This is a genomic window from Paraburkholderia sp. MM5496-R1, assembly GCF_050436205.1.
Taxonomy (GTDB): domain Bacteria; phylum Pseudomonadota; class Gammaproteobacteria; order Burkholderiales; family Burkholderiaceae; genus Paraburkholderia; species Paraburkholderia tuberum.
In genome coordinates this window covers 3217496-3445179 of sequence record NZ_JBNDLT010000002.1, presented here as the reverse complement: position 1 = coordinate 3445179, position 227684 = coordinate 3217496, and the positions used below count along the sequence as shown (strand labels likewise).

Below are 227684 nucleotides of genomic sequence, written 5' to 3'. Positions count from 1 at the left end.
GTTTCAAATACTTTGACGCTCACGATGACTGTCTCCAGTTGGTATAGGGGGAAAAGATGGCTTTGGATGCGCTCGCCGTCAAAAGCGCCTGGCCCCTGGGCTCAGATGTCGCCGTCCCGAATCGACGACGGGTGACGACACAGAGGCGTCACCGAAATCTTCATGTACGGGAACAGAGGCAAGCCGGACAGAATGTCGTGAAGTTCGGCATTGCTCTCTACATCGAAGATGCTGTAATTCGCGTACTCGCCAACGAGGCGCCAGATATGACGCCACTTGCCGCTACGCTGGAGCTCCTGCGAGTAAGCCTTCTCGCGGGTCTTGATTTCGTTCGCCACTTCGGCCGGCATGTCGACCGGCAGGTGCACGTCCATTCGCACATGGAAAAGCATCGTTGAATCCTCTTGATCTAAATCCGTTTAGCGGGTGACCTTCATCAGCCCGTCTCGCGTGAATCGCTCGACCTTCGCCTCGTCGAGTTCGATGCCGAGACCCGGGCCTTTCGGCACGGTCAGTTCGAAGTCGCTGTAGTCGAGCGGCGTGGTCAGAATTTCTTCGGTGATCAGCAACGGCCCGAACAGCTCGGTGCCCCATTGCAGATTCGCGAAGCTCGCGAACAGATGCGCCGACGCCACCGTGCTGCACGCACCTTCGAGCATCGTGCCGCCGTACAACTCGATGCCGGCGGCATCTGCGATCGCGGCCACGCGCTGCGCGGCGAACAGGCCCCCGCTCTGTTCGATCTTGATCGCGAACACATCGGCGCCGCCGTTCTTCGCGATCTCGAACGCGCTGTCCGGGCCTTGCAAGACTTCGTCGGCCATCAGCGCGACCGGGAAGCGGCGCATCAGTCGCGCGAGCGCCGCGGCGGACGCGACCGGCTGCTCGACCAGATCGCAGCCCGCATCGGCCAGCGCCGGAATCGCCCAGGCGGCCTGGGTCTCGCTCCACGCCATGTTCACGTCGACGCGCACCGCGGCGCGCTCGCCGACCGCTTTCTTGATCTCGGTGACGTGTTTGATGTCGGTCTTCAGTTCCTTCGCGCCGATCTTCAGCTTGAAGACCTTGTGGCGGCGCACGTCGAGCATGTGCTCGGCTTCGGCGATGTCCTTCGCCGTATCGCCCGACGCGAGCGTCCACGCAACCGGCAGGCGCTCACGGCGACGGCCGCCGAGCAGCTCGCTCACCGGCACGCCGAGACGTTTGCCTTGCGCGTCGAGCAGCGCGGTTTCGAGCGCGCTCTTCGAGAAATGATTGACCTTGACCAGCTTGCCGAGGTGCGCCATCAGCGCCTGGATCTGCGTCGCGTCCTTGCCGATCATCGCCGGGGCGAAGTAGGCGTCGATCGCGAGCTTCATTGCTTCGGGGCTTTCCGGGCCGTAGGCCATGCCGGCGATCGTGGTGCCTTCGCCAATCCCGACGATGCCGTCGCTGCAGTAGACCTTGACCAGCATCAGCGTCTGCCCGTACATCGTGGCGACCGACAGCTTGTGAGGGCGGATCGTCGGCAGATCGACGAGGCGGGTTTCGATACGTTCGATGGTCGCTTGGGTCATGGCGGCTGCGGCGAGAAGTGAGTTCATTGGATGTTTTTATACCCTTCGCCCGTTTGGCCCGTCCAATACTTTTCCTGTCCTTTTTCATACCTGCAGGGTATGGTGAGGCCAGCAAGCCCGGCCTTTCTATGGATTTTGCATTGCACCATGCAGGTGGGGCATCGAAAATGAGGCCCGTTTTTGCGCCTCAAACTGACGTAAGTCAATGTTCGATGCATGGAGAGCATGTTGTGTAACCACCCGGATCGCGCAGTGAGTACTCCGTCGTTTCGGACTGCGGTTCATGCGCGCGGGCAACACTGCCCCTACAACTCGCCGCGCGCGGCTAGCGCGGCGATGCGCTCGGCGGTGCGACACGCGATCGCCTGAATCGTCAGCGACGGATTCACGCCGCCCACCGTCGGAAACACCGAGCCGTCGCACACCCACAGGTTGCGGATGTCCCAACTGCGGCAGTCCGCGTCGACGACGCTCGTCGACGGATCGTCACCCATGCGCGCGGTGCCGTTCAGGTGGCAGGTGTCGTCGGTCTCGCGCCAGATCTCCTTGCCGCCGGCGGCCGCGAGCGCCTGCTCCATGAAGTCGAGCGAATGCGCGATGAGCCGCTTGTCGTTGTCGCACCATGAATAGGTGACGCGCGCGATCGGCAGCCCGTACTGGTCCTTCTCGTCGGCAAGCGTCACGCGGTTGCGCTGCTGCGGCAGCATCTCGCCGACGATCTTCAGCCCCGCCTGGTGGTTGTACTTGAGCATCTCCGCGCCGAGCGCGTCGCCCCACAAGCCGCGGCCATTCTGCACCGCGACCCATCCGTTCGGCAGCGGCCCCTGGCTCATGTAGCAGTAGCCGCCGAAAAAATCTTTGCCCTTGTCTTCGTAGTTCCAGTGCTCGGTGAGCGCGAGCGACGGCGGCCCCTTGTACCAGCGGATGTCTTCATCGAAGGTGCCGTAGACGCCCTGATTCGACTGCGCCATCAGGTTTTTGCCCACGAGTCCCGAACTGTTCGCAAGTCCGTCGGGAAAGCGGCTGTTGGCCGACATCAGCAACAGGCGCGGCGTTTCGATCGCGTAGCCGGCCACCACCACGTGCTTCGCACGCTGGAATCGCCAGCGTCCTTCGCGCAGATATTCGACGCCGGTGGCGAGCCCCGCGTCGTTGGTGACGACGCGGCCGACCATCGCCAGATCGCGCACCTCGGCGCCGGCTCGCAGCGCACGCGGGATCCACGTGACGAGCGCGCTTTGCTTCGCGTTGGTCGCGCAGCCGGACACGCAAAAGCCGCGGTACACGCACGGATGCGCGCGGCCACGCGGCGCGGAGAGGGTCGCGAGCGGCGTGGGGCTCCAGCCGATGCCGAGCGCCTCGGCGCCGCGCGCGAGCACCAGCGCCGCCGCGTTCAGCTCATGCGCGCGATACGGATAGCGCGGCCGCTTCGGCCCCCACGGATAGTTCACCGGTCCGGAGATTTTCAGCGCGTCCTCGACCTCGCCGTAGTAGTGCCACATCTCGCGCCAGTCGAGCGGCCAGTCGGCGCCATAGCCGAGCACGCCGCGCGACTTGAACCACTCGGGCCGAAAGCGCAGCGACACCATCGCGAAATGGACCGTGCTGCCGCCCACCGCCTTGCCGCTGTTGTTGTTGCCGAGCTTCAGCGGATTGTCGCCGTCGCAGATGCGCTCGTCGGTCCAGAACAGTTTTTCCTGATGCGCTTCGTCAGACGCGAACTCTTCGAGCGGACGCCACCACGCGCCGGCATCGAACGCGACGACCTTGAAGCCTTTTTCCGCAAGCCGGCACGCAAGCGTGCCACCGCCGGCGCCGGTGCCGACGATCGCGAAATCGACCTCCTCGCCGTCAGGGTACGTGCGCATCGGCACCCAGCCGCCGCGCTGGAACACGTCGGGTGCGCGGCCGTCCTTGCCGCGTGGCCGTTGCTGCGCGTCATCGGACACGGCGATTCTCCTTCGCGGCCTGCTCATGGGTGTCGGGCGTCGCTTCAACCGCCTCCCACGGATCGCGGCGATTCAGGTACATGCGCACATAGCCGCGCGGATTCGCCGGGCCGCCGAAGCCGATCTCGCTCCACGCGTGCGGGTGCGAGTAGTAGAGCCCGCAAATGTCGTGCAGCACGCGCTCGCCGAAGAATAGCTTCGACGGCATGCCGCGCCACGCGGGGTTCGTCAGTTCGCCGCGCTGCATCTCGCCGAGCAGCGCGATCTGCGTGTCCTCCGCGAGGCTCGCGAACGGCAGGCCGCCGCGCTCGCGGCACTCGGCATCGAGCGCGGCGAGGCCGATGCGCCAGGCGTCGCGCATCGGCGGCAAACGGGCGTCGCGGTAGCCGTCGTTGCCATTGCCGGCGAGCCGCGCGTCGAGCAGCGCGGCAAGCGGTACCACCGGTTGCGCATTCGTTTGCGGCACGATGCGGGCGCACAGCGACGTGACCGCGAGCCATTCGACCGCGTTGAAAAAGCGCGGCTCGAGCGGTGTCGCGAGGCGTTCGGCGATCACCGCGCGGGTGAGCGCGTCCCACGACGGCGTCGTGCGTTTGTCGAGCACGTCGTAGCCGGGATAGCGGGTGGCTCGGGTCGAGCGTGGTCGGTTGGTCATTTTTCAGTCTCCCGCAGACGCAGTGCGGCGAGCCCGGCGAGCGCCAGCGCGGAAAAGCTCGGCGGCGCGGGCAGCGGCGGCCCGTCGAACAGATTCTGGCTCCAGTTGCGCCAGCCGCCCTGACGACGCGCGATCCCGCGCGCGTGAAAACCCGCGCCGACAAAGCCGAGCACGGTCGTGATGCGTAACCAGAGCCGCGTGTACCAGCGCTCGCGCGGAGCGGACAGCGCGGCATGCGCGAGCAGCGCGGCGGTGATGGGCGGAATGCTGACCGGCGCGTACATCGCGCGATGCTGAAACGCGCCGCGAAAATGCAGCAGCGCGGCCTCCCCCACCGTGCCGACGAGACCCGCCGCGACCAGCAGACCGAGCGCCTGACCGGCCGGCATGCCGAGCAGTTGCGGGTCGTCTGCGGGCTCGTCGCGCAAGCGTTCGGCGACGGCACCGAGCGCGCCTGACAGCAGCAACGCGCTCGGCGCGCCGAGCGGTGCCGCGTGAAACAGGTTGTTCCAGCTCCAGCCGCCCGGCCGCTTCATCACGTTGTAGAAATGGAAGCCCGTGCCGGCGATGCCCGTCGCCGCCGCGGTCAGATAGATCGCATGGCGCGCGCGATGCGTCTGGCCGCGACGATCCGCGCCACCATGCAGGCCCGCGGCGAGCGACAGACTCGCGCTGACGAGTGGCATGAACATCGCAGGGTTGTCGAACGAGCCGCGGTAGTGCTCCATCGCGCTGTCGGCGAGCACCGACAGCGCGAGCAGCGCGGAGCTGTGGTTGAAGGTGCGGGCCGCTTCGACGTGTGCCTCCACCTCGGCGGTGAGTTCGCTCGCGTGCACGCGCGCCGGCGCGCGCTGATGGCTGCGGGCGGCACACCTCGGGAACGTCACGGATGCCCGATGCTCGTGGTGTTGCGGACCGGTCTCACGCCGTTCGCGATGCAACTCCGGTCTTCCCGCGCGGCGCGCGGCCAACGCCGCGACGGCCGTCACGGCCGCCGCCGTGTACAGCAATCCGGGTACGCGTGAAGAGCTCATAGATATCGCTTCCGTGTCGTGGCCTGCTTTATTTGATGAGGTAGCGCTCGGCGTCACCATGCTTGAACTCGAGCCCGCAACCGGGCCGCGACAGGTCCGGCTCCATCTGGCCGTCGCGCAACCGCGGCGCACCGTCGAACAGCATGGCTTCGATCCGGGCGTGGTCATGGAACCACTCCTGATGGCGCAAGCGCGGCGCCGCGCACGCGACGTGCAGATGCAGCGCCGGTGCGCAATGCGCGGACAGCGGCACGTGATACGCGTCGCACAGCGCGGCGGCCTGCAGAAAGCCGGTGATGCCGCCGCAACGGCTCGCGTCGGCCTGCAGCACGTCGACGGCCCCCGCCGCGAGCAGGTGGCGGAAGTCGTCGAGCGTGTAGCCGTATTCGCCGGCGGCGATCTCCATGCCGGCCGGCACGCGCTCGCGTACGCCGCGCAGGCCCGCTTCGTCGTCCGAAGACACGGGCTCCTCGAACCAGCTCACCTCGTGCTCGGCGAAACGTTGCGCGTAGTACAGCGCCCGTTGCGGCGTGAACGCGCCGTTCGCGTCGACGAACAGGCCCGCGCCGCCGATCGCCGCGCGCGCCGCCGCGACGCGCGCCGGGTCCTTGTCCGGCTCGCTGCCGATTTTCATCTTTACCCACCGGCAGCCGTCCTGCGCGACCCAGCCGGCGAACTGCTGCTGCAAGCGCTGGTTCGTATACGTGGTGAAGCCGCCGCTGCCGTAAGCCGGCACGGCCGGGCGCAACGCGCCGAGCAGCCCGACGAGCGGCACGCCGAGCAGCTTCGCCTTCAGGTCCCACAGCGCGCAGTCGATTGCCGAAATGGCTGTCGCGGCCAGTCCCGCGCGGCCGAGATTGCGCACCTGGCGTTGCAACCGTTGCCAATGCGCGCCGACGTCCAATCCGTCGTAATTCAGCACGCAGGCGGCGAGCGCGCCCTGGATCAGCCCGACGATGCAGGCATCGCTGTACGTGTAGCCGATGCCGGTGTCGCCGCCCGCGTCGACCTCGACGACGACCAGCGTGGTCGCGTCCCACGCGAACGTGCCGTCGGCCTCCGGCGCGTCGGTCGGAATGCGGTACGCGCTCGCGCGCAGCGCGCTCACGGGCGCTTGCGACGAGCCCCCGCTCGTGGCGCCGCGCTTCATCGACGCGCTCCTTGCGCGCGCGCGTGACGCCCTTCATTGATGCAACAGCCGACGGTCCCCGACATTCCGGTCTCCGGGTGGTAGTGAGACGAAGCTGCCTGCTGCGCCGCAAGTACCGTTCCGCACTATTGCAATCCGTAAAACGGGCCGCGCCGGAGCACACTTCGCGTTGCCGCCAACGCCACTCGCGCGCGCGCCCACCGTTTCGACGAGCATGGCAACCCCGCCCGGCTCGTCACAGTCGGCCAAACGGCCTATGTCGTCTGGCGGAGGCGACTTGGGCTCGCGCGTGGCGTAAAATACGCGCTTTCCCGAAAAACTCGCCAACATGACGCTCGCCTCCACCCAAGAGATCATTGCCGAACTGAAAGCCGGCCGGATGGTGATCCTCGTCGACGAAGAAGACCGCGAGAACGAGGGCGACCTCGTGATCGCCGCCGAGTTTGTCACTCCGGAAGCGATCAATTTCATGGCTCGCTACGGCCGCGGCCTGATCTGCCTGACGCTGACCCAGGATCGCTGCCAGCAGTTGAACCTGCCGCTGATGACCTACCGCAACGGCACGCAGTACGGCACCGCGTTCACGGTCAGCATCGAAGCGGCCGAAGGGGTGACGACCGGCATCTCGGCGGCCGACCGGGCCCGCACGATCGCGGCCGCGGTCGCGCCGGACGCGAAAGCCGAGCACATCGTGCAGCCGGGCCATATCTTCCCGATCATGGCGCAGCCGGGCGGCGTGCTGGTGCGTGCCGGCCATACCGAGGCCGGCTGCGACTTCACGAGGCTCGCGGGCCTCACGCCTGCCGCGGTGATCTGCGAAGTGATCAAGGACGACGGTACGATGGCGCGTCTGCCGGACCTGCTCGAGTTCGGCAAGGAGCACGGCCTGAAGACCGGCACGATCGCCGATCTGATTCACTATCGCAGCCGCACCGAGTCGATCGTCGAGCGTGTCTGCGAACGTACGATGCAAACCGCGCACGGCGCGTTCCGCGCGGTCATGTATCTCGATCAGCCGAGCGGCCAGCCGCACATCGCGCTGGTGCGCGGCACGCCGATGCCCGATCGCGACACGCCGGTGCGCGTGCACGAGCCGCTGTCGGTGCTGGATCTGCTCGAAGTCGGCGAATCCACCCATTCGTGGACGCTGGACGCGGCCATCCAGGAAATCGCAGAACGCGATCTCGGCGTGGTCGTACTGCTGAACTGCGGCGACTCGAAAGACCATCTGATCGACGTCTTCAAGGCGTTCGACTCGAAGGAAAAAGCGGACGCGCTGAAGCGCCGGCCGGTCGACTTCAAGACCTACGGCATCGGCGCGCAGATTCTGCGCGATCTCGGCGTCGGCAAGATGCAGGTGCTGTCGAACCCACGCAAGCTCGGCAGCATGTCGGGTTATGGTCTCGAAGTCACGGGCTTCATTCCGATGCCCGGCAGCAAAACGCAAGCCCCGCAACTCTGATCCGGCCACTCACGCGCCTCGCGCCCACTCAAACACTACGGAATTCATATGGAAATCGGACAATACCAACCGAATCTCGACGGCGACGGACTGCGCATCGGCATCGTCCAGGCGCGCTTTAACGAACCCGTCTGCAACGGCCTCGCCGACTCCTGCATCGAAGAACTCGAACGCCTCGGCGTGACCGGCGAAGACGTGCTGCTCGTCACGGTGCCGGGCGCGCTGGAAATCCCGCTCGCGCTGCAAAAGCTCGCGGAAAGCGCGCAATTCGACGCGCTGATCGCGCTCGGCGCGGTGATCCGCGGCGAGACCTATCACTTCGAGCTGGTTTCGAACGAAAGCGGCGCGGGCATCACGCGCATCGGCCTCGACTTCGGCATTCCGGTCGCGAACGCGGTGCTGACCACCGAGAACGACGAGCAAGCCGTCGCGCGCATGACCGAGAAGGGTCGCGACGCCGCGCGCGTGGCTGTCGAAATGGCGAACCTCGCGGTCGCGCTCGAGCAACTCGGCGGCGATGACGAAGATGAAGACGACGAGGAAGAGGCATGAAGAGCGCACGCCGACGCTCCCGCGAACTGGCCACGCAGGGGCTTTACCAGTGGCTGCTGTCGGGCTCGCCCGGCGGTGAGATCGACGCGCAACTACGCGGCGCGCAAGGTTACGACAAGGCCGATCACGAGCACCTGGACGCGATCCTGCATGGCGTGATGCGCGATTCCGAAGCACTTTCCGCCGCGATCGCGCCGTGCCTCGACCGTCCGATCGATCAACTGTCGCCGGTCGAACGCGCGGTGCTGCTGGTCGCCGCGTTCGAACTGAAGAATCACGTCGACATTCCGTATCGCGTGGTCATCAACGAAGCGGTCGAGCTGACCAAGACGTTCGGCGGCTCGGACGGCTACAAGTACGTGAACGGCGTGCTCGACAAGCTCTCGGCGCAACTGCGCGCCACCGAGACGCAGGCGGCTCGCAAGAGCTGAGCGCGGCGCCGGTGGGGCCATGCCGCGCATCGGCTCCCTGCCACGTCGCACTGCACAGGGCGAAGCACCTCGATCGCCCGCAAGGACGGCGCTGCGCGCATCGATGAACGCATCATTTGATGGGTAGGCGCCGTCCTGCTTCTGAACTGGACTGACCGTATGAACTCCGTGACCGAACCTCTCGTGCGGCTTGCCGCGCGCGTCGATGCCATCCAGCCTTTCTACGTGATGGAACTGGCCAAGGAGGCCGTGCTGCTCGAACGCGCGGGGCGCGACATCATTCACATGGGCATCGGCGAGCCGGATTTCACGGCGCCCGAGCCGGTCATCGAGGCGGCCGCGAGCGCGCTGCGCCGCGGCGTCACGCAGTACACCAGCGCGCTCGGCGTGCACGCGCTGCGCGATGCGATTTCCGCGCATTACGCCGAGTTCTACGGCATCGACGTCGATCCGGCGCGGATCGTGGTGACCGCGGGCGCGTCGGCCGCGCTCTTGCTGGCGTGCGCGGCGCTCGTCGATCGCGACGACGAAGTATTGATGCCCGACCCGTGCTATCCGTGCAACCGCCATTTCGTAATCGCCGCCGAAGGCAAGCCGGTGATGGTGCCGAGCGGGCCGGCCGAGCGCTTCCAGCTGACCGCCGCCGACGTCGAACGCCGGTGGGGCGAGCGCACCCGCGGCGTGCTGCTCGCGTCGCCGTCGAATCCGACCGGCACGTCGATCGAGCCGGCCGAACTCGAGCGCATCGTCAAGGCCGTGCGCGCGCGCGGCGGCTTCTCGATCGTCGACGAGATCTACCAGGGCCTCAGCTACGACGCCAAGCCGGTGTCGGCGCTGTCGTTCGGCGACGACGTGGTCACCGTCAACAGCTTCTCGAAGTACTTCAACATGACCGGCTGGCGGCTCGGCTGGCTCGTCGTGCCGCCCGCGATGGTCAGCGCGTTCGAAAAGCTCGCGCAGAACCTGTTCATCTGCGCGTCGGCGCTCGCGCAGCACGCGGCGCTCGCCTGTTTCGAGCCGGAGACGATCGCGATCTACGAAGCGCGGCGCCTCGAATTCAAGCGACGCCGCGACTTCATCGCGCCGGCGCTCGAATCGCTCGGCTTCTCCGTGCCGGTGATGCCGGACGGCGCGTTCTACGTGTACGCGGACTGCCGAGGCGTCGCGCATCCGGCGGCCGGCGACAGCGCGGCGCTCACGAAGGCGATGCTGCACGATGCCGGGGTCGTACTGGTGCCGGGCATGGACTTCGGCACGCACGCGCCGAAGGACTACATCCGGCTGTCGTATGCGACCGCCTATCCAAAGCTCGAAGAGGCGGTCGAGCGGCTGGCAAAGCTGTTCGGGCGGCATTGACGCATCGGGATTGATTCGGCAGCAACCGTGCCAGACGCAAAAAAGGACACCCGAGGGTGTCCTTGTTGTTTTCATGCGGCACGGCAACGTCTAACTCAAGCCCCCAGCTCCGACGCCGACGCCACGTGGCGCGTCGTCGAATTGGCGCTCGCGTCGTCCTGATCGGCCGGCTGCGTGTGCACCGCCGACGTCGCCTGGCTCAGCGCGTGACCGCCTTGCAGCGTCACCTGAACGCGCTTGCCGTTGCCACCACTCGTCGCCGCGGCTGGCGCCGGCGTGGCCGACGCGGTCAGCACCGGAGCTTGCGGCGCATTGATCGGCACCTTACGGCCGCGCGCGACGTCGCGCAGACGACCGCGCTCGGCCATCACCTTCGCGCCGTACCCGCCGTCATCCGGCGTGGTGGAGCCGACGTACAGACGCAGGCCGCCCGGCAGCGAGCCGCCACGCGCGATGCAATCCTTCAGCACGAGCGCGCCGACCTTGATGTTCGCGAGCGGTTGGAGCGCCGCGCTTTGGCCGCCGAAATACTGGAATTTGTCCGAATGCACCTTCGACATCACCTGCATCAGGCCCTGCGCGCCGACGCCGCTCTCGGCGTACGGATTGAAGCCCGATTCGATCGCCATCACTGACAGCAGCAGCAGCGGATCGAGGCCGACTTCGCGGCCGGTGTCGAACGCGGCTTTTACGAGCTCGCCGACGGGCTCCTGAGCGACGCGATAACGCCGCGCGAGGTACGACGCGACCAGGTCCTGCTCGTGGCTCGACACGAGCACGCGGTCATCGCGTGCATCGGCGGACACGCGCTGCTGCGGAATCAGACGTGCGAGCGCGCTGACGCCCTGCATCGTGCGCGGATCGAGGCCGTTGAGCGCGGCGGCGCTCGTGCCCGACGTGCCGGCGCCGTCGAACGCGCCGTCGAAGCCGGTGGTGGCCGCGGTGAGGGTCATGCTGCCGTCGTTCGAGCCATCGGTGGGACTCGGCGTGGTCAGCATGTTCGGCGAATTGGCCGACAGCGATTCGTCGGAGGATGCGTCGGCGTTTCTGGTCGGTCCGATGGCGGGCAGCGGATTGCCTTGCAGCAGGCGGGCGGGGCCCGCTTGCACGGCGGCGGAAATGACCGGCATCAGACGCGCGGCGAGCGCGCCGCGCCAGGTCGGCATCAGCCACAGTGCGAGAGCCAGCACCACGGCGATCCCGCCGACAATGCTGAATAGGTGATGACTCAGTCGCGTCCCGCTGCGCAGCGCACCGCGCACAATCTGCGCAATACGCTCATCGGGACGCCACGATAACCAGGCGTTCATTCAGATCTCCCATCTTGCATGATCCGCGAACTCCGCCGGGACAAATCAGGCGGTACGGCGCGCTCGCAGAGTCAAGACATCGCGTGCTCTCTGGTTGGGCAGCAGCGACGTCGGGAAAACGGCAACATATACCGTTTTGGGAGCCATCTCAAAAACAGCCCACACATACTCGATGTGTATCGGGCTTGGCTCCCACGCGAAAAACCAGCGTTGGTGGACGCTGGTGAGGGACTTCAATAATGCCGTTCTACCCTGCAGGGAAGCAAAACGGTGACGCGTTGCGTCTGAGGACCGGGGGCGACGGTAAAAAGGTTAACGCCCTGCAACCAATGTGGACGGATTCTATGCACGGTTTTATAGATCGTCAACACTATAGAATTCAATAATGATAACTTTTCGTAATTATGAACGGTGTTCAGTCACCCGAGAACCGCGCTCAATGCGCGTTTCGGGCGATCCGACCCTGGCTGTTTGGACTAGACCATTTGGTCGATCTACGTGCGGCGGCTAACGCAGGTAAAATCGACAATCGTTTTTTGCGTCAGATAGGTACCAACGCCGTTCCTCCTGCCTCCCCGTCCTATGCGCCGTGCATGCGGCCCTGAACCGTCACAGATGAAATACAAAGACTTACGCGATTTCATCGGCCGCCTCGAGGCGATCGGTGAATTGCGCCGAATTTCGCAAAAAGTGTCGCCGAATCTCGAAATGACCGAACTTTGCGACCGTGTGCTCCACGCGGGCGGCCCGGCTCTGTTGTTCGAGAACACCGAGCGGCACGCGTTCCCGGTGCTCGGCAATCTGTTCGGCACGCCGCGCCGCGTCGCGCTTGGCATGGGCATCGATGCCGAAGCAGGCGCGGGCGACCAGGCGGCGCTCGAATCGCTGCGCGATGTCGGTCGGCTACTCTCCGCGTTGAAGGAACCCGAGCCGCCGAAAGGGCTCAAGGACGCCGGCAAGCTGCTGTCGCTAGCGAAGGCCGTGTGGGACATGGCGCCGAAGACGGTCAACGCACCGCCCTGCCAGGAAATCGTCTGGGAAGGCAATGACGTCGACCTTGCCAAATTGCCCATTCAGACCTGCTGGCCCGGCGATGCCGGGCCGTTGATCACCTGGGGTCTGACCGTCACGAAAGGGCCGAACAAGAGTCGACAAAACCTGGGTATCTATCGCCAGCAACTGATCGGGCGTAACAAGCTGATCATGCGCTGGCTGGCGCATCGCGGCGGCGCGCTCGATTTTCGTGAGTTCGCGCTGAAAAATCCCGGCAAGCCGTATCCGGTGGCCGTCGTGCTCGGTGCGGACCCGGCGACGATTCTCGGCGCGGTCACGCCGGTACCCGACACGCTGTCCGAATACCAGTTCGCCGGCCTGCTGCGCGGCGGGCGCACCGAGCTCGCGAAATGCGTCACACCGGGCGTCGACGGTCTGCAGGTCCCCGCGCGCGCCGAGATCGTGCTCGAGGGCTTCATCTATCCGCAGGAAGGCGCACCCTCGCCCGCCCCGGCCGGCGCACCGCCGCGTCCGTCGAAGGGTGCGTCGGCCACGTACGAACACGCGCTCGAAGGCCCGTATGGCGATCACACCGGCTACTACAACGAACAGGAGTGGTTCCCGGTCTTCACGGTCGAGCGCATCACGATGCGCCGCGACGCGATCTATCACTCCACCTACACCGGCAGACCGCCCGACGAGCCGGCGGTGCTCGGCGTCGCGCTGAACGAAGTGTTCGTACCGCTGCTGCAGAAGCAGTTCATCGAGATCACGGACTTCTATCTGCCGCCCGAAGGCTGCAGTTACCGCATGGCGATCGTGCAAATGAAGAAGAGCTACCCCGGCCACGCGAAACGCGTGATGTTCGGCGTGTGGAGCTTCCTGCGGCAGTTCATGTATACGAAGTTCATCGTCGTCGTCGATGAGGACGTCAATATCCGGGACTGGAAGGAAGTGATCTGGGCGATCACCACGCGAGTGGACCCGACGCGCGACACGGTGCTCGTCGACCGCACGCCGATCGACTATCTCGATTTCGCGTCGCCGGTAGCCGGCCTCGGCTCGAAGATGGGGCTCGACGCAACCAACAAGTGGCCGGGCGAAACCGACCGTGAATGGGGCCGCCCGATCGTGATGGACGACGCGGTCAAACAGCGCATCGATAGCTTGTGGAACGAGTTGGGCCTCGGCCTGTAACGCGCGCGGGACAACACAATCAATAACGGATGGAGCGCTCGCGCGGATGCACGCTTTTTCAATGATGTCGGACGGCTTTTTTCTGTCCTTGTCGCTGTGCCTCGATATCGGTCTCGTCAACGTCGCGATCATTTCGCTGACGCTGTCGCACGGCTTTCGGCCGGGCTTCTGGCTCGGCCTCGGCTCGTGCGTCGGCGATCTCATTTACGCGACGCTCGCGCTCGCGGGCATGGCCGCGCTGCTGCAGTTCGAATCGGTGCGCTGGGTCGTATGGATCGGCGGCGCGGCGATCCTCCTGTTTCTCACTTGGAAGATGGCGCGTGAAGCGATGTTCCCGGCCGCGGCGCAAGCTGTTGCCGGCGAAGGCGACGCGGCTGCGCCGCATCAGTCGGCATGGCGCGGGTTTCTGCGCGGCGTGCTGCTCGCGGTGTCGTCGCCGTCGGCGATCCTGTGGTTCGCAGCGGTCGGCGGCGCGCTGATCGCGAAGGCCGGCGCAACGAGCCCGACAACCGCGCTGATCTTCCTCGGCGGATTCTTTCTGGGCGGCCTGTGCTGGACGCTTTTCATCTGCGGGCTCGGCAGCCACGGACGCAAGCGCGCGGGCGCCGGTCTGCTGCGCGCGTGTCACGTTCTGTCGGCGCTGCTGTTCGCCTATTTCTCGTACAGCGTGATCGTCAACGGGTATCGCGATCTGATCGTGCAGAGCACCGCGCAAGTGGCAAGCTGAAGCGGCTCGCGAACAAAAAAAGGCTCGCATCGGCGAGCCGTTTTTCTTCATGCGACTCGACGTGAGCCGCTCATGCGAGGTACTGCGCGAGCTTCGGCAGATCGACATTGCCACCGCTCACCACCACGCCGACGCGCTTGCCCTTCACCGGCACGACGCCGTTCAGCACCGCCGCCGCCGCGAGACAACCAGTCGGTTCGACGACGATCTTCATGCGCTGCGCGAAAAAGCGCATCGTCTCGATCAGTTGCGCATCGCTGACCGTTTCGATTCGCGCGACCAACTGGCGGATGACCGCGAACGTATAGTGGCCCAGATGCGTCGAGGCGGCGCCATCGGCAATCGTGCGCGGCGCGTCGATATGAACGATCTCGCCGCGTGCGAGCGACTGCTGGCCGTCGTTGCCCGCCTCGGGCTCGATGCCGATCACCGTGCAGGCCGGGCTCAGCGCGGCCGCCGACAATGCGCTGCCGCTGATCAACCCGCCACCGCCGAGGCACACGAACAACATGTCGAGCGGGCCGGTTTCGTCGATCAGTTCTTTGACCGCGGTGCCCTGGCCGGCGATCACGTGCGGATGATCGTACGGCGGGATCAGCGTCATGCCGCGCTCTTCGGCGAGCCGGCGGCCGATTTCCTCGCGATTTTCCTTGTAGCGGTCGTAGCTGATCACTTCGCCGCCGTAGCCTTTGGTCGCGGCGACCTTGGCCTCGGGTGCGTCGTGCGGCATTACGATCGTCGCGTGAATGCCGGCGAGGCGCGCCGACAGCGCGATCGCCTGCGCGTGATTGCCCGACGAATAGGTCAGCACGCCCGCCTTGCGCTGCTCCGCGTCGAAATGCGAAATCGCGTTGTACGCGCCGCGGAACTTGAACGCGCCCATGCGCTGGAAGTTTTCGCACTTGAAGAACACCGACGCGCCAGTGCGCTCGTCGAACGTGCTCGATGTCAGAACGGGGGTGCGGTGCGCGACGCCTTCGAGACGCGCGGCGGCGTCGAGGACGTCATCGAAGGTGGGAGCGGGAAGCACTTGCATCGGCGAAACTCTCCTGGGGCGGTGGCGAAGCAGCCATTCTCCCAGCTTCCTCGATGCTTTGGAACGGCGCTCGCGCGAGCGCGCGACATCAGCTAGGAACGCTGCGGAAAGCAAAAAACAGCGACACAAAAAGAAACGACGTAACCCGGCACAAGCCGGCGTTACGCCGTCGACGTTCCCACGCGCGTCAGGCGCGCCCGCCCTTCTTAATGACGATAGTACGAGTGCCCGTAGCCGCGATAGTAGCCGTGGTAGTAGCCACGATAGTAAGGGCGGCCATAGCCGTAATAGCCTCCGACCACCACCGGAGCCGGTGCGAACACAACCGGCGGCGCGTACACCGGCGCAGGCGGCGGGGCGTAATAGACAGGCGGCGGCGCCGCATAGACCGGATAGGCCGGCGCGATCGGCACCCCAAGGCCGATACCGACGGAAACACCTGCCTCAGCGGTCCCGGCAAGTCCCAAGCCGAGTGCGGCTGCAACGACAAACGGAACGATCTTTTTCACTTCTATTCTCCTAGCGCGGCCTGCCAAGGTCGCCGACTGCGCATGCCTCGCATGCTGCGAAATCAATGTATCTAAAAAGCCCCGGCCGAAATGTTCGCATTTGTTGCAAATTGCAAGGGCGAGCCGAAGCGTTTTGCCGAGCGCGGCGCGAGCGCGCCTACGCGCCGCCGCGACCTGAGCGAAATCAGCCGGGAATCAAGGGGTTGCACGCGGGCGACGGGCCGCGCGTCACAGGTCTGATCGAGCGCGGGGGTTTGAGTTCGCGCATCGGTAATCTTTAATTACAAATTCGCTTCAATCCTGACAGCCGGAAGAAAATTCCCAACAAAAAATGCCCGGCTCAATTGCTCGAGGCCGGGCATTTTGTCACCTGCGAAGACCGCGCGACTAGCCGACCTTCACGTACACGAATTCGCGGGACACGTTGGGCGGCACGTATGCGCCGCTGATCCGCACGCGCGGCGTAAGGCGTTTTTTCTGATCCCACCAGCGACGGCGCTGGGCGCGCGTCAGGAACCGCAAGTGCTTTCGGTAAGAAAAAATACTCATCTCGACCCTCCCGAATTTCTGACTGCGAACGAAGTACGGAAAATACGACCGCCAAAACCGGCTCGTCGACCACTGTTCCTGTCACGATTGTGAACAGTTTTCACAACCGTGGGCGTCACGCCACCCGATGACCGAACGTTGGCGCCATATCGCCCGCAAACTTATCCGACGACCGCTGTCGAACCGTGCAAGGGGCCGGATCGCGGCCGCGCTTCGCCGGATGCGAGATACTGCTGCTTTCCCGTTCACACGATCCGTCTGGAGCAGGTGACCATGTCCCAGTCTTCCTTGCCGCGCGTCGGCTTCATCGGCGCGGGGCGGCTCGCGCGTTGTCTCGCGCTCGCGTTTGCGCGCGCCGGCTATCCGGTCACCGCGGTGGCGAGCCGCTCGGCCGATTCCGCGCGCCGGCTCGCCGCCCAGATCGCACACTGCGCGGCCACTGACGACCCGCAACAGGCCGTCGACGCCGCCGATATCGTTTTTTTAGCCGTTCCTGACGACAGCATCGGTACGACAGCGCACACACTCCGCTTTGGAGGCAATGCGGCCAGCCGCCCCGGCAAAGCGCTCGTGCACTGCAGCGGCGCCTCGCCGGTCGAACTGCTCGCGCCAGCGCGCGATCAGGGCGCGGCGATCGGCGGCTTTCATCCGTTGTATCTATTTAGCGGCGAGCTCGCCGATCTCGAGCGTATCGTCGGCTGCTCGGTGACGATCGAAGCCGACGGCGAACTGAAGGGGACGCTGACCGCGCTCGCGCTCGCGCTGCGCTGCCATCCGCTGTCGATTCCGCCGGGCGCCCGCATGCTGTATCACGCTGCCGCGCACTACGCGGCGAGCTTCGCGCTCTGCAGCCTCGCCGAATGCGTGGCGTTGTGGCGCACGCTCGGCTTCGCCGAAGACGACGCGCTGCGCGCGCTGCTGCCGATGCTCGCCGGCACGATCGAAACCGCGCGCGACAAAGGCCTGCCGAACTCGCTCGCGGGGCCGGTATCGCGCGGCGACACGGGTGTCGTCGAGAAGCAGCTCGCGCTGCTCGAAGGCTTCGGCGGCGACCATGCCGCGCTGTACGGTCTGCTGACGCGCCGCGCGGTCAACCTCGCCCGACGTCGCGCAACGCCGGCCGCGACGATTGAAGCGATCTCCGAAGCTGTGGAAGAATCGCTGGGCCGCTCGCTGAATCAGGCCGCGGCAGGTGCAAGCGTCAAGTAAGCCGTGATAATGTGACGTCCGGCACGCCGGGCGAACCACGCGACGACCCGCGCCGCGCTTCGGGACCAACAGACGAGAACGCACAATGATCAAGGTCAGCATCCTCTACCCGTACCGGGAAAACGGCCGCTTCGACATGGACTACTACTGCGCGACCCATATGCCGCTCGCGGCGAAGCTGTTCGGGCCGGCGCTGAAAGGCTGGTCGGTCGACGCGGGCCTGAACGCCGGGCCGCCCGGCACGCCACCGCCTTACGTGGCCGCGGGACACTTCCTGTTCGATAGCGCGGACGACTTCTATAAAGTGTTCAAGCCCGCGTCCGAGCAACTATTAGCGGATATCCCGAACTACACCGACGGCGGCAACGGCACAATGCTGATCAGCGAGGTCCGGATTTCCGTGTGATGCCGGACAGACAGCCATCGGGAGGCGGCGCGCAATGACGTCGAACCTCCGGTTGGCTAACCGGGTAAATCCAGAAAACCGCCGGCACGCACCGATCGGGCGACGCCGGCAGCCCGCGGCCGGTCGGCGGCCGTCATCAGAAGCATAAGGACACGAGATGTTTGGCGATATCGCCCGTTTTCTGCTCAATACCGTTTTCACGCTGTTTGGCGCCGCGCTGCTGTTGCGCGCGTGGCTGCAGGTTGTGCGCCTGCCGCCGTACAACCCGGTCTCGAACGCCGTGCTGCAGGCGACCAACTGGATCGTGCTGCCGCTGCGGCGCATCCTGCCGAGCACGCGCAACATCGACTGGGCGAGCGTGGTCGCAACGCTGATCGCCGCGATCATCTACGTCGTCCTGATGATCGTGCTGACGGGCGCGGATCCGCTGACGCTCGTGCCGACGATGCTGATCGTCGCGGTGCTCACCGCGATCAAGTGGGCGCTCAATCTGATCATCTGGATGACGATCCTGATGGCGCTGCTGTCGTGGCTCAATCCGCGTTCGCCCGCGATGCCGATTCTGTATCAGTTGACCGCGCCGTTTCTGAATCCGTTGCGTCGCGTGCTGCCGAAATTCGGCGGTATCGATCTGTCGCCGATCCTGCTGTTCGTGATCGTGCAGGTGCTGCAGATGGTCGTCACGCGCGCGGCGGTTCAGCTGACTTATATTGTGATCTGAGCTGATTGCGCGGGAAAGTTGGGCTGACGCGCGGCGGCCGCTTGAGTCGGCGCGGCTTCTACACGGCTGCCGCGAAATCGCGGCTCTCCCCCGTCCGGAACACCGACACCGTCTTCTTCATCCTGCGCGCCTGCGTCTCGAGCGATTGCGCGGCCGCCGCGGCCTGTTCGACGAGCGCCGCGTTCCGCTGCGTGGTCTCATCCATCTGCGTGACGGCCTGGCCGACCTGGTGAATGCTGCGGTTCTGCTCTTCGGAGGCCGTTGCGATCTCGCTGACGATATCCGACACGCGATGAATCGCGGCCTTGATATCCGCCATCGTCGTGCTGACTTCGGCTGCCTGCTGCGTGCCGCCTTCGATGATCGCGACCGACGTCGTGATCATCTCCTTGATCTCCTTGGCCGCGCTCGCCGAGCGCTGCGCGAGGTTGCGCACCTCGCTCGCGACCACCGCGAAACCGCGCCCCTGCTCGCCCGCGCGCGCGGCCTCGACCGCCGCGTTCAACGCGAGAATATTGGTTTGGAACGCAATGCCCTCGATCACGCCGGTGATCTCCGAGATTTTCGTCGAACTGCCGCTGATATCACCGATGGTGCGCACCATGCCCTCGACAGCAGTGTTGCCGGTGTTCGCGACCTGTGCCGCCTCAGTCGCGAGCGCGCTCGCGTTGCGCGCGCTGTCGCTGTTGCGGGTGACGGTCTGCGTCAATTCCGACATGCTCGCCGCGGTCTGTTCGAGCGAAGCGGCCTGCTCTTCGGTGCGAGCGGACAGATCGATGTTGCCGCTCGCGATCTGCTGCGAAGCGATGCTGACCGACTCGGCGCTTTCGCGAATCGAACCGATCGTCGCCGCGAGACGCTCCTGCATGTGCGCGACCGCGCGCAAGATGCTGCCGTCGTCGGCGGCGCCGGCGTGCAGTCGCTGGCTCAAGTCGCCGCCCGCGATCTGCTCGACGACCTTCGCGACTTCGGCCGGTTCGCCGCCGATCTGCCGCACGACCGCGCGCGTCACCAGCAGCCCCAGGCCGATCGCAACCGCGACGCCGACGACCGCGCAGCTCGCGATCCACCACGTCACCGAGCGAACCATCTCGACGCCGTTCGCGACACGCTGCCTGGCCAACTCGTCCCGCACGTCGGACAGCTTGATCATCAGCGTGCGCAGCTTGACGTGCAGCGGGTCGGTGGTCGATTTGAGCTCGGCGAGCGCGCCGCTCTGATCGCCCTGATCGGCCAGCGCCATCACCTTCGCGACCGAACTCATATAGGCCGGATAGGCGGCGTCGAAGTCGCTCAGCAATTGCTTCTGCGCGTCGGTGGTCGCATGCTTGCGCTCGTAGTCGAATGCCGACAGCATCGCCGCTTCACCGCCGTGATTCAGGCGCACCGTATCGGCGCGGCCGGCCGGCTCCGGATTCAGGATGTACGAATAGAGGCGCCGGAAGTGCGAAGCCGCCTGCCACGCGGCGGTGCCGTCGTCGCGCACAGGCACGAATTCGCGGTCGTACATTTCGGTTTGCATCGTCGCGACTTCGCGCACCTTCAGCACACCGACCGTGCCGACGATGGCCGTTACGAACGCGCACAGCATCAAGGAGCCGACAAGCTTCTGGCTCAGTTTCAGATTGGAAAGCCACTGCATCTTGGGAAGATCTCTTGATCGGGATGGGAAGCGCCGGGTTTGTGCCGGCTTGCGGGAGCGCAAGCGCACGGTGTTGGGCAGTATTCGGATTAACGGCAGGCGCAGACAAAGTCTGAAGGCTCGCGCCGTTCGAACCGCAGAAGCGAAAAGACGGGTCGGCTGCTCGTGCGCGCGAGCCATACCCCTGCCCAAACGGCCCAAAAGCCTGTAAAATCGCGAGTTCTGCGGGCGTCGTATAATGGTAATACCCTAGCTTCCCAAGCTAGAGCCGTGGGTTCGATTCCCATCGCCCGCTCCACTTTCCCGCTGAGTGTTCAGCGGAATCCAGCAAGAGCCGCCTCCCTGAAGGCGGCTTTTTTGTAGTGGCAACGGCCCGGCACAGCGCGCAAGCCGCGCAGCCCTCACCCTTGCAGCAGCATCGACGATGATCCACGATCCAAACGACTCCGGTCTCCCGGACGACGCCCCGACCCCCACGAGCGCAGCCGACCAGCCCGCCGGCAACGAGACGAACGACGTCGACGGCACGCCGGGTGCAACGCCGGCAGACACGCTTCATCACCGCCGCATCCGCAGCTTCGTCACGCGCGCGGGTCGCGTGTCGACCGGCCAGCGCCGCGCGCTCGATGAGTTCGGCCCGCGCTTCGTCGTGCCCTATGCACCACAACAACCCGACTGGACCGGCGTGTTCGGCCGCGAAGCGCCGCGCGTGCTGGAGATCGGCTTCGGCATGGGCGCCACCACCGCGGAGATCGCCGCGCACCGTCCCTCCGACGACTTCCTGGGCGTCGAAGTCCACGAGCCCGGCGTCGGCGCGTTGCTGAAGCTGATCGGCGAGCAGTCGCTGACGAACATCCGCATCATCCAGCACGACGCGGTCGAAGTGCTCGAGCACATGATCGCGCCCGACAGCCTCGACGGCGTGCACATCTTTTTCCCCGACCCGTGGCACAAGGCGCGCCATCACAAGCGCCGGCTGATCCAGCCGAAGTTCGTCGCACTGCTCGTGTCGCGTCTGAAGCCGGATGCGTATCTGCATTGCGCGACCGACTGGCAGAACTACGCCGAACAGATGCTCGAAGTGCTCGGCGCCGATCCGCGGCTCGAAAACACCGCCGACACCTACGCGCCGCGGCCCGACTATCGTCCGGTGACGAAGTTCGAACGGCGCGGCCTGCGGCTCGGCCACGGCGTGTGGGACCTCGTGTTCCGCAAGCGCGGCGCCGCGTAACGCGACGAGACGGCAAGCCAACGAAAAAAGGTCCGCACATACGCGGACCTTTTTTCATCGCACGGCAAATCTCAATCGGCCCAGCTCAACCCGCCGCTATAACCGATCAGCAGGATCAGCAGGCCAAAGCCGATCCGATACCACGCGAACACCGTGAAGTCGTGCGACGCGACATAGCGCAGCAGCCAGCGGATGCAGACGAACGCACTGACGAACGCGGCCGCGAAGCCGAGCGCGAAGCTGCCGAGCGCATCGGTGGTGAGCAGGTGCCAGTCCTTGTACAGCTCGTAGGCCGTCGCGCCGAAGATGATCGGAATCGCGAGAAAGAATGAAAACTCGGTCGCGGCGCGGCGCTCGATGCCGAACAGCATGCCGCCGATGATCGTCGAGCCCGAGCGCGAGGTCCCCGGAATCAGCGCGAAGCACTGTGCGAGGCCGACTCTCAACGCATCGAGCGGGCTCAGATCGTCGATGCTGCGCACCCGCACCGCCGCGTCGCCGCGCGCGCGCTGGCGCGCCTCCGCCCACAGGATCACGACGCCACCCGCGACCAGCGCAAACGCGACCGGCACCGGTGAAAACAGCGCCTCCTTGATCGACTTCTCGAACAGCAGGCCGAGCACGACTGCCGGAATCGTCGCAATGATCACGTTCAGCGCGAAGCGGCGCGCCTCGGGCCGGCTCGGCAGCCCCACGATCACGTTGCCGATGCGGCGGCGAAACTCCCAGCACACGGCGAGAATCGCGCCGAGCTGGATCACGACATCGAAGGTCTTCGCGTGCTCGTCGGAGAAATCCAGCAGACTGCCGACGACAATCAAATGCCCGGTGCTCGACACCGGCAAGAACTCCGTCAAACCCTCGACCACGCCGAGAATCAGCGCCTTGCAAGCCAGTAACCAATCCATCCGTGCCCCTTATCGCGGTAGGTTGTCACAACGAAATGGGCCCGCACGGTCATGACTGGCATGCGCGGCCCACGTGGCCGCGCGTGCCAGTCATCTTTCGACGATCTGCACGCGTATGCCGTTTGTAAGGATCGTGATTGTACCGGGTTCGTAGTTGACGCCGGCAAATTGCAGTTGCTCGGGCTTGAACGTGTAGATCGGATAGTTGGTCAGCAATTGGGTCGCGAGCAGCGCCGCGGCCGCGTTGATCTGCTGCGTGTACATCTGCGCCTCGCCGCTCACTCTGACGTTGTCGACACTCGGCGACTTGAGGATCACCGAACGGCTCGCCGCGTCGTATGCAAGTTCACTCGACAGCGTGAACACGCCATCGACCGGCTGCTGCAGGAACGGACTCGCGAAACGCGCGTCGAGCTTCACCTGCACGCGGTTCGCATCGGGCAGCATGCCCACCACCGGATTGCTCAGCGCGACATCGAACACCTGCGACACCGTGCGCTGATACGGGAACTTGCGCTGCACGGCCTCCTGCACCTGCTTCTGCGAGAACGTGTAGTGCGACGGCATGAACGGAAACGTCGGGCTCGCGCAAGCCGCGAGCGACACAGTGATGCCAAGCGCGCTGCAGCCGGTCAGCGCAGCGCGCAGAAAGCGGCGCCGGGCCGGCGCTGCGGGTCGAGTCATGCGAAATCTCCTGTGGAAGCCCTTGCGGACATCGGCTTGCGTTGACGGGTGTGGTCAGCGACGGCGTTTACCGCATGCCGCGCGTCATGGATGGGATGCCGGTTGTGTTTGCGCCTCGAGTAGCGTGAGCCACGCGAGCGCTTCGCCGCGATTCGCGCCGCACATCTCGAGTTGCGGCTGCAGACCCGAGCAGCATGCGGGCCGCTCCGGCCGGCCGAAGATCGCGCAGCGCAGATCGTCGCCGAGTTGCACGCAGCGCACGCCCGCCGGCTTGCCGTTCGGCATGCCTGGAATCGGGCTCGAAATCGACGGCGCGATACAGCACGCGCCGCAATCGGGACGGCACGCGTGAGCGTCCACCCGTGCACTGTTCAACCTTTGATCCACGTCATCTTTCCTGAACTCAAACCTTGGCAACGTGTTGCCAGACCCGCATTGTGCCACTGCCTGTCTGTGCGACCTCTTTACACAATCGGGTCCCATGGGCACGCACGTAAACTCGAAGCTGCTGACTGACCATGACACGCGGCACGCGGCGAGAGCCGCCCACCGTCCGACACCGCTCATGTCCCAAACCGACACCCTGTTCCGCCCCGACCTGCTCGCGCGCTACAGCGCGAACGGTCCCCGGTATACGTCCTATCCGACCGCGCCGCAGTTCCGCGAATCGTTCGACACCGCCGACTATCACCGCGCCGCCGCCGACCCGGGTGCCGCGTCGACCGATCTGTCTCTGTACTTCCACATTCCGTTTTGCGACACCGTGTGCTTCTACTGCGGCTGCAACAAGGTCGTGACCAGAAATCGCGCGCATGCGCGCCCGTACCTTGAGCGGCTCAAACGCGAAATCGGTTTGCAGGCCGCGTGTTTCGATACGCAGCGGCCCGTCTCGCAATTGCATTGGGGCGGCGGCACGCCGACGTTTTTGTCGCATGACGAGATGGCCGAGCTGATGGCCGCGACGCGCGAGCACTTCAAACTTCTGTCCGACGATCGAGCCGAATATTCGATCGAGGTCGATCCGCGCGAGGCGTCGCCCGACACGGTCGCGCTTCTGCGCCGCCTCGGCTTCAACCGGCTGAGCCTGGGCGTGCAGGACTTCGATCCGCGCGTGCAGCAGGCGATCAATCGCATCCAGCCGTTCGAGATGACCGCATCGGTGATGCAGGCGGCGCGCACGTACGGTTTTCATTCGATCGGCGTCGATCTGATTTTCGGGCTGCCGCATCAAACCGTCGCGAGCTTCAGCCGCACGCTCGACACGATGCTCGAACTGGCGCCGGACCGGCTGTCGGTGTTCGCGTATGCGCACATGCCGCGGCTCTTCAAGATGCAGCGCCAGATGGATCCAGCGACTCTGCCGTCGAGCGAGGAGCGGCTGGCTCTGCTGCAACGGGTCGTCGAACGGCTGACTGAAGCGGGCTATGTGTACATCGGCATGGATCACTTCGCGCTGCCCACCGACGAGCTCGCTCGCGCGCAGGCGCAGCGCACGCTGCATCGCAATTTCCAGGGCTATAGCACGCGGGCCGAGTGCGATCTGATCGGTTTTGGCGCCTCGTCGATCGGCAAGGTCGGCGACGTGTACGCGCAGAACGCGCGAGAGCTGCCCGCTTACACCGACTCGATCGATGCGGGCCGGCTCGCGATCGCGCGCGGCATCCGCCTGTCCGCCGACGACCGTCTGCGGCGCGACGTGATCACGCAGCTGATGTGCAACCTCGAACTGCGCTTCGACGAATTCGAAGCGGCGTACGGCATCCACTTCGCCGACACGTTCGCGCCGGAACTCGCGCGTCTGCGTTCATTCGAGGACGACGGGCTGATCTCGCTCGGCACACGCAAGCTCGAAGTGCGAATGGCCGGCCGCATGCTCGTGCGCAATCTCGCGATGGTATTTGACCGCTATCTGGGCGAGCAGACGCTCACACGATTCTCGCGCACGGTCTGAGCACCGCTCGCCGCGAACGCGCTGTGGCGGGTGAAGGCAATCGACTTGCCCGTCTACCGATTTTCGGCCATAATCTGCGTCTTCCTCGCGCGCTGAACTCCCGATGCAGCGCGCTGCAGTATCTGCCCAGGTGGTGAAATTGGTAGACGCAGGGGACTCAAAATCCCCCGCCGCAAGGCGTGCCGGTTCGATTCCGGCCCTGGGCACCAAACACTCTTCAACCGGTTTCAACGGTTCATCACGAAGCCCCGACAGCTATCGCTGAGCGGGGCTTTTGTTTGCTGTAGTCTCCAAGGGTTCACCAGCGATTACAACCCCCACAGGGGGGTCATTTCGGGGTTGCCACGATTCAAGCGCCCGTCGGATGGAAAACGCCCCCAGCAGCGGCGCGACAACCGGAGACGCAAACATGGCGCTGACCGATGTCACGATCCGTAACACGAAGCCGGGTGAAAAACAGCAGAAGCTGTACGACGGTGGCGGCCTGCTGCTTGTCACGCCAACGGGCAGCAAGCAATGGATTTTCAAGTACCGTTTTGCCGGAAAGGAAAAGAGCCTCGCACTTGGCGTCTATCCAGACGTGCCGCTTGCCGATGCCCGCAAGCGTCGGGACGACGCCCGCGAAAAACTGGCAGCAAAACATTGATCCGGGGGAAGCCAAAAAGGCCGGGAAACGCGCCGCCCGCCTTGCTGCTGCCAATTCATTCGAAGCCGTTGCGCTCGCCTGGATGGAAGAGCGCGGTCAGTCCGTTGAAAGCGAGTCGATATCGCTGGGCCGATTACCTTGACCGGATCAAGGCCGGCGCCGAAGTCATTCCGATCAAAGGCGGGACGGTCGCCTGACTACCTCAGCGTGACAACCATTTGGAACAGCGCCGCCCGATGATGGAAGCGTGGGCCGTGCATGTTTGCGCATAGAGGATTAATTCAGAAGTGCGGCCCATAACACTCGCGCTGTGCCTTACAAGCTCGCACAAAAAAGCCGACTCGCGAGGATCGGCTTGTGCATTCGAGCGAGGCTCTATCGATATTCATCAATCTCAACCGTGCCGCCCATGGCTTCCATCATGGTGCGAATATCGTCGGGCACATCAGGCACGCGGTCGCCGCTCTCGTTGTCCCAATAGCAGAAGAAGCGCATCTGTGCGCCAGTGCGCTTGAGCAATTCGGGCAGGTCTGATCGGGGCAATGCCAAGCGTTCGACAAGATAGCGAAGGTGAGGCGCAAGAATATTACTCTGAACATGCCCCTTGCTATCCACACTCCATACACCAATTCGAGCGGGGTACTTGCTAGTGCGCCCAGATGGTGTAGTGCGGAATTGCCCCCGAACACTCTGCATGTCCGGTTCAACGCCAAAATAGTTTGTCCAGAATTCGGGCCGCTCCACGTCCTGGTAGATATTAAAAGAAGCATGTGCAAGTTGATGGGTCGTTACCATAACATTCCTTTAGGGTGCCCAACTGTGCATGTTGTCGATAATCAAGCCGTGAAATTCCACGTCTCCATCGTCATGCCAGATTACGTTGTTGTCGCCGCGCAATTTGTTGTACTGCTTCATAGCGTGAAGCATGTCGCTGAACGTGTTTTGATCGTATCCAAGCATCTTGGCGGCATAGCGTGGGTTATTGGTGCTCGCGGCGAGTTCAACGACATCGCCGCTCAACGCATCAGGCACATACTCAAACGGCTGCGCGTCGCCGAGCAGCGTTGATGCGCCTCTATCGCCAGCCCTGGCTGCGCGCGCGGCGTTCAGCCGGGTTTGCCAGGTGGCCGGATCATACTGGACAGACAGCACAGGTTCGCCGTTCGGGTGACTGCCGGTCCTCGCTACGGGATTCCTTAACGGCGTGCTGCTGTAGGGTGACGAAAACAGGCCATTACGCGGACCTTTAATGGCAAGCAGGTTACCCAGGCGAACCTCTTCGAGAAGAGCAAGGATGACCCACCAGCCATCGGTGTCAGGGTTGCGGTCCCGTACGCTATGAAAAAACAGCCAGTTGCGGCCAATGAGATTCCTGACCAGCTTCCGGTCCTCCTCCCACTTCCTGTGATTCAGTTCGGCAATGTCAAGAAATTCCCGGGTCTCCGCCCTGGCCTTCTGAAGGTCTGCGGCCTTGCCGAAACACGCTTTATAGTGCCATTCGTCGCAGATGACATAACAGGCACCCGGTGGCCGCTGGCAGAACAGCTCCACGGAGTGCATTTCAAATACGGACAGGGACATAGGCGTGTCGATGGTCTATCTGAAGTCGCTGCCGGGGTTGACAGCAGTCAGATAATTACCGTGCGACAGGCAGTCCGTACATGGGCGACAGCCCAAAGTCTCCACGGCTCTCGATGAAACGGAAAAAAGCGCCCGCAGGAACATTGCGGTTTTTCGCGCCCGTAGCGCGGATGCTCGCGGGCAGCGACCGTACCGCTGGTCTATGACCTTTCCAGCCGCTGGCGGCACTCGCGCAGCAGATCGTTCGCCCGAAGCCGCTGTTCGCGCCAATACGGCGCGTACGTCCGCGAGTGCATCCTCGAAGAGACCAAAAATCGACACCTGCGCAACCGTTGCCGCTTTGGAGAAAGTCGAATGCCCGTTGTGGGTCGGGCGCTGCCCGTCATGGCAAGTAGCCAGCGGCCAGGAGCGGCGACAATGCATCTGCGCAGTCGCCAGGAAATTTGATTTGAGTCGCCGCCCCCTCGCTCCCTTTATAATCCGGCATGACTCCCTCCACTCCCCACGCAGCAACCCGACGAGCGGAACCGCCCACGCGATTCATCGGTTCGCCGATTCCGCACACCTCGGCGACCCATTCGCCTTCCACGCATTTCGAACGCACGCGCCACGAGCCGCACTGGTCGGTCGTATGAAAATACCCAAACGGCTTGCACCGCTTCTTGACGAAGGACTCATCGACGAAGTGATCGGCCAGTTGATGAGCGGCAAGGAAGCAACCGTCTACGTCGTGCGCAGCGGCGACTCGATGCGGTGTGCAAAGGTCTACAAGGACGCGAAGCAGCGCAGTTTCCGGCAAGCCGCATCGTATCGGGACGGCCGCAAGGTCAAGAACAGCCGGCAGGCGCGTGCGATGGAAAAAGGTACTCGCTATGGGCGCCAGATGCAGGAGGAGTTGTGGCAAAACGCCGAAGTCGACGCACTGTTCCGACTTGCCGACGGGGGCGTGCGAGTGCCGCAACCCTATATCTGTACCGATGGGGTGTTACTGATGGAACTGGTGGTCGACGCAACGGGTGACGTCGCGCCACGCCTCAACGACGTCAATCTGACTGAAGCGCGCGCCCTTGAACTGCACGCCCTGCTGCTCAACCAGGTTGTCCGCATGCTCTGCGCGGGTGTGATTCACGGCGACCTGTCCGAATACAACATCCTGCTGGCGGCTGATGGACCGGTGATCATCGATCTGCCTCAGGCCATCGACGCCGCCGCCAACAACGAAGCCGCCTCGATGCTCAAGCGTGACGTCGACAACCTCGCTGCGTACTTCGGACGGTTTGCACCGCAAATTCTCGGCGCGGATTACGGAACGGAGATCTGGGCGCTGTTCGAAGCAGGCGAGCTGCATGTCGAGGTCAAACTGACCGGCCGCATCGAGCTCGACACGCGACCAGTCGACCTCGACAGCGTGCTGCAGGAACTCGAAGAGACACGTCTTGACGAAGACGCGCGAGTTCGGCGACAGCAGGAACTGAGCGCGAACTGATAACCCGTGCTCGATGTACCCCGAAAGGTGCCCCGAAACAAGGTCTTCGACGAATGTTGCACCGGGAACCGGTTGCGCACCGTCAGAATAGTCGAGTTCGGCCAGTTTCCGTCGCTGGACCGAGCGTCGCGTTCGGTTGCCGCGCCACCGCAAATCCGTCCACGTCAGTGGGGATCGCGCAACGCGGCGCCGTGCGCATGAAGGCGGATGATTGACGATCTTCTCGTCTTCACGCGTACCCGCCCGGGTGACGCGCTTCCAGTGGACTTCACGTCGCGGGACATCGGGCGTATCTGCAACGATGCGGCAGATGAGGTACGCGCTTCGTATCCGGATGCACGGATCGACGTGCGCGTGACGGGCGAGACTGCCGGCAAGTGGGACCGCGCCCGCATCGGCCAACTGCTGATTAACCTGCTTGTGAACGCAGTCCAGCACGGTGCAGGGAATATAAGCGTGGATGCTCTCGGTCATGGTGGGCAGTTGACTCTCGTCGTGTCGAACGAAGGCAACCCGATACCAGCGGCCGCCCTGCCGACGCTCTTTGATCCATTGACATGGGCCAGCCGCCCGCCGAGGCAAAGCGGACCCTCCTCGAGTATGGGCCTGGGCCTTTACATCAGCCGGTGCATCGCACATGCGCACAACGGCACCATACAGGCCGGGTCGAAAGACGGCAGGACGACCTTCACGGTCCAGATCCCCCGTTTTCCGTCGCACGTGCTCTGCCCGGAACGGCCTTGCGCCCCGGAGTTTCACGCCGGGAGCTTGTTGCGCTTCGTCATGCCATTCCAGATCGCTCGCCAAGCCGGTCCCGTGCGTCGAACGGCCGCTGTACTCAAAAAGCTGACTCAGGGCGTGATATGGATAGTGGGTCGGCTAACAGCCATCGGCCCGTTAGCGACCGTCACCGATGCGGGCCCATGCGAGCCTGTCTGACCGCATTTTGATGTATGCCGGATCAGAGGACAGCGCGGGAGAGAGTTCACTCCAGGTTAACTCGGAAGGCGGCCCAAGATAAAGGATGGCGTCGAACTGCTCCTGCATCACAGGAGAGCGGACAGGATCGACATATATCTCCACCATGACGTCGTCGTGCCTAGTGAACATGGCGTGCGGATAATACGATCGAAAGCTCGCCTCTCCGAGCGGAGTGCCGAAAATGAGCGCAAGACTTGGCGTCAGCCAGGAGCTGACGTCGGACTGTAAAGTCGCCGGATCACCAAACACCGGGGTCCAAACAGAATAGACTTTGACGCCTTGGCTTTCCAGCAACGAAACGATGGTATTCGGCAACGGATTGAATCGTTGCTCTGCCTTCTCTGGGAATTTCAATTGCCAGTACAGGTTCTTGCGCAAAAGGTGCATGCCGCCATAGACGACCAAAGCGCGGCGCTGCCTGGCCAGCACTTCACGTTGGATAATTTCAACCGCACAGGTGTTGCGGTCGCCCATGGCTTTCCAAGCCTTATCGAGATCGTCGGCGCTATTGATTTTCGACCAATCTATCGGCGGATCCCCTAACAAGATGCGAATCTGACGGTCTTTAGGGAGCGAGGCATTCACATCGCGGACTTCACGAAAAAGCCCTTCAAAGACAGGACGATCCCACACAGCGTGGGGCTGCGTGGTGTTTTGCCAAGCTTGGCGGAGTTGATTTTCGGGTACGTCATCCCCCGCAACGAACCGGTCCATCATCTCCTGATAAAGAGAATTGCCACTTTCAACTACGATGTCGTTCACGATGTACGCAAATCGCGGGTCCCGGATCAGCGAAACCCGAAAAGCATATGCTTGCTCACAGCCGTGGCCGCCGTCGCAAAGTGCGACGACATTGTGGGATTTGAAAGCGTCAAGAATGGCGGCGATCGGATCAATCGGACTTGCAGCTATTGTCATCGTGTGGGCTCCATCACTCTGGCGGCGAACGTTACGAATCGTTGACCAAGCATTTATGACGGTCGGACAGGCGGCAGGGTTCTGCGTGAGGCATTTGGTTGGGTGTCTGGGTCCAATCAACGCGACCTTCTTTTGTGGGTCGACATGAGCCGGATGCCTTAAGCGGAAGTCAGCTCGAACGCGCCCTCCCGATCTCACCCGCCAGTGCATTCCCCAATACAGCTCCTGTCGATGATGATGGGCCGCCCGGTTTAATCGGCGATCGGCTCTTCATGCTCCATCGTATCGGCGGAATCAGCATTCTCGACCCGAGTCAAAACGAACTCGGCGACCGAGTTCCAGTGCCTCAATGCGGCCACGCGCCCGTTTTCCATCACGAACTCGAATGTCCTTTGTGGCCATTTCGGGTTGCGAAACTGAAGACCCTTGAGCGGAGTTAAAACTTCCGCAGGAGCCTCTGGAAAGTGCAGCATGAGCTGGTTGTCGCGCCGCAGCTTGATCGCGCACCTGGCGCCGAAAGCACCCTGGTACGTGCCGGTAAGCTGCTTGAGCACACCTGGCGCAGGCGCGTCCGGAATCCGGACGAACACGGCATCCGTCGCGTCGAGCCACAAACTGACGCGGTCGATATCGCCGAGTGGACTGGTCAGAAACGACATGGACCACGCGCCTTCGGCCTCGTCATCGTCCGTATCGAACCGGTCGTAGTGGTAATGATGCAATGGCAGCTTCGTTTGACGGAAACGAAACTGAAGCTGGAAATCGTTGAGTGAGATATGTAGTTGCCCGTAGGCAGGATGCTCGTAGCGACCGACGTAGTCTGCGAGATCGTGTGAGGGCCGCGTGTCTGGAATTGCGCTTGGCCTTACCCGTTCGCGCGACTCGCGCATGTTCTGCTTTGCTTTCAAATGGAACTCGCGCAATGCGTCCATCGAACTCGACTCACCCAGTCCCAGCAGGCGGTCGTAGACGTTGTAGCCGACGGCATTTCGCAGCATCGAGCAGTGGTCCCCGATCACGAACACGACTACGCCCAATTTCTCGCGCGGTAAATACGAGACCTGCGAATGGAAGGCGCGGAGATCGCCGCCATGACTCGCAAGCAGATGTCCCCGATACGAAGAGGTTTGCCGGCCCATCCCATAGATTGAATTAATCTCCGGCTCAAAACCAGGGACGTCGCCCAGCGGGTCCGGAAATGCGAGCCCAGGCGCCAAAGTAGCCTGCAGTATCTGCTCCGGAATCACCTTCTTTCCAGCCATCACCCCGTTGTTCATCAACACGGCCAGCCAGCGACTCATATCATCGAGGCTAGAGACGATGCTCCCCGCTGGACTCGACCAGTTCAACTCCGGATACGGTGTCTGCCAGAGCGCCTCACTATCGCGCCTCTCCGTGAACGGTACCGCGTGATTCGGATGAGCCAGCATGTCGGCAATGGTGAAAGCAGTCTGGGGCATACCCACAGGACTCAGAACCTCGTCGCGGACGAATTGATCCCACGACTTGCCGCTTAGCAACTCGATGATGTGGCCCACAGCCTCGTACATCATATTGTTGTAGATAAGCTTCGATCGAAATGGAGCGATAGGCTTCATGAATCGGATCCGGTCGAATAGTTCCTTCTTTGAGAACTCGGCTCTATGCAGGATCATGTCGTACCGGGGCACGCCGGTACGATGACCGAGCATATCGCCTAGTGTCACCGCGGCATCGAGCGACTTGTCGTAAAAGCGCAAACTCGGGACAACATCGCGGATCGGCTGATCGAAGGTCAGCACGCCCTTTTCGACTAGAATTCCGGCGGCAATGGCCGTAAATAACTTGGTGTTCGATGCGATAGGAAACAAAGTTGACGATAAAAACGGCAGTCTGTTTGCATAGTCACGATAACCGTAGCCTCTCGTGAAGATGACTTTTTCGTCTTTCACAATACAGACGCCTATGCCGGGTGCATTCCATTCATGCACCTGTGCTTCTATGTAATCGTCGAAATCGCCCAGATCGCTTAGCATCTACCGTCCTTTGATTCGAAGGTCAGTGAAGACTGGAGCAAGTCAAAAACCGCAAGAAATTCTACAGGGAACAATAAAAAAGCATTCGATTAGTGAACGCTAATGCCACGACTGCGTTCCTGAACGAACGGCCGTTATGGAGAAAATTGAACGACCCTTGCGGGTCGGGTATCGCCCATCGAGGTTGGCGCAGACTGATTTTCTCTTCACTTGAAAGGAGAGTCGAAATGGACGCGATCATCGTCGGCAACGTGCCGCGCGTGCCGTGGAACAAAGACAAGCTAACCGGGCAGAAGTCGCCGCTGAAGCTCAAGAAGATTTGGGCCATTCGGATTCGCCTGCAATTGGGGGCGAAAACCCGTGATCTGGCGATGTGCAATCTGGCGATCGACAGCAAACTTCGAGCGTGCGACCTGACAAAACTTCGAGTCCGCGATGTCTGTCTCGGCACACGTAGCGCCCCGGGCGACCGTTATGCAACAGAAAACGCAGCGGCCGGTGCAATTCGAGATCACCGAGCAAACGCGGCATAGCGTGGGAAGCTGGATCAAGGCAGCAGCTCTGTGTCCTTCAGATTTCCTGGTCCCGGGGCGAATACACGCACGCTGTCCGGTCAGGATGAGACATTCGACACACGTTTCTGATTCGTCGACAATCGGTGAATATAGACAAACCTCGACGGAAGGCTTGAGATGATGCTGCGGCCGACAGAAATCCAAATTGAATCAACCCGGCTCTTGATCAAACCGTTCTCGGCCAACGACGCGGATGCTGCGTTCTCGTTCATCACCCCTTCGCTCACCCGTCACATGGCGTGGGAGCCGCCTGCATCCCGGCAGGATTTTGATGGTGTTTGGCGGTCCTGGGTGCCGTCGATTGACGATGGGTCAGACTATGTGTTCGCGATACGTCAACGCGCCGACGGGAGTTTCCTTGGGTTAGCCGGGCTTCACCGCGTCCGCACCGAGAGCCCGGAACTCGGTATCTGGATTCGTGAAGATCGTCATCGAAATGGGTTTGGCTGTGAAGCTGTGACCCTTGTTGCACACTGGGCAACGCGAACCATTGGTTGTGAAAGCTTTACCTATCCGGTTGCCGAAGAGAACCGTCCCAGCCGGCGCATCGCCGAATCGCTAGGCGGCGTCATTGTGGAAAGCCGCGCGACGCCAAAGTACAAGTCTGTGGTTTACAGAATTCCTCGCCAGCCAGTCGCAAGCGAGGTATAGGCGATTCTGCCTGTGGACTGGCTTCCGTCGGGCAAGATCGGTCAGTCAAGGTCAACGCCCAGATCGTCAACTGCATGCGTGTCGGTCGACGCGAGTATTAGCGACCCGATAACGATGAACTGCTCCAGCGTTCATACAATGCTGCGATATCCGTGGCACAGAGCAACTTCATCGACTTGCCGATCTCGTCCAGCGGCCAGTCCCACCAGTTCATCTCGAGGAGCATCCCGATCTCATCGTCCGAAAAGCGCTTTCGGATCGGCTTTGCCGGATTCCCTCCGATGATCGTATAGGGTTCAACGTCCTTCGTGACAACGGCGCAACTCCCGATCACGGCACCGTGACCGATGTGAACACCTGGCATGATCATCGCTTCGGAACCGATCCAGACGTCATTCCCGACAACCGTATCGCCGGCGGGTTCGAATGCATCGCAGGCGTCAGCAAACGCCGGTTTTTCCGTCATGTAGAAGAAGGGAAATGTGGTTACACAATTGTTCCGGTGCCCCTGGTTGCCCGCCATCATGAACGTCGCACCACTTCCGATAGAGCAGAAGCTACCGATGATCAGCCGGTCGACACCTGTGCGGTCTGGCAACAGGTAGCGTGCACAGTCATCAAAGGAGTGTCCGTGATAGTAGCCAGAGTAGTAGCTGTAACGCCCCACGATGATGTTGGGATTGGTTACCTGCTCTGAAAGCGGCTTCCCCTTGAAGGGGCTGTCGAAGTAATTCTTCATCAAGGGACCACGCTGTAGTCTGGGGCGCGTTTATCGTTCGAGCACGCAGGTTACGAGCCGCTGCGTAAATTCGCGACAATCAGAGAGAATTCCGGTCGCTCACGGCGCAGCGTCAAGTTCACATCCTGGCGTCAGCGAGTGGCCATCTACGCCCGACGATCACTTTCGAGCAGCCCGTACAGCGCGCTATCCGACACCTCATCGCCAACTATCCAGCGATCACGCAACAACCCTTCGCGGACAAATCCGAGCCGTTCGAGAAGAAGCGCCGAGGCTACATTTCGTGGGTCGATATCCGCCTCAATCCGGCGTAAATTCAGCGTGCCGAACGCGTGCTCGATCAGCGCGGAAACCGCCTCACTCATATATCCGTTTCCCCAATGCTTGCGTTGCAGACCAAAGCCTATCTCCGCGCGTCGGCATTGCTCGTCTGCATGAAAGAGAGCGCAATCACCGAGCACTTCGCCGGTTGTCTGCAACTCGACTGCACAGATGAAGTCCTGGCCGCCAGCTGACGTCTTCAATTTACGTGCGACTCGATCCGTTGCCTGATCCAGGGACGTCATCGCCGGAAACGAAAAATAGCGCATCGCATCCGCGTCCGACCAGATCGCGAACAGTGGTTGCGCGTCTTCATGACGAAGCGGCCGCAGAACGAGGCGTGGGGTAGTCAGCGTGACGGGATCGAATAATGGCATGACGGGGGCGGGGCACCGGAAATAGATGACCCCATTAGAACATGTGGGCCGAGAGCCAACAACCGCACGCATCGAACCGCGTGGCGGCACAGCCTTTGTGCAGCCACTTTCGCGATTTACCTCTGTCGCTTACGGGTCGCGTGCTGCCGGTGATGACCCGGCACTTGTCGATCGCACAACGATTGGCAAGGTTCGGCCACGAACGCTCCTTCGCAGTCGAATGGCGAACGTCTGCTGATGAGCGACGAGTCGCCACTTGGCGAAGCAAAGGCGACCGACGATTCGTCGGACGAGCCGGCTTCATTTTCAAGCACTGTGCGCGGCGGCTCAGATTTCGATGGCCATTCTGGCCGATAGCGCCGTCCGCTGGAACAGCCGTCCCTGTGCTTCTCGCCATGCCAGTGCTTCCGCAATGGCGAGTTAGCCGCTAAAGCGGTTTGGGTATCGCTGGAAGTCACTTCCAGACAAAAATGGTTATCGCTTCTCACACCAACGCGCGGTTCGCTCGTGTGCATGCGCTCATGCGGACCGATGCGGTCGAAAAAAGTCGACCGGGTTAGGGTCGGCTAAAGATTCCGGCTTCAGAGGGCCACGCCGGAACTTGAGAGAAGTCGGCGGGCAGGGGCACATCGTCCATCAGTGACATGGCCTCTTCAATGCCCTGCCAGAATGACCCGGCGATCCCGGCGCGCTGTAACGTCGTCAGGTGGGGCAAGGCTGCATCGAGAAACCTGCCCAGGACCATCGCCCGCGCGACAAGCGCGCTCACTGTCTTCGTGTTGGCGGTCACGAGCCTGCTGATTCGTTCGAATGCGTCGTTCGCATGGTCCAATTTTCAGATCCGCTCAGAATGCCTGCCAGTCCTCAGCACTGGTGCCGGACGAAGCCAGTGTGTTCCTCTTCGGGGTAGTGAGGGGCGCCGTCTCTCGCCTTGTCAACGCGGCAGGATGGGACGTGAGAACCTTCGGTGCCGGCCGACGCGGTTCGCTCGGCGGGGCAATCACTCGTGACGCGGATGCCCTCCCGTCGTCGACCTTGAAGACGGCCACTGCGTCACGCAACCCTTGGGCCTGCTGGGCCATCGATTGCGCCGCTGCCGAGGCTTCCTCGACCAGCGCGGCGTTCTGCTGGGTCGCCTCGTCCATCTGGGTGACGGCCGTATTGACCTGCCCGATGCCGGTGCTCTGTTCTTCCGATGCTGCCGCGATCTCGCTCATGATGTCGGTCACGCGCTGCACCGACTGAACAATTTCCTTAATCGTGCTACCAGCTTCCTCAACGAGCTTCGAGCCGGCATCTACCCGGGTCACCGATTCGCCGATCAACTCCTTAATCTCTTTGGCCGCCGTGGCGCTGCGCTGAGCGAGCGTGCGGACCTCGCCGGCCACGACGGCAAAACCCCGCCCCTGTTCGCCGGCGCGGGCCGCCTCGACCGCGGCATTGAGCGCGAGGATGTTGGTCTGGAACGCGATGCCTTCAATCACGCTGATGATCTCGGTCACCTTGGCTGAGCTGTCCGAGATCCCGTGCATCGTCTCGACCACGCGTCCGATCACTTCCCCGCCGCGTTGCGCGATACCCGACGCCGTACTGGCCAGCGCGGTCGCCTGCTTCGCGTTGTCGGCGTTCTGGCGGACCGTTGCCGTCAGCTCTTCCATGCTCGAGGCGGTTTCCTCGAGGGATGCGGCCTGCTCTTCCGTGCGCTGCGACAGATCGGTGGTGCCCTGCGCGATTTCGCCTGCGGCGACCGAGATCGACTCGCTGGAGGTCTTGATGCCCTGCACGATGGCCGTCAGCCTGTCCCGCATTTCAGCGAGCGAGTTCATGAGACTAACGCCACCCGAGAACGGTACCTTGACGTCGACCAGGAGATTACCTCTCGCAATTTCCTGTGCGACAGCCGCTGCAACTGCGGGGTCTCCACCAAGTGAGCGACTCACGCTGCGGATGAGTAGCAGCATGACTCCCGACAGCAAGAAACCAACTAAAATTACGGAAGCCAAGCCTTTTATCAGGTCGCGTTCAAACGTTGTGTCAATATCGTCAACGTAGGCACCTGTATATACATGCCAGTCCCACGTCGGCAGATAGGCGCTGTACACCAGCTTATCAACCGGTTTCGTCTGCCCGGGATGTGGCCATTGATACTGCGTCAGGTGATTCGCTCCTGGGTCATTGCTTCTTATGACCTCGAGTGCGACGTGCTTCCCGTTCGGATCAGTCGAGCCGGCGGCGCTCTGATTCTCGAGTTTTGGGTTTGTCGGATTCAGGATTCTGACCGCGTTCGAGTCGTAGATTCCAAAATAACCGCTGCCATCGGCACCATATCGCATCGCCCTAAGCTCCGAAATTGCATTGGATTTCGCCTCCGACTGCGAGATGGCGCCTGAATCAGCTAGCTGCTTCCAGCGCTCAGCGGCGCTCATTGCAGTCTCGACCTCTTGTTGCAGGGCGACTTTGCGTCCCTCCATTAGTGACATCCTGTTGAGCCCTGACTCGGTACCTGCGACCGCCAGAAGGCCGAGAATCAATAAGGCCATCATGGCCCGCAGATTGGCGTTCAGTGTCCGTACTCCCATGTTTTTCTCCGTAGGACTGGTTGACATCATATGTTGCATCGAATAACGTTCATGCAACATTCGTTTACCGGTTATCGACTGAACTGCACAATACTTAAGAGTTTCTGAACGTTTCGCGATCGCCATGACGGACTCACTGGTGAGCCTTGCTACGGCAGGACTCTTGGCGGTCTCAAGAGTCAAGTGCAACGTTTAGCTAATCCGGCTTTCTCTAACTCTTTAGCCATTGCTTCCTCGGGGGAGTCCCAGCCGAGCGTCTGGCGAGGCCGCCCGTTGAGCAATTTGGCGATGTCATTGAGTTGGGTCTGCGAGAGCGTCGAAAGGCCCGTGCCCTTTGGCAGAAACTGACGCAGCAAGCCGTTGCTGTTCTCATTGCTGCCGCGCTGCCAGGGCGCGTGCGGATCAGCAAACCAGATATCGATATTGAGCCGCCTGGAGAGGCTCGACATGGCAGGCCATTTCCATTCCCCGATCGTAGGGCGGGCTCTCGCGAAGAAAGGCCGGCAACTTCTTCATTTGCCGCGAGAAGCCTTCCAGCGCATCCTTGGCCGTACAGCCATCCATGCGGCACAGAATCACGAAGCGCGTCTTGCGTTCGACCAGCGTGCCCACGGCGGAACGATTAAACGCACCCTCGATGAAGTCGCCCTCCCAGTGCCCCGGCAACAACCGTTGCTCGATCTGCTCGGGGCGATATTGGATGCGCAAATCCTCGGGAACATAGCTGCCGCCAGCAAGCGTCGTGCGCCGATTTTCGCGCGCCGGTTTTTCCTGGCGCAAGGCTGCGATCATGGCCGGTTTCAGCGAGCCACGTGCATAGGTGTAAATGGCAGCGTAGACCGTCTCTGCGCTGACGTGCTGACTTGGGTCGTCCGGATACATGGCCCGCAGTTTCGCAGCGATTTGCTGCGACGACCAGCGCCAGTAGATCAAGCGATCATGCACATGCCGATAAAGCGCGCTGCCTTCGATCAACTTGCGCGGCCGCACACAGCGCCGACGACGTCGAAGCGCTGCGCCCCAGCAGCCCTGCAATAGTTCTTATGCTGCCGCCCTTTCGATGTTCGATCATGATCGCCGCGCGTTCTTCCGCACTCAAATGCTTGCCCGCGGAATATCATTCGGCGATGCTCGAACTCACCAATGCCATCCTCGCCACACTCGGCTACGGATCGTCCGGGCGGGACCGACCATTGATCGGCCCAAGTCGGGCCTCGCCCCTTTGAGCGAGCCGGAACGGCCGCTTTTGAATGGGATGAAGACGTTCTCAAAAATTCGCCGAAGGGCTGGAACGGGTCGAACTCGCCCGACTGTAATATGCCCGGTTCGCCGATAAGCTTTCGCTCGCTCATTCCGGCAAATACGCACGCCCGGTGGTATTTTTGGTGGTATCCGTACCGGCAAAATTCCTCAAACCCGCTCAAGCAAAGCGATAGCTGGGGGTTTTTCATTCCGGCCCTGACAATCTTCCCGATTCCCAATCGTCCGGAAGACATCGCCAGTCGCATCTCCCGTCAAAAACCCTTTAGCCACACCGGGATCATTCATCCAGGCTGGTAAGCACGCCCTCGCCGCCTCACTCCCGACGGTGGAAAGTACCTTGCGACACAGAGCCCATAAATGATCAGCGCTGCGACCGTGTAGGACACGAATCGCGCCGCAAAGAACAGCAAGACTACGACGATCGCGGCCAGCAGCATCTCCAGTCTCGGACCGAGCGCCGACAGTTGCCCGCCGCGCGCTTCGAAGGCGGTCCCCAGCAAAATCAGCAACGGAATCAACGCGAGCACCATGTGGATCGGCTCGAGGATCGGATAAGCCACGAGCATCGTCATCGAAGCGAGCGCGTAGTCGATGCGGCTGTCCCGATGGCGGCGAAACACCAGATACGCGGACAGCAGGCAAGCAGCCAGCACCACCGCATGCGAAGCAATCGACAGCAACGTACCGGACACCGGCATGCCGATCGTCGCCGATAGCGTCTGCAGCGCGCCCCTCACGGCATTGTTCATCGGCGCGCCGCCACCGCTCATCGCCAGTGCCATGCCGTTCAGGCGCGGCATGTCCGACACGAAGTAGTGCCACAAAACGTCGAAGCCGAGGCGCGCTCCGGTGATCAACGTCAACGCAATCGCAACGACGCTCGCCATCACGAACGTCCGCCATTCGCGACGCAGCAACAGCAGGCCGGCGACGGCCACGGGCGTGAGCTTGATCGCGATCGCAAAGCCAAGAAAGAGTCCAGCGGCATAACCTTTGCGACGCTCGATCAGCGCGAAAGTCGCAATCAACAGGAAGAACAGCAGTTCGTTCGATTGGCCGTCGTAGGTATCTTCGACGAGCGGAAAGCTCAGCAGCGCGACCGCCACCAGCAGCAGGTTCACGCTGCGCTCCGTGCCGCGGTACGCCATCGTGACGACGAGATACAAAGCCACCGAGAACAACACGATCGACGCACTCACCCAGACGATTTTCGCGGCGAGCGGCGTCAGCAGCGCGAGCGGCGCAAACACCAGCGCGAACTGCGGCGGGTAGGCGTAGAAGATGTCGTCGCCCGTCGAGCGCGCGCCGATGCCCTGCAAAAACGCGATGAGCGCGTCGTGGTCGTACAGGCGCGCCGGGTCATGCAGCACGACGTTGAAGGCGTACAGGTAGAAATTGAAATCGCCGAAGGCGTCAGGGACGTTGCCACGAAACTTCGCGACGACGTGAAGGATACGCAGCGCGAGGCAGGCTATCGCAATCAGCAAAAGGAGCGCGGCACCCGCGCCGAAGTTCGACCTGGTCCGTACGGCGCCTGCGTTGAACATGGTGTCTCTCCGCGGTACGTCAATCAACGTGGGAGTTGCTGCGCCCATGAGACCCGCGCTAGCGGGGGCGTACCAGCAGACCATGTCGCCGGTATGGTCCGGGGATGGCCGGCATGGCCAGCCATGCCGGCTTCGTGCCGGACGACCGGACAGAGACTACCGATTCGCAAAAATCGATCTGTGCGCTCGCCCACACGAGACCGACCAATGTCGGGAACTTCGGCGCGCGAAGATCGTTCGTCGGCGGCGAATCGCCGTGTTCGCCGCGGAATACCACGCGTCGCGCCGATCGGCGCTTATCGGCTCGCGGCCCCCCATGCCAGCGCGCGCAACCTCGCGGCGTCGCTTGATCACGTAGCCGCCCCACATCAGCACGAGCCATGCCGGCACCAGCCACACCGAGATCGACAAGCCCGGCGTCAGCGCCCCTGTGTTCGCCGCATGTCGCCGCTGGGCGTGGAACGCTGTCGAAGGCAGCGCTGTGGCAGATTGCACGGCTGACCGTACGGTCCGGTCTGGCAAAACCGCTAACTTTACCCGACCGATATTCCTCTGACATTCGGAGCCGCCCGCTTCGTTCTGCGCCGCACTTAAGCGCGCGGATTGTGATTGTCACGGGGATCGCGCCCGGGTATGTTGCCGAAGTCCACTTTTCACGCTGCGGAGCTTCACTATGTTGGCCAAACGTCTGCTTTGCGCCGCCGTGTTGTGCCTCAGTTTCGCGGGCGTCAGTCCGTCCGCGCTCGCGCAGACGGTGCCCGCCGCCCAGCAACCGGCCGATGACGCCGCGTCGCAGGCAAGCGGCCAGCCTGCGCCAGCGCCTGCCCCCGCTACTGCCAGCAAGCCGCCTGCCGCCGCGCTCGGCGGCCCGGTGCGCAACATCGTGCTCGTGCATGGCGCGTTCGTCGACGGATCGAGCTGGAACGGCGTGGTCGCGAAGCTGCAGCAAAAGGGTTATCACGTGAGCTCGGTGCAGAACCCGCTGACCTCGCTCGCCGACGACGTCGCCGCGACCCGCCGCGTGCTCGATCGCGAGAACGGTCCGGTGCTGCTGGTCGGGCACTCGTGGGGCGGCGTCGTGATCACCGAGGTCGCCGCGAACGCGCCGAACGTCGCCGGGCTCGTGTATGTCGCCGCGCTTGCGCCGCAACTGCACGAATCGGCGATGGACGTGATGAAGGCCGGCGGGCCGATGCCGGCCGGCCAGAGCATCAGCAAGGACGCGAACGGATTTTTGTGGATCGACCGCGCGCGCTATCACGCCGATCTCGCCGCCGACGTGCCCGAGACCGTCGCACGCGTGCTCGCCGCCGCGCAGGTGCCGATCGCCGCGAGCGCATTCGACGAACCGGTCGATCAGGTCGGCTGGAAGGACAAACCATCGTGGTACGTGCTGACGACGAAAGACCACGCGGTGTCGCCCGATCTGCAGAGAATGATCGCCGCGCGCATCGGCGCGAAGGTGGTGCCGATCGCGTCGAGCCATCTCGCGCCGGTGTCGCACGCCGGGGCGGTAGCGGAGGCGATCGATCACGCGGCGCGCGAGTTGAGCCGGCAGCAGCAGTAAGCCGGCGGCTCGACGCCGCGCGGCTCAGCGCAGCATGAACGACATCGCCGACAGACCGTTCAGCATCCGCACCGCATGCTCGGCCGACGCCGCAGTGAAGCGCAACGTCACGCCATCGACGCGCGTAAGCGTCGGCCATTGGCAGAACAGATCGGCGAGCCCGCTCGTTTGCACGCGCAGTTCGCAGTCGATCGTTCGCGGCTCCGCGCGCGTCGCGGCAGGCGCGCGGCCCGCTTCGACATGCTGACGGACCACGTCGCGCGCGGCGGCCCGCAGCGCCTCGCGCACGCTCGCGGGCGACCGCGTGACGCCGCTTGCTTGCCCGGTCGCGGTCTTCGTGACGACGAAACGCGCGCCGGGAAAACACGGCGCGGTTTCCTCGGCGAACACGTCGTCACCCGATAAAAGCACCACACGCGCGCCATATTCTTCGGCGAGCGCACCGTACAGCCCCGCTTCGCCCAGCTCCACGCCGTTGAACGCCACGCGCGCGAACGCGAAGCTGTTGATCGTGTGCGCGAGGATGCCGCGCGTTTGCGCCTTCGCGTGATAGCCGATCATGAAGACCAGCGCCGCACCGTATTCGAGCCCGGCCATCATGCCCAGCGTGCGCGGCTTGCCGAGCACGAGCTGGGCGCGCGGATCGAGCAGATCGGGCAGCAGGTTGCGAAAGCCGCCGTGCGAATCATTGACCCACACGTCGGTCGCGCCGCCCGCGAACGCGCCTTCGATGGCCGCGTTGGCTTCGAGCGTCATCCAGCGTCGCGCGGCTTCGTATTCGCCGTTGCCCGCGCGCGTCTGCTCGGCATGGAACACGCCGGCGATGCCTTCGATGTCGGTGGAGATCAGGACTTTCATCGCACGGAATTCCTCAGCAAGTGGGCAAGGTCCGGCACGCTGTCGCGCAGCGACAGCCGCCGATGACCGTCGCGACCGGTGACCGACTCGGCGCTCCACAATGCATCGACGATCGCCTGCTCGACGCTGTCGGCGCAGGCGCGAAACAGCGGGTCCATACAGTGATCCGCGACCAGCGGCGGCAGCGCGACGAAGTCCGCGCCGTGCGGCACCGTGTACGCGGTCGAAAACGCCAGCGCGATATCGCCGCTGCCGTGGCCGTACACCGAGCCGGTGCGCGCGAGACCGGCCGCCGCGCGCAACGACAGGCGTTTCAGCTGGCGCGCGTCGAGCGGCGCATCGGTCGCGACGATCATGATGATCGAGCCTTGCTCGGGTTGGTCGGGGGTCGCATTAGCAGCGGCACTGGCAGCATTCGACGCCTCAGCGACGGCCGCGCGTTCGGCCAGCATGCGGCCGAGCGGCGTGCCGTCGATCGTCAGCATCGGCAGACGGCCGAAGTTGGCAAGCACGAGCGCGCCAACGGTGTAGTCCCGGCCCCCCGCACTGAACACGCGCGACGCAGTGCCGATGCCGCCCTTCAGATCGAAACACGACATGCCGCGCCCCGCGCCGAGCGCACCGCTCGCGACATCGGCGCTTGCCGCGTCGAATGCTTCGTTGAAATGCCGTTCGGTCACGGCAAGCGCCTGAATGTCGTTCAGGTAGCCGTCGTTGCACTCGAACACGAGCGGATTGAGCGTCGACCATTCGCGGCCGATGCGCGGATTCGCGCGAATCGCCGCGCGGATCTGCGCCTGCGCGACCGTACCGACGCCGAAGGTGTTGGTCAGCGCGATCGGCGTCTCCAGCGTGCCGAGTTCGTCGAGCTGCACGAGCCCGACGCTCTTGCCGAAGCCGTTGATCACCGACGCGGCGGCCGGCACCTTGTCGACGAACGGATCGCCGCGATGCGGCCGGATCACGGTCACGCCGGTTTGCAGCGCGCCTTCGGCAAGCGTGCAATGACCGACGCTGACGCCGTCCACGTCGGCGATCGTGCCGAGCGCTCCGGCCGGCAACGTGCCGATATGCGGCGCGCGCTCAGCCGAATGATGGTTGCTCATGCTCATGGCCGATCCAGCTTCGGATCGAGCGCGTCGCGCAGACCGTCGCCGAGCAGGTTGAACGCGAGCACGGTCAGGAAGATAGCGAGGCTCGGAAACAGCGCGATGTGCGGCGCGGTCACCATATCGGCGCGAGCTTCGTTGAGCATCGCGCCCCACTCGGGCGTCGGCGGCTGCGCGCCCAAGCCGAGAAACGACAGGCTCGCCGCCGTGATGATCGACGTGCCGATGCGCATCGTCAGATACACGACGACCGACGAAATCGTGCCCGGCAGAATGTGCCGCGCCATGATCGTCCAGTCCGACGCGCCGATGCTGCGCGCCGCCTCGACATAGGTGAGCTGCTTGAGCATCAGCGTATTGCCGCGCACGAGCCGCGCGAACGCCGGAATGCTGAAGATCGCCACGGCGCAGATCACGTTGATCATGCCGTTGCCGAGAATCGCGACCACGCCGATCGCGAGCAGAATGCCGGGGAACGCGAACAGCACGTCGGCCACGCGCATTGTGATGCGATCCCACCAGCCCTCGTAGTAACCGGCAAGCAGACCGAAGAACGTGCCGATCACCGCGCCGATCGCCACGGACAGAAAGCCTGCCTCGAGCGAAATGCGCGAGCCGACGAGGATGCGGCTGAAGATATCGCGGCCCAGCGAATCGACGCCGAACCAGTGCGCGGCCGACGGCCCCGCGTTCAGCGCGTCGTAGTCGAAGAAATTCTCGGGGTCGTACGGCACGATATGCGGCGCGATGATCGCGACCACGATCAGCAGCAGCACGAACACGCCGGCGGCCAGCGCGACATGCTGCTTGCGAAACTTGCGCCAGAACTCGCTCCACGGTGTGCGGATCGCGCGTTCGGAGGCAGTGGGAGTGGCCGCATTCGGCCCGGTGGCGGTGGTGCTCATGCGGGCCTCACTTGAAACGGATGGTCGGGTTGATCACCGCGTACAGCACGTCGACGATCAGGTTGATGATGATGAATTCGAGCGAGAACAACAGCACCTCGGCCTGAATGATCGGATAGTCGCGCATCGACACGGCATCGACGAGCAAACGGCCGAGGCCCGGCCAGTTGAACACCACTTCGACGACGATCGAGCCGCCGAGCAGAAAGCCGAACTGCAACCCCATCATCGTGACGACGGGAATCAGCGCGTTGCGCAGGCAGTGCTTGATGATCACGAGCCGCTCGGGCACGCCCTTCGCGCGCGCGGTGCGCACGAAGTCCTCGTGCAGCACCTCGACGAACGAGGCCCGCGTGAAGCGCGCCATCACGGCCGCGACCGCCGCGCCGAGCGTCAGCGACGGCAGCACGTAGCTGCGCCACGAACCGTCGCCGACGATCGGCAGCCAGCCGAGCTGCACCGAGAAAATCTGCATCAGCAGCATGCCGAGCGCGAACGCCGGAAACGAAATGCCCGACACCGCGAGCGTCATGCCCAGGCGGTCCGGCCAGCGGTTGCGCCACACCGCCGAGGCGATGCCGATCGCCATGCCGATCACGACCGCCCACACCATGCTCGCGATCGTCAGCCACAACGTCGGGAAGAAGCGCTCCGCGATCTCCTGGCTCACCGGCCGCTTGCTGCGCGTCGAAACGCCGAAGTCGCCATGCGCCATCCGCCAGAAGAAACGGACGAACTGCTGCGGCAGCGGCTTGTCGAGCCCGAGGTCGGAGCGCACGAGGGCCACGGTCGCCTCGTCCGCTTCAGGACCGGCGGCGAGCCGCGCCGGATCGCCCGGCAGCAGATGCACGAACAGGAACACCAGCACGGCGACGATGAAGAGCGTCGGCAGCAGACCTAGCAGACGTTTGACGAGGAAGTTCAGCATGAAACCAGTCCGGCAAATGAGCGGCAATTGAGCGGCAAATCAGGCGGGCAACGAGGACTCGTGTGCGGCGGCGGGCTGGGTGAACCGCCGCCTGCGCATGCCGCCTCGTCAACTCATCACTTGATCGCGATCTCGTCGAAGTTGAACGAGCCGTCCGGCGCGACGTAAGCGCCCGACAGACGCTTGCTGCGCGCATACACGACCTTCTCCTTGACGAGGAAGATCCACGGCGCGTCGGCCCAGATGCGCTTCTGCGCGTCGGTGTAGAGCGCGGCCTTCTGCGTGCGGTCGGTCGTTTCGAGCGCCTGCTTCAGATCGTTGTCGACCGCGTCGTTCTTGTAGTACGACGTGTTGACCATCTTCGGCGGAATCGAGTAGCCCGCGAGCAGCGGGCTGATCGCCCAGTCCGCCTCGCCGGTCGACGACGACCAGCCCGCGTAGTACATCCGCACCGGCGCGGTCGCCGGGTCCTGCGCGCTTTCGACCTTGGCGACGCGCTGACCCGCTTCGAGCGCCTCGACGCTGGCCTTGATGCCGACCTGCGCGAGCTGCTGCTGCACGAACTGGATCACCTTCTGCGCGGTCGAGTAGTTATACGCGGACCACAGCGTCGTTTCGAAGCCGTTCGGATAGCCCGCTTCCTTCAGCAGTTCGCGCGCCTTCGCGGGATCGTACGGCCAGGGTCCGAGCTTGACCGCATAGTCGACGCCCTGCGGCACGACGCCGTCGGCCGGCGTCGCGTACCCGGCGAACGCGACCTTCGTCAGCGCTTCCTTGTTGACCGCGTAATTCAGCGCCTCACGCACCTTCGGGTTGTCGAACGGCTTCTGGTTCATGTTCATGCTGATGTAGCGCTCGATGATCGACGGCGCCGCGATCAGATCGACCTTCGGGCTCGACTGCAGTTGCGCGGCCTGCTCGAACGGCACCTGGAACGCGAAGTCCGCTTCGCCGGTGCGGATCAGCGCGGCGCGCGTGTTGTTGTCGACGACCGGCTTCCAGTCGATCGCATCGATCTTCGGATAACCCTTCTTCCAGTAGCCGGCGAATTTCTTCACGGTCAGGTCGCCGGCCGGGTCCCACTTCACGAGTTCGAACGGGCCCGTGCCGACCGGATGAAACGCGATGTCCTTGCCGTACTTCTTCAGCGCGTCCGGCGAGATCATCACCGCAGACGGATGCGCGAGCACGTTGATGAACGCCGAGAACGGCGTTTTCAGCGTGACGCGCACCGTGTACGGATCGACCACTTCCGTTTTCTCGATGCGGCTGAACATGTTGTAGCGCTTCAGCTTGTTGGCCGGATCGGTCACGCGGTCGAAGTTCGCCTTCACGGCGGCCGCATTGAAGTCGGTGCCGTCCTGGAACTTCACGCCATGGCGCAGCTTGATCGTATAGACGCGCGCGTCGGGGCTCGCCTCATAGCTGTCGGCGAGCACGTTGACGAGCTTCATGTCCTTGTCGAAGCCGAACAGGCCCTGATAGAACGATTTCGCGACCGCCTGCGACAGCGTGTCGTTCGCGTCGTACGGATCGAGCGACGTGAAGGTCGACGCCACGGCCATCACGGCCGTCGTTTCGGCGTGCGCCAGATTGCCCGCGAGCGTCGCGAACACCACCGCGCCGCCGCTGACGAGCGCGCGCAAACGAAACGGAGAGGACGGGAACAGCAGGTTCATGAGATTGCTCCAGGCTGCGAGTTAAGGATGTGACAGGGCCGTTATGGTTGGTGTGGCTTCAAGTGCTGATGTTTCTCTTGCTGTTGCTTCGATTGCTGATGCTTCGGGTCTCGCGCTTCAGGTCTTCCGCTTCAATGCGATGCGGCGCTTCGCTCAATAAGCGCCGCCGACGCGATGCTGCGCGACGAAATGATCCGGGCCCACCGCGACGAGCGGCGCGACGACCGGCTCGTCGTGCAGCGCGCGGATCGGGCTTGGAATATCGTCGGCGGCGAGCATGCGTTTCGCGTGACGGCGCGCGGGATCGGCGACCGGCACCGCGCTCATCAGCTTCTTCGTGTACGGATGCTGCGGCGCCTCGAACACCGCGCGACGCGGACCGATCTCGACGATCTGGCCGAGATACATCACCGCGACGCGATGGCTGACCCGCTCGACCACCGCCATGTCGTGCGAAATGAACAGATACGCGACGCCGAGCTCGCGCTGCAGGTCGAGCATCAGATTGACGATCTGCGCCTGCACGGAGACGTCGAGCGCGGACACCGATTCGTCGGCGATCACGACCTTCGGATTCAACGCGAGCGCGCGAGCAATCGCGATACGCTGACGCTGGCCGCCCGAAAACTCATGCGGATAGCGGCGCGCGGCCTCGGCCGGCAAACCGACTTTCTCGAGCAGCCACGCGACGCGCGCCTGCGCTTGTCCACCCTGCGCGACGCCATGCACGAGCAGCGGCTCCATGATCGAGAAGCCGACGGTCAAGCGCGGATTCAACGACGCGAACGGGTCCTGGAAAATAAACTGGATATCGCGGCGCAGGGCCTGCAACGCGGGCCCGGTCAGCGAGCTGATTTCCTTGCCAGCGAATTCGATCGAGCCACTCTGACTTTCGACGAGCCTCAGCAGCGAGCGGCCCGTGGTCGACTTGCCGCAGCCCGACTCGCCGACCAGCGCGAGCGTTTCGCCGGGCCGCAGATCGAAGCTGACTTTTTCGACCGCATGCACACGGCCCGTCATACGGCCGAACAGGCCGCTACGGACCGGAAAGCGCGTGACCAGATCGCGCACGCGCAGGATCGGCGGCGTGTCGTCGCGCACCAGCGGCTGCGCTTCTTCGGCGACAGCCGCCGCCGGCTGCACCGCCGCATCGGCGCCGTTCGCGCCGGCCTGCTCGACGCTCAGGATCGGAAAGCGCGCGGGCTGATCAGTGCCGTGCATCGAGCCGAGCCGCGGCACCGCCGCGAGCAGCGCCTTCGTGTACGGATGCGACGGCGCGGCGAACAGCGTGTCCGACGCGCCCTCCTCGACCTTCTCGCCGCGATACATGACGAGCACGCGGTCGGCCACTTCGGCAACCACGCCCATGTCGTGCGTAATGAAGATCACGCCCATGTTCATCTCGTCCTGCAAGCCGCGAATCAATTGCAGGATCTGCGCCTGGATCGTGACGTCGAGCGCGGTGGTCGGTTCATCGGCGATCAGCAGCGCGGGCTTGCACGACAACGCCATCGCAATCATCACGCGCTGGCGCATGCCGCCCGACAGCTGATGCGGGTAACGCGCCGCGACGCGCCTTGCCTCGGGAATCCGCACGATCTCGAGCAGACGCAAGGTTTCGGCGCGCGCCGCCTCGCGGCTCTTGCCCTGGTGCAGCGCGATCGCCTCGCTGATCTGATCGCCGACCGTGAAGACCGGATTGAGCGAGGTCATCGGCTCCTGGAAGATCATCGCGATGTCGGCGCCGCGAACTGTGCGCATCGTGCCGGACGACGCCTTCGCGAGATCGAGCACGCTGCCGTCGCGCCGCCGGAAGGCGATGCTGCCGCCGGCAAGACGGCCGCCGCCATGCTCGATCAGCCGCATCAGCGCCAGCGACGTGACCGACTTGCCCGAGCCCGATTCGCCGACGATCGCGAGCGTCTCGCCGCGCTCGACCGTGAACGACAGATTGCGCACCGCGTTGAAGGTCGAATCGCCGCGGCGGAACGCGACCGTCAGATCGTCGACCGCCAGCACGCGCTGCGGCGGCAGGGTTTCGACAAGCGGGCTGGCGGTGTGCGAGGAAGAAGGCACGGTGGTTCCTTTGCTTTGAATTCGAACGCGGCTAACGGGGCCTCAGGCATGTGGCGACACGCTTCAGCGGCTAGCGATAGATCGCCGTCACCGGCGCTTCGCCGAGCCGCGCGAAACCGCGGTACATACCCTCGGTATTGAACGGCAGCGTGACGTTGCCCCGCGCGTCGACGGCGACGAGGCCGCCGCGTCCGTCGATCTTCGGCAAGCGGTTCATCACGACGTCGTGCGCGGCTTCTTCGAGCGAGACCTGGCGATAGGCCATCTGCGCGGCCACGTCGTAGGCGGCGACCATGCGCATGAACATTTCGCCCGCGCCGGTGGTCGATACCGCGCAGGTCGCGTCGTCCGCGTAGCAGCCCGCGCCGATCAGCGGCGTATCGCCGACGCGGCCCACCTGCTTGTTGGTCACGCCGCCCGTCGAGGTCGCCGCGGCGAGATGCCCGTGGCGGTCGAGCGCGACTGCGCCGACGGTGCCGAACTTGCGATTCGGATCGATCGGCTCGTGCGGCGTCGGGTCGTCGTTGCTCGAAGCCGTGGACGCGAGCGTCGCGGCGTCGTGATCGAGCATCGGACGCTGCTGCTCACGCGCCAGTTGCCATTGGCGATAGCGCGCGTCGGTATCGAAGTAGCTGTTGTCGACGAACTCGAGCCCCTGCGCGGCCGCGAACGCTTCCGCACCGTCACCGGTGAACAGCACGTGGTCGCTGCGCTCGAGCACGCGGCGCGCGGCGAGAATCGGATTGCGCACGCGCTTCACGCAACAGATCGCGCCCGCGTCGAGCGTGCGGCCGTCCATGATCGCGGCGTCGAGCTCGTGCGTGCCGGCCGCCGTGTAGACCGCGCCGTGGCCCGCATTGAAGAGCGCGCAGTCTTCGAGCAGCCGCACCGCTTCGCTGACCGCGTCGAGCGCGCTGCCGCCGTCGGCGAGCACGCGCTGGCCAGCACTCAGCACCGCGTTGAGCGCCGCGTGATATCCGGTTTCGGCGCTGGCCGACATCGACGTGCGCAGGATCGTCCCGGCCCCGCCGTGAATGGCAATGACTGCGTTGGAGTTCATCGTTTGGATCGTGGAGTGCGGTTGGTTCGGGGAGTGCGGGGTGCTGTGATGGCTTTTGCTTCGGCATCCCTGGCTTTCGTGCTTCTGGCTTGGGTGCTGTCGGCCTTTGCGCCGTCGCTGTGTTTTAGCCTTGCAGCCTTCGCGCGCGCGGCTTTGCTCAGGGCGCGCGCCGGCTCCTGCGCGGCGCCGGCCGCGCCCGACTGCGGATCGAACAGCCACGGCAGCACGAACTCGCTAACCTCGGCGGCCGCCTTGACCGAGCGTTGCGCGCGATACGCCACCGCGTCGCACAACGCCTCGATGACCGCGAGCACAGCCGAATCGGCATTCGACGCGAGACGCCGGTCGGTGCGGACATACAGCGCCAGGTCCGCGAACCGCACGAGCGGCGAGCGCGGACCGTCGGTGAGCGCGAGCACGCGCGCGCCGCGTTCGGAGGCGCGGCGCGCGAGCTCGATCGTGTCCTCGACATAGCGCGGAAACGCGATGCCGATCACGAGATCGCCCGGGCCCGAACCCACGAGGTGCCGCGCCGCATGCGACGGCCCGCCGCTCAGCGCCAGCGAATGCACGTTGTCGTGATACGGCAGCAGTCCGTGCTCCATCAGGCTCGCGAGAAACGCGCTGGCGCCGAAGCCGATCACGAATACGCGACGCGCGGCGATGATCGCGTCGACGGCGGCGTCGGCGGTCGCGCGATCGATCGACGTACGCGTTGCGTGCAGATTGTTGGCGGCCTGCTCGAGCGACGCGTCGATCAGATCGTCACCGGCCGCGAGCGTTTCCTGCGCGCTGCGCAGCCGCTCGACCGGCGCGAGCGTCGCCTCGAAGCCACGCACGAGCGCCTCGCGAAACTGCGGATAACCGTCGAAGCCGAGCGCGCGCGCAAAGCGATTCGCGCTCGCGACCGACGCGCCGACCACGCTCGCGAGCTCGTCGATACGCATCGTCGCCGCGCGGAACAGATGGGCCAGCACGTACTCGCCCATGCGCTGGTGGATTGGCGTGAGCGTCGGCATCGCGGCGGTGATGCGCGCGGCAATGGCCTGCTCGGCGGAGTTCGACACGGCGGACGGGTGATGGATCATGCGAGCGGAAAGGCGCGGTTGTTCTATGTGAACAGGATGAAATTATATTTACATGAAACACGCGTCGAAAAAAATTCATTTTCATTATTTCGAGGGTTTTCACCGACCGAAGGTTTTCAGACAACGGAGTTCGGCATCGACGCCATGCCGCACCCCGATGAAAATCCATTTTCATCAGGGCGACGGCTGGCTTCACCGCGTGCCGCGCTCCGCCGCTCAGTACGCCGCCGCGCTCTGTTCGGGAATGCCCAGCAGCCGCGCCGCCGGCGACATCACGATGATCAGCGCCTGCACGACGAACGCGAGCGACGCCGCGACCAGACACACGTCGATGCTCCAGCGCGCGCTGAGCGCGGCGCCGAGCAGCGCGCCCACCGGCCGCGCGCCGTAGGTGGCGGTGCTGATCAGCGCGGACACGCGGCCGATCATCCGTTCGGGCGTGATCGCCTGACGCAGCGTGGTCGAGCCGACGACCCACAGGATTGGTCCCGCGCCGAGCAGGAAGAAGCTCGCGAGCGCGAGCCAGAACGATGGGACGAACAGCGTCGCCACCATCACGAGCGACGCGAGCAGCCCGCACGACGGTCCGACGATCAGCAGACGGCCGAATGCGAGACGCCGCGCGACCGCGGGCGCGGCGAGCGCGCCGCAGACCATGCCGACCCCGTACGCGCCGAGCGTCACGCCGACCGCAGAGGCATTGAGCCCCAGCCGATGCACCGCGTAAGGCACATAGATCGCCTGCAGGATGAAGAAGCCGAGATTGAAGAACACGGCGGTCAGCAGCATCGGCAGCAGCAACGGATCGCGCAGCACGAAGCGCGTGCCGTCGCGCAGCTCCAGCATGAAGTGCCGCCGCGGCGCGGCCGCGCGCGGCGGCTCGCGCAATCCCGCGAGCAACGCGACCGCGAACGCCGACAACATTGCCGCGCCCCCATACGCCCAGCCCGCCCCGATCCAGCCGACCAGCACGCCGCCCAGCGCCGGCCCCGCCGAATACGCGACGCTGCGTGCGAGTTCGAGCCGGCCGTTCGCGCTCGCATAGGCGTCGCGCGGCACGATCGACGGCACCAGCGACGGCGCCGCAACGTTGTAGGCGACCGTACCCGTCGCGGCGACGAAGCCGAGCGCGGCGAGCAGCGGCAGGTTCAGCGCATGCGTGAGCACCAGCAGCAGCACGCACAGCATCGCGCAGACCCGCACGCTCTCGGCGAGCGTCATCAGCACGCGGCGCGAGCGGCGGTCGGCCCAGACGCCGAGCGGCATCGACAGCAACAGGAACGGCAGCGTCTGCGCGGTTTGCAGCAGACCGGTATCGCGCGCGTCGGCGCCGAGCGCGAACACCGCGACGAGCGGTGCGGCGGCGAGGCTGATCTGCTCCGCCGATTGCGCGCACAGGTTCGACCAGGCGAGGCGCTGGAATGCGCGGGGCAGACGTTGCGCATTGGACGGCGAAGACGACGAAGGGGAAGACGTGGCGGACATCGATGCACTCCCGAGGTTTGACGTGAGGCATTCATCGTCGGCGCTCAGGGCCCGCGGGGCGCTCCGGTTCTTGCGGTGTTATTCTTCGCTCGCCATGAATCTCGAAAGCATCCTCTTCACTCAAGGTTTCGGTTCGCGCCGCCAATGCCGTGCGCTGATCGGCGACGGCCGCGTCAGCGTCGACGGTGCGATTTGCACCGATGCCGACGCCGATTTCGCTGTTGATGGCGGCGCGTTGCGCTTTAGCGTCGACGGCGTCGAATGGCCGTATCGCGAGCACGCGTATCTGCTGCTGAACAAGCCCATCGGCTACGAATGCTCGCGCGATCCGCAGCATCATCTGAGCGTGTTCAGCCTGCTGCCGCCGCAGTTCGCCGAGCGCGGCGTGCAGTGCGTCGGCCGTCTCGATCAGGACACCACGGGCCTCCTGCTGCTCTCCGACGACGGCAAGTTCGTGCATCAGTTCACGTCGCCGAAACGCAAGGTGCCGAAGCTCTACGTCGCGACCACGCGCCATCCGCTCGACGACGCGCAGCTCGCCGCGCTGCGCGACGGCGTGCTGCTGCACGGCGAAACGAAACCCAGCGCCGCGCTCGACGCCCAGGCGCGCGACACTCACACGCTCGCGCTCACCGTGCTCGAAGGCAAATACCACCAGGTCAAGCGGATGATCGCGGCCTCGGGCAACCGCTGCGAGGCGCTGCATCGCGAACGGATCGGTGGGCTCGCGCTTCCCGCGGCGCTCGCGCCCGGCGCATGGCAATGGCTCGACGCAGCGGGTCTTGCCGCGCTGCGGGCCGGGTAAACGACTAGCCGCAATGAGGGCCCGCCTAAGCCCTTGATGCGCCGGAGAAAGCCCGCGCGCATTGCGGTGCACCGAACATAGGCCGTTGCGTTGCAGCATGCCGTTGCTTACATATCGCCCTATACTCGTCTAAACAAACGACTACAAAGGTTTCAAGGAGGGGCGCCATGCAAATCGACGGCACGATGGCGTTTTCGCACGCGATGATCTCGTTTATCTGCCTTGCGCTGCTGCTGGTCGGCGGATTGCTGGTCATCATGCGGCTGCGCCATAAGTACCATCCGAATCTGATCGGCGCATTGATCGGCGGCATGCTGTGCTTCCTGTTGCTGGAAGTGCTGCCTGCGCTGACCTGATGCCGGTTGGACCGCGCAGCTCGTGTTGCGCGGCGCATTGATGCGGTGCGGCGGATACGCTTTGCGGGGCAACTCCGCCCTCGCGAGGCGACATTTTGTTTCTGCTGCCGCCCTAGCCGCGTTTCCCGTTCGCCTCGCGCAAAAAATCCTCGACGCTCGGATAGCGCAGACGTACCCGCAATTCCTCCTTCAGACGCCGGTTCACGAGCCGGCGCGACTCGCGCATGAACGACAGCAGCAGCGGATCGATCTGCTGCTCCGCCTGCTCTCTAGTGATGCGCGGCGGGCGCGCGAGCCCGAACGCATCGGCGACCGCGTCGAAATACTCCCCCATTTTCAGCGACGAATCGTCGGACGCGTGCAGTGCGCGCGCGGGCCGGCCATGCGTGGCGAGACGCACGAGGATCGCGGCGAGGTCGTCGGCGTGGATGTGATTCGTGTAGACGTCGTCGGCATCGACGAGCGCCGGCGTGCCTCTTTCGAGCCGCGCGAGCGGCAGACGGTTGCGCGCATAGATGCCCGGGATCCGCGCGATGCTCGTGGCGACGCTGCCGCGCGCCGTCGCGCGCCGCAACTGCCGCTCGGCCGACACGCGACGTTTGGCGCGCGCATTCGCGGGCCGCGGCGCGCGCGTTTCGTCGATCCACGCGCCGCCGCAATCGCCGTAGACCCCCGTCGTGCTCGCGTAAACGATGCGCACCGGTGCGCGCGAAGCGCCGGTCCGGCGCACCCCGTCGGGTACAATATCGGGTGTTTCAGCGTCCAGACCTGAAGCGCGCGCACGGCGCAACCGCGCGATCGGCGCGACGGACGACCTCGCCGCGCAAGCGTGCATGCGGCCCGCGGCACCTAACGTCGCAAGCAGCGCGCGAGTGCGTCGATCGTCGTCGCCGGACTTCTGCGGCGGCGCGAGATGCAGCACCGTCGGCGCGAGGCGCGCGAGCCGTTTGAGGCTGCCGCGCGCGTCGAGATCGCCGACGAGCGGCATCACGCCCGCGGCGCGCAACTCATCGCAGCGCGCGGCATGGCTCGTCAACGCGAAGATACGCGCGCGCGGCCGCAACAGGGGCACGCAGCGCATGCCGACGTCGCCGCATCCTACGATCAGCACGCGCGGCCGGCGGAAGTTTCGTGTCGCTTTCATGGTGGGCGCATTGTAGCGGTCACACGCAACAGGTACCGCGCGGTTGATCCGGCGGGTCCGATTACGATTCCGAATTTTCGATTCCGAACACTTTATGGCATTTAACGTCACGCTCCGGCAAACCGGCCGGCAGTTTCAGGTAGAACAGGACGAACCGGTGCTCTCCGCAGCGCTGCGTCAAGGCATCGGCCTGCCGTACGGCTGCAAGAACGGCGCGTGCGGTTCGTGCAAAGGCACGGTCGTGAGCGGCGAGGTCGAACAGCGCGCGCACTCGTCGTCGGCGCTGTCGAACGACGAAAAGACGCGCGGCATGGCGCTCCTGTGCTGCGCGAGCGCGTGCTCCGATCTCGAAGTCGACATCCGCGAAGTGGCCGGCGTCGGCGATGTGCAGGTCAAGAAGCTGCCGTGCCGCGTGAACGCGATCGAGCGCAAGGCCGACGACGTGATCGTCGTGAAGCTGCAACTGCCCGCCAACGAACGTCTGCAATATCTGGCCGGCCAGTACCTCGAATTCATCCTGAAGGACGGCAAGCGCCGCAGCTATTCGATGGCGAGCGCGCCGCACGTCGAAGGCCCGGTCGAGCTGCACATCCGCCACATGCCCGGCGGTGCGTTCACCGACCATGTGTTCAACACGATGAAGGAGCGCGACATCCTGCGCTTCGAAGCGCCGCTCGGCACGTTCTTCCTGCGCGAAGACTCGGACAAGCCGATCGTGCTGCTCGCGTCGGGCACGGGCTTCGCGCCGCTGAAGGCGATCGTCGAGCATGCGGTGTTCAAGAACATGACGCGCCCCATGACGCTCTACTGGGGCGCGCGCCGCAAGAAAGACCTGTATCTGCTCGAACTCGCCGAGCAATGGGCGCACGAGATTCCGAACTTCAAGTTCGTGCCGGTGCTCTCCGAACCCGATGCGGGCGACGCATGGACGGGCCGCACGGGCTTCGTGCATCGGGCGGTGATCGAGGATCTGCCCGATCTGTCGGCCTACCAGGTGTATGCATGCGGCGCGCCGGTGATGGTCGAATCGGCGCTGCGCGACTTCACGCAGCATCACCAGTTGCCGGAAGACGAGTTCTACGCGGACTCGTTCACCAGCGCGGCCGATCTCGCGAACGCGGTCTGATTGCACGGCGGCAAATTCCCCCCGATGCAGCGCCAGTGCAAATTCATGGTTTACACCAGCGCTTTTCTTATCGTATTCTTTCGCGCATGAACCGCATCCAGTCCGAATTCCGACGTCGCCGCTCGCCGCTCCCTTAGGGACGCCGCTGGCTTCGTCACGGACTCGCGCCACACAAAACCTGGGCGCAAGCTGTTCGAATCATGAAAGCCACGGCATGCCGTGGCTTTTCTGTTTTTCCGGCCGCCGTTTTTATTGGCCAAACCGTCACCGTTTCTTCACCCCGCTCTTACCCTTTTGCCTGGAGCCTGCCGTCATGAATTTCAATGAGTATCCAATCGATTCGCTGATGTACATCACGAACCGACCTGAAATCGTTTTCACGCACGGCAAAGGCTCGTGGCTTTACGACAACAACGGCAAGCGCTACCTGGATTTCATTCAGGGCTGGGCGGTCAATTGCCTCGGCCACTGCAACGACGGCATGATCGAAGCGCTGAACCAGCAGGCCAAGTTGCTGATCAACCCGTCGCCGGCGTTCTACAACGAGCCGATGGCGAAGCTCGCGGGCCTGCTCACGCAGCACAGCTGCTTCGACAAGGTGTTCTTCGCGAATAGCGGCGCCGAGGCGAACGAAGGCGCGATCAAGCTCGCGCGCAAGTGGGGCAGGAAGTTCAAGGACGGCGCGTTCGAGATCATCACGTTCGACCACAGCTTCCACGGCCGCACGCTCGCGACGATGTCGGCCAGCGGCAAGCCGGGCTGGGACACAATCTACGCGCCGCAGGTGCCGGGCTTCCCGAAGGCGGACCTGAACGACATCGCGTCGGTGGAAAAGCTGATCAACGCGAAGACCGTCGCGGTGATGCTCGAGCCGATCCAGGGCGAAGGCGGCGTGATCCCCGCAACCCGCGAGTTCATGCAGCAACTGCGCGAGCTGACGAAACAACACAACATCTTGCTGATCGTCGACGAAGTGCAAAGCGGCTGTGGTCGCGCCGGCACGCTGTTCGCGTATCAGCTGTCGGGCATCGAGCCGGACATCATGACGCTCGGCAAAGGCATCGGCGGCGGCGTGCCGCTCGCGGCGCTGCTGTCGAAGGCGGAAATCGCCGTGTTCGAAGCGGGCGATCAGGGCGGCACCTACAACGGCAATCCGCTGATGACCGCGGTCGGCTACTCGGTGATCTCGCAGCTGACGGCGCCGGGCTTCCTCGAAGGCGTGCGCTCGCGCGGCGAATATCTGCGCACGAAGCTGCTCGAGCTGTCCGAGGAGCGCGGCTTCAAGGGCGAGCGCGGCGAGGGTCTGCTGCGCGCGCTGCTGCTCGGCAAGGACATCGGCTACCAGATTGTCGAGAAGGCGCGCGACATGCAACCCGACGGCGTGCTGCTGAACGCCGCGCGTCCGAACCTGCTGCGCTTCATGCCGGCGCTTAACGTGACGACCGGAGAAATCGACCAGATGCTGGCGATGCTGCGCTCGGTTCTCGACTCGCTGTAATCAACCACGGAGCGCACCGATGACGACGAACACGACGCTGTCGATCCGCCGCTTCGACGCGACCGATACCGAAGCCGTGATTGCGCTATGGCAGGACGTGTTTCCCGAGTATCGCGACGTGACGCGACCGCAGCGCAACCCGCGTCAGTCGATCGCCAACAAGCTCGCGACGCAACCGGAGCTGTTCTTCGTCGCGGTGCTCGATGGACGCATCGTCGGCACCGTAATGGGCGGCTATGATGGACACCGCGGCTGGTTGTATTCGCTCGCGGTCGACGCATCGCTGCGACGTCATGGCATCGGCACGCGGCTCGTCGCGCACGTCGAGAGCGAGTTGACGAAGCTCGGTTGTCCGAAGCTGAACCTGCAGGTACTGTCGTCGGCAACGGCTGAAATACGGGCGTTCTACGATGCGCTCGGGTATCGCACCGATGCGGTGATCAGCCTCGGCAAGCGGCTCGGCCAATACGCCGACGCGGCCCCGGCCAGTTGATTCGCGTCGTACGCCTGATTAAAGAAAGCCGCATGCGTTGCTTGACGCATGCGGCTTTTTCAATGGTGCTCCCGCAAGCAGCGCACATATCGGCGGATTCGGACAAATAGCAGATGGCGAGCAGTTGGATTGCCTAAAATCGTTTACGCACGAGACGACGCCGGCGCTGGAAAGACAGGTTTGCGGCGAATCGCGACCCTTCCCCCGGGGGCGGCTCATGCGTCTGAGTCCCAACGCGTTGGAATCCTAAGGGGAATCTTCATGGCGACTTATGTGGTGCTCCTGCAATTTACGGATCAGGGTATCCGCACGATCAAGAACAGTGCAGAGCGAGCCGGGCAGGCGGCGGAAATGGCGAAATCTTTTGGCTGCGAAATGAAGCAGATCTACTGGACGTTAGGGGCATACGACGTTGTCTCGGTCGTCGAAGCGGCAGACGAGCAGAGCTTCCTCGCCTTCGGCTTCGCACTCGGCTCGGCCGGCAATGTCCGCTCGCAAACGCTGCGTGCGTTCACAAAAGACGAAATCAGTTCGGTTATCGGGCGACTCCCTTAATTCACGTCCCAACCAGAAAAATAAAACGCGCCCCGCGACATTGCATCGCGGGGCGCGTTGCAAGCCGGACGTGTGCGCAAACGGCATACGTCCAACTATTCACCCACTCATTCACCCACTCATTCACCCAGATACGCGGCCCGAACCTTCGGATCGTCGAGCATCTGCTTCGCATCGCCCGACATCGTGATCAGACCGGAGTCCATCACGTAGCCGCGATTCGCCGCCTGCAGCGCGAGCCGCGCGTTCTGCTCGACGAGCAGCACGGTCATGCCTTCAGAGGAAATCAGGCGCACCACTTCGAAGATCTTCTCGACCATGATCGGCGACAGACCCATCGACGGTTCGTCGAGCAGCAGCAGTTTGGGCCGCGAGATGATCGCGCGTGCCATCGCGAGCATCTGCTGCTCGCCGCCCGACAGCGTGCCCGCGTATTGCGATGCACGCTCCTTCAGACGCGGAAAGAAGCCGAACATGCGCTCGACGTCCGACTTGATGCCATCGTCATCGTTGCGCAGATACGCACCCATCTGCATGTTCTCGACGATCGACATGCGCGCGAAAATGCCGCGCCCTTCCGGCACCATCGCGAGACCGCGCTTCAGAAGCTCATGCGCGGGGAGGCCCTTGATCGACTGACCCATGTACTCGATGTCGCCGGCCGCATACGGCTTCAGGCCGGTGATCGCCTTCATCGTCGTGGTTTTGCCCGCGCCGTTCGCGCCGATCAGCGTGACGAGTTCGCCCTGCCCGACCTCGAGGTCGACACCCTTGACCGCCTGGATGCCACCGTAGTTGACCTGCAGGCCCTTGATTTTCAACATTGCTTGCGTCGTGGACATCAGTGGACCCCCGCACCCAGATAAGCTTCGATCACCTTCGCATCCTTCTGCACGTCCTGCGGCAGACCTTGCGCAATCACCTTGCCGTAGTCGAGCACCGTCATCTGATTGCACAGACCCATCACGAGCTTCACGTCGTGTTCGATCAGCAGAATCGTCTTGCCGTCCGCACGGATCTTGTCGAGCAGCCTGGTCAGCTCGACCTTCTCGGTGGCGTTCATGCCGGCCGCCGGTTCGTCGAGCGCGAGCAGCTTCGGATCGGTCGCCAGCGCACGCGCGATTTCGAGCCGCCGCTGGTGGCCATACGACAGGTTGCGCGACGTATAGTCCGCGTACTGCGTAATGCCGACGTAGTCGAGCAGTTCGAGCGCGCGCTCCTTGATCTCGCGCTCTTCCTGGCGTTCGGCCGGCGTCTGGAACACCGCGCCGAGCAGACCGTGCTTGGTGCGCACATGACGGCCGACCATCACGTTTTCGAGCGCGGTCATGCCGCCGAACAGACGGATGTTCTGGAACGTGCGCGCAATGCCCGCCTTCGCGACCTGATAGACCGCGGTCGGCGTGTAGCTCTCGCCGTCGAGCTTGAACTCGCCTGAATCCGGCGTGTACAGACCCGTGATCACATTGAAGAAGGTGGTCTTGCCGGCGCCGTTCGGGCCGATCAGACCGTAGATCTCGCCCGCGCGGATCTGCAGGCCGACCTCGGAAAGCGCTTGCAGCCCGCCGAAGCGCTTGTTGACGCCCTTCACCGACAGACGGATCGCTGCGTTGTTGCTTACGTTATCGCTCATGTCTTTTTCTCCACCGGACCTTATGCGCGCACCGGCTTCTTGCCGCCACGCTTCGCCAGCTTCGCAATCCTGTCTTCGTGCTTCGGCGCGGGCCACAGGCCTTCCGAGCGGTACAGCATGATCACAACCATCGCGAGGCCGTACAGCAACTGACGGATCACTTCGGTATCGACGATTTCATGGCCGAAGATCATGTTCTGCAGCGGACCCATCGTCGAGCGCAGGAACTCGGGGAACACCGCGAGCAGCACCGCGCCGAGGATCACGCCCGGAATGTGGCCCATGCCGCCGAGCACCACGCAGGCGAGCACCACGACCGATTCCCAGAACGTGAACGATTCCGGCGACACGAAACCCTGGAACGAGCCGAACATGGCGCCCGACAGGCCGCCGAACGACGCGCCCATCGCGAACGCGAGCAGCTTCACGTTACGGGTATTGATGCCCATCGCCTTGGCGGCGATTTCGTCTTCGCGGATCGCGGCCCACGCGCGGCCGATCCGCGAATGCTGCAGACGCGTACAGGTCCAGATCACGAACAGCGCGCACAGCACGAACAGGTAGTAGTACAGGTACACCGACGGAAACTGCATGCCGAACAGCGAGTGTGTCTGCGCGAGGCTGAAGCCGCCGACGGACACCGGATCGATCCCGGTGATCCCCTTCGGGCCGTTGGTGATGTTCACCGGACGGTCGAGGTTGTTCATGAAGATCCGCACGATTTCCCCGAAGCCGAGGGTCACGATCGCGAGGTAGTCGCCACGCAGACGCAGTGTCGGCGCACCGAGCAGAATCCCGAACATCGCGGCGAGCGCCATCGCGATCGGCGCGATGATCCAGATCGGCACGTGGATGCCGTTCGGCGCGAGATGCGCGATCCACTCGAATTGCGTCGCGAGGTGCGGCGAGCTCAGCAGCGCGGCCGTGTAGGCGCCGATCGCGTAGAACGCGATGTAGCCCAGGTCCAGCAGGCCGGCAAAGCCGACCACCACGTTCAGGCCCAGCGCGAGCATCACGTACAGCATCGCGAAGTCGAGCACGCGGACCCAGTAGTTGCCGCCCGCGGCACCGATGACCATCGGCGCCGCGATCACGAAGAACGCCGTGAGAATACCGATAGTCAGCGTCTTCGTGCGGTTCTTTTCGGGGATGAGCGTCGTGGACGGCTCGATCGGTTGAATTGAGGTCATGATTGTTGACTCCTTGTGGCCCGGGATCAGGCGCGATCCGCGACACGTTCGCCGAGCAGACCCGACGGACGGAACACCAGCACGACGATCAGCACGATGAACGCGAACACGTCCTGGTAGTTACTGCCGAACACGCCGCCCGTGAGGTCGCCGATATAGCCGGCACCCAACTGCTCGATCAGGCCGAGGAGCACGCCGCCGACCATCGCGCCGCCGAGATTGCCGATACCGCCGAGCACCGCCGCGGTAAAGGCCTTCAGGCCAGGGATGAAGCCCATGTAGAAGTGCGCGTTGCCGTATTCGGACGCGATCATCACGCCGGCGAGCGCAGCCAGCGCCGAGCCGATCATGAAGGTCGCCGAAATCACGAAGTTCGGGTTCACACCCATCAGACTCGCGACGTTCGGGTTCTCGGCGATCGCGCGCATGGCGCGGCCGAGCCTGGTCTTGTGCACGAGCAGCAGGAGGCCGCCCATCACGAGGAACGCCGTTACGATGATCACGATTTCAGTCATCGAGATCACGGCGCCGGGCGTCGTGTCGGTGGCCTTGATCACGTTGAGCGGGTCGGTGGGCAACAACTGCGGGAACGGCAGCGGATTGCGCGACCAGATCATCATCGCGAGCGTCTGCAGCAGAATCGATACACCGATCGCGGTGATCAGCGGCGCGAGACGCGGCGCACGCCGCAACGGCCGGTAGGCGACCCGCTCGATCGTGTAGCCGACCACCGCGCAGACCGCCGCCGCGATGATCAACGCGATCACGAGCGTCAGCACATTGCCGAGGCCGGGGAAGTGGTTCTGCAGCACTCCTATGGCGGAGAGCGCAACCATCGCGCCCACCATCAACACGTCGCCGTGGGCGAAGTTGATGATGCCCAGAATGCCGTAAACCATCGTATAGCCCAGTGCGATGATGGCATAGACACTGCCAAGTACCAGTCCATTGATGATCTGCTGGATGAAGATATCCATTTAATGCTCCTTAGCCCGTGCGACTGGATTCGCGTTTTTCATCTGCCGGTGGGCGGTGATGCGCTACGAATCTCAACGGCACTGCGGGTACTGATGTAAAAGACCGGTAAGGGTTATCCGTTGCCGGCTGGCCCTGACGACCGTGATGCGGTCGCGAGCTCACCTTGGGCGGATGCAAAAACGGCACCGTTGGATGGTGTCGGTGCCGTCAGGCCGAACTTCCCGTCATCACATCTTTACGACGTCGAGCACTGCTTTCTTGCCGTCCTTGAAGTCGTAAAGCGTAATGGCGCCCTCTTTCAAATCACCCTTGTCGTCGAACGCGATGTGGCCGATTACCCCGTTGTAATCGGTCGAAGGCATCGCAGCCAGCACCTTGGGCGCCTCGATAGAATTAGCGCGCTTCATTGCATCGACGATCACGTACACCGCGTCATACGTGAACGGCGCGTAAATCTGCACCGGCGTGTGGAAGCGGTCCTCGTACTTCTTTTCGAAGTCCGCTCCATGGGTCATTTTCGAAAGCGCGAGTCCTGCTTCCGAACAGACCAGGTTTTGCACGGCGGTACCCGCCAGTTCACCTACCTTGTCGGTACACACACCGTCGCCGCCAAGGATTTTTGCCCTGATACCGAGCGCCGCCGCCTGCTTCGTAAACGGCCCGCCCGTCGCGTCCATGCCGCCGAACATGATGGCGTCCGGCTGAACACTCTTGATCTTCGTGAGAATGGCCCGGAAATCCGTGGCCTTGTCGCTCGTCGCCTCCCGCGCGACGATCTTCGCGCCGCTCGCCTCGGCGGTCTTCGTGAACTCGTCCGCGAGACCTTTGCCGTAGGCGGTCGCGTCGTCCACGACCGCGATGCGTTTGGCGCCCAGCGCCTTCGTCGCGTAATTGGCGAGCGCCGGACCCTGCTGCGCGTCGGTCGCGACCACCCGATAGGTCGTCTTGAACCCTTGCTGCGTATAGGCCGGATTCGTCGACGACGGCGAGATCTCGACGATGCTCGCGTCGCTATAGATCTTCGACGCCGGAATCGAGACCCCGGAGTTCAGGTGTCCGATCACCGCGACCACGTGATCGTCGACCAGCTTCTGCGCGACGGCGGTGCCGGTTTTCGGGTCCGCCGCATCGTCCTGCGCGTCGAGTTGCAGCTGGATCTTGCGACCGTCGATCGTCAGACCCTGCGCATTGATTTCTTCGACCGCGAGGCGCGCCCCATTTTCGTTGTCCTTGCCCAGGTGCGCGATGCCGCCCGTCAACGGAGCCGCATGACCGATCTTCACGATAGTCGCTTCGCTCGTGGCGGCAACCGCCGCGGCCGAGGCCACCGATGCGCCCGTTCCCGCTTCGCCATCCTGTTTCTTGCCGCACGCGGTCAGCATCGCAACCGTGGCCGCGATGGACACGGCGTAAGCAAATTTGACTCGCATCAAGTAAGGTCTCCTGCGCCTTGCAAAATCCACTGTCCAGGACCTCAAGGCCTTGAGAACGCGCGCATTGTAACTCCAATTATGCGGGTGGCAATATTGTTGAACCGGTGGGGTTTTCCTGCATTGCAACCTGATTTTGAGAGGGAAATCCGTTAAAAGGCGCAACCTGGTTGCGATCCGTTTTCGTGCACCAGTTGCACCGGCGCCGAACCCGCTGGCATCAAGTGTTGCGGGCGATCTGCGCGAATCCCGGATAGGCCGGGCTTTGCGTCGGGCATGACCATTTAGCGCGCGCCCGGTGAATTGCACCAATTCAGTGCTTGATCAATCCGTCTTAAGGCTTTTGCGAGCTTAAAACGGGGACGCATCGCGCCAAAATCGATAAAAGCCACGATCACAATTCAAAATAATTTGTGCGCGAGACCACCGAAAGCTGACCGGTCATTCGATGTGGCACTTAATTTAATCAGAGGTTCGTCGGGCACGGGCATAAAAAAAGCGCGCCCACGGGCGCGCTTTCCTTTCAGTGTAGCTAACGGATTGTCAGGCTGGCAGACCGAGCCCGCGTGGCAGCGGAAACGCGATGTTTTCCTCGATGCCCTCGAGCGCGCGCACGTTGCGCACACCCAGTTCGCGCAAACGCGCGATCACCGCCTGCGCCAACACCTCCGGCGCCGACGCACCGGCGGTCACGCCAATGCGGCGCTTGCCCTCGACCCAAACCGGATCGATCTGATCGGGCGAATCGACCATATAGGCTGGCACGCCGAGCTTCTCGGCGAGCTCGCGCAAGCGGTTCGAATTCGAGCTGTTCGGACTGCCGACGACGATCACGACGTCGCACTGCGGCGCCATGAACTTCACTGCGTCCTGGCGATTCTGCGTGGCGTAGCAGATGTCCTGCTTCTTCGGCTCACGGATGGACGGGTACCTGGCCTTCAGCGCGCCGATGATTTCGGCGGCGTCGTCGACCGACAGCGTGGTTTGCGTGACGAAGGCGATCCGCTCCGGATCGGCGAGCTGCAACGCCTGCACATCCTCGATGTCCTCGACCAGATGCATGCCCTCGGCCGCCTGGCCCATCGTGCCTTCGACTTCCGGGTGGCCCTTGTGGCCGATCATCACGATGTCGAAACCGTCCTGGCGCATCTTCGCGACTTCGATATGCACCTTGGTCACGAGCGGACATGTGGCGTCGTACACCCGCAGCCCGCGCGACTCCGCCTCCGAGCGCACGGCCTTCGACACGCCATGCGCGCTGAAGATCACCGTGTTGCCCGCCGGCACTTCGTCCAGGTTCTCGATGAAGATCGCTCCCTTCTTGCGCAGGTCTTCGACCACATAGGCGTTATGGACGATTTCGTGACGCACGTAGATCGGCGAGCCATACAGCTTGATGGCCCGCTCGACGATCTCGATCGCCCGGTCGACGCCGGCGCAGAACCCGCGTGGCTGGGCCAGCAGGATCTCCGCTTCGGCAAGAGTCGTATCCGTGATGCTCATGTTTACAGAATCCCGATAATTTTCACTTCAAACGCCAGCGCCTGGCCGGCAAGCGGGTGATTGAAATCGAATAGGGCCGACGTTTCGCCAACTTCCTTCAGTACGCCGGCATAGCGCCCGCCGCCCGGCGCGTTGAATTCGACCAGGTCACCCGGGGAAAAATCCTCGCCGATCATGCTGTTCTCCCGCAGCGTGGCGAGGGACACGCGCTGGATCAGATCCGGATTGCGTGGGCCGAACGCCTGGCCCGGCGCTAGCTGAAAGGTCGAATGGCGGCCCACCTTCAAACCCAGCAAAATATCTTCCAGCGGCGGCGCCAGTTGACCGGCGCCGAGCAGCAGCGTGGCAGGCTTGTCGTTGAACGTGTTGATCACTTCGGCGCCATCGGCAAGGGAAAGCCGGTAATGCAGCGTGACGTGTGAACCGGGTTTCACCTCGGAAATATCGATGATGCTCATGCAATGCTCGCTCAGTCGAAGCGCTGCACGCGTGCGCCGCGGGGCAGTCGACGCGTGTGGCAAACCGTCGGCGTGCCGTGCGCAAAGTGTCTATTGTAAGCCACCTAGCGGGCGCCGGCTTGAGTCCGTCGCGCGCGAGGGCGGCACGGCCCGGCGGCGCATTGCGCCGCGTGCGCCGTCAACCTTACGCGGAGGACCCTATATATATGGCTGATTTCGCCAGCACAATCGACGAAACACCTGCGCCAACGCTGCGACGACCGAAGGCGCCGGCACGCGCCGGAGGCGGCGTGAAAGCCCCCGCGAATCGGTCGGCCGAGGCCCCGTCAGAAGCCGCCGACTCCACCGCCCGCTGCCGGCGGCAACTGTTTCGGGGTAAATGGCTCCGGCGCGACATGCCGCGCGAGCGACTGATCGAGCAGGGCCCCGACGTGCTGTCGGACACCGAAATGATCGCGCTCGTGCTCGGCTCCGGCCTGCCCGGTCACGACGTGTTCAGCGTCGCGCGGGCGCTGCTGGATCGCTTCGGCTCCCTGCGCACGATGCTCGATGCGACTTATGCGGACTTCGACGGCATTCGCGGCATCGGCCCCGCGAAAAAAGCGCAATTACTCGCGATCATGGAAATGGCGCGTCGCTCGCTGGTCGACAAAATGCGCAAGCGCCCGCTAATGAATTCGCCCGAAGCGGTCGAAAGTTATCTGCGCCTTCTGATCGGCGGACAGCCGCAGGAGGTGTTCGTGTCGCTGTTTCTCGACGCCCGGCATCGGCTGATCCGCTGCGAGGAAAGCGCGCGCGGCTCGCTCACGCGCATGGCCGTGTATCCGCGCGAGATCGTGCGGCGGGCGCTCGCCGCGAACGCGGCCAGCCTGATCGTCGCGCATAATCATCCGTCCGGCGCCGTCGAGCCGAGTGCCAGCGACTGCCGCCTCACGCAGACGCTGCGCGACGCGCTCGCGCTCGTCGATGTGCAGTTGATCGATCATCTGGTGATCGGCGCGGACACCGTATATTCGTTCGCCCGCTCCGGCTGGCCGGGGCTCGCGCGCAAGCCCGCTCGAGCGCGGGAAGCGGAATGGCCGCCGTACGGCGCAGCGTCCCGCATCGCAAATAAGGTTTGATTTTGCGGCTTTTTTTCTGCTAGAATTCCGGTTTGCCTATTTCCAACCCCCTGTTCCGAAGCCATCAAGGCGTTCCGCAAAGGTCAGGCAGCTGTGGTAGCGAAGTGTCTCAATGCAAATTCGGCACAACTTCGCACACTTTCAGCGCGGCTCTTTTCGGGAAACTTTCACGGCGTTCGAACTCAGAATTAGCGTATTAGGAGTGCTCTCATGGCACGCGTATGCCAAGTAACTGGGAAAGCGCCGATGAGCGGCAACAACGTTTCCCACGCGAACAACAAGACCAAGCGCCGGTTCCTGCCGAACCTGCAAAACCGCCGTATCTGGGTGGAAAGCGAAAACCGTTGGGTGCGTCTGCGCGTTTCGAACGCCGGCCTGCGCCTGATCGACAAGAACGGTATCGACGCTGTGCTCGCAGATTTGCGCGCACGCGGTGAAGCCTAAGGAGTAAATCATGGCGAAAGGCGCACGCGACAAGATCAAGCTGGAATCGACCGCAGGCACGGGTCACTTCTACACGACCACGAAGAACAAACGCAACATGCCGGAAAAGATGCTGATCAAGAAATTTGATCCGGTCATCCGCAAGCACGTTGACTACAAGGAAACCAAGATCAAGTAATCTTGGCTCTCCAGCCTGACGAAGGCAAAAACATGAAAAGCCTCGCATTCGTGCGAGGCTTTTTTGTTTTTGCGCGGACCTCGCGATAGCTCCGCAAGGCGCACGCGAATCGCCCTATTCCGTTTGGCCAGCTTTCGCCAGGGCGATGCGGCGCGTATCCTTTGTCGTTTTCGCGGCGTGCGGTTCGCGCGCCGTCATCGCAAAACGAAAGACGGAGATGTAGGCAATGGAATTCGATGTGGCGATTGTCGGTAGCGGTCTGGCTGGTTTGAGCGTCGCGCTCAATCTCGCGCAGACACGGCGCGTTGCTGTGATCGCCAAGCGATCGCTGACCGAAGGCGCGAGCGACTGGGCGCAAGGCGGCATCGCCGCGGTGCTCGATTCGGCGGACAGCGTCGAGAATCACGTGCGCGATACGCTGACCGCAGGCGGCGGCCTGTGCGACGAGGCGGCGACACGCTTTATCGTCGAGCATGGGCGCGCCGCGATCGAATGGCTGATCGGACAGGGCGTGCCGTTCACGAAAGACGAGGCCGCCGAACTGGGCTTTCATTTGACGCGCGAAGGCGGCCATAGCCATCGCCGGATCATTCACGCGGCCGACGCGACCGGCCATGCGGTCGTCGCCACGCTCAGCGAGCAGATGCGCCAGCATCCGAACATCACGCTGTTCGAAGACCATCACGCAATCGACCTGATCACGTCCGAACGCCTCGGCCTGCCCGGCCGCCGCTGCCATGGTCTGTATGCGCTCGATCTGCAAAGCGGCCGCACCGTTACGATCGAAGCGCCGCATACGGTGCTCGCGACCGGCGGCGCCGGCAAGGTCTACCTGTACACGACCAACCCCGACACCGCGACCGGCGACGGCATCGCGATGGCATGGCGCGCCGGCTGCCGCGTGTCGAACATGGAATTCATCCAGTTCCACCCGACGTGCCTGTTTCACCCGTACGCGAAGTCGTTCCTGATTTCGGAAGCAGTGCGCGGCGAAGGCGGCATTCTGAAACTGCCGGATGGCACGCGCTTCATGCCCAATCACGACGAGCGCGCGGAGCTTGCGCCGCGCGACATCGTCGCGCGGGCGATCGACTTCGAGATCAAGAAACGCGGCATTGATTGCGTGTACCTCGACATCAGCCACCAGCCGGCCGCGTTCCTGCACGAGCATTTCCCGACGATCCTGGCGCGCTGCCTCGAGTTCGGCATCGACATCACGAAGGAGCCGATTCCAGTGGTACCGGCCGCGCATTACACGTGCGGCGGCGTCGTCACCGATCTGGCGGGCCGCACCGATCTCGCGGGTCTCTACGCAGTCGGCGAAACGTCCTGCACCGGCCTGCACGGCGCGAACCGACTTGCCAGCAATTCGCTGCTCGAATGCCTCGTGACCGGCCGCTCCGCCGCCAAGGCGATCGAAGCAGAAGGCTTCGCTGCCGCCGTTCACGCGCCGCTGCCGGCCTGGGACGAAAGCCGCGTGTCCGATCCGGACGAGGAGGTCGTGGTCGCGCACAACTGGGACGAACTGCGCCGGCTGATGTGGAACTACGTCGGTATCGTGCGCACCGACAAGCGACTCGAGCGCGCGAAGCATCGGCTCGCGTTGCTGCGCGACGAGATCCACGAGTACTACGCGAACTTCAAGGTGAGCCGCGATCTGCTGGAACTGCGCAATCTGGTCGATGTGGCGTCGCTGATCGTGGACAGCGCGCGCTCGCGGCGCGAAAGCCGCGGCCTGCATTTCAGCCGCGACTGGCCGTCCACATTACCCAAGGCGCTACCGACGGTGCTCACGCCGGAGTATGTACGCAGGCCGAATACCTGACAGCCTTGGGCCGAAATACACGCTGAAACGACGCCACAAACGACAAGGCCATTGCCGGTAAGCTCTGGCAATGGCCTTGTTAAGTCGTCACGAGCGTCGACTGTCGCGCTAGAACGCGCGGCGCTCAAACGATCCGCATCGAGTAGTCGGTCGCGCGCACGTCTTTGGTCAGTGCGCCAATCGACACGCGATCCACGCCAGTCTCCGCGATCGTGCCCACGGTCTCGAAATTCACGCCGCCGGACACTTCGAGCACCGCGCGCCCGGCCGTGATGCGAACCGCGTCGCGCATCATGTCGAACGAGAAGTTGTCGAGCAGGATCGACTGCGCGCCATGCGCGAGCGCAGTTTCCAGTTGTTCAAGCGTTTCGACTTCGATCTGGATCGGCACGCCCGCATTCAACGCGAGCGCCGCGTCCATCGCCGCGCCCAAGCCGCCGGCCGCGGCGATATGGTTTTCCTTGATCAGAATGCCGTCGTACAGCGCGAGCCGCTGGTTCGCACCGCCGCCGATGCGCACCGCGTACTTCTGCGCGAGCCGCAAGCCCGGGAGCGTCTTGCGCGTATCGAGAACGCGCGCGTGCGTGTGAGCAATCGCGTCGACATAGCGGCGCGTCGCGCTCGCCACGCCCGACAGCAGCTGCAGGAAATTCACCGCGTTGCGCTCGGCGGTCAGCAGCGCTCGCACCGGCCCGCGAAGATCGCAGACCGTCGTATCGGCGCTCATGCGGTCGCCCTCGCGGTAACGCCATTGAACTACGATGCGAGGATCGACCGCGCGCATCACCGCGTCGAACCACGGCACGCCGCACAGTACCGCTTCCTCGCGCACGATGATGCGCGCGTCGCGAACGTCATCGGCAGGCACGAGGCGGCCGGTCTGATCGCCGGTGCCGATATCTTCGGCGAGTGCATCGGCGACATTGCGTGCGAGCGCCGCGTCGAACGCCACGCCATATTGCGCGTGAATCGCCGCGAAAAGCGGCGACACTGCGTCGGCCCCTTCGCGCGCCACTACCTGCTCAGGCGCCTTCTCCACCACCTTCATTACGCTGCCCCCACATTCGAATACAGTTGCGCGTCGCGCGCGAGATCGCCGCTCGCCTGCACGCGCTTCTTGTGACGCGCCGCGAAATCGAGCATGCGATCGATCGGCAGACGCGCACGCTCGCCGATCCCACGCTCGACGAAGATTTCGTTGTGGCCGCGCTCGAGCACATCGGCCAGATTGGCGAGTCCGTTCATCGCCATCCACGGGCAATGCGCGCAGCTCTTGCAGGTCGCGCTGTTGCCGGCCGTCGGCGCGGCAATCAGCGTCTTGCCGGGCGCGGCGAGTTGCATCTTGTGCAGGATGCCGAGGTCGGTCGCGACGATGAAGTGCGTCGCGTCGAGCTTCTGCGCGGCGTCGATCAACTGCGTGGTCGAGCCGACCACGTCCGCCTGGGCGATCACGTTGGCCGGCGACTCCGGATGCACGAGCACCTTCGCGTGCGGATAATCGGCGCGCAGCAGATCGAGTTCGATGCCCTTGAATTCGTCGTGCACGAGGCACGAGCCCTGCCACATCAGCATGTCCGCGCCGGTCTTGCCCTGGATGTAGCTGCCGAGATGACGGTCCGGCGCCCAGATGATCTTCTCGCCGCGCGCATGCAGATCGGCGACGATCTCCAACCCGATCGACGACGTCACCATCCAGTCCGCGCGCGCCTTCACGGCCGCGCTCGTGTTCGCGTACACGACCACCGTGCGGTCCGGGTGTGCGTCGCAGAACGCCGAGAACTCGTCGACCGGACAACCGAGGTCGAGCGAACAGGTCGCATCCAGATCCGGCATCAGAATGCGCTTGTCTGGACTGAGGATTTTTGCGGTCTCGCCCATGAAGCGCACGCCCGCGACCACCAGCGTCTGCGCCTCGTGATCGCGGCCGAAGCGCGCCATTTCCAGCGAATCGGCCACGCAACCGCCGGTTTCGTCGGCGAGTTCCTGCAATTCGGCGTCGACATAATAGTGCGCGACCAGCACCGCTTTCTCGCGCTTGAGTAATTCGCGAATGCGCGCCTTCAGCGCCCGCTTTTCTTCCGCCGACGGCGTCTCGGGCACCTTCGCCCACGCCTGCCCGATCCCGCAGGTCGTGCCCTGCGCCTGTGGCCGATCGTATTCGACGGTCCTGATCGCCTGCTGCTCCATCATGTCCTCTGCCCTCACCTGGCCGCCGCGGCTTGCCGCTCGCGCTACACATGCGATGCTTTTCCACGGCCCAAAAACGCAAAACCCCGCCAACGCGGGGTTTTGTGACGTTCTGAAATTTTAATGGATTTCAGGCATAGCGACGCAGTCGCATCGCGAAGTCTTGCAGCGCCTTGATACCGCTCTGCTCTGCGCGATGGCACCAGTCCTGCAATTGCACCAGCAATTGCTCGCGCGACGCGTTGGAGCGCTCCCACATCGCCGCCAGTTCGTTGCGCATGTCGATGTAGGTCTTCAGCTTCTGGCTGTTCGCGAAAATCTGCGGCAGCTGGAGCTTCTGCGGCTCGTTCAGGCCCGCCTCTTCCTTGTGGAACCAACTGCGCGCACCACGCATCACCTGATACTTTTCGCGCGCGCCGACTTCCTTCAGATGCGCGAGCTCCTGGCGGTATGCGCGCTTGATCGCTTTCGCGTAACGCGCCATCACTTCGTAGCGGTTCGCGAGCACGGCCTGCAGCGTGTCCTGATCGAGCACGAGCTTGCCGGTGGTCAGGCGCGGCGTCGGTGCGACCTTCTTCACTTTGGCCAGACGAAACGCCTGCATGATGCGGATGTACATCCAGCCAATGTCGAACTCGTACCACTTGTTCGACAGCTTCGCCGACGTCGCATACGTGTGGTGATTGTTATGCAGCTCTTCGCCACCGATGATGATGCCCCACGGGAAAATGTTGGTGCTCGCATCCGACGAATTGAAGTTGCGATAGCCCCAGAAGTGCGCGAGGCCATTGACCACGCCCGCGGCCCAGAAAGGGATCCACACCATCTGCACGGCCCAGATGGTCAGGCCGACGACGCCGAACAGCGCGACGTTGATCACCATCATGAGGCTTACGCCAAGAATCGGGTATTTCGTGTAGACGTTGCGCTCCATCCAGTCGTTCGGCGTGCCGTGACTGAACTTGCGCATCGTTTCTTCGTTTTTCGCTTCGGTGCGATAGAGCTCGGCGCCTTCGAGCAGCACCTTCCAGATGCCGCGCGTCTGCGGGCTGTGCGGATCCTCTTCGGTCTCGCATTTCGCGTGGTGCTTGCGGTGAATCGCGGCCCACTGGCCGGTCAGCATGCCGGTGGTCATCCACAACCAGAAGCGGAAAAAATGACTGGCGATCGGGTGCAGATCCAGCGCGCGATGCGCCTGGCAGCGATGCAGATAGACGGTCACGCCGATAATCGTGATGTGCGTCACGATCAGCGTGTACACGACGAGTTGCCACCACGAGAAACGCAGCAGCCCGTGGGCAAGGAAATCGAGCAAAGAATTCAACAAGGTAAGTTACCTGCAGAACGAGAGATACGAAGCACACGCGGCGCGTGTGTCATGAAAGTGAAAGCATACAGCGGGATAGGACGATATTCTACTTGAAGGGTTCCAAGTGTTTGTAACAAATAGGGATTTTTTGTGCGCTATCAAGTCGATAGCGATTGCCTGGGCACTGGCACATGCCTTGGCGCGGCGCGAAACGGGGCTTAACGGCCGTCGTTGGCGGCACGGTCGGCGGGCCTGAGCGCCGGATCGGGGTGGTGTCGGAAACCGGATCGGTCATCGCCACCGGGTGCGGCATTGCGCCGCTTGCCTGACCGACGATGCGCACCTCGCGTTGCGGGAGCGCAATAGTGATGCCGTGCTCGGAAAAGAGACGCCAGATATTGCAGTTGACGGTCGAGAGCACGCCACGCGTGCCGCTCGCCGCGTCTTCGATCCGGAAACCCAACTCGAGATTGATGCCGTCCCGGCCAAAGCCGACCAGAAATGGCGCCGGCGCCGGTTCGCGTAGCACCCGCGGCACGTCGGCGGCGGCCTGGGCGAGCAGCGTCATATGCGCATTACCGACGTCAAAGCTCACGCTGTCCATCCACGCGATCACGGCGTTCTGAATGCCCAACAGCGTGAGTACCATGCCGATCCATACGACTACCGACACGATCTTCTCGACGAGAAACAGCCACCGATGCTCGCCACCTTCGCGGTTGAACACCCGCCGAAGAAGAACACGATGTAGATCAGCCCGATGCCGGCGAGCGGCACCAGCGCCAGATCGAGCAGCGTGGTGTCCATGAACTGGCCGGCGATCGCCCGCGCGAGCCACACCAGTGCCGCTCCGATCAGCGGAAAAGCCGCCCGGTCGAGGCTTTCCATGCCGAATCTCAGGCTCTCGTCGCGCGTCGATTGCGGCCGCTTGATGCGGCGGCGCAGCGTCCGCGCGAGCAGCCACGCGACGAGCAGCGCCGCAAGCAGGATCGCGACCTGCCACAGCATCACGCGCTGACCGAAGTCGCGCGCGATGTCGCTGAACATGTGGGTAAAGTCGTATGCATGGATGTCGCCGGAATGGCCGGCGCGCGCGGATTCATCCGCCAATCCGCGCGCCGGCCTGCAGCCGGTTGCCTAGCTCTGGCGCTCGAGCACGGCGGCGAAAAAGCCGTCGGTCGCGTGGCGGTGCGGCCACAGCGACAGGTAGTCGCCCATCTCCAGCTCGATACGCTGCTCGGCAAGGACGTCGCGCGCCGGCACCAGCGCGAAATCAGGGTGATCGGCGAGGAACTGCTGCACGACCGCCTCGTTTTCGGCTTCGAGAATCGAGCACGTAGCATAGACGAGCCGGCCGCCCTTCTTCACGAGACGCGCCGCGCTCGTGAGAATCGACGCCTGCTTCGGCGCCAGCTCGGCGACCGACTCCGGCGACTGGCGCCACTTCAGATCCGGGTTGCGGCGCAGCGTGCCGAGGCCGCTGCACGGTGCATCGACGAGCACGCGGTCGATCTTGCCAGCCAGACGCTTGATCTTCGCGTCGTGTTCGCTGTCGATCAGCACCGGGTTCACGTTCGACAGGCCGCTGCGCGCGAGACGCGGCTTCAGCTTCGCGAGACGCCGCTCGGAGATATCGAACGCGTAGAGCCGGCCGGTCGAGCGCATTGCCGCGCCGAGCGCCAGCGTCTTGCCGCCCGCGCCCGCACAGAAATCGACGATCATCTCGCCGCGCCGAGGTGCGACCAGCGAGCACAGCAGCTGGCTGCCCTCGTCCTGCACTTCGAGCCAGCCCTGCTGGAACGCGTCGAGCTTGGTGAGCGCCGGCTTGCCGACCACGCGCACCCCGAGCGGCGCGAACGGCGTCGCGCCCGCCTCGATGCCAGCCTTCGACAGCGCACCCAGCACGTCGTCGCGGCTCGCCTTGATCGGGTTCGCGCGCAGATCGAGCGGCGCCGGGTAGTTCAGCGCGGCGGCCAGCTGCGCGAGCTCGGCGGCCTCAAAGCGCGAGCTGAGCGCCTGGCTGATCCAGTCGGGCAGGTTCAGGCGAATCCGCAGTGGCAGGCTTTCCGGGTCGATCTTCGCCACGTGTTCGAGCCAGGTCGCCTCGGCCTCGGTGACGAACGGCTTGAGCGCCGAGCGTCCGGCCGTCTGCATCAGGCCCAGCAGCGCCATGCGGCGCGCGGGGCTGCCAGTGCCGCTTTCGGCCAGATGCGCGAACTCCATCCTGCGGCGCAGCACGGCGAACACCGCCTCGGCGATCACGCCGCGCTCGGCGTGCCCGAGCTTCGGATGCGCGCGGAAGAAGCGGCTCGTGGCGGCGTCGGCGGGGCCGTTCAGCCGAAGCACTTCGGCCAGCAGCGTTTCAGTTTGTCCAATCAGGAAACCATGCAATCTCATGCGCCCTCTCCGGCGGTGTGACCGGCAAAGAGCCATTGCGGCTCCGACGGCGTAAGCGTGACGCGCGAGCCGTCCAGAGCGAGACGCCCTTCGACGAACCAGCGCACCGCGCGTGGATAAATGATGTGCTCGGTGGCGAGCACGCGTGCGGCGAGCGTCTGTGCGGTATCGCCCGCCTCGACAGGCACCGCGGACTGCAAGACGATCGGCCCGTGATCCAGCTTTGATGTGACAAAATGCACCGACGCGCCGTGGAACCGCACGCCGGCGTCGAGCGCCTGCTGATGGGTCTTCAGACCAGGAAAGCTCGGCAGCAATGACGGGTGCACGTTCAGCATGCGCGCCGCGTAGTGGTCGACGAAGCGCTCGGTCAGCACGCGCATGAAGCCCGCGAGCACGACGAGGTCCGGCGCGATGGCGTCGATCTGCTCGGCGAGTGCCGCGTCGAAGCTGTCGCGATCCGGAAACTGGCGGTGGTCGACCACCGCCGTGGCGATGCCATGCGACGCCGCGAACGCGAGCCCCGCGGCATCGGGACGGTTAGCAATCACGGCGGCGACCCGCGCCGGCCAGCCCTCGCTCGCGCAGGCGCGCACGATGGCTTCCATGTTGCTACCCCGCCCGGAAATCAGGATGACGAGTTTTTTCATGCGCGGATTTTATCATTCGGCAATCGCCGGACCGCGACCGCGCAGCCGTCTGTTGCGCCAAGCGTTTATAATCGATTGTTTTGCGGCACCCCGCCCGCGCCCCTATTGCAATCGCAGCAACGCCTGCAACCCGCTATCGTGAGAGTCTTCCGCGGCCTTCCCAATGCCGAGAGCCGCGCGCCGTGCGCGCTGACCATCGGCAACTTCGACGGTGTCCACCGCGGCCACCAGGCTCTGCTCGCCCACGTGCGCGCGGCCGCGAACGCGCGTGGCCTGCCCGTCTGCGTGATGACCTTCGAGCCGCACCCGCGCGAGTTCTTCAACCCGGCCGGCGCGCCGCCGCGCATCGCGATGCTGCGCGACAAGCTCGAGGCGCTGCGCACCAACGGGGTCGACCGGGTCGTCGTCGAGCACTTCAATCACACGTTCGCGAGCCAGTCGCCAGATGCGTTCGTCGAGCGGATCATCGTCAACGGCTTGCACGCGCGCTGGATCATGATCGGCGACGACTTCCGCTACGGCGCGAAGCGCGCCGGCGATTTCGCGTCGCTGCGCACGGCCGGCAAGCAGTACGGTTTCGAAGTCGAACAGATGGCGACGGTCGCCGATCCGTCGGGCGCGCGCATCTCGAGCTCGGGCGTGCGCGCGGCGCTGGTCGCGGGCGACCTCGACTCGGCGCGCGCAGCGCTCGGCCGCGACTATCTGATCAGCGGCCACGTTACCCATGGCATGAAGCTCGGCCGCGATCTCGGCTTTCCGACGCTCAATCTGCCGATCGCGCACAAGCGTCCGGCACTGGCCGGCATCTTCGTCGTACAGGTGCACGGCATCGCCGAGCAACCGCTGCCCGGCGTCGCGAGCCTCGGCCTGCGCCCCACCGTCGACGATTCCGGCCGTGTGCTGCTCGAAGTGCACCTGCTCGATTGGCACGGCGACGCGTATGGCAAACTCGTGCGCGTCGAATTTCTGAAGAAGCTGCGCGACGAGGAGAAGTTCGTCGATCTCGAAACGCTGACCGCCGCGATCGCGCGCGACGTCGCCAATGCCCGCGCATGGTTCGCTGCGGTCGGCGCCGGCACGCCGGGCAGCCGTTCCACCGGTTTCGCCACCTCGGCCACCGACCGAATTAGATAACCACCGCGGTTCGGGCCGGTGCGCCGCGCCGCACGAACCGTCGCCGCGCGCATCGAAGGGCGTCCGTGCTTCACGCGGAGCCGCCTGCCGGGCGCGTCCCACGCTCCTCGCGCAGCGCGCAATCCGCGCGCCGCTACGCATAGAAACGAATTCACCGCCACCCACATCATGAGCAACAAGAAAGCTGATTCGAAACCGCAGTCCCGCTACCCGGTCAACCTGCTCGACACACCGTTCCCGATGCGCGGCGACCTGCCCAAGCGCGAGCCGCAATGGGTCAAGGACTGGCAGGAACGCAAGGTGTACGACAAGATCCGCGCCGCCTCCAGGGGCCGCACGAAGTTCATCCTGCACGACGGCCCGCCGTATGCGAACGGCGACATCCACCTCGGTCACGCGGTGAACAAAATCCTGAAGGACATGATCGTCAAGGCGCGCAATCTGGCGGGCTTCGACGCGGTCTACGTGCCGGGCTGGGACTGTCACGGCATGCCGATCGAAATCCAGATCGAAAAGCAGTTCGGCAAGTCGCTGCCGGCGGCCGAAGTGATGCAGAAGGCGCGCGCCTACGCGACCGAGCAGATCGAGAAGCAGAAGGCGGGCTTCCGCCGTCTGGGCGTGCTCGGCGACTGGGACAATCCGTACAAGACGATGAACTTCGCGAATGAAGCCGGCGAAATCCGCGCGCTCGCGAAGATCATGGAAAAGGGCTACGTATTCCGCGGCCTGAAGCCGGTCAACTGGTGTTTCGACTGCGGCTCGGCCCTCGCCGAAGCGGAAGTCGAGTACAAGGACAAGACCGATCCGACCATCGACGTGCTGTTCAGCTTCGCCGAACCAGAGAAGACCGCGCAGGCGTTCGGACTCGCCGCGCTGCCGCGCAACGAAGGCGGCATCGTGATCTGGACTACCACGCCGTGGACCATCCCCGCCAACCAGGCGCTGAACCTGCATCCGGAACTCGTCTACGCGCTCGTCGACACGCCGCGCGGCCTGCTGATCCTCGCTGAGGAACGCGTCGAGGCGTGCCTGAAGCTGTACGGCCTCGAAGGCACGGTCGTCGCGACGACGCCGGGCGAAAAGCTCGTGAACCTGCGCTTCAACCACCCGCTCGCGTCCGCGCATCCGGGCTACAAGCGCACCGCGCCGATCTACCTCGGCGACTACGTAACGACCGAAACCGGCACCGGCATCGTGCACTCGTCGCCGGCGTACGGCGTGGAAGACTTCGTGTCGTGCAAGGCGCACGGCATGGCCGACTCGGACATCATCAACCCGGTGATGGGCGACGGCCGCTACATCGAATCGCTCGCGCTGTTCGGCGGCCTGTCGATCTGGGCTGCCAATCCGCAGATCGTCGAGGCGCTGCAAGGCGCCGGCTCGCTGCTGCGCACCGAGAAGTACACGCACAGCTACATGCACTGCTGGCGCCACAAGACGCCGATCATCTACCGCGCCACTTCGCAGTGGTTCGCCGGCATGGACGTGAAGCCGAACGACGGCGACAGGACGCTGCGCGAGACCGCACTCGAAGGCATCGAGAACACGGCGTTCTATCCGTCGTGGGGCAAGCAGCGCCTCTTCAGCATGATCGCGAACCGCCCGGACTGGACGCTGTCGCGGCAGCGCCAGTGGGGCGTGCCGATGGCGTTCTTCGTGCACAAGGAAACCGGCGAGCTGCATCCGCGCACGCTGGAGTTGCTCGAACAGGTCGCGCAGCGCATCGAGAAGGAAGGCATCGAGGCATGGCAGACGGTCGATCCGCGAGAGCTGATCGGCGAGGACGCCAACCTGTACGAAAAGAACCGCGACACGCTCGACGTGTGGTTCGATTCAGGCACCACGCACTGGCACGTGCTGCGCGGCTCGCACAAGGACGAGCTGCAGTTTCCGGCCGACCTGTACCTCGAAGGCTCGGACCAGCATCGCGGCTGGTTCCATTCGTCGCTGTTGACCGCGTCGATGCTCGACGGCCGCCCGCCCTACAACGCGCTGCTCACGCACGGCTTCACCGTCGACGGCGAAGGCCGCAAGATGAGCAAGTCGCTCGGCAACGGCATCGATCCGCATGAAGTCGCAAATCGCCTCGGCGCGGAAATCATCCGCCTGTGGATCGCGTCGACCGACTACTCGGGCGAGCTCGCGATCTCCGAGGAAATCCTGAAGCGCGTGACGGAAGGCTATCGCCGCATCCGCAATACGCTGCGCTTCCTGCTCGCGAACCTGTCGGACTTCGACTTCGCGCAGCACGCGCGTCCGGTCGAAGACTGGCTCGAAATCGACCGTTACGCGGTGACGCTGTCGGCGAATCTGCAGAACGACATCCTCGCGCACTACGAGAAGTACGAGTTCCACCCGGTCGTCGCCAAGTTGCAGACGTTCTGCTCGGAAGACCTGGGCGGCTTCTACCTCGACGTGCTGAAGGACCGCCTCTACACGAGCGCGGCGGATTCGGTCGCCCGCCGCTCGGCGCAGACCGCGCTCTACCACATCGCGCACGGGCTGCTGCGCGTGATGGCCCCGTTCCTGTCGTTCACCGCGGAAGAAGCGTGGAAGGTGTTCCAGCCCAATAGCGAAACGATCTTCACCGAGACGTACCACGCGTACCCGGCCGTGCCGGACGCGGGCGCGCTGCTCGACAAGTGGACGTTGCTGCGCGCGGTGCGCGGCGACGTGACCAAGGCGCTCGAAGAGGCGCGGGTCGCTGACCTGATCGGCTCGTCGCTGCAGGCGGAAGTCGAAATCCGCGCGAGCGGCGCGCGTTACGACGCACTCGCGAGCCTCGGCGACGACCTGAAGTTCGTGCTGATCACGTCGGCGGCGAACGTCGTCAAGGTCGACAGCGAAGCCGATGAAGGCGTCGAAGTGATCGCGTCGAAGTACCTGAAGTGCGAGCGCTGCTGGCACTATCGCGCGGACGTCGGCGCGAACGCCGAGCATCCGTCGCTGTGCGGCCGCTGCTTCAGCAACCTGTTCGGCAGTGGCGAATCGAGGAGCGCGGCATAATGGCGAGAACCATGTCGAAAACGCGCACCGGAAGCAGTTCGCTCGCACCCTGGCTCGGCATCGCGCTGATCGTCATCCTGTTCGACCAGCTGACGAAAATCGCCGTGCGCAAGGTGTTCGCCTACGGTGTGCCGCACGAGGTCACGCCGTTCTTCAACCTTATTCTCGTGTTCAACCGCGGCGCCGCGTTCAGCTTCCTCGCGATGGCGGGCGGCTGGCAGCGCTGGGCGTTCACCGCGCTCGGCGTGGTCGCGGCGCTCGTGATCTGCTATCTGCTCAAGCGGCATAGCGGGCAGAAAATGTTCTGCACGGCGCTCGCGCTGATTCTCGGCGGCGCGCTCGGCAATGTGATCGACCGGCTCGCGTACGGCCACGTGATCGACTTCCTCGATTTCCACGTGGGCGGCTGGCACTGGCCGGCGTTCAATCTCGCCGACAGCGCGATCACGATCGGCGCGATCCTGCTCCTGATCGACGAGCTGCGACGGGTACGCGGCACACGCTAACGTCGCCGACGTGATGCACGGTCGCGGCTGCGCGAGCCGTGCCTCAGGTCCGGTTCGAAGCGCGCGGCGACGACGGGCAACGCCCTCGCGCCGCCGCGCGATCACGCTTTGTCGGAGGCTTTCGTTGGCAACCGCAGAACTCGCAGGCAAACACCTCGTCCTCGGCATGACGGGCGGCATCGCCTGCTACAAGATCGCCGAACTCACGCGTCTGCTGACCAAGGCAGGCGCGACCGCGCAGGTCGTCATGACCGAAGCGGCCACCCAGTTCATCACCCCCGTCACGATGCAGGCGCTGTCGGGGCGGCCGGTCTTCACGAGCCAGTGGGACGGTCGCGTGCCGAACAACATGGCGCACATCGATCTATCGCGCGAAGCCGATGCGATCGTGATCGCGCCGGCGTCGACCGACTTCCTCGCCAAGCTCGCGCACGGCATGGCCGACGATCTGCTGTCGACGCTGTGCATCGCACGCGACTGCCCGCTGCTCGTCGTGCCGGCGATGAACCGGCAGATGTGGCAGAACCCGGCCACGCAACGCAACGTCGCGCAACTGCGCGCGGACGGCGTCGAGGTGCTCGGCCCCGATTCGGGCCCGCAGGCCTGCGGCGAAATCGGCGATGGGCGCATGCTCGAAGCGGCCGCGACCTACGAGGCGGTCGCGTCGTTCTTCGCGCCGAAAATCCTGTCCGGCCGGCGCGTGCTGCTGACCGCCGGGCCGACCTTCGAACCGCTCGACCCGGTGCGCGGCATCACCAATCGTTCGAGCGGCAAGATGGGCTTCGCGCTCGCGCGCGCCGCGCAGCAGGCCGGCGCCGACGTGCATCTGGTGGCCGGTCCGGTCGCGCTGGAAACGCCGTGGGGCGTCTTGCGCGAGGACGTGCAGACCGCGCAGCAGATGCACGACGCGGTGATGCGCGCGGTCGCGGAGGCGGACATTTTCATCGGCGTCGCGGCGGTGGCCGACTGGCGCGTCGACCACGTCAGCGATCAGAAGATCAAGAAGACCGCCGAGCACGCGCTGCCGAGCTTTTCATTCGTCGAGAATCCAGACATCCTCGCCGCGGTCGCCGGGCTGCCGAAGCCGCCGTTCGCGGTCGGCTTCGCCGCCGAAAGCGACAACCTCGAAGTCCACGGCGAGGAAAAGCGCGCGCGCAAGAACGTGCCGCTGCTGATCGGCAATCTGGGGCCGCAAACGTTCGGGCTCGACGACAACGAAGTGATTCTGTTCGAAGCAGGCCGCGCGACGAAGCTGCCACGCGCCGACAAGCAGACGCTGGCGCGCGCGCTGATCGCGGAAATCGCGAAGCGTCTGCCGCCCGGCATCAGTCCGGTTGGCTGAACGAGCGAGCAGCAGTGGGCCCGTGTGGCCCTGCCATCTTTGCCCGGTTAGCCGACCGGAATCACCTGGAGCACTACTGCCATGACGCTACTCTCCGTGCTCGATCAAACACCGGTGATCGCCGGCCATTCGGTGGCGGACGCGATCGCCGCGACCGTCGAACTCGCGCAACTCGCCGACGACCTCGGCTACACGCGCTACTGGTGCGCCGAGCACCACGGCCTGCGCGGCGTGTCGAATCCCTGCCCTGAAGTGATGCTGGCGCGCCTCGGCAGCGTGACCAAACGCATTCGCATCGGCTCGGGCGGCATCATGCTGCCGTACTACAGCCCGTTCAAGGTCGCCGAGCAGTTCATGATGCTCGAGGCGCTGTTTCCGAATCGCGTCGATCTCGGCGTCGGACGCGCGCCGGGCGGCGACATGCGCACCGCGCAGGCAGTCGCCGCCGGCGCTTACAATCGCGGCGAGCATTTTCCGCAGCAGGTCGCCGAGTTGCTCGGCCTCATGCACGGCGCGCTGCCCGACGATCATCTCGCGCAGGGCGTGCTGCTGCAGCCGCAGATCGATACGCGCCCGCAGCTGTGGATGCTAGGCTCGAGCGACTTCGGCGGTTTGCTCGCGGCGCAGCTCGGCATCCGCTTTTCGTTCGCGCATTTCATCAACGCGCATTTCGGCAAACAGGTCGCGCTGGCGTATCGCGAGCGCTTCCAGCCTGGCAAAGACGCGTCGCGGCCGTATCTGGCGGCCGCGGTCTTCGTGATCTGCGCGGATACCGAGCAGGAAGCCGCGGACCTCGAAAAAGCCGTTGATCTACGTCGCGTGCAGATGGCGTATGGTCTGAACGAACCGATACCCTCGATCGAGCAAGGCATCGCGCAGGAATATGGCGAGCGCGAACAGCTCGTGATCGACCGCGAAAAGCCGCGCAGCATCATCGGCACGCCTGAGCGCGTGACCGAACGGCTCACGGATTTACAGCAGCAGTTCCAGGCCGACGAGCTGATGGTGCTGACCGTCGCCGGCAGCTATCGTGCGCGCTTGCGCTCCTACGAACTGCTCGCCGACGCGTTTCAGCTCGGCTCGAACCAGGCGGCTTGATCGCAAAGGCGTTGCCAGTCAGCCGCGTGCCCCTTCACCAATCTCACCCCCAACTATCGAACCTGAATGAAACTCGACCTGAAGATTCTCGATCAGCGCATGCGCGAACAGCTCCCCGCTTACGCGACGACCGGTAGCGCCGGCCTCGATCTGCGCGCCTGCCTCAACGAACCGCTGACGCTGAAACCCGGCGAAACCGCGCTGGTGCCGACCGGACTCGCGATCCACGTCGGCGACCCCGGTTATGCGGCGTTGATTCTGCCGCGCTCGGGTCTCGGCCATAAGCATGGGATCGTGCTCGGCAATCTGGTCGGCCTGATCGATTCCGATTACCAGGGCCAACTGATGATCTCGACGTGGAATCGCGGCGAGACGACATTCGTGCTGAATCCGATGGAACGCCTCGCTCAACTGGTGATCGTGCCCGTCGTGCAGGCCGGGTTCAATATCGTCGATGACTTCGAGGAAAGCGTGCGCGGCGCGGGCGGGTTTGGTAGCACCGGCAAGCATTGATCGATTGCTGCGACGCGGCGGCTGGCGCCTTCGGCGAGCGCCGTGAGAAAAAACCAGAGCATAAAAAAACGGCGCGGGATAAAACCCGCGCCGTTCTGCCTTTGGTGTCCGGCCAGCTCAACGCCACGTCGGCCTGACTGACATCACTCGACTTCCACCGCCTCCGGATTCGGATTGCGCGGCGCCGGATGCTCGTCGAAGGTCAACTGCACCTTGTCGTCGGCATCGACGTCGACCGTCACGCGGCCGCCGTTCATCAGCTTGCCGAACAGCAGCTCGTCGGCGAGTGCGCGACGGATCGTGTCCTGGATCAGGCGCTGCATTGGCCGCGCGCCCATCAGCGGATCGAAACCGTGCTTCGCCAGATGCTTGCGCAGCGCATCGGTGAACAGCGCATCGACCTTCTTCTCATGCAGCTGATCTTCCAGCTGCATCAGGAATTTGTCGACCACGCGCATGATGATTTCCTCATCGAGCGAACGGAAGCTGATCGTCGCGTCCAGACGGTTGCGGAACTCCGGCGTGAACATGCGCTTGATGTCGACCATCTCGTCGCCCGCCTCGCGGCGGTTCGTGAAGCCGATCACCGACTTGCCCATCGCCTCGGCGCCCGCGTTCGTCGTCATGATGATGATGACGTTGCGGAAGTCCGCCTTCCGCCCGTTGTTGTCCGTCAGCGTGCCATGGTCCATCACCTGCAGCAGCACGTTGAAGATGTCCGGATGCGCCTTTTCGATTTCGTCGAGCAGCAGCACGCAGTGCGGCTTCTTCGTGATCGCCTCGGTCAGCAGGCCACCCTGGTCGAAACCGACGTAGCCCGGCGGCGCGCCAATCAGCCGGCTCACCGCGTGACGCTCCATGTACTCCGACATGTCGAAGCGGATCAGCTCGATGCCGAGCGTGAACGCGAGCTGCTTCGCGACCTCGGTCTTGCCGACGCCGGTCGGACCCGAGAACAGGAATGCGCCGATCGGCTTGTCGAGCTTGCCGAGGCCCGCGCGCGCCATCTTGATCGCGGCCGACAGCGCATCGATAGCCGGATCTTGACCGAACACGACGCTCTTCAGATCGCGGTCGAGCGTCTGCAGCTTGCTGCGATCGTCCTGCGACACGCTTTGCGCCGGCACGCGCGCGATCTTCGAGATGATTTCCTCGATCTCGTTCTTGCCGATCGTCTTCTTCTGCTTCGACTTCGGCAGAATGCGCTGCGCCGCGCCCGCTTCGTCGATCACGTCGATCGCCTTGTCCGGCAAATGACGATCGGTGATGAAGCGCGCCGACAGCTCAGCCGCCGCCGACAGCGCACCCGACGAATACTTGACGCCGTGGTGCTCTTCGAAGCGCGATTTCAGCCCGCGCAGGATCGCGACCGTCTGCTCGACGGTCGGCTCGGTCACGTCGATCTTCTGGAAACGACGCGACAGCGCCGCGTCCTTTTCGAAGATGCCGCGATATTCGGTGAAGGTGGTTGCCCCGATGCACTTCAGCGTGCCCGACGAGAGCGCCGGTTTCAGCAGGTTCGACGCGTCCAGCGTGCCGCCCGACGCGGCGCCCGCGCCGATCAGCGTATGGATTTCGTCGATGAAGAGAATGGCGTGCGGACGCTCCTTCAGTTCCTTCAGCACCGTCTTCAGACGCTGCTCGAAGTCGCCGCGATACTTGGTGCCCGCGAGCAGCGCGCCCATGTCGAGCGAATACACCTGGGCATCGGCCAGGATGTCCGGCACTTCGCCGCGCGTGATGCGCCATGCGAGCCCTTCGGCGATCGCGGTCTTGCCGACACCGGCCTCGCCGACCAGCAGCGGATTGTTCTTGCGGCGGCGACACAGCACCTGCACCACACGCTCGACTTCCGACTCACGTCCGATCAGTGGATCGATGCGGCCGTCCTTCGCCATCTGGTTCAGGTTCTGCGTGAACTGGGCGAGCGGCGTTTCCTTCTGCGCGGCTGCTTCGTCGGACTCGGCATTCGCATCGCTCGCCTTCGCGGCGTCCGAACTGCTCGTCTTGGCGATGCCGTGCGAGATGAAATTGACTACGTCCAGACGCGTGACGCCCTGCTGCTGCAGGTAGTACACCGCATGCGAGTCCTTCTCGCCGAAGATCGCGACCAGCACGTTCGCGCCGGTCACTTCCTTCTTGCCGTTCGAGGTGGACTGCACATGCATGATCGCGCGCTGGATCACACGCTGGAAACCGAGCGTGGGCTGCGTGTCGACGTCGTCCGTGCCCGGCACGGTCGGCGTGTTGTCATGAATGAAGTTGCGCAGGTTCTGGCGCAGATCCTCGATATTGGCCGCGCATGCGCGCAGTACCTCTGCCGCCGTCGGGTTATCCAACAGCGCGAGCAAAAGATGCTCGACCGTTATGAACTCGTGCCTTGCCTGGCGCGCTTCCATGAACGCCATATGCAGGCTGACTTCCAGTTCCTGGGCAATCATGCTTCCTCCATCACACACTGCAGCGGATGCCCGGCCTGCCGTGCGTGGGTAACGACTTGCTCGACTTTGGTCGACGCGATGTCCCGCGTATAGACCCCACAAACTCCCCTGCCCTCGCGATGCACCTTCAACATGACCTGCGTTGCGGTTTCACGATCCTTATTGAAATATTCCTGCACGATCATCACGACAAATTCCATCGGCGTGAAGTCGTCATTCAGCAGCACCACCTTGTACATGGATGGCGGCTTGAGTTTCTGCTCCTGCCGCTCCAGTACGGTGCCGTCCTGCTTGTCCGGGATAATCGCCATACACCCATTCTAAACAACTAGGACAGGCCCGCAATCCTGTCAGAACCCGGCCGCCCGGCCGATGAGCCCGTTCGCTGCCACCCGGCGGTCACGACGCTGTCATGTTCGGCCTGGCCTGCGCGTTTTCGACGGGCCGATTGCGGTGCCGGCCCCGATCCTGTCATGCGCGGCGCGTGCTGCACCGCGGTCGGATCGAGTATCGCACAACCTGCCGGTACTGGCTGCGAGCGCTCGCCGCGCTGGGCGTCGGCGCCGCGGGCACAGTCAGCATGTGAGTGGATTATGCGACTTTTCAAGCCACGCCGCTTGCGCCACCGCACATACGGAAGCGGTAAAAACCCTGGAAAGCGGCCTGTTTGCAACGCGACAACGACGTCTCAAAATTTTCTTGACACTCGAATAAAGAGCCCCAACAATCAAGCTGGCACTTTTTTCACCAAGCCATAATCTCGAAAAAATGCCGATGGTGAGCTTGTGAGGAGGGAACGACTGCCTCGCGTGGTCGTGGCTTTTCGAGGGCTCGTGGTAGTGACATGAGTTACAGGGGAAGTTGGAATGGCAACTGGTACGGTCAAATGGTTTAACGACGCAAAGGGTTTCGGATTCATCACGCCTGACGAGGGCGGCGAGGATCTGTTTGCACACTTCTCGGCCATCCAGATGAATGGCTTCAAGACGCTGAAGGAAGGCCAGAAGGTCACCTTCGAAGTCGTGCAAGGCCCGAAAGGCAAGCAGGCATCGAACATTCAGGCGCCAGCCTGAAACGTTTCGATACCCGTCCTTTTTGAAACCCGGCTCCGCGCCGGGTTTCTTTTTTGCGGCAGCTTTCTATTGCAGCGGATTTTCCGGCCGGAAAGCCGCGCGAAAATTCCGGGTAAAAAATACCCCGGCCGTTTGCTGGCGCCGGGGGTTTTATGCGAAACGGATAATCCCGGCGCGTCAATTACATATTTTCGATCATCACTTGCCCAAATGCCGAGCACGACACCTGGGTCGCGCCTTCCATCAGGCGGGCAAAATCGTAAGTAACGCGCTTTTGCAGGATCGATTTTTCCATCGAGCTGATTATCAGATCCGCCGCCTCGAACCAGCCCAGGTGGCGCAGCATCATTTCCGCTGACAGGATTTCCGAGCCGGGATTCACGTAATCCTTGCCCGCGTATTTCGGCGCCGTGCCGTGCGTCGCTTCGAACATCGCAACCGAATCCGACAGGTTCGCGCCCGGCGCGATTCCGATGCCGCCGACCTGCGCGGCGAGCGCGTCCGAGATGTAGTCGCCGTTCAGGTTCAGCGTGGCGATCACGTCGTATTCGGCCGGGCGCAGCAGGATCTGCTGCAGGAACGCGTCGGCAATCACGTCCTTCACGACGACGTCGCCGCCGGTCTTCGGATTCCTGACTTTCATCCAGGGACCGCCGTCGATCAGCTCCGCGTTGAACTCCTTCTGCGCGAGCGCGTAGCCGTAGTCGCGAAACGCGCCTTCGGTGTACTTCATGATGTTGCCCTTGTGCACCAGTGTGACCGAGCGGCGTTCATTGTCGATCGCGTACTGGATCGCCTTGCGCACCAGACGCTCGGTACCTTCGCGCGACACCGGCTTGATGCCGATACCCGACGAATCCGGAAAGCGGATCTTCTTCACGCCCATTTCTTCGCGCAAGAACTTGATGATCTTCTTCGCCTGTTCGGATTCAGCTGGCCATTCGATGCCCGCGTAGATGTCTTCCGAGTTCTCGCGGAAGATCACCATGTTGGTCTTCTCGGGCTCGCGCACCGGCGACGGCACGCCCTTCAAATATCGCACCGGGCGCAGGCACACATAGAGGTCCAGTTCCTGGCGCAACGCGACGTTCAGCGAGCGGATGCCGCCCCCGACTGGCGTGGTGAGCGGCCCCTTGATCGACACGATGTATTCCTTGACCGCCTGCAGCGTTTCGTCCGGCAGCCATACATCCGGGCCGTACACCCGGGTCGCCTTCTCGCCCGCGTAGATTTCCATCCAGTGGATTTTCTTCTTGCCGCCGTACGCCTTTTCGACCGCCGCATCCACGACCTTGAGCATGACCGGCGTGATATCCAGACCAGTGCCGTCGCCTTCGATGTACGGGATGATCGGCTCGTCGGAAACGTTGAGCGAGAAGTCGGCGTTGACGGTGATCTTATCGCCACCTGTCGGAATCTTGATGTGCTGATACGGCATGATCGGACTCCAGTGAAAGCTGTGCAAAAGCTGATGGGAGACTGCGAAAGAGACGCCCTCGCCGCGCAATGCCGAACCGCCGCGAGCGGCCTGGCCGCTATTCTAGCCCACGTCCCACGCGCGACGCGGCCGCCCCTCGCTCCGGGTTTTCCAACATAGACGGCCTCTCGAACGCGCCACGCTCCTCTATAAGATAGAAGAATCTGCGTCCCGGTTTATGCATTATCATCGCGCCGTATCGCTCTGCCGTATCGCTCTCCTATGCGCCTTCTCGCCCTCAACAAGCCGTTCGGCACCATCTGTCAATTTTCGCCACACGAGACGCGGACGTCGCTTGCCGACTGGGTCAGGCTACCCGGCGTGTATCCGGCCGGCCGGCTCGACTCCGATAGCGAAGGCCTGCTGCTGCTCACCGACGACGGCGCGCTGCAGGCGCGCATCGCCGAGCCGCGTCACAAGCTCGTCAAACGCTATTGGGCGCAAGTCGAAGGCGCGCTCGACGACGCCGCGTTGAAAAAGCTCGCGCGCGGCGTCGATCTCGGCGACTACGTGACACGCCCATGTCAGGCGACCTATGTTGAACCGTCCAGCTCGCTGTGGGCGCGCACGCCGCCGATCCGCTATCGCGCCGCGATCCCGACCACATGGATCGAGCTGTCGATCACCGAAGGCAAGAACCGTCAGGTGCGTCGCATGACGGCGGCGGTGGGTTTTCCGACGTTGCGTCTCGTGCGCGTCGGCATCGGTGCGCTTGACATTTTTTCACTCGGACTGCAACCCGGACAGAGCACCGAGTTGCGAGCGAACGCGCCATGGGATGGCGTCGCCTGAACATGATTTGACGATTGTTCGTTCATCGCCGCAACACCGCCTGCCGAACTCACGCACACGCGAATCAGCCTGCACGTGCTCACTCCAAAGCCGTTTCACGGCTGTGACAATCAAGCTAACCCGTTGTAGCAGCACGCAAAATAATGCGTGAAACGCAGGCCCGAAATGCGTGAAACAAGTGGGCTCGCCGCGAGCCTGCGCCACGCGGTTTGAGCGCGTGTCATCACGATCAAAATTTCCGCGCAATTCGCGTCAACCGCCGTGCAACTCCACGCGTTATCCGACGCAGATGCCGCCGAAGCTATCCGGCATTCAGCCTTAAAGACATTTGCATACGCCGTTTTCGCGGCGAGTACGAAGGTCCGAACGCTAGCAGACGCGTCGAAAAATTTGTTCGATGCGGCTGTCAACCGAAAGGTGGATGGCACGTTTACCGACATGACTCTACATATGCCGGGTCATTTGGTTAATTAACTCAAGCTGAGGATTCACAAAATGAACAAACTGATCGCCGCTCTGGTCGCTGGCCTCTTCGCAACGGCAGCATTCGCACAAGCATCGGCACCGGAAGCAGCTCCGGCAGCTCCGGCAGCGGCTTCGTCGGCAAAGAAGACCACCAAGCACGCTCACAAGAAGTCGCACAAGAAGGCAGCAGCTGCAGCTTCGGCAGCTTCGGAGTAAGTTGCTTGTAAAAACGCAGTAAAGAACTAGCTTCATTGCCGTTCTTACGGCGTTGTAAGGCAGATCACCGCAAGGCGATCTGCCTTTTTGTTTTTGACGCGCTCGCGTAACATGCGCGAGTCAATTTCAGCAAGGAGTCTTGCCGTGCGATTTTCCATGCGCTCGTCGATGGCGCGTTTCGCCATTGCCGTAGCACTGCCGCTCGCGGCGCTGTCGTTCGTCGTCACCACGGCTCCCGCCCAGGCGCAGCAGATGCCGCCGGGCGCCAAGCTGCCGAGCGAGTTTCCGCGCGTCAAGCTGACCGCTGGCATGTTCGTGATCGACGCGGCCGTCGCCGCCAACGACGCGGACCGCGAACAGGGCTTGATGTATCGCACGAAGCTCGCGCCGAACGAAGGGATGCTGTTCGTGTTCAACGAGAACGCGGGCCACTGCTTCTGGATGAAGAACACGCTGATCCCGCTGTCGATCGCATTCATGCGCGCCGACGGCACGATCACCGACATCGACGAGATGCAGGCCGAGACCACCAACAACCACTGCCCAACGCACAACGGCGTGTTCGCGCTGGAAATGCCCAAGGGCTGGTTCTCGGCGAAGGGCATCAAGCCGGGCATGCAGGTCCAGGGCTTACCGCCGGTGCCGGGTATCACGCAGTAAGACCCTCACCGCCGGGCCGCGTGTCCGTGCAGCCCCGTATGGCCCCGGAGCGGCCTCTGAGCGGGGGCACCGTCCCGCCCACGCTATCCCGCGAAAAGCCGGCGTCTCGACCCGAGGCGCCGGCTTTTTTTCGCCCGCTCAGCCCCGCGCCACCGGCCTTCGCGCCGGCTGGCAGGATTCATGCAAAAGACCAATCGACGCGCTATCCTTGTAATCTCGATAAGGTAACGCCAGATAAAGCACCACTCAGACTCCCCGGGCGGCCCACGCGGTCGCCCGGCATGCGTTTCAGGCGCGCCATTACAAGGAGATTCACGTGCCCCGCAAGACTCCCATCGAGCGCTACCGGAATATCGGCATCAGCGCTCACATCGATGCCGGCAAAACCACCACCACCGAACGGATCCTGTTCTACACCGGCGTGACCCACAAGATCGGCGAGGTTCACGACGGTGCGGCGACGATGGACTGGATGGAACAGGAGCAGGAGCGCGGCATCACGATCACGTCGGCGGCCACGACCGCGTTCTGGAAAGGCATGGCCGGCAACTATCCCGAGCATCGGATCAACATCATCGACACCCCCGGGCACGTCGACTTCACGATCGAAGTCGAGCGCTCGATGCGCGTGCTCGACGGCGCCTGCATGGTGTACGACTCGGTCGGCGGCGTGCAGCCGCAATCGGAAACCGTGTGGCGCCAGGCGAACAAGTACAAGGTGCCGCGCATCGCATTCGTCAACAAGATGGACCGCGTCGGCGCGGACTTCTTCCGCGTGCAGCGGCAGATCGGCGATCGTCTGAAGGGGGTCGCCGTGCCGATCCAGATTCCGATCGGCGCGGAAGAGCACTTCCAGGGCGTGGTCGACCTCGTCAAGATGAAGGCGATCTACTGGGACGACGACAGCCAGGGCATCAAGTTCGAGTACCGCGACATCCCGGCTGAACTCGCGGCCACCGCGAAGGAATGGCACGACAAGATGGTCGAGGCCGCGGCCGAGGCGAACGAGGAACTGCTCGAGAAGTACCTCGGCGGCGAACCGCTGAGCGAAGCCGAAATCAAGCACGGCATCCGCGCGCGCACGATCGCCAACCAGATCGTGCCGATGTTGTGCGGCAGCGCGTTCAAGAACAAGGGCGTGCAGGCGATGCTCGACGCGGTGATCGACTATCTGCCGTCGCCGGTCGACGTGCCCGCGATCACCGGTCACGACGAGCACGACAAGGAAATCGAGCGTCATCCCAACGACGACGATCCGTTCTCGGCGCTCGCCTTCAAGATCATGACCGATCCATTCGTCGGTCAGCTGATCTTCTTCCGCGTGTACTCGGGCGTCGTCAACTCGGGCGACACGGTCTACAACGCGGTCAAGGAAAAGAAGGAACGCCTCGGCCGGATCCTGCAGATGCACGCGAACGAGCGCAAGGAAATCAAGGAGGTCTACGCGGGCGACATCGCCGCGGCCGTCGGCCTGAAGGAAGCGACCACCGGCGACACGCTCTGCGATCCTAACCATGTGATCATCCTCGAAAAGATGATCTTCCCGGACCCGGTGATCTCGCAGGCCGTCGAACCGAAGACCAAGGCCGACCAGGAAAAGATGGGCATCGCGCTGAACCGTCTCGCGCAGGAAGACCCGTCGTTCCGCGTGCAGACCGATGAGGAATCCGGACAGACGATCATCTCCGGCATGGGCGAGCTGCACCTCGAAATTCTGGTCGACCGGATGAAGCGCGAGTTCGGCGTGGAAGCGACCGTCGGCAAGCCGCAGGTCGCGTATCGCGAAACCGTGCGCAACAAGGTCGAGGACGTCGAAGGCAAGTTCGTCAAGCAGTCGGGCGGCCGCGGTCAGTATGGCCACGCGGTGATTACGCTGGAGCCGTCCGAGCAGGGCAAGGGCTACGAATTCGTAGACGCGATCAAGGGCGGCGTGATTCCGCGCGAATTCATCCCCGCGGTCGACAAGGGCATCGTGGAAACGCTGAAAGCCGGCGTGCTCGCGGGCTATCCGGTCGTCGACGTGAAGGTCACGCTGACTTTCGGTTCGTACCACGACGTCGACTCGAACGAAAACGCGTTCCGCATGGCCGGCTCGATAGCGTTCAAGGAAGCGATGCGCAAGGCGAAGCCCATCCTGCTCGAACCGATGATGGCCGTCGAGGTGGAAACGCCCGAGGACTTCATGGGCAACGTGATGGGCGACCTGTCGAGCCGACGCGGCATGGTGCAGGGCATGGAAGACATCGCGGGCGGCGGCGGCAAGCTGGTGCGCGCGGAGGTGCCGCTCGCCGAGATGTTCGGCTATTCGACGTCGCTGCGCTCGGCCACCCAGGGCCGCGCGACCTACACGATGGAGTTCAAGCATTACGCCGAGACGCCGAGCAATGTCGCCGAGGCCGTGATCAACACGAAGAAACAATGACGCTGACGCGGCGGCGTTGAGCGCGACAAGCCGAAGCCCGCTCCCTGTGAGCGGGCTTTTTTTATGGCGCCGTTTGCATCGTCGAGCCACGCACCCGTTTTTTGAACGTGCCAGAATGTTGATCAGCCATGCGGCACGCGCCTGAATCGTAAGACCGAAGCGCACGACTCGAACGCGGCACGCCAGCCGAGAAGGAGACACGATGAGCCACGATCACGAACATCCGCATTACCGGGCCGAGCACGACGCCGCCGAAGCCAGCCAGCAGATCGACTGGCGCGAACACGGCGTGAAGGTCATCCGCGGCGATCAGCTCGACACCAACACCGCGCAAACGCCGGGCATGAACCGCGCGGCCGCGATCAACGCGGCGCGCGTCGGCGCAAAGAAAATCTGGGCCGGCACCGTGACGATCCATCCGAATGCGAAGACCGGCGCGCATCATCATGGCGCGCTCGAAAGCGTGATCTACGTTGTGCGCGGCCAGGCGCGCATGCGCTGGGGCGAGCATCTGGAATTCACCGCCGAGGCCGGTCCCGGCGACTTCATCTTCGTGCCGCCCTATGTGCCGCATCAGGAGATCAACGCGAGCACCGACGAGCCGCTCGAATGCGTGCTCGTGCGCAGCGACAATGAAGCGGTCGTCGTCAATTTGAACATCGACGCGGTGGAGCAGCCGGAAACGGTCTACTGGGTCGATCCGATCCACAAGCATCCGCACGATCACTAAGCCGCTCATCAACCTATCCATTCATCCGCTCGTGCCACATGACGCCTAACGCCTCGCTGCGCCCTCGCCTAGTCGCGCTCTACGCGATGCTGCTCGCCGCCAACCTCGGCGCATGGCTGTGGGCGCTAATCGCGTTTCGCCACTACCCGCTGCTGCTCGGCACCGCGCTGCTCGCGTATGGCTTCGGTCTGCGTCATGCGGTCGACGCCGACCACATCGCGGCGATCGACGCCGTTACGCGCAAGCTGATGCAAACCGGCATGCGACCGGTCGGGATCGGGCTCGCGTTTTCGCTCGGCCATTCGACGATCGTGATCGCGGCGACGATCGGCATCGCCTGGACCACGCATTCGCTGAATGGGCGCTTCGAGAGCTTCAAGGAAGTAGGTGGCACGCTCGGGACACTGGTTTCCGCGTCGTTCCTGCTGGTGCTCGCGGCGGTCAATCTCGTGGTCCTGCGCGACGTGTGGCGCCGCTACCGGCACACGCAACGTGGCGACGTTGCGAGCACAGCGTCAGCCGATGCGCTCGCCCCAGCCGGGCTGCTGTCGCGCGCATTGCGGCCGCTGTTTCGGCTGGTCACGAAAAGCTGGCACATGTATCCGGTCGGCGTGCTGTTCGGTCTCGGCTTCGACACCGCGACCGAGATCGGCCTGCTCGCGATCGCTGCGTCGCAGGCCAGCACTGGCCTGCCGCTCTATTCGATCCTCGTGTTCCCGGCGCTCTTCACGGCCGGCATGACGCTTGTCGATTCGACCGACAACGTGCTGATGGTGCACGCGTACGGCTGGGCGATGGACGACCCGAAGCGCAAGCTTTACTACAACGCGAGCATCACGTTCGTGTCGGCGATGGTCGCGATCGTGATTGGCGGCGTCGAGGCGCTGGGGCTGCTGTCGGATCGCTTCGGCTGGAGCGGCGGGGTGTCGGATGCGATCGTCGGAATCAACGATCATTTCGGCGCGCTCGGCTATGCGATCGTCGCGGCCTTCATGGCGTGCTGGATCGGCTCGGTGCTGTTTCATCGCTGGAGACGGCCGGATACGGCGGCACGATAAGTGGCCTGGCCTAGCGGGAAACCGATCTACACCGTAGGTTTCTTTGAGCGTTCCACCTTGTGGAGTTCGAAACCGCATTTCGCACCGTGTTGCTCCGCCAATCCGTCCGCAATCGCGGCCGCCCCTCGCGAGCACGCGTCCGGTAACCGTTGTGACGACGACACACCGGGCGTCATTTATCGGCCGATCGACTAGCGCGGCGCGCCCCCGGTGCGCCAGAGCCGCAAGCAATCGCTTACACTGAGATCGCTCTGCACAGCGTTGCCCTTTCGCGATAGCGGCCCCACCGCATCCCATCGCCCATCGGAAGGCGCGCTGCCCTCGCGCCGTCGCGCGGCTCGCGCGACGCCTCCGAACCAGCAATAGAACGGGTTGGACACGCCATCGATGAAAACGCCAGCGGACCGATTTCTCGCACCTGACGCATTGGACGCAGCCCGCCTCACAGCCGACGCCTACGGCAACCACGCCCTCGACGAGTTTGTCGCCGGCCGCATCACGCGCCGCGAGCTGCTACGACATGCGAGCGTGATCGGTCTGTCGCTCGCGGGTGGCGGCCTGCTCGGCGCGCCGCGAGCGCGGGCGCAAGGTGCACCGCCCACGTCGAACCAGACGATCCGCGTCGCGCATCTGACGCCGGCGGGCGCCGTCGATCCGCTGACGGTGACTGACGCCGCGAGTCTCGCGCTGCTGAACCAGACCGGCGAATTCCTGATCGACGACGACGGCGAGAAGCTGATGCTGAAGCCCGCGCTCGCGCTGTCGTGGAAGCCGAACGACAAGGGCGACGTGTGGACCTTCAAACTGCGCCAGAACGTGAAATTCCACGACGGCCAGAGCTTCGGCGCGAAAGATGTGGTCGCGACCTTCGACCGTCTCGCCGATCCCGCGAGCGGCTCGGCCGCGCTATCGGTACTAAAGGGCGTGCTGTCGAAAGGCGGAGCGAAGGTCGTCGACGAACACACGGTGGAGTTTCATCTCGACGCGCCGACCGGCAATTTCCCGTACTACGTTTCCTCGGATAATTACAACGCGGTGATCCTGCCCGCGAACTTCGCGGGCAACTACGAAAAGAGTTTCATCGGCACGGGTCCGTTCAAATTCGAAAAGTATCAGCCGAAGGTTGGCGCGTCGTTCGTGCGCAATCCCGACTACTGGGGCGAAAAAGCGTTACCGCAACGCGTACAGTTTTCGTTCTACGCCGACGAGCAGGCTCAACTGCTCGCGTTGCAAGGCCATCAGGCCGACGTGATGGGCACGTTCACCGTGCAGGGCGGCGCGGCCATCCTGAACAATCCGGACTACAAGGCGGTCGGCGTCAAGTCGAGCGCGCACCGCCAGATTCACATGCGCAACGACAGCCCGCTCTTCAAGGACAAGCGCGTGCGTCAGGCACTCGCGTTGTCGCTCGATCGCGACGTGATCGTGCGCGGTCTCTTCAAGGGTCGCGCACAACTCGGCAACGACAGCCCGTTCGCGCCGGTGTTTCCATCGTCGGATGCGGGCGTGCCGCAACGCAAGATCGACGTCGCGAAGGCGAAGCAGCTGCTCGCGCAGGCTGGCGTGCCGAATGGTTTCGACGTCACGCTGACCACCGAAAAATACATGGAGATCCCCGACCTCGCAGTCGTCGTGCAGAACGCCGCGAAGGCGATCGGCGTGCGCATCAATCTGAAGGTCGAGAGCCAATCGCTCTACTACGGCGCGGGCACGCCGGGCAAATCCGACTGGCTCGACTCGCCGCTCGGCATCACCGATTACGGCCATCGCGGCGTGCCGAACGTGTTCCTCACCGCGACGCTGACGAGCAACGGCACATGGAACGCCGCGCACTTCAAGAATCCGCAATACGATCAACTGGTCGCGCAGTTCGTCGCGGCGATCGATCTCGCCACGCAAAAGAAAATCTCCGGGCAGATCCAGACGCTATTGCTCGACGAAACGCCGCTGATCATCCCGTTCTTCTACGATCAGCTGATCGCGATGCGCAAGGGTGTGAACGGCGTGCGCTTCACTGCGCTCGCGCAACTGTATTTCGATCGCGCGACGCTCAGCGCGTAAGCAGCGCGCTGTCCGTCTCGCTTTTCGCAGGAGAACTCACGATGTCGGCTCCGGCGCCCTCTCCCGCCTCGAATACATCGCGTCCGCCGCGCGCGAGGAACGGCAACGCGGGCCGCGTCGCGCGTTTTCTCGCGACGCGCGCGGGTCTTTCGCTGATCACGCTGTGGCTGCTGTCGGTGATCGTGTTCGCGGGCGGCCAGCTGCTGCCCGGCGATATCGGCCGCGCGGTGCTCGGGCCGCTCGCCGATGCGCGCGCGGTCGCCGCGCTCGATCATCAGCTCGGCGCCGACCGGCCGCTGCTCACGCAATACATCGACTGGATCACGCATTTCGTGCGCGGCAACATGGGGCTGTCGTACGCGTATCGCGAACCGGTCAGGCCGTTCATCGCCGATGCGCTCGGGCATTCGGCGAAGCTCGGTCTGCTCGCGTTCATCGTCGTCGTGCCGCTCGGCATCGCGGGCGGCGTGTGGTCGGCGATGCATGCGGGGCGCTGGCTCGATCGCACGATCAGCATCGCCGGTTTGTCGGCGACCGTGGTGCCGGAGTTCGTGTCGTCGATCGTGCTGATTCTCGTGTTCGGCGTGTGGCTGCGCTGGCTGCCGATCGAGGCCTCGTCTCCGCCCGATGCGAGCGTGCTCGAACAGCTGCGCCATCTGGTGCTGCCGGTGCTGCCGCTCGTCCTCGTGTTCTTCGGCTACATCGCGCGAATGGCACGCGCGGGCACCGTCGAAGCGCTCGACGCCGACTACACGCGCACCGCCATCCTCAAGGGCCTGCCGCGCCACGTCGTGATCTGGCGGCACGTGCTGCGCAATGCACTGCTGCCGACGATCACCGTCGCCGCCACCCAACTCGGCTACATGATCGGCGGACTCGTGGTGGTCGAGACGCTGTTCCGCTACCAGGGCATCGGCTCGCTGATCTACAACGCCGCCAAGGCGAAGGATTTTCCAATGCTCGAAGCGGGCGTACTGACGATCGGCGTCGTCTATACGCTCGCGAATCTGGTCGCCGATGCGCTGCACGTGCTGCTCAATCCGCGACTGCGCGTGAGGACCGCCGAATGAATACGACCGTGCCGCCGGCTTCATCGACGCCACCAGGCTCGCCCGCGCCCGGCGCACCGGGCTCCGAGCCGCGTTTCCCGCGCCTCCTCCTGCTGCTCGGTTCGCCGACCTTCATCGTGGGCGCACTGATCGTCGCGTGGTGGATCGTCTGCGCGATCGCCGGGCCGTGGTTCGTGCATCTCGATCCGTACGCGTCCGATCCGCTCAATTCGCTGACGCCGCCCGATCGCACGCACTGGTTCGGCACCGATCAGCTCGGCCGCGACGTATTCTCGCGCGTGATCGTCGGCGCGCGCGACATCCTGACGATCGCGCCGCTCGCGACACTGCTCGGCACCGCGGCGGGCACCGCGCTCGGCCTGGTGGTCGGCTACTTCGACGGCTGGGTCGACGACGTGATCGGCCGCATGATCGACGCGGTGCTCGCGCTGCCGCTCGTGATCGTCGCGCTGCTCGCGCTCGCCGCGGTCGGTGCGTCGAACTTCACGGTGATTCTCGTGATCGGCACCACCTTCACGCCGATAACAGCCCGCACCGTGCGCGCCGCCGTGTTCGCAGAGCGGCATCTCGACTATGTGGCCGCCGCGCAGCTGCGCGGCGAACGCGCGCCGTACATCATGTTCGCGGAGATCCTGCCGAACGTGCTGCCGCCGATCGTCGTCGAAGCAACGGTGCGGCTCGGCTATGCGATCTTCGCGGTCGCGACGCTGTCGTTTCTCGGCTTCGGCATCCAGCCGCCGTCGGCCGACTGGGGGCTCGCGCTGTCCGAGTCGTACACGTTGATGGCGGGCGGCGCGTGGTGGACCGTCGTGTTTGCGGCGGGCGCGATCGCGTCACTGGTGGTCGGCGTCAATCTGATCGCCGACGGCGTGCAGGGAGTGCTCGACCAATGAACGGCCCACCGCCCTCCTCGTTCGCGGCGTTCGACGTGTCGAAAAGCGATCGCACCGATGCGCTGACCGTGGTCGGCCTGACGGTCACCTACCGGATCCGCGGACGCGATCGCGAAGTGCTGCAGGACGTATCGTTTCGCGTGCGACGCGGCGAGGCGTATGGGCTCGTCGGCGAATCCGGTTGCGGCAAGTCGACCGTGGCAATGGCGACGCTGCGCTATCTGCCGCGCAACGGCAAGGTGAAGGCCGGCAAGATCGTAATCGCCGGTGAGGACGTGCAGAAGCTGGGTGCCGACGCGCTGCGCAGCATGCGTGCGACGACCGTCTCGATGGTCTACCAGGACCCGGGGCGCGCACTGAATCCATCGCTGACGATCGCCCGTCAGGTTTCCGAAGCATTCGAGGCGGCCGGCGTCACGCGCGACGAGGCGCTGCAACGCACGCTCGAGATACTCAACCGCGTCCGCATCGCGGCACCCGAGCGCGTGATGAACAGCTATCCGCATCAATTGTCGGGCGGCATGCAGCAGCGCGTCGTGATCGCGATGGCGCTCGCGTCGAACCCCGCGCTGCTGATTCTCGACGAACCGACTACCGGCCTCGATGCGACCGTCGAAGCGGAAGTGCTCGACCTCGTCGCACGGTTGCGCGAGGAACTCGGCACCGCGGTGCTGTTCATCAGCCACAACCTCGCGGTGATCGGCCGCATGTGCGAACGCGTCGGCGTGCTGTACGCGGGCAAGCTGGTCGAGGAAGGCGCGACCCAGGACGTGTTCGCACGGCCGCGTCATCCGTACACGGTCGGGTTGCTGCGCTGCCTGCCGACGGCCGGACGCAGCAAGGACCGCGAGCGGCTCGATACGATCGCGGGCGGCCTGCCTCTGCCGGGCTCGGTCACGCAGGGCTGCATCTATGCGGAGCGCTGCCGTCTCGCCGACGAGCGCTGCCGCCGCGACGCGCCGCCGCCCTATCGCCTCGGCGCCCGGCATGGCGATCAGATGGCGCGCTGCCACTATCACGAGCGTGCGATCGAACTGCCGCGTGCGACATCGAGCGCGGCGCCGGTGGCGGCCGCATCATCCAACGCGGCGCCGCGCGCGCCCTCTGGGCCGGTCTTGCGCGCCCGGAACCTGTCGAAAACATTCCACGTATCGGGCGTCCCGCTGCGCGCGGTCGACGACGTGTCGCTCGAACTCGCGAGCGGCGAGACGCTCGGCCTCGTCGGCGAATCGGGCAGCGGCAAGACAACGCTCGCGCGACTACTGCTCGGCCTGCTCGCACCCGATGCCGGCAGCGTGCTCGAACTCGACGGCGCCCCGCTCGCCGCGCGCGTCACGCGACGCAGCGACGAGCAGCTGAAATCGCTGCAGATCGTGTTCCAGAATCCGGACTCGGCGCTCAATCGCGCGCATTCCGTCAAGCGGCTGATCGGCCGTGCGCTCGCGCGCTTCACCGCGCTGCGCGGGCCCGAGATCGACGCACGGCTCGCCACGCTGACGGACGCCGTGCGGCTGCCCGAGCGCTATCTGGATGCACGTTCGCGCCAGCTTTCGGGCGGACTCAAGCAGCGCGTCGCGATTGCGCGCGCGTTCGCCGGCGAACCGCGCGTCGTCGTGTGCGATGAGCCGACTTCGTCGCTCGACGTGTCGGTGCAGGCCGCGATTCTGAACCTGCTCGCCGATCTGCAGCGCGAGCGCCGCGTCAGCTACGTATTCATCTCGCACGATCTGCACGTGGTCCGCTATGTGTCGGATCGCATCGCGGTGCTCTACCTCGGCCGGCTGCTCGAAATCGGGCCGGCGGCGGCCGTGTTCGATGGACCGCAGCATCCCTATACCGAGGCGCTGCTGTCCGCCGTGCCGACGCTGCCGGGCGACGGCGCGTCCGGCGAGGTGCATCAACGTACGCGTATCCGTCTCACCGGCGAGTTGCCCGGGCCCGGCGCGATGCCGTCGGGCTGCGTGTTTCACACGCGCTGTCCACGCAAGCTCGGCGCGATCTGCGAGCAGCAGGACCCGCCGTTTCTCGACGCGGACGACGCCGCCGATCCGTCTTGCGCGCACCGGATTCGCTGCCATATTCCGGTCGCCACACTTCGCGAGTTGCAAAGCGAGCCGCGCGACGACAACGCGAGCGACCCAACGAATGGCGGCACCTCCGACGATGCGTCGGAAAACGCCAGCTAGCGTCGACTCGAACCTCATCGACGCACACCGCCCCTCTTAACGAATCCCGCGTCGGAACACGCTTTTGCGTCTGCGCGTTTCATCGTCGCAACGTTTTGAGGCGTTTTTCCGGCGTGCGCATCGCGCATCCCGATATCGCCCGTGTCGCTTCAAGGCTTTGCGACGCGTGGCATGGATATCGCTAAATTAGCGGCCAGAGATTCGAAGCCAAACCGGGCGCGCAACGCCGCGCATATCCGCACGACGAGCGTCACCACGCGATGGCGCGACCTCGCGCGATCAGCACGGCAGCGACGCACGGACAACTTCGACACAACGGACCGGGGGTTCGACAAGACCCGCGTGCAGACAGGTCGGCCGCCGCTGGAGCAGTTCGCGAAGGCGGCAGCGAGGTACCGTCCTTCGCTCTGGAGACGCGCGATGAAGACCGGAAAATCCGATCAGTACTACTGTGCAATGAAGCGCGGCGCGGTGGTCCTCGCGGGGGTCGCGGTGTTGGCGGGCGGGACCGCGTACGGAGCGTCGACGGACGTGATCCCTCGCTGGATTGTGCTGGCCGATGCGTTGCGGGCGCAACCCGGCGATTCAACGCCGCTGCTGCTCGCGCGGAACGACGTCGCGGCGACCGGCGCCGAGGCTGGCACGGCCACAGCCGCCGACGATGCCGCCTCGGTGTTCGCGCCGGCCGGCTGCGGCGGGCTCGGCGGTCCGGGCTGCGGGCGGCTCGGCGGCGGCAGTGGCAACGGCGGCGGTAATGGCGGCGCGGCGGGTTCGAGCAATAGCGGTGCTGGCGCAAGCGGCAACAGCGGCGCCGGGGCGGCGGGTTCAGGGAGCGGAAGTGGGAGTGGCGGTGCGGGCACGGGCGGTAAGGGAAATAGCGGTGGTGGTGGCGGTGGTGGCGGTGGTGGCGGTGGTGGCGGTGGTGGCGGTGGTGGCGGTGGTGGCGGTGGCGGTGGTGGTGGTGGCGGTGGAAGCGGAGGCGGCGGAGGCGGTGGAGGCGGTGGAGGCAGCGGCAGCGGCGGAGGCGGAAGCAGCGGCGGCAGCGGGAGCGGCGGCTGCGGTTGCGGAGGCTCCAGCGGTGGCCCTAGCGGTGGTTTCGGCGGTGCGAATGGTGGTGGCTTCGGTGGTGGCTTCGGTGGCGGGTTCGGCGGAGGCTTTGGCGGAGGCTTCGGCGGCGGTCACGGAGGCAAGGGTGGCGGCAGCGGCGGCAGTGGCAACGGTGGCGGGAACGGGCACTAGGCGTCGCCCGTTGCCCCAGGTAGGGAGCCCCCGCGCCCTACCCGCCGGCGACATGTCCCGGCATACTGTCCGCTATCCGCTGGCAACGGCGGTGATGTCCCGATCCCCCGGTCGGGCGTCACCGCCGGAGGCCGGTCGGAGCGGCCCGCCCGCCTTCGGCGCGCGCTGACGGAATGGCTCGGAGCGCGCGCGCGCCGCGCCTCGCGCCATCGCGCGAACCGCACCGCGAGCGGCGGGAACACAACCTCCATTGCGTGCGAGTGTTATGGAACCAATCCGAGACGACCGCCTCATATCAAATTCATCGTTCGATATGAGGGCCCACAACATGCATAGAAGCGTCCCCCCCTCCGCGACCCGTACGGCAGCCGCCGTGCTGACCGCTGCCGCCCTGGGCCTCGCATCGCTCGCCAATGCGCAAACACCCGCGCAGCCAATGGCGCAAACCTTGTCGCAAGCGGCACCACCGGTCGATCCGAGCTTCTCCGCCTACTCGCTCGTCCAGAGCTGCAAACAGCGCCACGACAACGTCGCGCAAGGGCAATGCGTCGGCGCGATCCGCGGCATCATCCACGGTTATCAATACGGCGTGCTGTTCCTCTCGCAACGAGCAACCCTCCCCGCCAACGAAACGCAGCGCGTGTCGCTATGCCTGCGCGACGTGGCGGTGTCGTCGATCGTCGACGACTTCCTCGCCGATGCCGCCCAGGTGCCGGACGACGCGCTGCAGCACACCCCCGCCGAAGTCGCCGTGCTCGGCTCCGTGCATCAGCACCATCCCTGCACCTGAGCGCCGCGTCAGCGCGAGCGGCGTCATCGACGCCCACAGCGCTTCGAGCCTCGCGCGCCGCCGTTGCGCAACGGACGGCGGCCGCGTCGGCGCTTACAACATCTCCAGCGCACGCTTGCCGCGCGGCGGCTTGAAGTACGCGTCGAGCGCGGCGAGTTCGGCGGCTTCCAGCACCAGTTGCGACGCGCGATGGTTGTCGCGCACATGCTCGACGCGCGCCGCCTTCGGAATCGCGCACACATTGGGCTTGCCCAGCACCCACGCGAGCGCCACCTGAAACACCGAGACGCCGCGCGCGTCGGCGATATCGTCGAGCGGCGAGCGTTTCGGCAGCCGCGCATGATCGACCGGGCTGTACGCCATCGCCGGCATGCCGCGCGCGGCGAGCCACGGCAACAGATCGAACTCCGGCCCGCGCCGCGCCACGTTGTACAGAATCTGGTTGGTCGCGCACGCGTCGCCGCCTGGTGTCGCGACGAGTTCTTCCATGTCGTCGGTATCGCAGTTGCTGACGCCCCAGTGACGGATCTTGCCCGCGCGCCGCAGCGCCTCGAAGCCGTCGACGGTGTCCGCGAGCGGCACCGAGCCACGCCAGTGCAGCAGATACAGATCGAGCCGGTCCGTTTTCAGACGCTTCAGGCTCTGCTCGCACGCGGCGATCACGCCGCGCCGGCTGGCGTTGTGCGGATACACCTTGCTGACCAGAAACACCTTGTCGCGCAAACCCGCGAGCGCTTCGCCGAGCAGCGACTCGGTCGCGCCGTCGCCGTACATTTCGGCGGTATCGATCAGCGTCATGCCGAATTCGATGCCGCAGCGCAGCGCATCGATTTCCGCCGCGCGTCGTGCCCGCTGCTCGCCCATTTCCCACGTGCCCTGCCCCAGTGCTGGCATGCGCTCGCCGCCCGGCAGGCTCACGCTTGCGATCTCGCTCGTCATGCTGACTCCTCGAAAGTGGCTCCATCCAGATGCGATGCGCTGGCCCGCCGCCTCATCACGCAACGCATGCTACTAAAAACCTGGCGACGAGTTTAGCGGCTCCGCGGCCTCACAACGGCGCGCCTGGCAAAAGCCAGCTATAACAGGACGCGCCGATGTTTTAAAATTGCCGCTTGCCCATCTTGCGTGAGCCCCATGACCTCTGCCTCGGAAGACCGCTGGCGCGACCTGCGCCCGGACCCGGAAAACGACACGCCGCTCTATCTGCAACTTGCCCGCAAGCTCGGCAGCGCGATCCACGAAAACCGCTGGAACGCCGGCGAGGCGCTGCCTTCGGAGCGCGTGCTGTCGGAGGCGCTCGGCGTGTCGCGCATCACGTCGCGCAAGGCGATCGCGCTGCTCGTGGAGCAGGGTTTGATCCGCCGCACCCAAGGCGCGGGCAGCTTCATCACGCCGCGCTACGAAGATCCGTTGTCGCGTCTGTCGAGCTTCAGCGAAATGCTGCGGCGGCGCGGCTTCACGCCGAGTTCGAAGTGGCTGTCGCGCGAAATCTCGCCGGCCAATCGCGACGAGGTGATCCAACTGGGTCTGTCGCCCGCCGCAGCGGTCACGCGGCTGCGGCGGCTGCGGCTCGCCGACGGCATCGTGATGGCGGTCGAGAATTCGACGTTCCCGGCCGCGGTGATTCCCGATCCACAGGCAATCGGCGACTCGCTGTACACGTATCTGGAGAATCGCGGACTGACGATCGTGCGCGCGTTGCAGCACTTCCGCGCGGTGAACGCGAGCGACGAGATCGCGCAGCAGATGAGCATCGCGCCGAACGAGGCGTTGCTGTTGATCACGCGCGTGGGTTATACGGCGGATCAACGCGCGATCGAACTGACGGACACGTACTGCCGCAACGATTACTACGACTTCGTGGCGGAGTTGCGAAAGTAAGCTGCGACGCGGTGGGCGGTTAGGTACGCCGCGTTCCCAACCTGAACGCGCCGCCCGCTCCAACCGTCACGGCCACCGGGCTTCGTGCGCGCCGGCGGCAGCGCATAAAACGCAGGCGTCTGCTCCAGTTCCTCCGCCGGCAGCACGCCAAGCACACGCCCGAACTCCGATTGCACGCTCGCGACGCAATCGCGCACATCGTCGAGCGACACCTCGGGCGCCTGCTGCCCATCGGCCAGCAGCCCGAACGACTGCAGCCAACGCCCCGTCTGCGCAAGAGACACCTTCACATGCCAGCTGCCGCCCTCGCGAGCGCGCCGCGCGAGCGCGACCATCGCGCCGAACGCGGCCAGATAGCCGGTCGCGTGATCGAGCGCCTGACACGGCAGATGCCGCGGCTCGGCTGAACCCGCCGCCGCGCGCTCGGTCCACGCGATGCCGCTCGCCGACTGCACCAGACTATCGAAGCCGCGTCGCTGCGCCCACGGCCCTGTGTGCCCGTACGCGCACACCGAGACATAGACGATGCCGGGCCGCAGCCGTGCCAGCTCGTCCGGCCCGAAGCCGCGCGCCTTGAGCGCGCCCGGACGATAGGCCTGCAGGAACACGTCGGCATCGCGCGCGAGTCCGCGCAACGTGTCGCAGCCTGCCGCCTCGCGCAGATCGACGATTGCCGAACGCTTGCCGCGGCCGTTGTCGATCACGAGCGGCGCGATGTTCGGCAGATGCGGCCCGTTGATCGTCAACACGTCCGCGCCATGATGCGCAAGCGCGCGGCCGGCCACCGGTCCCGCGATGATCCGCGACAGATCCAGCACCCGCACACCCGCGAGCGGGCGGTCGATACCAGGCTCGGCGTCAGCGGCGGCGTGGCGCGGCGGCTCGGCCGGGGCGTCACCGATGCGCTCGATCTCGAACAGCGGCAAGCGCGCGATCGCTTTGGCCTGCTCGAGCGCAGCCCATTCGTCGGGCGTGCGAATCAAGGCGGCGCACAGGCCCGCGTCGGCGAGCGTTTGATCGAGCGTCGCGCCCTCCCAGCCGCGAATCGCGGCCGCCACCGAGTGCCGCCCATTGTCACAGCCGAGCACCTCGAGCACGCCCTTCAAGTGATGCGCAAAATTCGTATGCAGCTGGATCCAGCGGCCGTCGCCCGTTTCATAGAAGCCGGTGACCGGATCGCGCAGCGCGGGCGGCGGCCCATCGTCGATCCGCAAATAGCGTTCGCTGCGAAACGCCGCCAGCGCGCGACGCATCTGCACCGACACCTGTTGCAGGCGAGCGCTGCGCAAGCGCCAGTATTCGGCGGCGGCGAGGCCCGTCGCGGCGATGGTCGACGCCGCGAGGCTGCCGACACGGTAGACCGACGGCAAGCCGGGATCCGCGCCGGCGAGCGACACGGCGTGCAGCGCGACCGGATCGCAGCCGGCGAGGGTCCAGATGTGCTTGAGGGCGAGTTCGGGCGTCATGGGATCGGGCGCGCTGGCCGCGCGGACAGGAAGCAGATACACCGAGTCTAAATTTGCACCTTGCCGCAATCAATGTTGATTATGATAATCAACATATATTGATTTCTTCGGTTTATACCCACTTTTATGCCAGCCCCGATTTACCTGAGCGCCGCCGAAGCGGCCGCAACGCTCGGCGTCAGCTTGCCGACGCTGTACGCGTATGTAAGCCGAGGCATGCTCGGCTCGTCGCCGGATGCGCAAGGCAGGCATCGGCTCTACGATGCCGCTGAGGTGCGCCGCCTCGCGCGTCGCAAGGCGGACGGCAAACGCGCCGGCAAGGTCGCGCAGAAGGTGCTCGACTGGGGCGTACCGGTGCTCGAATCGTCGATCACGCTGGTCGCGGACGGTCGGCTGCTGTATCGCGGGCACGATGCGATCGAGCTCGCGCGCAGTGCGTCACTCGAAGACGTCGCGGCGCTGTTGTGGGAATGCAGCGCGCGGCGCATCGCCGATGCGCCGGTCGTGCCGCTCGCCCCCGCGCAATGGGCCGCGTGGCTCAAGCTGTGGAGTGACAGCACGCCGCTCGATCGCGCGCTGGTGCTGCTGCCGGCCGCCGCCGCGCAGATGCCGCGCGTGTGGGCGCTCGGCCGCGATGCGCAGCTCGACACCGCGTGCGCCGTGATGCGGCTGCTGGCCGCCGCGATGCTGCCGGCGGCGCCGTCGAACGAACCGCTGCATCGGCAGATCGCGACGGCCTGGCGGGTGAGCAGCCGTCAGCAAAGCGGATTGCTGCGCGCGGCCTTGGTCGCCTGCGCGGATCACGAGCTGAACGCGTCGACGTTCACGGTCCGTTGTATCACGTCGACGGGCACGCACCTGTTCGGTGCGGTCGCGGGCGGGCTCGCGGCGCTTTCCGGGCCGCGTCACGGCGGCGAAACCGTGCGCATCGCCGCGCTGCTCGATGAGGCGTCGCGCTCGCCCGAGCTGGACCGCTACCTGGCGAACCGTCTCGCGCGCCACGAGCACGGCGCGCAAGGGCCGGTGCTGTCGGGCTTCGGTCATCCGCTCTATCCGGACGGTGATCCGCGCGCGCGGCTATTGCTGACGATGCTCGCCGACTGCGCGCCAGCCCGCTCGCCGCTCAACGAGGTGCAGCAGGTCGCGCGAGCGGTGCGCGACACGACCGGCGCGGAGCCGACGGTGGATTTCGCGCTTGCCGCGATCGAGCGCGTGCTCGGCTTGCCGAGCGGGGCCGCGTTCACGCTGTTCGCGCTCGGGCGGGTGGTCGGCTGGATCGCGCACGCGATGGAGCAGGCGCGCGATGGCCGGTTGATCCGGCCGCGGGCGCGGTATATCGGGGAGTATGAGGCGGGCGGTGCTGCTTAGGGACCAGGAAGAGGCGGCTCGCCGTTCGCCCTGCATCAGACCACGCCCGGCCGACGCGCCAGCCAAGCCGGCATCGGCCAGCCGAATAGCAGCCTCGGCAACCTGCGTTCCGAGCCGCTCGCCAGCGCAAAACGCGCCCCGGCCCGCCCGGCGCTGATCCATGCCACCGATCCACGCGCCAACTCGATCGACTGCCCCGCCGCCAGCCAGTGATCCTCATGCTCGCCCTCGACGGTCAGCCAGACGTTGCCGCTGATCACCTTGAAAATCGTCGGACGCGCAACCCGCCAGGCCGTGACGGGCTCGCCATGTTCCAGCTCGAAAACTCGCACTTCTCGCATCGCCGTTCTCCTCGATGAACTTTCTGTTGTACCGATTATTGACGTGCGATGATCGGAGACCCATGCACAGTTCCGAACACTTCCATCGGAACTGTTCAGTCAAAAAACCGAACAGTTGGCATGGCTCGCGCGGCGCAGGTTTAAAACTTTCGCGCTCGCAGGCCGGCGACAGAAGGCAAGCGTATGAAACTCGAAATCCAGCTCGATCGGGACAACGGCGTGCCGCTGACCGAGCAGATCGTCGCGGGCGTCTCGGCGTGGATCCGCTCGCGCAATGCGCATCCTGGCTCAAAGCTGCCGTCGATCCGCCAGTTCGCCGCCGACTTCGGCGTAAGCCGCTTTCCGGTGATCGAGGCATACGACCGGTTGGTGTCGCTCGGCTATGTCGACTCGCGCCACGGCTCCGGCTTTTACGTCGCCGATCGCCAACCGACCGACATGCGCTGCCAGGGCACTTCGGACCCGCGCCGCGCCGATGTCGAGTCGGACCATCTGCTCGAGCAATTCAACTTTCCGGGCGAAACGCTGAAGCTCAGCACCGGTTTCATCCCCGAAAGCTGGCGCGACATCGATGGCATTGCGCAGGCGATCCGCCACGTGTCGCGAACCGATCCGGCTAGCATGGTCGAGTACGCGACGCCGCTCGGCAACCCGGTCTTGCGCGAACAGTTGCGCGGCCGCATTGGCCAGTTGGGCATCCAGGCAGACGCATCGCAGATTCTGATCACCAATGGCGCGAGCCAGGCGTTCGATCTGCTGGTGCGCTACATGCTCAAGCCAGGCGACACGATCTTTGTCGAGGACCCCGGTTACTACAACCTGTACGGCCTGTTGCGCCTGCACGGCATGAAGCTGATCGGCATTCCACGCACCGGCAATGGTCCCGACCTCGACACGATGCAGGCGCAACTGAAGCTGCACCGGCCCAGATTGCTGCTCATCAACACCGTGTTCCACAATCCGACCGGCACCACGGTCGCACCGCAGGTCGCATTCCGTTTGCTGCAAATGGCGCGAGAGCATGGCTTCCAGATCATCGAGGACGATATCTACGCGGATTTTCAGACCGAGCTCACCGACCGCCTGGCCACCCTCGACCAACTCGAACAGGTGATCTACATCGGCGGATTGTCGAAAACGCTGTCGTCTTCGCTGCGGGTCGGCTACGTGGTTGCGAGTCACGCGATCATCAAGGACCTGGTCGACATCAAGATGCTGACGAGCATCGGCTGTTCGCGCTTTGCCGAAGCGGTGGCGGTGTCGATGCTGGAGCGCGGCGCATATCGCAAATATCTGGAGCGACTGCGCCGCCAGATGCGCGGCGCGCTCGGCTCGACCGTCCAGACACTCGAAGATACCGGCTGGGAGATCTTCGAAGAACCAGCGGGCGGCAAGTTCGTGTGGGCACGCGTGCCGCATGTCGCGGACGCCGAGCGGCTCGTTGAATGCGGCGTGCCCCTCGGAGTGACGGTGCTGCCTGGACAACACTTCAGGCCGAACCGGGAGGTGAGCCCGTGGATCAGAATTCATGTGGCGTTTGGCAACGAGCCACGTGCGCAGGCGTTTTTTCATGCGGCGGCGCAGTTGCCGCCTGATGCGTGAACACGGCGCGGAGCGCGGCCGTGACGCAGCACCGACACCCGCGCAACGCTGCGCCGCCCGCTGCGCCGGGACCCGCTTTTCCCTAGAATAGCGAGTCCCAACCCGACCGAGCGCGCCTAGCCACCTCATATGTCCACGACGACGCCTCCGCCCGCCCTCGCTCCCGATATCCCCTCGGGTCCTTCGCCCCGCTCGCTGACCGTGATGCTGTGGCTGGTCGCCACCGGCTTCTTCATGCAGACGCTCGATTCGACGATCGTCAACACCGCGCTGCCCGCGATGGCGACAAGCCTCGGCGAACTGCCGCTGCGCATGCAATCGGTGGTGATCGGCTACTCGCTGACGATGGCGGTGATGATCCCCGTGTCCGGCTGGCTCGCCGACAGACTCGGCACGCGGCGCGTGTTCTTCAGTGCGATCCTCGTGTTCGCGGTGGGCTCGTTGCTGTGCGCGAACGCGCATACGCTGAACCAACTGGTGCTGTTTCGCGTTCTGCAAGGCGTGGGCGGCGCGATGCTTCTGCCCGTTGGGCGGCTCGCGGTGCTGCGAACCTTTCCGGCTGAGCGCTATCTGCCGGCGTTGTCGTTCGTGGCGATTCCGGGGCTGATCGGACCGTTGATCGGACCGACGCTCGGTGGCTGGCTCGTCAAGATCGCGTCGTGGCACTGGATCTTTCTGATCAACGTGCCGGTGGGCATCGTGGGCTGCATCGCGACGTTTATCTTCATGCCGGATAGCCGCAACGAACACACGAGCAAATTCGACCTTGGCGGCTACCTGTTGCTGGTGGTGGGCATGGTGGCGATTTCGTTCGCGCTCGACGGCCGCACCGAGTTCGGCATTCAACATGCGACGGTGCTGGTGCTGCTGATTCTGAGCATGGCGTGCTTCGTTGCGTATGGGCTGCACGCGGTGCGCGTGCCCGCGCCGATCTTCCCGCTCGATCTGTTCAAGATCCACACGTTTAGCGTTGGGCTGCTCGGTAATCTGTTCGCGCGGATCGGCAGCGGCTCGATGCCCTACCTGATTCCTCTGCTGTTGCAGGTGAGCCTCGGCTATAGCGCATTCGAAGCCGGGCTGATGATGCTGCCCGTGGCGGCCGCGGGCATGGCGACGAAGCGCCTCGTGACGAAGCTGATTCTGAAGTACAGCTACCGGCGCGTGCTGATGGCGAACACGATTCTGGTCGGCCTGATGATGGCGAGTTTCGCGCTCACGAGCACGCATCAGCCGCTGTGGCTGCGGCTCGTGCAACTGGCGATCTTCGGCGGCGTGAACTCGATGCAGTTCACCGCGATGAACACGTTGACGTTGAAGGACCTCGGCACCGGCGGCGCCAGCAGCGGCAATAGCCTGTTTTCGCTCGTGCAGATGCTTTCGATGAGTCTCGGCGTGACGGTGGCCGGTGCGTTGCTGACAACCTTTACCGGCATCATGCAACGCGCGACTGGCGCCAATTCGCTGCCCGCGTTTCATGCGACGTTCCTGTGTGTCGGCATCATCACCGCATGCTCGTCATGGATCTTTGCGCAGTTGTCGCCGGAGATTCGCACGCCCGCGAAAAAGACCGATCCTTCGGAGCGTACTTGAAAGCCGCAGTAGCCAGGACGACGCATCCTCGTGCACTCGCGAACGGATTTCCGGGCATCGCTCCGCGCGCGCCGCGCGCCGCACGCAGCACGCAGCACGCAGCACGCAGCACGCTTGCACAGCGTCGCCGACCCGCAACAGGGCGCGTCCCGCACCAGCGAAGTGCGCGTTATCGCCTTCGTACCGCGGCGGGCGCACAACGATTTCCTCGGAGCATTGCTGGTGGACGCTCGAGCTTTGTTCGAACACGCGCATAGTTCTTGCTCGTCTATCCTGTAAACTCTTGGTCTGCGCGCGCGAACTCCTGCCTGGCCCAGCAAGCCCCGCCATTTCCACACGACTGACACGATGAGCATGATCGAACTCGATCCTCCCGGCTTCCAGCCACCACGCCCGATGGCCGGCGACGAAGGCTCCCGGCGTACCGTTCTCTATGGCGGCTACACCGTTTTCAGCGTGTTTCAGCCGGTCTTTTCGGTATCGCACCGGCGCGCGATCGGGTATCACGCGTCGCTGCGCGTGCACGACGAGCATGAGCGGCAAGTGCCCTCGCACGAAGTCTTTACGCAGGCCGCGCGACGCGGCGATCTGCTGGAACTCGGACGGCTGGCCGAATCGCTGCACCTCGGCAACTTCAACGCATTCGACAGCCACGACGAATGGCTCTTCCTCAGCCTGCATCCGGCCGCACTGATGGACACCAGCTACGGCGACGCGCTGCTTGCCAGCCTGAAGGCGCTCGGCCTGCCGCCGCAGCGCGTGGTACTCGAAGTATCCGAACAGGCTGGCGGCGAAACCACGCGCTTCGCCGAAATCGTCGATTCGCTGCGCAAGTCCGGTTTCCTGATCGCGCTCGACGGCTTTGGCGCCAAGCATTCGAACATCGACCGGGTGTGGAATCTGCGGCCGGACATCGTCACGCTCGACCGCTGCATCCTCGCGCAAGCGAGTGAACACTCGCATATCGAGCGCGTGTTGCCGGGCCTCGTCTCTCTGTTGCACGAGTCTGGGCAACTGGTGCTGATGGGCGGTCTGAGCACCGAACGTGATGCGCTGATCGCGCTCGAATGCAATGTCGACTTCGTCCAGGGCGCATTTTTCGCGGGTCCGAGCGTCGAACCCGTCAAGCCGCAAGTTGCCGCTGGCCTGATGGATTCGCTCTCCGCTTCGCTGCGCGAACGCGTTGCCGCTCGAGAGAAAGCGCAATCCGCGCGGCTCGCGCCGTATGTCACGGCGCTCGAGGCAGCCGCCGCGCAGCTGGTTGCCGGGGAATCGATCATGCAGGCGACCGCACCTCTGCTCGCGCTCGGAGAAACGGCGCGCTGCTTTGTTTTGGACGGTTCGGGGCGGCAGATCGGCGACAACGTGCTGCCGCCGGGGCGCACATCGCAACGCGCAAAGCGCTTCAGCCCGCTGCTGCATTCCGAAGGCGCGAGTTGGGAGCGCCGCCCGTACTTCATTCAGGCGATGCGTCAACCGGGGCGGGTTAATCTGACGCCGCCGTATCTGTCGATCAACGAAGCGCATCTGTGCGTGACCGCCTCGATTGCCGCGCACACGTCGCATGGTACGCAGGTGCTATGCGTCGACATCAACTGGGAAGTCGCGGCTCACCGTAACTGACGCCCCCGGATGGTCCTTGATGCGGGCAAGCAGTTCCATGACCGCATCACGGCCCAGCATCCGGTTGGCCGCCCGCAGATGCGCGGCGCTGGTCAGGATGCGCAGCGAGACGATTTTCGCCGAAAGGTCCGTTTTGCCATCCGTCACCACGTCGATTAACCCGACGATCTCGCCGTCGCAGAACAGTGCGATGCACACCGCACCCGCCATCGACACCACCTCCGCATGGCTCGCCTGTTGCGCGAGCGATGTGACTACAGCCATCCACTTCGGACCTGAACCCGGTTCGCGGTCGCGTTGCGCTTCGGTTTCAGGCCTTGGCCCTTGTGCTCGAAGGGCCGGGTTGGCTGTGGGGAACGGAGGCGGCGGAGCGTACAAAGGCACGTCGCTGATCAGTTGCGGCGCATCGCTGAAAAGCTGTAGCAGGCCCGCCCGGTCTTGCGCTTCGAGCGCCGCGCGCAAACGCTCGACGATTCGCCCATGCACCGCCGGATCGGGCCGCTCCAACGGCGCCCCCGCACGTCTCAGACGCTCCTTGGCGCGATGAACCATTTGCCGGCAAGCGGCCGGTGTGCGCTCGAGAATCGAGGCGATTTCCGCATAACCGCACTCGAACGCTTCATGCAGGACGAGCGCCGCACGTTCGTCTGGTTTCAGATGTTCGAGAAGCAGCATCACGCCGTACGACATATCTGCCGCTCGCAACGCCAACTCCTCCGCCGATGGTGCGACCTCGTCGAGCCACGGCTCCGGCAACCAGCCACTAGCCTGTGACGCACGCTCGCGCTGTGCATGCCGCAGACGGTCGATCGCCGTGCGCGTGGTGAGCGTGGTGAGCCACGCGACCGGCGTTTGCACCGCCTGCGTATCGGCCAGGTGCCATTTGAGCCAGACATCCTGCACCACGTCTTCGGCCTCCGCGCGACTGCCGAGCATCCGATATGCGAGTGCCAGCAGACGGGCGCGCGCGGCCTCGAAACTGGATGCCTTGTCGATTCCCTGTTCCGTCATGCGTAGACCTCCCGATGGTGCGTGGTGAAGAAGCGGCTGCATACCGGCGGCATGGCTCAGGCGCGCGTCATGCTCGGTATTCCTGAGCTTGACGCATGGGCAACCGGTGATGTGACAGCGCGGCGCAAAAAAATTCGCTGTCACAACCTGTCACAACGCCAGCGGCTGCTTCGTCAAATGAGCAACAACCGGCGCATGTCACGCGGCTTCTGATCCGCGGCGGCCTGCGCATCCCGGAATGCCCGCGCCATCCATCTGAACGAGGAATCCATGCCTTCCAGTTACCCGTCTGTCTCCGGCCTCGGCCTTGTGCCCACGGTGATCGAACAATCCGGCCGGGGCGAACGTGCCTATGACATCTACTCCCGCCTGCTGCGCGAGCGCATCGTCTTTCTTGTCGGGCCCGTGAACGAGCAGTCAGCCAGTCTGATCGTCGCGCAATTGCTGTTTCTCGAATCGGAGAACCCCGACAAGGATATTTCTTTTTACATCAACTCGCCCGGCGGCTCCGTGTACGACGGCCTCGCGATTTACGACACCCTGCAGTTCATCAAGCCGGAGGTCTCGACCTTGTGCACGGGTTTTGCCGCGAGCATGGGCACCTTTCTGCTCACCGCGGGTCAATGCGGCAAACGGTATGCGCTACCCAATGCGCGCATCATGATTCACCAGCCGTCGGGCGGCGGTCAGGGCACCGCGGCGGACATCGAAATCCAGGCCAAGGAGGTGCTGTATGTACGAGCGCGTCTCAATGCGATGATGGCCGAGCGCACCGGACGCAGCATCGAAGAAATCGCGCGCGACACCGACCGCGACAACTTCATGTCGGCGCTCGAAGCGAGGGAATACGGATTGATCGATGACGTGCTGGAAGCTCGCGCGACATGGAACAACGCAGGCCGTCGCGACACCCTGTAACGGAACTGACATCGAGCCGCCCGCTGGACCACCGGTTGGACCGCAGGCTGCAAATTCGCACCTACCGATCGGTGCGAGCGCACCACAAAAGCTGCTCACCTTCGCTGGAATCGCTATCATGTCGCGATTCGTCGACTTCGACGACCGCTTCAATGGAGATACACATGGCGTCATCCAACGAAAACGTCAGCATGGCGCTGTTCTGCGACTTCGAGAATGTCGCGCTTGGCGTGCGCGACGCGAAGTACGACAAGTTCGACATCAAGCTGGTGCTCGAGCGCCTGCTGCTGAAGGGCAGCATCGTCGTCAAGAAAGCGTATTGCGACTGGGACCGTTACAAGAGCTTCAAAGGCGCGATGCACGAGGCCAATTTCGAGTTGATCGAAATTCCGCACGTGCGCCAATCGGGCAAGAATTCCGCCGACATCCGGCTCGTCGTCGATGCGCTCGATCTTTGTTACACGAAATCGCACGTCAATACGTTCGTCATCATCAGTGGTGATTCGGATTTCTCGCCGCTCGTGTCGAAGCTGCGCGAGAACGCCAAACAGGTGATCGGCGTCGGTGTGCAACAGTCCACCTCGGATCTGCTGATTGCGAATTGCGACGAGTTCTTCTTTTACGACGATCTTGTACGCGAAAGTCAGCGCGCAGTCGCAAGGCCCGAATCGTCTCGTCAGCAGCAGAACACCCAGCAGGCAGCCAAACGTGCGCCTGATGAAGAGAAGGCTCCGCCGAAGGAAGATCTGGAGAAGCGCCGCAGCAAGGCCGTTGAAATTGCGGTGCAGACATTCGACGCGCTCGCTTCCGAACGTGGCGACAGCGGCAAGATCTGGGCGTCCGTGCTGAAGAACGCGATCAAACGGCGCAAACCGGATTTCAACGAGACGTATTACGGGTTTCGCGCTTTCGGCAATCTGCTGGAAGAAGCGCAGGCGCGCGGGCTGCTCGAATTCGGCCGCGATGAAAAGTCAGGCGCGTACGTCTATCGAAGCACAGCCGTGAACGTTGCGAGTGAAGCGGCAAGTGAAACCATCGGCGAAACCGCGGCGGAGTCTGCCGAAACGGGGTCGGCTGAAGCGGTATCGGCCGAACAGGCGGCCGAACATTCGTATGAAGCGCAGGCGGCGCAAGCGGCCGCGTCCGAGTCGGGCGGCAAGCACAAGTCGCGGCGCAAGGAGCGCAACAACCGCAAGCTGGGGCGGGGTCAGCAGGAGGCCGCGCACGGCAAGCGCGGTCACCACGAAACGGCTGATGAAGAGCATGCGGCTACCGCTGCGGCTCTCACCGAACACGGGGAACCCGCCGAAGAGGTCGAGCGGCAGGAACCGCGTGAACACGCGCCGCTCCCACATGAGTTCGTCACTGAACCGATAGCTGAAGAGTCCAAAGCTCGCGCTGTAACAGCGCAAGCGGATACAGCCGCTGAACAAGTCGTATTCGGCCAAGGAACCGACCATTCCACCGACAGCGACCAACCCGCGCAGCGTCAAAGCGCCAAAAAGCGCGCATCGCGCAAAACGGCCGCGAAGAAAGTGAAGAAAAGCACGCCAGGCACGATCGAGGAAGTACCTGAGATCGCAGCGCCGGCCGCGCCCCCTGCTCCAGCAATCAACTCGGAAGAAGGGTCTGAGGCCGCGAGGAAGGCAGCCCGTAAAACGGCGTCCCGGAGCCGTCGCCCGCGCAAAGCGGCATCGACCGACAGCGCGGAATAAGGAGCGGCACGGATTCGACGATCGTCGCTAAAAGCTACCGCCCAACCGTCCTTCGGACTTGAAATGCAGTACCGGCCGACAATGCAAGACAAGCAAGCCGGCCGGCCTCAGCTATCGCCGCTCAGTAAGCCGGATAAGGCGCATACATGACGGGCGGAGGCGGCGCGTAATAAGGACGGGGCGCGACGTACACCGGCTGCGTCGAATAGTAAGGCTGCGGCTGAACGATCGTCTCACCCTTCGAGGTCATGCACTGGGCGTAGGCGGTGTCGTAGCGCGCCTGCATGCCGGCCGCCGAATACTGGGCGCCATTCGCGCCGTTCGCGCCCCCGATCAGCAGACCGCTGCCGGCGCCGATCGCCGCGCCCGCGCCGGCGTTGCCCGCCGCGGCGCCGAACAGCGCGCCGATCGCCGCGCCGCCGAGCGTGCCGAGCGCCGCGCTGTTCACGCTGTTCGTGGTGGCCGCCTGCGCAGCGCCGGACGGATTCGTTGATTGATTCGCGTAGTCGCGGCACGCGTAGTCGTTCTGCTGGAACTGGCTGAGCGGCTCGCCGCTGCGCGGCATCGCGGCTATGCTCGGGCCGCTCGGTGGCGCCACTGCGCAACCGCCTAACGCGAGCGCGATGACGGCGGCGGGAATCGCTAGGCTGATCGTTTTATTGCTGGGAATCATGGCGGTGCACTTCGGAGGATTGGAATTCAAACGTTAGGCTAGTCGCGAAATTCCGTGGTTACGGCTCAGTTACAGAAAGTTTTTTGCCCGGCTGGCTGGCCTCGACCTTGCTGCGAGTCGCTGCGGCGATTGGTACGTTATATCAAGTCATGCTTGTAGATGAGCTGGCAATCGATTGACACGACGCCGGCCGCGCCGAACGTCGTACTCCAGCAACCGGGCGCGACGACCTTCCCGAGCGCCGCGACCGCGCAGAACTTCCGGTATATGAACCATCCGCCGCCAGCGCCCGCCCTCGCCAGTTCGGCGAAGTCGACGGGCGGGGACCGGGCTCATCGGCATCGACAGATGTCCACGAATTCTGGCCCCGACGATTAGCCGCAGGGCCATTTCACTTAGCGCCGCGCCCCGCCAAACCGCAGTTACCAACTGTGACAAACTTCTTTCAGAAGCGCGTAAGAAGGGCATCCCTCGGTGGTAAGCAATATCAATTCCTCCCCTTCCAATCGCCTCCAGAAAGAAAAAGCCCTCGCGATGGAGGGCTTTCGCCTCTGGCTACCATCTTCAAACGCGACCGCAAGGATCACGACATCAGACGGCGAGCCGCAACCGGCAATCTCAAGCGAAGTTTTTCGCTGCGAAGTCCCAGTTGACGATGTTCCAGTACGCCTCGACGAACTTCGGACGCGCATTGCGATAGTCGATGTAGTAAGCGTGCTCCCACACGTCGATCGTCAGCAGAGCCTTCGCGTCGGTGGTGAGCGGCGTGGCGGCGTTGCTCGTCGACACGAGGTCGAGCGAACCATCAGCCTTCTTCACGAGCCATGCCCAGCCCGAGCCGAACGTGCCGACCGCGGTCTTCGCAAACTCTTCCTTGAACTTGTCGAACGAACCCCACTTCGCGTTGATGGCGTCAGCCAGCGCGCCGGTCGGTGCGCCGCCACCTTGCGGCGACAGGCTGTTCCAGAAGAACGTGTGATTCCACACCTGAGCCGAATTGTTGAAGATACCGCCCGACGACTTCTTGACGATCTCTTCCAGCGACAGGTTCTCGAACTCGGTGCCCTTGATCAGATTGTTCAGGTTGGTCACATAGGTCTGGTGATGCTTGCCATAGTGAAACTCGAGCGTCTCTTCCGACATGTGCGGAGCGAGCGCGTTTTTCGCAAACGGCAGCGGCGGGAGCGTATGTTCCATGGTGCTTTCCTTCTCTGTATCTGTTGTGGGGAGTCTGCGGATGACGCTATCGAGCACTCGATTGTAGGCGAGTTGGAATAACCCCGCAAACCAACGGCCTTTGTGTCCGGCATGTCGAACACGCCGTGCGCAAGGCCCATGAGAAGGGCGCGCATGGCGCGTGCCCGGCTCGTCGGAAGACAGTAAACAGGGCATCACGCGCCCACCGGTGAAACGTCAGAAACCGTCGGTCAGACGCGCCTGCACGTCGGCGAGCGCGACATCGGCCGAGCCTTCGGCGAGATGCATCGTCAGACGACGTCCAGGTTTCAGCGACGACGGCGTGCGAATCGCCCGACCGCTTTGCGCATCGAGCACGGCCGCATAACCGCGCTCGAGCGTGCGCTGTGGACTCAGCACTTCGAGTCGCGCGCTGAGCATGTCGATGCGCGCGACCTGTCGTTCATGCCGGCGCGATAGCGCCGCATTCAGACGCTGCGCCAACACGTTGACGCGCGTGCGCTCGGCCGCGAGATCCGGACGCCAGCGTTGCCAGCGCATCTGCAGCAACGAAAATCGCGCACGAGCGTCGCGCACCGGCCGGGCGCCCGCCGACGCGAGCCGAACGCGCAACTGCTGCAGATGCGTGCGCTGCCGAGCGAGCCGCTCGGCGGGCGACACGAGCCGGCGCGCCAGCCAGTCGAGCTGCTGCGCGCGCCGCTCCATCATGCGGCCGAACGCGCGCGCGAGCGTCGCGTGCCGATGATCAAGTTCGCGCAGCAGCATGACGCGCTGTGGACTGACGAGTTCGGCGGCACCGGTCGGCGTCGGTGCACGTACGTCGGCGGCGAAATCGGCAATCGTGAAATCGGTCTCGTGACCGACGCCGCTCACCACGGGTATGACGCTTTCCGCAATCGCGCGCGCGAGCACTTCTTCGTTGAACGCCCACAGATCTTCGATCGAGCCGCCGCCGCGACACACGATCAGCACGTCGACCTCGCGGCGCGCGCCAGCCGCCTCGACCATCGCGGCGAGCTTCGCGCTGACGCCCGCGCCCTGCACCGGCGCCGGATAAACGATCACCGGAATATGCGGCGCGCGACGCGACAGCGTCGTCAGCACATCGCGCAATGCGGCCGCCTGCAACGACGTGACGATACCGATCGCGCGCGGATGCGTCGGCAGCGCGCGCTTGCGCTCGGCGGCGAACAGCCCCTCGGCCTCGAGTTGCGCCTTCAACCGCAGAAACGCTTCGTACAAACGCCCCTGGCCGGTGCGGCGCACCGCTTCGACATTAAGCTGCAGTTCGCCGCGCGGCTCGTACATCGTGACGAGGGCGCGCACTTCGATGCGATCGCCTTCGCGCGGCATGAATTCGGCGTACTGAGCTCGACCGCGGAACATCACGCAGCGCATCTGCGCCTGCGTGTCCTTGATCGAGAAGTACCAATGGCCGCTCGCGGCGCGCGTGAAGTTCGACACCTCACCCGCGACCCAAACGAGTGGAAACGAGCGTTCGAGCATCGTGCCGATCGCGCGATTGAGCGCGGAGACGGGAACGACGACCTCACCGCCATGTGCGGCCGCAGAAGCAAAAGGATTTTCGGGGTTCATGCAAGGAATAAATAGCGCTGGCCGGACAGACGATAGACCGAGCGAAGAGCCGCGTCCAGCCGGAATCGCAGGATTGTTAAAAGTGTCCACATGGCGGGAACCGCCTGACGAATTCCGCCAGAACGCCCGCCAACGTCAATAAATTCCTGGCAGAGCCTTGATTTATATGGCGTTTGCATCTCGATAGCGAGCGAGTACTACGATCCAAAGCGCACGGAATGGCCCTTCGGGACGATCGGACGGCAGGTTCTCCACAAAGTTATCCACAGACTGTGAGCAACCGCACATAGCGTGGAGCGGCGCGCGTTGGACCTTACGCGACTTGCCGGGCGGGACGCCCGCGCGCTACAGTGCCGGGTTCGACGGCATGTCGATCGCGCAGCGCGGCGGAGAGCTTGCCCGGCCCGAGGCCACTGGGCGCGGGCGCGCCGCTCGCACCTCATTTTTCGACCCGTATTCGCATTCGATTGCCCGGAGAACCGCGTTGATGTTGACCCCGCGTAGTGCGCACGGCGCGCAGTCCGTGCTCGCAACCCGCCCATGAGCGAACTCAGCGACCGTCTCGGAGCGCGCCTCTCGCGCGAATGGCAGCAACGTGGACCGCTCGCCTGGGCGCTGACGCCGCTCGCCTGCGTGTTCGGCGCAGTCGCGGCCGCGCGCCGCGCCGCGTTTTCGCTCGGCTGGCTGAAATCGGTGCGCGTCGGCGTGCCGGTGGTGGTGGTCGGCAACGTGACGGTCGGGGGCACCGGCAAGACGCCGACCGTCATCGCGCTCGTCGAAGCGTTGCGCGCCGCGGGCTTAACGCCCGGCATCGTGTCGCGCGGCTACGGCGCGCGCGTGAGCACCCCGACCCGGGTCACGCCCGGTTCGTCGGCACGGGTCGGCGGAGACGAGCCGTTGCTGATCGCGCGCCGCACCGGCGCACCCGTGTGGGTCTGTCCGGACCGCGTCGCCGCCGCGCAGGCGCTGTGCGCCGCGCATCGCGACGTCGACGTGATCGTCAGCGACGACGGCTTGCAGCACTATCGCCTCGCGCGCGATGTCGAACTCGTCGTGTTCGATCACCGGCTCGGCGGCAACGGTTTCCTGCTACCGGCCGGGCCGCTGCGCGAGCCGCTGTCGCGCCGCCGCGACGCGACGCTGATCAACGATCCGTATGCGCGCACGCTGCCCGCGTGGCCGAACACGTTCGCACTGCAGCTCGCCCCTGCCGACGCGTGGCATCTCGACAATCCCGCACTGCGCCGCCCGCTTGCGCAATTCGCCGGTCAACGCGTGCTGGCCGCGGCCGGCATCGGCGCGCCGGAACGCTTTTTCGCGACAGTGCGCGCGGCCGGCCTCGCGCCCACGACGCGCGCGCTGCCCGACCACTACACGTTCGAGCGCAATCCGTTCACCGACGTCGACGCCGACGCGATCCTGATTACGGAAAAGGATGCGGTAAAATTGGGGGCCTGGCACGACGCGCGCATCTGGGTAGTCCCGGTCGAAGCCGCGCTTGATCACCGCCTCACTGCATTAGTTGTGGAGAAAGTCCGTGGACGCTCGCCTGCTTGAAATCCTCGTCTGCCCGATCTGCAAGGGCCCGCTCAGCTACGACCGCGCCGCGCAGGAACTGATCTGCAACGCGGACAAGCTCGCCTATCCGATCCGCGACGGCATTCCGGTGATGCTCGTCGACGAAGCGAGGCAGACCGTCGAAGGCACGCCGGTCGATCTGAATCCCGGCTCGGTCGCCTGACCCGCAGCGCCACTGCAGCGCGAGGCGTCGCGTCGTCTCGCTCGCGCGCGGGTCAAGGCAGGCTTCATCGATGCCACCGCCCCCTCCCCGCATGCGCTCCAAAATCGATCCACAGCCGTTTTCGCCGCCCCGGCTCATCTCCGACCCTGCGTGAGCGTCGCGCGCGCAGCCTCTTCCTCCGGCCTGATCGCCGACCGTTCCTGATCCGATGATCCACACCACCCCTCATCCGTTTATCGCCGTCGTGCCGGCCCGCCTCGCGTCGACGCGTCTGCCCAACAAGCCGCTCGCGGACATCGGCGGCAAACCGATGGTCGTGCGCGTCGCGCAGCGCGCGCGCGAATCGGGCGCGCAACAGGTGCTGGTCGCGTCGGACGCGCAGGAAGTGCTCGACGCGGCGCGAGACCACGGCTTCGACGCGGTACTCACGCGCGCCGACCATCCGTCGGGCACCGACCGTCTCGCGGAAGTGGCGACGCGTTTCGGCTGGAGCGACGACACGATCGTCGTCAACGTGCAGGGCGACGAGCCGCTGATCGACCCGGCGCTCGTGCGCGGCGTCGCCGCGCATCTGGCAACGACAAGCGACTGCGCGATCGCGACGGCCGCGCATCCGATCACCGATCCCGCCGAAATTTTCAATCCGAACGTCGTCAAGGTCGTGCCCGATGCGCGCGGCGTCGCACTGTATTTCTCGCGCGCGCCAATCCCGTGGGCGCGCGACGCATGGCAACCGCACTGGCCCAACGTCGCGTCGATGCCGACGCCGGCCGCGCCCGCCGTCGTATACCGGCACATCGGCCTGTACGCGTATCGCGCGAAATTTCTGCGCACGTACCCGAGCCTCGCGATCTCGCCGATCGAGCAGGTCGAAGCGCTCGAACAACTGCGCGCGATGTGGCATGGCGAGCGCATCGCGGTCCTCGTCACGCAAGACGTACCGTTGCCGGGGGTCGATACCGCCGCCGATCTCGCGCGCGTACGGGCCTTATTCGGGTCTTGAGCGCGGGAAGCCGTGGCATAATCGAACGGTTATGCGCGCCGCCCAGCGCAGGCGACACTCGGGTTATCCCGGTCGCGCCGTGCGGATCTTGCAGCGCCGTCGTATTCGACGTGCAGCGCGAGGTAGCCAACGGTAGCCGATGCGCAACCTGCGAGAATTGCCGGGAAGCATGCCGCGTCAACAAAGAATTCACATAGATCTGGAGATATCCATGCGTTTGATCCTGCTGGGTGCACCGGGTGCCGGCAAAGGCACTCAGGCCAACTTCATCAAGGAAAAGTTCGGCATCCCGCAAATTTCGACCGGCGACATGCTGCGCGCGGCCGTCAAGGCCGGCACGCCGCTCGGCCTCGAAGCAAAGCGCTTCATGGACGCCGGCGAACTCGTCACGGATGAGCTGATCATCAACCTCGTGAAGGAACGTCTGCAGCAGCCGGACTGCGCGAACGGCTATCTGTTCGACGGCTTCCCGCGCACGATTCCGCAAGCCGAAGCAATGAAGCAGGCCGGTGTCGCGATCGACTACGTGCTCGAAATCGACGTGCCGTTCGACGAGATCATCGTGCGCATGAGCGGCCGTCGCTCGCACCCCGCGTCGGGCCGCACCTATCACGTGACGTTCAATCCGCCGAAGGTCGAGGGCATCGACGACGTGACCGGCGAGCCGCTGATCCAGCGCGACGACGACAAGGAAGAAACGGTCAAGAAGCGTCTGGAAGTGTACGAATCGCAAACCAAGCCGCTGATCGAGTACTACAACGGCTGGGCGAAGAACGGCGATACGTCGAGCTCGGTGAAGGCGCCCCAATATCGCCGCATTTCGGGCCTCGGCAGCGTCGATGAAATTCGCGCCCGCGCGTTCGACGCGCTGAAGTAAGCCGGCTTGGTCCAAACATTACCGCTGTTTTCGTTGACCAAAACCCGCCCACGTTGGGCGGGTTTTTTGTTTGGCTCGGTGCGCAAACCAAAAGCGGCAAGCGGTGGGGAACGCCCAGCGGAACCAGTTAGGTTTCCATAGCGCTTGCATGCCGCCGCCCGCTTCGCTTTCCGCAGCGCAGCACAGCCGCTACAATCGATCGTCGTCGAAAAATGCTTCGCTCGAGACCGCACTGAACAACCGTAGCAAAGGAGAAGACATGGAAATTCGTGACAACGTGTTCCTGATCACCGGCGGCGCATCAGGGCTCGGCGCTGCCACCGCGCGCCTGCTCGTCGAGAACGGCGGCAAAGTCGTCCTCGCCGACCTGAATCTGGACGCGGGCGAGGCGCTCGCAAAGGAACTCGGCGGCGCTTTCGTCAAATGCGACGTGAGCCGGGAAGAGGACGCGCAACAGGCCGTCGAAGCCGCGACGAAGCTCGGTACGCTGCGCGGTCTCGTCAACTGCGCGGGCGTCGCGCCGGCCGCGAAGACCGTCGGCAAGGATGGCCCCCATTCGCTCGATCTGTTCACGCGCACGATCTCGATCAATCTGATCGGCACGTTCAACATGATCCGGCTCGCCGCGGTGCAAATGTCGAAGAACGAGCCGAACCCCAACGGCGAGCGCGGCGTGATCATCAACACCGCATCGGTCGCCGCGTTCGACGGCCAGATCGGCCAGGCGGCCTACTCCGCCTCGAAGGCTGGCGTGGTCGGTATGACGCTGCCGATCGCGCGAGACCTGTCGCGCAACGCGATCCGCGTGATGACGATCGCCCCCGGCCTCTTCGAAACGCCGATGCTGCTCGGCATGCCGCAGGAAGTGCAGGACGCGCTCGGTGCGATGGTGCCGTTCCCGCCGCGCCTCGGCAAACCGGCCGAATACGCGATGCTCGCCAAGCAGATCTTCGACAATCCGATGCTGAACGGCGAGGTGATCCGGCTGGACGGCGCGATCCGCATGCAGCCGAAGTGAGGATCGCTTAGCGATCGATCTGGTCGCCGATGCTAGGCCAAGGCCTGCATACGGCGATAAAAAAACGCCTGTGCATGTGCGACATGTGCAGGCGTTTGTGTTTTATGCAGCGTGAAAACGCGCGTCGCTATTCGCCGCCATCATGCCGCGTGCGCTGCCGCAATTCATGCAACTGCGACTCGACCACGGTGGCATCTTCCGCATCGGGGCGATCGCCGAGATAGCTTTCGAGGTCCTCGAGCGCGGGCCGCAGATAATCGAGCCGCGCATACGCGAAACCGCGATCCCGCACTTCCTCGATATTGTCCGGCAGCAGAATGACGAGCCGTTGCTGCACCGCGAGCAGACGTTGCCAACGCTCGGTCTGCAGATAGATCGCCTTCAGGTTGCGCAACATCCGCGCGACGATCTCGCGATGCGTGGCCGGTTGCAGCAGCATGCGTAGCGCGCGCCCGACCGAATCGCCGGCCGACGCGACGTACGGCTCGAGCATCTCGACCATCTGCGCTTCGGACAGCGAATGACCGGTGGTCGGATCGAGCATTACGTCGCCGTCGGGCATCGTCACGCGCAGCAGGAAGTGGCCTGGAAACGACACCCCTCGCACCGGAACGCCGAATTGCTCGGCCATCTCCAGATAGAGCACCGCGAGCGAAATCGGAATGCCGCGGCGACGTTTGAGTACGACGTTCAGATGGCTGTTGTCGGGGTCGTAGTAATCGTTCAGGTTGCTCGCGAAACCGAGTTCGCGGAAAAAGAAACGGTTGAGGATGCCAACCTTCTGACGGATGTCGGCATCGTCGGGCATGCGGCGCCGCAGCCGCAGCACCAGCTCGTCGATCTCGGCGAGCACCGACTGCAGATCGAGGTCGGGATAGGCATCCTGCGCGATCGAGAGCGCCGTCTCGGTCAGCGGCAGGCTCTCGTCTTCGGCGACGAGCGTACTGAAATAATCGAGAACCCGCGACATGGTGATCACTTCACTCGCCTTCTGAAATACGCGTACTTGAAGCCCATCAGCCAAAGCATACCGAAATACAGCGCGGCGAACAGCACGAGACACGCACCGAGCAACACCATGCGGCTGACCGGCTGGGTATGCATGCCGATCCAGTCGAAGCTGATCGCGAGCCAGCGCATCACGCCGGCGAGCACGAGGCACGCCCCGAGCAACTGCACGAAAAACTTGAGCCAGCCGCTCGACGGCATATAAATGCCACGTTTGCGCAGACCAATGAATAGCAGCAACGCATTGACGCAAGCGCCGAGCCCGACGCTCAGCGTGAGACCCGCATGCGCGAGCACCGGCACGAACACGTAGTTGCTCAACTGCGTGACGACCAGCACGCCGATGCCGATCTTCACTGGCGTCTTGATGTCCTGCTTCGCGTAAAAGCCCGGCGCGAGGATCTTGATCAGGATCAGGCCGATCAGGCCGACTCCGTAGGCGGCGAGCGCGCGGCTCACCATCACGACCGCATTGCCGTCGAACTTGCCGTAGTTGAACAGCACCGCTGTCAGCGGCTGGGCGAAAAAGAACAGCGCGATCGCGCTCGGCGCGGCGAGCAGGAACGTGACGCGCAGTCCCCAGTCGAGCAGCGACGAATACTCATGCGAGTCGGCATCGACGTGCGCCTTCGACAGGCTCGGCAGCAGGATCGTGCCCAGCGCGACGCCGAGCAGCGCGGTCGGAAACTCCATCAGCCGGTCGGCGTAGTTGATCCACGACACCGCGCCGGGGCCGATGTGCGACGCGATGTTGGTGTTGATGATCAGGCTGATCTGCGCGACCGACACCGCGAACATCGCCGGCACCATCTTCGCGAGCACCCGCTTTACGCCGCGATGCGCGAGCGCGCGCAGCGGGTTCAGGCCGATGAGCGGCACCATGTCGATCTTCTTGAGGCCCGGCAGCTGCACGACGAATTGCAGCACGCCGCCGACGATCACTGCCCAGGCGAGCGCATAGACCGGCGTTTGCAGGCGCGGCGCGAGGAATACGGCGGAGGCGATGAACGCGACGTTCAACAGCACGGGCGCAAACGCGGGCAACGAAAAGTTCTTGTACGTATTCAGCACGCCCGACGCCAGCGACGTCAGCGAGATGAAAATGATGTATGGGAACATGATGCGCGTCATCGCGACCGCGAGCTGGTACGCGTGGCCCTCGTGCGCGAGGCCCGACGCGACGACGAACACGACGCCCGACGCGCCGACCACGCCGATCACTGACAGCACGGCGAGCGCCCACGCGAGCACGGTCGAGGTCGCGTCGACGAGCGCCTTGGTGGCGTCGTGGCCTTGCTGGTTCTTGAACTCCGCGAGGATCGGCACGAAGGCCTGCGAGAACGCGCCTTCGGCGGAAATGCGACGCAGCAGGTTCGGAATGCGAAAGGCGACGTAGAAAGCGTCGGTGTATTGACTGGCGCCGAACGCACGGGCGATCAACGTTTCACGGGCCAGTCCGGTCACGCGCGACAGCAGCGTGAAGCCGCTGACCGTCAGCAGGGCTCGTAATAGATTCATGGGGCGCTTATTATACGGGTCCCGCCAATGCGGGCGACGAGCCAGAACGCGATTCGGACCGATTTGCCACGCGGACGTTCGCCGCGATCGGCTGGAAAGCGCGATTTCTTGTGTTTTCTGCGGTCTTCCCGGCAGCGCCCCCGCCTTCCATCGGCGCCCTCGCAGGAGGGCCAGCACATACGCGCCGACATGACGCCGCTCCGGTCATTGTGGCGCCAGCGCGTGTTTTCCGTTGTCACGTGCCTGATTTTGCTGCTATAATCGTCGGTTTCGAAGCTTGCTCAGTTTTCGAATGGTCTTCGGACGCGGTTCTCAGGTTGGCGCAGCGCCGCCTGTCAATACATCCGGATGCCTTGAAACACGGGCCCGCCTTCGCGTAGTTCGATCGATTTTTTCGACACTTTTGCGCCCTTGGGCAATCGCTTCCAAGGGTTCGGATCGAGAAGCAGCACCTCGCCTCATCATTGAAGGCCGGGTACTGGAAACAGGAACAGGATAAGGAACCGTCATGGCTAACTCCGCACAAGCACGCAAGCGCGCCCGCCAGGCCGCGAAGGCAAACTCGCACAACTCGGCACTGCGCTCGAAGTTCCGCACGGCTATCAAGGCTGTCCGCAAGGCAATCGATGCAGGCGATCACGCTAAGGCCGCCGAAATCTTCAAGGCATCGTCGAAGACCATCGACATCATCGCCGACAAGAACATCGTTCACAAGAACAAGGCAGCTCGCAACAAGAGCCGCCTCGCTGCAGCCGTCAAGGGTCTGCAAGCGCCCGCAGCGCAGTAATTCCGGTCGGCCCGCTTCGGCGGGCCACCTCCTGTTTCCGCTGCACAAGAAGCCCGCTTTGGCGGGCTTTTTTGTTTCGGTTGAATTGCCAGCCACAAAAAAACCCGCTGCTTGCGGGTTTTTGTTTTTTTGCTTTTGCCGATCCGGTCGACTTACATCAGATGACCTGCCGTTTGGCTTGCGGCGCAGGCGCATGGTCGAGTTCCAGCTCACACGCCTCGGTGACCAGCAGGTCGTTGTCTTTCGCGAAGTTCATAACGAAATCGAAGGCCATTGGTTCGATGTCGCGCAGCCGCGAATCGAGAATCACGCATTTGAGGTCGCCGATCATGGTCGGCCGCACGTACAGCGAGTACTGCATATAGGCGTTCGGCCCCTTCCTCACGCCGGGCCCGAACGACGACATGACGCCCGCGAGCCGCTCCGACCAGTCGCTCGGCCGAAATTTTTTTCCCGTCGACGTAATGCCCTGAATGAAATATTCGATTGGAGCTGCTTCGGCCATGTAGAAATACCTGTGTGACTGCCCAGCGGAATGACGACCAACCGGCGACGCCAGTTGTACGCGCGAACTCACCGCAAGCGGCATGTACGGCAAGCGCTTGCAGCCACCTGCGACGTGCGTGCGATCTGGCGCTAACGCAACAATGACGAACCGCACCACGAGAACCGCTGCGGCGAACCGGCTGAACCGCTCTGGCGTCTGTCATGACGGCCACGCCTTGACAGGCTTTCCGCGCCGCGCGAGCCGCGTTTCTTCATGCGAAACGCCGGCCTGCTGGGCTTTGGGATAACCCGCAGATTATAGCGCAGCGGGCCCTTTTCCGCAGCGCACACAAGCGCCTTCCGATGACCCCGCGAAGCGCGATACGACGCTTTCGAATCGCTTTCGGCGCCCTCCCGCCGACTCGTCAAACGAGGCGAAATCCTTTATGCTGCATGGAGTTACCACCATACCGACGGCGGCGCAGTCCGGCAACCCTGCCGGGTGAGACCGCCGTATTTGTTTCATGACCGCCAAGAAAATTCGCCACTACCTGCAGTTCAAGGACTTCTCGCTGGAAGACTACGAGTACGTGCTGGAGCGCGCGCGCATCCTGAAACGCAAATTCAAGAACTACGAGACCTATCACCCGCTGCATGACCGCACGCTGGCGATGATCTTCGAAAAGAATTCGACACGCACGCGCCTGTCGTTCGAAGCCGGCATCTTCCAGCTGGGCGGCCACGCCGTGTTCATGAGCACGCGCGACACGCAGCTCGGCCGCGGCGAGCCGATCGAAGACGCCGCGCAGGTCATCTCGCGCATGGTCGACATCATCATGATCCGCACGTTCGGCCAGGACATCATCCAGCGCTTCGCCGAGAATTCGCGCGTGCCGGTGATCAACGGGCTCACGAACGAATACCACCCGTGTCAGGTGCTCGCAGACATCTTCACGTACTTCGAGCATCGCGGTCCAATTCGCGACAAGACGGTCGCGTGGGTCGGCGACGCGAATAACATGCTGTACACGTGGATCGAAGCCGCGCAGATTCTCGGGTTCAGGCTGCGCCTGTCCACGCCGCCCGGCTACAAGCTCGACCGCGCGCTCGTCGCGGCGCAAAGCGCGTCGTTCCACGAGGAATTCGACGACCCGAACGAAGCCTGCACGGGCGCCGATCTCGTCACCACCGACGTGTGGACCAGCATGGGCTTCGAGGCCGAGAACGAAGCGCGCAAGAAGGCCTTCGCAGACTGGTGCGTCGACGCCGACATGATGGCGCGCGCGAATCCCGACGCGCTCTTCATGCACTGCCTGCCCGCGCATCGCGGCGAAGAAGTCAGCGCGGAAGTGATCGACGGACCGCAGAGCGTCGTGTGGGATGAGGCGGAAAACCGTCTGCACGTGCAGAAGGCGTTGATGGAATACCTGCTGCTCGGCAAGCTCAATCACTGAGCGAGCCGCTGGTCCATACACGCGCCGGAACCGCGGGCACAAAAAAGGCGCCGGGAGGAAACTCCCGGCGCCTTTTGCATTCGTCGGCGGCGACGCTCCGCGGGGCAACTCAGCGCGAAAAGAGAGAACTGCCGCTCACAGGCAAACTGGCTCCGCCTCCAGTTCCACGCCGAATCGCTCGAACACGTCGTGCTGGATCGCCCGTGCCAGCGCCAACACTTCCGTGCCGCTCGCGCCACCGCGATTCACCAGCACCAGCGCCTGTCGCTCATGCACGGCCGCCGCGCCCATCGCGCGGCCCTTCCAGCCGCATCGGTCGATCAGCCAGCCGGCCGCCAGCTTCACCCGCCCATCCGCTTGCACATACGACACGACTTCCGGCTCGCGACGCTTCAGCGCCTCGAACTGGGCGGCATCGATTACCGGATTCTTGAAGAAGCTCCCCGCGTTGCCCAGTTCGAGCGGATCGGGCAGCTTCGCACGCCGCACGGCGACGACCGCATCGAAAATGGCTTGCGCGGTCGGCTGCGTGGCCGCACCCTCGGCTTGGCCAGCGCTCGCCGCAGGACCGCGCGCCGCCAGCTCGCGCGCGAGATCCGCGTAGCCCGCGCGCGGCTGCCACGCCTTCGGCAAACGGAACGTCACCGACGCAATCACGAAGCGCTCGCGCCCTTCCCGCTTGAAAAGGCTGTCGCGATAGCCGAACCGGCACGCATCGCCGTCGAGTTCGACGGCCTCGCCGGTCACGAGCTCGATCGCCCGCAGCGACGCGAAGCGTTCGCACATTTCGAGCCCGTACGCGCCGATGTTCTGGATTGGCGCCGCGCCGACCGTGCCAGGTATCAGCGCGAGATTCTCGAGGCCGGGCATGCCCTGCGCCAACGTCCACGCGACGAACTCGTGCCACGGCTCGCCGCCAGCCGCCTCGACATACCACGCATCCTGATCCTCGCGCACCACGCGGCGCCCGCGCAGCGCCACCAGCAGCACGAGCCCGGCGAAGTCGCCGGTCAGCATGACGTTGCTACCACCGCCCAGCACGAGGCGCGGCAGGCCCTCGACGCGCGGATCGCGCACCGCGGCGAGCAACTGTTCCTCACGCTCGATCAGGCACGCGAACTGCGCGCGCACGTCGAAGCCGAAGGTGTTGTGGACCTTCAGCGGATAGCCGGCCATGAGGGACGCGACGGCGGGAGCGGCAAGAGCGGATTGGGACATCGGAATGGCAACAGGGCAACGACGGGAAGCAACAGGAATCGACGAAAAACAACCAACGACGCGCCTAACGACACGAGCGGCGCCGCCCGACGCGGGATCGCCCGCCGTCGCGACGCCGCGCGGCGGCCTTGGGCAAAAGAGAGCGGCGTCGGTAAAATGACGTCCGGTCCGTGATTATAGCGAGTGCCTCGCGCTCAGCCGACCGGCTGTGTCGCGCACTGCCGCACTATTGGGAGAAAGCAATGCCATCGTTTGACGTCGTCTGCGAAGCGAACATGATCGAAGTCAAGAACGCGATCGAGCAGTCCAACAAGGAAATTTCGACGCGTTTCGACTTCAAGGGGTCCGACGCGCGCGTCGAACACAAGGAAAACGAAATCACCGCGTACGCCGACGACGACTTCAAGCTCGGCCAGGTGAAGGACGTGCTGCTGTCGAAAATGGCCAAGCGCAACGTCGACGTGCGCTTCCTCGACTACGGCAAGATCGAGAAGATTGGCGGCGACAAGGTCAAGCAGGTCATCAAGATCAAGAAGGGCGTCTCGGGCGATCTGTCGAAGAAAATCGTGCGTCTGGTGAAGGACAGCAAGATCAAGGTGCAGGCGAGCATTCAGGGCGATGCGGTGCGCATCACCGGTGCGAAGCGCGATGATCTGCAAAGCGTGATGGCGATGCTGCGCAAGGACGTGACCGACACGCCGCTCGACTTCAACAACTTCCGCGACTAAGCGGCACGGCGCGCCTGGCTTGCAACGAGCCTGCCGCCGGACCCGGAAGCGCTTCGCATCGGGCCATCGGGCCGGGCGAAGCGCTCAGCCCACTTCAAAGATCGTTGCCCGCCGCCGGACCGGCTGCCTTCTTTTTGTCGCCGATACGGCTCTCCTGCCCCCGCATCAGCTTCGCAATATTGCCGCGATGCCGCCACACGAGCAGCAGGCTCATCACCAGAACCGCGAGCGCGACGATGCGCGGCCCGAACAGAAACACGTAGAACAGCGGCGCGAACAGCGCCGAGCACAGCGCCGCGAGCGACGAGTAGCGCGTAAAGAACGCGACGATCAGCCAGGTTAGCAAGGTCGCGACGCCGAGCGTCGGGTTGATCGCGAGCAGCACGCCCGCCGCGGTCGCGACGCCTTTGCCGCCCTTGAAGCGGAAGAAAATCGGATACAGGTGACCGAGAAACACCGCAAGCGACGCGATCGCGATCGCGCGCTCGTCGAGCCCGTAACGCGCGCCGAAATGCACGACCAGCCATACGGGCAGCCAGCCCTTGAAGGCGTCGCCGATCAGCGTCAGAATCGCGGCCTTCTTGCTGCCGCTGCGCAGCACGTTGGTGGCGCCCGGGTTGCCCGAGCCGTACGAGCGCGGGTCGTCGAGACCCATCGCGGCGCTCACGATCACGGCAAACGACAACGAACCGATCAGATAGGCAACGACAGCGACGATCAGGTTTTGCATCTGGGACTCTTATAAGGATCGCGGTCTGACATTCGATACCCCAACCGCAACAGGGCATGCCCGTCGAATCAGGGCGGCGCACATTTTACCGAACGCGTCCGCGCGAAAAACATTCAGGCAAACGTCAACCCGCTCATCGGCGTCAGTCCACGCTCGCGCATTGCACCGGCTTCGCCGCGAGCAGATCGGTGAGCACCTTCGGCTCGATGCTGACGAGAAAGCCGCGCCGCCCGCCGTTCAACCAGATTTTGTCCATCTCGAGAATGGTCGACTCGACATACACCGGCATCTGCTTGCGCGTGCCGAACGGCGACGTGCCGCCGATCAGATAACCCGAATGCCGGTTCGCGACCTCGGGCTTGCACGGCTCGACGCGCTTCGCGCCGATCTGCCGCGCGAGGTTCTTGGTGCTGACGGTGCGATCGCCGTGCATCAGCACGATCAACGGCTTCGCGTGCTCGTCTTCCATCACCAGCGTCTTCACGACGTGATGCTCGTCGACGCCGAGCTGGCACGACGATTCCGCGGTGCCGCCATGCTCGACGTAGTCGTAAGGATGCTCGCCGAACGTGACGCCGTGACGGCGCAGCAACTGCGTGGCGGGTGTTTCCGACACATGTCTGGATTTGCTCATCGGCGCATTGTAATGGCGAGTTTGCACAACGGCTATTTGCCGGATGGCCAATTGTGCGGGTTCGACACTTGTGGCACGATCGTTCGAAAATATGGCGGCGCGGTGCGAGATACTGCGCGCAGGGCCACGAATTGGTAAAGAGGAGACAGTGTTGAAGCAGGCTTCATCCATCCGTTCCACGATCGATATCCCCGCGCTGCTCGCCGCCCTGCCCGCGCGCATCGGCGACATTCCGGCGCTCGCCGCCGCGCGCGATCCGCGGCATGTCGCGCTGATCGAAGATCCGCGCCGCCTGACCAACGCGCAACTGCGCGAGGCCGTCGAAGCGGCCGCCGCGCTGCTGCGCGACCGGGGCGTGCGCGGCGGCGATCGCGTGATGATCGTCGCGGAGAACAGCATCGCGCAAATCGTGCTGCTGTTCGCGACCGCGAAGCTCGATGCGTGGGCGCTCGTGTCGAACGCCCGACTGTCGGCCGCCGAACTCGATTCGATCCGCGCGCATGCGCAACCGCGCGTCGTCGCGTACGCGCTCGAAAGCTCGCCCGACGCACGCCAGCATGCTGAGCGGCATCGAGCGACACCCGCACCCACGCTGTCGCCGGACATCGGCGCATGGTCGTATGCGGTGGACAGCAGCGCGCAAGCCGAAGCCGTCGAAGCCGCCAGCGACCGCCAATGCGCGGCGCTGATCTACACGACCGGCACCACCGGCACGCCGAAAGGCGTGATGCTGTCGCATCGCAATCTGCTGTACATCGCGGCCGTGTCGAGCCGGCTGCGCCAGGTCGGGCCCGACGACGTCGTCTATGCGGTGCTGCCGATCTCGCATGTGTACGGCTTCGCGTCGGTGTGTCTCGGCAGCCTGCATGCGGGCGCGACGTTGCGGCTCGCGCCGCGCTTCGTGCCGGAAGCGGTGCGCCTCGCCCTCGCCGCCGAGCACGTCTCGATCTTCCAGGGCGTGCCGGCGATGCACGCGAAGCTGCTCGAACATCTGCACACGCACGGCCACGCATGGTCCGCGCCGCGACTGCGCTTCGCGTACTCGGGCGGCTCGCCGCTCGACGCCGCGCTGAAGGCGCAGGTCGAAGCCGTGTACGGTCTGCCGCTGCACAACGGCTACGGCATGACCGAAAGCAGCCCGACCGTGTCGCAGACGATGGTCGACGCACCGCGCGCCGATTGCTCGGTCGGCGAAGTCATTCCAGGCGTCGAAGTGAAGTTCGTCGGGCTCGACGGCGCCGAAGCCGCGCCGGGCGAGATCGGCGAGCTATGGGTGCGCGGGCCGAACGTGATGCTCGGCTATTACCGCAACCCCGAGCAGACCCGCGCGACCGTCACCGAGGATGGCTGGCTGAAGACCGGCGACCTCGCGCGGCAGGCCGCGGACGGCGCGTTGCATATCGTCGGGCGCAGCAAGGAGCTGATCATCCGCTCGGGCTTCAACGTGTATCCGGCCGAGGTCGAGCACGTGCTGAACGCGCATCCGCAGGTCGTGCAGTCGGCGGTGATCGGACGCGCGGTCGAGGGCAACGAGGAGGTGATCGCATTCGTCGAACTGGTTTCCGGCGCGACGGTCACGCCCGCGGCGTTGATCGCGTGGTGCGGCGAGCGGCTCGCGCCGTATAAGCGGCCAGCCGAGCTGAAGGTGCTCGCGGCGCTGCCGGCCGCATCGACCGGCAAGATTCTCAAGCACCGGTTACGCAAGTTCGTGTGAAGCGCGCGGGCACCCGCGCGCTTCACGTCGTGCTCACCCGCGCGGATGATGCTGCGCATGCAGCGATTTCAGCCGCTCTCGCGCGACGTGCGTGTAGATCTGCGTCGTCGAAATATCGGTGTGACCGAGCAGCAATTGCACGACGCGCAGATCCGCGCCGTGATTGAGCAGATGGGTCGCGAACGCGTGCCGCAGCGTGTGCGGCGACAACGGCGCATGGACGCCCGCGGCCTGCGCGTGTCGCTTGATGATGTTCCAGAACTGCTGGCGCGTCATGCCTTCCGCGCGTGTCGTCACGAATAGCGCATCGGCCGCGCGCGGGCCGAGGAGCGCCGGGCGCGCCTCGCGCAGATAGCGCTCGATCCACGCGTGCGCCTCTTCGCCGAACGGAACCAGCCGCTCCTTCGAGCCCTTGCCAGTGACGCGCACGACGCCTTCGTTGAGTCCCACCTCGACGGTTTTCAGTGTGACCAGTTCGGTCACGCGCAAGCCGCTCGCGTACATCAACTCGAGCATCGTGCGATCGCGCAAGCCGAGCGGCGTGTCGATGTCGGGTGCGCCGAGCAACGCTTCGACCTGGACCTCGCTCAACGTCGAAGGAAATCGCGGGGGCTGCTTCGCCGAGCGGATGCGCAAGGTCGGATCGGCGGCCGCGCGATGCTCGCGCACCGCCCATGCGTAATAGCGGCGAAACACCGACAGCCGGCGGTTCGCCGAGGTCGCCTTGTCCTTTTGCCGCGCCGCGCTGTAGGCGCTCAGGTCGGCTTCGCTCGCGGTGTCGAGGGAAGCATTGCGCGCGTGCGCGAGCCATTCGCAGAAGAGCCGCAAGTCGCGGCGATACGCGTCGAGTGTGTTGCGCGACAGGCCATGCTCGAGCCACAGCGCGTCGCAGAAGGCGTCGATCGATGCGGAGCTGGTCAGCAGCAGCGGTGATGCGGCGGCCGTGTCTTCGACGTGTACAGCGGTATTGGTGGTGGTGCTGGTGCTCATACGTACGGCACACCTTCATGCGCGAGCAACCAGCGCTTCACGTTGCGGAAGAAGCCGTCGCCGCCATCATGCGCGAAGCCGCCGATGCCGCTCGAACTCACCACGCGGTGGCACGGAATCACGATCGGAAAGAAATTGGCGCCGCACGCCTGGCCGACCGCGCGCGGCACGCTGCCGAGCTGCTTGGCGAGTTGTCCGTAAGTCAGCACGACGCCGGGCGGGATGTCGCTGATCGCCTGCCACACGCGCCGCTGGAACGCGGTGCCGCACTCGGCGAGCGGCAGCTCGAATTTCGCTGACGCGTGCTCGAAATAACGCTCGATCTGTTCGGCCACCTCGCGTGCGAGCGGCGTGTCGGGCGCGACGTTGGGCGTCGAGTCGGGCAGATAGACGATCTCGCGCACGGCTTCGCCTTCGAGCCGGATGCCGATCTTGCCGAACGGCGCATCGATCACTGCGTTGAACATGATTGCCTGCTCCTCTAGCGTGCCAGATCGCCGGCACCGAATTGCCACGACTTTACGCCGCTTCGAGCGCCCACTCCACATGCTCGCGCACGACCGCCGACGGATCGTCGGCTCGCTGCCTCAAAGCCAGCACGATCGCGCCACGGGCATCGAGGTCCAGACTTCCGGGCGCGGCGCGCAACGCGTTACCCATGCCGACCGCGAGATTGCGCAGCCAGCTCTCGTAGCCGATGCGGCGAATCGCGCTGCCCTGCATGCGCGTATCGAACTCCTCGGCGCTCCACGCGAACAGTTCGACCAGCGACGCGCGATCGAGCCCGTGCCGCACGTCGAAATCGGCGACCGGTGCGGCCTGCGCGAACTTGTTCCAGGGACACACGAGCTGGCAATCGTCACAGCCGTACACCCGATTGCCGATCAGCGGCCGCAGGTCGAGCGGAATACTGCCCTTCAGCTCGATCGTCAGATACGAGATGCAACGCCGCGCGTCGACCTTGTACGGCGCGACGATCGCACCGGTCGGACAGGCGCCGATGCAGCGCGCGCAGCTGCCGCAATGCGAGCCCGGCGTTTCGGGCGCGGCCTCGGGCGAGGTTTCGGCGTCGGTCGGCAGCGGCACGTCGACATAGATCTCGCCGAGGAAAAACAGCGAGCCGGCGTCGCGCTGCAGCAGCAACGTGTGCTTGCCGCGCCAGCCGATGCCGGCCTTCTGCGCAAGCTCGACTTCGAGCACCGGCGCCGAATCGGTGAACACGCGATAGCCGAACGGCCCGATCGCCGCTTCGATCCGGTCGGCCAGTTGTTGCAGGCGCTGACGCATCACCTTGTGATAGTCGCGGCCGCGCGCATAGATCGACACGACCGCCGTCGACGGGTCCGCGAGCCGCGCGTGCTCGGCCGCGCGCCAGTCGCGCGCGCGGGGTGTCGCGCGTGAGGCGGGTTGCGTTACGTCTTGCGGCATGCTTTCAGGCGCGCTTTCATGTCCCTCTTCATGCGCCCCTTCAGCCGCCTCTGCTTCCAGCGTCTGCGCAGGCAAATAGGCGATGCGCGCGGTGATCACACGTCGCGTGCCAGCCACAAGCTCGGCCGGCCGCGCGCGTTTCATGCCGTGTTTGGCCATATAATCCATCTCGCCGTGGCAACCCGCTTCGAGCCACGCTGCAAGCGGCGCTTCGGCGGCCGACAGATCGGTATCGCTAATGCCGATCGCCCCGAAACCGAGTTCACGGCCCCACGTCTTGACGTCGAGCGCGAGCGCACGAAGCGCCGCCTCGTCGAAACGGGACGTTGCGCCAGAAGCTCGCGCGGCATCATCGGCCGATGCGGGCGTGCAGAAAACAGGGGACTTCGGACTTCGGTTCATCACGCCATTTTACGAGAATGCCTGTCAATCCCGATCACGCGCCCCTACCGTCCGCTCCCGTGCTGCTCGAACGCTCTGTCGCGCTCGCGGACGAAGCCGCCACGCAGGCGTTCGGCGCGCGCTTCGCACAGGCGATCGAAAGCGTGCGCGCGGCCTCGCATCAGGCACAGCCAGCCCAGCCTGGCACCGCAAGCGGCCCCGCGTTCCACGGCCTGCAAGTCCAACTGGTCGGCGACCTCGGCGCCGGCAAAACCACGCTCGTGCGCGCGACCTTGCGCGGCCTCGGCCACACCGGCCGCGTGCGCAGTCCGACCTACACGCTCGTCGAACCGTATGTGCTCGAGCGGCCCGCCGGGGAACTCGCGCTCTATCACTTCGATCTGTACAGATTCACCGATCCGGCCGAATGGGCCGACGCGGGCTTTCGCGAATATTTCGACAGCGGCGCGGTCTGCCTCGTCGAATGGCCGCAACGCGCGGGAGCGCTGCTCGGCGTGCCGGATCTCGTCTTCTTGCTCGGGCTCGTCGGCAACACAGACGCAAACGCGGACGCACGCGTACTCGTCGCACGCGCTTATAGCGAATCAGGAAAGGCATGTCTCGAAAGATGTTAATCAAACCATTCCATTCGATCGAATCGGCGGCGGGCGCAACGCATAACTGGCGGCGCCGGCAGATCCTGCGCGCCGGTGCGTCGACGCTGGTGCTCGGCCTCGTCGCTCCGCGTCTCGCGTTTGCGAGCTCGGTGCTCGGCGTGCGCGTGTGGCCCGCGCGCGACTACACGCGCGTGACGATCGAATCCGATCAGCCGCTGCAGAACACGCAGCAACTGCTGCAGGGACCGGACCGGCTCGTCGTCGATCTGAACGGCCTCGACCTCGATCAGGCGCTGAAGGAGCTGGTCTCGAAGATCACGCCGAACGATCCGCAGATTTCGTCGGTGCGGGTCGGGCAGTATCAGCCGCACGTGGTGCGCATGGTGTTCGACCTGAAGGGCTCGGTGAAGCCGCAGGTGTTCGCGCTGCCGCCGGTCGGCGCGTACAAGTACCGGCTCGTGTTCGACCTGTATCCGGCTGTCGCGCCCGATCCGTTGATGGACCTGCTCGCGCAGACCGAGCGCAAGCAGCAGGCGCTCAACGAAGAAAACAGCGCGCCGCCCGCGACGCTTGCCGGCCCCGGCACGGCGCCGCCGGTCGACAACAGCGAAGCGTTCTTCGAGCACTACGCGCAGAACGGTGGCGCCGGCAATGGCGCCGCGGGCGTACCGCATCCACCCACGCATGGCACGACGGCGCCGTCCGCGCCGGTCATTGCCGGCAGGCAGGCGTCGCCGTCCGCGCCCTCCGCGCCGCCTGCCGCACTGGCGCGCAACAAGGGTGGCAACGCCAACAGCAACAGCACCGCACGCGGTCTCGACAGCAACGACGACAACCTCGGCGACAGCGGCGACACCTACGCATTCACCACACCGAAGTCGAGCCGCAGCAACACCGTGCGACTGCTCACCGTCGCAATCGATCCGGGTCATGGCGGCGAGGACCCTGGCGCGATCGGCGGCGCAGGCACCTACGAGAAGCACGTCGCGCTCGACATCGCGAAGAAGCTGCGCGCGAAGATCGACGCGCAGCCGAACATGCGCGCGATGATGACGCGCGACGCCGACTTCTTCGTGCCGCTGAACGTGCGCGTGCAGAAAGCGCGCCGCGTCGGCGCGGACCTGTTCGTGTCGATCCACGCGGACGCGTTCACGACGCCCGAGGCGAAGGGCTCCTCGGTGTTCGCGCTGTCGGAGCACGGCGCGTCGAGCGCGGCCGCGCGCTGGATGGCGAACAAGGAGAACTCGTCGGATCTGATCGGCGGCATCAACATCAAGTCCGACGACGCCACCGTGAACCGCGCACTGTTCGACATGTCGACCACCGCGCAGATTCGCGACTCGATGCGCTACGGCAACTTCGTGCTCAAAGAGATCGGCGACATCAACAAGCTGCACAAGGGCTCGGTCGAGCAGGCCGGCTTCGCGGTGCTGAAGGCGCCGGACATTCCGTCGATCCTCGTCGAGACCGCGTTCATCAGCAATCCGGACGAAGAGCGCCGCCTCAACGACGACGCGTATCGCGACAAGATGGCCAGCGCGATCCTGACCGGCATCAAGCGCTATTTCGCGGCGAATCCGCCGCTCGCAAAGAGCCGCATGACGTGATGTCGGCACACGCGAAGCAATCACAAAACGGCCCTCCGGCCGTTTTGTTATTCACGCTCGCAACCCGTGGCGCAACGGTTGCTCAGCGTGCCGGTATCAAGCGCTGCACGACCCAGCCGCCGAACACGTTGACCGCGAGCCCCGCCATCACGAGCAACGCGCCCGCCACCTGCATCGCAGACAGTTGCTCGCCGAGCAGCAGCGACGCCGACGCGAGTCCGACGATTGGCACCAGCAGCGAGAACGGCGCGACCTGGCTCGCCGGATAGCGCGACAGCAGACGGCTCCACAAGCCATAGCCGAGCAGCGTCGCGATAAACGCCAGATAGACGATCGCGAAGATCGACAGCGCGCTGATACCGGTCAGCGCGGCGGCGATCTCGCGCGGCCCTTCGAACACGAACGACGCCGCGAAAAACGGCAGCGGCGGAATCAGGCTCCCCCACACGACGAGTCCGACCAGATCGACCTTGCCGACCTTCTTCGTAACGATGTTGCCGAGTGCCCACATGCACGCGGCGCACAGCGTCAGCAGGAAACCAGCGACGGACATCGTGTGGCCGCCTTGCAGGCCGATCACCGCGAGCCCCGCCGCGGCGACCAGCAGACCCGCGACGTTCGGCAAACGGAAGCGCTCGTGCAGAAACAGCGCCGCGAAGATCAGCGTGAAAAACGCCTGCGCCTGAAGCACCAGCGATGCAAGCCCCGCCGGCATGCCGACGTACATCGCCGAGAACAGGAACGCGAATTGCCCGAACGAGATCGTCGCGCCGTAGGCGAACAGCCACCGCCACGGCATCTGCGGCCGCTTGACGAAAAACACCGCCGGCACCGCAGCGAGCGTAAAGCGCAGCGCGCCGAGCAGCATCGGCGGCACGCCGTGCAGGCCGACCTTGATCACGACGAAATTGACGCCCCACGCGAGCACGACGATCAGCGCGAGCAGCAAGTCCCTGGGCGACATCCGGGTCTCCAAAGAAATGGTTCGATCTGGCAGTGTAACGGAGGCCGCAAATTCGCTTCGGTGCGCCCGCTCATGGCGAGCGTGCGCCGATGCCGTCGGCAGCGCGCGACGCGCAGTAGAATCGACCATTCGAGTCTTCTCCTTCCACTTTCCCGTCGAGCCTGCCCATGACTTCCTCGATCAAAGCCGTCCTCAAACCGCACTTACGCGACATCGGCAATCTGACCGTGCGGCGTGTCCTGCCCGCGATGGCGGCGCGCCTCGTCGGCCCGTTCATTTTCTTCGACCACATGGGCCCCGCGACCCTCGAACCCGGCAGCGGCCTCGACGTGCGCCCGCATCCGCATATCGGCCTCGCGACCGTCACCTATCTGTTCGACGGCGCGATCATGCATCGCGACAGCCTCGGCTCCGAGCAGAAAATCGTCCCCGGCGACGTCAACTGGATGACGGCCGGGCGCGGCATCGTCCATTCGGAGCGAACGCCGCCGGAAGACCGCGCGCGCGGCCAGACGATTCACGGCATCCAGACCTGGGTCGCGCTGCCGCTCGCCGATGAAGACGCCGAGCCGTCGTTCGCGCATCATGCGGCGGCGACCTTGCCGGTCGTCGAGCGCAACGGCGTGACGCTGCGCGTGATCGCGGGCACCGCGTTCGGCGCGGTGTCGCCGGTCGCGACGTTTTCGGGCACGCTGTACGTCGCCGCCGACTTCACGCCGGGCAGCGCGTTCGCGCTCGAACCGGAGCACGAGGAGCGCGGTGTATATCTGGTGGAGGGCGATCTGGAGATCGACGGCGCGCCGCTCGAAGCGGGCCAGATGGCCGTGCTCGCGCTCGACGAAACCGTCACGCTCGCGAGCACGCACGGCGCGCGAGCGATGCTGCTCGGCGGCGAGAAGCTCGACGGCGAGCGCTTCATCGAATGGAATTTCGTCGCGAGCTCGCGCGAGAAAATCGAAGCCGCGAAGCTCGCGTGGACCAATCAGGAAATGGGCCACGTGCCCGGCGAAACCGAATGGATTGCGCTGCCGCAGCGCAAGTGACGGCGCTGGGCCGCGCGCGAATCACCGCATTGAATTCGCGCGATTCGGCCCCACCTAGCGCCTGTTCACAAACCGTTTCTATCGACGAGGACGCAATGGACACCACTCTGGCCACTTTCGAACAGGACGTCATCAAGGCGTCGATGCTGGCCCCCGTGCTGGTCGATTTCTGGGCGCCGTGGTGCGGCCCCTGCAAGAGTCTCGGCCCGATGCTCGAAAAGCTCGAAGCCGAAGCCGCCGGCAAATGGAAGCTCGTGAAGGTCAACGTGGACGAGAACCACGAGTTGGCCGCGCACTTCCAGGTGCGCAGCATTCCGCACGTGATCGCGTTCGCCGACGGCCAGGCCGTCGATCAGTTCGTCGGCGTGCTGACGCAAGGACAACTGCGCGAGTTCCTCGACCGGCTCGTGCCGCAAGGGGCGCCGGCCGCGCGCATCGAAGCGCAGACCGCGCTCGCCGAAGGCCGCCGCGACGACGCCTACGACCTGCTGCAAGCGGCGCTCGCTTACGACCCGGGCTTCGACGACGCGCGCATGGACCGCATCGAGTTGCTGCTCGAAGACAACCGCATCGATGAGGCCCGCAACGAAGTCGATCTGCTGTCGCCGAAAACCACGCAAGGCATCGACGCGCGTTTCAACGCGATCAAGACGCGGCTCGACGCGGTGGATGCCGCCGCGGACCTGCCGCCCACCGATGCGCTCGAAGCGCGTGTCGCCGGCCACCCCGACGATCTCGAAGCACGCTTCGATCTCGCGAATGCGTTTATCGCGCGACGCAAATACGCGCAGGCGCTCGAACATCTGCTCGCGATCGTGCAACGCGACCGCGCGTTCCGCGACGATATCGGCCGCAAGACGATGTTGTCGGTGTTCGATCTGGCCGCGCATCAGCCGGAGCTGGTGTCGCAGTGGCGGCGCAGGCTGAGCGCGTCGTTGTATTGATCGATTGCGATGTTTTGCCCGATGGCAGCCTGGGTCAGCGCGGTTGAAACCGCCGCCCGGGCTGCCACCTAAACCGTCGCCTTCTTCGCCAGCTCCCGCAACACGTACGCCGCGGCCGCAAAACCAAAGCTCGCGGTCACGCACACGCTGGAGCCAAACCCCGCGCAGTTCAAGCCGACCGGCCCCGTATGCCCCGGCGACGTGCTCACGTGCTCGGCTTCTTCATCGATATCGCAGACGGCCGCTTCCGGATAGATCAGCGGCTCGTCGGAATACACGGCGTTCACCTTGAACTTCGCCTTAGGCCCGCGCGGAAAGCCATGCTGCTTGCGCAACTGCCCGCGCACCTTCGACAGCAGCGGGTCCTGGATCGTCAGCGCGAGATCGTCGATGCGGATCCGCGTCGGGTCGAGCTGACCGCCCGCGCCGCCGACCGTGATCAGCGGCTGCTTGCGCTCGACGCACCATGCAATCAGCGCGGTCTTCGTGCGCACGCTGTCGATCGCGTCGATCACATAGTCGAAGCCGCCGCCGAGCGTGGCCGCGAAATTGTCCGGCTCGACGAAGTCCTCGATCAGCCGCACCTCGCAGCACGGATTGATTGCCGCGATGCGTTCGGCCATCGCTTCGACCTTCGGTTTTCCGTAGTTGCCGTCGAGCGCGTGAATCTGCCGGTTCGTGTTGCTTTCCGCGACGTTGTCGAGATCGATCAGCGTCAGCGTGCCGAGCGCGCTACGCGCAAGCGCCTCCGCGACCCACGACCCCACCCCGCCGATGCCGATCACCGCGACGTGCGCACCCTCGAATGCGGCGAGCGCGGGCGCGCCATACAGACGGGCGATGCCGCCGAAACGGCGCGCGCGGTCGGCGGTTTCGTTCGCGTCGAGGCTGGTAGTAAGATCGGATTGCGCGGCGGTGCTGGACATGATGGCAGGGCTCGAAAACACAGGCGGAACAAAGCAGGCGGCGGCGCTTTGGCAAATCGCCTGGGCAAATTGCTTTGGCAAATTGGGCGCGCAGCCCGTATTTTGCCTGAACACGTGAAAACAGCCGCGCAGGACCACGAGCAGCGACGCAATGTTGCAGGCTTGCGCCGGCGCAACATGCGCCGCGCCATACGTTGCTCCGCTCGCGCGCAAAAACCTGACGCCTTAGCTATACTTGGCCCACACTGTAGCGTTCGCATAAGAAAATGATCTCACTCGCCGAGCTTCGAAAAAACTACTCGCTGGGCTCACTGGACGTTGCCGACGTCAACCACGATCCGTTCCGTCAATTCGACACGTGGTTCCAGCAGGCCATCGACGCCAAGCTGCCCGAGCCGAATGCAATGACGCTGGCCACGGTCGACGCGCGCGGCCGGCCTTCGGCACGCATCGTGCTCATCAAGGGCGTCGACGAGCGCGGTTTCGTATTCTTCACCAACTATGAAAGCCGCAAGGGCCGCGAACTGAACGTGAACCCCTACGCGAGCCTGCTGTTTCACTGGATCGAACTCGAACGCCAGGTGCGCATCGAGGGCCGCGTCGTCAAAACGAGCGAGGCAGACAGTGACGCGTATTTCGCGTCTCGTCCGCTCGGCTCGCGGATCGGCGCATGGGCATCGAATCAGAGTCAGGTGATTGAAAGCCGTTCGCAGCTCGAAGTACGCGAACGCGAAATCAGCCTGCAATATGGCGAAAATCCTCCGCGTCCGCCGCACTGGGGTGGCTACCGTCTGGTGCCCGACGCGATCGAATTCTGGCAGGGGCGGCCGTCTCGGCTGCACGATCGTCTGCTTTACACGCGCGCGGAAGAAAGCGCCAACTGGCTGATCGCACGCCTGTCGCCCTGACCGGTCGATGACCGGACGAATGAGGCCGGCGGCGGCGCCAACGTAGCGGCGCGCGTCGGCGGGATTGCGTTGCGCGGCCCGCGGAATGCGCCGCGCCATGTCGCGATCCACATAGCTTTGCTTTAAATCAACGAACACGGAGAGATCACATGTTCTGGGAGAAAAAGCTGGCGCAGTGGGTTGAAGATGTCAAAACCACAGCTAACCTGCCCGCACGCCTCGTGCTGTGGGACGGTCAGCAACACGACTTCGGGCAGTTCGCCGCGCCCCAGGTCACGCTACACGTGAAGAGCGCAACCGCGCTGCCCTATCTGCTCGAACCGAGCCTCGACAATCTTGGCGAAGCCTATGTCAAAGGCAAGATCGACATCGAGGGCAAGCTGTCGGACATCATCAATATCGGCTATCAGCTCGCGCGCAGCACCGTGACGAGCGCCGGCAAGCTCGCGCGCGTGCGGCGCTACTTCAATCACTCGAAGACGTCGGATAAGAAAGCGATCCAGTATCACTACGACGTGTCGAACGAGTTCTACAGGTTGTGGCTCGACGAGAACATGGTCTACTCGTGTGCGTACTTCGAGACCGGCACCGAAGACCTCGCGACCGCGCAACTGAAGAAAATCGATCACATTCTGACCAAAATCCAGCTGCAGCCCGGGCAGCGTCTGCTCGACATCGGCTGCGGCTGGGGCGCGCTCGTGCTGCGCGCCGCGCAAAAGTTCGGCGCGAAGTGCGTCGGCGTCACGCTGTCGCAGAACCAGTTCGATCTCGCCACCGCGCGCGTGAAAGCGGCGGGCCTCGAAACCCAGATCGATATCCGCCTGCAGGACTATCGCGACGTCAAGGGGCAGTTCGACCGCATCACGAGCGTCGGCATGTTCGAGCACGTCGGCCGCAAAAACCTGCCCGGCTATTTCCAGAAGATGCACGATCTGCTCGCCGACGACGGCATCGCGATGAACCACGGCATCACGTCGAGCGACGCCGATAGCGGCGAAACCGCGCTCGGCGGCGGTGAGTTCATCGACCGCTTCGTGTTCCCGGACGGCGAGCTGCCGCACATCAGCCTCGCGCTCGAATCGATGCAGCGCGGCGGGCTCGAACCGGTTGACGTCGAAAGCCTGCGCCGTCACTATGCGCACACGCTCGACATCTGGGCGGAAAATTTCGAAGCCCACGCAGACCAGGCGCGCAAGCTCGTCGACGACGAAAAATTCCGCATCTGGCGCGTGTATCTGGCCGGCTGCGCGTATGCGTTCGAAAACGACGACGTGTCGATTTTCCAGGTGGTGTGCCGCAAAGCCGGCCGCAGCGCGAAAACCCTGCCGTGGTCGCGCCGCTACATGTACGAAAAACCGCTGTGACCCGGCTGTGACCCGGGTTGTGACCGGTCGCGCCGCGGCGGCGTGCATGGAGCGCGCGCCGCGGCGCAATTCTGATGAACAGCAGGCCGGACATTGATGGACCAGAGCAGGACGAGTGACGTTGAAGAGCCGTTGAACGGCAAGGACGGCAGCACGGACGATGCGGCGCATCAGGCCGCGCAGCAGTTCGATCTGTTCGGGATGCCGGTGGAGGCCGCGGCAGAAGCGCCGGCCATGTCCGCACGTGAAGCCGATTCGGCCGCAAGCGCTGCCGCGCAGCCAGAGCACAAGCGCACCACGCCGAAGACCGCAATTTCCAACACCCCCGCGTCGCTGTTCGAAGACGACACCCCGCCCGACAGCCCCGCTCCTGAACCAGACTGCGCCCCGGCCTCCGCCGACGCCCCGAAAAAGCGCCGCAGCCGCGCCGTGCTCGCTGCACCGCCGTCGCCGGAGCTGCTCGCGCTCGCGGCGCAATTGCCGCCGCAGATCCACCTCGGCACGTCGACATGGTCGTTCCCGGGTTGGACAGGCATCGTCTACGGCGACGACTACAGCAACAGCAAACTGTCGCGCGAGGGCTTGAGTGCGTACGGCGCACATCCGCTGCTGAAGACGGTCAGCATCGACCGCTCGTTCTACCAGGCGTTGACGGTCACCGAATACCTGCGCTATGCGCAGCAGGTGCCCGAGCACTTCCGCTTCATCGTCAAGGCGCCGATGACGATCACCGACGCCACCGTGCGCGGCGAGCCGGTGTCGCTGAACCCGTGCTTCCTGAACGCGCGGATGGCGATCGACGATTTCGTCACGCCCTGCCTCGAAGGCCTCGGCGCAAAGGCCGGCGCGCTGGTGTTCCAGTTCTCGCCGCTGCCGGACCAGATGCTCGCGCAGCCGGCGGTATTCATCGAACGACTGGGAGAGTTTTTCGACGCGCTGCCCGGGCTGCCCGACGGCAGTTGCTACGCGGTCGAGATTCGCGACGCGAGCCTGCTCACGCCGCGCTTCATCCGCATGCTGAAGACGGCTCGCGTGCGCTACTGCGTCGGCGTTCATGCGCGGATGCCCGATCCGCTGCGCCAGGCCGCGGCGCTCGCGCTGCTCGATGGCGAGCCGGCCGGTCCGCTGATCGTGCGCTGGAGCCTGCACGGCGGTTTCAAGTACGAACAGGCGAAGGCGAAGTACGAGCCGTTCAACCGGCTCGTCGACGAAGATCCGGCGACGCGCGCGTCGCTCGCCGAACTGGCCGCGCGTTACGCGCTCGCTGGTCAGCCGGTCGTGATCGCGGTCAACAACAAGGCGGAGGGATCGGCGCCGCTCAGCTGCGTGAAACTGGCCGAAGAAATCGTCGAAGCCTGCGTGCGTGTCACGCAGGGACGCGGCGATAACGGCGACGAGGTGCCATCGCGAGCACAGGAACCGCAGTGACGAACAGCAGCGGGCGGTCTTACGCATCCGCCCGTTGCCGACCCCAATCCCCGCGCTGCGCCGCTACCCCCCCTTGATCCGATGCGCGAACTTCTGGCGGAATTTCGCGACTTTCGGCGCTACCACGAACGAGCAGTAGCCCTGATTCGGATGCTGCGCGAAATAGTTCTGGTGGTAGGCCTCGGCGGGCCAGTAGTTGTCGCCGAGCGGCAGCACCTCGGTCACGAGCTTGCCGTCGTAGATGCGCTGTTCGCCGATCTCGCGAATCGCCTGCAGCGCGGTTTCGTGCTGCGCGTCGGAATGCGTGAAGATCACCGAGCGGTATTGCGTGCCGACATCGTTGCCCTGCCGGTTCAGCTGGGTCGGATCGTGGATCGCGAAAAAGATGTCGAGAATCTCGCGATAGCTGATCTTGGCCGGATCGAAGTCGACCTTGACCACTTCCGCGTGACCGGTGTCGCCGTCGCAGACCTGCTCGTAGCTCGGATGGCGCGCGTGACCACCCGCATAACCCGACTCCACCGCATTGACGCCCTCGACGCCCAGATACACCGCTTCGAGGCACCAGAAACATCCACCGCCGAGCGTTGCTATCTCGTTCATAAGCTTCACCCCAGGATCAGATTCACACAATGATCGGCAGCCGGCCTGCGTAGCGCCGCCGTATCTGCCACCGCATCCGAATATATGGCCGAACACGCGTTCTGAAAGGCGCAGTCAGGCACGAGTCAGGCACCCGTCGCGCAATGACCGCAAATCCGGCCGTGCAGATATCGAGTATAGAAACGCCGGCACGCGACGTGTGAATAACCGTGCCTCACACACGCAAGCGCCGCACCCGCGCCTCAATCCAGCACGATCGGCAAATTTTCGGGTGCAGCCTTTCGAGGCGATCGTCGCTGCAACCGCCCGGCTGCCACGCGCCGCACGCATCGTGGTGCGGCGCGCGCGGCGATTGCAGTTAAAATTGGCGGAAATCAACGATTTTCACCATGACTTTCGAAACATCCGCTTCCCGCCGCGCGGTTATACGCTTCAATTCGCGCTTCAATTCGCGCCTTGATTCGCGCTGCAGTCGGTCTTTCACACGGCGCGCGACGGGGGCCTCGCCCCGATGAAGCGCGCGAGCCCACCCGACTTCGACCCGTCCGCGTTCAAACAGGCGCTCAGCCAGTTCGCGACCGGCGTCACCGTGATTACGACGCGCGCCGCGTCCGGCCAACTGATCGGCATCACGGCCAGTTCGTTCAACTCGGTGTCGCTTTCTCCGCCGCTCGTGCTGTGGAGTCTCGCGACGCGCTCCGCGTCGATGCCGGTGTTCCGCGCCAACAGTCACTACGTGATCAATGTGTTGGCCTCGACGCAGCTCGATCTGTGCAAGCGCTTCGCGACCGTGAAGGGCGACCGCTTCGAGGGCGTGTCGCACGCGGCGGGCGACAGCGGCATGCCGGTGCTCGACGGCGCACTCGCGTGGTTCGAATGCCATAACCGCAGCCGCTACGAGGAAGGCGACCACGTGATTTTCGTCGGCGAAGTGGAGCGCTGCGGTGTGCATGAAAATGCCGCGGACATGCTGCCGCTCGTGTTCCAGAGCGCGCAGTTCCACGGCCTGAAGCCGCTTTGAGCGGCGCGGCGCTTCCCTGGCGTCTGTAGCGCCTGTCGCTCGGACGCGTCGAAAACGGCGCGCCCCGCCCTCATCATCCTGAACGGTCGCTGTGCGTGGCTCCGTGCCCGCTGTTCTTCTTCACGAGCGACACCGGCACGCCCGAATCTTCCTTCAGCGTTTCGAGCACGATGTTCGAGCGAATGTCCATCACTCCCGGCGCCTTGTACAGGCGATTGAGCACGAAGTCCGAATAGTGCTTGAGGTTGTGCGCGAGCACGCGCAGCAGATAGTGGGTTTCGCCGGTCACGACGAAAGCGCCGACCACTTCGGGCCAGTCGCGCAGCGCTTCGGCAAAACTCTCGTGCCAGTTCTGCTGATCGTTGCGCATCGATACCTGCACGAACGCTTCCAGCTCGAACCCCAAAACTTCGCGGTTCAGGCACGCTCGGTAGTGTTCGATGACGCCCTGCTCTTCCAGCAGACGCAGGCGTCGCAGACAGGCCGATGGCGAGAGCGAGATGCGCTCCGCCAGGTCGAGATTGCTGATCCGTCCTTCCTGCTGAAGCACCGTCAAGATACGGCAATCGGTGGCGTCGAGCGAGATCGCGTTCATATTCGGTCTCCCTTTCCTGTTTGACTCAAATTATGTTCCAAGACACGGCTGGTAAGGAGATTTTTTCGCAATCACATTTCACAGCTTGACCTCTATCATTTAGAGATCGCTACCAACCGCCGACACCGCCATGCGAGCACTCTGGGACATCACCCCCGCCGTCGATACCGCCACGCCCGTCTGGCCGGGCGACACGCCGGTCGGCATCGAGCGCGTCTGGCGCATGGAGGCTGGCTCGCCGGTCAATGTCGCGCGTCTGACGATCTCGCCGCACACCGGCGCGCATACCGATGCGCCGCTGCACTACGACGTCGACGGCGCCGCGATCGGCAACGTGCCGCTCGACGCATATCTCGGTTTATGCAGAGTGATTGACTGTATCGGCGCGTCGCCTGTTGTGACGCCACAACATCTGGCCGGCTCGCTCGACGATTTGCCGCCGCGAGTCTTACTGCGCACTTACAGAAAAGCGCCGACGCGCGAGTGGGATAGTGCGTTCTGCGCGGTCGCGCCCGAGACCGTCGACCTGCTCGCCGCGCGCGGCGTGACGCTGCTCGGCATCGATACGCCGTCGCTCGATCCGCAGGAATCGAAGACGATGGATGCGCATCACCGCATTCGCGCGCACCGGATGGCGATTCTCGAGGGCATCGTGCTCGACGCGGTCGAACCCGGCGACTACGAGCTGATCGCGCTGCCGCTGAAGCTGACCACGCTCGACGCGAGCCCGGTGCGCGCGGTGCTGCGTGCACTGCCCGGCTCGCGCTCAGCCACGCTCCCCGGCGAGCGATCAACCCGACAACCCAACCCATCGAACCACCATGAACCATCGTGATGAAGCCGTGGCGCTCGACAGCGCCGACCCGCTCGCAGCGCTGCGCGAACAGTTCGCGCTGTCGCCGACGACCATCTATCTCGACGGCAACTCGCTCGGCGTGCCGCCGGCCGCCGCCGCGCAGCGCGCGCAGACCGTGATCGCCGCCGAATGGGGCGAAGGACTGATCCGCAGCTGGAACAATGCCGGCTGGTTTGCGCTGCCGCGCCGACTCGGCAACAAGCTCGCGCCGCTGATCGGCGCGGCCGAAGACGAAGTCGTGATTACCGACACGATCTCGATCAACCTGTTCAAGCTGCTGTCGGCCGCCGTGCGGCTCGCCAATGCGCGCGATCCGAAGCGTCGCGTGATCGTGTCCGAGCGCTCGAACTTCCCGAGCGATCTGTATATCGCGCAGGGCCTGATCGAGCAGCTCGATCGCGGCTACGAGCTGCGCCTCGTCGACGATCCATCCGAACTGCCCGGCGCGATCGGCGAGGACACCGCGATCGCGATGATCACGCACGTGAACTACCGCACCGGCTACATGCACGACATGGCCGCGCTGACGAAGCTGATTCACGACAGGGGCGCGCTCGCGCTGTGGGATCTCGCGCATTCGGCGGGCGCGGTGCCGGTCGATATGAACGGCGTCGGTGCCGACTACGCGGTCGGCTGCACGTACAAGTACCTGAACGGCGGTCCCGGTTCGCCCGCGTTCGTGTGGGTGCCCAGGCGTCACCAGAACGGGTTTGCGCAGCCGCTGTCGGGCTGGTGGGGGCATCGCGCGCCGTTCGAGATGAACCCAACGTATCAGCCCGACAACGGCGTGGGCCGCTACCTGTGCGGCACGCAGCCGATGGTGTCGATGGCGCTCGTCGAATGCGGGCTCGACGTGTTCCTGCAAACGTCGATGCAGGCGGTCCGCCAGAAGTCGCTCGCGCTGACCGATCTGTTCATCGAACTCGTCGAGACACGTTGCAGCGAATTTCCACTGAAGCTCGTGACGCCGCGTGAGCATGCGCAGCGCGGCTCGCACGCGAGCTTCGAACATCCGCACGGCTACGAGGTGATGCAGGCGCTGATCTCGCACGGCGTGATCGGCGACTATCGCGAGCCGCACGTGCTGCGCTTCGGCTTCACGCCGCTGTACACGCGCTTCGTCGACGTATGGGACGCCGTCGAAATCTTGCGCGACGTGCTCACCCGCGAGGCCTGGCGGGCCCCTGAATTCGCCCAGCGCGGCGCCGTTACCTGAGGACGACAGAATGACCGATCACATGCACACGCCGGGCTTGCCAGAAGAACCGGCGGCACAAGGCTGCCCGTTCGGGCACGGACGGACGGCGTCGGCGCCGTCCGCGAGCGCGGCCGACAGCGGCTGGCACGACGCGCAGCTCGACTTCTCGGAGTCGATGAGCTACGGCGATTATCTGTCGCTCGGCACGGTGCTGGACGCGCAGCATCCGTTGTCGCCGGATCACAACGAGATGCTGTTCATCATCCAGCATCAGACGAGCGAGCTATGGATGAAGCTCGCGCTGTACGAACTGCGCGCGGCGCTCGCGGCCGTGCATCGCGACGACCTGCCGCCCGCGTTCAAGATGCTTGCGCGCGTGTCGCGAATCATGGAGCAGCTGGTGCAGGCGTGGAGCGTGCTCGCGACGATGACGCCGTCCGAATACACGGCGATGCGGCCGTACCTCGGCAGTTCGTCGGGCTTTCAGTCGTATCAGTACCGGCAGATCGAATTCCTGCTCGGCAACAAGAACGAGCAGATGCTGAAGCCGCACGCGCATCGCGCCGACGTGTACGCGCAAGTGAAGGCATCACTCGAAGCGCCGTCGTTCTACGACGAAGTGGTGAGGCTGCTCGCGCGCCGCGGCTTCAGGATTTCGCCCGCGCGGCTCGAACGCGACTGGACGAGGCCGACCGAACATGATGCATCGGTCGAAGCGGCGTGGCTCGAGGTGTATCGCAATCCGTCCGAGCATTGGGAGCTGTACGAGATGGCCGAGGAACTCGTCGATCTGGAGGATGCGTTCCGCCAGTGGCGCTTCCGCCACGTGACGACGGTCGAGCGCATCATCGGCTTCAAGCAGGGCACCGGCGGCACGAGCGGCGCGCAGTATCTGCGCAAGATGCTCGACGTGGTGCTGTTTCCCGAGCTGTGGCACGTGCGGACGATGCTGTAGCGGTTAGCGCGTGTAAGGCACTTCCCGGGCAAACCTGGCATCCTGGCGGGGAACAAAGAGCAAGCCAACACTATTACGCGAGTTCGGAGTTATCCGAATCTTGAGAGATGGTCAGCATGGCAGCATCGGAACCCCATAAAAACATCAGAGGGTTTCGATATGCCCGGTGCCGATGACGACGAAGGACTGAAGGTTGTACTGAGTGCTCAGCAACTCGCGGCTGTGCTATCCGGCCAGTCGATCAATCTGAGATACGAAAATTTGTATCAATTGATTGGTGGCCGCTTCCATGAAGATTTCGACTTGTTCGGAGACACAATTGAAGAATTGGTTTTCTCTTTTACATGCGAATGCACACCGGAAGAGATCAACGCGACGGTGGCCGAGATAGACCGGTTCAAGAGCGATCATGCGGGGAACCTTGACGCAGCACTTGAGGAAAATTTTGGCTACCAGTGCAATCCGACCGTGTGGGAGCAGACCACCGAGGCTTTTCTCGACAAGCTTAAGCGTCTTCTTCTGAGCGAGTAGCCCGCACTTCCAACCACCGGACGGCCCCACACCGTCTGGTAGGGCCTCCGCCTACTTCCATTTCACCCGGCAACCGACAATGCCTGACACCCGCTAGCGCGCCGTGTAACCACCATCGATCGGCAAACACACCCCGCTGATCATCGACGCCGCGTCGCTCAACAGAAACAGAATCGGCGCGGCAACTTCGTCGGATTCGGCAAAGCGCCTGAGCGGAATCGCCTGCAAAGCGGGATCGCGTTTGACAGGATCGCTCCACGCCAGCACCGCCATCGGCGTCAGCGTGACCGTCGGGTTCACGCTGTTCACGCGAATTCCGTACGGCCCCAGCTCGATGCACAACGCGCGCGTGACCGCATCGAGCGCGGCCTTCGACGCCGAATAGCTCAGATGATCGTCGAGCGCGACGAGCGCGGCCTGGCTCGACACGTTGACGATGCTGCCCGCGCGCCCCGCGTCGAGCATGCCACGCGCGACGTGCTTCGCGACCAGCACCGCCCCGCGCGCATTCACCGCCATCACGCGATCGAAGCTTGCGGCCGTCGTTTCCACCGCGCGTTCGAGCAACGCGATGCCCGCGCAATTCACCAGACCGTCGAACGGTTCGAGCGAGGCCATTGCTTCGTCGATCACGGCTTCGTCGCTGATGTCGAGCCTCAACGGCTCGCAGCCGGTTTCCTCGGCGAGCCGCGCGAGCTCGTTCACGTTGCGCGCGGCCGCGATGACCGACGCGCCGCTCACGCACAGCGCCTCGACCGTCGCGCGGCCGATGCCGCTGGAGGCGCCCGTCACCAGAATCGAGCGGCCGGAAAAATCGAAAGTAGCGTTCATGATGATTGCAAGCGATGCATGACCGGCTTCAACGCCGGATAGAGGTCCGTGTACACGCCGAAGCGCTCTTTGTATAGCGCCATGCGCCGTGCCTCGGGCTGCGCGCGCTCGATCAGCGTGACCCAGCCGCCTTGCGCCGCTTCGCGCGACACGAGACCGACGCCGAGCGCGGCGAGCAGCGCGGCGCCCATCGCGGCTTCGACGTCCTGCTCGATCGTGTAGACCGGATAGCCGGTGACGTCGGCGATGATCTGCATCCACAGGTCCGAATGCGCGGCGCCGCCGACCACGATCAGCTTGTCGTCGAGCGATTGCGCGCCTTTGCGCCCCGCCTCGACGTTGTGCTTCAGCGCGAACGACACGCCTTCGAGCACGGCGCGATACAGATGCGCGCGCGTATGAAACAGCGACAGCCCGACGAACGCGCCGCTCGCTTTCGCATCCCACACCGGGCTGCGCTCGCCCATCAGATACGGCAGGAACAGCACGCCGTCGGCGCCGGCCGGCACTTGCGCGGCGCTCTCTTCGAGTAGCCGATGCGGATCGCCATGCGGTGTCGCGCGCGCGGCCTCGATCTCCGCGTGACAGAACTGCTCGCGATACCAGGTGACCGACGCGCCCGCGGTAATCGCGCCGCCGAATACGTAGATGTCGTGCTGCCCGTTGAAAACGTGCGGCATGCTGATCAAACCGTGCCGTGCGTCGACACGCTGATTGATGTAACCCCAGCACATGCTGGTGCCGATCATCGCGACGTGCTGCCCCGCGCGCGTGACGCCGGCCGCGAACGTCGCCATTGCCGCATCGACGCCACCCGCGACGATCGCGGTGCCCGCGTCGAGCCCGAGCTGCGCGGTCCATTGCGACAACAGCCCGCCCACCACCTCCGACGATTCGACCAGCCGCTCCGGCATCATCGTCGCGGGAATGCCGAGCATGTCGAGCGCTTCGTCCGACCAGTCGCGCCGCGCGATATCGTAGACGCCGCCGATGTTGCCGGCCGAGCTGTGATCGACGGCGACCTCGCCGGTCAGCATGTAGATCACGTACGCGTTCGGCGGCAAAAAATAGCGCGTATGCGCCCACACGTCCGGCTCGTTTTCGCGCAGCCACAGCATCTTCGTGTAACCGTAGTAGCTGTCCACTCCGTTGCCGGTGATCGTATAGAGCCGTTCGAGATCGACGTTCTCGCGCACCCAGTCGACCTGCGCGGTCGCGCGCCGGTCCATCCAGATCAGGCACGGCGCGAGCGGCCGCATGTCGTTGTCGACCGCAATGCCCGAACCGCCGTACAGGCTACTCACGCACAGTGCCTTGATCGCGCCCGGCGCGATGCCGGCCGCCTTCGCCTCGCTGACGCACGCGGCCACGCATTCGACCACGGCCTTCAGCCACACCGCGGGCCACTGCTCGGCCCACAATGGCTTCGGCGTATCGGGCTGATAGCTCGACGCATGCTGCGCGACGATCGCGCCGTGCTCGTCGACCAGCAGCGCCTTCGTGCTCTGCGTGCCGATATCGACGCCGATGACGTAGTTCATAGAGTCTCCGTTGAAACGCCGCGCCCCAGATTCACGCGCGCGGCTTCATCAGCACCTTGATCGAATCGAGCGAGTTCGCGATCCTGATCGCTTCGTCCCATTCTTCCAACGAAAAGCCGTGCGTGACGATGCCCTTCGACGTAACGAGTCCGCGCGCGAGCAGATCGATTGCGATCGGATAGCAATAGGGCCCAAGATGCGCGCCGCGCACGTCGAGTTCCTTGCGATCGCCGATCACCGACCAGTCGAGCGTCGTATCCGCGCCGAACACCGAGAATTCGACGAAGCGCCCGAGCTTGCGGATCAGGTCCATCCCCTGATTCACCCCAATCGGCGCACCCGTCGATTCGATATAGACGTCGCAGCCGTAGCCGTCCGTCAGTGAATGGATGATCGCGAGCGCGTCGTCCTTCCGAGGATTGATCGTCACGTCCGCGCCATATTCGCGCGCGAGTGCGAGCCGTTCTTCGACGAGATCGATCACGACGAGCCGCTTCGGCGTCTTCAGATGCGCGACCTGCGTCATCATCAGACCGAGCGGCCCCGCGCCCGCGATCACGACCACATCGTCGAGTTGCAGATCGCCGCGATTGACCGTGTGAATCGCACACGCGAGCGGCTCGATGATCGCGGCGTCTTCGAGCGAGATGCCGTCGGGAATCTTGTGGACGATCGCGGTCGGCGGAATGCGCATGTACTCGGCCATGCCGCCGTCCGCCACCTCGCGCTGAAAGCCGAAGATGTTGTGCACTTCGCACATCCAGTACTGGCCGGACTTGCAGTAGCGGCACTTGCCGCACGGCACGATCTGCTCGGCGATCACGCGCTCGCCCTTCTGCACGCCGAAATGCTCGGCCGCGCCCTCGCCCAGTTCCTCGACATAGCCGAAGAACTCGTGGCCCGGAATCACCGGTGCCTTGACCCATGGGCTCGGGCCGCCCCAGAACATCTTCGCGCCCGAATGGCATTTGCAGTCGCTCGCGCAGATGCCGCACGCGGCGATGCGGATCACGAGTTCGTGCGCGCGCGCGCGTGGTTTCTGTACCTGCTCGACTCGATAGTCTTTCGGTGCATGACAGACGATGGCGGTCATGTTCTGCTGGTCGGATTGAGTCGTCATTGCATGGTCCTGCGAAAAGAGGGATGTGGGGAAGCGAGCGTTACTTTCTGCGGTCGCGGCTGATATAGATTGCGAGCAGAATGATTCCGCCCTTGATCACGTTCTGCACGTACGGATTCACGCCGACCATGTTCAGGCCGTTATTCAGGACGCCGAGTAACAGCGCGCCGATCAGCGTGCCGATGATCGAGCCGCGCCCACCGGAGATCGACGTGCCGCCCATCACGACGGCGGCGATCGCGTCGAGTTCGAAACCGACGCCCGCGTTCGGCTGGCCGCTCATCAGGCGCGCGGTCAGCACGATCGCGGCAAACGCGGACGTCAAACCCGCGATCGTGTAGACGATCAGCTTCACGCGCGCGACGCGCACGCCGGACAATCGCGTCGCCTGCTCGTTACCGCCGATCGCATACACATAGCGGCCAAACGGCATCCGTTCGAGCAGCACCCACGCGATCAGATAGATCACCGCCATGATCACGACCGGCGCCTGGACGCCGAGAATCTTGCCGCTGCCGAAGAAGCTGACCCAGTCGGGCAGACCGTCGATCGGGTAGCCGCCCGTGTAGATCAGTGCGAGGCCGCGCGCGATACCCATCGTTGCGAGTGTGACGATGATCGGCGGCATGCCGGCGAACGCGACGAAAAAGCCGTTGGCCGCGCCGAAGCCGAGACCGACCGCGAGGCCGACCGCAAGCGCGGCCACCCCATTCATGCCGGCGACCATCAGCCCGGCCGACAGCGTGCCCGAGAGCGCCATCACCGAGCCGACCGACAGATCGATGCCGCCCGTCAGGATCACGCAGGTCATGCCGACCGCGATGATCGCGTTGATCGACACCTGGCGCAGGACGTTCTCGATGTTCGCGGCCGAGAGAAAGCTGTCGCTCGCGAACACCATTACGATGCAGACGACCAGCAGGCCGATGAACGGATAGAACAGCGTCGAGCGCTTAAGCGCGGCCCACGTGAAGCGCACCGGCGCGCCCGGCGTGTCGCTGTTGACACTCGATGTTTTCGGCGAAGAGGAAGGATTAGGCATGTTCATGAGAGGCTCCGAGCGAACCGGCGGTCGCATAGGTCATCACGGCGTTCGATTCGATCGCGTCGCCTTCGAGCAGCGCTTCGATGCGGCCCTGCCGGAATACGGCGACGCGGTCGCACATGCCGACGATCTCCGGCAACTCGGACGAGATCATGATGATCGAGTAGCCGCGCGCGGTCAGTTCGCGCATCAGCAGATAGATTTCGGCCTTCGCGCCGACGTCGATGCCGCGCGTCGGTTCGTCGAAGATCAGGATGTTGGTGTGGTGATTGAGCCAGCGCGCGATCACGACCTTCTGCTGATTGCCGCCCGACAGCGTCGCGACTTCGGTGTGCATGGTTGGGGCCTTCACGCCGACGCGCTTCATGATGTCGGCGGTCGCGCGCGCTTCGCTACGTTGGTCGATGAAGAAACGTAGCGACCGGTACTTGCCGAGGTTGTTGATCGAGATGTTCTGCTTGATCGAGAACTCGGTAATGAGCCCTTCGGTCTTGCGGCTCTCGGGCAGAATGCCGACGCCCGCGCGCAGCGCATCGGCCGGGTCGGCGAGCTTCGCGGCCGCGCCGTTGACGCGAATTTCCTTCGCGTATGCACGGTCCGCGCCGATCACCGCGAGGGCGGTCTCGGTGCGCCCCGAACCGACGAGTCCCGCGAAGCCGAGAATCTCGCCCTCGCGCAGCGTGAAGCTCAGCTCGGGGCTGTCTTTGAACAGCTGCAAGCGCACGACGTCGAGCACGACCTTCGCGTCGGCGCGCGGCGTCGGCTTCGGCGGAAAGCTGCTTTCGATGCGGCGTCCCACCATCATCTGCACGAGCCGGCTCACGTCGGATTGCGCGACCTCGGTCGTGCCGACGTACTGGCCGTCGCGCAGCACCGTGATGCGGTCGCACACCTCGAAAATCTCTTCGAGGTGGTGCGAGATGAAGATCATCGCGACGCCCTGCTGCTTCAGCTCGCGCATGATCGCGAACAGATGCGCGGCCTCGGCGGGCGTCAGCGTCGCGGTCGGTTCGTCGAGAATCAGCACGCGCGCATCGAGCGACAACGCCTTGCCGATTTCGACGAACTGCTGCTGCGCTACCGACAGTTCCCGGATCTGCACCGACAGATCGATCGCTACGCCAAGCCGCTCGAAAATCCGCGCCGCCGCGCGCCGCATGCTGCCGCGTTCGAGCAGACCGAAGCGGTTGCGCAATTCACGGCCGAGAAACATGTTCTCCACCGCGTTCAGATACGGAATCAGGCTGAACTCCTGAAACACGATACCGACGCCCGCGGCCACCGCGTCGTGATAGTTCGCGAAGTGGCGTTGCTCGCCGTCGAGCGTGATCGTGCCTTCGTCCGGCTGGTAGATACCGCACAGAATCTTCATCAGCGTCGACTTGCCCGCGCCGTTCTCGCCGAGCAGCGCGTGAATCTCGCCGCGCGCGATCTCGAGGTGAATGCCTTGCAGCGCCTTCACGCCGGGAAAGCTCTTGCTGATGTTGTCGAGCTTCAGAATCGTGTCCATCGCATGTTCCTGTGCCGCGCGCCACCGCGCATGATCCGCACGCGCGGCAGCCTGCGCTTGCGTTACCAGCTGAAGCCCTTAGCGTTGCTCTTGTCGATCATCTTCACGTCGACCGGAATCGCTTTCGGCACATTGGCGCCCCACTTCTTCGCGAGCGCGATGCCGAGCGCGATGCGCACCTGGTCGGCCGGGAATTGCGCGGACGTCTCGACGAATTTCGAATTCGGCTTCTGGATCGCGGCGATCGCTTCCGGTGCGCCGTCGACGCTCGTCAGCTTGATGTCCTTGCCCGACGATTCGATCGCCGACAGCGCGCCCATCGAGCCGCCGTCGTTCACGCTGAACACGCCCTTCAGATTCGGATGCGCCTGGATCATGTTCTCGGTGACGGACAACGCGGTCGCGCGTTCCTGCTTGCCGTTCTGCGTATCCACGAGCTTCACGCCCGGCGACTTCGCGAGCGCCGCCTTGCAGCCGCGCACGCGTTCGAGAATCGGCACGACCGGAATGCCGTCGAGAATCGCCACTTCGCCGCTGCCGCCGATCGACTTCGCGAGGTAGTCGCACGCCATCACGCCCGCGTCGTAGTTCTTCGAGCCGACGAACGAATCGACCGGACCGTTCGCGTTCGCATCGACCGCGACCACGACGACGCCCGCCTTCTTCGCCGACGTGACCGCCGACTGGATGCCGGTCGAGTCGGTCGGATTGACGAGCAGGATGTCGATCTTCTTTTGCAGCATGTCTTCGACGTCGCTGACCTGCTTGCTGACATCGTGATGCGCGTCGGTGACGACGACCGTCGCGCCGGTCGACGCGGCCGCGTCGTTCAGCGCTTTCTGCATCGTCACGAAGTACGGGTTGTTCAGTTCCTGGAACGTCATGCCGATTTTGAGCGGCGCGGCCTGCGCAGTCTGCGCGGCCGACACAGCGACTAGCGAGAAACCGAACGCGAGCGCGGCGACACGGCGCGCGAACATCATCGAAGGGTTAAGTGAAAGAGTAGACGGCTTCATGGTTGTCTCCATTTTTTGAAGTGAGCACGCCCCCTCGCGCTGTGGGCGCACAGCGCGATCGATGCGTGTTGAAACGCGGGTGGAATAAAGCTGTGAACTACCGGATGGGCACTATGTGACCGGGTACGCGACGCCGCTACGCGAGAAGCCCGGCGCGAGCACGATCGCCGGCGCGTTGTCGATGCCCCTGCCATGCGCGGCCGCCTGCTCGGAAGCATCGCGGCTCGCATCGTTCAGTTGCTGATAACGGCGAAACGTCGACGGCGCCATGCCCTTCATTGCAAGAAACTGCCGGTTGAAATTCGACAGGTTGTTGAAGCCCGCCTTGAAGCAGATGTCGGTCACGCTCAGTTCGCCATCGGTCAGCAACTGGCACGCGAGATTGATGCGCATGCGGTTCACGTACTGCACGAACGGCAGCCCGGTATGGCGACGGAAATAACGCGAAAACGCGCTGACGCTCTGGCCGGCGAGTTGCGCAAGCTCCGACTCGCGCAACTCGTTCGCGAGGTTCTTGCCGATATACGCGAGCACGTGATTGATGCGGGTCGCCGCGAAGCTGGTCGGATCGGCCTGATAAGCGGGACTCGCGAGCGTGTCGCGATCCGGCGCGTTGATCAGGATCTCGAGCATCGACATGAACAGCACGAGCCGGCGCAGCCCGCGCGCCGCGAGCAGTTCGAGAAAGAGCGGCTTGATCTGCGCGGACGTCTCCAGACCGAACGACAGGCCGCGACGCGCATCGGCGAGCAGCGCCTCGACCTGACGCCACTCCGGAAAACTCTCGAGACAGTTCGATACGAACTCCTGGCCGAATTGCACGACCAGATTGCGCTGCGCGACGCTCTCGCCTTCGGGCACGTCGCTGACCCAGTTGTGCGGCAGGTTCGGCCCCATCAGCACGAGGTTGCCGGGCGCGAAGCTGCCGATGTGATCGCCGACGAACATCTTGCCGGTCGTCGCGACGATCAGATGGATTTCGTACTCCGGATGAAAGTGCCAGCGCACCGTGCGATACGGATAGCCATGCGACCACACTTTGAACGATTCGTCGTGGCGTACGGCCACGATTTCGAGATCAGGTTGCACTGTCTGCCTCCATGAAGCGGCGCGCGGGAGACGCCGCCGATCTTGATCTTGTAAAGCGAAAAGTAACCGCCAAACGCGTTGGCAACCACTTTAAAAGAAACCGCGGACCGATACTTTTTTGTATTCGGGTTAGCCCCGACGCGTGCGCGGTCAAATTTGATGCAATGCAATATGAGCGGCGCGACCCGTTTTCTCGCCTCGGGTGCTCGTCGCTGCCGCCGGCGCATCGCCCATGCCGCGCTGCGCCATCAAAAGCCCGCTCCCTTGCCTTGACTTTCGTTTCTCCGGGTACGATCATTCGCTCACATACAGAGCAAATGCTCTACACGCACAGAACGCGCGCCGCGAGCGCCGCGGACAAGTTTTTGGAGACACAACATGAACAGCGGGCAAGGCAGCGGCGCGGCCGCACACGTGATCCTGCACATCGGCGCGGGATCGTTTCATCGCGCGCATCAGGCGTGGTATCTGCACCGGCTGAACGAAGCGAGCACGGCCGGCGAGCCGCGCTGGTCGCTGAGCGTGGGCAATATCCGCGGCGACATGAACCCGGTGCTCGAAGCGCTCGCCGCGCAGAACGGCGTCTACACGCTCGAAACCGTCACGCCGCAAGGCGAGCGCGCCTACGAGACGATCCGCTCGATCGAGCGCGTGCTGCCATGGAGCGAAAGCCTCGACGGACTGATCGAAGCGGGCGCCGATCCGGCTTGCAAGATCATCGCGTTCACCGTGACCGAAGGCGGCTATTACCTCGACGAACACGACCGGCTCGACACCGCGAATGCCGATCTCGCCGCCGACCTCGCCGGCGGCCATACGACGATCTACGGCGCGCTCGCGGCGATTCTCGACGCGCGCGTGAAGCGCGGCGCGGGACCCGTCACACTGCAGACCTGCGACAACCTGCGCAGCAACGGCGAGCGCTTTCATGCGGGCATGAGCGAGTTTCTCGAACGACGCGGCGCGAACGAACTCGCGCAATGGTTCGACGACAACACGTCATGCCCGTGTTCGATGGTCGATCGCATCACGCCGCGTCCGACGCCCGACGTGCGCGAGCGCGTGAAGGCCGCGACCGGCGTCGACGATGCGAGTCCGGTGATGGGCGAGGCGTTCATCCAGTGGGTGATCGAAGACCGCTTCATCGCGGGACGGCCCGCCTGGGAGAAGGTCGGCGCGGAACTCGTCGATTCGGTGCTGCCGTACGAGGAAGCGAAGATCCGCATTCTCAACGCGACGCATAGCTGCATCGCGTGGGCGGGCACGCTGGTCGGCCTGAACTACATCCACGAAGGCACGCTCGACGCCGACATCCGCCAGTTCGCGTACGACTACGTGACCGAGGACGTGATCCCGTGTCTGACACCGAGTCCGCTCGATCTCGAACGCTATCGCGACGTCGTGCTCGAGCGCTTCAGCAACCCGCATATCCTCGACACGAACCAGCGCGTCGCCGCCGATGGCTTCTCGAAGTTGCCCGGCTTCATCGCGCCGACACTCGCCGAATGCTTCGAGCGCGGCGTCACGCCGGCGGCGAGCGCGATGCTGCCCGCGTTGTTCTTCCGCTTTCTGGAACGCTGGCACACGGGCAAGCTGCCCTACGCGTATCAGGACGGCGTGATGGAAGAGCGCGTCGCGCACGCCTTTTTCACGGCGCCCGATCCGCTGCGCGCGTTCGCGGCCGACCGGCTGGTGTGGGGCGGCATGGCGCAGACGCCCGAGCTCGAAGCGGCGCTCGCGGGCGCGCTCGCGCGGGTCGACGCATGGCTCGTCGAACGCGGCGCGACTAGCCAGGCTTAATGCGCATGACAGCGCGCGCGATGAACCGCTAAAGTAGCGCATCCCCAACGACGAAGGTTTCGCTCCCATGTACCTAGGCATCGACCTCGGCACGTCCGAAGTGAAAGTTCTGCTGCTCGCCTCCGACGGCCGCGTGATCGGCACCGCAGGCTCGCCGTTCACCGTTTCGCGTCCGCACCAGCGCTGGGCCGAGCAGAATCCCGAAGACTGGTGGGCCGGCACGCGCACGGCGCTCGCCGCGTTGCGCGCGCGTCATCCCGACGAATTCGCGCAGATTCGCGGCATCGGCCTGTCGGGGCAGATGCACGGCGCGGTGCTGCTCGACGCGGAAAACCGCGTGCTGCGGCCCGCGATCCTGTGGAACGACATGCGCAGCGACAAGGAGTGCGCGGAGCTGACCGAGCGCGCGCCGGAACTGCACAGCGTCGCCGGCAATCTGGCGATGCCCGGTTTCACGGCGCCGAAGCTGCTGTGGGTCGCGCGTCACGAGCCGGAGATTTTCGCGAGGACTGCCTGCGTGCTGCTGCCGAAAGACTATCTGCGCCTGCAACTGACGGGCGGCAAGGTGTCCGATCCATCGGACGCGGCCGGCACATTGTGGCTCGACGTCGCGAAACGCGATTGGTCCGATTCGCTGCTCGCTGCCTGCAACATGACGCGCGCGCAGATGCCGGCGCTGCGCGAAGGCAGCGCGCCGGCCGGCACGCTGCTGCCGGAACTCGCGCGCGAATTCGGCCTGCGCGACGACGTGATCGTCGCGGCCGGCGGCGGCGACAACGCGACCAGCGCGATCGGCATCGGCGCGACGCAACCGGGCGACGGCTTCGTGTCGTTGGGCACCTCGGGCGTGCTGTGCGTGGTCGGCGACAGCTTCCGCCCGAACCCGGCCTCCGCCGTGCACGCGTTCTGTCATGCGATCCCGGACCGCTGGCATCAGATGAGCGTGGTGCTGTCGGCGGCGAGCTGTTTGCGCTGGGTCTGCAAGCTGACGTCGACCGACGAGCCGACGCTGCTCGCCGAAATCGAGGCGCTGCCCGCCGAGGCCTTGACCACCGCGCCGCTCTTTTTGCCGTATCTGTCGGGCGAGCGCACGCCGCACAACGACCCCTATGCGCAAGGCGTATTCTTCGGCATGACTCACGCAACCGACCGCGCGCTGCTCGGCTACGCGGTGCTCGAAGGCGTGACGCTCGCGCTGACCGACGGCCTCGACGCGCTGCGCGCGGCCGGCACCGAGGCGAAGGTGTTGTCGCTGCTCGGCGGCGGCGCACGCAGCGACTACTGGGCCCAGTTGCTCGCCGATGCGCTCGACACCGTCACCGTCAAGCACGGCGGCGGCGAAACCGGCGCGGCGCTCGGCGCGGCGCGTCTCGGCTGGCTCGCCGCCGGTGGCGAGCCGGCCACCGTGCTGACCAAGCCGCCTGTCGAAAAGGAGTTCACACCGAATCCGCGCCGCCACGCGCAATTGCGCACGCGGCTCGAAGCGTATCGCGCGCTGTATCGCCACGTACGGCCGCTGTTCGATCCCGCGCGCGCACCGCTCGCCTGAGCGTCAACCGCGGCCGGCGCGCGCGACAGACGCGCCGCCGGCCGCTATCATCGGCGCACTTCAACCGAAACCTCATCGTGCCCAGGTCCACAGAAAAACTCGATCTCGCCACACGCGCCGCGTGGCTTTATTACGTCGCGGGCAATACCCAGAACGAAATCGCCGAGAAGCTGCAGGTATCGCGGCCGGTCGCGCAGCGGCTCGTCGCGTTCGCGGTCGAAAAGAACCTGATCCGCGTGCGGGTCGATCACAAGCTCGCTGATTGCCTGTCGCTCGCCGATCAGTTGTCGAAGCGCTATGGCCTCAGCCTATGCGAGATCGTGCCGATCGACGGCGATACGCCCGAGGAAGTCGACCGCAAGCTTGCGGTGGCCGGCGCGCAGGTAATGGAACGCTATCTGAGCGAGGAAAAGCCGATGGTCGTCGCGGTCAGCAGCGGCCGCACCCTGAAGGCCGCGGTCGATCAGATCGCGCAGCTAGACCGTCCGCAGCATCGGCTGGTATCGATGGTCGGCGCGATCGCGCAGGACGGCTCCTCGAACCGTTACGACGTCGCGCTGCACATTTCGGAAAAGACCGGGGGCAAGTATTTTCTGCTGCCCGCGCCGCTGCTCGCCGACAGCGAGGCCGAGCGCGCGCAGTGGTGCAATCACCGTCTCTATCGGATCGTCGAATCGCTGTCGGCGCAGGCCGATGTCGCGTTCGTCGGCATCGGCAACATTGGGATGACCTGTCCGTTGCACGAGGACGGCTTCATCACGGAAGGCGAGGTGAAGGAGTTGATGCACAACGGCGCGGTCGCCGAAATGCTCGGCCTGCCAATCGATGCGGCCGGCGCGCACGTCGAATCGCCGACCGGCCGACGCGTGACGAGCATTGCGCTCGACACGCCGCCGCGCCGGCCGACCATCGGCTTCGCGGGCGGGCTGCGCAAGCGCGAGGCGCTGATCGCGGTGCTCAAGGGGGGGTGGTTGTCGGGGCTCGTGACCGACGAGGTGTGCGCGCGGGCGGCGTTGGAGGCGTGAAACGGTGCCCGCAGTGGATAAGTTGACTGGTTTCATGACTTAACTGAAGACATCAAATTAATCTTCATCTTCAAGCCAGATACAGAAATATCGCCCATCCCCACTACTTATCACAATACCTGAGTCAAAGGTCGAGCCCGTAAGACCATTCCACGAATCCGATGATGGTGATTCCTTGTTTGAAAAATACCTACTTTCTTTAGATTCATTTTCAGAAATTATTTTTTCAGCAAGCTCTTCCGCTTTACTCCTGCCCATGCATTCACAATCATAAGCCTGCCCTTTCCATAGCAGGTTCGCGAGAATAGCAATGGCCCCGGCTCTATCATGGCGCACAAGCATCGCCTCATCTTGAGTCAGGCCGAATTTGGACAGTACCAGGGACAGGTCATTTGAATAGTCCAGTACATTGGAAATTCTAACCATCGTTGGGCCTCTCGCCGCGAGGATATCCGCGATTAAACTCATTTTCACTTCCCTAAATTAGGCATCCAGATAAGCGGTGAGAATATAGTATGGCATTCCATTGTATGCCTGATGTCGAAGAATAACAGTGACCTTGCTCGAACTTATCAAGTTTTCTGATTTTTTGAACAAGGTGTAGCCAACGTTTTTCCCGACATCTTTCTTAAAGCCAAATCTCGTGATGGTGAAGCAACCCACGACTTTATCGCAATGGGGTTCGCCTGCATCGTCTCCGAGATGGCCCATTCCGCCGCAGCAATATTCGCAAATGACGAGACCCGATCTCGCCACGGTTCCTTCAACAATCTCTCTGACAATTGTGCCTCAGTGCGCCCCACATGTTTCAGCAGCGTGTGCCCGCCAATCCCGCTGCCCGCCTTCGCTTCGTGCATCATCAAGTTGATCCGGCCCAATGTGATCTCGGACGCCCGCACTGCCTTGATCGATCCCGCCACGCCTGCCGACACTGCGATATCGAGCGACAGGCCGATATTGTTGGCCATGTCGGGGCTGGCCTTCATAGTTTCGGCCAACTTCGCCGTACCGCGTTGGATCAGCGTGGAGGAATCTCGCCCGGTCCAAACCTGTCGCAGACCTGCTGCTGCGGTATCCGAGCCATGCACGCCAAACACAATGCACCCGGCCTTGCTTGCCATCGTCGGCTCTGGCAGCACGCATAACGCACCCGCGCCGACCATTTCCAATACTCCGCCGACAACCTGCAAACCGCCCCATAAACGGTTCGAAAGCATCTCAGTCTGGCTAATCGACTGACGAACCAGAACGGCCGCCATTTGCGGGGCGCTCAGTACGACGCGGACGCCGTCTGACTCATTCACCTGTGACATGCAAAAAGTCCCCTTCTCTTTTTTCTCGGACTTTCACATTAACCGGTGGATTCACTGTCCGGCTATGGGCGAAGGATGATTCGGAGAGAAGGGGAAAGTCTGGTGTAGCGGCCCGCTGGAGTGATGCAGGACAGGATATGACCGGAAAATCGCGGCGTGCGTGATGTTGCGCCTGGTCCGGCCCGATGCAGAACAGGCACCGTGCATCGGGCTACGGAAAATTCGGAGTCGTCCGAATCTTGAGAGACGGTCAGCACGGCAGCATCGGAACCCCATAAAGACATAAGAGGGTTTCGATATGCCCGGTGCTGATAACGCCGAGGGAGTGAAGGTCGTACTGAGTGCTCCGCAACTCGCGGCCGTGCTATCCCGCCAGTCGATCAGCCAGACGGAGATGCTTTCCAACCGGCTGTGGGGCGGGTTGCAGGTCGTCGGCGGCGTGCTGGAAATGGTTGGTGCGGTGCGCTGTGCGTCTTGCCCGACCCGACGATGGCGAGCAAAGCCGGGTGTGTCGTGTTCGGAGTACATGGTTCGGACTCGGCGGCGGCGGGCCTGCGGCAGGTCTGGACTGGTCAGGACACGGTCACGCTGACCCAGCAGGGCACGACGAAACTCGCTGAAGCGATGAAGGCGAGCCCCGACATGGCGAACAATATCGGCCTGTCCCTCGATATCGCCGTGCCATTCGGCTTTGCTGGCTCGATCAGGGCGGCACGCGCTGCGCGCGTCACGATGGGCCGGGTTAACCTGCAAATGCACGAGGCAAAAGCGGGCAGCCAGATCGGTGGACATACGCTTTTGAAACATGTCGGGAGGACTGAAGCGCAGTTGCGGGAGAGGCTCAGGCTGGAGCCGGAAAAGAAAGTAGTTTCGTCTTTCGTAAATCTTGAGGAGGCGGAGTGGGCTATATCGGAAACAATGCGCGCAAATGCCTTGCAGATTCACGCATGGACAAAAGCAGCACCAAACCGGGTTTTGACGCTGAGAAAGGACGTTGCAAGAAAAGTTGGATACGCATTGGTCAGGAAGACCGACAGGTTGGTAGATAGCAGTAAAGTGGAGGTTGTTTTGAAGTACGGGGCGTATAACGGGATGCCGTACTACATCCTCACAGCTATGCTCGATAAGTGATTGGTGGGTATTGATGCATGAAATATTACGATCTGGGGCAATTGATCCTTGGCTACTTCAATGAAGATTTCGACTACTGGGGAAACACAATTGAAGAGTTGGTCCGGGCTTGTGCAAGCGGATGCACGCCAGACATGATCAACGCGACGGTGGCCGACATAGACCGGTTCAAGAGCGATCATGCGGGAAATCTTGACGCGGCCTTCGAGGAGGAATTTGGCTACCAGTGCGATCCGACGGCGTGGGAGCGGACCACTGAGGCTTTCCTTGACAAGCTTAAGCGTCTTCTTCTGAGTGAGTAGCCTGCGCTTCCTCGCACCGGAGGGCTCCCCGCCGTCCGGTAGGTTTTCCGCGCTTTCATTTCACCTGGCAACCCAAAGCGCGTAACGCCCTCTAGCGACAGCGCTTTGCGTGCGCCTCACGCACCGCCAAGGCGCGCCAACGCGCGTGCGGGCTCGCCGCCCGCCATCCTGAAAGCGCAAACCTTGCCCGCAACAGACGGCGCGTGCGCCGCCTGCTTATGCAATGCGTCATCGCGCGATCACGCCGCCAGCACCTCAACAATCTTGCGCTGGAACGCCTTGCCTTCGCTATCAAACAGATGGCAATGCTCGGGCGTCGCGCCCAGCTTCTGCGTATTGCCCTTCGCATGCCGTTCGAGCGGCGGAATCCGCGCGATCAAACCCTCGGGCGCGACGCTCGACTCCGCGTACAGATACGCGGCATCGCCGAGCGATTCGACCGTCATCGTGCGTGCCTCGATACCATCCTCGGTCGTGCTGACGTGAAGATGCTCGGGGCGGATGCCGACCGTCACCTTGTCGCCCTGCTTGGCCGCGCCCGGCTCGACCAACACGCGCTGCGTCTCGCCGGTCTCGTAACGCACCGAGACGCCGTCATGCGACACCGACTGCACGACGCCTTCCATGAAGTTCATCTTCGGCGAGCCGATGAAGCCGGCGACGAAGCGATTCGCCGGCGCGTGATACAGCATCGTCGGACTGCCGACCTGCTCCAGATTGCCCGCCGACAACACGACGATCTTGTCGGCCAAAGTCATCGCCTCGACCTGGTCGTGCGTCACGTAGATCATCGTCGTCTTCAGCTCGTCGTGCAGGCGCGCGAACTCGAGGCGCATCTTCACGCGCAGCGCGGCGTCGAGATTCGACAGCGGCTCGTCGAACAGAAACACCTTCGGCTTGCGCGTGATCGCGCGGCCGATCGCGACGCGCTGACGCTGCCCGCCCGACAGCTGCTTCGGCTTGCGATCGAGCAGATGGTCGATGTGCAGGATCTTCGCCGCGTTGCGCACGGCTGAGTCGATCTCCGGCTTCTTCGCGCCGGCGAGCTTCAGGCCGAACGCCATGTTGTCGTACAGCGTCATGTGCGGATACAGCGCGTACGACTGGAACACCATCGCGATGCCGCGCTTGGCCGGCGGCACGTCGTTCATGCGCACGGCGTCGATGTTCAGATCGCCGCCCGTAATGTCCTCGAGGCCCGCGATCATCCGCATCAGGGTCGATTTGCCGCAACCGCTCGGCCCGACGAACACGACGAACTCGCCATCGGCGATGTCGAGATTGATGTCGCGCATCACTTCGTTTTCGTCGTAGGCCTTTCTGATGTTGCGCAAGGTTACGCTTGCCATGATGTGTCTCCGTGTAATGCTGTTCGATGCTGCTCGTTACTTCGTGCTGCTACCTGATGCCGTGTCACGTCGCGTGCATTCGTGCGCTCATGGCGCGGCGGCCGTCGCGGAGAGCGTCCATTGCGCGACGAGGTCGGGCAACTGCTGCATGTCCTCGAACACATGACGCGCGCCCGCCGCGTGCAATCGATCGATCTGCGCATCGCTCGCATGACCGCCGCCGATAAACCCCAGCACCGCCATGCCCGCCGTGGCCGCCGCCGTGACGCCGGTCACGCTGTCCTCGACAACGAGGCACGCACCCGGCGCGAGCCCGAAGCCTTGCGCCGCCGCCAGATACACGTCCGGCGCGGGCTTCGGATTCGGCACCGCGTCGGCGCAGAACAGCCGCTCGCCGAAGAAACGCTTCAGGCCCGTGCGCGCCAGCACCGTCTCGACGTAGGGCCGGAAGCTATTGCTCGCGCAGCCTTTGACGAGCGGCACCTGGGTCAGCGCCATCTCGATGCCGTCGACGGCGGGCGCCTCGATCGCCGCCGCTTCGACCGCGCGGCGGATCGCATCGATATCGTCGGCGCCGAGTTGTTTGCCGAGCTGAGTCGCGGTGTCCTGCAACACGCGCTCGATGCGCAGCCCGAGCAGCGGCAGCACGACCGGCGCGGCGTCGATGCCGGGCCAGCGCGCCTCGAGTTCGCGCACCAGCATGCGCGCGGCCACCGCTTCGCTGTCGATCAGCACGCCGTCGCAATCGCAGATCAACGCATAGCGCGCGATGCCCGGGCCAGCCGTCATTTGACGGCCCCGAACGTGAGCCCGCGCACCAACTGCTTCTGCGACAGCCAGCCGACGATCAGGATCGGCGCGACCGCCAGCAACGAAGCGGCCGACAACTTGGCCCAGAACAAACCTTCAGGACTCGAATACGACGCGATGAACACGGTCAGCGGCGCCGCGTTCGAGCTCGACAGGTTGATGCTCCAGAACGCCTCGTTCCACGACAGGATCACGAGCAGCAGCGCGGTCGACGCGAGCCCGGGCAGCGCCATCGGCATCAGCAGATAGACGATCTCCTGCCACGTCGCCGCGCCGTCGATGCGCCCGGCTTCGAGAATGTCGCGCGGAATCTCGGCGAAGTAGGTGAACGCCATCCAGACCGCGATCGGCAGATTGATCAGCGTGTAGACAATGATCAGGCCGGACACGGTATCCAGAAGGCCGGTGTTTTTCCACAGCAGATAGATCGGCACCAGCACGCCGACCGACGGCATCATCTTCGTCGACAGCATCCATAGCAGCACCTTCTGCGTGCGGCGCGTCGGGAAGAACGCCATCGCGTACGCGCACGGCACCGCGAGGATCAGGCACAGCAGTGTGACGCCGACCGAGATCAGTATCGAGTTCCACGCGAACGCGAAGTAATTGCTGCGCGCGAACACCTCGCGGAAGCTGTCGAGCGTCGGCACGAAAAACAGCGACGATGCATAGGCCTGCTGCTCGGTCTTGAACGCGGTGATCGTCATCCAGAAGATCGGGAAGAACAGCAGCAGCGCGACGAGCCACGCGATCACGCCGGGAATGCCGCGACGAATCGTGTCGAACGGCGATTTGGTCGGCACCGCGACCGGCTGCGTCGTCGATGCCGTAGTGGAGGCAACGTGGCTCATTTTTCGTACTCCCCTTTCAGGTTCTTCGCGAGCATCCGCACGAGGAAGATCGACACGATATTGGCCAGCACGACCGCGAGAATACCGCCCGCCGAGGCGAGACCGACGTCGAACTGTTGCAGGCCCAGCGCGAAGATCAGGTACGACAGGGTGGTGGTCGCGTTGCCCGGACCGCCGCCCGTGGTCGTATAGATCTCGGCGAAGATCGACAGCAGGAAAATCGTCTCCATCATCACGACGACCGCGATCGCACGTCGCAGGTGCGGCAGCGTGATGTAGAAGAACATCGAGAACGGACCGGCGCCGTCGATCTTCGCGGCTTCCTTCTGCTCCTGATCGAGCGACTGGATCGACGTGAACAGGATCAGGAACGCGAACGGCAGCCACTGCCACGCGACGATCATGATCACCGCGGTGAGCGGATAGTCGGCGAACCAGTCGATCGGCTGCATGCCGAGCGCGCGCATGCCCTGCGCGACGAGCCCGTACACCGGGTGCAGGATCATGTTCTTCCAGATCAGCGCACTGACCGTCGGCATCACGAAGAACGGGCCGATCGCGAGCAGGCGGGCCACACCCTGCCCGTAGAACTTGCGGTCGAACAGGATCGCCATCAGCACGCCGCCGCCCACGGTGATCACGAGCACCCATACGATCAGCTCGATCGTATGCGCGATCGACGGACCGAACGACGGATCGGTCGCGAGATAGCGGTAGTTGTCGAGACCTGCGAAGCCGCGCAGATCGGGATTGAGCAGGTTGTAGTGCGAGAACGAGAACCAGATCGTCATCGCGAGCGGAATGACCATCCACAGCACGAGCACGCCGACCGACGGCGCCACGAGCCAGCGGGCCGAATTGGCCTTACGCTCCTCGCGTTCTTTTTCTGTCTGGGGATGGGTTTGCATCAGAGGTAGGCGCAAAGGACGCATGATGGACCACCTGTTCGGTAACGCGCGGAGCGTTCGCCGGAGCCGCGTATGTGCGACGCGGCGTGCCGTGCCTGAATGGCGCACGACACGCGCCGCATCGCATCGGGCGCAGACGAACGGCCGCCCTGCTGCATGAGCCGCATCGGTCGATGCGGCGGGCCTGCCGGGTTACTTCTGATAACCCGCCTGCTTGACCGCGCGATTCGCGGCCGCGTTGCCGGCCTCGAGTGCCTGGTCGACCGTCATCTGACCGGCGATCGCGCCGGAGATGCTCTGCCCGACCACCGTGCCGAACGACTGGAATTCGGGAATTCCGACGAACTGCACACCCGTGTACGGGACCGGCTTCAAGGTCGGATGATCCGGGTCGGCGGTCTGGATCGCCTTTAGCACGAAGTCGCCGAACGGCGCGGCCTGCTTGTACTCGGGGCGCGCGTAGGTGGACTCGCGCGTGCCCGGCGGCACCGAGGCCCAGCCCTCATCCTTCGCGACCATTTCAATGTACTCCTTCGAGGTCGACCACTCGATGAACTTCTTCGCCGCATCTTGCTGCTTCGACGACTTCGGAATCGCGAGCGCCCACGCCCACAGCCAGTGCGAGCCCTTCGGCGTGACCTCGATCGGCGCGGCCGCGAAGCCGACCTTGTCGGCGATCTGCGACTGCTGCTTGTTGTACAGCATGCCGGCCGCGACCGTCGCGTCGATCCACATCGCGCACTTGCCCGACGACATCAGCGTCAGGTTTTCGTTGAAGCCGTTCGAGCTCGCTCCCGGAGGACCGTCCTTCCTCAGCAGATCGACGTAGAACGTTATCGCCTTCTTCCATTCCGGCGACGTCAACTGCGCGTGCCACTTCTCGTCGAACCAGCGGCCGCCGAAGGTGTTCACGACCGTCGTGGCGTACGCCATGTTCTCGCCCCAGCCCGCCTTGCCGCGCAGGCAGATGCCGTATTGCTCCTTGGACTTGTCGGTAAGCTTGTCGGCGAATTGGGCGATCTGGTCGTAGGTCGGCTGGTCGGGCATCTTCAGACCGGCCTTGTCGAACAGATCCTTGCGGTAATAGGTCATCGAGCTTTCGACGTAGAACGGCAGCGCGTACAGCTGGCCGTTCGCGGACAGGCCGTCGCGGGCCGTCTTCACGACGTCGTTGAGGTCATAGCTCGCCGGCAGGTTGGTGATCGGCGCGAGCCAGCCGCGCTTGCCCCATTGCGGGGTTTCATACGCGCCGATCGTCATTACGTCGAACTGGCCGCTGCCGGTCGTGATGTCGGTCGTCGCGCGCTGACGCAGCACGTTTTCCTCGAGGATCACCCAGTTCAGCTTGATGTCCGGATTCGCTTTTTCGAACGCGGGCGACAGCTTCTTCAACTCGATCATGTCCGGATTGTTCAGCGTCGCGATCGTCACCGTCGCCGCCGATGCGCTCAGCGCGAAGCAGGTGGCCGCGCCGGCACCGGCCGCCTTCAGCGCGAATTTGAAAGCTGGTTTCATCGTTGTCTCCTTTCTCGTACGTTATGTGATGCTGCGTTCGTTTGACGGAATGACGCGCCGCTCAGAGCAGTCAACGTGCCCGCTCCCTGCTCTTTATTCAGCTCATCCAGTTGCCGCCGTCGACGTTCAGCGTCTGCGCGGTGATGTAGTCGGCATCGGCCGACGCGAGGAACAGCGCGGCGCCGGTCAGGTCGTCGGGCACGCCCATGCGGCCGAGCGGCACGGCCTCGCCGACGAGGCGCTTCTTCTCGCCGAGCGGCCGGTTCTCGTAGCGCGCGAACAGCGCGTCGACCTCGTTCCACATCGGCGTGTCGACGACGCCCGGCGCGATGCCGTTCACATTGATCTTATGCGGCGCGAGCGCGAGCGCCGCGGACTGCGTATAGCTCAACACCGCCGCCTTGGTCGCGCAGTAGTGCGACACGAGCGCCTCGCCGCGCCGCCCGGCCTGCGACGACATGTTGATGATCTTGCCGCCGCGGCCCTGCTCGACCATCTGCCGCGCGACCGCCTGCATCAGGAAGAACATGCCCTTCACGTTGACCGCGAACAGGCGGTCGAACACGTCCCAGGATTCGTCGAGGAGCGGGCGCATGTCGAACAGCGCCGCATTATTGAACAGGATGTCGATCTGGCCGAAGCAGCCGAGCGTGCTCGTGACGATGCGCTCGATGTCCTCGCGGCGCCGGACGTCGGCGCTGACGCTTAACACGCGCTCGCCGTAGATGCCGCGCAGCGCGCCGCCGAGGCTGTCGGTCGGCTTCACGTCGACCAGCACGCAGCGCGCGCCCTCGTCGAGATAGCGCAGGGCTACCGCTTCACCGATACCGCTGGCCGCGCCCGTCAGAATGGCGACTTTGTCCTGCAATCGTGCCACTGCCTGTCTCCGCTTCGTTTTTACATTTTGGCGCGCGGTGAGCGAACGCTCGTCACGCGAACAATTGCTCGGCTGGTGATCGAATGATCGGATACGGACCGGATCATGTCAAGGCACGCGGACGAATTTCGATGGTGCAGCGCGGCAGGAGCAAGCCCATTGCGCCATGGGTCGCCACGACGCGTTCGCTGCGTGCCGCCGTGCAAAGATTCGCACCGCTGACAAAAAATCGCGCTACGTTATATCATTTCGACCTTGCAGCCCGCTCGGGGGCCGCCATGTCAGGAGATTCACGCCGATGACTACCTCGCTCGCCGAACAGCACGCCATGCGGCTCGCGCATGCGGACGCGCACGCCGCGGCGCAGGGACTCGCGCTGACGCCGCTGCGCCGCCAGGTGTACGCGGCGATCGTCGCGAGCGAGCGGCCGGTCGGCGCGTACGAGTTGCTCGACGCGCTCGCCCCCGAGCGCGGTCGCATGCCGCCGACCACCGTCTATCGCGCGCTCGACTTCCTCGTCGCGCACGGCTTCGTGCACCGGATCGAATCGAAGAACGCGTTCGTCGCCTGCTGCGAAATCGGCGTGCCGCATCGCAGCCAGTTCCTGATGTGCGACGGTTGCGGCGCGACCGTCGAGATTCCCGGCGACGAGCTCGCCGACCGCCTGTCGCACAGCGCACCCGCGCATGGCTTCGAGGTGCATCGTCAGGTGATCGAGCTAAGTGGACTGTGCGGGCCATGTGCGCGAGCGGCGAAGCCTGACGGCGCCGGCGGCGCAGCAGGCAATTCGTCGTGATCAGAGGCGCGGCGCCGCGCTAAGCGGCCACCCCGTGCCACCCGTATTTGGCCTTGCCACCGCGAGTGGCTGATTCAACTCTCACCCAGCAGGAAACAACGATGAAAACAATCGGTTCGATGTTGTCCAGAGCGCACCGCGCGCTGAAGCGTTCGACGTCTGTGCGCACCCATCTGTGCACCTGCCTGCTCGCGATCGCGGCGCTCGGCTTCGGCCACAACGCGTTCGCCGCCGACGCGAAAATTCCGGTCGTCGCCGCGGAGAACTTTTATGGCGACGTGGTCCGGCAACTCGGCGGCGATCGCGTCGACGTGACCAGCATCCTCAGCAACCCGGACCAGGACCCGCATCTGTTCGAAGCGAGCCCGGCCACCGCGCGCGCGTTGCAGCATGCGAGCCTCGTCGTCTACAACGGCGCCGACTACGATCCGTGGATGGTGAAGCTGCTGGCCGCGTCGAAAGGCGCGCATCGCACGGTGATCATCGCGGCCGACCTCGTCGGCAAAAAAGGCGGCGACAATCCGCACCTGTGGTACGACCCGGCGACGATGCCGAAAGTCGCGCGCGCGGTCTGCGACGCACTCAGCGCTGCTGACCCGGCGCACAAGTCGGCCTACGATGCGAACCTCGCGAAGTTTCTCGATTCGCTGAAGCCGATCGACGCGAAGGTCGCCGAGCTGCACGGCCGCTATGCGGGCTTGCCGGTCACGGCGACGGAGCCGGTGTTCGGCTATATGTCTGACGCGATTGGCCTCGCCATGCGCAACCAGCGCTTCCAGCTCGCCACGATGAACGACACCGAAGCGAGCGCGGCCGATATCGCCGCGTTTGAACGCGATCTGCGCGAGCGGCGCGTGCGCGTGCTGATCTATAACAGCCAGGCCACCGAGGCGCTGACCAAACGCATGCTGAAGCTCGCGCAACAATCGAAGGTACCGACGATGAGCGTCACCGAAACCCTGCCGGCCGGCAAGACCTATCAGACGTGGATGCTGACGCAGCTCGATGCGTTGCAGAAAGCGCTCGCGGCGGGTGACACGAACGGCGCGATCGGCGCGACCAGCGCGAGCGCGAAAGGCAAGGCTCCATGATTCCGACTGGCCATCAAACGCCAGCAGGTGCGCAATCAGGCGCACCCACCGCGCGCGGCGACCGGCCCGTGCTCGAACTCGACAACGTGACGCTCGATCTGGGCGGCCGCACGATCCTGCGCGACACCAGCTTCGTCGTGAACCAGGGCGAGTTCATCGGCGTACTCGGGCCCAACGGCGCGGGCAAGACGACGCTGATGCGCGCGGTGCTCGGCCTCGTGCCGGCCGTGGGCGGCGCGATCCGCGTGCTCGGGCAGACGGTCGAGCGCGGCAACGCGTCGATCGGCTATATGCCGCAGACGCGCAGCGCGCTCGCCGGCCGTCGCGTGCGCGGCCGCGATCTGGTCGCGATGGCAGCCGATGGTCATCGCTGGGGCTTGCCGCATGCGGATGCAAAAACGCGCGCGGACGTCGATCGGGTGCTCGAGCTCGTCGGCGGGACGACTCTGTCGAAGCGGCCACTGTCGGAGTTGTCGGGCGGCGAACGGCAGCGGCTCCTGCTCGCGCAATGCCTGCTCGGCAATCCGAAACTGCTGCTGCTCGACGAACCGTTGATCAGTCTCGATCCGCATCACCAGAAGAGCGTCGTCGAACTGGTGCGGCGCGTGCAGCAGGAGCTCGGCATCGCGGTGCTGTTCTCCGCGCACGAACTCAATCCGCTGCTGAACTCGATCGATCGCGTGCTGTATCTCGGCAGCGGCGTCGCGGCGCTCGGCACCGTCGACGAAGTGATCACGCGGCCGGTGCTGTCGCGTCTGTACGGCTCGCCGATCGACGTGATGCGCGTGAACGGCCGCATCTTCGTGATGTCGGGCGGCGTCGAAGTCGAGAAGCACGAACACGAACACGATCACGATCACGGGCACGAACACGACGAGGACGGCGGACATACGCATTCGCACAGCCACTCACACAGTCGCCCAGACCCGCACGACTCACGCGACGGACACACGCACGATGTTTGAATACGATTTCATGGTGAACGCATTCGCGGCCTCGGGGATCGTCGCAGTGCTGGCCGGCGTGGTCGGCTATTTTCTCGTGATGCGCGGACAGACGTTCGCGGGCCACGCGCTGTCGCACGTCGGCTTCACCGGCGCGACCGGCGCGGTGCTGATCGGCATCCCGCCTATCTGGGGGATGATCGGCTTCACGCTCGCGGCCGGTGTGGGCATGGGCGCGCTCGGCGAGCGGCTCGCCGGCCGCGACGTCGCGATCGGCGTAATCCTTTCCTTGTCGCTCGGCTTTGGGCTGCTGTTTCTGCATTTCTTCACCGCCTACGCGACGCAGGTGACGGCGCTGCTGTTCGGCAACGTGCTCGGCGTCAATGCAGCGACGCTCGGTGTGCTCGCGGCGTTGGGCGTCGTCAGTCTGGCCGCGCTCGCGGCCATCATGCGGCCGCTGCTGTTCGCGTCGCTGCAACCGGAGCTGGCCGAAGCGAAGGGCGTGTCGCTGCGCCGCGTGTCGGTGCTGTTTCTCGCGATCGCCGCGCTGGCCGTCGCCGCTTGCACGCAGATCGTCGGCGTGCTGCTCGTGTTCACGCTGATGGTGGGGCCGGCCGCCGCCGCGCAGAACCTGAGCACGCGGCTGTCGACGGGTCTCGTGCTCGCGGCCGTGTTCGCGCTCGCGCAGGCGTGGCTCGGGCTGACGCTCGCGTTCTATACCGATTGCCCGACGAGCTTCTGGATCACCGCGTTGTCGGCGGTGGTGTATGGCGGGAGTCTGTTGAAGCGGCATTGAGCGGCGCTTACGCCAATCAAATGAAAAAACGGCGGCACATGAAGTGCCGCCGTTTTTTTTTGCCCCGCGTTTTACGACGTTGTTCAGCCGAGCAACGCCTTCGCGTGATGCGCGAGATGATCCTCGACGAACGTCGAGATGAAGTAGTAGCCGTGGTCGTAACCCGCATGCCGGCGCAACGTCAGTGGCTGACCCGCGGCCTTGCACGCCGCTTCGAACACGTCGGGATTGAGCTGCCTGGGCAGGAACTGATCCGCGAGCCCCTGATCGACGAGAATCCCTTCCGCGAACTTGTGCGTCGCGTGCGAAACCAGCTCGCTCGCGTCGTACTGCTTCCACGCTTCACGGTTCTCGCCGAGATAACCGCTAAACGCCTTCTCGCCCCACGGACAACGCATCGGCGCCGCGATCGGCGCGAACGCCGACACCGACCGATAAATGTCCGGATTGCGCAGCGCGAGCATCAGCGCGCCGTGCCCGCCCATCGAATGACCGAAGACGCCGAGACGCGCGCCATCGATCGGCACGTTCGCAAGCGCCGTTTCGCGCAGCTCGTCGCGCACGTACGAGTACATGCGGTAGTTCCGCGCCCACGGCTCCGCGGTCGCGTCGACATAAAAGCCCGCGCCGACGCCGAAGTCCCACGCATCGCACTCGCCTGGCACGCCCGCGCCGCGAGGGCTCGTATCCGGCGCGATCAGCGCGATGCCGTGCCGGGCCGCGAAGCGCTGCGCGCCGGCCTTGATCGCGAACGTCTCTTCGGTGCAGGTCAGCCCCGCGAGGTAGAACAGCGCGGGCACCTTCGCATTGCCCCGCAGCGCCTGCGGCGGCAGATAGACCGAGAAGCGCATCGGCAGACCGATGGTGCGCGACTCGTGCCGGTAAAAGCGCTGCTCGCCGCCGTGGCAGGCGTGCGACGATAGTAGTTCGAGCATCGCGACGCTCCTCGCTTAGTAGAGCACGACCGAGCGGATCGACTCGCCCTTCTTCATCAGCTCGAAGCCCTCGTTGATGCGCTCGAGCGGCAGACGGTGCGTAATCAGATCGTCGATATTGATCTTGCCTTCCATGTACCAGTCGACGATCTTCGGCACGTCGGTGCGGCCTCGCGCGCCGCCGAATGCCGAGCCCTTCCACTCGCGGCCCGTCACCAGCTGGAACGGCCGCGTGCTGATCTCCTCGCCCGCCGCCGCGACGCCGATGATGAACGACTGCCCCCAACCCTTGTGCGTGCATTCGAGCGCCTGGCGCATCACCTTCACGTTGCCGATGCATTCGAACGAGTAGTCGGCGCCGCCGTCGGTCAACTGCACGATGTGATCGACGACGTTCTCGACTTCGTTCGGGTTGATGAAGTGCGTCATGCCGAACTTCTTCGCGAGTTCGACGCGGCCCGGGTTGAGATCGACACCGATGATCTTGTCCGCGCCGACCATCTTCGCGCCTTGAATGACGTTCAGCCCGATACCGCCGAGCCCGAACACCACCACGTTCGCACCCGCCTCGACCTTCGCCGAATACACGACCGCGCCGACGCCGGTCGTCACGCCGCAGCCGATGTAGCAGATCTTGTCGAACGGCGCGTCTTCACGCACCTTCGCGACCGCGATCTCCGGCACGACGATGTAGTTCGAGAACGTCGACGTGCCCATGTAGTGAAACAGCGGCTTGCCATCGAGCGAGAAGCGCGAGGTCGCGTCGGGCATCAGGCCTTTGCCCTGCGTCGCGCGGATCGCCTGGCAGAGATTCGTTTTGCGCGACAGGCAGAACTTGCACTGACGGCATTCGGGCGTGTAGAGCGGAATCACGTGATCGCCCTTCTTCAGCGTGCCGACGCCCGGCCCGACATCGACGATCACGCCCGCGCCTTCGTGGCCGAGAATCGCCGGGAAGATGCCTTCGGGATCGGCGCCCGACAGCGTGTAGTAGTCGGTGTGGCAGATGCCCGTCGCCTTCACTTCGATCAGGACTTCACCGGCGCGCGGACCTTCGAGATCGACTTCCTCGATCGTCAACGGGGCGCCGGCTTTCCATGCGATTGCTGCTTTGGTCTTCATCGTCAATGCTCCTGTGAGTCCGTGAGTCCGTGAGTGCGTGAATGCGAAATGGCATCGCGTGCCGGCGACTAGGTGGCGCGCGAAAAGCGTCATGGTATTGCATAGCGCGTGAAGGCTGCCTCGCCGATGGCTGCGCTCGGCACCGTGTTCAACGCCGTCGCTGTCACTTCGCTTCGCACGGCGCGCTACCACCGAACCACGGCTCGACCCGGCCATACAGATCGACGAAGCGCGCATAGCGTTCAGCAAGCGCCGCATCGCCGCGTGGACCCGCGACGCGCGTCGCGCCCGGCGCGAGCGCGGCGAGATCGCGCGTCTGCCAGTGGCCGCACGCGAGACCGCCGAGGATCGCCGCGCCGCGCGGCGCCGCGTTCGGGCAATCGACCGCATGCAGGTCGACGTCGAGCGCATCGGCGAGCAGTTGTCGCCAGCGCGCGTCGACGGAGCCGCCGCCCGCGAGCTTGAGCGCCGTCACCGGCGCGCCGCTCGCGCGAATTGCGTCGAGCCCCGCGCGCAACGAGAACGCGACGCCCTCGAACGCGGCACGCATCATCGCGCCGCGCGTATGCTCGAGCGACAAACCGAGCCAGCCGCCCGCGCGCCTGCGGGTTCAGCCACGGCGTGCGCTCGCCGGTCAGGTACGGCAGGAAGCTCAGCGTCGACGCCACTTCAGCGGCGGCATGAGCGCTTGCATCAGCCGCATCGTCAAATGCCTCTCGGTAAGCCTCCGCCCACCCAAACGACAGCCACCCGCGCACCCGCTCCAGCGCGATGCCGACGTTCTGCATCGCCGCCATCCGATACCAGTGATCGCTCGCCGCGCGATAGCGATGCAAGCCCTTCAGCGGCGCAGGCTCGTCGTTCGCGAGCACGACGATCTGTCCGCCGGTGCCGGTCGTCAGCAGCGCGTCGCCGTCACGCACGAGTCCGCTGCCGAGCGCCGCGCACGGCGTATCCGCGGCGCCGGCTGCGAGCACGATACCGGCCCGTAAGCCAAGTGCCTGCGCGGCCTGCGGCGACAGCGCGCCCGCCGCCGCATACGACGGCGCCACAGGCGCGAACCACTCGGGCGGAATCTCGAGGCGTTGCAGCAGCGCCGTGTCCCACGCGCCGGCGGGATCGGCGAGCGCGGTCGCGCACGCGTCGGACGCATCGGTCACGCACGCGCCGCCGAGCGCGACGCGCAGCCAGTCCTTCGGCTGCAGCGCCCAGCGCGTGCGGCGCGCGGCATCCGGCTCTTGCAGCACGAGCCAGCGCAGCAGCGGTCCGGCCATGCCGGGCGCGACCGGATTCGGTTGCGGCTCGGGCCACGCGTCGAGCATGGCGAGCGCGCGCGAGTCGGGCCACAGCATGGCGCGCCGCACCGCTGCGCCGTTTGCATCGAGCAGCACGACGCCGTGCATCTGGCCAGACAAGCCAATCGCGCGCACGCCGTCACGCAGCTCGCGCGGCAGGCCCGCCATCGCATGGACGAGCGCGTTCCACCAGGTCTCGACGTCGATTTCGGCCCAACCCGCGTGCGGCGTAACGAGCGCATAAGCGACGCTCGATACCGCCTGCTCGCGTCCATGTTCGTCGACGATTGCCGCTTTCAGGGAGCCGGTGCCGAGATCGATGCCGAGAAAACTCATGAGCGCAGGGACGTTGAAACGAGGTGAAGAAGGAGCCAGCGAGACTGGCGACGAAGTGGGAAAGCGAAGCTCAAAGGCGAAGCTGCACAGACGTCGCGAACGTTGAACAAACGGCTCGGAAAACACGCGAAAAAAAACCATTCGCGGGTTAACCCCGCCGTGCTGCGAGCGTCATCAAAACAGGACTATGCGTGAAGCGTGATACACGTCATTGATTCTCACACATATCCCCTCGCGCGACGAACCCGCGCCGCGCACGCCATGCACCGCCCGCGGCCCCCACTGCATAGGGTTCTCTGGCATCCGACGGCCGATCCGTCCCACGCGTGGCTTTAATTTGCCTTTCAAAACAGGTCTCTGCATATCGCCGCCGGGAATGCCGGAATAGCCACGTATGGTCTTGTTGCGACTTTTCGTCCCCGATACCTTGGAGTCATCCCAAAACGAGATGGTGGAGACAGACGATATGCAAGCGAACACGGTTCACCCGTGCGACGAGCGCCTACCGGCGGGCCAGTTGCTCACTCTCGGCATCCAGCACGTGCTGGTCATGTACGCTGGCGCGGTCGCGGTGCCGCTGATCATCGGCGCGGCGCTGAAGCTGCCGAAAGACCAGGTCGCCTTCCTGATCAGCGCCGATCTGTTTTCCTGCGGCATCGCCACGCTGATCCAGACGCTCGGACTGTGGATCTTCGGCATCCGCCTGCCCGTCATCATGGGCTGCACGTTCGCGGCCGTCGGCCCGATGGTCGCCATCGGCACCAATCCTTCGCTCGGCATCCTCGACATCTTCGGCTCGACGATCGCGGCCGGCGTGATCGGCATTCTGCTCGCGCCCGCGGTCGGCAAGCTGTTGCGGTTCTTCCCGCCGGTCGTGATCGGCGTCGTGATTTCGGTGATCGGCCTGTCGCTGATGGAGGTCGGCATCAACTGGGCGGCCGGCGGTGTCGGCAATCCCGACTACGGCAATCCGATATATCTCGGCCTGGCGCTGCTCGTGCTGACGCTGATCCTGCTGATCAACAAGTTTGCCAGGGGGTTCGTCGCCAATATCTCGGTGCTGCTCGGCATCGTCGCGGGCTTCGCGATCGCGCTGATGCTCGGCCGCGTCAACCTGGACGGCGTCATGCACGCGCCGTGGGTCGGCTTCGTGATGCCGTTCCACTTCGGTCTGCCGCACTTCGATGCGCTGTCGATCGCGACGATGGTCACCGTGATGTTCGTCACGTTCATCGAATCGACCGGCATGTTTCTCGCGGTCGGCGACATGGTCGATCGTCCGGTCGATCAGAAAACGCTGGTGCGCGGCTTGCGCGTCGACGGTCTCGGCACGCTGATCGGTGGCATCTTCAACTCGTTCCCGCATACGTCGTTCTCGCAGAACGTCGGGTTGATCGGCGTGACCGGCGTGAAGAGCCGCTTCGTGTGCGCGATGGGCGGCGTGATCCTCGTGCTGCTCGGCCTCTTCCCGAAGATGGCGCAGGTGGTCGCGTCGGTGCCGGCGTTCGTGCTCGGCGGCGCGGGCATCGTGATGTTCGGCATGGTCGCGGCGAATGGCATCAAGGTGCTGTCGCGCGTCGACTTCGTGAGGAATCAGCACAACCTCTTCATCGTCGCGGTCAGCATCGGGCTCGGCCTCGTGCCGGTCGTCTCGCCGCACTTCTTCTCGCAACTGCCGCCGGCGTTGTCGCCGCTGCTACATAGCGGGATTCTGCTCGCGTCGGTGTCGGCGGTCGCGCTGAACCTGATCTTCAACGGCGTGAAGGGCGAGAAGATGGCGAAGAGCGAGCTTCGCCGCGCCGGGCACGATCTCGACGCCAGCGCGGGCGGCGCACCGCAGAGCAACGAGATGCTGCGGGCGGCGGATCTGCATTGAGCTTTTGATGCAGCGATGATGCGGCGAGCGGCACCGAACGCCGCGAATCAACAAAAACGCCACGGCATGCCGTGGCGTTTTTGCTTTACTTCAGCGGTTCATCGAGCCGCAGCGCTTAGCCTGCCGTCGCCGCCGAAGCCGCGACCGGTGCGCTCGCCGCACCGTAGTCGACCGGCGCGTCGGCGGGACGCGGCTGGTCGCCGTTGTGCTCGATCCAGCCGCCGCCGAGCGCCTGGTACAGCGTGACCAGGTTCTGCAGACGTTCCATGCGCGCGGTGACCAGCGCCTGCTGAGCCACGTACAACGAGGTCTGCGCGGTCAGCACCGAAAGATAGCTGTCGACACCGCTCGTATAACGGAGGGTCGACAGATCCAGCCGGCGCTGCTCGGCCGCGACATCCCGCTCGAGCGCCGCGATCTGCTGGTCGTACGTGCCGCGCGCGGCCAGTCCATCCGCCACTTCACGGAAGGCCGTCTGGATCGCCTTTTCATACGTGGCGATCTGCACGTTCTTCTCGATGTTGGCGAGATCGAGGTTGGCCATGTTCTGACCGCCCTCGAAGATCGGCAGCGTGATCGACGGCGCGAAGCTCCACGCCGCCGAACCCGGCTTGAACAGCCCGCCGAGCGTCGGGCTCAGCGTGCCGGCGCTGCCGGTCAGCGTGACCTTCGGGAAGAACGCGGCGCGCGCCGCGCCGATGTTCGCGTTGGCCGCGAGCAGATTTTCCTCGGCCTCCATGATGTCGGGACGGCGCGTCAGCAGATCGGACGGCAGGCCCGCCGGAATATCCGTGAGCAGGCTCTGGTCGCTCAGCGGCAGGCCTGGCGCAAGATCAGCCGGCAACGGCTCGCCGATCAGCAGCACCAGCGCATTGTCAGCCTGAGCCCGCAAACGCATCTGCGCCTGCAGGTCCGCGCTCGCGGTTTCGACAACCGTTTGCGACTGGCGCAGATCGAGTTCCGAACCGGTGCCGTTGTCGAACTGCAGCTTGGTGATCCGAAACGACTCCTGCGCCGTCTTCAGCGTGTTCTGCGTGACCTTCAGCAGATCGTCCAGTTCGAGCACCGTCATGTACTGGTTCGCCACCTGCGACACCAGCGCGATTTCCGCGGACTTGCGCGCCTGCGCGGTGCCGAGGTACGTGGCCAACGCCTGATCCTTCAGGCTCTGCACGCGCCCGAAGAAGTCGATTTCCCACGACGCGTTCAAGCCCACCGAATACGTGTTGCTAATCGTCGGGCCGTTGGGCAACGCCAGCAGATCGCGCGGCGTGCGCTGCCGGCTTTGCGAAGCCGCGGCGTCGAGCGTCGGGAACAGGCCCGCGCGCACGATACGGTACTGCGCCGCCGACGCCTGCATGTTCAGCACCGACACACGCAGATCACGGTTGTTCTTCAGCGCGATTTCGATCAGCTGCTGCAGACGCGGATCGACGAAGAAGTCGCGCCAGCCGATGTCGCCGGCAGCCAGGCCGTTCGCGCCGCGCGCGCCTTGCGCGCCCGGCTGCTGGTCGTACACGCCGCCCGTCGGGAAAGTCGCCGTCACGGGCGCGGCGGGCCGCTGGTAGTGCGGCGCCAGCGTGCAACCCGTGGCGAGCAGCGCGACCGCCACTGCAATCAAAGAGTGTTTTTGCATCTCAATGCCCATCCTTGCCCGAGCCATTGCCATCCGACCCGTCGGTCGTGCCACCCGCCGCGCCGCCTTGCGGATCGTGCGGATGGTGCTGTTCATAGTGGCGCAGCGCCTCATCCGGGTCTTCCTTCTCACCGCCGAACTTCGCGCGAATCACGACGAAGAACATCGGGATCATGAAGATCGCGAGGAAGGTCGCCGTCAACATACCGCCGATCACGCCGGTACCGATCGCGTGCTGGCTGGCCGAGCCCGCGCCGTTACTGATCGCGAGCGGCAGCACGCCGAGAATGAACGCGAGCGAGGTCATCAGGATCGGACGCAACCGCAGACGCGCCGCTTCGAGCGCGGCTTCGATCGGTCCCATGCCTCCACCCTGCTGCAGTTCTCGCGCGAATTCCACGATCAGAATCGCGTTCTTCGCCGACAGACCCACGGTGGTCAGCAGACCCACCTGGAAGAACACGTCGTTCTCGAGCCCGCGCAGCGTCGCGGCCAGCAGTGCGCCGATCACGCCGAGCGGCACCACCATGATCACCGAGAACGGGATCGACCAGCTTTCATACAGCGCCGCGAGACACAGGAACACGACGAGAATCGAGATGCCGTACAGGATTGGCGCCTGCGAACCCGACTGACGCTCTTGCAGCGACAGACCCGTCCACTCGTAGCCGACTCCCGCCGGCAGCTTGGTGACGATCTGTTCCATCGCCGCCATCGCCTGACCGGTCGACTTGCCCGGCGCGGCCGCCCCCTGGATTTCCACCGACGAAATACCGTTGTAGCGCTCGAGCTTCGGCGAACCGTAGGTCCACTCGGTGCTCGCGAAGGCCGAGAACGGCACCATCGCGCCCGCGCCGTTGCGCACGAACCAGGCATTCACGTCTTCCGGTTTCATCCGGAACGGCGCGTCGCCCTGCAGGTAGACCTTCTTGATCCGGCCGTCGGTGTCGAGGAAGTTGTTCACGTACGCCGAGGCCCATGCGATCGAGAACGTCTGGTCGATCGAGGCGAGCGACACGCCGAGCGCCGAAGCCTTCTCGTGGTCGATGCTCACCTTGAACTGCGGCGTATCGTTCAGGCCGTTCGGACGCACCTGCGCGAGCGTCGGATCTTTCGCCGCCAGGCCAAGCAGCATGTTGCGCGCTTCCATCAGCTTCGCGTGACCGATACCCGCGCGGTCCTGCAGCTGGAAGTCGAAGCCCGCCGCGGTGCCGAGTTCAGGAATCGACGGCGGATTGACCGGATACACGAGCGCGTTCTTGTAGCTGCTGAAGTGCATGAACAGACGCCCAACCAGTGCCTGCACCTTCTGGTCCGGGTGCTGGCGCTGCGCGTAGTCCTTCATCCGCACGAACACGAGACCCGCGTTCTGGCCACGACCCGCGAAGCTGAAGCCGTTCACCGTGAAGGTCGATTCGACGATCGCCTTTTCGTCGTTCAGCAGGTAGTCCGACACGTCCTTGAGGGCGCGCGCGGTGGTTTCCTGCGTGGAACCCGACGGCGTTTGCACCAGCACGAACATCGTGCCCTGGTCTTCGTCAGGCAGGAACGACTTCGGCAGACGCACGAACAGCAGCCCCACCGCGAAGATCACCACCATGTAGATGATGAGCCAGCGGCCCGAGCGCTTGATCACGTGGTGCACGCCCGAGTGGTACTTGTCGCGGCTCGTGTTGAAGGTACGGTTGAACCAGCCGAAGAAGCCGGTCGCTTTTTCGTGATGACCCTTCGGAATCGGCTTCAGGATCGTCGCGCACAGCGCCGGCGTCAGAACCAACGCGACGAGCACGGACAGCACCATCGCCGCGACGATCGTCAGCGAGAACTGCCGGTAGATCGCGCCGACCGAGCCGCCCGAGAATGCCACCGGCACGAACACCGCCGACAGCACGAGCGCCACGCCGACGAGCGCGCCGGTGATCTGGTCCATCGCCTTGCGGGTTGCCTCGCGAGGCGATAAGCCCTCCTCCTGCATCACCCGCTCGACGTTTTCCACCACCACGATCGCGTCGTCCACCAGCAGGCCGATTGCGAGCACGAGACCGAACATCGACAGCACGTTGATCGAGAAACCGACCGCGCTCATGATCGCGAACGTACCGAGCAGCACCACCGGCACCGCGATCGTCGGAATCAGCGTGGCGCGCAGGTTCTGCAGGAACAGGTACATGACGAGGAACACCAGCACGATACCTTCGAGCAGCGTCTTGACCACTTCCTCGATCGACAGGCGCACGAACGGCGTCGTGTCGTACGGGTACTGCACCACCAGGCCGTGCGGGAAGTACTTCGACAGTTCGGCGATCTTCGTGCGCACCGCCTTCGCGGTGGCGAGCGCGTTCGCGCCCGTGGCGAGCTGGATACCGAAGCCTGCCGTCGGCTGACCGTTGTACTTGGTGTCGAAGTTGTAATTTTCGCCGCCGAGCTCGACGCGCGACACGTCGCGCAGACGCACCTGCGAGCCGTCCTGATTCACCTTCAGCAGGATGTTGCCGAACTGCTCGGGAGTATTGAGCAGCGTGGCCTGCGTGATCGTGGCCTGCAGCACCTGGCCCGGCACCGACGGCGTGCCGCCGAGCGAGCCGCCCGCGACCTGCACGTTCTGCGCCTGCAGCGCGGTTTCGACATCGAGCGGCGTCAGACCGAAGTTATTCAGCTTGTTCGCGTCGAGCCAGATGCGCATCGCGTACTGCGAGCCGAACAGCGTCACCGTGCCCACGCCGTCGATACGGCTGATCGGATCCTGAATGTTCGACGCGACGTAGTTCGCGAGGTCGTACTTGTTCATGCTGCCGTCGGTCGACACGAACGCCATCACCAGCAGGAAGCTGCTGCTCGACTTCGTGACCTTGGTGCCGAGCTGCTGCACCGCTTGCGGCAGCAGCGGCGTGGCGAGCTGCAGCTTGTTTTGCACCTGCACCTGCGCGATGTCAGGGTTGGTGCCGGCCGCGAACGTCAGCGTGATGGTGGCCGTGCCCGAGTCGTCCGAGGTCGACGCGAGGTACAGCAGGTGGTCCAGACCACTCATCTGCTGCTCGATCACCTGCGTAACGGTGTTTTCCACCGTCTTCGCCGAAGCACCCGGATAGGTTGCGCTGATCTGGATGGACGGCGGCGCGATGGTCGGGTATTGCGCGATCGGCAGCGTGAACACCGACGCGATACCCGCGAGCATCAGGATGATGGCGATCACCCATGCAAAAATCGGGCGATCAATAAAGAACTTTGCCATGAGGCGGGCTCCCTGTTATTACGCGCCCGAAGCGGCGGAGGCAGGCTGAGCCGCGGGTTGACCTGTCTGGGCGCCGTTTGCGGCGGCCTCGGAAGCCGGGTTGCCGGGCAGTTGCGCCGGCACGGGCTTGACCTGCTGGCCGGGATGCGCCTTGTCGGTGCCCTGGACGATCACGCGGTCACCCGCCTTCAGGCCGTCCGAGACCACCCAGTACGAGCCGAAGGTGCCCGAGGTGACGAGCTGACGCAGCTCGACCTTGTTGTCGTTGCCGACGACGAGCGCGGTGGGCTGACCCTTCTGGTCGTGCGTGACGCCGACTTGCGGCACGATCAGCGCGTTCTGGTTGACGCCCTCGTCGATCTTCGCGCGCACGAACATGCCCGGCAGCAGCACGTGGTTCGGGTTCTTGAAGATCGCGCGCACCGTGACCGAGCCGGTGCCCTGGTCGACGGTCACGTCGGTGAACTGCAGCTTGCCCTTCTCGGAGTAGACGCGGCCGTCTTCCAGCACCAGCGTGACCTGCGCGGCGCCCGGACCGGTCGTCTTGAGACGCCCTTCCTGGACCTCGCGGCGCAGCTTCAGACCATCGAGGCTCGATTGCGTGAGGTCGGCGTAGACCGGATCGAGTTGCTGGACCGTGGCCATCAGCGTGGCCGCACTCTGCTGCACGAATGCGCCCGCCGTGACCTGCGACACGCCGATCCGGCCGGTCACGGGCGAGGTCACGTCGGTATAGCCGAGGTTGATCTGCGCGGTATCGACCGCGGCCTTGCCCGCGGCGACGTCGGCGGCGGCCTGGCCTTCGGCGGCGACCGCGTTGTCGTAATCCTGCTTGCTGACCGCGTTCGCCGCGACCAGCACCTTGTAGCGATTGGCCTGCGCGGTGGTCGTCACCAGGTTCGCCTGCGCCTTCGCGAGCGATGCCTTCGCGTTGTTCAACGACGCGATGTACGGCGCCGGATCGATCTTGTACAGACGCTGGCCGGCCTTGACCTCACTACCCTCGGTGAACTCACGGCGCAGCACGATGCCGTCGACCCGCGCGCGCACCTGCGCGACGAGGAAGGCACTGGTACGGCCGGGAAGTTCGGTGACGACGGGCACGGTCGTCGGCTGGAGGGTGACGACGCCGACTTCGGGCGTCTGTGGCGGCGGGGCAGATTGTTTTGGTCCGCACGCCGCCAGCAAGATGGCAGCCGTCGCGGCACTGATTAAGCGGAATGGAACCCGTTCGACGCGCATGGAGCGACCTCTGTCAAAGACTGAGTAATGAAAAAGTGCGCGCATCCCTACCCCGGGGACGACAGCGCACACAAGCGTCTCGCGACGCTCGACCGGAAGCCCATGGATGCAAACCTGCGCCTGCAGGGCACCCTGCTACGAATGCGCCATACCGGGGAATGCCGCGCAGCGCCGCCGTTTGGCGGCCGCGAAAGCGCTTTCGAAAGGCAACAGTGACGGATATTAACTGCTCGTCGCGGCTTGGGCTATGCGATCGTGGGGTGCTATTATATATACATTCATGAATGCATGTAAAAGTGCATTTATATCTTCCGAGGCTGGGGTACCGCAGATTCGCGTCGCAATTCGCTTCAGAAGTAGTCAAAGCGTCATCTGACTGACTTAAAACTGTCCGCATAAACCCCAGGATCAGCGCAGGCTACACCAATATGGTCAGAAGAACCAAAGAAGAGGCGCTGGAGACGCGCAACCGGATTCTCGACGCGGCCGAACAGGTCTTCTTCGAGAAGGGTGTATCGCGCACGTCGCTGGCCGATATCGCCCAGGCCGCCGGCGTCACGCGCGGCGCCATTTATTGGCATTTCGCGCATAAGAGCGAGCTGTTCACCGAAATGTTCGACCGCGTGCTGCTGCCGCTCGACGAACTGAAGGCGGCGTCGCTCGATCCCAACGAAGCTGATCCGCTCGGGCGCCTGATTGAAATCTGCGTGGTCTGCCTGCGCGACACTGCCAACGATCCCCGCCGCCGCCGCGTGTTCGACATTCTGTTTCTGAAGTGCGAGCTGGTCGAAGATATGGGGCCGGTGATGGAACGGTATCAGACCAATATGCGCGAGGGGCTCGCGAAGATCGAGGGCGGTCTGCGCAATGCGATCTCCAAAGGCCAGATGCCCGCCGACCTCGACACGAAGCTTGCCGCGGCGATGGTCCACGCGTTCGTCGGCGGTTCTTTGCGCGACATGCTGTTTTTGCCCGACGCGACCGACTTCGGCGCGCAAGCGCAGCAGATGGTGGAAGCGATGTTCGACGGCTTGCGCCTGAGTCCGGCGTTGCGCAGGAAGGCGGCGTAGAAGGCGCGCCAGGGTGACGGATTGGAACAGCGGGCGGTTCGGTGGACCGCCCGTTTCTGTTTTTGGACCGGACCACCGCCCCTGCGCCGGGTTCAGGCAACCGCCCGGCGCGCTCGCGCCGCCTGATTCGACGCATAGATGTTGCCGCGCTCGAGCGGCGCGCCGCTCTTTAGCGCCGCGATCCATTGATCGGTGCTTGCGACCGCCGCGAAGCGCGACTGCAGCACCACGCTGAACACGCGATGAATCTCCTCCGCGCTCGCGAAGCCCGCGCTGTTTTCATACGGCACCGAGCCGGTTGCGTCGTGCAGGAACTCGACGGCGAGGCCAGCATGCACCGCGTGGTTGATCGTCGAGGCATCGCAATTGTGGGTCATGTAGCCGGTGACGCTCAGCGTATCGATCTGCCGGGCGGCGAGCCAGTCGGCCAGATCGGTCCCAGCGAATGCGCTCGGCAGCGACTTCTCGACGAAATGATCATGAGCGCGCGAGCTCACGACCGTGTGCAGTTCCGCGCCCGCGCTGCCGCGCGCGAACAGCGGCGAGGTGGCGGGCGCGACGTTCTGCACGATCACGACCGGCACGCTGGCGGCGCGCGCTGCATCGATCGCGCGACCGATGTTGGCGAGCGACGTGCGCACGTCCGGAAATTCGATCGGCAGGTCGCCGCTCACGTATTCGTTCTGCACGTCGATGACGATCAGCGCACGGCGCGGCGCGGGTGTGCTCATGGCAAGGCTCCTGGTCAGGAAAAGCGGTCGATGGCGCGCGCCCAGCGCGGTGGCCGCGGCGCAACGGCAATGACGGCATTGTTGCTCCGCTGCCCGCCCGTCGACAGCGGCCCGAATGACAACCTTCGCTAGAATCGGGCCATACTTACGGCTTTCATGAGGCGCCCGGCATGACCACCCTCGCATCTTCCGACGACGTCTCCGATCAGGCGCCGCGCCACATCGTCGCCGTCGTCGCGTTCGACCGCATCAGCCCGTTCCATCTGTCGGTGCCGTGCGTCGTGTTCGGCGAGGACCGTCGCGCCGGCGGTGTTCCCGACTTCGACTTCCGCGTCTGCGCCGCGGAGACAGGCGCGCTGGCGACGACCGCGGGCTTCTCGATCGCGGTCATACACGGACTCGAAGCGCTTGCCGACGCGCAGACGATCATCGTGCCGAGCTGGCGCGATCCCGCCGAAACCCCGCCCGCCGCGCTGCTCGACGCGCTGAGGGCCGCGCATGCGCGCGGCGCGCTGCTCGTCGGCCTGTGCCTCGGCGCTTTCGTGCTGGCCGCCGCGGGCATCCTCGATGGACGGCCCGCCTCGACGCACTGGGCCTGGGCCGACGAGTTCGCGCGCCGCTACCCGCGCGTGCGGCTCGACGCCGACGTGCTGTACGTCGACGACGGCAACGTGCTGACCTCGGCCGGCACCGCCGCCGGCCTCGACTGCTGCCTGCACGTGCTGCGCAAGATCTGCGGCGCGCGGGTGGCGAACCACGTCGCGCGCCGGCTCGTCGTGTCGCCGCATCGCCAGGGCGGCCAGGCGCAATACGTGCAGCAGCCGATGCCGCCGAACCCGCGCGGCGATCGCCTGTCCGGCCTGCTCGACTGGGTGAGCGGCAACCTGGCCACGCCGCATACGCTCGACACGCTCGCCGCGCGCGCGTTGATGAGCCGCCGCACCTTCACGCGGCGCTTCCGGCTCGCGACCGGCACCACCCTCGGCGCGTGGCTCCTCGCGCAGCGGCTCGCGCGTGCGCAACAGCTGCTGGAAAGCACCGACGGGTCGGTCGAAGCGATCGCGGCGAGCGCCGGATTCGGCTCGGCCGCATCGCTGCGGCAGCATTTCGCGGACGCGTTTCGCACGTCGCCGAGCGCGTGGCGGCGGGAGTTTCGCGGGGATTAGATGAAGGCGGCGGGAGCACCGCTATTTCGTAATGCGTCACCGGGATTTCGTAGTCGCGCGGGATGTTTGTCGCGCGTTCCATCAGGGGCTGCGCGCGGCTCGCGGCCTCAATGCTCGCTGAACCAGCGCGCGACATACAACAATAGTGCGACCAGAAAGATCATCCCGGCCCACGCCCAGTACGGCACGACATGCTGACCGGGCTCGTGATGCGACCAGCTATGCGACGCGCTCGCCGCGCGCCCCGACAGCGCATGGCTGTGCTCGATGCGCGCTCGCCGCGCGATGCCGCCGAGCGTGATCGGCCGCAAAAACACGTACTGGCGACGCGGCGCCGTGCCACGCGCGCGGTTCGGCCCTTTGCCGTGCTTGGCGCGCACGACGGCGTCGAACTCGGCGAAAAAATCGTCGGCGATCTGACGCAAGGCGTTCTCGAGCTGGCGCGTCGGCAGCTCGGCGAGCGGTCCCGACGACGTCGCCCACAGTGTGTAGTCGATGCGCGTGCCCGGCTCCCGCCCCTCGTCCGCGCGCAAACGCACTTCGATCTGACCGCGCAATGCGCCGATGCCCTCGGCCCGGGCCTTGAAGTTGATGGTGCGGCGCTGCGCGTCCGCCGGGCCGGAATCCTGGCCGGCGACGTGCGCGCGCGCCTGATAATGCGCGCGCAACGGGCCGAGCGGCACGGTCATCGTCAGCGCGTATTCGCCGTGGTCGAGACGCACGAACGACTCGCAGTTGTCGAGGCTGGCACGCAACAGCGCGAGGTCCTGCAACGCGTCCCAGACCTCGGACGGCGCCAGCGGAATCCGTAACGCGTCGTTCAGTTCCATGACAACCTCCCCGATGAACGCGCCGACTGCGGGATCAGGACGTCTGATCGATGCGGTCGACGCGCGATGCGTAAAAAGCGAGATAGCCCTTGATGCGACTGACCTGCTCGAACGGCGCCTCGTAGCACCACACCGCGTTCTCGATCACGCCATCTTCGGTGCGCAGATGGAAGTACGACGCGTCGCCCTTGAACGGACAATGCGACGTGTGCGTCGAGCGTTCGAGCCGGGCCATGTTCACGTGCTCGCGCGGGAAATAGAACACGTCGGCGAGGCCGGTCTCCGATAGCGTCAGCGCGGCCTTGGTGTCGGCCATCGTCACGCCGCCGTGAATCACGCGCACGCGGTGACCGTTGTCGCGGATCACGATGGTATGGCCGTCCAGCCGTCCCGCAGATGTCGACGCATCGCTCATGTCCAGGCTCCGTGATGGGGTGGGTGCTGCACTGCCGGCTGTTGCCGCCGGAACGGCAAAGCCACGGGAGCTGCCCGTGGCTTCATTATCGGCCAAACTTCGGCCGATTGCGCAAGCTTGCTGCGCGGCGGCGGACCGATCGACCCGTTACTTCGCGTTCCAGATGAACGCGGATTTGACGTTGCCGTGCGCCGGCACGCTAACCGAGCGGGTTTGCTCGCTGTCGTTGTATTTCGCGTGCACCGTATAGCGGCCGGGGCTCAAGCGCACCAGCATGAACGGTCCGCGCGACGTCGTGTTCAGCACTTCGCCGTTATGGGCATCGACGATACGCACGTGCACATCCGCGAGAAACTCGGCGTTGGGTCCGGTGAAGCGCAACGTCAGTGGCCACTGGCTTTGCGCTTGTCGCAACGCCCGCGATTCGTCGAGGCCGACGCCGCCCGATACGTACGACACGTCGCCCTGCTGCTGGACTTGCGGCAGACCGCCGCCGTTGGTGTTGCCCGCGCTGGTGTTGTCGGTCGTCGAGCCACCGGTCACGCCCGCCTGCTGCGCGTACGCACCGCCCGCCAGTCCGAGCGCGAGCGCCGCGCACAGCGCGACGGCTACGATCCTTTGCTGATTGCGTTGGGTTTTCATTGGTTCGCTCTCCTTGTTGCAGTCCTTGCCCAGTCCCCGAACAGGCCCAAATGAAGGCCGAAGCAACCTGCGTGCCAACCATCCGGTTGCGTCGACTAGACATGCGCGACCGTGGCACCAAGCCGCGTGGCGCGTTTCGCCCTGCCCGCGCTGCTCGCCGTAGCACGGTGCGGACAGGCGAAAAAAAACCGGTCCTTGCAGTAAATGCAAAGGACCGGCAATCGCTACTACAGCTCAAACTGGGATGGGCGATCCGTTCGAACCGCCCGGATACTGGATCAGCCGAGATCTACGGGCACGAAAATCTGCGCGTTGTCCCGCTGGATCAGCAGCGCAATGCTGTTGCCTGCACCCGAAATCATCTGCTTCAGCTGATCGATGTTCGTGACGGGACGGCCATTGACCGCGAGAATCACGTCGCCCGCCTGGATGCCGGCACTCGCCGCCGCGCCGCCTGCCTGCTGCACGAGCAGACCGTGCGACACCGACGCGCTGCTCTTCTCTTCCGGCGTCAGCGGCCGCACCGCGACGCCGAGACGGCCTTGCAACTGGGTCTGCTGATCGGTCTTGTTCGCCGACGCAACCTTTGCGTCCGAGAACGAGCCGATCGTCACCTTCACGTCCTTGCTGGCCTTATCACGCCACACTTTCAGCGTCGCCGAGCTGCCCGGCGCGAGACCTGCGATCTTCGCCGGCAGATCCGTCGAATCGCTCACTTCGTCGCCATTCACCGACAGGATCACGTCGCCCGGCTGCAAGCCAGCCTTGGCCGCCGGCCCGTTGGCGTCGACCGAGCTGACCAGCGCGCCTTGCGGCTTCTGCATGCCGAACGACTCGGCGAGCGTCTGGTTCAAGCCCTGTACCGCGACGCCGAGGCGGCCGCGGCTCACGTGACCGGTCTTGACGAGATCGTCTTTGACCTTGATCGCCTCGTTGATCGGGATCGCGAACGACAGGCCCTGGAAGCCGCCCGTCTGCGAGTAGATCATCGAGTTGATGCCGATCACTTCGCCTTGCAGATTAAAGAGCGGACCGCCCGAGTTGCCAGGGTTCACCGGCACATCGGTCTGGATGAACGGCGTGTAGTTCTCATTGGGCAGCGAACGCGACTTCGCGCTGATGATGCCCGAGGTCACGGTGTTGTCGAAGCCGTACGGTGAACCGATCGCGACGACCCACTGACCAACCTTGCTTTGGCGCGGATCGCCAATCTTCACCGTCGGCAGATCGCTCGCGTTGATCTTCAGCACGGCGACGTCGGACTGCTTGTCGGCACCGACCACCTTCGCCTTGAATTCGCGCTTGTCGGTGAGCTTCACGGTGACGACGTTCGCGCCATCGACCACGTGCGCGTTCGTCAGAATGTAGCCGTCGTTGCTGATGATGAAGCCCGAGCCGAGGCTCACGCTCGGCTGGTCGGGCGCGTCTCCGCCATCGCCGCCCTGCATGCCGGGCACGCCGCCGAAGAACCGCTTGTAGAACTGATAGAACGGATCGTTCGGATCGATCGGCAGCTGGTTGCCGTTGAGGTTGCCGCCATTACCACGCATCGCGGTTTGCTTGACCACGTGCTTCGCGCTGATGTTGACGACGGCCGGACCGTAGGTCTCGACGAGACCGGAGAAATCGGGGATACCGGTTTTGGCGGCTGCTTCGGCTGGCATCATCGCGGCGGCTTGCGCCGGCGAGATGATCTGCGGTGCTGGCACATCGCGATGGCCCGCCACATAGCCGGCTGAAAGCGCAGCGGCCACAGCTACCGCAACGGCGCCGCGGGACAAGGTTTTCGCGTTCATCATGAGCTCCTGACTGGAGAAAGTGACTTTGGATGTCGACGAGCGTAAAGGGCATCACTTAAAAGAGTCTTAAGCAGCGCCAGATCATGGGAACCTTATTGGACCGGCCGCTACGGACCGCCGCGCCAGCACGAACGCCGGCGTTGGCCGAACAGTAAATCACCATGATCAGAAGCGTACGATGACCTGCAAACCACCGGCCGGCGAGTCGTCGAGCGACACTTGCGCATGATGTTGGGTGGCGATCCGACGCACGATCGCGAGACCGAGGCCGCTGCCCGCCACGTCGGTGCGCGCGCGATTCGCGCCCGCTCCCGCGCGATAGAACCGGTCGAACACGCGCTCGCGATCGGCGGGATCGATACCGGGGCCGCTATCGGCGATCCGCACGACCGGACGGCCGTCCTCGACACGCAGGCTGACGTCGACGCGGCCGCCACGCGGCGTGTACTTGGTCGCGTTGTCGACGAGGTTGTTGAACATCACGCGCAGCGCTTCGGCGTCGCCGGTCACGCTGGCGGCCTCGCTCGCCTCGATGCCGAGGTCGACGCCGCGATTCATCGCGAGCGGCGCGTAGGTCGCGACGCACTCCTGCAGCAGCTCGCGCAGATCGAGCATCACTGCGCCGGCGGCGCCGTCCGGCTCGGCGCGCGCGAGCGCGAGCAGTTGCTCGGCGAGGCGCGTCGCGCGCGTGACACCCGCCTGCAGATCGGCGAGCGCCTCGCTGCGGGCTGTGTCGTCCTTCGCGCGCGCGACCAGTTGCGCCTGAATCTGTACCGCGGCAAGCGGCGTGCGCAATTCGTGCGCGGCATCGGCGACGAACGCCTTCTGGATATCGAGCGCGGTCGCGAGCCGCTGCAGCAGCCCGTTCAGCGCACGCACGAGCGGCCGCACTTCGAGCGGCAGGCGCTTATCAGGCAATGGATCCAGCGCTTCGGGATGACGGGTGTCGAGCGCGCTCGTCACGCGCCGCAGCGGCCGCAGCCCGCGACCGACGATCACCCATACCGCGAGTCCGAGCAGCGGCAGCAGCACGATCAGCGGCCACAGCGTGCGCAGCGCGACATCGGCGGCGAGCCGGTTGCGCACCGACAGCGGCTGCGCGAGCTGCACGACGTTGTCGCCGACGATCGCGCCATATACGCGCCATTCGCCGCGGTCGGTGCGCTCGGTCGAAAAACCGAGTTCGGCGCGCGGCGCGAGCGGCGCACGCGGCCGCGAGTAATACATCAGCATGCCGTTGCGGTTCCAGATCTGCAGCACGATGCCCTCGTCGCCGGTATCGCGGCCGAGCACCTGCGAGAACGGTTCCGCCGGCAACGCCGCGGCGATCTGCTCGAGCTGGTAGTCGAACAGCTCGTTCGCTTCGGCGAGTGCCTGCCGGTAGATCAGCCAGCCCGCGATGCCGACGCCGAGCAGCACGAGCGCGAGCAGCCAGAACAACAGTTGTCGGCGAATCGAGCGCATCGGCTCAGGCGTCCTTCGCGATCATGTAGCCAAGCCCGCGGACGTTGCGGATCAGATCGGCGCCGAGCTTCTTGCGCAGCGCGTGGATATAGACCTCGACGGTATTGCTGCCGATCTCCTCGCCCCAGCCATACATCTTTTCCTCTAGCTGGCTCTTGGACAGCACCGCACCGGGTCGCGCGAGCAGCGCCTCGAGCAGCGCGAATTCGCGCGCGGATAGCGCGACCAGGGCGCCATCGAGCGTCACCTGGTGCGACGCGGGATCGAGGGTCAAATTGCCGTGGCGAATCGTCGAATCGCTGCGGCCGGACTGGCGCCGGATCAGCGCGCGCATCCGCGCAGCGAGTTCGTCGAGATCGAAAGGTTTGACAAGGTAATCGTCGGCGCCGGCGTCGAGGCCCTTGACACGATCGGCGACCGCGTCGCGCGCGGTGACGATCAGCACCGGCAGCGCATGGCCGCGCGCACGCAGTGCGCGCAGCACCTCGAGACCGTCGCGCTTGGGCAGACCGAGGTCGAGCAACGCGAGGTCGTAAGGCTGGGCCGCAGCCGCTCGCAGCGCCGCTTCGCCGTCCTCGACCCAATCGACGGCGAAGCCTTCGCCGCGCAGCGCCTTGCGCACGCCTTCGGCGATCATCCGGTCATCTTCGACTAGCAGGATGCGCATGGTTGTCCGTTCCAAAACATTTGATGATGCCGCATTCTAGCGCCCGCTTCCGACCCGTGCGGCGTGTGGCGCTTTTTTCACCGCAGCCTCGCGGGATGTCACTACAATGGGCGCTTTGCGTCGCGCGACGGCCGTCGGGTAGACCGCGGCGCGCTACCGCGCCGTCAAGGCGCCCAGCTTGCCGTTCCATCGTCCCGCGCACGCCGCACGCCGCTCGCCGCTCGCCGCACACCTTGAAATCCTGCTCGTCCGTTTGCCCGTTTACCCGTTCATGACGCACCCTTTTCTGTCTTCCGTCGCACGCCGTATGGCGGTGCACTCGCGCCGTATGTTCGATCGCGCAGCCTTCATGCCTAACCGTGTCGGGCCGCGCGCGGCCGTCTGGCTCTGCGCCGCCGCGCTCGGCGCAGGCACCCTGCTGCCGCTGACCGGGGAGGCCCGCGTCAAGGCCACGCATCCGAGCGTCAACGTCACGACGGTACTGCCGCAGCCGGTGATGGTCGGTCTGCAGCGCGCGCACGTGCCGTTGTCGTCGATCAGCGTGGTCGTCGAAAAGGTCGGCGATCGCACGCCGATCCTCGCGCTGAACGCCGGCAAGCCGATGATGCCCGCCTCGACGATGAAGCTCGTCACCACCTACTCGGGCCTGTCGATCCTCGGTCCCGGTTACCGCTGGCGCACCAGCGCGTACGCGGACGGCCCGCTCGACGCGAGCGGCGTGCTGCACGGCAATCTGTACATCCAGGGCACCGGCGACCCGAAGCTCGTGCCCGAAGAACTGATCGACCTCGTGCAGAAGATTCACAAGGCGGGCATCAACGGTATCGACGGCGCGCTGGTGCTCGACAAGCGCTACTTCGATCCGTCGACTCGCGACCTGCCCGCGTTCGACGACGACGTGAACGCGCCGTACAACGTCGGCCCCGATCCGCTGCTGTACGCGTTCAAATCGCTGTCGTTCACGCTGACGCCGTCGCCCGATGGCACGGTGGCGATCGACGTGCTGCCCGCGCTCGCGCAACTGCGCATCGACAACCAGCTGCGTGCGACGAGCGGCCCATGCCGGGGCGAGCTGCCGACGCCGACCGTCACGCCGGAGCCTGACGGCACTCTCGTCGCGTCGTTCATTGGCGACTTTCCGGTGCGCTGCGACGCGCGCACGATCAACGTCGCCGTGCTCGATCACTCGACGTTCTTCGCGCGCGGCTTCCTCGCGCTGTGGCAGCAAACCGGCGGCACATTCACGGGCGCGACCCGCGAAGGCGCGGTGCCCGCCGGCGCGAAGCTCGTCGCCAGGCACGAGGGGCCGATGCTGTCGGACATCGTTCGCGACATCAACAAGTTCAGCAACAACACGATGGCGCGCAACCTGTTCCTGACAATCGGCGCCGCCGAGGAAGGGCCGCCCGCCACGCCCGCGAAAGCCGCGCACGCGGTCGAAGCTTTCCTGACGCGCGACAGCCTGAACACCGAATACCTGTCGCTCGATAACGGCTCGGGCCTGTCGCGCGACGAACACATCACCGCGCTCGCGCTCGCCGATGTCCTGCAACGCGCGAACGCGAGCCCAGTCGCGCAGGTGTTCGTCGACTCGCTGCCGATCGCCGGTGTCGACGGCACGATGCGCAATCGCCTGACCAGCCAGGGCGCGGGCGGCAACGCGCACATCAAGACCGGCACGCTGCGCGACGTACGCGCGATCGCCGGCTACGTCGCGTCGGCCGACGGCAACAGCTATGTCGTCGTCAGCCTGATCAACGATCCGCATTCGGAAGCGGCGCGCGCCGCGCACGACGCGCTGCTCGAATGGGTGTACGAAGGCCCGTCGCAGGGCTTTACGAAGGTTTCCGCGCCCATCGAGGAAGCGCGCGAGAAGCCCAGGAAAAACCCGCGCAAGCGCGGCGGCCACTGAGTATTCCTTCTAGCGATGCCGCGCGCGGCAAGCTCCTAACCGTGTACGCTGTCGGGCAGCATGCGGCGCGCGACATCACGGGCTTGCCGCGTCGGGCGCCGGTCGTGCAGACCGCGCGGCCTCACGAACGATAACGACACCACCCGCCGCGTACCGCGAGGCGGTCAGGGACCAGGAAGGGAGACAAGATGCAATTCGATGCCGAATTGCTGCTGCTCGCCATGGCGCCCGTCTTTCTTGCCTGCATCGGCTCGGAGGCGTGGCACGTGAGCCGCACGCGCCCGGCCGAGCGGCTCTACAGCTGGCGCGACACGCTGTGCAACGCCGCGCTCGCGCTGCTGCAGCAGGCCGCCGACAAGCTCGCGTGGCTCGCGATCATCCCTGTCTACGCGTTTTTCTACGAGCATCACCGCATTCATACATGGCCGGCGACGTGGCTGTCGTTCGTCGTGCTGTTCGTCGCGCAGGACCTGCTCTATTACGTCTTTCATCGCTGCAGTCATCGCGTGCGCTGGCTGTGGGCCGCCCACGTCGTGCATCACTCGTCGGAGCGGATGAATTTTTCGACCGCGTTCCGCCAGAGCCTGCTGTACCTGATCGCCGGCATGTGGGTGTTCTGGATTCCGCTCGTCATTCCTGGCTTTGCTCCGAAGCAGATCGTCGCGATCGTGCTGATCAATCTCGGCTTCCAGTTCTTCGTGCACACGCAGGCGATCGGCAAGCTCGGCTGGCTCGAATACGTGTTCAATACGCCGTCGATCCATCGCGTGCATCATGCGCGCAACGATCGCTACATCGATCGCAATTACGCAGGTGTACTGGTGATCTGGAATCGCCTGCTCGGCAGCTACGTCGAAGAAGATCCGCACGAGGCGCCGCGGTACGGCATCGTCGAGCCGCTGCACACGTACAACCCGCTGAAGGCGACGTTTCACGAATGGGCATCGACGGCCGCAGACTTCGCGAGCGTGCGCGGCTGGCGCAACAAATGGCGTGCGCTGTTCGCGCCGCCCGCCTGGGCCGCCGCTCATCATGCGCAGCACGCGCAGGGAGCCGGCTTGAACTCAAACCATACGGTCGCGCTTCGGACATCGCGCAGGCCGTAGAAGATTCTGTAAGCTGTCGTCACGCCGCCAAACGCGGTGGACGCCGCCTGCAACACATGGCATCAAGGGCCACACATACGAGGAGATGCAGTCAACATGAATCAAACCGCTTCGAAGAAACCGCAATGGTTGCGCGTCACGCAGATCGCAGTGGCGAGCGCAGCGTTCGCCGCGCTCGCGGCATGCGGCGGTGGCAGCGACAACAATAGTTCGAGCAGCAGCAACACGCCGCCGGGGGGCGTCACGCTGCAGGTCGTGTCATTCGGCGACAGCCTGTCGGATGTCGGCACATACATGCCGGCGGTCCAGGCGAACGTTGGCACGGGCGGCGGCCGCTTCACGACGAATCCGGGTGAGGTCTGGACGCAGAAGGTCGCCGAGTACTACGGCGGCACGCTCACCGCCGCCTACGTCGGCGGCTTCGGCATGCCGCTCACCGCGACGGGCGGCCTCGGTTACGCGCAGGGCGGCTCGCGTGTCGATCTGCAGCCGGGCGAAGGCTACGCGCCGAACAACATGGCCGCGACGACGGTGCCGGTCACGACGCAGGTCGCCGAGTATCTGGCCGGGCACAATAACAGCTTCAATTCGAACCAGCTCGTGCTGATGAACGGCGGCGCGAACGACATCTTCGTCGCGGTCCAAGCGGTCTCGGCTGCCGGTACGGCAGCGGCGACGCAGGCGCTCCTGAACGGCGGTACCCCGGCCGACGCGCAGACGGCGGCAGCCGCCGCGTCGCAGACGGCCACGCTGGCCGCGCTGCAGGACATCACCACCGCGGCGACCACGTTCGTCGGCACGGTGCAGAAGGTCGTCGCGTCGGGCGCGACGCACGTGGTGGTGTCGGACGTGCCGGACATCGCGCAGACGCCGCAAGGTCTCGCCGCGGGCGCGCAAGGCCAGGCGCTCATCAACGCGCTCGTCAAGACCTACAACGGCGTGCTGCAGCAAGGCCTCGCGTCGACCAAGCAGGTCATCTACGTGAGCGCATTCGCGTGGATCGACCAGACGTTGCAGAACTATCAGTCGCTCGGTTTCACCGTGTCGAATACGGGCACCGCGTGTAACCTGACGTCGATGGCCCAAAGCGCGACCACGTACGCGACGAACAATCCGAGCGTGCTCGCCTCCGGCCAGACGGCGGCGGACTTCGGCAGCGCGCTTGCGTCGTCGCTGTTCTGCTCGCCGCAAACCTACACGGTGGCCGGCGCGGACCAGACCTACATGTTCGCCGACCTCGTGCATCCGACCACGCATCTGCAAGCGCTGTTCGCACAGCAGGTGGAGACGCAGATCGCTGCTAGCGGGCTTGGCAAGTAACGCGGCGTTGGCCGTGGGGTTAGCGGTATTGACATGACAGCTAACCGGCGTCGCTAAGGCTGGCTAGATGGCAAAAGGCCCGGCTCGTTGAACGAGCCGGGCCTTTGCCTTTTCCGGTGGCCGTGCCATGCAGCGCAGCGAGCCGATTGCATCAGTGCTGCGCTTCGAATGCCGCCGCCGCGCGCCCGAGCCGATCGTTGACCGCGATCCATTCGATCGTGTCCGGCAGCTTCTCGATCAGAATCCGCGTGACGTTCGCGCGATCGAGCGCGCGCAGCAAGCCGTAGAGCTCGCGTGCATAGACGTGCGGATCTTCCGGCGCGGCGACGAAATGCACGCCGTCGACATCGGCCCACTGTCCCGCACGCGACGCACGCGCGACCAGCGCGACGCGCTCGCCCGGCTCGCGCACCGCGAGCAGCGGCTCGAGCTCGCCGAATGGCAGCAGCACGAGCGGCGTGCGCGGCGCGTAATGCGCTTTCAACGTGCCCGACGCGCGCGGCGCGCTCGCGTCCGACCCGTCGGGCAGACGCGGCGCCTCGCCGAGCACGTCGGCGATATCCTGCGGCGTCACGCGACCGGGCCTCAGCAGCGCCGGAAAGCCGCGCGACAGATCGAGAATCGTCGACTCGATACCGACATCCGACGCGCCGCCATCGAGCACATAAATCGCGCTGCCGAACTCGTCGCGCACATGCTGCGCGGTGGTCGGGCTCACATGCCCGAAGCGGTTCGCCGACGGCGCGGCGACGCCGCCATGCCCGCCGCGCAACGCGCTGAATGCATCGAGCAACGCCTGCGCAACCGGATGCGACGGGCAGCGCAGTCCCACCGAGTCCTGCCCGCCGCTGACCGCCGCCGGAATGCGCGCAGCGCGCTTGAGGATCAGCGTGAGCGGTCCCGGCCAGAACGCGTCGATCAGGCGCTGCGCATCCGCCGGCAAATACTCGACCCAGTAGTTCGGATCGCCATGCGGCGCGAGATGCACGATCACCGGATGATTGGCCGGCCGCCCCTTCGCCGCGTAAATGCGCGCGACCGCGTCCGGGTTCTCGGCATCGCCGCCGAGGCCGTACACGGTTTCCGTCGGAAACGCGACCAGCCCCCCCGCGTCGAGCAAGGCCGCCGCGTGCTCGATCTGCGCGGCGCTGACCGGCAACGCGTTGGTAGCGTCCTCGGCGGGTTTCTGTTGATCCGGCATGGCGCGCGTCAGCTGGTGGCGATGTGCAGCAGCCGCGCGCAATCGCGCGCCGCGGTGCGGGCTTCTTCGAGGGTCGGCGCGGTGAAGTTCACGTGGCCCATCTTGCGGCCGCAACGCGCCTCTTCCTTGCCGTACAGATGCAGGCGCGCTGACGGCATCGCGGCGACTTCCTGCCAGGGCGGCGTGACCGCCGCGCGCTTCGGACCGTCCGGAAACCACACGTCGCCGAGGATGTTCAGCATCACCGCCGGCGAATGCTGGCGCGTGTCGCCGAGCGGCATGCTGGTCATCGCGCGCACCTGCTGCTCGAACTGGCTCGTCGCGCACGCGTCGACCGTGTAGTGGCCGGAGTTATGCGGGCGCGGCGCCATTTCGTTGGCGACCAGCGAGCCGTCTTCGAGAATGAAGAATTCGACGCACAGCACGCCGACGTAGCCGAGCTTCTCGGCGATCTGCAGCGCGGCCTGTTGAGCCTGCTGCACGAGCGCCGGCGACGCGTCCGGCGCGGGGACGATGGTGTGCGACAGCACGCCGTCGCGATGGGTGTTCTGCGCGAGCGGATAGACCACCGACGCCCCGCTCGCCGCGCGCGCGATCAGCGCCGACACCTCGAACTTCAGCGGCAGGCGCTTCTCGAGCACACACGGCACGCCGCCGAGCGACGCATGCGCCTCGCGCACTTCCTCGGCGTTGCGCACGCGAATCTGGCCTTTGCCGTCGTAACCCATGCGCGCCGTTTTCAGGATGCCGGGCAGCACCGCTTCGAGCGCGCCATCGCCCAGCGCCGCAAGCGCATCCGACGACTCGATCACGACGTGCGGCGCAACCGTCACACCCGACGACGCGATAAAGCGCTTCTCGGCGATCCGGTCCTGCGCGACGGCGACGCAACGCCCCGCCGGGCTCACGAAGGTGGACTTGCCGAGAAAGTCGAGGCTCGCGGACGGCACGTTCTCGAATTCGGTCGACACCGCCGCGCACAACCGCGCGAGTTCGGTCAGCGCCGCTTCGTCGCCGTAGGCCGCGCGCAGGTGGCGGTCGGCGACCGCGCCGGCCGGGCTGGTTTCGTCCGGGTCGAGCACGGCGACGCGATAGCCCATCGCCTGGGCGGCAAAACAGAACATGCGGCCGAGCTGGCCGCCACCGACCATGCCAAGCCATGCGCCGGGCAGAATCGGTGAAACCGGTGTGTTGTCAGGGTTCATCTTGGTGGTCGGTCGCGGCCGGATACGCGTCGCGCTCATGCATCGAGCGGCGGGCATCCGGCCGGGGGTCGGACAGGAGACGTCTTATAAAACAACCAGCGCGCTTACAGCGCCGGCAATACCATCGCGTGAGCCGCTTCGTTCTGGCGCACACGGAATGCAGCGAGCTTGTCCGCGTATTCGGCGCTGGTGCCGGAGAGCAGGGACACCGCAAACAGCGCCGCGTTCGCGGCACCCGCCTCGCCGATCGCAAACGTCGCGACCGGCACACCCTTGGGCATCTGCACGATCGAATGCAGCGAATCGACGCCCTTCAGATACTTGCTCGCGACCGGCACGCCAAGCACCGGCACCGTGGTCTTCGCGGCCAGCATGCCCGGCAGATGCGCGGCGCCGCCCGCACCCGCGATGATCGCGCGAATGCCGCGCTCGCGCGCGCTTTCAGCATAGGCGAACATTTCGTCGGGCATGCGGTGCGCGGACACGACCTTCGCTTCGTACGGCACGCCGAATTCCTGCAGAATCGCGACGGCGTTTTTCATCACTTCCCAGTCGGAACTGGAGCCCATCAATACGCCGACGACCGGCGCATCATGCGTATGGGCGGTTTGTGCTTCACTCATCTTACGGCTTCCTTGTTTCCCGGCGATGCGCGCCTGACACGGCGCGCGCGATCAGATCAGTCGAGCTTGTGGCCCGTCAGGCGCTCAAGCGCTTCCCGGTACTTCTCGCCCGTTTTCGCGACCACGTCGTCCGGCAGCTTCGGCGCCGGCGGCTCTTTCTTCCACGGCTGGGTTTCGAGCCAGTCGCGCACGAACTGCTTGTCGAACGACGGCGGGTTCGTGCCGACCTGGTACTGGTCCGCCGGCCAGAAGCGCGACGAATCGGCGGTCAGCGCCTCGTCCATCAGATACAGCTTGCCGTGGTTGTCCAGACCGAATTCGAACTTCGTGTCCGCAATGATGATGCCGCGCGTGGCCGCGTAATCAGCGGCTTCCTTATACAGACGGATCGAAATGTCGCGGATCGTGGCCGACAGTTCGGTGCCGATGCGGCGCTCCATCTCGTCGTAGGTGATGTTTTCGTCGTGGTGGCCCATCTCGGCCTTGGCGGCCGGCGTGAAGATCGGCTCGGGCAGCTTCTGCGCGTTCAGCAGACCCGGCGGCAGTTGCACGCCGCAGACCGAACCGGTGGCCTGGTAATCTTTCCAGCCGCTGCCGGCCAGATAGCCGCGCACCACCGCTTCGACGAGGATCGGCTCGAGACGCTTGACGACCACCGCGCGCCCCTTGACCTGCTCGACTTCGTCCGGCGCGACCACCGACTCCGGCGCGACGCCCGTCAGGTGGTTCGGCACCACGTGCTTCAGTTTCTCGAACCAGAAGTTCGCCATCGCGTTGAGCACGCGACCCTTGTTCGGAATCGGCTCGCCCATGATCACGTCGAACGCCGACAGACGGTCGGTCGTGACGATCAGCAACTGGTCGTTGCCCACGGCATAGTTGTCGCGGACTTTGCCGCGGCCGAGCAGCGGCAGCGAGCGGAGCGTGGATTCGTAGAGGGTAGACATCGTCGTGGTTCGCTAAAAGTGGTGCAAAAAATGTGACCGGAACAAAAGGGAAACGCCGTTCCCCCGATGATGCGGGAACGGCGATCGGACGACAACCTGGCCAAACGGCCAGGCGCGGAGCCAAAACTACAGCTTAACGGACGACTTGCGCGAGCTCGCCCGACTTGTACTTCTCCGCAATTTTATCAAGCGAAACCGGCTTGATCTTGCCAGCCTGGCCTTCGCAGCCGAATTGCATGTAACGGTCGATACAGATCTTCATCGCCGCTTCGCGCGCCGGCTTCAGGTAATCGCGCGGATCGAACTTGCCCGGGTTGGTCGCCATGTAGCGACGGATCGCGCCCGTGATCGCCAGACGCAGGTCGGTATCGATGTTGACCTTGCGCACGCCGTGACGGATGCCTTCCTGGATTTCTTCGACCGGCACGCCGTAGGTTTCCTTCATGTCGCCGCCGAATTCGCGGATTTCCGCGAGCAGCTCCTGCGGCACCGACGACGAGCCGTGCATCACGAGGTGCGTGTTCGGAATGCGCTGATGGATTTCCTTGATGCGCTGGATCGAGAGAATATCGCCCGTCGGCTTCTTGCTGAACTTGTAGGCGCCGTGCGAGGTGCCGATCGCGATGGCCAGCGCGTCGCACTGGGTCAGCTTGACGAAGTCGGCGGCCTGCTCCGGATCGGTCAGCAGTTGTTCACGCGTCATCGTGCCTTCGGCGCCGTGGCCGTCTTCCTTGTCGCCCTTCATCGTTTCGAGCGAACCGAGCACGCCCAGCTCCGCTTCCACGGTGACGCCGATCGAGTGCGCCGCCTCGACGACCTTGCGCGACACTTCGACGTTGTACTCGTACGATGCGACCGTCTTGCCGTCGGCTTCGAGCGAACCGTCCATCATCACGCTGGTGAAGCCGCTGCGAATCGCCGCCATGCACACCGCCGGCGACTGACCGTGGTCCTGGTGCATCACCACCGGAATGTGCGGATACGACTCGACCGCCGCTTCGATCAGATGACGCAGGAACGGCTCGCCCGCGTACTTACGCGCGCCGGCCGACGCCTGCATGATTACCGGGGCGTTGACCTTGTCGGCCGCGGCCATGATCGCCTGCACCTGCTCCAGGTTGTTCACGTTGAATGCCGGAAGGCCATAGCCGTTTTCCGCAGCATGGTCCAGCAGTTGACGCATTGATACGAGAGGCATGCTGAAACTCCTTAGATTGAAACGAATTCTTTTGCCGTCGGCATCTTTTGCGGCGATTTTATCGCGAAGCAGGCGGCGTTCCCGCGATGACACCGGCGCTTTGGTGCGCCGTCGCACATGGACCGTGCGGGTTTCGCCGCGCTGCTTCGCTCAATCGAGCCTGTGCCGATCGAGCAGTCCTGCCTGATCAGTACGGTTCACCGACCCGCACGATCTTCAACGTGTTGGTGCCGCCCGCCTGACCCATCGGCTCGCCGACCGTCAGCACGACCATGTCGCCGTGCGACGCGTAGCCCTTGCCGACCACCGTTTCGAGCGCCTGCTGCAGCGCCGTGTCGCGGTCGGTGTTGGTGTCCAGATGCAGCGAAGTCACGTTGCGGTACAGCGCCATCGCCCGTTCGCTGCCGACGCGCGGCGTCAGCGCGAAGATCGGCACGTGGGTCCAGTGACGCGACATCCACAGCGCGGTCGAGCCCGATTCGGTCAGCGCGACGATGGCCTTGGCGCCCAGGTGATAGGCGGTGAACAGCGCGCCCATCGCGATCGACTGGTCGATCCGCGTGAACGTGCGGTCGAGGAAGTCCTTGTCGAGCTCCGACTGCTCGGACTTTTCCGCTTCGACGCAAATCGCGGCCATCGTCTCGATGGTCTGCACCGGGTACTTGCCCGCCGCCGATTCCGCCGACAGCATCACCGCGTCCGTGCCGTCGAGCACCGCGTTGGCGACGTCCGACACTTCCGCGCGGGTCGGCACCGGCGCGTGGATCATCGACTCCATCATCTGGGTCGCGGTGATCACGAACTTGTTCGATTCGCGCGCCATCCGGATCATGCGCTTTTGCAGCGCCGGCACCGCGGCATTGCCCACTTCCACGGCCAGATCGCCACGCGCGACCATGATGCCGTCCGACGCGTCGAGGATGCCTTGCAGCGCCGGAATCGCTTCCGCGCGCTCGATCTTCGCGATCATCTTCGGCTTGATGCCGTACGGCGCGCCGGCGATGTTCGCGAGCTGGCGGGCCATTTCCATGTCGGTCGCGTTTTTCGGGAACGACACCGCGACGAAATCGACGCCGAGCGACATCGCCGTGCGGATGTCCTCCATGTCTTTGGCGGTCAGCGCGGGCGCCGACAGACCGCCTCCCTGGCGGTTGATGCCCTTGTTGTTCGACAGCTCGCCGCCGATCTTCACGACCGTGTGGATCTCGTTGCCGATCAGGCGCTGCACGTTCAGCACGATCAGGCCGTCGTTGAGCAGCAGTACGTCGCCCGGCTTCAGGTCGCGCGGCAGATCCTTGTAGTCGAGGCCGACGCGCTCGTCGTTGCCGAGCTCGCAGTCGGCATCGAGGACGAACGGATTGCCGGTGACGAGCGTCGTGCGGCCGTTCTCGAATTTGCCGACGCGGATTTTCGGGCCTTGCAGGTCAGCCATGATGGCGACTTCGCGGCCGGCCTGGCGGGCCGCCTCGCGCACGAATTCGGCGCGCTGGCGATGGTCGTCCGCGGTGCCATGTGAGAAATTGAGCCGCACCACGTCCAATCCCGCCTGAATCATTTGCAGCAGGATTTCCGGCGTGCTGGAAGCCGGACCGATAGTAGCGACAATCTTGGTGGCGCGATGCATGAGTCTCCTCGTCTGGATAGGATCGCTGGTAAGAGCGCTGCGGGGCTGCTGCGGAGTTCGCGCATCGAAAGATGCTGCCTGGGGTCGCGCGCCGGTTGTGGCCGGTGTCGCTTTGTGGAGTGATGCGGGTGATGCGGGTGATGCGGCATTCGAGAGCGGCGCCTCGCGCGCCTGAGATTTGCTGCCCTGCTTGCCGGAAGGCTGTTCCGGCTGGGCCGAATCGTGTTGAGCAGCTTCGACCTGTGCCGTTGGGGGCTGCTCCGCGTCGCCGGTCGGAGCTTGCGCTGCAACCGGTTCCGCGGGCGCTCCGGCGGCTAGCGCCGGTTCGGTGGCCGCGGGCGCTATCGGCGCTTCGGCAACCACGTCCTGTCCGGCCGCTGCCGACGCAGCGGCCGCGCGTGTCGCGCGCTCCCCTGCCGGCGTTGCCGCGTTACCGCGCTGCGCTTTCACGCCACGCGCCTTGGTCGACTTCGCCGCCGGGGAGCGCGTCGCCACGTTAAGCCCGCGATTCCAGAACTTCTACCGCCGGCAGCTTCTTGCCCTCGAGGAACTCGAGGAATGCGCCGCCGCCCGTGGAAATGTAGCTCACCTGGTCGTGGATGCCGTACTTGGCGATTGCCGCGAGCGTATCGCCGCCGCCTGCGATCGAGAACGCCGCCGAGCGCGCGATCGCGTCCGCGAGCGTCTTCGTGCCGTTGCCGAACTGGTCGAACTCGAACACGCCGACCGGGCCGTTCCACACGATCGTGCCGGCCTTCTCGAGTTGCGCGGCGAGCACCTTGGCCGTTTCCGGGCCGATGTCGAGGATCATGTCGTCGTCCTGCACATCGGCGACGGCCTTTACTTCTGCCTTCGCGGTCGGCGAGAACTCCTTGGCCGTGACGACGTCGGTCGGGATCGGCACCGAGGCGCCGCGGCCCTTGGCCGCGTCGATGATCGCCTTCGCTTCGTCGAGCAGATCGGCTTCGGCGAGCGACTTGCCGATCTTCAGGCCGGCCGCGAGCATGAACGTATTGGCGATGCCGCCGCCGACGATCAGCTGGTCGACCTTCTCCGCGAACGACTTCAGGATGGTCAGCTTGGTCGACACCTTGGAGCCCGCGACGATCGCCACGAGCGGACGCTTCGGTGCGCCGAGCGCCTTGCCGAGCGCTTCGAGCTCAGCGGCGAGCAGCGGACCCGCGCAGGCAACCGGCGCGTACTTCGCGATGCCGTGCGTAGTCGCTTCGGCGCGGTGGGCGGTGCCGAACGCGTCGTTCACGTAGATATCGCAGAGCTTGGCCATTTTCTGCGCGAGCTCGTCGGAATCTTTCTTTTCGCCCTTGTTGACGCGGCAGTTTTCGAGCAGCACGACCGAGCCCGGCGCGACGCTCACGCCGTTTTCGACCCAATTCGCGACGAGCGGCACGTCGCGGCCGAGCAGCTCCGCGAGACGCTTCGCCACCGGTGCGAGCGAATCTTCCGGCTTGAAGTCGCCTTCGGTCGGACGGCCAAGGTGCGAGGTGACCATTACCGCGGCGCCGGCGTCGAGCGCGGCCTTGATGGCCGGCACGGAAGCGCGGATGCGGGTGTCTTCGGTGATGTTGCCTTGATCGTCCTGCGGCACGTTCAGATCGGCGCGGATGAACACGCGTTTGCCGGACAGCTTGCCTTCGGCGATCAGGTCGGAGAGACGCAATACCTTGTTCATGGGCTTGAGTATGCGAGTTGATGAGAAGGCGGTGACGGACAGCGCGCGGGGACGAGGCGCAGCGAACTCCAGCGCTTCGGCACAACGGCTCCGCGGGATCGGGCGCCGGCGGCCGGCCGCGGCACCAGGCGCCTTGCCGCGGCGCGCTCAACCCGGAAAAGGCATTTTAACTGATCCCAACGGCCTTCTGATCCGCGACACGGCGAATGTCGCGCATTTGATCGCAAGGCCGCAGATGCCGCGGCGGAGCATTCATCGCCGCACCCCGGGCCCGGCCCTCACAGGAAGACGCGCATCAGCGTGAATACGACCATGCCGGTCACGATCGTGCCGAGCATGGTGCGCCGCCACAAAAACCAGCCGAGGCCGGCGAGCGTCGCGTAAAGCTCATGGTTGGAAGGCGCGAACGACAGCCCATCGGACGTCGTCAGCACGTCGGGCACCACCACCGCGGCGAGCGCGGCGGCCGGCGCGTAGCGCAGCATCTTCTGCACGCGCGCCGGCAGTACCGTGCGCTCGCCGCCGATCAGGAACATCGCGCGCGTGAGCGCGGTGACGAAGGTCATGCCGAAAATGGCGAGCCAGATTTGCGTGGAGGTCATCGGGAGTCTCCGGCGCGATCGTTCACGCCACGAATGCGGCGCAGGTCGGCGCGCTCGATCATCAGGTCGGCCGCGCTGCCGGCCGCGATCGCCGCGATCACCGCGAGCAGCAACGCCAGCCGGTACGGCAGATCGAGCGCGAGCAGCGACACGATGCCGGCCACGCTGACCGCGACCAGCGTCGAGCGGGTGGCGATCGCCGACACCATCACCGGCAGCAGCGCGAGCGTGCCGGCCAGCGCGAGCCCCCAGTTGTCCGGAATCAGGCTCGCGAGCAGGATGCCGATGATCGACGACACCTGCCACGACAGCCAGCTCGATACCGCCATGCCCCAGAAGTACGCCTCCTTGCCCGGCACGTAGCCGGTCGGAAAGCTCTTCTTGACGAATAGCAGATAGATCACGTCGCCGTTGAAATAGCCCAGCACGATGCGCCGCCACATCGACAGATACGAGAAGTGCGGCGCGAGGCCGGCGCTGAAGATCACGAAGCGGGTGTTGACCATCGCCGCGGTCAGCAGCACCGTCCACACCGGCAGCTTCGCGGCGAGGAGCGGCAACACCGCCAGTTGCGACGATCCGGCGTAGCACAGCAGCGACATCGTGAGCGCCTGCGGCAGCGTGAGCACGGACTTGCTCATCGCGATGCCGGTCACGAGGCCCCAGGAAAAAATCGCCATCAGCGTGGGGGCGTAGGCGCGCGCGCCTTCACGAAAAGCGCGGCGATCGGTGTCGGACAGTCGAGCGAGCATCGGGCGAAGGGTGCGGGCGCAGGAAACGCCGTCAAGAAGGCCAGGTCGGCGCCAGCTTGCGAGACCACCCGCTGGCGCATCCGGATTTGATTTATGCGTGCGCTGGATTATAGCGTCCGGGGTGCGCCCAAATGCCCGTGGTGTGTGCAAAAGACGCTAAAATAGCGCTCCCGGCTATGTCCTGCGCTCATGGCCGCACCTCATAACGCACCTGCTGGAGAACCGTATGTCAATGGCCGACCGCGACGGCAAGATCTGGATGGATGGCAAGCTCATCGAGTGGCGTGATGCCAAAATCCACGTGCTCACCCATACGCTGCACTACGGCATGGGCGTGTTCGAGGGCGTGCGCGCTTACAAGACGGCCGACGGCGCCACCGCGATTTTCCGCCTGCAGGAGCACACCAAGCGCCTGCTGAACTCGGCGAAGATCTTCCAGATGAACGTGCCGTTCGACCATGAAACGCTCGCCGCCGCGCAGCGCGAAGTGGTCCGCCAGAACAAGCTCGAGTCGTGCTATCTGCGCCCGATCATCTGGGTCGGCTCGGAAAAGCTCGGCGTGTCGGCCCAGGGCAACACGATTCACGTCGCGATCGCCGCGTGGCCGTGGGGCGCATACCTTGGCGAAGACGGCATCACCAAGGGCATCCGCGTAAAGACGTCGTCGTTCACGCGCCATCACGTGAACGTGTCGATGGTGCGCGCGAAGGCGTCGGGCTGGTACGTGAACTCGATCCTCGCGAACCAGGAAGCGATCACCGACGGCTACGACGAAGCGCTATTGCTCGACGTCGACGGCTACGTGTCAGAAGGCTCGGGCGAGAACTTCTTCCTCGTCAACAACGGCAAGCTGTACACGCCTGATCTGTCGTCGTGCCTCGACGGCATCACGCGCGACACCGTCATCACGCTCGCGCGCGACATGGGTCTGCAGGTAATCGAAAAGCGCATCACGCGCGACGAAGTCTATACCTGCGACGAAGCGTTCTTCACCGGCACGGCGGCTGAAGTCACGCCGATCCGCGAGCTCGACAACCGCACGATCGGCGCTGGCGCGCGCGGCCCGATCACCGAAAAGCTGCAGTCGGCTTTCTTCGACGTCGTGAACGGCAGGAGCGCGAAATACGCGCACTGGCTCACGAAGATCTGAGCGACGTTTCGAGACGCCCCGCGCAGCCCAACGGCGGCGCACTGCAAGCACCCCGTATACAACGAGAAAGTCTCATGAGCGAAATCAAGGAAATGCCGCTGGTCGAACTGTCGGCAAAAGATCTGCCGGCGTATTGTCCGAACCCGGCCATGCCGCGCTGGAGCGCGCATCCGCGCGTCTTCATCGACGTGTCGCACGGCGAAGCGCGTTGCCCGTATTGCAGCACGCGTTACAAGCTGCGCGACGGCGAAGTGATCAAGGGCCATTGATCCAACGCATCGAGCGGTTCTGAGCCAGCTTGCACGGCACGAGGCGCGCATTTTGAATCACGCGCTCGCCGCGCCGCAGGCTCGACCGCACGACCCGTGCGGCCGCACCGCCGCCGCGCCGCCATCGCGGCGCGTGTGGCCAAACGGCATCGCGCCGTGCGGCTCTCCGCTTTCCCCATTTACCTATCCGAGTGCCGCGCGCGTCGCGCGCGCGGCGCTTGTTATCGACACCGGACACTCACTCTGATGCGTCGCGCGTTGGTTATCGCACCGAACTGGATCGGTGACGCATTGATGGCGCAGCCGCTGTTTGCGCGCCTCGTGAAATTGCATCCGCGCATCGTCATCGACGCGGTCGCGCCCAGCTGGGTCGCCCCCGTGCTCGAACGCATGCCGGAAATCCGCGACGTCTACGCGACCGATCTCGCCCACGGCAAGCTGCAGATGCTGCGCCGCTGGCAGCTGTCGAGCGATCTGCGCGACGTCGGCTACGACGCGGCCTACGTGCTGCCGAATTCGTTCAAGTCGGCGTTGATTCCGTGGCTGGCGGGCATTCCGCTGCGCATCGGCTACACCGGTGAGAGTCGCTACGGCGTGCTGAACGTGCGTCACGCGAATCCGCGCAAGGACGCCCGCCCGCCGATGGTCGGCCACTACGCCGCCCTCGCCTACGCGCCAGGCGCCAAGGTCCCCGAAGATCTGCCGATGCCGCGCCTCGACACGGACCTGAACGAGGCCTCGCGCGTGTCGGCGCGCTTCAATCTCGATACGCGCGTGCCGCTGCTGGTGTTCTGCCCCGGCGCCGAATACGGTCCCGCGAAGCGCTGGCCGCCCGAGCACTTCGCGTCGCTCGCGCAGATGGTCGGCCAGTCGTTCCCCTACACGCAAATCGTCGCGCTCGGCTCGCCGAAAGACGCGCCGCTCGCGCAGGCGATCGCCGAGAAAGCGCCGAACGTGCGCAACCTGTGCGGCCAGACCGCACTGGGCGAGGCTTGCGCGCTGATCTCGCGGGCCAACGCGGTCGTCACCAACGACTCCGGACTGATGCACGTCGCCGCCGCGCTGCGCCGCCCGCTCGTGGCCGTCTACGGTTCGACCGATCCGCGCCACACCCCGCCCTTGTCCGAGCTCGCGAAGGTACAATGGCTTCATCTCGAATGCAGCCCCTGTTTTGAGCGCGAGTGCCCGCTCGGTCATCTGAACTGTCTGAAGCAGCTGAGCGCCGAGCAGGTTTTCGGCGATTTGCGCGGCATGCTGCTCGCGCAGCGCTGAGCCGACTGGTACTTGCACGCAACACCGCACGCCCCGAGCGCGTCGCGTCATGTTCGCGCCTTGCGGCACGGGCAAGCTGACGCCGGGGGCGATGGTCCGGCGCTCTGGACCGTCCCGCTACCGCAGACCCGCAACCGCGCGCCGCGCACAAGAGACTGACAAGCCATGCCACGTTTTGCCCATATCTTCGAAGCCGCCGCCGATACCCTGAACGCCTACTATCAGGCCGTCGCCGAGGTCAATATCGACAGCTTGATGGGCTTGTGGATCGACGAGGAGTTCGTCAGCTGCATCTGCGCGGACGGCTCGCATCTGCACGGCCTCGAGAGCATCCGCAATGGCTTGCAGGTCCAGCTCGAAGCGCTGCCGGTGTCGATCGAGCCGCTCGACATCCGCGTCTACGACAGCCTCGGCACCGTCGTCTATGCGATTGCCGAAGCACATCGTCCGGCCGACCCGACCGCCACGCCCGCGATGGTTTTCACCACCTACGTGATGGTCCATGAACGCGGCGAATGGCGCATTGCGCATATTCACGCAAGCCCGATGCCGAACGAGACCGCCAGCCAGTTCGCAACGAAGATGCGGCATGGCCAGGGCCCGCTGCACTGACGCGCGGCACCACGACAGATTCAGAATCACGTTTTCTCGCTCTTCCGCCGGTATGAGTTCGACGCCACATAAACCCGCTTCCTCCGGTACGGCCCCCGCCAAGGTGGCGGCCGCCGTCGAGGCGACCGTCGAGCTGCTGTACCGCGCGCCGCTCTGGCTGCCGAACCGGCATGTGCAGACGATCGTCCCGTCGCTGTTCGCGCGCCGCCCCGCAGTATCGTTTCGCCGTGAGCGCTGGGACACCCCGGACGGCGATTTCATCGATCTCGACTGGGTCGCGCACGATACTCCGCCCACCGACGCCGCGCCGCTCTTCGTGCTGTTTCACGGCCTGGAAGGCAGCTCGTCGTCGCACTACGCGGTCGCGCTGATGGCCGCCGCGCGCGAATACGGCTGGCACGGCGTGGTGCCGCACTTTCGCAGTTGCAGCGGCCCGCTGAACCGGCTGCCGCGCTTCTACCATCTCGCCGACAGCAACGAGGTCGACTGGATCCTGCGCCGCCTGCGCGCCGCGCATCGCGGGCCGGTGGTCGCGGCGGGCGTGTCGCTCGGCGGCAACGTGCTGCTGCGCTGGCTCGGTGAGCGGCAGGCCGATGCGGCGCGGGTGGTAGCCGCCGCTGCCGCGATTTCGACACCGATCGACGTCCATGCGGGCGGCCGTGCGCTGTCGCAGGGCTTCGGCCTCGTCTACACGCGCAGCTTCCTGAAGACGCTGAAGCACAAGGCCAACCAGAAGCTCGAGCAGTTCCCGGGCCTGTTCGATCGCGACGCGATGCTCGCGAGCCGCACGATGTACGAGTTCGACAACGTCGTGACCGCGCCGCTGCACGGCTTTCGCGATACCGACGACTACTGGAGCACCGCAACCACCCGCCCGCTGCTGCCGCACATTCAGGTGCCGACGCTCGTGCTCAACGCGCGCAACGACCCGTTCCTGCCGGCCGAAGCGCTGCCGTCGCGGCACGAGGTGTCGGCGGCGGTCGAGCTTTATCAGCCTGAGCACGGCGGCCACGCGGGCTTCATGACCGGGCCGTTCCCGGGCCGCATCGACTGGCTGTCGCGGCGCGTGTTCGGCTATCTGGAGCGACACGTCGATCATGGATGACATCGTCAAACAGGCGCTCGCCAAATGGCCGAACGTGCCGAGTTGCACCGGCTGGCTGATGCTCGACCGGCGCGGCAACTGGCGCATGCGCGACGAAGCGGCCCAGGCGAGCGGCACGCCCGGCGTGCCGATCCGGCATGAGGCGCTGCTTGGCTTCATCAACCGGAACTATGAGGCCGATGAGCGCGGACAGTGGTTTTTTCAGAACGGACCACAGCGCGTGTATGTCGAGCTGGCTTATACGCCGTGGGTGGTCAGATTGTCCGCGCACGCGGATGGAACGCTCGCGCTGCACGACCAGGGCGGCGGCGCGTTCGAGCCGGCGGCGGTGTTCGCGGATGAAGACGGCGGCATTCTGTTTGCCGATCGCTCGCAGCCAGCACGTATCGCGGTGCTGCACGACCACGACCTCGAGATCTTCTCCGATCACGCGACGCTCGCCGACGATGGCTCATTGAGCGGTGCGTTCCACTGGAGTGTTCAGCGCACCTTGCCGCTGCAAAGCGTGCGACGCGATCAGGTGGCCGCGCGCTTTGGCTTCGTTGCGAGCCCGGCGGCGCAGGTCTGACGCGCGCAGCGGCGCGCGTTCAGGTCCACCCTACCCTTTCTCGTCGAGCCGCTCGTCCTTGTAGCGGCTCTCCATCTCGTGCAGGCGCGCGTCGACGGTCGCGAGGTCGTAATAGCCGATCGTCTTCAGGTCGCGCGCGTCCTTCAGCTGCCGGATCGCCGATGGCCACGCGCCCTCCAACGCGAACTTCTCCGCCATCGCGCGATGCTGCGTCAATGCATCGCCACTGCCCGCGCTCGCCTGCGCGAGATAGAGCCACCACGCGGGTTGATCGGGATGCGCCCGGGTCTCCTGCTTCGCGAGCGCCTGCGCGTCGGTGAAGCGATGCAGCGTCAACAGCGTGCGGATATGCATGTCGATCGCCGCGTTCGATTGCGGCCAGCGCTTCTGCGCGAGCTCGGCGAGACGCGCGGCTTCCAGTGCGACCGCTACCGCCGCCATTGGAAAAGCGGCTCTGCGCGCCGCCGTAGGTGCCGAACACGCCGCGCGCGATGTCGGGCGGCAGGATCGGATCGGCATGCGCGTCGCTCGGGCCGCTCACGAGCGGCGCCTCGGACGATGCGCGACGGATAGCGACGCAGCGAGGAATCGTTTTCGATGCAACGCGAAGCCGGTCTGACGAAGTCGAAAAACGCCGCCCGTGGCCCGGACTAAGATAACGGGCAAGGGCGTCGCAGGACGCGTACGAGGCAAAACTCAGAGCACGACACAGCGTAAATGTAATCAGTCGCCGCGACGATTCGAGGCCGCGCCGCACTGCTATGATAGGCGCCCTCTGAAGGAGTCAACCATGCCTGAACTCACTCATTTCGATGCGGCCGGTGACGCGCATATGGTGGACGTCGGCGGCAAGCAGGAGACCAGGCGCATCGCGATCGCGCGTGGCTCGATCCGCATGCTGCCCGACACGTTCGCGCTGATCCGCGACGGCAACGCCAAAAAGGGGGACGTGATCGGCATCGCGCGGATCGCGGCGATCCAGGCCTCGAAGCGCACCGCCGATCTGATTCCGCTCTGTCATCCGCTCGCGCTGACACGCGTGAAGGCCGATTTCGAACTCGACGAGCAGATGCCCGGCGTGCATTGCACGGTCCAGGTCGAGACGTTTGGACGCACGGGCGTCGAAATGGAGGCGCTTATCGCCGTGCAGATCGGGCTGCTGACCGTGTACGACATGTGCAAGGCGGTGGATCGCGGGATGACCATCACCGATGTGAAGGTGATGGAAAAGCATGGCGGGAAATCGGGGGATTGGGTGGCGCAAGCTTGACGTGCGGTTCGACAACTATCCGGATAGCAACATGACCATCGACGAACTGCTCGAGCAGCTACTGGCGTTTCGCGACGCGCGCGACTGGCGGCAGTTTCACACGCTGCGCAACCTGATCGTCTCCACCGGCATCGAAGCCGGTGAGCTGTTGGAGACGATTCAGTGGAAGACCGATGCGCAGATCGACGCGCTGCTTGGCGATCCCGCGCAATCGACGAACCTCAGGCACGAGTGCGCCGACGTGTTCATGTATCTGCTGCTGGTCGCCCATACCGCCGGCTTCGATCTCGTCGACGCGGCAGCGGAAAAACTGAAGCTAAACGAAGCGCGCTACCCCGTCGACAAGGCGAAAGGCACGGCCGCGAAGTATTCCGAGCTTTGAACTTTGAAGGGAGGAAGCCGCGGCGTCAGCACGCCTAAGCTTCCGCGGTCCGATCAATCGTCGTCGCTGTCGTCATCCCGCGTCGCATCGGCCGCCGGTGTGCCGTAGCGCTTCACCAACTGCTGCTTGAAGCCCGCGAGCGACTTCTGCTCGTCGACGAGCTGGTAGAGATAGCCGAGCTGCGCCGGCCAGTCTTTCAATTCCTCGGCGAAGATCCGCAAGCGCTCGACCGTATCGAGCGCCGCCGCGGTATCGCCGCTCAGCGCCTGCAGCACCGCGTAGCGACGCAGCACCGTCTCGCCCGGCAACAGCGCGATCGCCTGCTTGTGCATCGCGAGCTTGCGCTGCAGGTTCAGCGGATTCATCGGCTGCAGCGTCGCAAGACCGTATTCGCCCCACGCGCCGAACAGGAACGACGGATCGGCGCTGTACTGCTCGGCCGGACGCGCGCCGTAGTAGAGCACCTCGGCGCGCGCATAGTCGCGATACACCGGATACAGCGCGGCGAGTCCGCCGAACACCACCACCGCGAACGCACCGAGCGACAGATTCGCCGGCACCGCGCGCAACGGCCGCGTTTCGAGCAGGCCGAACACGAACATCGCGGGCAACAGGAAGAACATGTACTGCTGCGGATACTCGACGAGCGCATGCATCGTCAGCACGCCGATCAGCGCGATGCCGAACACGCGCGCGGCGCTTTGCGGCGCACGCACGACGCGCACGAGCCACGCGACGAGACCCACGAGCACGATCGCGAGACCGATCAGACCGGTTTTCGCGAGCAGGTCGACGAAAATGTCGTGCGAGTTGTTGGCGATTTCGACGCCGCCCAGCTGCTTGACGAGCTCGAACTGATGGCTCGGAAATTCGCCCCAGCCGACGCCGAGCAGCGGATGCTGCTTGAACATCGTCCAGCCGTATTTCCACAGCGCGAGGCGCGGCGCGATCTGGCCGGCATCCTGGAAGCGTTCGGCCGCCGACTGCGCGAGTTCGAGGTGAAAGCGCACGTTGGCCCAGCGGATCAGCGCATTGACCACGAAAAACAGCACCGCGAGCGCGATCGGCACCAGCCATTCACGGTTGCTGCGGCGCAATTGCGCTTCGTTGCGAGTCTGCGCGAAGGCCATCCAGAAGCCGGCGACGACGATCACGCCCATCTGCAGCCATGGACCCCGCGACACGGTCAGCGCGAGGCCGACCGAGAAAATCGTCGACACGAGCAGCCAGATGGGCACCGCGATGCGTCGCGTCTGCACGAGGTACAGTGCGCCCGCCATCGCGAACGCGATATACGTCGCGAGGTGGTTCGCCTGCGCCATGTTGCCGAACGGCCGGCGCTCGACGGTTATGTTGTACGCGACGACGAGCGGAGCCACGCGCGCCTCGAGGTGAAACAGCTGGATCACCTGACTGAACACTGCGAACAGACCGCCGACGATCAACGCCCCCGCCGCCCAGCGCAACGCGGTCTCGTCGAGCTTCACGCGCGTGAAGCCGTAGCCCACATGCACGGCCATCCACGCAGCGAGCAGGAAGCCCGCGCCGAGCCAGTTCATCGATGGCTCCGCGACCGGCAGCACCAGCGTCTGCACGACCAGCACGAGGCCGAACAGCAAGGGTACGAGCGCGACCGTGGGCGACGCGAAGCTCACGCGCGGCCGGGTGGTCGCGACCAGCAGCACGACGGCCGCCCCGGTCAGCAGAAACAGCGCGAGCGAGGTGAATTCGGCGTAGAAGGTTGGGATCGGATACGTATGGTTGGCAACCGCGTAGGGCAGGATCAACGCAAGAGCCAGCAGTACGAGAGATAGGTAGCGTGCGAAAGGGGTGGGCATCGAATCAACGGTGGGCGTCAGCAACCGGCGCACTATACAAAAATTTCGTTGCACTGTGCGCCGGTCCGGCCGAAATAGGCTGAAAATCAGCCTTTTACGTTGTGGCTTCGACTCATCCAGTCAGCGCTCGGCTGCTGTCTCGTTCACTCACTCATTTGCCCCTTATGAACGGCATTCGGGCGGCGCCAGATTCGCGGCGAGCGTCGGCGCCTCGCTTGGCATCGGCCCCGAACCCGGCGCCGGCAACGACGACGCGCTCTTGCCGCTCGCAAAGCATTCCCACGTCAGCGCGCCGGTCTGCACCGCGTCCTTGCTCAACGCGACGCGCGCGCTCGGCGCATCGACGTTGTCCGGGACCGACGGCACCAGCGTCATGGTGTTTGCGCCGGCCTGCGCGACACGCGTCGAGTACGTGATCGTGATCTGACCAGTGTCGTCGTCGATCTGGATGGACTCGACGTTGCGCGTGGCGGGCGGCGACGCATAACCGCCGCTGAACGCGTTGCCGCTCGCGGCGTTTTCGGCCACCGCGAGCCGCGCCGACGCCGCGAGCGACAAGCCCTCGCCGACCCGGCTGCGCGCCAGATAGTCCTGATACGCGGGAATCGCGTAGGCCGCGATCACGCCGACGATCGCGAGCACGATCATCAACTCGATCAGCGTGAAGCCGACGCCGCAGCGGCGGCAGATGCGCGCGAACCAGCTCGCGCGCCAGCGTGCGCGGCGCGACCTACGCGGGGATTGCGTCGATTGAGAGTAAGGGGAATATGGCAGGGTAACGATCATCGGCAGACTCCTGATACGAGAAACGCCTGGCCCGTGGATCGGGAACAGGCGTTTCAATCGTAGCGAGCGAAGCTCGCGCGTCACAGTCAGCCGGATGGCCAGGCTTGCATTCGGACGGCATCACGAATCAGGCAGCGATGCACCGTCAGCACCATGCTCACACCGCCGCACGTTTCGCGTTACGGCGCTTCAACAGATAACCGACGATCACGACGAACAGCGCGCCCGCGATGCTCATCCCGTATTCGGCGACTGGCGTGTCGAGGATCGGCCAGCGGTCGCCGGCCGGGTCGTTGACCATCAGACCACCCGCGATCCAGCCGAGCAGGCCCGCGCCGAACAGTACGATGCCCGGAAAGCGATCGAGCAGCTTCAGAATCAGCTGGCTGCCCCACACGATCAGCGGAATGCTCACGATGAGGCCAAAGATCACCAAAGCCAACCGGTGCTCGTGCTCCGCGGCTTCGGCCGCGCCCGCGATCGCGATCACGTTGTCGACGCTCATCACCGCATCCGCGATGATGATCGTCTTCACCGCCGAGATCAGCTTGTCGGCTGGCTTCACGTTGTCGTGAGCGTCGTGCGCCGGCGCGAGCAGGCGCACGCCGATCCACAGCAGCAGCAAGCCGCCCGCGAACTTCAGGAACGGCACGTCGAGCAGCACGACCGCGAACGCGATCAGCACGACGCGCAGCGCGATCGCGCCGGCGGTCCCCCACACGATCCCACGCACGCGCTGCGACTGCGGCAGGTTGCGGCAGGCGAGCGCGATCACGACCGCGTTGTCGCCGCCGAGCAGAACGTCGATGACGATGATCTGAAAGACCGAGCCCCAATGGAGGGTCGTGAAGAATTCGAGCATGGAAAAAAGCATAAGAAAAAATCGACCGCGCGGGCAGAACCGCGGCGCAAGCGCGGAATCGGGTAGGAGGCGGGGTTGCCCCCGCCGTCCTCCCACAACACCGGACGTACGGATCACGTATCCGGCGTTTCCTGACGACTGGATTGCTCCAGCGAGCTTCGTTTCGTTCGTCGTGTCTCCTGTCGTTCAATGGACACCCCAACCTCTCTCAGGCTTCCGGCCGTCAAGTTTGATCGCAGGCTCCCGGCTGTGCCGAGACTTGTGCCCAAACGCTCAGAGAGCACGCGTGACTATCCACTCTCGTCAGGTTCGGCCCTTCACTGCTCCGGTTCCGAGCCGCTACTATGGCCTCTGCTGACTCCCGCCAGCCCATCCCGGCACCTTGCGATGCCAGTAGCACAAGGCAGACTGACGGGGCTCCCAGGGTAATGCGCGCGACCTTCCTGCTTATGCCTGTCGGATCTACGTCGTGGCGTTCCGTGCAAGTATTGGGCTTTACAGATCTTGGACTGCTCACCCCGCCACACCGCCTGATATCCGCTTCCTGTTCGTCAGGCCAGCATTTTGCCTGCGGCTTCCTTCAGATTCCGCCTTACGACGGACACCCTTGCCGTTCAGCTAGCACTTCCCCTTGCCGGGTGTGCAGAGGACTTTCACCCCCAAGTCATCCGGCTCGCCACCACAGCGGGTCGGACAGCGCCAGTCACGGCGCTACGCGCCATGCCTGGCGCACCAAAAAAAAGCGGGGGAGTCTGCACTCCCCCGCTTTTCGGGACCGCCCACTCACGAAAGGAGTTCGTAAGCGTATCAAAATCGCGCGCCAACGGCACGCGAATTCGATTTACAGCATCGCCTTCAGAAGACGCGCCATTTCCGACGGGTTCTTCGTGACCTTGATACCGCACGCGTCCATGATTTCCAGCTTCGCTTCGGCGGTGTCCGCACCGCCCGAGATCAGCGCGCCGGCGTGGCCCATGCGCTTGCCCGGAGGCGCCGTGACGCCAGCGATGAAGCCAACCACCGGCTTCTTCATGTTGTCCTTGATCCAGTGCGCGGCGTTCGCCTCGTCCGGACCGCCGATTTCGCCGATCATGATGACGGCGTCCGTATCCGGATCGTCGTTGAACATCTTCATCACGTCGATGTGCTTCAGACCGTTGATGGGGTCGCCGCCGATGCCGACTGCCGACGACTGGCCGAGGCCGATCGCGGTCAGCTGGCCGACTGCTTCATACGTCAGCGTGCCCGAACGCGACACGACGCCGATGCGGCCCTTGCGATGGATGTGACCCGGCATGATGCCGATCTTCAGCTCGTCCGGCGTGATCGTGCCCGGGCAGTTCGGTCCGAGCAGCAGCGTCTTGCGGTTTTCGCGACGCATACGGTCCTTGATCTCGATCATGTCGCGGACGGGAATGCCTTCCGTGATACAGATTGCGAGATCCAGGTCGGCTTCGACTGCTTCCCAGATTGCGGCGGCAGCGCCTGCCGGCGGAACGTAAATCACCGACACGGTCGCGCCCGTCTCAGCCTTGGCTTCAGCGACGCTCGCGTAGATGGGGATGCCTTCGAAATCTTCGCCGGCGCGCTTCGGGTTCACGCCCGCGACGTACGCTTCGCGGCCGTTTGCGTATTCACGGCAAGCACGCGTGTGGAACTGACCGGTCTTGCCGGTGATGCCCTGCGTGATGACCTTGGTGTCTTTGTTGATCAGAATCGACATGTATTGACCTCTGTTCGTTTGGCGTCGCGCGGTAGCGCCACTCGGCGCGATGCTTCACGCCTGTGTCGCTTGCGCGCCGCCACTCGTAAACCTGGCAAATGAGCTGGTAAATGCGCCGTGGACAGCTGGCTTACGCCTTGCCCGAAGCAGCCGCGACGACCTTCTGAGCCGCCTCTTCCATGCTGTCCGCCGAGATGATCGGCAGGCCGGATTCGGCGAGCATCTTCTTGCCCAGGTCTTCGTTCGTGCCCTTCATGCGGACCACGAGCGGCACCTTCAGCGACACGGCCTTCGAGGCCGCGATCACGCCTTCCGCGATCACGTCGCAGCGCATGATGCCACCGAAGATGTTGACCAGAATCGCGGTCAGGTTCGGGTTCTTCAGCATGATCTTGAACGCTTCGGTGACCTTCTCGGTCGTAGCTCCTCCGCCGACGTCGAGGAAGTTCGCCGGTTCGCCGCCGAACAGCTTGATGGTGTCCATCGTTGCCATTGCGAGGCCGGCGCCGTTCACCAGACAGCCGATGTTGCCGTCGAGCGAGATGTACGCGAGGTCGAACTTCGACGCTTCGATTTCAGCCGGATCTTCTTCGTCCAGATCGCGGTACGCGACGATTTCCGGGTGACGGAACAGCGCGTTCGAGTCGAAGTTGAACTTCGCGTCGAGTGCGATGACCTTGCCGTCGCCGGTCAGGATCAGCGGGTTGATTTCGGCGAGCGATGCGTCGGTTTCCCAGAATGCCTTGTACAGGCCTTGCAGGATCGCGCGAGCTTGCGGGATCGAAGCGTCGGGCACGCCGATCTTCTTCGCGAGGTCGTCTGCTTCCGAGTCCTTCAGGCCGGTCGACGGATCGACGGCAACTTTGTGGATCAGCTCAGGCGTCTTTTCCGCGACTTCTTCGACGTCCATGCCGCCTTCGCTCGACGCCATCACGACGATCTTCTGCGAAACGCGATCGATCACGAGACCGACATACAGTTCCTTCTTGATATCGGCGCCTTCTTCGATCAGCAGGCGGTTCACCTTCTGGCCTTCCGGACCGGTCTGGTGCGTGACGAGCTGCATGCCGAGGATCTGGTTCGAGTACTCGCGAACCTGTTCCAGCGACTTGGCGACCTTGACGCCGCCGCCCTTGCCACGGCCACCCGCGTGGATCTGAGCCTTCACGACCCACACCGGGCCGCCCAGCTCTTCCGCGGCCTTGACCGCATCATCCACCGAGAAGACCGGCTTGCCGCGCGGTACCGCGACGCCGAATTTCCGCAGGATTTCCTTACCCTGGTACTCGTGAATCTTCATGCGTGATTCCCTTCAGTCTGAGAGTTGGATAGAACTTCGATTCCGTTGCCGCCGTTCAGGCCGACGCGTCGCCGCTTCGTTCGCGGGCCGCCGCGCCGTCCGACGAGGCCGCGCGTTCCGCCGGACGCGGTGCATGACCATACCAGCGCGGATAAAACTGTTTCACCGCCTCGCCGTCGAAACGCAGCGCGTGGCAGCGTCCCAGCTGGAATGGCGGTTTGTCGTTGGAATGCTCGCCTGTGCCGTTGGACGATTCGTCTCCCGAACCCGCGTTCGCGCCCGGCGTGCCGTCATCGGTGTTCCATACGTCGCCGGCGAACGCCTGGATCGCGGCGGTCGG

206 protein-coding genes, 2 tRNA genes and 8 pseudogenes (2 of these 216 running past the window's edge) are annotated in these 227684 nt (G+C 64.6%); 101 read left to right on the top strand and 115 right to left on the bottom strand.

Features of this window, described 5'->3' with window-relative positions:
• The 7 genes from catA to OKW38_RS23000 form a co-directional block, all read right to left on the bottom strand.
• On the bottom strand, positions 1–23 hold the beginning of the coding sequence (gene catA, locus OKW38_RS23030) for a catechol 1,2-dioxygenase (RefSeq protein WP_429363192.1). 913 nt of this gene lie to the left of the window's left edge; only the first 23 of its 936 coding nucleotides appear in the window; it begins with the start codon at positions 21–23; the stop codon falls past the left edge of the window.
• A 78-nt stretch (positions 24–101) separates the two neighbouring features.
• The gene (catC, locus tag OKW38_RS23025) at positions 102–392 is read right to left on the bottom strand and encodes a muconolactone Delta-isomerase (RefSeq protein ID WP_090801477.1); all 291 of its coding nucleotides are present in this window, start codon (positions 390–392) and stop codon (positions 102–104) included.
• 27 nt (positions 393–419) lie between these two features.
• The gene (locus tag OKW38_RS23020; protein WP_090801479.1) at positions 420–1556 is read right to left on the bottom strand and encodes a muconate/chloromuconate family cycloisomerase; all 1137 of its coding nucleotides are present in this window, start codon (positions 1554–1556) and stop codon (positions 420–422) included.
• Between the two features lie 305 nt (positions 1557–1861).
• Positions 1862–3505 carry a GMC family oxidoreductase gene (locus OKW38_RS23015; RefSeq protein ID WP_429363190.1) on the bottom strand — a complete coding sequence of 548 codons (1644 nt, stop codon included), beginning with the start codon at positions 3503–3505 and terminating at the stop codon, positions 1862–1864.
• Entirely contained in the window at positions 3495–4160 is a 666-nt protein-coding gene (locus OKW38_RS23010) for a gluconate 2-dehydrogenase subunit 3 family protein (RefSeq protein WP_429363188.1), read from the bottom strand. Before OKW38_RS23010 ends, OKW38_RS23015 begins: the two co-directional genes overlap by 11 nt.
• Positions 4157–5194, bottom strand: coding sequence for a hypothetical protein (locus tag OKW38_RS23005; RefSeq protein ID WP_429363186.1), 1038 nt, complete (start codon positions 5192–5194; stop codon positions 4157–4159). The genes OKW38_RS23010 and OKW38_RS23005 overlap by 4 nt, the downstream gene beginning before the upstream one ends.
• A gap of 28 nt (positions 5195–5222) precedes the next feature.
• Positions 5223–6344, bottom strand: coding sequence for an enolase C-terminal domain-like protein (locus OKW38_RS23000; protein ID WP_429363185.1), 1122 nt, complete (start codon positions 6342–6344; stop codon positions 5223–5225).
• 328 nt (positions 6345–6672) lie between these two features.
• Between OKW38_RS23000 and ribBA the strand changes: the two genes are divergently transcribed.
• The 4 genes from ribBA to OKW38_RS22980 all read left to right on the top strand — a co-directional run bounded on the left by ribBA (position 6673) and on the right by OKW38_RS22980 (position 10145).
• Complete coding sequence (ribBA, locus tag OKW38_RS22995; RefSeq protein ID WP_429335179.1) at positions 6673–7806, top strand: bifunctional 3,4-dihydroxy-2-butanone-4-phosphate synthase/GTP cyclohydrolase II; 1134 nt, start codon at positions 6673–6675, stop codon at positions 7804–7806.
• 48 nt (positions 7807–7854) lie between these two features.
• Positions 7855–8358, top strand: a complete 504-nt coding sequence (ribH, locus tag OKW38_RS22990; protein WP_429363183.1) for a 6,7-dimethyl-8-ribityllumazine synthase — start codon at positions 7855–7857, stop codon at positions 8356–8358.
• The gene (nusB, locus tag OKW38_RS22985; RefSeq protein ID WP_090801489.1) at positions 8355–8789 is read left to right on the top strand and encodes a transcription antitermination factor NusB; all 435 of its coding nucleotides are present in this window, start codon (positions 8355–8357) and stop codon (positions 8787–8789) included. Before ribH ends, nusB begins: the two co-directional genes overlap by 4 nt.
• A gap of 159 nt (positions 8790–8948) precedes the next feature.
• Positions 8949–10145 (top strand): pyridoxal phosphate-dependent aminotransferase, encoded by a 1197-nt coding sequence (locus tag OKW38_RS22980; RefSeq protein ID WP_429363181.1) that lies wholly within the window; start codon positions 8949–8951, stop codon positions 10143–10145.
• 95 nt (positions 10146–10240) lie between these two features.
• Here the strand turns inward: OKW38_RS22980 and OKW38_RS22975 are convergent, their stop codons facing one another.
• On the bottom strand, positions 10241–11455 hold the full coding sequence (locus tag OKW38_RS22975) for a transglycosylase SLT domain-containing protein (protein WP_187614107.1): 1215 nt from the start codon (positions 11453–11455) through the stop codon (positions 10241–10243).
• A gap of 615 nt (positions 11456–12070) precedes the next feature.
• Here OKW38_RS22975 and OKW38_RS22970 point away from each other — a divergent pair.
• Together OKW38_RS22970 and OKW38_RS22965 are read left to right on the top strand one after the other, a co-directional pair.
• Positions 12071–13645 carry a UbiD family decarboxylase gene (locus tag OKW38_RS22970; protein WP_429363179.1) on the top strand — a complete coding sequence of 525 codons (1575 nt, stop codon included), beginning with the start codon at positions 12071–12073 and terminating at the stop codon, positions 13643–13645.
• A gap of 46 nt (positions 13646–13691) precedes the next feature.
• Positions 13692–14372: a LysE family translocator gene (locus tag OKW38_RS22965; protein ID WP_090801495.1), complete on the top strand. Its 681-nt coding sequence runs from the start codon at positions 13692–13694 to the stop codon at positions 14370–14372.
• A 70-nt stretch (positions 14373–14442) separates the two neighbouring features.
• Here OKW38_RS22965 and OKW38_RS22960 read toward each other — a convergent pair whose 3' ends face one another.
• From OKW38_RS22960 to OKW38_RS22950, 3 genes are all read right to left on the bottom strand, one after another.
• Positions 14443–15408 carry a threo-3-hydroxy-L-aspartate ammonia-lyase gene (locus OKW38_RS22960; protein WP_429363177.1) on the bottom strand — a complete coding sequence of 322 codons (966 nt, stop codon included), beginning with the start codon at positions 15406–15408 and terminating at the stop codon, positions 14443–14445.
• A 206-nt stretch (positions 15409–15614) separates the two neighbouring features.
• Positions 15615–15917 (bottom strand): hypothetical protein, encoded by a 303-nt coding sequence (locus OKW38_RS22955; RefSeq protein WP_090801498.1) that lies wholly within the window; start codon positions 15915–15917, stop codon positions 15615–15617.
• A gap of 387 nt (positions 15918–16304) precedes the next feature.
• Positions 16305–16466, bottom strand: coding sequence for a hypothetical protein (locus tag OKW38_RS22950; protein WP_167368604.1), 162 nt, complete (start codon positions 16464–16466; stop codon positions 16305–16307).
• Positions 16467–16739: 273 nt separating this feature from the next.
• On the opposite strand from OKW38_RS22950, the gene OKW38_RS22945 reads away from it, so the two are divergent.
• The 3 genes from OKW38_RS22945 (at position 16740) to OKW38_RS22935 (ending at position 18802) form a co-directional block, all read left to right on the top strand.
• Positions 16740–17675 carry a Rossmann-like and DUF2520 domain-containing protein gene (locus OKW38_RS22945; RefSeq protein WP_429363175.1) on the top strand — a complete coding sequence of 312 codons (936 nt, stop codon included), beginning with the start codon at positions 16740–16742 and terminating at the stop codon, positions 17673–17675.
• A gap of 85 nt (positions 17676–17760) precedes the next feature.
• Complete coding sequence (locus OKW38_RS22940; RefSeq protein WP_429363173.1) at positions 17761–18081, top strand: EthD family reductase; 321 nt, start codon at positions 17761–17763, stop codon at positions 18079–18081.
• A 157-nt stretch (positions 18082–18238) separates the two neighbouring features.
• Entirely contained in the window at positions 18239–18802 is a 564-nt protein-coding gene (locus tag OKW38_RS22935; protein ID WP_429363171.1) for a YggT family protein, read from the top strand.
• 58 nt (positions 18803–18860) lie between these two features.
• Here the strand turns inward: OKW38_RS22935 and OKW38_RS22930 are convergent, their stop codons facing one another.
• Positions 18861–20444 carry a methyl-accepting chemotaxis protein gene (locus tag OKW38_RS22930; protein WP_429363169.1) on the bottom strand — a complete coding sequence of 528 codons (1584 nt, stop codon included), beginning with the start codon at positions 20442–20444 and terminating at the stop codon, positions 18861–18863.
• 224 nt (positions 20445–20668) lie between these two features.
• Here OKW38_RS22930 and OKW38_RS22925 point away from each other — a divergent pair.
• Positions 20669–20742: transfer RNA gene (locus OKW38_RS22925), tRNA-Gly, on the top strand.
• A gap of 126 nt (positions 20743–20868) precedes the next feature.
• On the top strand, positions 20869–21675 hold the full coding sequence (gene trmB, locus OKW38_RS22920) for a tRNA (guanosine(46)-N7)-methyltransferase TrmB (protein ID WP_429335188.1): 807 nt from the start codon (positions 20869–20871) through the stop codon (positions 21673–21675).
• Positions 21676–21746: 71 nt separating this feature from the next.
• Here the strand turns inward: trmB and OKW38_RS22915 are convergent, their stop codons facing one another.
• From OKW38_RS22915 to OKW38_RS22905, 3 genes are all read right to left on the bottom strand, one after another.
• Positions 21747–22583: an undecaprenyl-diphosphate phosphatase gene (locus OKW38_RS22915; RefSeq protein ID WP_090801505.1), complete on the bottom strand. Its 837-nt coding sequence runs from the start codon at positions 22581–22583 to the stop codon at positions 21747–21749.
• Positions 22584–22673: 90 nt separating this feature from the next.
• Positions 22674–23267 (bottom strand): DUF1439 domain-containing protein, encoded by a 594-nt coding sequence (locus OKW38_RS22910; RefSeq protein WP_429363167.1) that lies wholly within the window; start codon positions 23265–23267, stop codon positions 22674–22676.
• An 84-nt stretch (positions 23268–23351) separates the two neighbouring features.
• A complete protein-coding gene (locus OKW38_RS22905) occupies positions 23352–23654 on the bottom strand; it encodes a YkgJ family cysteine cluster protein (RefSeq protein ID WP_429356019.1) in 303 nt (100 codons plus the stop codon).
• Between the two features lie 178 nt (positions 23655–23832).
• Between OKW38_RS22905 and hemN the strand changes: the two genes are divergently transcribed.
• From hemN to OKW38_RS22890, 3 genes and pseudogenes are all read left to right on the top strand, one after another.
• Positions 23833–25218: an oxygen-independent coproporphyrinogen III oxidase gene (gene hemN, locus OKW38_RS22900; protein ID WP_429363165.1), complete on the top strand. Its 1386-nt coding sequence runs from the start codon at positions 23833–23835 to the stop codon at positions 25216–25218.
• A gap of 124 nt (positions 25219–25342) precedes the next feature.
• Positions 25343–25427, top strand: a tRNA-Leu gene (locus OKW38_RS22895).
• Positions 25428–25627: 200 nt separating this feature from the next.
• Positions 25628–25961, top strand: a pseudogene (locus OKW38_RS22890) (Arm DNA-binding domain-containing protein); the annotation flags it as partial.
• A 278-nt stretch (positions 25962–26239) separates the two neighbouring features.
• On the opposite strand, the gene OKW38_RS22885 reads toward OKW38_RS22890, so the two are convergent.
• Complete coding sequence (locus OKW38_RS22885; protein ID WP_429335191.1) at positions 26240–26659, bottom strand: DUF4279 domain-containing protein; 420 nt, start codon at positions 26657–26659, stop codon at positions 26240–26242.
• A gap of 9 nt (positions 26660–26668) precedes the next feature.
• Positions 26669–27445 (bottom strand): hypothetical protein, encoded by a 777-nt coding sequence (locus OKW38_RS22880; RefSeq protein WP_429363164.1) that lies wholly within the window; start codon positions 27443–27445, stop codon positions 26669–26671.
• A gap of 631 nt (positions 27446–28076) precedes the next feature.
• On the opposite strand from OKW38_RS22880, the gene OKW38_RS22875 reads away from it, so the two are divergent.
• Positions 28077–28931, top strand: a complete 855-nt coding sequence (locus OKW38_RS22875; protein ID WP_429363801.1) for a PA4780 family RIO1-like protein kinase — start codon at positions 28077–28079, stop codon at positions 28929–28931.
• A gap of 207 nt (positions 28932–29138) precedes the next feature.
• A complete protein-coding gene (locus OKW38_RS22870; RefSeq protein WP_429363162.1) occupies positions 29139–29870 on the top strand; it encodes a sensor histidine kinase in 732 nt (243 codons plus the stop codon).
• Here OKW38_RS22870 and OKW38_RS22865 read toward each other — a convergent pair.
• Complete coding sequence (locus tag OKW38_RS22865) at positions 29829–30830, bottom strand: hypothetical protein (protein ID WP_429363161.1); 1002 nt, start codon at positions 30828–30830, stop codon at positions 29829–29831. The genes OKW38_RS22870 and OKW38_RS22865 overlap by 42 nt on opposite strands.
• A gap of 251 nt (positions 30831–31081) precedes the next feature.
• Positions 31082–32845 carry a serine hydrolase gene (locus OKW38_RS22860; RefSeq protein WP_429363160.1) on the bottom strand — a complete coding sequence of 588 codons (1764 nt, stop codon included), beginning with the start codon at positions 32843–32845 and terminating at the stop codon, positions 31082–31084.
• A gap of 227 nt (positions 32846–33072) precedes the next feature.
• On the opposite strand from OKW38_RS22860, the pseudogene OKW38_RS22855 reads away from it, so the two are divergent.
• Together OKW38_RS22855 and OKW38_RS22850 are read left to right on the top strand one after the other, a co-directional pair.
• A pseudogene (locus OKW38_RS22855) lies at positions 33073–33445 on the top strand (integrase); the annotation flags it as partial.
• Between the two features lie 92 nt (positions 33446–33537).
• Positions 33538–34071, top strand: coding sequence for a GNAT family N-acetyltransferase (locus tag OKW38_RS22850; protein ID WP_184023198.1), 534 nt, complete (start codon positions 33538–33540; stop codon positions 34069–34071).
• A gap of 97 nt (positions 34072–34168) precedes the next feature.
• On the opposite strand, the gene catB is transcribed toward OKW38_RS22850, so the two are convergent.
• From catB to OKW38_RS22820, 6 genes and pseudogenes are all read right to left on the bottom strand, one after another.
• Positions 34169–34810 carry a type B chloramphenicol O-acetyltransferase gene (gene catB / locus OKW38_RS22845; protein ID WP_429363158.1) on the bottom strand — a complete coding sequence of 214 codons (642 nt, stop codon included), beginning with the start codon at positions 34808–34810 and terminating at the stop codon, positions 34169–34171.
• Positions 34811–34956: 146 nt separating this feature from the next.
• The gene (locus OKW38_RS22840; RefSeq protein ID WP_429363156.1) at positions 34957–35508 is read right to left on the bottom strand and encodes a GNAT family N-acetyltransferase; all 552 of its coding nucleotides are present in this window, start codon (positions 35506–35508) and stop codon (positions 34957–34959) included.
• A 556-nt stretch (positions 35509–36064) separates the two neighbouring features.
• A complete protein-coding gene (locus tag OKW38_RS22835) occupies positions 36065–36340 on the bottom strand; it encodes a hypothetical protein (protein ID WP_429363154.1) in 276 nt (91 codons plus the stop codon).
• Positions 36341–36353: 13 nt separating this feature from the next.
• The gene (locus OKW38_RS22830; protein ID WP_429363152.1) at positions 36354–38213 is read right to left on the bottom strand and encodes a methyl-accepting chemotaxis protein; all 1860 of its coding nucleotides are present in this window, start codon (positions 38211–38213) and stop codon (positions 36354–36356) included.
• A 53-nt stretch (positions 38214–38266) separates the two neighbouring features.
• Positions 38267–39159, bottom strand: a pseudogene (locus OKW38_RS22825) (IS30 family transposase).
• Between the two features lie 472 nt (positions 39160–39631).
• A complete protein-coding gene (locus OKW38_RS22820; protein ID WP_429363150.1) occupies positions 39632–40897 on the bottom strand; it encodes a glycosyltransferase family 87 protein in 1266 nt (421 codons plus the stop codon).
• A gap of 673 nt (positions 40898–41570) precedes the next feature.
• Between OKW38_RS22820 and OKW38_RS22815 the strand changes: the two genes are divergently transcribed.
• The gene (locus OKW38_RS22815; protein ID WP_429363148.1) at positions 41571–42464 is read left to right on the top strand and encodes an alpha/beta fold hydrolase; all 894 of its coding nucleotides are present in this window, start codon (positions 41571–41573) and stop codon (positions 42462–42464) included.
• 24 nt (positions 42465–42488) lie between these two features.
• Here the strand turns inward: OKW38_RS22815 and OKW38_RS22810 are convergent, their stop codons facing one another.
• From OKW38_RS22810 to OKW38_RS22770, 9 genes are all read right to left on the bottom strand, one after another.
• On the bottom strand, positions 42489–43322 hold the full coding sequence (locus tag OKW38_RS22810) for a M55 family metallopeptidase (protein ID WP_429363146.1): 834 nt from the start codon (positions 43320–43322) through the stop codon (positions 42489–42491).
• On the bottom strand, positions 43319–44434 hold the full coding sequence (locus tag OKW38_RS22805) for a P1 family peptidase (RefSeq protein WP_429363144.1): 1116 nt from the start codon (positions 44432–44434) through the stop codon (positions 43319–43321). Before OKW38_RS22805 ends, OKW38_RS22810 begins: the two co-directional genes overlap by 4 nt.
• Positions 44431–45336 (bottom strand): glutathione ABC transporter permease GsiD, encoded by a 906-nt coding sequence (gene gsiD / locus OKW38_RS22800; protein WP_187613329.1) that lies wholly within the window; start codon positions 45334–45336, stop codon positions 44431–44433. The genes OKW38_RS22805 and gsiD overlap by 4 nt, the downstream gene beginning before the upstream one ends.
• Before the next feature lie 7 nt (positions 45337–45343).
• Complete coding sequence (gene gsiC, locus OKW38_RS22795) at positions 45344–46264, bottom strand: glutathione ABC transporter permease GsiC (RefSeq protein WP_090801536.1); 921 nt, start codon at positions 46262–46264, stop codon at positions 45344–45346.
• 116 nt (positions 46265–46380) lie between these two features.
• Positions 46381–47943, bottom strand: coding sequence for a glutathione ABC transporter substrate-binding protein GsiB (gene gsiB, locus OKW38_RS22790; protein ID WP_090801538.1), 1563 nt, complete (start codon positions 47941–47943; stop codon positions 46381–46383).
• 153 nt (positions 47944–48096) lie between these two features.
• On the bottom strand, positions 48097–50019 hold the full coding sequence (locus tag OKW38_RS22785; protein ID WP_429363142.1) for a dipeptide ABC transporter ATP-binding protein: 1923 nt from the start codon (positions 50017–50019) through the stop codon (positions 48097–48099).
• 70 nt (positions 50020–50089) lie between these two features.
• On the bottom strand, positions 50090–51079 hold the full coding sequence (locus OKW38_RS22780; RefSeq protein WP_429363140.1) for an isoaspartyl peptidase/L-asparaginase family protein: 990 nt from the start codon (positions 51077–51079) through the stop codon (positions 50090–50092).
• On the bottom strand, positions 51076–52167 hold the full coding sequence (locus tag OKW38_RS22775; RefSeq protein WP_429363138.1) for a MurR/RpiR family transcriptional regulator: 1092 nt from the start codon (positions 52165–52167) through the stop codon (positions 51076–51078). Before OKW38_RS22775 ends, OKW38_RS22780 begins: the two co-directional genes overlap by 4 nt.
• Positions 52168–52383: 216 nt before the next feature.
• Positions 52384–53652 (bottom strand): MFS transporter, encoded by a 1269-nt coding sequence (locus tag OKW38_RS22770; RefSeq protein ID WP_429363136.1) that lies wholly within the window; start codon positions 53650–53652, stop codon positions 52384–52386.
• 94 nt (positions 53653–53746) lie between these two features.
• Here OKW38_RS22770 and OKW38_RS22765 point away from each other — a divergent pair, with 94 nt between their 5' ends.
• On the top strand, positions 53747–54457 hold the full coding sequence (locus OKW38_RS22765) for a pseudouridine synthase (RefSeq protein WP_018421566.1): 711 nt from the start codon (positions 53747–53749) through the stop codon (positions 54455–54457).
• Positions 54458–54624: 167 nt separating this feature from the next.
• The gene (locus OKW38_RS22760) at positions 54625–54813 is read left to right on the top strand and encodes a hypothetical protein (protein WP_090801547.1); all 189 of its coding nucleotides are present in this window, start codon (positions 54625–54627) and stop codon (positions 54811–54813) included.
• Between the two features lie 112 nt (positions 54814–54925).
• Here OKW38_RS22760 and OKW38_RS22755 read toward each other — a convergent pair whose 3' ends face one another.
• Positions 54926–55957 (bottom strand): SDR family NAD(P)-dependent oxidoreductase, encoded by a 1032-nt coding sequence (locus OKW38_RS22755; protein WP_429363134.1) that lies wholly within the window; start codon positions 55955–55957, stop codon positions 54926–54928.
• Positions 55958–56051: 94 nt separating this feature from the next.
• Between OKW38_RS22755 and OKW38_RS22750 the strand changes: the two genes are divergently transcribed.
• The 4 genes from OKW38_RS22750 to OKW38_RS22735 all read left to right on the top strand — a co-directional run bounded on the left by OKW38_RS22750 (position 56052) and on the right by OKW38_RS22735 (position 59629).
• On the top strand, positions 56052–57083 hold the full coding sequence (locus OKW38_RS22750; RefSeq protein WP_429363133.1) for a CDP-6-deoxy-delta-3,4-glucoseen reductase: 1032 nt from the start codon (positions 56052–56054) through the stop codon (positions 57081–57083).
• A 313-nt stretch (positions 57084–57396) separates the two neighbouring features.
• Positions 57397–58581, top strand: coding sequence for an acetylornithine transaminase (locus OKW38_RS22745; protein ID WP_090801551.1), 1185 nt, complete (start codon positions 57397–57399; stop codon positions 58579–58581).
• Positions 58582–58600: 19 nt separating this feature from the next.
• The gene (locus OKW38_RS22740) at positions 58601–59074 is read left to right on the top strand and encodes a GNAT family acetyltransferase (RefSeq protein WP_187613338.1); all 474 of its coding nucleotides are present in this window, start codon (positions 58601–58603) and stop codon (positions 59072–59074) included.
• 261 nt (positions 59075–59335) lie between these two features.
• A complete protein-coding gene (locus tag OKW38_RS22735) occupies positions 59336–59629 on the top strand; it encodes a GYD domain-containing protein (RefSeq protein WP_018421572.1) in 294 nt (97 codons plus the stop codon).
• A 119-nt stretch (positions 59630–59748) separates the two neighbouring features.
• Here OKW38_RS22735 and OKW38_RS22730 read toward each other — a convergent pair whose 3' ends face one another.
• From OKW38_RS22730 to OKW38_RS22700, 7 genes are all read right to left on the bottom strand, one after another.
• Positions 59749–60453: an ABC transporter ATP-binding protein gene (locus OKW38_RS22730; RefSeq protein ID WP_090805434.1), complete on the bottom strand. Its 705-nt coding sequence runs from the start codon at positions 60451–60453 to the stop codon at positions 59749–59751.
• A gap of 17 nt (positions 60454–60470) precedes the next feature.
• Positions 60471–61262: an ABC transporter ATP-binding protein gene (locus OKW38_RS22725; RefSeq protein ID WP_090801554.1), complete on the bottom strand. Its 792-nt coding sequence runs from the start codon at positions 61260–61262 to the stop codon at positions 60471–60473.
• Positions 61263–61282: 20 nt separating this feature from the next.
• Complete coding sequence (locus OKW38_RS22720) at positions 61283–62452, bottom strand: ABC transporter permease subunit (protein ID WP_090801556.1); 1170 nt, start codon at positions 62450–62452, stop codon at positions 61283–61285.
• 26 nt (positions 62453–62478) lie between these two features.
• Positions 62479–63429 carry a branched-chain amino acid ABC transporter permease gene (locus OKW38_RS22715; protein ID WP_090801557.1) on the bottom strand — a complete coding sequence of 317 codons (951 nt, stop codon included), beginning with the start codon at positions 63427–63429 and terminating at the stop codon, positions 62479–62481.
• Between the two features lie 228 nt (positions 63430–63657).
• The gene (locus tag OKW38_RS22710) at positions 63658–64860 is read right to left on the bottom strand and encodes a branched-chain amino acid ABC transporter substrate-binding protein (RefSeq protein ID WP_429363799.1); all 1203 of its coding nucleotides are present in this window, start codon (positions 64858–64860) and stop codon (positions 63658–63660) included.
• Positions 64861–65403: 543 nt separating this feature from the next.
• Positions 65404–66363: a 4-hydroxy-3-methylbut-2-enyl diphosphate reductase gene (ispH, locus tag OKW38_RS22705; protein ID WP_018421578.1), complete on the bottom strand. Its 960-nt coding sequence runs from the start codon at positions 66361–66363 to the stop codon at positions 65404–65406.
• 2 nt (positions 66364–66365) lie between these two features.
• Positions 66366–66821, bottom strand: coding sequence for an FKBP-type peptidyl-prolyl cis-trans isomerase (locus OKW38_RS22700; RefSeq protein WP_090801560.1), 456 nt, complete (start codon positions 66819–66821; stop codon positions 66366–66368).
• Positions 66822–67027: 206 nt separating this feature from the next.
• Here OKW38_RS22700 and radC point away from each other — a divergent pair, with 206 nt between their 5' ends.
• The 4 genes from radC (at position 67028) to nadB (ending at position 70389) form a co-directional block, all read left to right on the top strand.
• Entirely contained in the window at positions 67028–67942 is a 915-nt protein-coding gene (gene radC / locus OKW38_RS22695) for a RadC family protein (protein ID WP_429363131.1), read from the top strand.
• A 210-nt stretch (positions 67943–68152) separates the two neighbouring features.
• Positions 68153–68386: a 50S ribosomal protein L28 gene (gene rpmB / locus OKW38_RS22690; RefSeq protein ID WP_007180631.1), complete on the top strand. Its 234-nt coding sequence runs from the start codon at positions 68153–68155 to the stop codon at positions 68384–68386.
• Positions 68387–68396: 10 nt separating this feature from the next.
• Positions 68397–68564 (top strand): 50S ribosomal protein L33, encoded by a 168-nt coding sequence (gene rpmG / locus OKW38_RS22685; protein ID WP_008919555.1) that lies wholly within the window; start codon positions 68397–68399, stop codon positions 68562–68564.
• A gap of 226 nt (positions 68565–68790) precedes the next feature.
• Positions 68791–70389 (top strand): L-aspartate oxidase, encoded by a 1599-nt coding sequence (nadB, locus tag OKW38_RS22680; protein WP_429363129.1) that lies wholly within the window; start codon positions 68791–68793, stop codon positions 70387–70389.
• 124 nt (positions 70390–70513) lie between these two features.
• On the opposite strand, the gene nadC is transcribed toward nadB, so the two are convergent.
• From nadC to purN, 6 genes and pseudogenes are all read right to left on the bottom strand, one after another.
• A complete protein-coding gene (gene nadC / locus OKW38_RS22675) occupies positions 70514–71437 on the bottom strand; it encodes a carboxylating nicotinate-nucleotide diphosphorylase (RefSeq protein ID WP_429363127.1) in 924 nt (307 codons plus the stop codon).
• The gene (gene nadA, locus OKW38_RS22670; RefSeq protein ID WP_429336597.1) at positions 71437–72576 is read right to left on the bottom strand and encodes a quinolinate synthase NadA; all 1140 of its coding nucleotides are present in this window, start codon (positions 72574–72576) and stop codon (positions 71437–71439) included. The genes nadC and nadA overlap by 1 nt, the downstream gene beginning before the upstream one ends.
• A 130-nt stretch (positions 72577–72706) precedes the next feature.
• Positions 72707–73903 (bottom strand): DesA family fatty acid desaturase, encoded by a 1197-nt coding sequence (locus tag OKW38_RS22665; protein WP_090801568.1) that lies wholly within the window; start codon positions 73901–73903, stop codon positions 72707–72709.
• A gap of 289 nt (positions 73904–74192) precedes the next feature.
• Positions 74193–74932: pseudogene (locus OKW38_RS22660) on the bottom strand (hypothetical protein); the annotation flags it as partial.
• Positions 74933–75022: 90 nt separating this feature from the next.
• A complete protein-coding gene (locus tag OKW38_RS22655) occupies positions 75023–76282 on the bottom strand; it encodes an RsmB/NOP family class I SAM-dependent RNA methyltransferase (protein ID WP_090801569.1) in 1260 nt (419 codons plus the stop codon).
• Complete coding sequence (gene purN, locus OKW38_RS22650) at positions 76279–76932, bottom strand: phosphoribosylglycinamide formyltransferase (protein ID WP_090801571.1); 654 nt, start codon at positions 76930–76932, stop codon at positions 76279–76281. Before purN ends, OKW38_RS22655 begins: the two co-directional genes overlap by 4 nt.
• Positions 76933–77070: 138 nt before the next feature.
• Between purN and OKW38_RS22645 the strand changes: the two genes are divergently transcribed.
• From OKW38_RS22645 to dut, 6 genes are all read left to right on the top strand, one after another.
• Complete coding sequence (locus OKW38_RS22645) at positions 77071–78066, top strand: bifunctional riboflavin kinase/FAD synthetase (RefSeq protein ID WP_184051586.1); 996 nt, start codon at positions 77071–77073, stop codon at positions 78064–78066.
• Positions 78067–78234: 168 nt separating this feature from the next.
• Entirely contained in the window at positions 78235–81072 is a 2838-nt protein-coding gene (gene ileS / locus OKW38_RS22640) for an isoleucine--tRNA ligase (RefSeq protein ID WP_429363126.1), read from the top strand.
• The gene (gene lspA, locus OKW38_RS22635; protein ID WP_429335214.1) at positions 81072–81578 is read left to right on the top strand and encodes a signal peptidase II; all 507 of its coding nucleotides are present in this window, start codon (positions 81072–81074) and stop codon (positions 81576–81578) included. Before ileS ends, lspA begins: the two co-directional genes overlap by 1 nt.
• A 124-nt stretch (positions 81579–81702) precedes the next feature.
• Positions 81703–82920 (top strand): bifunctional phosphopantothenoylcysteine decarboxylase/phosphopantothenate--cysteine ligase CoaBC, encoded by a 1218-nt coding sequence (gene coaBC, locus OKW38_RS22630; protein WP_429363124.1) that lies wholly within the window; start codon positions 81703–81705, stop codon positions 82918–82920.
• Positions 82921–83001: 81 nt separating this feature from the next.
• Positions 83002–84018 (top strand): LLM class flavin-dependent oxidoreductase, encoded by a 1017-nt coding sequence (locus OKW38_RS22625; protein ID WP_090801576.1) that lies wholly within the window; start codon positions 83002–83004, stop codon positions 84016–84018.
• A 66-nt stretch (positions 84019–84084) separates the two neighbouring features.
• Positions 84085–84531, top strand: coding sequence for a dUTP diphosphatase (gene dut, locus OKW38_RS22620; RefSeq protein ID WP_429335217.1), 447 nt, complete (start codon positions 84085–84087; stop codon positions 84529–84531).
• A 143-nt stretch (positions 84532–84674) separates the two neighbouring features.
• On the opposite strand, the gene clpA is transcribed toward dut, so the two are convergent.
• Positions 84675–86972, bottom strand: coding sequence for an ATP-dependent Clp protease ATP-binding subunit ClpA (gene clpA, locus OKW38_RS22615; RefSeq protein ID WP_090801577.1), 2298 nt, complete (start codon positions 86970–86972; stop codon positions 84675–84677).
• Positions 86969–87283: an ATP-dependent Clp protease adapter ClpS gene (gene clpS, locus OKW38_RS22610; RefSeq protein WP_008919570.1), complete on the bottom strand. Its 315-nt coding sequence runs from the start codon at positions 87281–87283 to the stop codon at positions 86969–86971. The genes clpA and clpS overlap by 4 nt, the downstream gene beginning before the upstream one ends.
• 555 nt (positions 87284–87838) lie before the next feature.
• On the opposite strand from clpS, the gene OKW38_RS22605 reads away from it, so the two are divergent.
• Positions 87839–88045, top strand: a complete 207-nt coding sequence (locus OKW38_RS22605; RefSeq protein WP_007180614.1) for a cold-shock protein — start codon at positions 87839–87841, stop codon at positions 88043–88045.
• A gap of 181 nt (positions 88046–88226) precedes the next feature.
• Here the strand turns inward: OKW38_RS22605 and icd are convergent, their stop codons facing one another.
• Entirely contained in the window at positions 88227–89483 is a 1257-nt protein-coding gene (icd, locus tag OKW38_RS22600; protein WP_090801579.1) for an NADP-dependent isocitrate dehydrogenase, read from the bottom strand.
• Positions 89484–89744: 261 nt separating this feature from the next.
• Here icd and OKW38_RS22595 point away from each other — a divergent pair, with 261 nt between their 5' ends.
• The 12 genes from OKW38_RS22595 (at position 89745) to OKW38_RS22540 (ending at position 104104) form a co-directional block, all read left to right on the top strand.
• Positions 89745–90314 carry a pseudouridine synthase gene (locus OKW38_RS22595; RefSeq protein WP_429363122.1) on the top strand — a complete coding sequence of 190 codons (570 nt, stop codon included), beginning with the start codon at positions 89745–89747 and terminating at the stop codon, positions 90312–90314.
• Positions 90315–90809: 495 nt separating this feature from the next.
• Positions 90810–90995 (top strand): hypothetical protein, encoded by a 186-nt coding sequence (locus OKW38_RS22590; RefSeq protein WP_090801582.1) that lies wholly within the window; start codon positions 90810–90812, stop codon positions 90993–90995.
• Positions 90996–91139: 144 nt separating this feature from the next.
• The gene (locus OKW38_RS22585; RefSeq protein WP_429363120.1) at positions 91140–91655 is read left to right on the top strand and encodes a DUF192 domain-containing protein; all 516 of its coding nucleotides are present in this window, start codon (positions 91140–91142) and stop codon (positions 91653–91655) included.
• Between the two features lie 316 nt (positions 91656–91971).
• Positions 91972–94077, top strand: coding sequence for an elongation factor G (fusA, locus tag OKW38_RS22580; RefSeq protein ID WP_090801583.1), 2106 nt, complete (start codon positions 91972–91974; stop codon positions 94075–94077).
• A gap of 202 nt (positions 94078–94279) precedes the next feature.
• Positions 94280–94807 carry a cupin domain-containing protein gene (locus OKW38_RS22575; protein ID WP_429363118.1) on the top strand — a complete coding sequence of 176 codons (528 nt, stop codon included), beginning with the start codon at positions 94280–94282 and terminating at the stop codon, positions 94805–94807.
• 38 nt (positions 94808–94845) lie between these two features.
• Positions 94846–95865 carry a HoxN/HupN/NixA family nickel/cobalt transporter gene (locus OKW38_RS22570; RefSeq protein WP_429363116.1) on the top strand — a complete coding sequence of 340 codons (1020 nt, stop codon included), beginning with the start codon at positions 94846–94848 and terminating at the stop codon, positions 95863–95865.
• A 387-nt stretch (positions 95866–96252) separates the two neighbouring features.
• Complete coding sequence (locus OKW38_RS22565) at positions 96253–97926, top strand: ABC transporter substrate-binding protein (protein ID WP_429335221.1); 1674 nt, start codon at positions 96253–96255, stop codon at positions 97924–97926.
• 41 nt (positions 97927–97967) lie between these two features.
• Positions 97968–98996, top strand: a complete 1029-nt coding sequence (locus OKW38_RS22560; protein WP_090801589.1) for an ABC transporter permease — start codon at positions 97968–97970, stop codon at positions 98994–98996.
• Positions 98993–99889, top strand: a complete 897-nt coding sequence (locus tag OKW38_RS22555; RefSeq protein ID WP_184051565.1) for an ABC transporter permease — start codon at positions 98993–98995, stop codon at positions 99887–99889. The genes OKW38_RS22560 and OKW38_RS22555 overlap by 4 nt, the downstream gene beginning before the upstream one ends.
• Entirely contained in the window at positions 99886–102075 is a 2190-nt protein-coding gene (locus OKW38_RS22550) for an ABC transporter ATP-binding protein (RefSeq protein WP_429363114.1), read from the top strand. Before OKW38_RS22555 ends, OKW38_RS22550 begins: the two co-directional genes overlap by 4 nt.
• Before the next feature lie 420 nt (positions 102076–102495).
• Positions 102496–103314: a hypothetical protein gene (locus tag OKW38_RS22545; RefSeq protein WP_429363112.1), complete on the top strand. Its 819-nt coding sequence runs from the start codon at positions 102496–102498 to the stop codon at positions 103312–103314.
• A gap of 328 nt (positions 103315–103642) precedes the next feature.
• Positions 103643–104104 (top strand): Rap1a/Tai family immunity protein, encoded by a 462-nt coding sequence (locus OKW38_RS22540; protein WP_184023091.1) that lies wholly within the window; start codon positions 103643–103645, stop codon positions 104102–104104.
• A 93-nt stretch (positions 104105–104197) separates the two neighbouring features.
• Here OKW38_RS22540 and OKW38_RS22535 read toward each other — a convergent pair whose 3' ends face one another.
• Complete coding sequence (locus OKW38_RS22535) at positions 104198–105043, bottom strand: aldo/keto reductase (RefSeq protein WP_429363111.1); 846 nt, start codon at positions 105041–105043, stop codon at positions 104198–104200.
• 195 nt (positions 105044–105238) lie between these two features.
• On the opposite strand from OKW38_RS22535, the gene OKW38_RS22530 reads away from it, so the two are divergent.
• Positions 105239–105985 carry a GntR family transcriptional regulator gene (locus OKW38_RS22530; RefSeq protein WP_013090333.1) on the top strand — a complete coding sequence of 249 codons (747 nt, stop codon included), beginning with the start codon at positions 105239–105241 and terminating at the stop codon, positions 105983–105985.
• Here the strand turns inward: OKW38_RS22530 and OKW38_RS22525 are convergent.
• A complete protein-coding gene (locus tag OKW38_RS22525) occupies positions 105955–107451 on the bottom strand; it encodes a CoA transferase (protein WP_429363109.1) in 1497 nt (498 codons plus the stop codon). The genes OKW38_RS22530 and OKW38_RS22525 overlap by 31 nt on opposite strands.
• A 126-nt stretch (positions 107452–107577) precedes the next feature.
• Between OKW38_RS22525 and OKW38_RS22520 the strand changes: the two genes are divergently transcribed.
• Positions 107578–108819, top strand: a complete 1242-nt coding sequence (locus OKW38_RS22520; protein ID WP_429363107.1) for a citrate/2-methylcitrate synthase — start codon at positions 107578–107580, stop codon at positions 108817–108819.
• A 35-nt stretch (positions 108820–108854) separates the two neighbouring features.
• Here the strand turns inward: OKW38_RS22520 and OKW38_RS22515 are convergent, their stop codons facing one another.
• On the bottom strand, positions 108855–109160 hold the full coding sequence (locus tag OKW38_RS22515) for a DUF2917 domain-containing protein (protein ID WP_090801599.1): 306 nt from the start codon (positions 109158–109160) through the stop codon (positions 108855–108857).
• A gap of 183 nt (positions 109161–109343) precedes the next feature.
• On the opposite strand from OKW38_RS22515, the gene OKW38_RS22510 reads away from it, so the two are divergent.
• From OKW38_RS22510 to OKW38_RS22500, 3 genes are all read left to right on the top strand, one after another.
• On the top strand, positions 109344–110762 hold the full coding sequence (locus OKW38_RS22510) for a PLP-dependent aminotransferase family protein (protein ID WP_429335227.1): 1419 nt from the start codon (positions 109344–109346) through the stop codon (positions 110760–110762).
• Between the two features lie 129 nt (positions 110763–110891).
• A complete protein-coding gene (gene mdtD, locus OKW38_RS22505) occupies positions 110892–112352 on the top strand; it encodes a multidrug transporter subunit MdtD (protein ID WP_429335228.1) in 1461 nt (486 codons plus the stop codon).
• Between the two features lie 348 nt (positions 112353–112700).
• Entirely contained in the window at positions 112701–113975 is a 1275-nt protein-coding gene (locus OKW38_RS22500; RefSeq protein WP_187614144.1) for an EAL domain-containing protein, read from the top strand.
• Here OKW38_RS22500 and OKW38_RS22495 read toward each other — a convergent pair.
• Complete coding sequence (locus OKW38_RS22495) at positions 113931–114986, bottom strand: sigma-70 family RNA polymerase sigma factor (protein ID WP_429363105.1); 1056 nt, start codon at positions 114984–114986, stop codon at positions 113931–113933. The two genes, OKW38_RS22500 and OKW38_RS22495, sit on opposite strands and share 45 nt — an antisense overlap.
• Positions 114987–115010: 24 nt before the next feature.
• Between OKW38_RS22495 and OKW38_RS22490 the strand changes: the two genes are divergently transcribed.
• From OKW38_RS22490 to OKW38_RS22480, 3 genes are all read left to right on the top strand, one after another.
• Positions 115011–115199: a hypothetical protein gene (locus tag OKW38_RS22490; protein WP_184058213.1), complete on the top strand. Its 189-nt coding sequence runs from the start codon at positions 115011–115013 to the stop codon at positions 115197–115199.
• Positions 115200–115256: 57 nt separating this feature from the next.
• Entirely contained in the window at positions 115257–115904 is a 648-nt protein-coding gene (clpP, locus tag OKW38_RS22485; RefSeq protein WP_429335231.1) for an ATP-dependent Clp endopeptidase proteolytic subunit ClpP, read from the top strand.
• A 164-nt stretch (positions 115905–116068) separates the two neighbouring features.
• Positions 116069–117619 (top strand): NYN domain-containing protein, encoded by a 1551-nt coding sequence (locus OKW38_RS22480; RefSeq protein WP_429363103.1) that lies wholly within the window; start codon positions 116069–116071, stop codon positions 117617–117619.
• A 121-nt stretch (positions 117620–117740) separates the two neighbouring features.
• Here the strand turns inward: OKW38_RS22480 and OKW38_RS22475 are convergent, their stop codons facing one another.
• The 3 genes from OKW38_RS22475 to xseA all read right to left on the bottom strand — a co-directional run bounded on the left by OKW38_RS22475 (position 117741) and on the right by xseA (position 121085).
• A complete protein-coding gene (locus OKW38_RS22475; protein WP_090801611.1) occupies positions 117741–118292 on the bottom strand; it encodes a glycine zipper family protein in 552 nt (183 codons plus the stop codon).
• A 618-nt stretch (positions 118293–118910) separates the two neighbouring features.
• Positions 118911–119489, bottom strand: coding sequence for a superoxide dismutase [Fe] (gene sodB, locus OKW38_RS22470; protein ID WP_013090345.1), 579 nt, complete (start codon positions 119487–119489; stop codon positions 118911–118913).
• 216 nt (positions 119490–119705) lie between these two features.
• Positions 119706–121085, bottom strand: a complete 1380-nt coding sequence (gene xseA / locus OKW38_RS22465) for an exodeoxyribonuclease VII large subunit (protein ID WP_429363101.1) — start codon at positions 121083–121085, stop codon at positions 119706–119708.
• A 540-nt stretch (positions 121086–121625) separates the two neighbouring features.
• Here xseA and lpxK point away from each other — a divergent pair.
• The 5 genes from lpxK to OKW38_RS22440 all read left to right on the top strand — a co-directional run bounded on the left by lpxK (position 121626) and on the right by OKW38_RS22440 (position 125724).
• Positions 121626–122642, top strand: a complete 1017-nt coding sequence (gene lpxK / locus OKW38_RS22460) for a tetraacyldisaccharide 4'-kinase (RefSeq protein WP_429363099.1) — start codon at positions 121626–121628, stop codon at positions 122640–122642.
• Entirely contained in the window at positions 122623–122826 is a 204-nt protein-coding gene (locus tag OKW38_RS22455; RefSeq protein WP_007180583.1) for a Trm112 family protein, read from the top strand. Before lpxK ends, OKW38_RS22455 begins: the two co-directional genes overlap by 20 nt.
• A 208-nt stretch (positions 122827–123034) precedes the next feature.
• Positions 123035–123829, top strand: coding sequence for a 3-deoxy-manno-octulosonate cytidylyltransferase (gene kdsB / locus OKW38_RS22450; protein WP_429363097.1), 795 nt, complete (start codon positions 123035–123037; stop codon positions 123827–123829).
• Positions 123830–124040: 211 nt separating this feature from the next.
• Positions 124041–124706 (top strand): adenylate kinase, encoded by a 666-nt coding sequence (gene adk / locus OKW38_RS22445; protein ID WP_090801619.1) that lies wholly within the window; start codon positions 124041–124043, stop codon positions 124704–124706.
• Positions 124707–124965: 259 nt separating this feature from the next.
• Complete coding sequence (locus tag OKW38_RS22440; protein WP_429363095.1) at positions 124966–125724, top strand: 3-hydroxyacyl-CoA dehydrogenase; 759 nt, start codon at positions 124966–124968, stop codon at positions 125722–125724.
• A gap of 127 nt (positions 125725–125851) precedes the next feature.
• On the opposite strand, the gene OKW38_RS22435 is transcribed toward OKW38_RS22440, so the two are convergent.
• Both OKW38_RS22435 and murJ read right to left on the bottom strand, forming a co-directional pair.
• Complete coding sequence (locus OKW38_RS22435; RefSeq protein WP_184023308.1) at positions 125852–126694, bottom strand: SirB1 family protein; 843 nt, start codon at positions 126692–126694, stop codon at positions 125852–125854.
• Positions 126695–126699: 5 nt separating this feature from the next.
• Positions 126700–128250 (bottom strand): murein biosynthesis integral membrane protein MurJ, encoded by a 1551-nt coding sequence (gene murJ / locus OKW38_RS22430; RefSeq protein WP_090801620.1) that lies wholly within the window; start codon positions 128248–128250, stop codon positions 126700–126702.
• Between the two features lie 508 nt (positions 128251–128758).
• Between murJ and rpsT the strand changes: the two genes are divergently transcribed.
• Complete coding sequence (rpsT, locus tag OKW38_RS22425; protein WP_027198671.1) at positions 128759–129037, top strand: 30S ribosomal protein S20; 279 nt, start codon at positions 128759–128761, stop codon at positions 129035–129037.
• Positions 129038–129194: 157 nt separating this feature from the next.
• Here rpsT and OKW38_RS22420 read toward each other — a convergent pair whose 3' ends face one another.
• Positions 129195–129542, bottom strand: coding sequence for a DUF3579 domain-containing protein (locus OKW38_RS22420; protein ID WP_090801622.1), 348 nt, complete (start codon positions 129540–129542; stop codon positions 129195–129197).
• A 505-nt stretch (positions 129543–130047) separates the two neighbouring features.
• Here OKW38_RS22420 and argF point away from each other — a divergent pair.
• A complete protein-coding gene (gene argF / locus OKW38_RS22415) occupies positions 130048–130977 on the top strand; it encodes an ornithine carbamoyltransferase (protein WP_429363094.1) in 930 nt (309 codons plus the stop codon).
• Between the two features lie 135 nt (positions 130978–131112).
• Here argF and murB read toward each other — a convergent pair whose 3' ends face one another.
• Positions 131113–132153, bottom strand: a complete 1041-nt coding sequence (gene murB / locus OKW38_RS22410) for a UDP-N-acetylmuramate dehydrogenase (protein ID WP_429335235.1) — start codon at positions 132151–132153, stop codon at positions 131113–131115.
• 284 nt (positions 132154–132437) lie between these two features.
• Here murB and OKW38_RS22405 point away from each other — a divergent pair, with 284 nt between their 5' ends.
• The gene (locus OKW38_RS22405; protein WP_090801627.1) at positions 132438–132923 is read left to right on the top strand and encodes a YajQ family cyclic di-GMP-binding protein; all 486 of its coding nucleotides are present in this window, start codon (positions 132438–132440) and stop codon (positions 132921–132923) included.
• 94 nt (positions 132924–133017) lie between these two features.
• Here the strand turns inward: OKW38_RS22405 and plsY are convergent, their stop codons facing one another.
• Both plsY and ybaK read right to left on the bottom strand, forming a co-directional pair.
• A complete protein-coding gene (gene plsY, locus OKW38_RS22400) occupies positions 133018–133653 on the bottom strand; it encodes a glycerol-3-phosphate 1-O-acyltransferase PlsY (RefSeq protein WP_184023064.1) in 636 nt (211 codons plus the stop codon).
• Between the two features lie 142 nt (positions 133654–133795).
• Positions 133796–134287, bottom strand: a complete 492-nt coding sequence (gene ybaK / locus OKW38_RS22395) for a Cys-tRNA(Pro) deacylase (protein ID WP_090801630.1) — start codon at positions 134285–134287, stop codon at positions 133796–133798.
• Positions 134288–134438: 151 nt separating this feature from the next.
• Here ybaK and OKW38_RS22390 point away from each other — a divergent pair, with 151 nt between their 5' ends.
• Positions 134439–136001 carry a class I adenylate-forming enzyme family protein gene (locus OKW38_RS22390; protein ID WP_429363092.1) on the top strand — a complete coding sequence of 521 codons (1563 nt, stop codon included), beginning with the start codon at positions 134439–134441 and terminating at the stop codon, positions 135999–136001.
• A gap of 33 nt (positions 136002–136034) precedes the next feature.
• Here the strand turns inward: OKW38_RS22390 and xerD are convergent, their stop codons facing one another.
• From xerD to queG, 3 genes are read right to left on the bottom strand one after another with little or no spacing between them, the layout of a single operon-like run.
• Positions 136035–136991, bottom strand: a complete 957-nt coding sequence (gene xerD, locus OKW38_RS22385) for a site-specific tyrosine recombinase XerD (protein WP_184023062.1) — start codon at positions 136989–136991, stop codon at positions 136035–136037.
• Positions 136988–137458, bottom strand: coding sequence for a methylated-DNA--[protein]-cysteine S-methyltransferase (locus tag OKW38_RS22380; protein WP_090801634.1), 471 nt, complete (start codon positions 137456–137458; stop codon positions 136988–136990). The genes xerD and OKW38_RS22380 overlap by 4 nt, the downstream gene beginning before the upstream one ends.
• Before the next feature lie 52 nt (positions 137459–137510).
• Positions 137511–138821 carry a tRNA epoxyqueuosine(34) reductase QueG gene (gene queG / locus OKW38_RS22375; protein ID WP_429363091.1) on the bottom strand — a complete coding sequence of 437 codons (1311 nt, stop codon included), beginning with the start codon at positions 138819–138821 and terminating at the stop codon, positions 137511–137513.
• 17 nt (positions 138822–138838) lie between these two features.
• Between queG and tsaE the strand changes: the two genes are divergently transcribed.
• The gene (gene tsaE, locus OKW38_RS22370; RefSeq protein WP_429363089.1) at positions 138839–139435 is read left to right on the top strand and encodes a tRNA (adenosine(37)-N6)-threonylcarbamoyltransferase complex ATPase subunit type 1 TsaE; all 597 of its coding nucleotides are present in this window, start codon (positions 138839–138841) and stop codon (positions 139433–139435) included.
• On the top strand, positions 139417–141024 hold the full coding sequence (locus OKW38_RS22365; protein WP_429363088.1) for an N-acetylmuramoyl-L-alanine amidase: 1608 nt from the start codon (positions 139417–139419) through the stop codon (positions 141022–141024). Before tsaE ends, OKW38_RS22365 begins: the two co-directional genes overlap by 19 nt.
• Positions 141025–141106: 82 nt before the next feature.
• Here OKW38_RS22365 and OKW38_RS22360 read toward each other — a convergent pair whose 3' ends face one another.
• Complete coding sequence (locus OKW38_RS22360) at positions 141107–141988, bottom strand: EamA family transporter (RefSeq protein WP_090801640.1); 882 nt, start codon at positions 141986–141988, stop codon at positions 141107–141109.
• Between the two features lie 167 nt (positions 141989–142155).
• Here OKW38_RS22360 and OKW38_RS22355 point away from each other — a divergent pair, with 167 nt between their 5' ends.
• Both OKW38_RS22355 and trxA read left to right on the top strand, forming a co-directional pair.
• Positions 142156–143031, top strand: coding sequence for a pirin family protein (locus tag OKW38_RS22355; RefSeq protein ID WP_429363086.1), 876 nt, complete (start codon positions 142156–142158; stop codon positions 143029–143031).
• Between the two features lie 95 nt (positions 143032–143126).
• Positions 143127–143975 (top strand): thioredoxin, encoded by an 849-nt coding sequence (trxA, locus tag OKW38_RS22350; RefSeq protein WP_187614014.1) that lies wholly within the window; start codon positions 143127–143129, stop codon positions 143973–143975.
• A 68-nt stretch (positions 143976–144043) separates the two neighbouring features.
• On the opposite strand, the gene tcdA is transcribed toward trxA, so the two are convergent.
• Positions 144044–144901: a tRNA cyclic N6-threonylcarbamoyladenosine(37) synthase TcdA gene (tcdA, locus tag OKW38_RS22345; protein WP_429335243.1), complete on the bottom strand. Its 858-nt coding sequence runs from the start codon at positions 144899–144901 to the stop codon at positions 144044–144046.
• A 266-nt stretch (positions 144902–145167) separates the two neighbouring features.
• Here tcdA and pdxH point away from each other — a divergent pair, with 266 nt between their 5' ends.
• The 3 genes from pdxH to OKW38_RS22330 all read left to right on the top strand — a co-directional run bounded on the left by pdxH (position 145168) and on the right by OKW38_RS22330 (position 148601).
• On the top strand, positions 145168–145809 hold the full coding sequence (gene pdxH / locus OKW38_RS22340) for a pyridoxamine 5'-phosphate oxidase (protein ID WP_090801646.1): 642 nt from the start codon (positions 145168–145170) through the stop codon (positions 145807–145809).
• Positions 145810–145958: 149 nt separating this feature from the next.
• Positions 145959–147173: a class I SAM-dependent methyltransferase gene (locus OKW38_RS22335; protein ID WP_429363084.1), complete on the top strand. Its 1215-nt coding sequence runs from the start codon at positions 145959–145961 to the stop codon at positions 147171–147173.
• A 96-nt stretch (positions 147174–147269) separates the two neighbouring features.
• Entirely contained in the window at positions 147270–148601 is a 1332-nt protein-coding gene (locus OKW38_RS22330) for a DUF72 domain-containing protein (RefSeq protein WP_429363082.1), read from the top strand.
• Between the two features lie 63 nt (positions 148602–148664).
• Here OKW38_RS22330 and msrA read toward each other — a convergent pair whose 3' ends face one another.
• A complete protein-coding gene (gene msrA, locus OKW38_RS22325) occupies positions 148665–149204 on the bottom strand; it encodes a peptide-methionine (S)-S-oxide reductase MsrA (protein WP_429335245.1) in 540 nt (179 codons plus the stop codon).
• Between the two features lie 199 nt (positions 149205–149403).
• On the opposite strand from msrA, the gene OKW38_RS22320 reads away from it, so the two are divergent.
• Both OKW38_RS22320 and OKW38_RS22315 read left to right on the top strand, forming a co-directional pair.
• A complete protein-coding gene (locus tag OKW38_RS22320) occupies positions 149404–149664 on the top strand; it encodes a hypothetical protein (protein ID WP_429363081.1) in 261 nt (86 codons plus the stop codon).
• 51 nt (positions 149665–149715) lie between these two features.
• Positions 149716–150225: a flavin reductase family protein gene (locus OKW38_RS22315; RefSeq protein ID WP_429363079.1), complete on the top strand. Its 510-nt coding sequence runs from the start codon at positions 149716–149718 to the stop codon at positions 150223–150225.
• 73 nt (positions 150226–150298) lie between these two features.
• Here the strand turns inward: OKW38_RS22315 and OKW38_RS22310 are convergent, their stop codons facing one another.
• Complete coding sequence (locus tag OKW38_RS22310; RefSeq protein ID WP_090801655.1) at positions 150299–150820, bottom strand: Lrp/AsnC family transcriptional regulator; 522 nt, start codon at positions 150818–150820, stop codon at positions 150299–150301.
• A 130-nt stretch (positions 150821–150950) separates the two neighbouring features.
• Between OKW38_RS22310 and kynB the strand changes: the two genes are divergently transcribed.
• From kynB to OKW38_RS22290, 4 genes are all read left to right on the top strand, one after another.
• A complete protein-coding gene (kynB, locus tag OKW38_RS22305; RefSeq protein ID WP_090801656.1) occupies positions 150951–151655 on the top strand; it encodes an arylformamidase in 705 nt (234 codons plus the stop codon).
• Positions 151642–152892 carry a kynureninase gene (kynU, locus tag OKW38_RS22300; RefSeq protein ID WP_429363077.1) on the top strand — a complete coding sequence of 417 codons (1251 nt, stop codon included), beginning with the start codon at positions 151642–151644 and terminating at the stop codon, positions 152890–152892. The genes kynB and kynU overlap by 14 nt, the downstream gene beginning before the upstream one ends.
• Before the next feature lie 10 nt (positions 152893–152902).
• Positions 152903–153829 carry a tryptophan 2,3-dioxygenase gene (gene kynA, locus OKW38_RS22295; RefSeq protein ID WP_429363076.1) on the top strand — a complete coding sequence of 309 codons (927 nt, stop codon included), beginning with the start codon at positions 152903–152905 and terminating at the stop codon, positions 153827–153829.
• 159 nt (positions 153830–153988) lie between these two features.
• The gene (locus OKW38_RS22290) at positions 153989–154360 is read left to right on the top strand and encodes a contact-dependent growth inhibition system immunity protein (RefSeq protein ID WP_429363074.1); all 372 of its coding nucleotides are present in this window, start codon (positions 153989–153991) and stop codon (positions 154358–154360) included.
• Between the two features lie 93 nt (positions 154361–154453).
• Here the strand turns inward: OKW38_RS22290 and OKW38_RS22285 are convergent, their stop codons facing one another.
• The 7 genes from OKW38_RS22285 to OKW38_RS22255 form a co-directional block, all read right to left on the bottom strand.
• Positions 154454–155191, bottom strand: coding sequence for an SDR family oxidoreductase (locus OKW38_RS22285; RefSeq protein WP_429363072.1), 738 nt, complete (start codon positions 155189–155191; stop codon positions 154454–154456).
• Positions 155188–156732: an FGGY-family carbohydrate kinase gene (locus tag OKW38_RS22280; RefSeq protein ID WP_429363070.1), complete on the bottom strand. Its 1545-nt coding sequence runs from the start codon at positions 156730–156732 to the stop codon at positions 155188–155190. Before OKW38_RS22280 ends, OKW38_RS22285 begins: the two co-directional genes overlap by 4 nt.
• A 31-nt stretch (positions 156733–156763) precedes the next feature.
• On the bottom strand, positions 156764–157852 hold the full coding sequence (locus tag OKW38_RS22275) for an alcohol dehydrogenase catalytic domain-containing protein (protein WP_429363068.1): 1089 nt from the start codon (positions 157850–157852) through the stop codon (positions 156764–156766).
• A 40-nt stretch (positions 157853–157892) separates the two neighbouring features.
• On the bottom strand, positions 157893–158900 hold the full coding sequence (locus OKW38_RS22270; RefSeq protein ID WP_187614003.1) for an ABC transporter permease: 1008 nt from the start codon (positions 158898–158900) through the stop codon (positions 157893–157895).
• On the bottom strand, positions 158887–160407 hold the full coding sequence (locus OKW38_RS22265) for a sugar ABC transporter ATP-binding protein (RefSeq protein ID WP_429363066.1): 1521 nt from the start codon (positions 160405–160407) through the stop codon (positions 158887–158889). The genes OKW38_RS22270 and OKW38_RS22265 overlap by 14 nt, the downstream gene beginning before the upstream one ends.
• A 62-nt stretch (positions 160408–160469) precedes the next feature.
• Complete coding sequence (locus OKW38_RS22260) at positions 160470–161423, bottom strand: substrate-binding domain-containing protein (RefSeq protein WP_429363064.1); 954 nt, start codon at positions 161421–161423, stop codon at positions 160470–160472.
• 111 nt (positions 161424–161534) lie between these two features.
• Positions 161535–162512, bottom strand: a complete 978-nt coding sequence (locus OKW38_RS22255) for an AraC family transcriptional regulator (RefSeq protein ID WP_429335254.1) — start codon at positions 162510–162512, stop codon at positions 161535–161537.
• 378 nt (positions 162513–162890) lie between these two features.
• Between OKW38_RS22255 and dalD the strand changes: the two genes are divergently transcribed.
• From dalD to OKW38_RS22240, 3 genes are all read left to right on the top strand, one after another.
• Entirely contained in the window at positions 162891–164312 is a 1422-nt protein-coding gene (gene dalD, locus OKW38_RS22250; protein WP_429363063.1) for a D-arabinitol 4-dehydrogenase, read from the top strand.
• Between the two features lie 67 nt (positions 164313–164379).
• Positions 164380–165861, top strand: coding sequence for a xylulokinase (gene xylB / locus OKW38_RS22245; RefSeq protein ID WP_090801671.1), 1482 nt, complete (start codon positions 164380–164382; stop codon positions 165859–165861).
• A 77-nt stretch (positions 165862–165938) separates the two neighbouring features.
• Positions 165939–166886, top strand: coding sequence for a sugar-binding transcriptional regulator (locus tag OKW38_RS22240; RefSeq protein ID WP_429363061.1), 948 nt, complete (start codon positions 165939–165941; stop codon positions 166884–166886).
• Between the two features lie 57 nt (positions 166887–166943).
• On the opposite strand, the gene OKW38_RS22235 is transcribed toward OKW38_RS22240, so the two are convergent.
• Positions 166944–167354 (bottom strand): hypothetical protein, encoded by a 411-nt coding sequence (locus OKW38_RS22235; RefSeq protein ID WP_429335258.1) that lies wholly within the window; start codon positions 167352–167354, stop codon positions 166944–166946.
• 15 nt (positions 167355–167369) lie between these two features.
• Positions 167370–168199, bottom strand: a pseudogene (locus OKW38_RS22230) (RNase A-like domain-containing protein).
• 298 nt (positions 168200–168497) lie between these two features.
• Between OKW38_RS22230 and OKW38_RS22225 the strand changes: the two are divergent.
• Both OKW38_RS22225 and OKW38_RS22220 read left to right on the top strand, forming a co-directional pair.
• Positions 168498–169330 (top strand): annotated as a pseudogene (locus tag OKW38_RS22225) (RNase A-like domain-containing protein).
• 17 nt (positions 169331–169347) lie between these two features.
• Positions 169348–169632: a contact-dependent growth inhibition system immunity protein gene (locus OKW38_RS22220; protein ID WP_090801677.1), complete on the top strand. Its 285-nt coding sequence runs from the start codon at positions 169348–169350 to the stop codon at positions 169630–169632.
• 239 nt (positions 169633–169871) lie between these two features.
• Here the strand turns inward: OKW38_RS22220 and OKW38_RS22215 are convergent, their stop codons facing one another.
• The 6 genes from OKW38_RS22215 to OKW38_RS22190 form a co-directional block, all read right to left on the bottom strand.
• Positions 169872–170981, bottom strand: a complete 1110-nt coding sequence (locus tag OKW38_RS22215) for an ABC transporter ATP-binding protein (RefSeq protein WP_090801678.1) — start codon at positions 170979–170981, stop codon at positions 169872–169874.
• Positions 170982–171068: 87 nt separating this feature from the next.
• The gene (locus OKW38_RS22210; RefSeq protein ID WP_429363059.1) at positions 171069–171770 is read right to left on the bottom strand and encodes an HAD family hydrolase; all 702 of its coding nucleotides are present in this window, start codon (positions 171768–171770) and stop codon (positions 171069–171071) included.
• Positions 171767–172642 carry a carbohydrate ABC transporter permease gene (locus OKW38_RS22205; RefSeq protein ID WP_090801681.1) on the bottom strand — a complete coding sequence of 292 codons (876 nt, stop codon included), beginning with the start codon at positions 172640–172642 and terminating at the stop codon, positions 171767–171769. Before OKW38_RS22205 ends, OKW38_RS22210 begins: the two co-directional genes overlap by 4 nt.
• Entirely contained in the window at positions 172639–173574 is a 936-nt protein-coding gene (locus OKW38_RS22200; protein ID WP_090801682.1) for a carbohydrate ABC transporter permease, read from the bottom strand. The genes OKW38_RS22205 and OKW38_RS22200 overlap by 4 nt, the downstream gene beginning before the upstream one ends.
• A gap of 168 nt (positions 173575–173742) precedes the next feature.
• The gene (locus OKW38_RS22195) at positions 173743–175065 is read right to left on the bottom strand and encodes an ABC transporter substrate-binding protein (protein WP_090801684.1); all 1323 of its coding nucleotides are present in this window, start codon (positions 175063–175065) and stop codon (positions 173743–173745) included.
• Between the two features lie 97 nt (positions 175066–175162).
• Positions 175163–175942: an L-iditol 2-dehydrogenase gene (locus tag OKW38_RS22190; protein ID WP_184006440.1), complete on the bottom strand. Its 780-nt coding sequence runs from the start codon at positions 175940–175942 to the stop codon at positions 175163–175165.
• 298 nt (positions 175943–176240) lie between these two features.
• Here OKW38_RS22190 and OKW38_RS22185 point away from each other — a divergent pair, with 298 nt between their 5' ends.
• The 4 genes from OKW38_RS22185 to OKW38_RS22170 all read left to right on the top strand — a co-directional run bounded on the left by OKW38_RS22185 (position 176241) and on the right by OKW38_RS22170 (position 179569).
• Positions 176241–176738, top strand: a complete 498-nt coding sequence (locus OKW38_RS22185) for a Fur family transcriptional regulator (protein WP_090801688.1) — start codon at positions 176241–176243, stop codon at positions 176736–176738.
• Between the two features lie 101 nt (positions 176739–176839).
• Complete coding sequence (locus tag OKW38_RS22180) at positions 176840–177829, top strand: metal ABC transporter solute-binding protein (RefSeq protein WP_429363057.1); 990 nt, start codon at positions 176840–176842, stop codon at positions 177827–177829.
• The gene (locus OKW38_RS22175) at positions 177826–178794 is read left to right on the top strand and encodes an ABC transporter ATP-binding protein (protein WP_429363055.1); all 969 of its coding nucleotides are present in this window, start codon (positions 177826–177828) and stop codon (positions 178792–178794) included. Before OKW38_RS22180 ends, OKW38_RS22175 begins: the two co-directional genes overlap by 4 nt.
• Positions 178787–179569 carry a metal ABC transporter permease gene (locus OKW38_RS22170; RefSeq protein ID WP_429363053.1) on the top strand — a complete coding sequence of 261 codons (783 nt, stop codon included), beginning with the start codon at positions 178787–178789 and terminating at the stop codon, positions 179567–179569. The genes OKW38_RS22175 and OKW38_RS22170 overlap by 8 nt, the downstream gene beginning before the upstream one ends.
• Before the next feature lie 83 nt (positions 179570–179652).
• Here the strand turns inward: OKW38_RS22170 and fghA are convergent, their stop codons facing one another.
• The 3 genes and pseudogenes from fghA to OKW38_RS22155 all read right to left on the bottom strand — a co-directional run bounded on the left by fghA (position 179653) and on the right by OKW38_RS22155 (position 183257).
• Entirely contained in the window at positions 179653–180504 is an 852-nt protein-coding gene (fghA, locus tag OKW38_RS22165) for an S-formylglutathione hydrolase (protein WP_429363051.1), read from the bottom strand.
• A gap of 15 nt (positions 180505–180519) precedes the next feature.
• Positions 180520–181626, bottom strand: a complete 1107-nt coding sequence (locus OKW38_RS22160; RefSeq protein ID WP_184023024.1) for an S-(hydroxymethyl)glutathione dehydrogenase/class III alcohol dehydrogenase — start codon at positions 181624–181626, stop codon at positions 180520–180522.
• Positions 181627–181789: 163 nt separating this feature from the next.
• A pseudogene (locus OKW38_RS22155) lies at positions 181790–183257 on the bottom strand (xylulokinase).
• A gap of 466 nt (positions 183258–183723) precedes the next feature.
• Between OKW38_RS22155 and OKW38_RS22150 the strand changes: the two are divergent.
• Entirely contained in the window at positions 183724–185133 is a 1410-nt protein-coding gene (locus OKW38_RS22150; protein ID WP_090805449.1) for a nucleobase:cation symporter-2 family protein, read from the top strand.
• Positions 185134–185248: 115 nt separating this feature from the next.
• On the opposite strand, the gene OKW38_RS22145 is transcribed toward OKW38_RS22150, so the two are convergent.
• The 3 genes from OKW38_RS22145 to OKW38_RS22135 are packed head-to-tail and all read right to left on the bottom strand — an operon-like array spanning position 185249 to position 191243.
• Positions 185249–186769, bottom strand: coding sequence for an efflux transporter outer membrane subunit (locus OKW38_RS22145; RefSeq protein WP_429363049.1), 1521 nt, complete (start codon positions 186767–186769; stop codon positions 185249–185251).
• A 1-nt stretch (position 186770) separates the two neighbouring features.
• Entirely contained in the window at positions 186771–190001 is a 3231-nt protein-coding gene (locus OKW38_RS22140; RefSeq protein WP_090801699.1) for an efflux RND transporter permease subunit, read from the bottom strand.
• Positions 190002–190019: 18 nt separating this feature from the next.
• Positions 190020–191243 carry an efflux RND transporter periplasmic adaptor subunit gene (locus tag OKW38_RS22135; RefSeq protein WP_090801700.1) on the bottom strand — a complete coding sequence of 408 codons (1224 nt, stop codon included), beginning with the start codon at positions 191241–191243 and terminating at the stop codon, positions 190020–190022.
• Positions 191244–191671: 428 nt separating this feature from the next.
• On the opposite strand from OKW38_RS22135, the gene OKW38_RS22130 reads away from it, so the two are divergent.
• On the top strand, positions 191672–192313 hold the full coding sequence (locus OKW38_RS22130) for a TetR family transcriptional regulator (protein WP_090801703.1): 642 nt from the start codon (positions 191672–191674) through the stop codon (positions 192311–192313).
• Positions 192314–192405: 92 nt separating this feature from the next.
• Here OKW38_RS22130 and OKW38_RS22125 read toward each other — a convergent pair whose 3' ends face one another.
• On the bottom strand, positions 192406–193044 hold the full coding sequence (locus OKW38_RS22125; protein WP_090801705.1) for a cysteine hydrolase family protein: 639 nt from the start codon (positions 193042–193044) through the stop codon (positions 192406–192408).
• Between the two features lie 170 nt (positions 193045–193214).
• Here OKW38_RS22125 and OKW38_RS22120 point away from each other — a divergent pair, with 170 nt between their 5' ends.
• Entirely contained in the window at positions 193215–194210 is a 996-nt protein-coding gene (locus tag OKW38_RS22120) for a helix-turn-helix domain-containing protein (protein ID WP_429335271.1), read from the top strand.
• A 107-nt stretch (positions 194211–194317) separates the two neighbouring features.
• Here OKW38_RS22120 and OKW38_RS22115 read toward each other — a convergent pair whose 3' ends face one another.
• The 6 genes from OKW38_RS22115 to OKW38_RS22090 form a co-directional block, all read right to left on the bottom strand.
• Positions 194318–195040 (bottom strand): CoxG family protein, encoded by a 723-nt coding sequence (locus tag OKW38_RS22115; protein ID WP_429363047.1) that lies wholly within the window; start codon positions 195038–195040, stop codon positions 194318–194320.
• A 34-nt stretch (positions 195041–195074) separates the two neighbouring features.
• On the bottom strand, positions 195075–195455 hold the full coding sequence (locus OKW38_RS22110) for a DUF427 domain-containing protein (protein WP_090801710.1): 381 nt from the start codon (positions 195453–195455) through the stop codon (positions 195075–195077).
• Positions 195456–195602: 147 nt separating this feature from the next.
• Positions 195603–196097 carry a carboxypeptidase regulatory-like domain-containing protein gene (locus OKW38_RS22105; RefSeq protein WP_184058311.1) on the bottom strand — a complete coding sequence of 165 codons (495 nt, stop codon included), beginning with the start codon at positions 196095–196097 and terminating at the stop codon, positions 195603–195605.
• Positions 196098–196375: 278 nt separating this feature from the next.
• A complete protein-coding gene (locus tag OKW38_RS22100) occupies positions 196376–197893 on the bottom strand; it encodes a DegQ family serine endoprotease (RefSeq protein WP_090805450.1) in 1518 nt (505 codons plus the stop codon).
• Positions 197894–198061: 168 nt separating this feature from the next.
• On the bottom strand, positions 198062–199360 hold the full coding sequence (locus tag OKW38_RS22095) for an ATP-binding protein (RefSeq protein ID WP_429363045.1): 1299 nt from the start codon (positions 199358–199360) through the stop codon (positions 198062–198064).
• A 4-nt stretch (positions 199361–199364) separates the two neighbouring features.
• Positions 199365–200027 carry a response regulator gene (locus OKW38_RS22090; protein ID WP_090801714.1) on the bottom strand — a complete coding sequence of 221 codons (663 nt, stop codon included), beginning with the start codon at positions 200025–200027 and terminating at the stop codon, positions 199365–199367.
• A 271-nt stretch (positions 200028–200298) separates the two neighbouring features.
• Between OKW38_RS22090 and dacB the strand changes: the two genes are divergently transcribed.
• From dacB to OKW38_RS22075, 3 genes are all read left to right on the top strand, one after another.
• The gene (dacB, locus tag OKW38_RS22085) at positions 200299–201939 is read left to right on the top strand and encodes a D-alanyl-D-alanine carboxypeptidase/D-alanyl-D-alanine endopeptidase (protein WP_429363797.1); all 1641 of its coding nucleotides are present in this window, start codon (positions 200299–200301) and stop codon (positions 201937–201939) included.
• A gap of 188 nt (positions 201940–202127) precedes the next feature.
• Positions 202128–203045 (top strand): sterol desaturase family protein, encoded by a 918-nt coding sequence (locus OKW38_RS22080; RefSeq protein ID WP_429363043.1) that lies wholly within the window; start codon positions 202128–202130, stop codon positions 203043–203045.
• A gap of 96 nt (positions 203046–203141) precedes the next feature.
• On the top strand, positions 203142–204365 hold the full coding sequence (locus OKW38_RS22075) for an SGNH/GDSL hydrolase family protein (protein ID WP_429363042.1): 1224 nt from the start codon (positions 203142–203144) through the stop codon (positions 204363–204365).
• Between the two features lie 151 nt (positions 204366–204516).
• On the opposite strand, the gene OKW38_RS22070 is transcribed toward OKW38_RS22075, so the two are convergent.
• From OKW38_RS22070 to OKW38_RS22030, 9 genes are all read right to left on the bottom strand, one after another.
• A complete protein-coding gene (locus tag OKW38_RS22070) occupies positions 204517–205566 on the bottom strand; it encodes an L-threonylcarbamoyladenylate synthase (protein ID WP_429363040.1) in 1050 nt (349 codons plus the stop codon).
• Between the two features lie 8 nt (positions 205567–205574).
• The gene (locus OKW38_RS22065) at positions 205575–206771 is read right to left on the bottom strand and encodes a 5-(carboxyamino)imidazole ribonucleotide synthase (RefSeq protein ID WP_090805452.1); all 1197 of its coding nucleotides are present in this window, start codon (positions 206769–206771) and stop codon (positions 205575–205577) included.
• 104 nt (positions 206772–206875) lie between these two features.
• Entirely contained in the window at positions 206876–207394 is a 519-nt protein-coding gene (purE, locus tag OKW38_RS22060) for a 5-(carboxyamino)imidazole ribonucleotide mutase (RefSeq protein WP_018421699.1), read from the bottom strand.
• Between the two features lie 56 nt (positions 207395–207450).
• Entirely contained in the window at positions 207451–208341 is an 891-nt protein-coding gene (locus tag OKW38_RS22055) for a phosphoribosylaminoimidazolesuccinocarboxamide synthase (RefSeq protein ID WP_090801721.1), read from the bottom strand.
• A gap of 133 nt (positions 208342–208474) precedes the next feature.
• On the bottom strand, positions 208475–209539 hold the full coding sequence (gene fba / locus OKW38_RS22050) for a class II fructose-bisphosphate aldolase (RefSeq protein ID WP_090801723.1): 1065 nt from the start codon (positions 209537–209539) through the stop codon (positions 208475–208477).
• A 187-nt stretch (positions 209540–209726) separates the two neighbouring features.
• Entirely contained in the window at positions 209727–211163 is a 1437-nt protein-coding gene (pyk, locus tag OKW38_RS22045) for a pyruvate kinase (protein ID WP_018421702.1), read from the bottom strand.
• Between the two features lie 496 nt (positions 211164–211659).
• A complete protein-coding gene (locus tag OKW38_RS22040; RefSeq protein WP_090801724.1) occupies positions 211660–212853 on the bottom strand; it encodes a phosphoglycerate kinase in 1194 nt (397 codons plus the stop codon).
• 278 nt (positions 212854–213131) lie between these two features.
• Entirely contained in the window at positions 213132–213455 is a 324-nt protein-coding gene (locus tag OKW38_RS22035) for an AzlD domain-containing protein (RefSeq protein WP_090801726.1), read from the bottom strand.
• The gene (locus tag OKW38_RS22030; protein WP_184051416.1) at positions 213452–214207 is read right to left on the bottom strand and encodes an AzlC family ABC transporter permease; all 756 of its coding nucleotides are present in this window, start codon (positions 214205–214207) and stop codon (positions 213452–213454) included. Before OKW38_RS22030 ends, OKW38_RS22035 begins: the two co-directional genes overlap by 4 nt.
• 226 nt (positions 214208–214433) lie before the next feature.
• On the opposite strand from OKW38_RS22030, the gene OKW38_RS22025 reads away from it, so the two are divergent.
• From OKW38_RS22025 to OKW38_RS22000, 6 genes are all read left to right on the top strand, one after another.
• Positions 214434–215357, top strand: a complete 924-nt coding sequence (locus tag OKW38_RS22025; RefSeq protein ID WP_429363038.1) for a branched-chain amino acid transaminase — start codon at positions 214434–214436, stop codon at positions 215355–215357.
• Between the two features lie 74 nt (positions 215358–215431).
• Positions 215432–215626 (top strand): zinc-finger domain-containing protein, encoded by a 195-nt coding sequence (locus OKW38_RS22020; protein WP_008920434.1) that lies wholly within the window; start codon positions 215432–215434, stop codon positions 215624–215626.
• A 246-nt stretch (positions 215627–215872) separates the two neighbouring features.
• Positions 215873–216898: a lipopolysaccharide heptosyltransferase II gene (waaF, locus tag OKW38_RS22015; protein ID WP_018421708.1), complete on the top strand. Its 1026-nt coding sequence runs from the start codon at positions 215873–215875 to the stop codon at positions 216896–216898.
• A gap of 165 nt (positions 216899–217063) precedes the next feature.
• Positions 217064–217510 carry a nuclear transport factor 2 family protein gene (locus OKW38_RS22010; RefSeq protein WP_018421709.1) on the top strand — a complete coding sequence of 149 codons (447 nt, stop codon included), beginning with the start codon at positions 217064–217066 and terminating at the stop codon, positions 217508–217510.
• A gap of 52 nt (positions 217511–217562) precedes the next feature.
• Positions 217563–218615, top strand: a complete 1053-nt coding sequence (locus OKW38_RS22005) for a hydrolase (RefSeq protein ID WP_429335280.1) — start codon at positions 217563–217565, stop codon at positions 218613–218615.
• Positions 218608–219183 carry a DUF2946 family protein gene (locus OKW38_RS22000; protein WP_429363036.1) on the top strand — a complete coding sequence of 192 codons (576 nt, stop codon included), beginning with the start codon at positions 218608–218610 and terminating at the stop codon, positions 219181–219183. The genes OKW38_RS22005 and OKW38_RS22000 overlap by 8 nt, the downstream gene beginning before the upstream one ends.
• Positions 219184–219213: 30 nt before the next feature.
• Here OKW38_RS22000 and OKW38_RS21995 read toward each other — a convergent pair.
• Positions 219214–219600 (bottom strand): annotated as a pseudogene (locus OKW38_RS21995) (M48 family peptidase); the annotation flags it as partial.
• A 373-nt stretch (positions 219601–219973) separates the two neighbouring features.
• Here OKW38_RS21995 and moaC point away from each other — a divergent pair.
• Positions 219974–220453: a cyclic pyranopterin monophosphate synthase MoaC gene (gene moaC, locus OKW38_RS21990; RefSeq protein ID WP_429363034.1), complete on the top strand. Its 480-nt coding sequence runs from the start codon at positions 219974–219976 to the stop codon at positions 220451–220453.
• A gap of 31 nt (positions 220454–220484) precedes the next feature.
• Complete coding sequence (locus OKW38_RS21985) at positions 220485–220835, top strand: nucleotide pyrophosphohydrolase (RefSeq protein WP_184051401.1); 351 nt, start codon at positions 220485–220487, stop codon at positions 220833–220835.
• 53 nt (positions 220836–220888) lie between these two features.
• Here OKW38_RS21985 and OKW38_RS21980 read toward each other — a convergent pair whose 3' ends face one another.
• The 6 genes from OKW38_RS21980 to OKW38_RS21955 form a co-directional block, all read right to left on the bottom strand.
• Positions 220889–222673 carry a PglL family O-oligosaccharyltransferase gene (locus OKW38_RS21980; RefSeq protein ID WP_429363032.1) on the bottom strand — a complete coding sequence of 595 codons (1785 nt, stop codon included), beginning with the start codon at positions 222671–222673 and terminating at the stop codon, positions 220889–220891.
• Positions 222674–222835: 162 nt separating this feature from the next.
• Positions 222836–223459 carry a pilin gene (locus OKW38_RS21975; RefSeq protein WP_187609923.1) on the bottom strand — a complete coding sequence of 208 codons (624 nt, stop codon included), beginning with the start codon at positions 223457–223459 and terminating at the stop codon, positions 222836–222838.
• 157 nt (positions 223460–223616) lie between these two features.
• Positions 223617–224321 (bottom strand): TerC family protein, encoded by a 705-nt coding sequence (locus OKW38_RS21970; RefSeq protein WP_429363795.1) that lies wholly within the window; start codon positions 224319–224321, stop codon positions 223617–223619.
• Positions 224322–225162: 841 nt separating this feature from the next.
• On the bottom strand, positions 225163–226044 hold the full coding sequence (gene sucD, locus OKW38_RS21965; RefSeq protein WP_013090441.1) for a succinate--CoA ligase subunit alpha: 882 nt from the start codon (positions 226042–226044) through the stop codon (positions 225163–225165).
• Between the two features lie 130 nt (positions 226045–226174).
• Positions 226175–227344, bottom strand: coding sequence for an ADP-forming succinate--CoA ligase subunit beta (sucC, locus tag OKW38_RS21960; protein ID WP_013090442.1), 1170 nt, complete (start codon positions 227342–227344; stop codon positions 226175–226177).
• Between the two features lie 55 nt (positions 227345–227399).
• On the bottom strand, positions 227400–227684 hold the 3' end of the coding sequence (locus OKW38_RS21955) for a DUF2889 domain-containing protein (RefSeq protein WP_429293887.1). It continues 390 nt past the right edge of the window; 285 of the gene's 675 nt are visible here — the last part of the coding sequence; the start codon falls outside the window, past its right edge — the gene reads right to left on this strand; its stop codon occupies positions 227400–227402.

Excerpts from the sequence above, each read along its gene's own strand:
- catC (WP_090801477.1), bottom strand. The coding sequence starts at position 392 with ATGCTTTTCCATGTGCGAATGGACGTGCACCTGCCGGTCGACATGCCG.
- OKW38_RS23020 (WP_090801479.1), bottom strand. The coding sequence starts at position 1,556 with ATGACCCAAGCGACCATCGAACGTATCGAAACCCGCCTCGTCGATCTG.
- OKW38_RS23010 (WP_429363188.1), bottom strand. The coding sequence starts at position 4,160 with ATGACCAACCGACCACGCTCGACCCGAGCCACCCGCTATCCCGGCTAC.
- OKW38_RS23005 (WP_429363186.1), bottom strand. The coding sequence starts at position 5,194 with ATGAGCTCTTCACGCGTACCCGGATTGCTGTACACGGCGGCGGCCGTG.
- OKW38_RS23000 (WP_429363185.1), bottom strand. The coding sequence starts at position 6,344 with ATGAAGCGCGGCGCCACGAGCGGGGGCTCGTCGCAAGCGCCCGTGAGC.
- ribBA (WP_429335179.1), top strand. The coding sequence starts at position 6,673 with ATGACGCTCGCCTCCACCCAAGAGATCATTGCCGAACTGAAAGCCGGC.
- ribH (WP_429363183.1), top strand. The coding sequence starts at position 7,855 with ATGGAAATCGGACAATACCAACCGAATCTCGACGGCGACGGACTGCGC.
- nusB (WP_090801489.1), top strand. The coding sequence starts at position 8,355 with ATGAAGAGCGCACGCCGACGCTCCCGCGAACTGGCCACGCAGGGGCTT.
- OKW38_RS22980 (WP_429363181.1), top strand. The coding sequence starts at position 8,949 with ATGAACTCCGTGACCGAACCTCTCGTGCGGCTTGCCGCGCGCGTCGAT.
- OKW38_RS22975 (WP_187614107.1), bottom strand. The coding sequence starts at position 11,455 with ATGAACGCCTGGTTATCGTGGCGTCCCGATGAGCGTATTGCGCAGATT.
- OKW38_RS22970 (WP_429363179.1), top strand. The coding sequence starts at position 12,071 with ATGAAATACAAAGACTTACGCGATTTCATCGGCCGCCTCGAGGCGATC.
- OKW38_RS22965 (WP_090801495.1), top strand. The coding sequence starts at position 13,692 with ATGCACGCTTTTTCAATGATGTCGGACGGCTTTTTTCTGTCCTTGTCG.
- OKW38_RS22960 (WP_429363177.1), bottom strand. The coding sequence starts at position 15,408 with ATGCAAGTGCTTCCCGCTCCCACCTTCGATGACGTCCTCGACGCCGCC.
- OKW38_RS22950 (WP_167368604.1), bottom strand. The coding sequence starts at position 16,466 with ATGAGTATTTTTTCTTACCGAAAGCACTTGCGGTTCCTGACGCGCGCC.
- OKW38_RS22945 (WP_429363175.1), top strand. The coding sequence starts at position 16,740 with ATGTCCCAGTCTTCCTTGCCGCGCGTCGGCTTCATCGGCGCGGGGCGG.
- OKW38_RS22940 (WP_429363173.1), top strand. The coding sequence starts at position 17,761 with ATGATCAAGGTCAGCATCCTCTACCCGTACCGGGAAAACGGCCGCTTC.
- OKW38_RS22935 (WP_429363171.1), top strand. The coding sequence starts at position 18,239 with ATGTTTGGCGATATCGCCCGTTTTCTGCTCAATACCGTTTTCACGCTG.
- OKW38_RS22930 (WP_429363169.1), bottom strand. The coding sequence starts at position 20,444 with ATGCAGTGGCTTTCCAATCTGAAACTGAGCCAGAAGCTTGTCGGCTCC.
- trmB (WP_429335188.1), top strand. The coding sequence starts at position 20,869 with ATGATCCACGATCCAAACGACTCCGGTCTCCCGGACGACGCCCCGACC.
- OKW38_RS22915 (WP_090801505.1), bottom strand. The coding sequence starts at position 22,583 with ATGGATTGGTTACTGGCTTGCAAGGCGCTGATTCTCGGCGTGGTCGAG.
- OKW38_RS22910 (WP_429363167.1), bottom strand. The coding sequence starts at position 23,267 with ATGACTCGACCCGCAGCGCCGGCCCGGCGCCGCTTTCTGCGCGCTGCG.
- hemN (WP_429363165.1), top strand. The coding sequence starts at position 23,833 with ATGTCCCAAACCGACACCCTGTTCCGCCCCGACCTGCTCGCGCGCTAC.
- OKW38_RS22885 (WP_429335191.1), bottom strand. The coding sequence starts at position 26,659 with ATGGTAACGACCCATCAACTTGCACATGCTTCTTTTAATATCTACCAG.
- OKW38_RS22880 (WP_429363164.1), bottom strand. The coding sequence starts at position 27,445 with ATGTCCCTGTCCGTATTTGAAATGCACTCCGTGGAGCTGTTCTGCCAG.
- OKW38_RS22875 (WP_429363801.1), top strand. The coding sequence starts at position 28,077 with ATGAAAATACCCAAACGGCTTGCACCGCTTCTTGACGAAGGACTCATC.
- OKW38_RS22870 (WP_429363162.1), top strand. The coding sequence starts at position 29,139 with ATGATTGACGATCTTCTCGTCTTCACGCGTACCCGCCCGGGTGACGCG.
- OKW38_RS22865 (WP_429363161.1), bottom strand. The coding sequence starts at position 30,830 with ATGACAATAGCTGCAAGTCCGATTGATCCGATCGCCGCCATTCTTGAC.
- OKW38_RS22860 (WP_429363160.1), bottom strand. The coding sequence starts at position 32,845 with ATGCTAAGCGATCTGGGCGATTTCGACGATTACATAGAAGCACAGGTG.
- OKW38_RS22850 (WP_184023198.1), top strand. The coding sequence starts at position 33,538 with ATGATGCTGCGGCCGACAGAAATCCAAATTGAATCAACCCGGCTCTTG.
- catB (WP_429363158.1), bottom strand. The coding sequence starts at position 34,810 with ATGAAGAATTACTTCGACAGCCCCTTCAAGGGGAAGCCGCTTTCAGAG.
- OKW38_RS22840 (WP_429363156.1), bottom strand. The coding sequence starts at position 35,508 with ATGCCATTATTCGATCCCGTCACGCTGACTACCCCACGCCTCGTTCTG.
- OKW38_RS22830 (WP_429363152.1), bottom strand. The coding sequence starts at position 38,213 with ATGGCGATCGCGAAACGTTCAGAAACTCTTAAGTATTGTGCAGTTCAG.
- OKW38_RS22820 (WP_429363150.1), bottom strand. The coding sequence starts at position 40,897 with ATGTTCAACGCAGGCGCCGTACGGACCAGGTCGAACTTCGGCGCGGGT.
- OKW38_RS22815 (WP_429363148.1), top strand. The coding sequence starts at position 41,571 with ATGTTGGCCAAACGTCTGCTTTGCGCCGCCGTGTTGTGCCTCAGTTTC.
- OKW38_RS22810 (WP_429363146.1), bottom strand. The coding sequence starts at position 43,322 with ATGAAAGTCCTGATCTCCACCGACATCGAAGGCATCGCCGGCGTGTTC.
- OKW38_RS22805 (WP_429363144.1), bottom strand. The coding sequence starts at position 44,434 with ATGAGCATGAGCAACCATCATTCGGCTGAGCGCGCGCCGCATATCGGC.
- gsiD (WP_187613329.1), bottom strand. The coding sequence starts at position 45,336 with ATGAGCACCACCGCCACCGGGCCGAATGCGGCCACTCCCACTGCCTCC.
- gsiC (WP_090801536.1), bottom strand. The coding sequence starts at position 46,264 with ATGCTGAACTTCCTCGTCAAACGTCTGCTAGGTCTGCTGCCGACGCTC.
- gsiB (WP_090801538.1), bottom strand. The coding sequence starts at position 47,943 with ATGAACCTGCTGTTCCCGTCCTCTCCGTTTCGTTTGCGCGCGCTCGTC.
- OKW38_RS22780 (WP_429363140.1), bottom strand. The coding sequence starts at position 51,079 with ATGAACTCCAACGCAGTCATTGCCATTCACGGCGGGGCCGGGACGATC.
- OKW38_RS22775 (WP_429363138.1), bottom strand. The coding sequence starts at position 52,167 with ATGATCCATCACCCGTCCGCCGTGTCGAACTCCGCCGAGCAGGCCATT.
- OKW38_RS22770 (WP_429363136.1), bottom strand. The coding sequence starts at position 53,652 with ATGTCCGCCACGTCTTCCCCTTCGTCGTCTTCGCCGTCCAATGCGCAA.
- OKW38_RS22765 (WP_018421566.1), top strand. The coding sequence starts at position 53,747 with ATGAATCTCGAAAGCATCCTCTTCACTCAAGGTTTCGGTTCGCGCCGC.
- OKW38_RS22760 (WP_090801547.1), top strand. The coding sequence starts at position 54,625 with ATGCAAATCGACGGCACGATGGCGTTTTCGCACGCGATGATCTCGTTT.
- OKW38_RS22755 (WP_429363134.1), bottom strand. The coding sequence starts at position 55,957 with ATGAAAGCGACACGAAACTTCCGCCGGCCGCGCGTGCTGATCGTAGGA.
- OKW38_RS22750 (WP_429363133.1), top strand. The coding sequence starts at position 56,052 with ATGGCATTTAACGTCACGCTCCGGCAAACCGGCCGGCAGTTTCAGGTA.
- OKW38_RS22745 (WP_090801551.1), top strand. The coding sequence starts at position 57,397 with ATGAATTTCAATGAGTATCCAATCGATTCGCTGATGTACATCACGAAC.
- OKW38_RS22740 (WP_187613338.1), top strand. The coding sequence starts at position 58,601 with ATGACGACGAACACGACGCTGTCGATCCGCCGCTTCGACGCGACCGAT.
- OKW38_RS22735 (WP_018421572.1), top strand. The coding sequence starts at position 59,336 with ATGGCGACTTATGTGGTGCTCCTGCAATTTACGGATCAGGGTATCCGC.
- OKW38_RS22730 (WP_090805434.1), bottom strand. The coding sequence starts at position 60,453 with ATGTTGAAAATCAAGGGCCTGCAGGTCAACTACGGTGGCATCCAGGCG.
- OKW38_RS22725 (WP_090801554.1), bottom strand. The coding sequence starts at position 61,262 with ATGAGCGATAACGTAAGCAACAACGCAGCGATCCGTCTGTCGGTGAAG.
- OKW38_RS22720 (WP_090801556.1), bottom strand. The coding sequence starts at position 62,452 with ATGACCTCAATTCAACCGATCGAGCCGTCCACGACGCTCATCCCCGAA.
- OKW38_RS22715 (WP_090801557.1), bottom strand. The coding sequence starts at position 63,429 with ATGGATATCTTCATCCAGCAGATCATCAATGGACTGGTACTTGGCAGT.
- OKW38_RS22710 (WP_429363799.1), bottom strand. The coding sequence starts at position 64,860 with ATGCGAGTCAAATTTGCTTACGCCGTGTCCATCGCGGCCACGGTTGCG.
- ispH (WP_018421578.1), bottom strand. The coding sequence starts at position 66,363 with ATGAGCATCACGGATACGACTCTTGCCGAAGCGGAGATCCTGCTGGCC.
- OKW38_RS22700 (WP_090801560.1), bottom strand. The coding sequence starts at position 66,821 with ATGAGCATCATCGATATTTCCGAGGTGAAACCCGGTTCACACGTCACG.
- radC (WP_429363131.1), top strand. The coding sequence starts at position 67,028 with ATGGCTGATTTCGCCAGCACAATCGACGAAACACCTGCGCCAACGCTG.
- rpmB (WP_007180631.1), top strand. The coding sequence starts at position 68,153 with ATGGCACGCGTATGCCAAGTAACTGGGAAAGCGCCGATGAGCGGCAAC.
- rpmG (WP_008919555.1), top strand. The coding sequence starts at position 68,397 with ATGGCGAAAGGCGCACGCGACAAGATCAAGCTGGAATCGACCGCAGGC.
- nadB (WP_429363129.1), top strand. The coding sequence starts at position 68,791 with ATGGAATTCGATGTGGCGATTGTCGGTAGCGGTCTGGCTGGTTTGAGC.
- nadC (WP_429363127.1), bottom strand. The coding sequence starts at position 71,437 with ATGAAGGTGGTGGAGAAGGCGCCTGAGCAGGTAGTGGCGCGCGAAGGG.
- nadA (WP_429336597.1), bottom strand. The coding sequence starts at position 72,576 with ATGGAGCAGCAGGCGATCAGGACCGTCGAATACGATCGGCCACAGGCG.
- OKW38_RS22655 (WP_090801569.1), bottom strand. The coding sequence starts at position 76,282 with ATGAGATTGCATGGTTTCCTGATTGGACAAACTGAAACGCTGCTGGCC.
- purN (WP_090801571.1), bottom strand. The coding sequence starts at position 76,932 with ATGAAAAAACTCGTCATCCTGATTTCCGGGCGGGGTAGCAACATGGAA.
- ileS (WP_429363126.1), top strand. The coding sequence starts at position 78,235 with ATGAGCAACAAGAAAGCTGATTCGAAACCGCAGTCCCGCTACCCGGTC.
- lspA (WP_429335214.1), top strand. The coding sequence starts at position 81,072 with ATGGCGAGAACCATGTCGAAAACGCGCACCGGAAGCAGTTCGCTCGCA.
- OKW38_RS22625 (WP_090801576.1), top strand. The coding sequence starts at position 83,002 with ATGACGCTACTCTCCGTGCTCGATCAAACACCGGTGATCGCCGGCCAT.
- dut (WP_429335217.1), top strand. The coding sequence starts at position 84,085 with ATGAAACTCGACCTGAAGATTCTCGATCAGCGCATGCGCGAACAGCTC.
- clpA (WP_090801577.1), bottom strand. The coding sequence starts at position 86,972 with ATGATTGCCCAGGAACTGGAAGTCAGCCTGCATATGGCGTTCATGGAA.
- clpS (WP_008919570.1), bottom strand. The coding sequence starts at position 87,283 with ATGGCGATTATCCCGGACAAGCAGGACGGCACCGTACTGGAGCGGCAG.
- OKW38_RS22605 (WP_007180614.1), top strand. The coding sequence starts at position 87,839 with ATGGCAACTGGTACGGTCAAATGGTTTAACGACGCAAAGGGTTTCGGA.
- icd (WP_090801579.1), bottom strand. The coding sequence starts at position 89,483 with ATGCCGTATCAGCACATCAAGATTCCGACAGGTGGCGATAAGATCACC.
- OKW38_RS22595 (WP_429363122.1), top strand. The coding sequence starts at position 89,745 with ATGCGCCTTCTCGCCCTCAACAAGCCGTTCGGCACCATCTGTCAATTT.
- OKW38_RS22590 (WP_090801582.1), top strand. The coding sequence starts at position 90,810 with ATGAACAAACTGATCGCCGCTCTGGTCGCTGGCCTCTTCGCAACGGCA.
- OKW38_RS22575 (WP_429363118.1), top strand. The coding sequence starts at position 94,280 with ATGAGCCACGATCACGAACATCCGCATTACCGGGCCGAGCACGACGCC.
- OKW38_RS22570 (WP_429363116.1), top strand. The coding sequence starts at position 94,846 with ATGACGCCTAACGCCTCGCTGCGCCCTCGCCTAGTCGCGCTCTACGCG.
- OKW38_RS22565 (WP_429335221.1), top strand. The coding sequence starts at position 96,253 with ATGAAAACGCCAGCGGACCGATTTCTCGCACCTGACGCATTGGACGCA.
- OKW38_RS22560 (WP_090801589.1), top strand. The coding sequence starts at position 97,968 with ATGTCGGCTCCGGCGCCCTCTCCCGCCTCGAATACATCGCGTCCGCCG.
- OKW38_RS22555 (WP_184051565.1), top strand. The coding sequence starts at position 98,993 with ATGAATACGACCGTGCCGCCGGCTTCATCGACGCCACCAGGCTCGCCC.
- OKW38_RS22550 (WP_429363114.1), top strand. The coding sequence starts at position 99,886 with ATGAACGGCCCACCGCCCTCCTCGTTCGCGGCGTTCGACGTGTCGAAA.
- OKW38_RS22545 (WP_429363112.1), top strand. The coding sequence starts at position 102,496 with ATGAAGACCGGAAAATCCGATCAGTACTACTGTGCAATGAAGCGCGGC.
- OKW38_RS22540 (WP_184023091.1), top strand. The coding sequence starts at position 103,643 with ATGCATAGAAGCGTCCCCCCCTCCGCGACCCGTACGGCAGCCGCCGTG.
- OKW38_RS22535 (WP_429363111.1), bottom strand. The coding sequence starts at position 105,043 with ATGACGAGCGAGATCGCAAGCGTGAGCCTGCCGGGCGGCGAGCGCATG.
- OKW38_RS22530 (WP_013090333.1), top strand. The coding sequence starts at position 105,239 with ATGACCTCTGCCTCGGAAGACCGCTGGCGCGACCTGCGCCCGGACCCG.
- OKW38_RS22525 (WP_429363109.1), bottom strand. The coding sequence starts at position 107,451 with ATGACGCCCGAACTCGCCCTCAAGCACATCTGGACCCTCGCCGGCTGC.
- OKW38_RS22520 (WP_429363107.1), top strand. The coding sequence starts at position 107,578 with ATGCCAGCCCCGATTTACCTGAGCGCCGCCGAAGCGGCCGCAACGCTC.
- OKW38_RS22515 (WP_090801599.1), bottom strand. The coding sequence starts at position 109,160 with ATGCGAGAAGTGCGAGTTTTCGAGCTGGAACATGGCGAGCCCGTCACG.
- OKW38_RS22510 (WP_429335227.1), top strand. The coding sequence starts at position 109,344 with ATGAAACTCGAAATCCAGCTCGATCGGGACAACGGCGTGCCGCTGACC.
- mdtD (WP_429335228.1), top strand. The coding sequence starts at position 110,892 with ATGTCCACGACGACGCCTCCGCCCGCCCTCGCTCCCGATATCCCCTCG.
- OKW38_RS22500 (WP_187614144.1), top strand. The coding sequence starts at position 112,701 with ATGAGCATGATCGAACTCGATCCTCCCGGCTTCCAGCCACCACGCCCG.
- OKW38_RS22495 (WP_429363105.1), bottom strand. The coding sequence starts at position 114,986 with ATGACGGAACAGGGAATCGACAAGGCATCCAGTTTCGAGGCCGCGCGC.
- clpP (WP_429335231.1), top strand. The coding sequence starts at position 115,257 with ATGCCTTCCAGTTACCCGTCTGTCTCCGGCCTCGGCCTTGTGCCCACG.
- OKW38_RS22480 (WP_429363103.1), top strand. The coding sequence starts at position 116,069 with ATGGCGTCATCCAACGAAAACGTCAGCATGGCGCTGTTCTGCGACTTC.
- OKW38_RS22475 (WP_090801611.1), bottom strand. The coding sequence starts at position 118,292 with ATGATTCCCAGCAATAAAACGATCAGCCTAGCGATTCCCGCCGCCGTC.
- sodB (WP_013090345.1), bottom strand. The coding sequence starts at position 119,489 with ATGGAACATACGCTCCCGCCGCTGCCGTTTGCGAAAAACGCGCTCGCT.
- xseA (WP_429363101.1), bottom strand. The coding sequence starts at position 121,085 with ATGAACCCCGAAAATCCTTTTGCTTCTGCGGCCGCACATGGCGGTGAG.
- lpxK (WP_429363099.1), top strand. The coding sequence starts at position 121,626 with ATGAGCGAACTCAGCGACCGTCTCGGAGCGCGCCTCTCGCGCGAATGG.
- kdsB (WP_429363097.1), top strand. The coding sequence starts at position 123,035 with ATGATCCACACCACCCCTCATCCGTTTATCGCCGTCGTGCCGGCCCGC.
- adk (WP_090801619.1), top strand. The coding sequence starts at position 124,041 with ATGCGTTTGATCCTGCTGGGTGCACCGGGTGCCGGCAAAGGCACTCAG.
- OKW38_RS22440 (WP_429363095.1), top strand. The coding sequence starts at position 124,966 with ATGGAAATTCGTGACAACGTGTTCCTGATCACCGGCGGCGCATCAGGG.
- OKW38_RS22435 (WP_184023308.1), bottom strand. The coding sequence starts at position 126,694 with ATGTCGCGGGTTCTCGATTATTTCAGTACGCTCGTCGCCGAAGACGAG.
- murJ (WP_090801620.1), bottom strand. The coding sequence starts at position 128,250 with ATGAATCTATTACGAGCCCTGCTGACGGTCAGCGGCTTCACGCTGCTG.
- rpsT (WP_027198671.1), top strand. The coding sequence starts at position 128,759 with ATGGCTAACTCCGCACAAGCACGCAAGCGCGCCCGCCAGGCCGCGAAG.
- OKW38_RS22420 (WP_090801622.1), bottom strand. The coding sequence starts at position 129,542 with ATGGCCGAAGCAGCTCCAATCGAATATTTCATTCAGGGCATTACGTCG.
- argF (WP_429363094.1), top strand. The coding sequence starts at position 130,048 with ATGACCGCCAAGAAAATTCGCCACTACCTGCAGTTCAAGGACTTCTCG.
- murB (WP_429335235.1), bottom strand. The coding sequence starts at position 132,153 with ATGGCCGGCTATCCGCTGAAGGTCCACAACACCTTCGGCTTCGACGTG.
- OKW38_RS22405 (WP_090801627.1), top strand. The coding sequence starts at position 132,438 with ATGCCATCGTTTGACGTCGTCTGCGAAGCGAACATGATCGAAGTCAAG.
- plsY (WP_184023064.1), bottom strand. The coding sequence starts at position 133,653 with ATGCAAAACCTGATCGTCGCTGTCGTTGCCTATCTGATCGGTTCGTTG.
- ybaK (WP_090801630.1), bottom strand. The coding sequence starts at position 134,287 with ATGAGCAAATCCAGACATGTGTCGGAAACACCCGCCACGCAGTTGCTG.
- xerD (WP_184023062.1), bottom strand. The coding sequence starts at position 136,991 with ATGAGCACCAGCACCACCACCAATACCGCTGTACACGTCGAAGACACG.
- OKW38_RS22380 (WP_090801634.1), bottom strand. The coding sequence starts at position 137,458 with ATGTTCAACGCAGTGATCGATGCGCCGTTCGGCAAGATCGGCATCCGG.
- queG (WP_429363091.1), bottom strand. The coding sequence starts at position 138,821 with ATGAACCGAAGTCCGAAGTCCCCTGTTTTCTGCACGCCCGCATCGGCC.
- tsaE (WP_429363089.1), top strand. The coding sequence starts at position 138,839 with ATGCCTGTCAATCCCGATCACGCGCCCCTACCGTCCGCTCCCGTGCTG.
- OKW38_RS22365 (WP_429363088.1), top strand. The coding sequence starts at position 139,417 with ATGTCTCGAAAGATGTTAATCAAACCATTCCATTCGATCGAATCGGCG.
- OKW38_RS22360 (WP_090801640.1), bottom strand. The coding sequence starts at position 141,988 with ATGTCGCCCAGGGACTTGCTGCTCGCGCTGATCGTCGTGCTCGCGTGG.
- OKW38_RS22355 (WP_429363086.1), top strand. The coding sequence starts at position 142,156 with ATGACTTCCTCGATCAAAGCCGTCCTCAAACCGCACTTACGCGACATC.
- trxA (WP_187614014.1), top strand. The coding sequence starts at position 143,127 with ATGGACACCACTCTGGCCACTTTCGAACAGGACGTCATCAAGGCGTCG.
- tcdA (WP_429335243.1), bottom strand. The coding sequence starts at position 144,901 with ATGTCCAGCACCGCCGCGCAATCCGATCTTACTACCAGCCTCGACGCG.
- pdxH (WP_090801646.1), top strand. The coding sequence starts at position 145,168 with ATGATCTCACTCGCCGAGCTTCGAAAAAACTACTCGCTGGGCTCACTG.
- OKW38_RS22335 (WP_429363084.1), top strand. The coding sequence starts at position 145,959 with ATGTTCTGGGAGAAAAAGCTGGCGCAGTGGGTTGAAGATGTCAAAACC.
- OKW38_RS22330 (WP_429363082.1), top strand. The coding sequence starts at position 147,270 with ATGGACCAGAGCAGGACGAGTGACGTTGAAGAGCCGTTGAACGGCAAG.
- msrA (WP_429335245.1), bottom strand. The coding sequence starts at position 149,204 with ATGAACGAGATAGCAACGCTCGGCGGTGGATGTTTCTGGTGCCTCGAA.
- OKW38_RS22315 (WP_429363079.1), top strand. The coding sequence starts at position 149,716 with ATGAAGCGCGCGAGCCCACCCGACTTCGACCCGTCCGCGTTCAAACAG.
- OKW38_RS22310 (WP_090801655.1), bottom strand. The coding sequence starts at position 150,820 with ATGAACGCGATCTCGCTCGACGCCACCGATTGCCGTATCTTGACGGTG.
- kynB (WP_090801656.1), top strand. The coding sequence starts at position 150,951 with ATGCGAGCACTCTGGGACATCACCCCCGCCGTCGATACCGCCACGCCC.
- kynU (WP_429363077.1), top strand. The coding sequence starts at position 151,642 with ATGAACCATCGTGATGAAGCCGTGGCGCTCGACAGCGCCGACCCGCTC.
- kynA (WP_429363076.1), top strand. The coding sequence starts at position 152,903 with ATGACCGATCACATGCACACGCCGGGCTTGCCAGAAGAACCGGCGGCA.
- OKW38_RS22290 (WP_429363074.1), top strand. The coding sequence starts at position 153,989 with ATGCCCGGTGCCGATGACGACGAAGGACTGAAGGTTGTACTGAGTGCT.
- OKW38_RS22285 (WP_429363072.1), bottom strand. The coding sequence starts at position 155,191 with ATGAACGCTACTTTCGATTTTTCCGGCCGCTCGATTCTGGTGACGGGC.
- OKW38_RS22280 (WP_429363070.1), bottom strand. The coding sequence starts at position 156,732 with ATGAACTACGTCATCGGCGTCGATATCGGCACGCAGAGCACGAAGGCG.
- OKW38_RS22275 (WP_429363068.1), bottom strand. The coding sequence starts at position 157,852 with ATGACGACTCAATCCGACCAGCAGAACATGACCGCCATCGTCTGTCAT.
- OKW38_RS22270 (WP_187614003.1), bottom strand. The coding sequence starts at position 158,900 with ATGAACATGCCTAATCCTTCCTCTTCGCCGAAAACATCGAGTGTCAAC.
- OKW38_RS22265 (WP_429363066.1), bottom strand. The coding sequence starts at position 160,407 with ATGGACACGATTCTGAAGCTCGACAACATCAGCAAGAGCTTTCCCGGC.
- OKW38_RS22260 (WP_429363064.1), bottom strand. The coding sequence starts at position 161,423 with ATGAAGCCGTCTACTCTTTCACTTAACCCTTCGATGATGTTCGCGCGC.
- dalD (WP_429363063.1), top strand. The coding sequence starts at position 162,891 with ATGAACAGCGGGCAAGGCAGCGGCGCGGCCGCACACGTGATCCTGCAC.
- xylB (WP_090801671.1), top strand. The coding sequence starts at position 164,380 with ATGTACCTAGGCATCGACCTCGGCACGTCCGAAGTGAAAGTTCTGCTG.
- OKW38_RS22235 (WP_429335258.1), bottom strand. The coding sequence starts at position 167,354 with ATGAGTTTAATCGCGGATATCCTCGCGGCGAGAGGCCCAACGATGGTT.
- OKW38_RS22220 (WP_090801677.1), top strand. The coding sequence starts at position 169,348 with ATGAAATATTACGATCTGGGGCAATTGATCCTTGGCTACTTCAATGAA.
- OKW38_RS22215 (WP_090801678.1), bottom strand. The coding sequence starts at position 170,981 with ATGGCAAGCGTAACCTTGCGCAACATCAGAAAGGCCTACGACGAAAAC.
- OKW38_RS22210 (WP_429363059.1), bottom strand. The coding sequence starts at position 171,770 with ATGACGGCTGGCCCGGGCATCGCGCGCTATGCGTTGATCTGCGATTGC.
- OKW38_RS22205 (WP_090801681.1), bottom strand. The coding sequence starts at position 172,642 with ATGAGCCACGTTGCCTCCACTACGGCATCGACGACGCAGCCGGTCGCG.
- OKW38_RS22200 (WP_090801682.1), bottom strand. The coding sequence starts at position 173,574 with ATGCGTCCTTTGCGCCTACCTCTGATGCAAACCCATCCCCAGACAGAA.
- OKW38_RS22195 (WP_090801684.1), bottom strand. The coding sequence starts at position 175,065 with ATGAAACCAGCTTTCAAATTCGCGCTGAAGGCGGCCGGTGCCGGCGCG.
- OKW38_RS22185 (WP_090801688.1), top strand. The coding sequence starts at position 176,241 with ATGACTACCTCGCTCGCCGAACAGCACGCCATGCGGCTCGCGCATGCG.
- OKW38_RS22180 (WP_429363057.1), top strand. The coding sequence starts at position 176,840 with ATGAAAACAATCGGTTCGATGTTGTCCAGAGCGCACCGCGCGCTGAAG.
- OKW38_RS22175 (WP_429363055.1), top strand. The coding sequence starts at position 177,826 with ATGATTCCGACTGGCCATCAAACGCCAGCAGGTGCGCAATCAGGCGCA.
- OKW38_RS22170 (WP_429363053.1), top strand. The coding sequence starts at position 178,787 with ATGTTTGAATACGATTTCATGGTGAACGCATTCGCGGCCTCGGGGATC.
- fghA (WP_429363051.1), bottom strand. The coding sequence starts at position 180,504 with ATGCTCGAACTACTATCGTCGCACGCCTGCCACGGCGGCGAGCAGCGC.
- OKW38_RS22160 (WP_184023024.1), bottom strand. The coding sequence starts at position 181,626 with ATGAAGACCAAAGCAGCAATCGCATGGAAAGCCGGCGCCCCGTTGACG.
- OKW38_RS22150 (WP_090805449.1), top strand. The coding sequence starts at position 183,724 with ATGCAAGCGAACACGGTTCACCCGTGCGACGAGCGCCTACCGGCGGGC.
- OKW38_RS22145 (WP_429363049.1), bottom strand. The coding sequence starts at position 186,769 with ATGCAAAAACACTCTTTGATTGCAGTGGCGGTCGCGCTGCTCGCCACG.
- OKW38_RS22140 (WP_090801699.1), bottom strand. The coding sequence starts at position 190,001 with ATGGCAAAGTTCTTTATTGATCGCCCGATTTTTGCATGGGTGATCGCC.
- OKW38_RS22135 (WP_090801700.1), bottom strand. The coding sequence starts at position 191,243 with ATGCGCGTCGAACGGGTTCCATTCCGCTTAATCAGTGCCGCGACGGCT.
- OKW38_RS22130 (WP_090801703.1), top strand. The coding sequence starts at position 191,672 with ATGGTCAGAAGAACCAAAGAAGAGGCGCTGGAGACGCGCAACCGGATT.
- OKW38_RS22125 (WP_090801705.1), bottom strand. The coding sequence starts at position 193,044 with ATGAGCACACCCGCGCCGCGCCGTGCGCTGATCGTCATCGACGTGCAG.
- OKW38_RS22120 (WP_429335271.1), top strand. The coding sequence starts at position 193,215 with ATGACCACCCTCGCATCTTCCGACGACGTCTCCGATCAGGCGCCGCGC.
- OKW38_RS22115 (WP_429363047.1), bottom strand. The coding sequence starts at position 195,040 with ATGGAACTGAACGACGCGTTACGGATTCCGCTGGCGCCGTCCGAGGTC.
- OKW38_RS22110 (WP_090801710.1), bottom strand. The coding sequence starts at position 195,455 with ATGAGCGATGCGTCGACATCTGCGGGACGGCTGGACGGCCATACCATC.
- OKW38_RS22105 (WP_184058311.1), bottom strand. The coding sequence starts at position 196,097 with ATGAAAACCCAACGCAATCAGCAAAGGATCGTAGCCGTCGCGCTGTGC.
- OKW38_RS22100 (WP_090805450.1), bottom strand. The coding sequence starts at position 197,893 with ATGAACGCGAAAACCTTGTCCCGCGGCGCCGTTGCGGTAGCTGTGGCC.
- OKW38_RS22095 (WP_429363045.1), bottom strand. The coding sequence starts at position 199,360 with ATGCGCTCGATTCGCCGACAACTGTTGTTCTGGCTGCTCGCGCTCGTG.
- OKW38_RS22090 (WP_090801714.1), bottom strand. The coding sequence starts at position 200,027 with ATGCGCATCCTGCTAGTCGAAGATGACCGGATGATCGCCGAAGGCGTG.
- dacB (WP_429363797.1), top strand. The coding sequence starts at position 200,299 with ATGACGCACCCTTTTCTGTCTTCCGTCGCACGCCGTATGGCGGTGCAC.
- OKW38_RS22080 (WP_429363043.1), top strand. The coding sequence starts at position 202,128 with ATGCAATTCGATGCCGAATTGCTGCTGCTCGCCATGGCGCCCGTCTTT.
- OKW38_RS22075 (WP_429363042.1), top strand. The coding sequence starts at position 203,142 with ATGAATCAAACCGCTTCGAAGAAACCGCAATGGTTGCGCGTCACGCAG.
- OKW38_RS22070 (WP_429363040.1), bottom strand. The coding sequence starts at position 205,566 with ATGCCGGATCAACAGAAACCCGCCGAGGACGCTACCAACGCGTTGCCG.
- OKW38_RS22065 (WP_090805452.1), bottom strand. The coding sequence starts at position 206,771 with ATGAACCCTGACAACACACCGGTTTCACCGATTCTGCCCGGCGCATGG.
- purE (WP_018421699.1), bottom strand. The coding sequence starts at position 207,394 with ATGAGTGAAGCACAAACCGCCCATACGCATGATGCGCCGGTCGTCGGC.
- OKW38_RS22055 (WP_090801721.1), bottom strand. The coding sequence starts at position 208,341 with ATGTCTACCCTCTACGAATCCACGCTCCGCTCGCTGCCGCTGCTCGGC.
- fba (WP_090801723.1), bottom strand. The coding sequence starts at position 209,539 with ATGCCTCTCGTATCAATGCGTCAACTGCTGGACCATGCTGCGGAAAAC.
- pyk (WP_018421702.1), bottom strand. The coding sequence starts at position 211,163 with ATGCATCGCGCCACCAAGATTGTCGCTACTATCGGTCCGGCTTCCAGC.
- OKW38_RS22040 (WP_090801724.1), bottom strand. The coding sequence starts at position 212,853 with ATGAACAAGGTATTGCGTCTCTCCGACCTGATCGCCGAAGGCAAGCTG.
- OKW38_RS22035 (WP_090801726.1), bottom strand. The coding sequence starts at position 213,455 with ATGACCTCCACGCAAATCTGGCTCGCCATTTTCGGCATGACCTTCGTC.
- OKW38_RS22030 (WP_184051416.1), bottom strand. The coding sequence starts at position 214,207 with ATGCTCGCTCGACTGTCCGACACCGATCGCCGCGCTTTTCGTGAAGGC.
- OKW38_RS22025 (WP_429363038.1), top strand. The coding sequence starts at position 214,434 with ATGTCAATGGCCGACCGCGACGGCAAGATCTGGATGGATGGCAAGCTC.
- OKW38_RS22020 (WP_008920434.1), top strand. The coding sequence starts at position 215,432 with ATGAGCGAAATCAAGGAAATGCCGCTGGTCGAACTGTCGGCAAAAGAT.
- waaF (WP_018421708.1), top strand. The coding sequence starts at position 215,873 with ATGCGTCGCGCGTTGGTTATCGCACCGAACTGGATCGGTGACGCATTG.
- OKW38_RS22010 (WP_018421709.1), top strand. The coding sequence starts at position 217,064 with ATGCCACGTTTTGCCCATATCTTCGAAGCCGCCGCCGATACCCTGAAC.
- OKW38_RS22005 (WP_429335280.1), top strand. The coding sequence starts at position 217,563 with ATGAGTTCGACGCCACATAAACCCGCTTCCTCCGGTACGGCCCCCGCC.
- OKW38_RS22000 (WP_429363036.1), top strand. The coding sequence starts at position 218,608 with ATGGATGACATCGTCAAACAGGCGCTCGCCAAATGGCCGAACGTGCCG.
- moaC (WP_429363034.1), top strand. The coding sequence starts at position 219,974 with ATGCCTGAACTCACTCATTTCGATGCGGCCGGTGACGCGCATATGGTG.
- OKW38_RS21985 (WP_184051401.1), top strand. The coding sequence starts at position 220,485 with ATGACCATCGACGAACTGCTCGAGCAGCTACTGGCGTTTCGCGACGCG.
- OKW38_RS21980 (WP_429363032.1), bottom strand. The coding sequence starts at position 222,673 with ATGCCCACCCCTTTCGCACGCTACCTATCTCTCGTACTGCTGGCTCTT.
- OKW38_RS21975 (WP_187609923.1), bottom strand. The coding sequence starts at position 223,459 with ATGATCGTTACCCTGCCATATTCCCCTTACTCTCAATCGACGCAATCC.
- OKW38_RS21970 (WP_429363795.1), bottom strand. The coding sequence starts at position 224,321 with ATGCTCGAATTCTTCACGACCCTCCATTGGGGCTCGGTCTTTCAGATC.
- sucD (WP_013090441.1), bottom strand. The coding sequence starts at position 226,044 with ATGTCGATTCTGATCAACAAAGACACCAAGGTCATCACGCAGGGCATC.
- sucC (WP_013090442.1), bottom strand. The coding sequence starts at position 227,344 with ATGAAGATTCACGAGTACCAGGGTAAGGAAATCCTGCGGAAATTCGGC.